General features: G+C 42.4%; 171 protein-coding genes, 1 other RNA gene and 2 pseudogenes (1 of these 174 cut by a window edge). 84 read left to right on the top strand and 90 right to left on the bottom strand.

The features are described 5' to 3' along the window. Positions 1 to 1,109: the 3' portion of an adenylate/guanylate cyclase domain-containing protein gene (locus tag Q0890_RS00865; protein ID WP_299216280.1), read on the top strand. The gene continues 280 nt to the left of window position 1, outside the view; only the last 1,109 of its 1,389 coding nucleotides appear in the window; its start codon lies beyond the left edge, outside the window; the stop codon is at positions 1,107 to 1,109. A 129-nt stretch (positions 1,110 to 1,238) separates the two neighbouring features. Here Q0890_RS00865 and fdx read toward each other — a convergent pair whose 3' ends face one another. The 8 genes from fdx to Q0890_RS00825 all read right to left on the bottom strand — a co-directional run bounded on the left by fdx (position 1,239) and on the right by Q0890_RS00825 (position 8,431). Further along, positions 1,239 to 1,577: an ISC system 2Fe-2S type ferredoxin gene (fdx, locus tag Q0890_RS00860; RefSeq protein WP_299216277.1), complete on the bottom strand. Its 339-nt coding sequence runs from the start codon at positions 1,575 to 1,577 to the stop codon at positions 1,239 to 1,241. Positions 1,578 to 1,691: 114 nt separating this feature from the next. Beyond that, on the bottom strand, positions 1,692 to 3,584 hold the full coding sequence (hscA, locus tag Q0890_RS00855; protein WP_299216274.1) for a Fe-S protein assembly chaperone HscA: 1,893 nt from the start codon (positions 3,582 to 3,584) through the stop codon (positions 1,692 to 1,694). 179 nt (positions 3,585 to 3,763) lie between these two features. Next, entirely contained in the window at positions 3,764 to 4,357 is a 594-nt protein-coding gene (gene hscB, locus Q0890_RS00850; protein WP_299216271.1) for a Fe-S protein assembly co-chaperone HscB, read from the bottom strand. Positions 4,358 to 4,507: 150 nt separating this feature from the next. Further along, positions 4,508 to 4,828, bottom strand: coding sequence for an iron-sulfur cluster assembly protein IscA (gene iscA, locus Q0890_RS00845; protein WP_299216268.1), 321 nt, complete (start codon positions 4,826 to 4,828; stop codon positions 4,508 to 4,510). 253 nt (positions 4,829 to 5,081) lie between these two features. Next, positions 5,082 to 5,492, bottom strand: coding sequence for a Fe-S cluster assembly scaffold IscU (gene iscU / locus Q0890_RS00840; protein WP_299216265.1), 411 nt, complete (start codon positions 5,490 to 5,492; stop codon positions 5,082 to 5,084). Positions 5,493 to 5,677: 185 nt separating this feature from the next. Continuing rightward, entirely contained in the window at positions 5,678 to 6,904 is a 1,227-nt protein-coding gene (locus tag Q0890_RS00835; RefSeq protein ID WP_299216262.1) for an IscS subfamily cysteine desulfurase, read from the bottom strand. After that, on the bottom strand, positions 6,901 to 7,410 hold the full coding sequence (locus Q0890_RS00830) for an Rrf2 family transcriptional regulator (RefSeq protein ID WP_299189044.1): 510 nt from the start codon (positions 7,408 to 7,410) through the stop codon (positions 6,901 to 6,903). Before Q0890_RS00830 ends, Q0890_RS00835 begins: the two co-directional genes overlap by 4 nt. 376 nt (positions 7,411 to 7,786) lie before the next feature. Then, positions 7,787 to 8,431, bottom strand: a complete 645-nt coding sequence (locus tag Q0890_RS00825; RefSeq protein ID WP_299216258.1) for a hypothetical protein — start codon at positions 8,429 to 8,431, stop codon at positions 7,787 to 7,789. Positions 8,432 to 9,128: 697 nt separating this feature from the next. On the opposite strand from Q0890_RS00825, the gene Q0890_RS00820 reads away from it, so the two are divergent. Beyond that, positions 9,129 to 9,401 carry an HU family DNA-binding protein gene (locus Q0890_RS00820; protein WP_025653024.1) on the top strand — a complete coding sequence of 91 codons (273 nt, stop codon included), beginning with the start codon at positions 9,129 to 9,131 and terminating at the stop codon, positions 9,399 to 9,401. Between the two features lie 303 nt (positions 9,402 to 9,704). Continuing rightward, positions 9,705 to 11,579, top strand: a complete 1,875-nt coding sequence (locus tag Q0890_RS00815; RefSeq protein WP_299216255.1) for a SurA N-terminal domain-containing protein — start codon at positions 9,705 to 9,707, stop codon at positions 11,577 to 11,579. A 130-nt stretch (positions 11,580 to 11,709) separates the two neighbouring features. Here the strand turns inward: Q0890_RS00815 and purH are convergent, their stop codons facing one another. The 6 genes from purH to mrcB all read right to left on the bottom strand — a co-directional run bounded on the left by purH (position 11,710) and on the right by mrcB (position 19,827). Further along, positions 11,710 to 13,290 carry a bifunctional phosphoribosylaminoimidazolecarboxamide formyltransferase/IMP cyclohydrolase gene (gene purH, locus Q0890_RS00810; protein ID WP_299216253.1) on the bottom strand — a complete coding sequence of 527 codons (1,581 nt, stop codon included), beginning with the start codon at positions 13,288 to 13,290 and terminating at the stop codon, positions 11,710 to 11,712. Between the two features lie 290 nt (positions 13,291 to 13,580). Continuing rightward, positions 13,581 to 13,868, bottom strand: a complete 288-nt coding sequence (locus Q0890_RS00805) for a helix-turn-helix domain-containing protein (RefSeq protein WP_299217966.1) — start codon at positions 13,866 to 13,868, stop codon at positions 13,581 to 13,583. Positions 13,869 to 14,078: 210 nt separating this feature from the next. Beyond that, positions 14,079 to 15,281: a DUF3426 domain-containing protein gene (locus Q0890_RS00800; protein WP_299216251.1), complete on the bottom strand. Its 1,203-nt coding sequence runs from the start codon at positions 15,279 to 15,281 to the stop codon at positions 14,079 to 14,081. A 188-nt stretch (positions 15,282 to 15,469) separates the two neighbouring features. Continuing rightward, a complete protein-coding gene (prmA, locus tag Q0890_RS00795) occupies positions 15,470 to 16,396 on the bottom strand; it encodes a 50S ribosomal protein L11 methyltransferase (RefSeq protein ID WP_299216249.1) in 927 nt (308 codons plus the stop codon). Between the two features lie 75 nt (positions 16,397 to 16,471). Further along, complete coding sequence (locus tag Q0890_RS00790) at positions 16,472 to 17,293, bottom strand: tetratricopeptide repeat protein (RefSeq protein WP_299216246.1); 822 nt, start codon at positions 17,291 to 17,293, stop codon at positions 16,472 to 16,474. Between the two features lie 65 nt (positions 17,294 to 17,358). Then, the gene (gene mrcB / locus Q0890_RS00785; protein WP_299216243.1) at positions 17,359 to 19,827 is read right to left on the bottom strand and encodes a penicillin-binding protein 1B; all 2,469 of its coding nucleotides are present in this window, start codon (positions 19,825 to 19,827) and stop codon (positions 17,359 to 17,361) included. 465 nt (positions 19,828 to 20,292) lie between these two features. Between mrcB and Q0890_RS00780 the strand changes: the two genes are divergently transcribed. Continuing rightward, positions 20,293 to 23,139: a heavy metal translocating P-type ATPase gene (locus tag Q0890_RS00780; RefSeq protein ID WP_299216240.1), complete on the top strand. Its 2,847-nt coding sequence runs from the start codon at positions 20,293 to 20,295 to the stop codon at positions 23,137 to 23,139. A gap of 186 nt (positions 23,140 to 23,325) precedes the next feature. On the opposite strand, the gene Q0890_RS00775 is transcribed toward Q0890_RS00780, so the two are convergent. Next, entirely contained in the window at positions 23,326 to 24,045 is a 720-nt protein-coding gene (locus Q0890_RS00775; RefSeq protein WP_058368538.1) for a Bax inhibitor-1/YccA family protein, read from the bottom strand. 320 nt (positions 24,046 to 24,365) lie between these two features. On the opposite strand from Q0890_RS00775, the gene Q0890_RS00770 reads away from it, so the two are divergent. Then, the gene (locus tag Q0890_RS00770) at positions 24,366 to 25,370 is read left to right on the top strand and encodes an NAD(+) kinase (RefSeq protein WP_299216235.1); all 1,005 of its coding nucleotides are present in this window, start codon (positions 24,366 to 24,368) and stop codon (positions 25,368 to 25,370) included. Positions 25,371 to 25,403: 33 nt separating this feature from the next. After that, positions 25,404 to 25,715 (top strand): DUF1315 family protein, encoded by a 312-nt coding sequence (locus Q0890_RS00765; RefSeq protein ID WP_299216232.1) that lies wholly within the window; start codon positions 25,404 to 25,406, stop codon positions 25,713 to 25,715. Positions 25,716 to 25,833: 118 nt separating this feature from the next. On the opposite strand, the gene Q0890_RS00760 is transcribed toward Q0890_RS00765, so the two are convergent. The 5 genes and pseudogenes from Q0890_RS00760 to Q0890_RS00740 form a co-directional block, all read right to left on the bottom strand. Next, positions 25,834 to 26,208, bottom strand: a complete 375-nt coding sequence (locus tag Q0890_RS00760) for a HopJ type III effector protein (RefSeq protein WP_299216229.1) — start codon at positions 26,206 to 26,208, stop codon at positions 25,834 to 25,836. Positions 26,209 to 26,313: 105 nt separating this feature from the next. Next, positions 26,314 to 26,481: pseudogene (csrA, locus tag Q0890_RS00755) on the bottom strand (carbon storage regulator CsrA); the annotation flags it as partial. Between the two features lie 445 nt (positions 26,482 to 26,926). Further along, a complete protein-coding gene (locus Q0890_RS00750; protein ID WP_299216226.1) occupies positions 26,927 to 28,213 on the bottom strand; it encodes an aspartate kinase in 1,287 nt (428 codons plus the stop codon). Positions 28,214 to 28,504: 291 nt separating this feature from the next. After that, complete coding sequence (gene alaS / locus Q0890_RS00745; RefSeq protein ID WP_299216222.1) at positions 28,505 to 31,177, bottom strand: alanine--tRNA ligase; 2,673 nt, start codon at positions 31,175 to 31,177, stop codon at positions 28,505 to 28,507. A gap of 178 nt (positions 31,178 to 31,355) precedes the next feature. Then, entirely contained in the window at positions 31,356 to 32,990 is a 1,635-nt protein-coding gene (locus Q0890_RS00740) for a DUF389 domain-containing protein (protein ID WP_299216219.1), read from the bottom strand. Positions 32,991 to 33,315: 325 nt separating this feature from the next. On the opposite strand from Q0890_RS00740, the gene Q0890_RS00735 reads away from it, so the two are divergent. Next, positions 33,316 to 33,534: a hypothetical protein gene (locus Q0890_RS00735; protein WP_299216216.1), complete on the top strand. Its 219-nt coding sequence runs from the start codon at positions 33,316 to 33,318 to the stop codon at positions 33,532 to 33,534. Between the two features lie 76 nt (positions 33,535 to 33,610). Here the strand turns inward: Q0890_RS00735 and Q0890_RS00730 are convergent, their stop codons facing one another. Both Q0890_RS00730 and Q0890_RS00725 read right to left on the bottom strand, forming a co-directional pair. Then, a complete protein-coding gene (locus tag Q0890_RS00730; protein ID WP_299216212.1) occupies positions 33,611 to 34,402 on the bottom strand; it encodes an aspartate dehydrogenase in 792 nt (263 codons plus the stop codon). A gap of 118 nt (positions 34,403 to 34,520) precedes the next feature. Next, positions 34,521 to 35,936, bottom strand: coding sequence for a L,D-transpeptidase family protein (locus Q0890_RS00725; protein WP_299216209.1), 1,416 nt, complete (start codon positions 35,934 to 35,936; stop codon positions 34,521 to 34,523). A 428-nt stretch (positions 35,937 to 36,364) separates the two neighbouring features. On the opposite strand from Q0890_RS00725, the gene prmB reads away from it, so the two are divergent. The 4 genes from prmB to Q0890_RS00705 all read left to right on the top strand — a co-directional run bounded on the left by prmB (position 36,365) and on the right by Q0890_RS00705 (position 40,180). Then, positions 36,365 to 37,567, top strand: coding sequence for a 50S ribosomal protein L3 N(5)-glutamine methyltransferase (gene prmB, locus Q0890_RS00720; protein ID WP_299216206.1), 1,203 nt, complete (start codon positions 36,365 to 36,367; stop codon positions 37,565 to 37,567). 66 nt (positions 37,568 to 37,633) lie between these two features. Continuing rightward, positions 37,634 to 38,737 carry a chorismate synthase gene (gene aroC / locus Q0890_RS00715; protein ID WP_299216203.1) on the top strand — a complete coding sequence of 368 codons (1,104 nt, stop codon included), beginning with the start codon at positions 37,634 to 37,636 and terminating at the stop codon, positions 38,735 to 38,737. A gap of 179 nt (positions 38,738 to 38,916) precedes the next feature. Then, the gene (locus Q0890_RS00710; protein ID WP_299216200.1) at positions 38,917 to 39,588 is read left to right on the top strand and encodes a dienelactone hydrolase family protein; all 672 of its coding nucleotides are present in this window, start codon (positions 38,917 to 38,919) and stop codon (positions 39,586 to 39,588) included. 127 nt (positions 39,589 to 39,715) lie between these two features. Next, the gene (locus tag Q0890_RS00705; RefSeq protein ID WP_299216197.1) at positions 39,716 to 40,180 is read left to right on the top strand and encodes a hypothetical protein; all 465 of its coding nucleotides are present in this window, start codon (positions 39,716 to 39,718) and stop codon (positions 40,178 to 40,180) included. Positions 40,181 to 40,221: 41 nt separating this feature from the next. Here Q0890_RS00705 and ssrA read toward each other — a convergent pair. Next, positions 40,222 to 40,580, bottom strand: a transfer-messenger RNA (tmRNA) gene (ssrA, locus tag Q0890_RS00700). Positions 40,581 to 40,787: 207 nt separating this feature from the next. Next, the gene (locus tag Q0890_RS00695) at positions 40,788 to 41,963 is read right to left on the bottom strand and encodes an MFS transporter (RefSeq protein ID WP_299216195.1); all 1,176 of its coding nucleotides are present in this window, start codon (positions 41,961 to 41,963) and stop codon (positions 40,788 to 40,790) included. Positions 41,964 to 42,190: 227 nt separating this feature from the next. Here Q0890_RS00695 and Q0890_RS00690 point away from each other — a divergent pair, with 227 nt between their 5' ends. Continuing rightward, positions 42,191 to 43,570 carry a PLP-dependent aminotransferase family protein gene (locus tag Q0890_RS00690; RefSeq protein WP_299216192.1) on the top strand — a complete coding sequence of 460 codons (1,380 nt, stop codon included), beginning with the start codon at positions 42,191 to 42,193 and terminating at the stop codon, positions 43,568 to 43,570. Between the two features lie 151 nt (positions 43,571 to 43,721). On the opposite strand, the gene Q0890_RS00685 is transcribed toward Q0890_RS00690, so the two are convergent. The 6 genes from Q0890_RS00685 to ppsA all read right to left on the bottom strand — a co-directional run bounded on the left by Q0890_RS00685 (position 43,722) and on the right by ppsA (position 50,141). Further along, on the bottom strand, positions 43,722 to 45,017 hold the full coding sequence (locus tag Q0890_RS00685; RefSeq protein WP_299216189.1) for a questin oxidase family protein: 1,296 nt from the start codon (positions 45,015 to 45,017) through the stop codon (positions 43,722 to 43,724). 202 nt (positions 45,018 to 45,219) lie between these two features. Continuing rightward, the gene (rplI, locus tag Q0890_RS00680; protein ID WP_299216186.1) at positions 45,220 to 45,738 is read right to left on the bottom strand and encodes a 50S ribosomal protein L9; all 519 of its coding nucleotides are present in this window, start codon (positions 45,736 to 45,738) and stop codon (positions 45,220 to 45,222) included. Between the two features lie 25 nt (positions 45,739 to 45,763). After that, a complete protein-coding gene (rpsR, locus tag Q0890_RS00675) occupies positions 45,764 to 45,991 on the bottom strand; it encodes a 30S ribosomal protein S18 (protein ID WP_058368567.1) in 228 nt (75 codons plus the stop codon). Between the two features lie 16 nt (positions 45,992 to 46,007). Beyond that, positions 46,008 to 46,406, bottom strand: coding sequence for a 30S ribosomal protein S6 (gene rpsF / locus Q0890_RS00670; RefSeq protein ID WP_299216183.1), 399 nt, complete (start codon positions 46,404 to 46,406; stop codon positions 46,008 to 46,010). Positions 46,407 to 46,652: 246 nt separating this feature from the next. Beyond that, the gene (locus Q0890_RS00665) at positions 46,653 to 47,630 is read right to left on the bottom strand and encodes an RDD family protein (RefSeq protein ID WP_299216180.1); all 978 of its coding nucleotides are present in this window, start codon (positions 47,628 to 47,630) and stop codon (positions 46,653 to 46,655) included. Between the two features lie 126 nt (positions 47,631 to 47,756). Next, positions 47,757 to 50,141 (bottom strand): phosphoenolpyruvate synthase, encoded by a 2,385-nt coding sequence (gene ppsA, locus Q0890_RS00660; RefSeq protein WP_299216177.1) that lies wholly within the window; start codon positions 50,139 to 50,141, stop codon positions 47,757 to 47,759. Between the two features lie 641 nt (positions 50,142 to 50,782). Here ppsA and Q0890_RS00655 point away from each other — a divergent pair. The 3 genes from Q0890_RS00655 (at position 50,783) to sthA (ending at position 53,871) form a co-directional block, all read left to right on the top strand. Further along, entirely contained in the window at positions 50,783 to 51,616 is an 834-nt protein-coding gene (locus Q0890_RS00655) for a pyruvate, water dikinase regulatory protein (RefSeq protein ID WP_299217964.1), read from the top strand. A 94-nt stretch (positions 51,617 to 51,710) separates the two neighbouring features. Then, positions 51,711 to 52,115 carry a DUF4377 domain-containing protein gene (locus tag Q0890_RS00650; RefSeq protein ID WP_299216174.1) on the top strand — a complete coding sequence of 135 codons (405 nt, stop codon included), beginning with the start codon at positions 51,711 to 51,713 and terminating at the stop codon, positions 52,113 to 52,115. A gap of 106 nt (positions 52,116 to 52,221) precedes the next feature. Beyond that, positions 52,222 to 53,871: a Si-specific NAD(P)(+) transhydrogenase gene (sthA, locus tag Q0890_RS00645; protein ID WP_299216171.1), complete on the top strand. Its 1,650-nt coding sequence runs from the start codon at positions 52,222 to 52,224 to the stop codon at positions 53,869 to 53,871. A 142-nt stretch (positions 53,872 to 54,013) separates the two neighbouring features. Here sthA and Q0890_RS00640 read toward each other — a convergent pair whose 3' ends face one another. The 5 genes from Q0890_RS00640 to Q0890_RS00620 form a co-directional block, all read right to left on the bottom strand. Next, positions 54,014 to 55,219 carry an ABC transporter permease gene (locus tag Q0890_RS00640; RefSeq protein ID WP_299216168.1) on the bottom strand — a complete coding sequence of 402 codons (1,206 nt, stop codon included), beginning with the start codon at positions 55,217 to 55,219 and terminating at the stop codon, positions 54,014 to 54,016. Next, positions 55,219 to 56,550 (bottom strand): ABC transporter permease, encoded by a 1,332-nt coding sequence (locus Q0890_RS00635; protein ID WP_299216165.1) that lies wholly within the window; start codon positions 56,548 to 56,550, stop codon positions 55,219 to 55,221. Before Q0890_RS00635 ends, Q0890_RS00640 begins: the two co-directional genes overlap by 1 nt. Before the next feature lie 3 nt (positions 56,551 to 56,553). Further along, positions 56,554 to 57,708: an efflux RND transporter periplasmic adaptor subunit gene (locus Q0890_RS00630; protein WP_299216162.1), complete on the bottom strand. Its 1,155-nt coding sequence runs from the start codon at positions 57,706 to 57,708 to the stop codon at positions 56,554 to 56,556. Between the two features lie 42 nt (positions 57,709 to 57,750). After that, positions 57,751 to 58,632 (bottom strand): YihY/virulence factor BrkB family protein, encoded by an 882-nt coding sequence (locus Q0890_RS00625; protein WP_299216159.1) that lies wholly within the window; start codon positions 58,630 to 58,632, stop codon positions 57,751 to 57,753. Between the two features lie 206 nt (positions 58,633 to 58,838). Beyond that, positions 58,839 to 60,467, bottom strand: coding sequence for a TolC family protein (locus tag Q0890_RS00620; protein WP_299216156.1), 1,629 nt, complete (start codon positions 60,465 to 60,467; stop codon positions 58,839 to 58,841). Between the two features lie 414 nt (positions 60,468 to 60,881). On the opposite strand from Q0890_RS00620, the gene glpK reads away from it, so the two are divergent. From glpK to Q0890_RS00600, 4 genes are all read left to right on the top strand, one after another. After that, complete coding sequence (glpK, locus tag Q0890_RS00615; RefSeq protein WP_299216153.1) at positions 60,882 to 62,462, top strand: glycerol kinase GlpK; 1,581 nt, start codon at positions 60,882 to 60,884, stop codon at positions 62,460 to 62,462. A 574-nt stretch (positions 62,463 to 63,036) separates the two neighbouring features. Beyond that, positions 63,037 to 63,507 (top strand): hypothetical protein, encoded by a 471-nt coding sequence (locus tag Q0890_RS00610; RefSeq protein ID WP_299217962.1) that lies wholly within the window; start codon positions 63,037 to 63,039, stop codon positions 63,505 to 63,507. A 330-nt stretch (positions 63,508 to 63,837) separates the two neighbouring features. Further along, entirely contained in the window at positions 63,838 to 64,866 is a 1,029-nt protein-coding gene (locus Q0890_RS00605) for an endonuclease/exonuclease/phosphatase family protein (protein WP_299216150.1), read from the top strand. A 220-nt stretch (positions 64,867 to 65,086) separates the two neighbouring features. Further along, complete coding sequence (locus tag Q0890_RS00600; protein WP_299216147.1) at positions 65,087 to 65,779, top strand: TetR/AcrR family transcriptional regulator; 693 nt, start codon at positions 65,087 to 65,089, stop codon at positions 65,777 to 65,779. 144 nt (positions 65,780 to 65,923) lie between these two features. Here Q0890_RS00600 and Q0890_RS00595 read toward each other — a convergent pair whose 3' ends face one another. The 8 genes from Q0890_RS00595 to Q0890_RS00560 form a co-directional block, all read right to left on the bottom strand. After that, positions 65,924 to 66,856, bottom strand: a complete 933-nt coding sequence (locus Q0890_RS00595) for a hypothetical protein (RefSeq protein ID WP_299216144.1) — start codon at positions 66,854 to 66,856, stop codon at positions 65,924 to 65,926. Positions 66,857 to 66,970: 114 nt separating this feature from the next. Then, on the bottom strand, positions 66,971 to 72,271 hold the full coding sequence (locus tag Q0890_RS00590; protein WP_299216141.1) for a hypothetical protein: 5,301 nt from the start codon (positions 72,269 to 72,271) through the stop codon (positions 66,971 to 66,973). Positions 72,272 to 72,412: 141 nt separating this feature from the next. Then, on the bottom strand, positions 72,413 to 74,530 hold the full coding sequence (locus Q0890_RS00585; protein ID WP_299216138.1) for a hypothetical protein: 2,118 nt from the start codon (positions 74,528 to 74,530) through the stop codon (positions 72,413 to 72,415). Between the two features lie 47 nt (positions 74,531 to 74,577). Beyond that, positions 74,578 to 75,042 (bottom strand): hypothetical protein, encoded by a 465-nt coding sequence (locus Q0890_RS00580; protein ID WP_299216135.1) that lies wholly within the window; start codon positions 75,040 to 75,042, stop codon positions 74,578 to 74,580. Positions 75,043 to 75,292: 250 nt separating this feature from the next. After that, positions 75,293 to 77,383: a hypothetical protein gene (locus Q0890_RS00575; protein WP_299216132.1), complete on the bottom strand. Its 2,091-nt coding sequence runs from the start codon at positions 77,381 to 77,383 to the stop codon at positions 75,293 to 75,295. 512 nt (positions 77,384 to 77,895) lie between these two features. Beyond that, complete coding sequence (locus tag Q0890_RS00570) at positions 77,896 to 79,944, bottom strand: hypothetical protein (RefSeq protein WP_299216129.1); 2,049 nt, start codon at positions 79,942 to 79,944, stop codon at positions 77,896 to 77,898. 43 nt (positions 79,945 to 79,987) lie between these two features. Continuing rightward, the gene (locus tag Q0890_RS00565; protein WP_299216126.1) at positions 79,988 to 80,458 is read right to left on the bottom strand and encodes a hypothetical protein; all 471 of its coding nucleotides are present in this window, start codon (positions 80,456 to 80,458) and stop codon (positions 79,988 to 79,990) included. Positions 80,459 to 80,928: 470 nt separating this feature from the next. Next, positions 80,929 to 83,874 (bottom strand): hypothetical protein, encoded by a 2,946-nt coding sequence (locus Q0890_RS00560; RefSeq protein WP_299216123.1) that lies wholly within the window; start codon positions 83,872 to 83,874, stop codon positions 80,929 to 80,931. Positions 83,875 to 84,469: 595 nt separating this feature from the next. Here Q0890_RS00560 and aceE point away from each other — a divergent pair. Next, complete coding sequence (gene aceE, locus Q0890_RS00555; protein WP_299216120.1) at positions 84,470 to 87,286, top strand: pyruvate dehydrogenase (acetyl-transferring), homodimeric type; 2,817 nt, start codon at positions 84,470 to 84,472, stop codon at positions 87,284 to 87,286. A gap of 24 nt (positions 87,287 to 87,310) precedes the next feature. Next, positions 87,311 to 89,053 (top strand): 2-oxo acid dehydrogenase subunit E2, encoded by a 1,743-nt coding sequence (locus Q0890_RS00550; RefSeq protein ID WP_299216117.1) that lies wholly within the window; start codon positions 87,311 to 87,313, stop codon positions 89,051 to 89,053. Between the two features lie 157 nt (positions 89,054 to 89,210). Here the strand turns inward: Q0890_RS00550 and Q0890_RS00545 are convergent, their stop codons facing one another. Further along, entirely contained in the window at positions 89,211 to 89,843 is a 633-nt protein-coding gene (locus Q0890_RS00545; protein WP_299216114.1) for an OmpW family outer membrane protein, read from the bottom strand. 824 nt (positions 89,844 to 90,667) lie between these two features. On the opposite strand from Q0890_RS00545, the gene Q0890_RS00540 reads away from it, so the two are divergent. Continuing rightward, positions 90,668 to 91,648 carry an ion transporter gene (locus tag Q0890_RS00540; protein ID WP_299216111.1) on the top strand — a complete coding sequence of 327 codons (981 nt, stop codon included), beginning with the start codon at positions 90,668 to 90,670 and terminating at the stop codon, positions 91,646 to 91,648. A gap of 26 nt (positions 91,649 to 91,674) precedes the next feature. Here Q0890_RS00540 and Q0890_RS00535 read toward each other — a convergent pair whose 3' ends face one another. The 3 genes from Q0890_RS00535 to Q0890_RS00525 form a co-directional block, all read right to left on the bottom strand. Further along, complete coding sequence (locus Q0890_RS00535) at positions 91,675 to 92,331, bottom strand: TerD family protein (RefSeq protein WP_299216108.1); 657 nt, start codon at positions 92,329 to 92,331, stop codon at positions 91,675 to 91,677. 41 nt (positions 92,332 to 92,372) lie between these two features. Further along, complete coding sequence (locus Q0890_RS00530) at positions 92,373 to 93,506, bottom strand: WYL domain-containing protein (RefSeq protein WP_299216105.1); 1,134 nt, start codon at positions 93,504 to 93,506, stop codon at positions 92,373 to 92,375. Positions 93,507 to 93,737: 231 nt separating this feature from the next. Then, the gene (locus Q0890_RS00525) at positions 93,738 to 96,443 is read right to left on the bottom strand and encodes an ATP-binding protein (protein WP_299216103.1); all 2,706 of its coding nucleotides are present in this window, start codon (positions 96,441 to 96,443) and stop codon (positions 93,738 to 93,740) included. A gap of 290 nt (positions 96,444 to 96,733) precedes the next feature. On the opposite strand from Q0890_RS00525, the gene rsmG reads away from it, so the two are divergent. The 10 genes from rsmG to Q0890_RS00475 all read left to right on the top strand — a co-directional run bounded on the left by rsmG (position 96,734) and on the right by Q0890_RS00475 (position 106,957). Then, positions 96,734 to 97,450 (top strand): 16S rRNA (guanine(527)-N(7))-methyltransferase RsmG, encoded by a 717-nt coding sequence (gene rsmG, locus Q0890_RS00520; protein ID WP_299216100.1) that lies wholly within the window; start codon positions 96,734 to 96,736, stop codon positions 97,448 to 97,450. A 229-nt stretch (positions 97,451 to 97,679) separates the two neighbouring features. Next, positions 97,680 to 98,459, top strand: a complete 780-nt coding sequence (locus tag Q0890_RS00515; protein ID WP_299216098.1) for a ParA family protein — start codon at positions 97,680 to 97,682, stop codon at positions 98,457 to 98,459. A 136-nt stretch (positions 98,460 to 98,595) separates the two neighbouring features. Then, positions 98,596 to 99,744, top strand: coding sequence for a ParB/RepB/Spo0J family partition protein (locus Q0890_RS00510; protein ID WP_299216095.1), 1,149 nt, complete (start codon positions 98,596 to 98,598; stop codon positions 99,742 to 99,744). 148 nt (positions 99,745 to 99,892) lie between these two features. After that, a complete protein-coding gene (locus Q0890_RS00505) occupies positions 99,893 to 100,627 on the top strand; it encodes a MotA/TolQ/ExbB proton channel family protein (protein ID WP_299216092.1) in 735 nt (244 codons plus the stop codon). Between the two features lie 50 nt (positions 100,628 to 100,677). Then, positions 100,678 to 101,109: a biopolymer transporter ExbD gene (locus tag Q0890_RS00500; protein ID WP_299216089.1), complete on the top strand. Its 432-nt coding sequence runs from the start codon at positions 100,678 to 100,680 to the stop codon at positions 101,107 to 101,109. 260 nt (positions 101,110 to 101,369) lie between these two features. Next, a complete protein-coding gene (msbA, locus tag Q0890_RS00495) occupies positions 101,370 to 103,148 on the top strand; it encodes a lipid A export permease/ATP-binding protein MsbA (protein WP_299216087.1) in 1,779 nt (592 codons plus the stop codon). 50 nt (positions 103,149 to 103,198) lie between these two features. Beyond that, positions 103,199 to 104,365: a tetraacyldisaccharide 4'-kinase gene (gene lpxK / locus Q0890_RS00490; RefSeq protein ID WP_299216084.1), complete on the top strand. Its 1,167-nt coding sequence runs from the start codon at positions 103,199 to 103,201 to the stop codon at positions 104,363 to 104,365. 109 nt (positions 104,366 to 104,474) lie between these two features. Continuing rightward, positions 104,475 to 105,302: a 3-deoxy-manno-octulosonate cytidylyltransferase gene (gene kdsB, locus Q0890_RS00485; RefSeq protein ID WP_299216081.1), complete on the top strand. Its 828-nt coding sequence runs from the start codon at positions 104,475 to 104,477 to the stop codon at positions 105,300 to 105,302. A 108-nt stretch (positions 105,303 to 105,410) separates the two neighbouring features. Further along, positions 105,411 to 106,520 (top strand): DNA polymerase III subunit delta', encoded by a 1,110-nt coding sequence (locus Q0890_RS00480; RefSeq protein ID WP_299217960.1) that lies wholly within the window; start codon positions 105,411 to 105,413, stop codon positions 106,518 to 106,520. 89 nt (positions 106,521 to 106,609) lie between these two features. Then, positions 106,610 to 106,957 carry a PilZ domain-containing protein gene (locus Q0890_RS00475; protein ID WP_299216078.1) on the top strand — a complete coding sequence of 116 codons (348 nt, stop codon included), beginning with the start codon at positions 106,610 to 106,612 and terminating at the stop codon, positions 106,955 to 106,957. Between the two features lie 103 nt (positions 106,958 to 107,060). On the opposite strand, the gene ppk2 is transcribed toward Q0890_RS00475, so the two are convergent. Continuing rightward, positions 107,061 to 108,074, bottom strand: a complete 1,014-nt coding sequence (gene ppk2 / locus Q0890_RS00470) for a polyphosphate kinase 2 (RefSeq protein ID WP_299216075.1) — start codon at positions 108,072 to 108,074, stop codon at positions 107,061 to 107,063. A 267-nt stretch (positions 108,075 to 108,341) separates the two neighbouring features. Then, a complete protein-coding gene (locus Q0890_RS00465; protein WP_299216072.1) occupies positions 108,342 to 110,075 on the bottom strand; it encodes an acetyl-CoA C-acetyltransferase in 1,734 nt (577 codons plus the stop codon). A gap of 478 nt (positions 110,076 to 110,553) precedes the next feature. On the opposite strand from Q0890_RS00465, the gene Q0890_RS00460 reads away from it, so the two are divergent. The 4 genes from Q0890_RS00460 (at position 110,554) to Q0890_RS00445 (ending at position 115,309) form a co-directional block, all read left to right on the top strand. Continuing rightward, positions 110,554 to 111,954, top strand: coding sequence for a 3-oxoacyl-ACP reductase (locus Q0890_RS00460; RefSeq protein WP_299216069.1), 1,401 nt, complete (start codon positions 110,554 to 110,556; stop codon positions 111,952 to 111,954). A gap of 349 nt (positions 111,955 to 112,303) precedes the next feature. Beyond that, positions 112,304 to 113,218 (top strand): MaoC/PaaZ C-terminal domain-containing protein, encoded by a 915-nt coding sequence (locus tag Q0890_RS00455; protein ID WP_299216066.1) that lies wholly within the window; start codon positions 112,304 to 112,306, stop codon positions 113,216 to 113,218. Between the two features lie 56 nt (positions 113,219 to 113,274). After that, complete coding sequence (locus Q0890_RS00450) at positions 113,275 to 113,790, top strand: sulfur transferase domain-containing protein (protein WP_299216063.1); 516 nt, start codon at positions 113,275 to 113,277, stop codon at positions 113,788 to 113,790. Between the two features lie 124 nt (positions 113,791 to 113,914). Beyond that, positions 113,915 to 115,309, top strand: a complete 1,395-nt coding sequence (locus Q0890_RS00445; protein WP_299217958.1) for a serine hydrolase — start codon at positions 113,915 to 113,917, stop codon at positions 115,307 to 115,309. 28 nt (positions 115,310 to 115,337) lie between these two features. Here the strand turns inward: Q0890_RS00445 and Q0890_RS00440 are convergent, their stop codons facing one another. The 3 genes from Q0890_RS00440 to Q0890_RS00430 form a co-directional block, all read right to left on the bottom strand. Continuing rightward, positions 115,338 to 116,588 carry a cation:proton antiporter gene (locus Q0890_RS00440; protein WP_299216060.1) on the bottom strand — a complete coding sequence of 417 codons (1,251 nt, stop codon included), beginning with the start codon at positions 116,586 to 116,588 and terminating at the stop codon, positions 115,338 to 115,340. 258 nt (positions 116,589 to 116,846) lie between these two features. Then, on the bottom strand, positions 116,847 to 118,757 hold the full coding sequence (gene ilvD, locus Q0890_RS00435) for a dihydroxy-acid dehydratase (RefSeq protein WP_299216057.1): 1,911 nt from the start codon (positions 118,755 to 118,757) through the stop codon (positions 116,847 to 116,849). Between the two features lie 197 nt (positions 118,758 to 118,954). Then, positions 118,955 to 119,719 carry a hypothetical protein gene (locus tag Q0890_RS00430; protein ID WP_299216054.1) on the bottom strand — a complete coding sequence of 255 codons (765 nt, stop codon included), beginning with the start codon at positions 119,717 to 119,719 and terminating at the stop codon, positions 118,955 to 118,957. 243 nt (positions 119,720 to 119,962) lie between these two features. Here Q0890_RS00430 and Q0890_RS00425 point away from each other — a divergent pair, with 243 nt between their 5' ends. The 4 genes from Q0890_RS00425 to dusB all read left to right on the top strand — a co-directional run bounded on the left by Q0890_RS00425 (position 119,963) and on the right by dusB (position 126,215). Next, complete coding sequence (locus Q0890_RS00425; RefSeq protein ID WP_299216051.1) at positions 119,963 to 120,406, top strand: HIT family protein; 444 nt, start codon at positions 119,963 to 119,965, stop codon at positions 120,404 to 120,406. A gap of 291 nt (positions 120,407 to 120,697) precedes the next feature. Beyond that, a complete protein-coding gene (locus Q0890_RS00420) occupies positions 120,698 to 122,743 on the top strand; it encodes a BCCT family transporter (protein ID WP_299216048.1) in 2,046 nt (681 codons plus the stop codon). Between the two features lie 255 nt (positions 122,744 to 122,998). Then, positions 122,999 to 125,041 carry a BCCT family transporter gene (locus Q0890_RS00415; protein ID WP_299216045.1) on the top strand — a complete coding sequence of 681 codons (2,043 nt, stop codon included), beginning with the start codon at positions 122,999 to 123,001 and terminating at the stop codon, positions 125,039 to 125,041. 136 nt (positions 125,042 to 125,177) lie between these two features. Beyond that, on the top strand, positions 125,178 to 126,215 hold the full coding sequence (gene dusB, locus Q0890_RS00410) for a tRNA dihydrouridine synthase DusB (protein ID WP_299217956.1): 1,038 nt from the start codon (positions 125,178 to 125,180) through the stop codon (positions 126,213 to 126,215). 56 nt (positions 126,216 to 126,271) lie between these two features. Here dusB and Q0890_RS00405 read toward each other — a convergent pair whose 3' ends face one another. The 4 genes from Q0890_RS00405 to Q0890_RS00390 form a co-directional block, all read right to left on the bottom strand. Next, positions 126,272 to 126,691, bottom strand: coding sequence for a DUF1622 domain-containing protein (locus tag Q0890_RS00405; protein ID WP_299217954.1), 420 nt, complete (start codon positions 126,689 to 126,691; stop codon positions 126,272 to 126,274). A 54-nt stretch (positions 126,692 to 126,745) separates the two neighbouring features. Further along, on the bottom strand, positions 126,746 to 127,213 hold the full coding sequence (locus tag Q0890_RS00400) for a hypothetical protein (RefSeq protein ID WP_299216043.1): 468 nt from the start codon (positions 127,211 to 127,213) through the stop codon (positions 126,746 to 126,748). A gap of 359 nt (positions 127,214 to 127,572) precedes the next feature. Further along, positions 127,573 to 128,103: an inorganic diphosphatase gene (locus Q0890_RS00395; RefSeq protein ID WP_299216040.1), complete on the bottom strand. Its 531-nt coding sequence runs from the start codon at positions 128,101 to 128,103 to the stop codon at positions 127,573 to 127,575. Between the two features lie 236 nt (positions 128,104 to 128,339). Continuing rightward, the gene (locus Q0890_RS00390; protein ID WP_299217953.1) at positions 128,340 to 129,215 is read right to left on the bottom strand and encodes an octanoyltransferase; all 876 of its coding nucleotides are present in this window, start codon (positions 129,213 to 129,215) and stop codon (positions 128,340 to 128,342) included. A gap of 323 nt (positions 129,216 to 129,538) precedes the next feature. Between Q0890_RS00390 and Q0890_RS00385 the strand changes: the two genes are divergently transcribed. The 6 genes from Q0890_RS00385 to pncB all read left to right on the top strand — a co-directional run bounded on the left by Q0890_RS00385 (position 129,539) and on the right by pncB (position 137,930). Then, a complete protein-coding gene (locus Q0890_RS00385; protein ID WP_299216038.1) occupies positions 129,539 to 131,017 on the top strand; it encodes a coniferyl aldehyde dehydrogenase in 1,479 nt (492 codons plus the stop codon). A gap of 341 nt (positions 131,018 to 131,358) precedes the next feature. Continuing rightward, positions 131,359 to 133,302 carry a glycine betaine ABC transporter substrate-binding protein gene (locus Q0890_RS00380; protein WP_299216035.1) on the top strand — a complete coding sequence of 648 codons (1,944 nt, stop codon included), beginning with the start codon at positions 131,359 to 131,361 and terminating at the stop codon, positions 133,300 to 133,302. 125 nt (positions 133,303 to 133,427) lie between these two features. Beyond that, positions 133,428 to 134,354 carry an ATP-binding cassette domain-containing protein gene (locus Q0890_RS00375; RefSeq protein WP_299217951.1) on the top strand — a complete coding sequence of 309 codons (927 nt, stop codon included), beginning with the start codon at positions 133,428 to 133,430 and terminating at the stop codon, positions 134,352 to 134,354. A gap of 183 nt (positions 134,355 to 134,537) precedes the next feature. Continuing rightward, the gene (locus Q0890_RS00370) at positions 134,538 to 135,203 is read left to right on the top strand and encodes a protein-L-isoaspartate(D-aspartate) O-methyltransferase (RefSeq protein WP_299216032.1); all 666 of its coding nucleotides are present in this window, start codon (positions 134,538 to 134,540) and stop codon (positions 135,201 to 135,203) included. Then, the gene (locus tag Q0890_RS00365; protein WP_299216029.1) at positions 135,193 to 136,506 is read left to right on the top strand and encodes an erythromycin esterase family protein; all 1,314 of its coding nucleotides are present in this window, start codon (positions 135,193 to 135,195) and stop codon (positions 136,504 to 136,506) included. The genes Q0890_RS00370 and Q0890_RS00365 overlap by 11 nt, the downstream gene beginning before the upstream one ends. Positions 136,507 to 136,703: 197 nt before the next feature. Further along, the gene (pncB, locus tag Q0890_RS00360) at positions 136,704 to 137,930 is read left to right on the top strand and encodes a nicotinate phosphoribosyltransferase (RefSeq protein ID WP_299216024.1); all 1,227 of its coding nucleotides are present in this window, start codon (positions 136,704 to 136,706) and stop codon (positions 137,928 to 137,930) included. Positions 137,931 to 137,937: 7 nt separating this feature from the next. Here pncB and xseB read toward each other — a convergent pair whose 3' ends face one another. From xseB to Q0890_RS00345, 3 genes are all read right to left on the bottom strand, one after another. Then, complete coding sequence (gene xseB / locus Q0890_RS00355) at positions 137,938 to 138,183, bottom strand: exodeoxyribonuclease VII small subunit (RefSeq protein WP_058368594.1); 246 nt, start codon at positions 138,181 to 138,183, stop codon at positions 137,938 to 137,940. A gap of 63 nt (positions 138,184 to 138,246) precedes the next feature. After that, entirely contained in the window at positions 138,247 to 139,797 is a 1,551-nt protein-coding gene (gene xseA / locus Q0890_RS00350; protein ID WP_299216021.1) for an exodeoxyribonuclease VII large subunit, read from the bottom strand. 193 nt (positions 139,798 to 139,990) lie between these two features. Continuing rightward, positions 139,991 to 140,359 carry a hypothetical protein gene (locus tag Q0890_RS00345; protein ID WP_299216018.1) on the bottom strand — a complete coding sequence of 123 codons (369 nt, stop codon included), beginning with the start codon at positions 140,357 to 140,359 and terminating at the stop codon, positions 139,991 to 139,993. 201 nt (positions 140,360 to 140,560) lie between these two features. Here Q0890_RS00345 and Q0890_RS00340 point away from each other — a divergent pair, with 201 nt between their 5' ends. The 11 genes from Q0890_RS00340 (at position 140,561) to purF (ending at position 151,656) form a co-directional block, all read left to right on the top strand. Next, positions 140,561 to 141,220 (top strand): alpha/beta fold hydrolase, encoded by a 660-nt coding sequence (locus tag Q0890_RS00340; protein WP_299216015.1) that lies wholly within the window; start codon positions 140,561 to 140,563, stop codon positions 141,218 to 141,220. Between the two features lie 129 nt (positions 141,221 to 141,349). Then, positions 141,350 to 142,456: a cell division protein ZapE gene (gene zapE, locus Q0890_RS00335; RefSeq protein ID WP_299216012.1), complete on the top strand. Its 1,107-nt coding sequence runs from the start codon at positions 141,350 to 141,352 to the stop codon at positions 142,454 to 142,456. Positions 142,457 to 142,542: 86 nt separating this feature from the next. Further along, positions 142,543 to 143,193 (top strand): nitroreductase, encoded by a 651-nt coding sequence (locus Q0890_RS00330; protein ID WP_299216009.1) that lies wholly within the window; start codon positions 142,543 to 142,545, stop codon positions 143,191 to 143,193. A gap of 135 nt (positions 143,194 to 143,328) precedes the next feature. Beyond that, positions 143,329 to 144,771 (top strand): NAD(P)H-dependent glycerol-3-phosphate dehydrogenase, encoded by a 1,443-nt coding sequence (locus tag Q0890_RS00325; RefSeq protein ID WP_299216006.1) that lies wholly within the window; start codon positions 143,329 to 143,331, stop codon positions 144,769 to 144,771. Positions 144,772 to 144,813: 42 nt separating this feature from the next. Further along, positions 144,814 to 145,272, top strand: coding sequence for a phosphohistidine phosphatase SixA (sixA, locus tag Q0890_RS00320; protein WP_299216003.1), 459 nt, complete (start codon positions 144,814 to 144,816; stop codon positions 145,270 to 145,272). Between the two features lie 125 nt (positions 145,273 to 145,397). Next, complete coding sequence (gspL, locus tag Q0890_RS00315; protein WP_299217949.1) at positions 145,398 to 146,729, top strand: type II secretion system protein GspL; 1,332 nt, start codon at positions 145,398 to 145,400, stop codon at positions 146,727 to 146,729. A gap of 43 nt (positions 146,730 to 146,772) precedes the next feature. Next, positions 146,773 to 147,324 (top strand): type II secretion system protein GspM, encoded by a 552-nt coding sequence (gene gspM / locus Q0890_RS00310; protein ID WP_299216001.1) that lies wholly within the window; start codon positions 146,773 to 146,775, stop codon positions 147,322 to 147,324. Positions 147,325 to 147,490: 166 nt separating this feature from the next. Beyond that, complete coding sequence (locus tag Q0890_RS00305) at positions 147,491 to 148,009, top strand: hypothetical protein (RefSeq protein WP_299215998.1); 519 nt, start codon at positions 147,491 to 147,493, stop codon at positions 148,007 to 148,009. A gap of 194 nt (positions 148,010 to 148,203) precedes the next feature. Continuing rightward, complete coding sequence (locus tag Q0890_RS00300; RefSeq protein ID WP_299215995.1) at positions 148,204 to 149,238, top strand: quinone-dependent dihydroorotate dehydrogenase; 1,035 nt, start codon at positions 148,204 to 148,206, stop codon at positions 149,236 to 149,238. 35 nt (positions 149,239 to 149,273) lie between these two features. Beyond that, positions 149,274 to 149,771 (top strand): CvpA family protein, encoded by a 498-nt coding sequence (locus tag Q0890_RS00295; RefSeq protein ID WP_299215992.1) that lies wholly within the window; start codon positions 149,274 to 149,276, stop codon positions 149,769 to 149,771. A gap of 349 nt (positions 149,772 to 150,120) precedes the next feature. After that, positions 150,121 to 151,656 carry an amidophosphoribosyltransferase gene (purF, locus tag Q0890_RS00290; protein ID WP_299215990.1) on the top strand — a complete coding sequence of 512 codons (1,536 nt, stop codon included), beginning with the start codon at positions 150,121 to 150,123 and terminating at the stop codon, positions 151,654 to 151,656. Between the two features lie 278 nt (positions 151,657 to 151,934). Here purF and Q0890_RS00285 read toward each other — a convergent pair whose 3' ends face one another. From Q0890_RS00285 to yajC, 6 genes are all read right to left on the bottom strand, one after another. Further along, positions 151,935 to 152,294, bottom strand: a complete 360-nt coding sequence (locus tag Q0890_RS00285) for an AzlD domain-containing protein (RefSeq protein ID WP_299215987.1) — start codon at positions 152,292 to 152,294, stop codon at positions 151,935 to 151,937. Beyond that, positions 152,287 to 152,928 (bottom strand): AzlC family ABC transporter permease, encoded by a 642-nt coding sequence (locus tag Q0890_RS00280; protein WP_299217947.1) that lies wholly within the window; start codon positions 152,926 to 152,928, stop codon positions 152,287 to 152,289. The genes Q0890_RS00285 and Q0890_RS00280 overlap by 8 nt, the downstream gene beginning before the upstream one ends. A 205-nt stretch (positions 152,929 to 153,133) precedes the next feature. After that, entirely contained in the window at positions 153,134 to 154,534 is a 1,401-nt protein-coding gene (locus tag Q0890_RS00275) for an MATE family efflux transporter (protein ID WP_299215984.1), read from the bottom strand. Positions 154,535 to 154,761: 227 nt separating this feature from the next. Further along, the gene (gene secF, locus Q0890_RS00270) at positions 154,762 to 156,039 is read right to left on the bottom strand and encodes a protein translocase subunit SecF (RefSeq protein WP_299215981.1); all 1,278 of its coding nucleotides are present in this window, start codon (positions 156,037 to 156,039) and stop codon (positions 154,762 to 154,764) included. A gap of 9 nt (positions 156,040 to 156,048) precedes the next feature. Next, positions 156,049 to 157,926 (bottom strand): protein translocase subunit SecD, encoded by a 1,878-nt coding sequence (secD, locus tag Q0890_RS00265; protein WP_299217945.1) that lies wholly within the window; start codon positions 157,924 to 157,926, stop codon positions 156,049 to 156,051. 399 nt (positions 157,927 to 158,325) lie between these two features. Beyond that, positions 158,326 to 158,658, bottom strand: coding sequence for a preprotein translocase subunit YajC (gene yajC / locus Q0890_RS00260; RefSeq protein ID WP_058368608.1), 333 nt, complete (start codon positions 158,656 to 158,658; stop codon positions 158,326 to 158,328). Positions 158,659 to 159,335: 677 nt separating this feature from the next. Between yajC and Q0890_RS00255 the strand changes: the two genes are divergently transcribed. The 3 genes from Q0890_RS00255 to Q0890_RS00245 all read left to right on the top strand — a co-directional run bounded on the left by Q0890_RS00255 (position 159,336) and on the right by Q0890_RS00245 (position 164,328). After that, positions 159,336 to 160,517 carry a CNNM domain-containing protein gene (locus Q0890_RS00255; RefSeq protein ID WP_299217943.1) on the top strand — a complete coding sequence of 394 codons (1,182 nt, stop codon included), beginning with the start codon at positions 159,336 to 159,338 and terminating at the stop codon, positions 160,515 to 160,517. Positions 160,518 to 160,728: 211 nt separating this feature from the next. Next, a complete protein-coding gene (locus Q0890_RS00250) occupies positions 160,729 to 161,223 on the top strand; it encodes a hypothetical protein (protein WP_299215978.1) in 495 nt (164 codons plus the stop codon). 114 nt (positions 161,224 to 161,337) lie between these two features. Beyond that, positions 161,338 to 164,328, top strand: a complete 2,991-nt coding sequence (locus Q0890_RS00245; RefSeq protein WP_299215975.1) for a LysM peptidoglycan-binding domain-containing protein — start codon at positions 161,338 to 161,340, stop codon at positions 164,326 to 164,328. Positions 164,329 to 164,451: 123 nt separating this feature from the next. Here the strand turns inward: Q0890_RS00245 and Q0890_RS00240 are convergent, their stop codons facing one another. Next, positions 164,452 to 165,660 carry a transglycosylase SLT domain-containing protein gene (locus Q0890_RS00240; protein ID WP_299215973.1) on the bottom strand — a complete coding sequence of 403 codons (1,209 nt, stop codon included), beginning with the start codon at positions 165,658 to 165,660 and terminating at the stop codon, positions 164,452 to 164,454. A gap of 870 nt (positions 165,661 to 166,530) precedes the next feature. Further along, on the bottom strand, positions 166,531 to 167,358 hold the full coding sequence (locus Q0890_RS00235) for a Nif3-like dinuclear metal center hexameric protein (RefSeq protein WP_299215970.1): 828 nt from the start codon (positions 167,356 to 167,358) through the stop codon (positions 166,531 to 166,533). A 312-nt stretch (positions 167,359 to 167,670) separates the two neighbouring features. Between Q0890_RS00235 and Q0890_RS00230 the strand changes: the two genes are divergently transcribed. After that, positions 167,671 to 169,029, top strand: a complete 1,359-nt coding sequence (locus Q0890_RS00230; protein WP_299215967.1) for a trypsin-like peptidase domain-containing protein — start codon at positions 167,671 to 167,673, stop codon at positions 169,027 to 169,029. 93 nt (positions 169,030 to 169,122) lie between these two features. Here Q0890_RS00230 and yfaE read toward each other — a convergent pair whose 3' ends face one another. The 8 genes from yfaE to Q0890_RS00190 form a co-directional block, all read right to left on the bottom strand. Then, entirely contained in the window at positions 169,123 to 169,389 is a 267-nt protein-coding gene (gene yfaE / locus Q0890_RS00225; RefSeq protein WP_299187604.1) for a class I ribonucleotide reductase maintenance protein YfaE, read from the bottom strand. Positions 169,390 to 169,467: 78 nt separating this feature from the next. Continuing rightward, the gene (gene nrdB, locus Q0890_RS00220; protein ID WP_299215965.1) at positions 169,468 to 170,601 is read right to left on the bottom strand and encodes a class Ia ribonucleoside-diphosphate reductase subunit beta; all 1,134 of its coding nucleotides are present in this window, start codon (positions 170,599 to 170,601) and stop codon (positions 169,468 to 169,470) included. A gap of 235 nt (positions 170,602 to 170,836) precedes the next feature. Beyond that, entirely contained in the window at positions 170,837 to 171,205 is a 369-nt protein-coding gene (locus tag Q0890_RS00215; RefSeq protein ID WP_299215962.1) for a hypothetical protein, read from the bottom strand. A gap of 38 nt (positions 171,206 to 171,243) precedes the next feature. Further along, positions 171,244 to 171,531: a type II toxin-antitoxin system RelE/ParE family toxin gene (locus Q0890_RS00210; protein WP_299215960.1), complete on the bottom strand. Its 288-nt coding sequence runs from the start codon at positions 171,529 to 171,531 to the stop codon at positions 171,244 to 171,246. Next, the gene (locus tag Q0890_RS00205; RefSeq protein WP_299215957.1) at positions 171,521 to 171,823 is read right to left on the bottom strand and encodes a type II toxin-antitoxin system Phd/YefM family antitoxin; all 303 of its coding nucleotides are present in this window, start codon (positions 171,821 to 171,823) and stop codon (positions 171,521 to 171,523) included. Before Q0890_RS00205 ends, Q0890_RS00210 begins: the two co-directional genes overlap by 11 nt. Before the next feature lie 76 nt (positions 171,824 to 171,899). Beyond that, a complete protein-coding gene (locus tag Q0890_RS00200) occupies positions 171,900 to 173,027 on the bottom strand; it encodes a hypothetical protein (protein WP_299215955.1) in 1,128 nt (375 codons plus the stop codon). 133 nt (positions 173,028 to 173,160) lie between these two features. After that, positions 173,161 to 175,437 carry a class 1a ribonucleoside-diphosphate reductase subunit alpha gene (gene nrdA / locus Q0890_RS00195; protein WP_299215953.1) on the bottom strand — a complete coding sequence of 759 codons (2,277 nt, stop codon included), beginning with the start codon at positions 175,435 to 175,437 and terminating at the stop codon, positions 173,161 to 173,163. Between the two features lie 516 nt (positions 175,438 to 175,953). After that, on the bottom strand, positions 175,954 to 176,349 hold the full coding sequence (locus Q0890_RS00190) for a DUF493 domain-containing protein (protein WP_299215947.1): 396 nt from the start codon (positions 176,347 to 176,349) through the stop codon (positions 175,954 to 175,956). A 312-nt stretch (positions 176,350 to 176,661) separates the two neighbouring features. Here Q0890_RS00190 and Q0890_RS00185 point away from each other — a divergent pair, with 312 nt between their 5' ends. Next, the gene (locus Q0890_RS00185) at positions 176,662 to 177,588 is read left to right on the top strand and encodes a bestrophin family protein (protein ID WP_299215945.1); all 927 of its coding nucleotides are present in this window, start codon (positions 176,662 to 176,664) and stop codon (positions 177,586 to 177,588) included. A gap of 76 nt (positions 177,589 to 177,664) precedes the next feature. Here the strand turns inward: Q0890_RS00185 and Q0890_RS00180 are convergent, their stop codons facing one another. The 5 genes from Q0890_RS00180 to Q0890_RS00160 form a co-directional block, all read right to left on the bottom strand. Next, positions 177,665 to 179,128: a di-heme oxidoredictase family protein gene (locus Q0890_RS00180; RefSeq protein ID WP_299215942.1), complete on the bottom strand. Its 1,464-nt coding sequence runs from the start codon at positions 179,126 to 179,128 to the stop codon at positions 177,665 to 177,667. Positions 179,129 to 179,309: 181 nt separating this feature from the next. After that, a complete protein-coding gene (locus Q0890_RS00175; protein ID WP_299215939.1) occupies positions 179,310 to 180,971 on the bottom strand; it encodes a chromosome condensation regulator RCC1 in 1,662 nt (553 codons plus the stop codon). A gap of 254 nt (positions 180,972 to 181,225) precedes the next feature. Continuing rightward, entirely contained in the window at positions 181,226 to 183,136 is a 1,911-nt protein-coding gene (gene rpoD / locus Q0890_RS00170; protein WP_299215936.1) for an RNA polymerase sigma factor RpoD, read from the bottom strand. A 453-nt stretch (positions 183,137 to 183,589) separates the two neighbouring features. Further along, the gene (locus tag Q0890_RS00165) at positions 183,590 to 185,743 is read right to left on the bottom strand and encodes a CHC2 zinc finger domain-containing protein (RefSeq protein WP_299215933.1); all 2,154 of its coding nucleotides are present in this window, start codon (positions 185,741 to 185,743) and stop codon (positions 183,590 to 183,592) included. Between the two features lie 329 nt (positions 185,744 to 186,072). Next, positions 186,073 to 187,257: an outer membrane protein assembly factor BamD gene (locus Q0890_RS00160; protein WP_299215930.1), complete on the bottom strand. Its 1,185-nt coding sequence runs from the start codon at positions 187,255 to 187,257 to the stop codon at positions 186,073 to 186,075. A gap of 609 nt (positions 187,258 to 187,866) precedes the next feature. Between Q0890_RS00160 and Q0890_RS00155 the strand changes: the two genes are divergently transcribed. Both Q0890_RS00155 and Q0890_RS00150 read left to right on the top strand, forming a co-directional pair. Beyond that, positions 187,867 to 189,048 (top strand): RluA family pseudouridine synthase, encoded by a 1,182-nt coding sequence (locus tag Q0890_RS00155; protein ID WP_299217941.1) that lies wholly within the window; start codon positions 187,867 to 187,869, stop codon positions 189,046 to 189,048. 3 nt (positions 189,049 to 189,051) lie between these two features. Beyond that, complete coding sequence (locus tag Q0890_RS00150) at positions 189,052 to 189,978, top strand: polyphenol oxidase family protein (protein ID WP_299215927.1); 927 nt, start codon at positions 189,052 to 189,054, stop codon at positions 189,976 to 189,978. A gap of 100 nt (positions 189,979 to 190,078) precedes the next feature. Here Q0890_RS00150 and Q0890_RS00145 read toward each other — a convergent pair whose 3' ends face one another. Then, the gene (locus Q0890_RS00145) at positions 190,079 to 191,347 is read right to left on the bottom strand and encodes a YeeE/YedE family protein (protein ID WP_299215924.1); all 1,269 of its coding nucleotides are present in this window, start codon (positions 191,345 to 191,347) and stop codon (positions 190,079 to 190,081) included. A gap of 556 nt (positions 191,348 to 191,903) precedes the next feature. Between Q0890_RS00145 and Q0890_RS00140 the strand changes: the two genes are divergently transcribed. The 4 genes from Q0890_RS00140 (at position 191,904) to Q0890_RS00125 (ending at position 197,463) form a co-directional block, all read left to right on the top strand. Further along, a complete protein-coding gene (locus tag Q0890_RS00140) occupies positions 191,904 to 192,512 on the top strand; it encodes a flavodoxin family protein (protein WP_299215921.1) in 609 nt (202 codons plus the stop codon). Between the two features lie 1,045 nt (positions 192,513 to 193,557). Next, complete coding sequence (locus Q0890_RS00135) at positions 193,558 to 194,997, top strand: cytochrome c (RefSeq protein WP_299215918.1); 1,440 nt, start codon at positions 193,558 to 193,560, stop codon at positions 194,995 to 194,997. A 193-nt stretch (positions 194,998 to 195,190) separates the two neighbouring features. Beyond that, positions 195,191 to 196,792, top strand: a complete 1,602-nt coding sequence (locus tag Q0890_RS00130) for an NAD(P)/FAD-dependent oxidoreductase (protein WP_299215915.1) — start codon at positions 195,191 to 195,193, stop codon at positions 196,790 to 196,792. Positions 196,793 to 196,839: 47 nt separating this feature from the next. Further along, positions 196,840 to 197,463: a cytochrome c gene (locus Q0890_RS00125; protein ID WP_299215912.1), complete on the top strand. Its 624-nt coding sequence runs from the start codon at positions 196,840 to 196,842 to the stop codon at positions 197,461 to 197,463. 139 nt (positions 197,464 to 197,602) lie between these two features. Here Q0890_RS00125 and Q0890_RS00120 read toward each other — a convergent pair whose 3' ends face one another. The 4 genes from Q0890_RS00120 to tolQ all read right to left on the bottom strand — a co-directional run bounded on the left by Q0890_RS00120 (position 197,603) and on the right by tolQ (position 201,309). Further along, positions 197,603 to 198,895, bottom strand: coding sequence for a translocation protein TolB (locus tag Q0890_RS00120; RefSeq protein ID WP_299215909.1), 1,293 nt, complete (start codon positions 198,893 to 198,895; stop codon positions 197,603 to 197,605). A gap of 136 nt (positions 198,896 to 199,031) precedes the next feature. Further along, complete coding sequence (locus Q0890_RS00115; protein ID WP_299215906.1) at positions 199,032 to 200,045, bottom strand: TonB family protein; 1,014 nt, start codon at positions 200,043 to 200,045, stop codon at positions 199,032 to 199,034. 71 nt (positions 200,046 to 200,116) lie between these two features. After that, the gene (tolR, locus tag Q0890_RS00110; protein WP_299215903.1) at positions 200,117 to 200,575 is read right to left on the bottom strand and encodes a protein TolR; all 459 of its coding nucleotides are present in this window, start codon (positions 200,573 to 200,575) and stop codon (positions 200,117 to 200,119) included. Further along, positions 200,572 to 201,309 (bottom strand): protein TolQ, encoded by a 738-nt coding sequence (gene tolQ / locus Q0890_RS00105; protein ID WP_299215901.1) that lies wholly within the window; start codon positions 201,307 to 201,309, stop codon positions 200,572 to 200,574. The genes tolR and tolQ overlap by 4 nt, the downstream gene beginning before the upstream one ends. A 497-nt stretch (positions 201,310 to 201,806) precedes the next feature. Here tolQ and Q0890_RS00100 point away from each other — a divergent pair, with 497 nt between their 5' ends. The 10 genes from Q0890_RS00100 to Q0890_RS00055 all read left to right on the top strand — a co-directional run bounded on the left by Q0890_RS00100 (position 201,807) and on the right by Q0890_RS00055 (position 220,951). Then, positions 201,807 to 203,102 (top strand): NCS2 family permease, encoded by a 1,296-nt coding sequence (locus Q0890_RS00100; protein ID WP_299215898.1) that lies wholly within the window; start codon positions 201,807 to 201,809, stop codon positions 203,100 to 203,102. Between the two features lie 756 nt (positions 203,103 to 203,858). Then, positions 203,859 to 207,143 (top strand): bifunctional proline dehydrogenase/L-glutamate gamma-semialdehyde dehydrogenase PutA, encoded by a 3,285-nt coding sequence (gene putA, locus Q0890_RS00095; RefSeq protein ID WP_299215895.1) that lies wholly within the window; start codon positions 203,859 to 203,861, stop codon positions 207,141 to 207,143. A gap of 11 nt (positions 207,144 to 207,154) precedes the next feature. Continuing rightward, positions 207,155 to 207,844 (top strand): 1-pyrroline-5-carboxylate dehydrogenase, encoded by a 690-nt coding sequence (locus tag Q0890_RS00090; protein ID WP_299215892.1) that lies wholly within the window; start codon positions 207,155 to 207,157, stop codon positions 207,842 to 207,844. A gap of 353 nt (positions 207,845 to 208,197) precedes the next feature. Beyond that, positions 208,198 to 209,946 (top strand): FAD binding domain-containing protein, encoded by a 1,749-nt coding sequence (locus Q0890_RS00085; RefSeq protein ID WP_299215889.1) that lies wholly within the window; start codon positions 208,198 to 208,200, stop codon positions 209,944 to 209,946. Then, entirely contained in the window at positions 209,943 to 212,528 is a 2,586-nt protein-coding gene (gene xdhB, locus Q0890_RS00080) for a xanthine dehydrogenase molybdopterin binding subunit (protein ID WP_299215887.1), read from the top strand. The genes Q0890_RS00085 and xdhB overlap by 4 nt, the downstream gene beginning before the upstream one ends. After that, positions 212,506 to 213,576: an XdhC family protein gene (locus Q0890_RS00075; protein WP_299215884.1), complete on the top strand. Its 1,071-nt coding sequence runs from the start codon at positions 212,506 to 212,508 to the stop codon at positions 213,574 to 213,576. The genes xdhB and Q0890_RS00075 overlap by 23 nt, the downstream gene beginning before the upstream one ends. Before the next feature lie 98 nt (positions 213,577 to 213,674). Next, positions 213,675 to 215,114 carry a guanine deaminase gene (gene guaD / locus Q0890_RS00070; RefSeq protein WP_299215881.1) on the top strand — a complete coding sequence of 480 codons (1,440 nt, stop codon included), beginning with the start codon at positions 213,675 to 213,677 and terminating at the stop codon, positions 215,112 to 215,114. A gap of 102 nt (positions 215,115 to 215,216) precedes the next feature. Beyond that, positions 215,217 to 215,534, top strand: a complete 318-nt coding sequence (locus Q0890_RS00065; RefSeq protein WP_299215879.1) for a hypothetical protein — start codon at positions 215,217 to 215,219, stop codon at positions 215,532 to 215,534. Positions 215,535 to 215,767: 233 nt separating this feature from the next. Then, entirely contained in the window at positions 215,768 to 220,012 is a 4,245-nt protein-coding gene (hrpA, locus tag Q0890_RS00060; RefSeq protein ID WP_299215876.1) for an ATP-dependent RNA helicase HrpA, read from the top strand. Positions 220,013 to 220,348: 336 nt separating this feature from the next. Further along, positions 220,349 to 220,951 (top strand): methyltransferase domain-containing protein, encoded by a 603-nt coding sequence (locus Q0890_RS00055; protein WP_299215873.1) that lies wholly within the window; start codon positions 220,349 to 220,351, stop codon positions 220,949 to 220,951. Positions 220,952 to 221,058: 107 nt separating this feature from the next. On the opposite strand, the gene Q0890_RS00050 is transcribed toward Q0890_RS00055, so the two are convergent. The 4 genes from Q0890_RS00050 to pnuC form a co-directional block, all read right to left on the bottom strand. Next, positions 221,059 to 221,433 (bottom strand): MliC family protein, encoded by a 375-nt coding sequence (locus tag Q0890_RS00050; protein ID WP_299215866.1) that lies wholly within the window; start codon positions 221,431 to 221,433, stop codon positions 221,059 to 221,061. A gap of 138 nt (positions 221,434 to 221,571) precedes the next feature. Further along, positions 221,572 to 222,492: a DMT family transporter gene (locus tag Q0890_RS00045; protein ID WP_299215863.1), complete on the bottom strand. Its 921-nt coding sequence runs from the start codon at positions 222,490 to 222,492 to the stop codon at positions 221,572 to 221,574. A 99-nt stretch (positions 222,493 to 222,591) separates the two neighbouring features. After that, positions 222,592 to 223,206: an ATP-binding protein gene (locus tag Q0890_RS00040; RefSeq protein ID WP_299215860.1), complete on the bottom strand. Its 615-nt coding sequence runs from the start codon at positions 223,204 to 223,206 to the stop codon at positions 222,592 to 222,594. Next, positions 223,157 to 223,867, bottom strand: a complete 711-nt coding sequence (gene pnuC / locus Q0890_RS00035; RefSeq protein ID WP_299215857.1) for a nicotinamide riboside transporter PnuC — start codon at positions 223,865 to 223,867, stop codon at positions 223,157 to 223,159. The genes Q0890_RS00040 and pnuC overlap by 50 nt, the downstream gene beginning before the upstream one ends. Positions 223,868 to 224,135: 268 nt before the next feature. Between pnuC and Q0890_RS00030 the strand changes: the two genes are divergently transcribed. The 6 genes and pseudogenes from Q0890_RS00030 to dnaX form a co-directional block, all read left to right on the top strand. Continuing rightward, the gene (locus Q0890_RS00030) at positions 224,136 to 225,281 is read left to right on the top strand and encodes a beta-ketoacyl-ACP synthase III (RefSeq protein WP_299215854.1); all 1,146 of its coding nucleotides are present in this window, start codon (positions 224,136 to 224,138) and stop codon (positions 225,279 to 225,281) included. A 208-nt stretch (positions 225,282 to 225,489) separates the two neighbouring features. Further along, the gene (prfA, locus tag Q0890_RS00025; protein WP_299215851.1) at positions 225,490 to 226,578 is read left to right on the top strand and encodes a peptide chain release factor 1; all 1,089 of its coding nucleotides are present in this window, start codon (positions 225,490 to 225,492) and stop codon (positions 226,576 to 226,578) included. 112 nt (positions 226,579 to 226,690) lie between these two features. After that, positions 226,691 to 226,999: a type II toxin-antitoxin system HigB family toxin gene (locus Q0890_RS00020; RefSeq protein WP_299215848.1), complete on the top strand. Its 309-nt coding sequence runs from the start codon at positions 226,691 to 226,693 to the stop codon at positions 226,997 to 226,999. Continuing rightward, entirely contained in the window at positions 226,989 to 227,339 is a 351-nt protein-coding gene (locus Q0890_RS00015) for a transcriptional regulator (RefSeq protein ID WP_299215845.1), read from the top strand. Before Q0890_RS00020 ends, Q0890_RS00015 begins: the two co-directional genes overlap by 11 nt. A gap of 125 nt (positions 227,340 to 227,464) precedes the next feature. Then, positions 227,465 to 229,006 (top strand): lysine--tRNA ligase, encoded by a 1,542-nt coding sequence (gene lysS / locus Q0890_RS00010; protein ID WP_299215842.1) that lies wholly within the window; start codon positions 227,465 to 227,467, stop codon positions 229,004 to 229,006. A gap of 187 nt (positions 229,007 to 229,193) precedes the next feature. After that, positions 229,194 to 230,579 (top strand): annotated as a pseudogene (gene dnaX / locus Q0890_RS00005) (DNA polymerase III subunit gamma/tau); the annotation flags it as partial. Here dnaX and Q0890_RS13685 read toward each other — a convergent pair. Next, on the bottom strand, positions 230,546 to 230,650 hold the full coding sequence (locus Q0890_RS13685; protein WP_367276825.1) for a hypothetical protein: 105 nt from the start codon (positions 230,648 to 230,650) through the stop codon (positions 230,546 to 230,548). The pseudogene dnaX and the gene Q0890_RS13685 sit on opposite strands and share 34 nt — an antisense overlap. Positions 230,651 to 230,686 lie beyond the last annotated feature (36 nt).

Below are 230,686 nucleotides of genomic sequence, written 5' to 3'. Positions count from 1 at the left end.
TATCACTGAGTTTGTCATTGTTAATCGGTATTCGAATTATCTCAAGTGAGCCTGAAAATCGACTTAAGCTGATTATTGTTTCGATCGTCATTACTATCATGTTTTATTACGTCAGTACCATGCTAAATAGCGATATGATGGTTTGCAATGATGACTTTATATCACCCATTGTATTACTAGCTAGTATTATTACTATATGCTGTCAGTTTTGGGAGATTTATCATAAATATTTGAGTTACGAAAACACGGCAGAGAAAGCGAAGGGACGACTGAATACTTTGGTATCAGTCATTAGTAAACTGTCCCGTTTCATACCCCCTCAGGTCTGGCAACCAATTGTAAAGTCAGACAATGTGGTAGATGTGAATAATAAACGAGCGAAACTTACGATCATGTTTTCAGACATCGCTGGATTCACTGAGCTGTCTGACAGTCTAAGCTCTGATAACCTAGCTGATATTTTAAATACTTATATGAAATGTATGACAGTTATTGCCAACAAACACGGCGCGATGCTAGACAAGTTTGTTGGTGATGGTATGATATGTTTTTTTGGTGAACCCAACAGTCGAGGGACGCGGCAAGATGCACTGGACTGCGTGGCCATGGCAATTGATATGCGCCGAGAAATGCGCAGTTTACGTCAGGAATGGCGTTTGATGGGCTTTGAAGGACTGTATGTGCGCATTGGGATTACCACCGGTTACTGTCATGTAGGGAACTTTGGCAGTAATAGTCGCATGAGCTATACTATCATTGGTAAAGAGGCAAATCTTGCATCTCGTCTTGAATCGATAGCAGGAAAGGGAGATATTCTTATTAGTCAAAGGACTTATGATTATGTCTGCCACGATTACGAATGCGAATATGCTGGCACCTATCAGTTAAAAGGTTTTGATAGTAGTATCAATGCTTGGCAAGTATTAGACCCTGACGCTAATAAAGGCCGCTTATCTAAGTGGGTGGATCATACTCTACCTGGCTTTAATTTAAATCTAAATTTTAAAGACATGCAAAATTATGATTACAAAGAGATTAAAAGCAAACTGAACTTCGCCCTTGAACGTATTGAAAAGGAAGAAAAAGAGCATTCTTTAGTTGATAAGTAAAAGATAACTGAGGCAGTTTTTTTAATCAACACAATGAACGAAGATTACTAGCTTTTCATCCAAACAAAAAGCCAGCTATTATATTTTAATAGCTGGCTTTTTAGTATAGCAAAACCTTATGCTTATTCTTTAATGATTTTCTTTGGCATGGTTAAGCGTATATTTTGGGATTTCTATGGTTAAATCTTCTTCATCAAGTATCACCTGACAAGACAGGCGTGAATCAGGTTCCAGTCCCCAAGCACGATCTAACAAGTCGGCTTCAATATCATCCATTTCTTCTAAGCTATTAAATCCTTTACGAACCACGACATGACAGGTCGTACATGCTTTTGACATCTCACAAGCATGTTCAATCTTGACACCTTTTTCAAGCAGGGCTTTACATAAGTTATCACCAGATTGAAGCTCGACCTCAGTACCTTCAGGGCAAATCTCGTGATGGGGTAGTACAGTAATCTTTGGCATAAATTGTCTGTCCAATACTAATCGATTAAAATTCTAAAAATGAAATGTTACAACGTATAAATATATTATATTAAATGAATTATACTTATTGATTTATAGTCATCAGTGTAGCTATTACCAGTCCTGAGCACTTGTACCTGCCATACTGGCTTTGACACTCTGATTCATAATACGAGCAGCAAAAGCGTCGCTGTGCGGTTTAAGTGAAGCTTGTTCTCTCTCGATAACTGATAAGTCGTCAGTTTCAAGGGCTGTTTGTAACGCTTGAATATACTTAGCAAGGGACTGCTGCTCCTCTGATGTTAATAAAGCAGCAAACTCGTTCAGGGCGGATTGTAGCGCGAGCACTTCGCGCTCAGCTTCTACTTTAGTCTCAATTAAAGAACGGGCGTTTTTATCTTCTTCTGCATGCTTAAATCCAGCAGTCAAAAGCTGCTCTTTTTGCTCATCTGACAATCCATAAGAAGGCACAATCTCAATCTGACTCTCTGTCTTTGTTGTGGTCTCTTGTGCACTAACTGTCAACTGTCCATTAGCATCAATACTAAAGGTCACTTCAATACGAGCAAAACCTGCTTTCATTGGCGGAATGCCATATAGCTCAAAACGTCCCAGTGAACGGCAGTTCTCTACTGTTTCGCGCTCACCTTGTACTACGTGAACAACCATGCCCGTTTGTCCGTCTTGATAAGTGGTAAACACTTGACGCTTTTTAACAGGAATAGGGGTATTACGTGGGATTAGTACTTCAACCAAACCGCCCATGGTTTCAAGACCAAGCGATAATGGTGTCACATCTAATAATAGTAAGTGGTCATCACTATCACCACTAATCAGTTGATGCGCTGTCTGAGCCGCACCTAAGGCAACGACCTCATCTGGATTTAGGCGACATAGTGGCTGCTTGTTGAAAAACTCAGCCACAACGTCTTGGATAACAGGCATACGGGTTGAGCCGCCCACCAAAATTACTTCATCTAAATCAGTGCTAGATAGCTTTGCATCACGTAGTACTTGTTCACACACGCTTAATGTACGGCGACTAACAGGGTTAGCGATGGCGAATAAGTCTTCATGACGCAGTACGCCTTGATAAGACTGCTCATTGACAACAATGTCAATATCGACTTGTTTGGCATCAGTTAGCGTTTGCTTGTAAACCTTAGCTTGCTGCGCAAGTATTGACTTATCATGAGGGCTAACGTCTTTAGGATCGACGTTTGCTTGTTTGATGAGCCAATTGGTCACCAAACGATCAATATCATCACCGCCTAGGGCACTGTTACCACCCGTTGCTAATACTTCAAAGACACCATCATTAAGCTTTAAAATAGACACATCAAAAGTGCCACCACCAAGATCGTAAATTAAGTAATAATTTTCTTTAGTCTCGCTATTAACAGAATCTTCAGCAGGTTTGTCGAGACCATATGCAACTGCAGCAGCAGTAGGCTCATTTAATAAACGCAGTACATTAATACCAGCTGCTTGTGCCGCATCTTTGGTCGCTTGACGCTGCGCTTCATCAAAATAGGCAGGTACGGTAATCACAGCACCTTCTACACTATCTATAGGTAGGGCACTCGTAGCTCGCTCTTCAAGAGCCGCTAAAATCCGGGCTGATACTTCAACAGGAGAGACCTCACCTTGGGCGGTGACAAACGTTGGCATATCATCTTTGTGGCCAGACAGCTCATAAGGATGAGAGAACTTGATATCAGCTTGGCTACGGCCCATAAAACGTTTGGCTGAAACAATCGTATTTTTTGGATCATCTGCTAAGTGCGTTAGAGCGTCGTAACCGACAAGGGGATTACCTGTACTTGGATAATAAACAACAGAAGGTAATAAAGTATCAGTCGTTGTAGCTGCCTCTAAGACTTGCGCTTTGCCTGAACGTACCACAGCGACCAGTGAGCGTGTGGTACCAAGATCAATTCCTAAACCAAAACGATGTTGGTGGGGTTGGGCGCTTTGATTGGGTTCGGCAATTTGCAATAAAGACATAAAATAACTCAAAGATAAAATAGATAAGTAAAATGAAGCAAATGTAGTATGCAGGCGACGATAGTTTAACGGCTAAAGTCTTACTCTACAATAGAAGAAAATAGCGCTTAAAATAAGAAAATACTGTCAATAATATTTTGACCATACATATAGTAGAGTGTAATACTCATACGTCAAGTTTAAACATATAGGTCATCATCATCTGAGTGTTCAGCGCTCGTTACTTCATCAAGACCGATCGTCACATCAGCATTTAATTTGACCAAAAACTTCAGCTTTTGTGTGGCATCAGTGGCAGTCTGCCAGTCTTCACTTTCATAAGCTTCTTCAAAACGTTTAGATTGACGCACTAAGCGCTCTATGATTTGCGGATGCAGTTGTTGTAATGTCGCACGATCTTTATCTTCAATGGCTTCATCTAAATCAATACGCATCTGCATCGCATCTTCTAAAAAATCCAAATCTGCAATAGAGTGTTCTACATTCTGTGCTTGGTCAGCCATATCAAGTAAATAGCTGGCACGGCTATCAGGAGCACTAAGGGTTTGATAAGCTTGATTGATCAAGGCTGATGCCTGCTCAGATTGCTGCTTTGCTTGCGCGGTATCTGTTACGCTCTCTTTACCATTAACAGAAAGATTATCTGGATGATAACGCTTTTGTAGTAAACGTAAACGCTGATCAAGGCTATCTTGATCGACTTCAAACTGTACAGGATGCTCAAATAGAGCAAAAAAGTTATCAAACTGAGCTTCTAAAGTGACATCTGTCATATTATGCGCCTTGCTGTTCTGTTTGTTTTTCAGGTCTTTGCTTAACTGAATATTGTAAATACGTACTTATATGAGGCTTAATGGCCAATACTAACTTTGCAACATTTATATCGAGATGCTGCTACTTGCTCAATATCGTAATCGTACATTTTAAACAGTAAAGGACTCCCCGCAGCCACATTCGCCTTTTTGATTGGGGTTGGTAAATTTAAAGCCTTCGTTTAAGCCTTCCTTTTCATAATCCATCAATAAGCCGTCTAAATAAACCAAGCTTTTAGGATCAATAAAGATGCTGACACCGCGACTTTCATAGCGTGTATCGTTATCATCAGGTACATCTACAAACTCTAAAACATAGGCTAGGCCTGAACAACCAGCTGTACGAATACCAACTCGAATACCTTCACCTTTGCCACGATTATCCAAAAAATCTCGAACATGCTGAGCGGCGCGTTCTGTCATCTCAATCATGCCAACTCCTATTCACTATTAAATTTGATGACGACTAATAATATAGTAACTTATACAATATGGTGATTTATACATTAATAACAATCACTATAAATGTATGGTCATATCAATAAACTCATCACAATCTAATGACTCTTAAAAATAAAAGGTGACAAGTACCTATAAGCATCATTGTCACCTCTAAGCGTTATTAGTAATGCAACTCACACTACTACAGCAGTACTAACAGCATACATTGTGTACGCTATTAGATTTAACTAGTCGCTTCTTCTGCTACTTCGGCAGTACCATGTTTACCTTTATAATCGGTTATGGCAGCTTTAATAGCATCTTCTGCAAGCACAGAACAATGAACTTTTACTGGTGGCAATGCCAATTCTTCAGCAATATCCATATTTTTAATTTCGCCAGCTTGATCTAAACTTTTGCCTTTTAACCACTCAGTAACGAGTGAGCTTGACGCAATAGCTGAGCCGCAGCCATAAGTTTTGAAGCGAGCGTCTTCAATGATACCTTTATCATCAACTTGAATTTGTAGACGCATCACATCACCACAAGCTGGGGCACCGACCATGCCAGTTCCAACGTTTTTGGCATTTTTATCAAGATTGCCAACGTTGCGTGGATTTTCGTAATGATCAATAACTTGGTCACTATAGGCCATGGGGTTTTCTCCTAGTTAGATGATGAGTAGTTGTTTATTAACATTGAAAGGTTTAACTACTCATCGATAATTGGGGTCAAACACTTCATATAAAAACGTTATTTATAATTGTCTGATTTTTTACTAAATGGCTATATTTTATAACCATATTATTATCTAATTCATTAAATATATTTTACCAAATATTAATGTTCTGCCCACTCAACTGAATCTAAGTCAACACCTTCTTGATACATATCCCAAAGTGGCGATAGGGCACGCAGCTTATCAACCGCTTCATGCATTTGCTTAACCACAGTATCAATATCTTCTTCAGTCGTATAACGACCAAAACTGAATCGAATCGAGCTGTGAGCTAACTCATCTGGACGACCAATTGCACGTAGCACATAAGATGGCTCAAGCGTCGCTGATGTACAGGCTGAACCAGATGATACCGCTAAGTCTTTCAATGACATCATCAGTGATTCGCCTTCAACAAAGTTAAAGCTGATATTTACGATGTTAGGGACACTGTGTTCTAAATCGCCATTCAGGTAAATCTCTTCGATGTCTTGTAGGCCATCCCAAAGCTTTTGACGTAGTTTGGCTGCGTGCGCATGATCCTCTTCATAACGCTCATTAGCTAAAGCGAATGCTGCACCAATACCGACAATTTGATGCGTCGGTAATGTACCTGAACGCATACCACGCTCATGACCACCACCATGTTGCTCTGCTTTTAAGCGAATGCGCGGCTTGCGGCGAACAAATAATGCGCCGATGCCTTTAGGACCATATGCTTTATGACCAGAAAAACTCATCAAGTCAATTTTCATCTCTTCAAGGTTGATCACTACCTTGCCGACAGCTTGAGCACCATCAACATGGAAAATAACGCCTGCATCACGCGTAATCTCGCCAATAGCAGCAACATCGGTAATTGTACCAAGCTCGTTGTTTACCATCATTAGTGATACTAAGATGGTATCGTCACGAAGGGCTGCTTTAACTTGCTCTGGCAAAATAAGACCAGTACTTGCTTGCGGCTCAAGATACGTGATCTCAAAACCTTCTTGCTCAAGCTCACGGCAAGTATCTAACACTGCTTTATGCTCAATCTTACTTGTAATAATATGCTTACCACGAGACTGATAAAAATGTGCTGCACCTTTAATTGCTAGGTTGTCAGATTCTGTCGCACCAGAAGTAAAGACGATTTCGCGCGGATCAGCATTGATTACTTCAGCTATCTGCCCACGAGCAGTCTCTACCGCTTCTTCTGCTTGCCAACCATAGCCATGTGAGCGCGAGGCTGGATTACCAAAGATGCCATCTACAGTCAGATACTCGCTCATCTTAGCAGCTACTGGTTTAGCAACTGGCGTAGTAGCGGCATAATCTAAATATATAAGGGTGTTATGTTGGCTCATGCTGGGTTTGCCTCGCTGGTCGATAAAGTAATAGTATTAATGTCTTTTAAGGAAATCTCTTTAGTAGAGGTATGCTGACGTTCTGATACTGACTGCACGTTTTCCATATCTAATAATTGCGCTAATGTTATATTTTTCAAGTACTGTTCTATATGATTTGATAATGCACACCATAAATCATGGGTCAAACACATTGTACCGCCTTGACAATCACCGCGTCCTTCACACTGCATCGCGTTAACAGATTCATCAACAGCAGAGATAATAGTCATCACGTCTATTTCATCTAAAGGTTTTGCCAAATGGTAACCACCTGCCGCGCCGCGGATACTAGTTACCAAGCCACGTTTACGAAGTTTGGAGAACAGCTGTTCAAGATAGGAGATAGAGATAGACTGTCGCTTTGCAATATCAGATAAGGACACAGCGCTGTCTTGCTGACTAGTCTGTAAAGCCAGATCTAATAAAGCGGTAACGGCGTACCTACCTCGAGTAGTTAAACGCATAAAATATCTCCAAGCTGATCAGTTATAAGCCAAATTTAATAACGAGCTTAAGCATATTGATTAATAAAATTAATGTAAGACTACTTACATCATGGCGATACTAAACAGATTAAATGCTAGCACCATCAAACAACAAATGATTAACCAGATATGTGCTGCGATAGAGTTATTATACTTAATCCTGAGTAATTTAGTCAAGATTAAAGTGTCTGAGTATGGTTAATCTTATCTATCACGGTTATTAATAAAAGTAATCGGTAAGTTTAAGACTTAAAAAGAGATATAACAGGGATGGGAGCAGTAAGAATAGAACACTTAACAACAGCAATGTAGTGTCATTAAGTGTCGTTGTTTAACAAGAGTAAGGCTAAATAGATCAATTCATTAATAAAGCAATGATGGCACCGATCGCGATGATAGTCGCTACAACTGATACAATGGTAAGCGTTTTTTGTCTACTTTGTAGCTCTTTTACTGTTGTTTCAAACTCGCGATTTTTTATGGTCAACGTATTTATTTGAGTCTGTTGTTCTGCAATACGTATTTTATAATTATGCTTTTTTTCTTCCATCTCCTCTGTACTAGGCTTTTTCTTAGTACTGCCACCTTTGAATTTTTTTACGATACCTTGGATCAAACTGCCTAGCCCTAGCTGAGTGATAAACTGTTTAACCAGTTGCACTTGAATGGCTTCACCGCGCATTTGTAATTTTTCAGTTGTTTCACTGTCGTGTAAGGTAAGAGCATTCAACACTTGAATACTGTAAGCGTTGATAACGACGTCAGGCTCACTACGATCAACAGGTAGTTGAGCGTCGAGTAACACACCTTTGTAGCTAAAAGTTGCAAAAACCTCTACATGAGGTAAATAGAGGCGCAGACAAACCAAAGTGCCCTGTTTAGCAAGTGGGTAGGCAGCTTTACGTAGCTCAGGATCTAGACGTAGCAACAGGGTCAATGCTGACTCAATGAACACTAAAATGATATTAAGAAGAGAGTGAGACAATGTAGTACGCTTCATGTAAGTAATCCATTTTATTGGGCAGGTTAAAAGAAAACATAAAATATAAGTAGCAATGAATGTGTGCAAACATAGGATTGATTATAGTTCGGTTTTTTATAACATACTATGCGACAGCTATCATAACGTTTTCATCATAAAAAGTAATGTATCTCTATGTCAGTTAATAAATTGTTGTGTTATGAACTAACAGCAAATAGTAAATTGATAAGCATCAATAGAATGATAATACAAGCCGCTAAAAACTATACTAACGTTGTTGGTTATCAATCAATAGTCCTATGTGGTCATAAAGAATCATTGTATAAGATGAATTTTTACCTTTAACGCTGAGTTAATCATTTAAATTATATTAAAAGCGATACTTTTTTAGTAAAGTTTGTATTGTAGAGTACAAAGATTGCGTTAAAAGTCTACTAAACCATTCTTTTATAAGTAGTATTTTTAAAGCAAATTTATACATCAAAGGAAGAGTTACAGGAGATTTGCGTAACGTTAAGTGTCAAATACGTAGTTTCGCAGGCGAAAAAATGTAAAATCGCTTGCGCTCCTTTTGTTGCCTTGATATAAAGACGTTAATAACGCGCAACCTGCAAACAAAAGCGTCTAAAATGGTTTTTATTGCTTATATCATGTGAGAGCGATACAATGCCGGACGTTAGCGTTTATTTCAGCCCTTAAACTTGAAGGAAATTTTATGAATAAGTCAGAATTAATTGATAGCATCGCAGATAAAAGTGGTCTAAACAAAACTCAAGCTGGTGATGCATTGAACGCCGTTATGGAAAGCGTTGGCGAAGCTCTAGAAGCTGGTGAAAGCATCTCATTGGTCGGTTTTGGTACATTTAGCGTAAAAGACCGTAAAGCTCGTACTGGCCGCAATCCTAAGACAGGTGAAGAGCTAAGCATTCCAGCAAGTAAAGTACCAAGCTTTAAAGCTGGTAAAAACTTAAAAGAGCGCTTAAACTAGGCGAATATTGGCTTGTTTTTTATATTTGTTGTTTAATCTTTAATAGCAAAGCAAGCAATGAAAAGCACCTTTAAACAAAGGTGCTTTTTTTATTGCTAAAATTTGTGCCGTACAAGCTTGGAATATTTTGAGTATAGACCAAAATTCACGTATCATAGGGCGCGCGTAACGATATTGCTTTATTGAATTACGATTTTATCAGTTTCAAATAACACACATACCATTTATCATTTCATTGTTTTACATGTCATCGACAGTGTTGCAATGGTTCATCATCAATATGAGTTAAAAGTAGAAATAACTATGGATAAATTGCGCGATTTTTTAAAAAGCTGGCCTGGTCGCATTTTATTGATTCTATGCTTATCGCCACTTGCTTTATTGGGCATTGAAAGCTACTTTCAGGGTAATGTTGACCCCAATCAAGTTGCTCAAGTAGGTGAAGCAAGTGTAGGCTTATCAGAGTATCAGAACGCAGTCAACAATAGACGTTCTGAGATTTTAGACCAAATTGATGATGCAAGCTTATTAAATGAAGACGTATTACATGAGCAAGTGTTAAAAGGGTTGATTGATCGTACTTTGCTTGAGCAGCAAGCTGGCAAGCTAGGTATGACAGTATCAGATGAAACGATTAATCGTCTGTTACGTCAAGAGGAAGCTTTTAAAGATGAAAATGGTGAGTTTTCTAATGCTCAGTTTTCAAACTTTTTACGTCAACGTGGCATGAATAAAAACCAACTTTTTGCTGAATTTCGCAATCAACTAAGTCTTGACCAGCTCAATGCTAGTATCGTTGGTACTGCCATTTACCCTATGCAAGCGGTAAATCAATTGATTGATTTGCAGCTAGAATCGCGTGATATTTGGCTGCACCGCTTTGATTGGCAAGACTATCAGCAGCAAGTTAAGCTTAGCGAAAACGATATTCAAGCCTACTATGATGCCAATAAAGAAACGCTAAAAAGTGATGCGATGGTTGACTTGGCGTACATTCAGCTGAGCCCAGCGATGATCAAAGTTGATACAGTGACAGAAGAAGAGCTGCAACAGCAATATGAAAGCTATAAGCAAGGTCTTGCTGTGGTCGACGAACGTAAGATTAGCCAAATCTTATTGACTGGTGATGATGCAAAGGCACGCGCCAGCGATGTTAAAGCCCGTCTTGATAAAGGTGAGTCATTTGTAACATTGGCTAAGTCAGAGTCAGACGATCCATCAGGAGCAAGTGGTGGTAATATTGGACTGTTTAATGCCTCAGTATTCGGCAACGATGCTGCCACTGTTGAATCAGCATTACAAGGTTTGAGTGTTGGTGATGTTACACCACCTATCAAAACCAGTTTTGGTTATCAGATATTTACGGTAACAGAAGACAATGGTAGCAAAATACCAAGCCTAGAAAGCATGCGTGACGAGCTAACAATCAAGGCAAAAGAATATAAACGTCAATCTATTTATGCTGATAAAGTAACGGCGATTAATGACTTGGCAGCTGATGGTTTTAGTATCGAAGATATTGCGCAGCAAGAAAATGTGGCATTGAAAAATATTAAAGATTATCGTAAAGAAAATAACACCTCAGTGTTGTCGCAACCTGCTGTTATTAAACAGGCGTTTGATGAGTTTACTATTCAAGATCAAGCAGTAACAGCCGGGATTGAGGTCGGTAATGGTACGGCGTGGATACAACCAAGTAACTATCGTCCTACTCAGACTCTTACGTTTGCAGCAGCAACACCGATAATCACGCAAAAGCTACGTCAACAAAAAGCCAGTGCTATGGCTCTTGAAGACGCTAAACAATTAGCTGCTGGTATTAAGACTGTGGCTGATATTAATGAGCAACCAGTAAACTTTCAAGCATTAGGTCAAGTGAATCGTCAAACAACGTTATTGACCAATAAAGAACGCAGTTTAGCATTCAGTCAGCAAGCGCCTAAAGATGGGGTTGTAGCGTTAGCTAGCGAGACTGAGATAGGCGCTAGTGTGATAGTTGGCAATCGCATCGAAACTGAACAACAATCACAGTTATCGGATATAGAAAAAGCCCAAACCGCACGTATCATTCGCGACAATCTAGGTCAAGATCAACTACAAGATTATTTAGATTATCTGCGCTTAGTATATAAAGTTGAAATCAATGAAGCCAATATAGCCGGCGCACAAAGTCAATAAAAGTATCATGGCTTTAGTTTTAGCGATTAAGAATGGCTAAAAGATGGGCGAGATTTACTGAATAAAAAAGCCACTGTACTATACAGTGGCTTTTTTGATGGATGATAAATAAATACTAACTGGCTGAGTACTAGTGGCGGAAATGGCGCATACCAGTAAAGACCATGGCAATGCCGTGCTCATTTGCTGCAGCAATGGTTTCATCATCACGCATAGAGCCACCAGGCTGAATAATCGCTGAAATACCTACTTCTGCAGCATTATCAATACCGTCACGGAATGGGAAGAAAGCATCTGATGCCATGACAGCTCCTTCAGTAACCAATCCAGCGTGCTCCGCCTTGATAGCTGCGATACGAGCTGAGTTGACGCGGCTCATTTGACCTGCACCCACACCAATAGTACGCTGATTTTTGGCATAAACAATAGCGTTGGATTTGACATACTTTGCAACGTTCCAGCTAAACAGCAAGTCAGCGATTTGGGCTTCAGTTGGTTGAACATCGGTAACGATTTTTAGATCATTAGCCGTAATCAAACCTAAATCCTGCTCTTGTACGAGTAAACCACCGTTGACGCGCTTATAGTCAAGTTGAGAGTCACGCTGAGCCGGCGCTGGCAACTCGCCGCAAACCAATACACGTACGTTTTTCTTAGTCGCAGTTGTCTCAAGCACGCCGTCTTCAATACTTGGGGCGATAATGACTTCAACGAATTGGTTGTCAATAATAGCTTTAGCAGCCGCCACGGTTAATGGACGATTAAAAGCAATGATACCGCCAAAAGAAGACTCAGGGTCTGTGCTAAATGCTGTCTTATAAGCTGCGACCTGGTCTTGATCCACTGCTACGCCGCAAGGATTAGCGTGCTTTACGATGACGCAAGCAGATGCATTAAAAGCTTTAACGCACTCAAGAGCTGCATCAGTATCAGCGATATTGTTATAAGAGAGCGCTTTACCTTGTAATTGCTTTGCAGTAGCAATAGAAGCTTGCTGGCTTTTTAAAGACTGGTTTTCGGTATAGAAGGCTGCATTTTGATGAGGGTTTTCACCGTAACGTAGGTCTTGTGCTTTTTCAAACTGCACATTAAAGGTACGCGGAAAACTTTCAGGCTCTTGAGTATCATTGACACGGCTGCCTAGGAAGTTGGCGATCATACCATCATATTGTGCCGTATGTTCAAACGCTTTGACAGCTAAGTCATAGCGTAGAGCCGTTGTCAGCTCCGTGCCGTCACCTAAAGCGGTAAGCACACGCTCATAATCAGCTGGGTCAGTTACGATACCTACATGAGCATGATTTTTAGCAGCGGCACGTACCATAGTTGGACCACCAATATCGATGTTTTCAATAGCATCATTCATAGTGACATTGGCACGAGCAATCGTTTCAGCAAATGGATACAGATTAACCACGACCAAATCGATACGATCAATGCTATGTGAATTCATTACTGTATCGTCTGTACCACGGCGACCTAAGATACCGCCATGAATTTTTGGATGTAATGTTTTAACACGGCCATCCATCATTTCAGGAAAACCAGTATAATCTGATACTTCAGTTACCGCCACATCATGCTTTTTGAGCAACCGATAAGTACCACCAGTGGATAATAAGTCAAATCCTGACTGAATAAGCCCTTGAGCAAATTCTATGATATTAGATTTATCAGAGACTGAGAGTAGAGCAAACGGTTTGGTAGCCATAAAAACGATTCCATAGAAAAAGCCCGACAAAACGTCCGGCAAGATAGTAGTAGCAATCACAGATACAATTACATTTAATCTATAAATTGCCTTATACAATAATGATAAAGCGTGATATTAACAGCATGAAGTGAAGCTTTAAGGTTATAACAGCGTATCGGCAGTCAGCTATATACCGTCTAACCTTAAAAACACCCTAATAATCACGATGCCTATAATAAAACATCTGACTCATTTACACAAAACTCAATATCATTTTAGAGCATAAATACTAACTTCTATACAACCAACTACATTAAATTATGAATTTTTAGTTTCTTACGTAATGTGCCACGGTTGAGACCCAAGATTTGAGCACACTTGGTTTGATTGCCACGAGTTTGTTCAAGCACGACTGTTAACAAAGGTAGCTCTACTTCTCTTAAGATAAGCTCATAAAAGTCTGTTGGCATCTCGTCCTCCAAAGCAGCAAAGTATTCACGTACGACACGTTCGACATGTACTCGCAAGGGTGCATTGACTGGAGCAAGCTCTGAGTTGCCATACAAGTCACTGTTTGAGCTGCTTTGTGCGTCCATTGTTGGCTGCTGAATGCTATCTTGATTATCAGACTCGCGAAGATGATCATGATGGTGGGCAAGATGGTTGGCAGTAGGAGGAACTGAGTGTGCCATAAGATAATGTCCTTAAATATTGTCATACGACAAAGGTTATAAATAAAAGGCTAACTGGGTGTCAAACTGCATATCAATGTAAACATCAGGTTAGAGACAGGCAGGCATAAAAGATTAATAAATAGGATCAATAATTACTTTATTAATCTCATCATTGACCACAGGGACGGTAAACATAAAGGGTTTGTTTTGTTCAGCAGAGAGTAGGTTTTGTTTGCTGACTAGATAGTCCTTTGGCATGGCAATGAACTCTCCAATAATATCGTCATTACTATAGATACTGACTTTTAGATTGGGTAATAACTGAGATTTTGTGCTTTGATTTGCCAAGGTAGCTGCTATATCGGTAAACTCATCAGCAGCATTTACCTTACTAGGCCGATAAATCACGTCAACGATATCAAAAGCTGTCATATCAGCAGTGGGTAGACTACAAGCGGCAATAGCGCAAACTGCTTGTAAGCGCTCTGCATACATTGGATTTTTGACTAGATTGTCTAAATTAAAAATAACATATTGTGCAAACAATAGCATTATCAACACCAAACAGCCGGCCAGCCACAGTAACGAAGCGATGGATGTTTGTACACGAGATTGTACTGGATAAATACGTGACTGAGCTTTGCTTGCGCGCTTAGGAGTAGCTTGAAATTGATCTCTCAGTGGTACACCCATACTCACCAGCAATTGTGATAAATCAGTACCAGGTTCTATAACGTCTGTTTTATGGTTTTGCTCTTCAAGAAGTTTTTCGAGCCATGCATTATCATTATTAGTATTCCTGTTAGAAGTATCAATAGGGACTGAAACATTGTCGTATCGAGACATGGTGTTTATAGCATTATTTGTTTCTTCAAACATGTTTTCTGGTTCGTTATAGATATCATGATCAATGAAAGCGTCGCTATCTGCAGTGGCTATTGACTTATCAGCTGCGTTTGCAGAGTTTTGATGCGTTGATGATATTTGTGTAGCGTCCAAATCAAAAGACCAAGCGCTCATCTCATCCAATGAATTGTGTGCTGAGTTTGGCGATTCAAGATCATCAATAGGCATATCATCATAGATAAGCGTGTCAGAAGATAAAAAGTCATCATCCTTTCGTTGCGCGTTATTATGATTATTTTTTTGGTTGAAAGTAGAGGTGTTATTGATACCTGAAGGCTCGTTACCAGAAACCACAAGGTTTTCATTGACCAAAAATATCTGCTGACAGCGTTTGCAGCGTACTTTGGCATCCAGCTCATTCAATAAAGTTTGTGGTAAACTAAAGTAGGCTTGACAAGAAGGACATTGTGTTTTGATAAGCGTAGTCATGTAATTGAGTCCAAAGAAATACAGTAATAATCACCATATACTCACTCACCAAAAACTGTCTTATTTGAGATATCTGTAGCACGATAGACAATAGGGAGTAGTATTGCATTTGCAAAATCCAACCAATTACCTATCGTAACAGATGTAATAAATTGTTGCTAGTGTGTAAATAAAACTATTTTTTATTGCTATTGTGTAAACACTCCTGATAAACGTTGCCAATGTTGATCTTCTTGAGAAGTGAAAGCATGTTTAGAATCAAGGTCAAAGTAAGGACGATAAGCCTCTGCAACTTGCTCGGTTTGAGACTCAATTAATCCTGCTAACACTATGCGTCCTTTAGGTGTCATTAAAGTTGCAAAATAGGGAGCGAGACTAATAAGAGGTTTCGCTAAAATATTGGCAACAATAACATCCACTGGAATAATATCGTGCTGCGCGCAATAATCTGCAAACGCTTTTGGTAAAAATGCTTGCAATTGTCCATCAACCTTATTGCGTGCAGCGTTTTGGTTCGTAGCTAGAACTGCTTGTGGATCAATATCGACTGCGTAGACGTGTTTGGCACCTAATAACAACGCGCCAATGCCCAATATACCCGAGCCGCAACCATAATCTATTATTACTTTATTCTCTAAGTCTTGCTCGGTTAGCCAGTCTAGACATAGACGCGTAGTGGCGTGATAACCTGTGCCAAAGGCAAGTCCTGGATCCATAACAATATTAGTGGCATCAGAGTCGGGTGGCGTTAACCAGTTAGGCACAATCCATAGGTTGTTAGCGCATTCAATTGGATGATAATGAGTCATCCATTCACGTTCCCAGTCCTTATCGTCAACTGCTGTCAACCAAATGCGACTGGCTTGTATTTGTGCTGCAATATCATGACTGAGCTGCTCAACGGCCTGTCGACTGCCGTCTTCGGTAGTAGCGTCAAAAAGGCCGGTTAGTATTACGTCATCCCACAAAGGTGATTCGCCAGGCAATGGCTCAAATAAGGGTTGATCACCTGCGTCGTCTAACGCGATAGATAGTGCGCCTGCCTCTAACAACAGTGCTTCTGCAAGTTCGACGTTTGCTTTTTCACACTGGAGGTGCAGTTGTTGCCATGCCATAAAGATACCTTTGATTAGATTAAAGTGAGTAAAACAAATGTAAGCTACTGTACTTTATGTAAAAGTAGCTCAAAATTACTTAAGTGCTTGTTGCGCTTCACGAACAACACGCGAATTGTTTTGTTGTTGACCTGAGCGTAGGATAAGCTGCCATAATGAACGCCGGCGATTGGCATCTTCAGAAACAGTCAGACCACGCCGCGCCATGGCCTCAGCTTTACGCGGTTGCCCTTTTTTTAGGGCTACTTGTGATAGATAAAAGTATACTGCTGATGATCTCGGTGCTAAACGCTGCGCACGGGTAAAGCTGTTCTCAGCAGATGTTAGATTGCCTGATTTTAGATGACTAGTACCAGTTTGCATGAGATTGCGAAAAGCTGGCAAGTTACTTTGATTATCAGTAGGTTGACGGCTTCTTTGCTTTGAATTCTGACGCGCCTGCTCTAATAGCTCGTTATGTGACGGTGCAGTAGGGGGCTGCGAGATCATATAATCGTCACGCGGAGGAGTATATATAGGTTCGTTAAATATGATTTCTGGTTGTTCTATAACCTGTGTTTGCTGTGTTAAAGGGTTATTAGCGTCTGAGGTGTTTTCTGAGTAAGTATTATTCTCTGGCGTAGCATCAGTAGACGGTATATATGGTTTGGTTTGGTAGATATTTGTACCATCAGGACGATTTTGAGTATCAGGCGGTGTTTTAGTTGTGGTAGGTGCTACAGTCACAGGTGTTTTGGTTGTTACCGTAGCAGTGTTGCTAGGTAGCGATGATGTCGTTTGACAAGCACTCAACGTCAAAGTACCGATGAGCGCACTTGTTAGCAATAAAGATCTGCTGAGACTTTTGTAGCTTTTGTTCTGTACTACCAAGTACTGATGTTGCATAAATACCGCCATATCAAACCCCTTATTCTGTGTCATTTTAACCAACAGTATGAATCAACAGCTTATCAAATAGTTCACTAAAACCACTCAAGAGCTCGATTGTACCAAGTATCCGTACGTCTTTGAGTATCGTTATCACCATTGTCGTCAGTTGGTTCGATTACCTCACTGTTTGGTATATTTAGACCTTCACGCTGACGCTGCTGATTGATCGATCCTTGCTCATTTTCCCATTGTATTTGACCACGTGCTTGTTCCTGCTGATACAAAGAGATCGCACAGCTGCTCGCTTCTTCTGGCAAATTTGCCGACATGACTGGTAAATATCGAGCCGAGGCGCAGCGCTCATTAGATAGTTTGCCAGTGTTATTCTCAAGCCATAACCACTCAATTCCTTCAGGCTCTGGCATCGCGACAGGCGTCAATTTTATACGATTCATATAATCAACCCATACTGGCAGTGCTCCAGTACCACCGCTAAGCCCAATTGGTTTATTGTCGTCACGTCCAACCCAAACGACGCTCACATAGTTGCCACTATAGCCTGCAAACCATGCATCACGGTAGTCATTGGTCGTTCCTGTTTTACCCGCCAGATTTAAATTGCTACCAAGTGACTTAGCACGTTTGGCAGTACCGTTTTTGACCACTTCTTGTAGGGCGTAGTTGGTTAAATAATTGGTTTCAGGTGGTATGCTACGCTGAGTGTTCAGACCAGTACGCTGCAAAATTCGCCCGCGATCGTCAATGACGGTTCGAATACTATGAATAGGGGTGCGAAAGCCGCCAGTTGCAAAGACTTGATATACGCCAAGCATGTCCATAGGGCTTAAATTAACTGAGCCTAATAGTGCTGATGGATAAGCGGGGATCTTTTCTTCAATACCCAAACGACGTAACTGTTTGGCGAATGTGTCAATGCCAAACTCCATACCCAAACGTACGGCACTTTGATTATACGATTTGGCAAGTGCTGTCGTTAATGGAACATACCCATGATCACGACCACTATAGTTTTTAGGGTTCCACTTGCTACCATCACCTAAGTTGACTGTAATTGGAGAATCATCGACAGGGCTGGCTAAATTGTAGCGACCGCTTTCAAGCGCTGTCATATAAATAACAGGTTTTAACAATGATCCAACTTGACGCTTGGCATCAACAGCACGGTTAAAACCAGTAAACTCGCTACCACTACCAACGACAGCGACTAGTTCACCGGTCTCAGGATTGGCACTGACCAAGGCACTTTGCAAGTCTTTAGTCTTACTACTGTTGCGACGTAATTCGCCAAGTTTTTTATCAACCGCTTTATCGGCTGCTAATTGCGCAATAGGGTCAAGGGTACTAATAATGGTCAGCCCCTCGTTTTTCAGGTCATCAGAGTAATAGACGTCATTAAGCTCGCGCTTGACGATGTCCAAAAAGTCTGGAAATTGGCTTTTGCCTTCAACAGGCTTGTCTACCACCCCAAGAGGCTTTTCTAGTGCCGCATCGTATTGCTCTTGACTGATAGAACCCATCTGTAGCATATTGTTGAGCACTACATCACGACGTGCCTTTGAATCATTAGGATGGCGACGAGGATTGTAGACGCTTGGACCTTTAGCCATACCGACTAGCATGGCTTGTTGATCCAAGCGTAGCTCATTTAGAGGCTGGTTAAAATAAAATTGTGACGCTAAGCCAAAACCATTTATAGAGCGGTTGCCATTTTGACCAAGATAGATCTCATTAAGATAGGTTTGCAAAATCTCATCTTTACTATAATGCAGCTCTAGTAATACGGCCATCAGTGCTTCATTGGCTTTACGCTTAAGGGTGCGATCAGAATTCAGATAAAAGTTTTTGATAAGCTGCTGGGTGATGGTCGAACCCCCCTGCATAGAGCCACCAGAGAAGTTGTTGATTACAGCGCGGGCGATACCACGTATAGACACTCCTTTGTGCTCATAAAAACCGCGATCTTCAGTCGCGATTAAGGCATCAATTAATGGTTGCGGTACGTCATCTAAAGAGACAACCATGCGATCTTCATTGCTATCCGGATAAATGCCGCCAATACTTACAGGCTCAAGACGAATAATGCCAGTCTTATTTTGTTCAGTGCTCTGAATCGTCTTAATTTTGTCGTTGGCAATCGTCATTTTGATGACTTGTTCTTTATCAATATCGTTTGCACTATAAGTGAAGCCGCGCGTATGGATAAAGTAGTTATTGCCTGACTTATAGAAGCTACCTGTACGGTCATAGGCTTTGTTGCTACGATAATTAAGCAGCTCAAGCCAAGTCTTCATCATGCTGTTATCAACTGCCGCACCTTGATAAAGCTCAAGCGGTTGCGAATACACTTTGGCAGGAATATCCCAGCGCTTACCTTCAAACTTATGAGTAATAGTACGGTCAAGCTTGACCAGATACAGCGCCAACAAAACCATGCCAACGATGACAATGATTAATAGAATACTACTAAATACAATTCCACGTTGCTGCGAGGGAAGAGTACTTGCAGCAGACTGAGGTAACTTAGGATTAGATTTTCGCACTGATAACGCACCGTATTGGGATAAAAAACTGCCTCATAATGACGCAAATTGACAAAATTTTCAATCTATCATCATCGACTTAAGGTTTTATTGGGTTTAGCTAGGAAGGTGTATAATGATATAACATCGAGTATCAATATATAAATGAACTAATGAAAGCGTAGTAATAGTACTAATATGAGTTTAAAAGAACTAAGAGTAGGGCAAATATTGTATTTAACGAATGAGTTTTAATATGGCATTCGCTTATATATGACTGTCTATAAGGTTTTAATTTATTTAATAAGTGCCATATAGGATAACAGCCTATACGCCCAAAAATGGTGTTTTTTGTATGGATTGTCTGCTGTTATTTTATCAATAGTTGCTAGGTTATTGTTAAGCTTGAATTTAGTCTAAATCAAGCAATATTTATGCAATACAATATCTGTAAAGCAGTGCGTCTTAAAGGAAGTAAGCACGATTATGTCTAGTGTCTCGTCATCAATACCCGCAATTGCATCCCATGAAGACCGCTCAATCATTGAAGGTTTGGTATTGCCGCTTGCCGGTCACTGTTTCCATTGCGGCGATCCAGTACCGCAGCCGCCGTTTCATGCTGAGATATTAGGGGAGTCACGTGAGATGTGTTGTATGGGCTGTCAACTGGCTTCTCAAAGCATTGTAGAAGCTGGACTTGAGCAGTATTACCTTGATCGCTCAGAAATCAACCGTACAGCCAGTCTACCCACTCAATTAACACGCCTTGAAGCCTACGATAATGACGAAATAAAGTCGCAGTTTGTCTATGCCCAAGATGGTATGTCAGTTGCAGAGTTGTCTGTCAACAATCTACGCTGTGCCGCTTGTACGTGGTTGATTGAATCACGCTTAGATGAGTTAGATGGTATTCGCAAATGCCAAGTAAATCTGACCAATCAGCGTATGCGAGTGATTTGGGACGAGAGCAAGCTGCCTATTAGTCGCATCTTAGCTGTCATTAACGAGATCGGCTATGAAGCAAAACCTTATCGGCAAGATACCCATGAGGCTATGCTGGCACGTCACAACAATCAGATGCTACTAAGGCTTGGTATTGCCGCATTGGGTTCCATGCAGGCGATGATGTATGCCGTAGCGATCTATTTTGGCGAGTATAGCGATATGCTGATATTCCAGCGCGACTTTTTACGCTGGGTATCTTTATTTGTTAGTACGCCTGTGTTTTTTTATGCAGGTATACCGTTTTTTACCTCGGCTTGGTCAGCGATTCGTGCACGCCAAGTCAATATGGATGTGCCAGTTAGTATTGCCTTGATTGTTACTTTCTTTACCAGTCTCTATGCCACTGTTACTGGTCAAGGAGAGACGTATTATGACTCAGTCAGTATGTTTATTTTCTTCTTATTGGCAGGACGTTATATTGAGCATAATGCTCGTTTAAAGGCAGCGACTATGGCGAACGACTTAGTCGTTGTAGAGCCTGTACTGGTACAAAAAGTCGCCGAAGACAAAGAGTCTGCCGAGCGTATTTTGCAGCAATTAAAGCAAAGTACGACTGGGGAGAGTGATGTTAATAAAGCAGGGAAAAATCTTGCTGAGCAGATTGACAATGTGGCTATTGAGGATACAAGCAATCAGTATGCGTCAAGCTCTATATCTAACTTTATGCAGAACATGGAGGACGACGTCCAGCAACTAACCTTGCGTATTGCTAAAGACTGGCAGCAGACACGTAATCGACAATTGAATCTCTTAAAACGACAAAACGAAGATAAAGAAAAGCAAATGGTCACCGCTCATAGTTTACAAGTGGGCGATATCATCATGGTTGAGGCAGGTTCCGAGATTATTAGTGATGGTATTTTGCTAAGTCCAACTGCTACAGTCTCTCAGAGCCTATTAACAGGTGAAGGCAACTTGATCGCCAAAACTCAAGGTGACTATATCATTGGCGGCGCTCAGAACGACAGTCAGCCGTTTGAGATGTTGATTATCGCACTGCCAGCAGACAGTCAAATAGGCCTGATTGATAGGTTAATGAACCGTGCTATGAGCGAAAAGCCAAAGCTGGCTCAGCAAGCAGATAAGCTGGCACGTTGGTTCGTTGCGCGCATTTTAGTACTGTCGGCGTTGGTGTTTATTGGCTGGTATATCGTTGATCCAAGCCAAGCGATTTGGGCAACGGTCGCTGTGTTAGTAGCGACTTGTCCCTGTGCACTGTCATTGGCCACACCCATTGCCTTGACGGTCTCGACCAATCGCTTGGCAAGCTATGGTTTTTTGACGACTCGTGGACATACGCTACAAACACTAGCAGAAATCACCCACATGGCTTTTGATAAAACGGGCACACTTACTTATGGTAAGCCAAACTTATTGAATATTGAGCTATTAGATTCTGTACAACAAAACGAAAAAAATGAGTCAAAGTCAGCTTCACAAAAAAACAGTCTCTTAGCCATCGCTGCCGCTTTAGAAGTAGGCAGTCGTCATCCTATTGCTCATGCATTGCTAACAGCGGCTCATCAATTGCACTTACCATCCACTCAAGGTTTGCAACATTATCCAGCGGGCGGGGTGGAAGCGATGATTGAAGGCGTCTTATACCGTATTGGACATATAGATTTTGCGTTAGATAGAGCCAATAATAGTTCTGTCAACGATAGTTTTGATAGTCATATAAGCGCCATTGATGACTCCATTATTAATTTATTTGCTCATCGTGCCAGCTCCGCGGTGGTGTTATCGTGCCAAGCAAATGGTGGCAGTACGTGGCAGGGAATGGCATGTTTTTATTTCAATGACAAGATACGTGATGATGTCAAACCGATGCTTGATACGCTCAAAGAATACGGCATCGAGTCAATGATGCTAACAGGAGATCCAAGTCCGCAAGCGCTCATAATGGCTAAAGATTTGGGAATGCAGTCTGCTTACAACGGTTTATCGCCAACCGATAAGGTTAACCACTTACAAAAACTGCAAGCTGAAGGCGCAGTCGTCCTAATGGTCGGCGATGGTATTAATGATGCCCCTGTGTTGGCAGCAGCAGACGTGTCGACCTCGATTGCTGGGGCCGCAGATTTGGCACAAGTATCTAGTGACAGTATCATATTGAACGGTCAAATCGACGCAATTACTGCCGCCAAACGTATCGCTGATAAAACCGAACGTATTATTAAACAAAACTTTCGCTGGGCTCTCGCTTATAACGGTATGGTATTAATACCAGCGGCCCTAGGCTATGTTCCGCCTTGGCTTGCTGCTATTGGCATGTCGCTAAGCTCATTATTGGTGGTATTAAATGCGCTGCGTTTAAAACGAGCTTAACCTATATTTGCATCTGGCAACTGTTATTATCTGGTTACTTCAAGCTTATCAAATTGGCTAATTTCAATCATAATGCTTCTTTCATCGCAACTTAAGTTTTAACAAGCCATTAGTTTTATCCATAAAAAAACCGCCTGTTATTAAAGGCGGTTTTTTAGCATAATTTTAATGAAACATTACTTTTGGTTAGTCTTGAAGATAACTTAGCAGACGTAGGAACTCGATATACATCCATACTAAAGTCGCTACGATACCTACACTAAAGATCCATTCGTAGTCTTCAGAAACGCCCGCTGCTACTCCGCGCTCGATGTTATCAAAATCCAACAATAGACTAAATGAGGCGATAACGATGACAAACAAGCTAAAGCCAATAGCAATCATCCCGCCATCAAACAAAAACGGTAAGCTTGAGCCAAATAACACAAAACCCCACTGTACCACGTATAAGATCATAATCGCAAAAACTGCTGACATCATAATAGAGCGAAACTTATCCGTGACCTTTACTAGGCCTGAGCGATATAGACCTAACATAACCGCGGCTGTCACAAAGGTTGCACATAACGCAGTCAACGGCACACTTGGATACATACTCATAAATATCATTGAGATGCCGCCCAAGAACAAACCTTCTAGTAAAGCATAAGGAATGGCTAGAGTCTTAGCCATATGAGGCTTAAAAATCATAAAAAACGCTAAACCAACACCTGCAAACATACTAACGATCGCAGTCATATAGATAAAGCTACTAGATAATCCAGCAGCAATTGCATAAAAGAAAAAGCCTAAACCAGAGAGTGCTGACAAGCCTAATAGCATTGTTGTCTTTTGTACCACACCTTTGACGGTCATCGACTTACCGCCGACCGCAAGTTCTGCGCGACTGACAATAGGATTGGCCATACATGTATCCTTAATAAAAAATATAAATAAAATAATACAGATGTCAGTTACTTTAGCAAAACCGTTATTATTGTCAACTGTGTTTGCGTGACACCATGAGAGCATTAACGATAGAGGTTTTATGCGACTGCTAAATCGCTTATTGACTAATATAGACAATACTTTTAAGTAGTCAAAAAAACATCTAAAAAATGCGTACGTTAGTTATTATATGGGGTCGATTATGACAGTTAACAACGATAATTGATAAAACATGCTAGTTTAAACGTTCATTTATCGCTATCATTACTCTGTACTTTACAGTGATACCGAGTCGTTTTATGGAAAACTCAGCGCAGTCAGAAAGATTGCCGCATTTGCACGAATCAGAGCTATTTCATGCTATAAAAAACCCAGCTTTTAGGCGTATTGGTCTGATGGGCCGCGCTGGTAAACGTAGCGTCACCCAAAGCCTTGTTCAAATTGCACAAACCATCAATGATATGGGTTTGATGTTAATTATGGACGTACAAACTGCTAACTTGCCCACTCTAGATTTGACGGAAGTAGAAAAAGTCAAAATCGTCAAGCGTAGTTTGATAGGCGAGATTTGTGATCTTGTCATCGTAGTAGGGGGAGATGGTTCTATTTTACATGCAGCTGAAGCACTAGCGCGCTACCGTGTACCTGTATTGGGTGTCAACCGTGGCCGACTTGGGTTCTTGGCTGATGTAAAGCCTGATGAAGCTGCCTTTAAGCTGCGTCAAGTATTAATGGGTGACTATCAGCTTGACCATCGGTTTTTATTGACCATGGAAATAAGAGAAGGACGCGACATTATCCATGAAGACATGGCGCTTAATGACATTGTTTTACATGCCGGAAAATCGGTACATATGATTGATTTTCAAATGAAAATTGATGGTCAAGATGTTTATCGACAGCATAGCGATGGTTTAATCGCTGCAACGCCGACAGGTTCGACCGCTTATGCCTTGTCAGGTGGCGGCCCTATTATCCATCCTAGTATGGATGCAATATGTCTAGTGCCTATGCATCCACATACGCTATCGAGCAGACCGATTGTAGTCAGTGGCAATAGCGAAGTCTGTATTCGCATTCATGAGGACAATCGTACGCAGCCGATGGTCAGTGCAGACGGCAAAGCGAGCATGCCACTTGAGCAAGAGCAGCGTTTATACATTCGTAAACATCCAGATAAGCTGACTTTGCTGCATCCTCCAGGCTTTGACTTTTATGAAGCTTGCCGTACTAAACTACACTGGAACGTCCACGCTGAAGAATTTAGTCTCGACAGTGATGATGATATTACAGATGACGAGTAAATGTATCTAAAATAATAGTAGAGAGTAGATATAATGGATAAACAAACAATCTTAGCGAGTTTAACCCCAGAGTTGGTTGATAAGTTCCGCGTTGCTATTGAGCTAGGTAAATGGGCTGATGGCACTAAGTTAAATGCTGAACAGCGTGCTACTTGCATGCAGGCAGTCATGATTTGGGAACACGAACATCTAGCACCTGCTGAGCGTACTGGCTTCATTCATAAACCTATAAAAGACGATGGTTCAACCGTTGGAGCTGAGTGTGATGTAGAGCATGAACATCATTATCCTAATATGCCCAATCCTAAAGGGGCGATTCAACCAGTCAAATTTCGCGATAAGTAATGTGATAAATGGAATAGTATTGAAGAACAATGGGTTGAACAATCTGAATCAACTTGATATAAAAAAGCCACGCTATCATCATAGCGTGGCTTTTTTATAGTGGCAGATACTATATAGCTTACAGTGCAGTAGTATCTACGTTTGGACGTAATGTCAGTGGATTTGTTTCCATTAAAAATCCCTGCCAGCCCCAATGTAAAAAATTACGAATGTTAGCATGGTCTGTACCATTCGGCGTAGCTTGTACCTTTTCGTAATGCTCACCGAAAAGCTTTAGGGTATCTAATTGATCTAAGCCATGATGTCTAGCAAAGCCAAAGACTTTTGCACTCCCTTCATTTTCACCAGCATCATTATGCAGTAAGCCATTTACGAATGGCACTGGTGCATAGCGATAAAAATCATCAATAAAGCTGATAACATCATTAAATCCAATGGCTTTTTTGTTCAATCCATTAAGCAAAGCCGATACGTCTGATTGGCGGATACTCATAAGTAAATGACCTCAAAGCAGGTTAAATTAACGATTAAAGTAGTCTTCGTCATCAAATGATGGCGCAAAATTGCCTTGTTCAAGATGTTGCATCTGTGATTGTACTGTACGCTCTTGCTGAATACGCTGATAAATCTCTTCACGATGTACTGCAATATCTTTAGGTGCATTGACACCTATACGTACCTGATTGCCTTTAACGCCCAGAACAGTAACACTGACTTCATCACCGATCATTAACGTCTCGCCCACACGGCGTGTCAAAATTAGCATGCGTCACACTCCTTATGTCGCATTAAAAAATTATTACTCATTACATTACATCTCAATTACAGATCATCACTAAATCGTCATAACATAGAACCTATGTACGACAACCATAAAGTAATATAGGCGCCTTATACGATAAGTAAAGTGTTACACGATAAGCGATGATGATAGGTAGGTTCATTTAGCCCAAATGAGCCCCCATTATAGGTGGCATAACAGATGCTGTCACGGGTTTTCATAAAACTATTAGGTAAACTACAACGTTAATAACGTTAAAATTACAAAAAGGGTATAAAAAGTACCTTCCTAACCAAATACTTATTAGAAACGATAAATAGCTATTTAATTGAAAACCGTCAAAACAATGCTACCAAAATAGGCTTACAGTTTTAACGGTTTCAATAATGACCAACACTAAATCGACGAACCATAGTATTTTACATTGGTTTTATAAACCCGCAATTTTGCTATCGCCGTCTTCACGGTCCAGACCAAAGGCCGTATGTAGTGATTTAACGGCTTTTTCTAAATGTTGATCTTGAATCAAAACCGAAACTTTAATCTCACTAGTCGATATCATTTGAATATTGATATTGTTTTCAGCAAGCGTTTGAAACATAAGGCTAGCGACACCTGCGTGTGAGCGCATACCGACACCAACCAATGACACTTTGACAACTTCACTATTGCCTAGTATCTCTTTTGCACCAATCTCGTCTTTTACCTCATCATTTAGCACTTTCATGGTTTTGTCTAAGTCAGTGCGATTGACGGTAAAAGTAAAATCTGTTGTACCCTGATCCGAAAGATTTTGCACAATCATATCGATCTCAATGTTAGCGCGACCAATCGGGCTTAGGATAGCAGAGGCAATACCAGGATGGTCAGGTACACCGCGTACTACGATTTTTGCTTCGTCTCGGTTGAATGCGATACCTGAGATGATTGCCTGTTCCATATTGTCTCCTTCGTCTATTGTAATTAGGGTGCCGACATTGTCTTGAAAATCTTGATCAAAGCTGCCGTCGGTATTTTCATCAAAGCTAGAGAGTACACGTAAGGGCACACCATACTTACCAGCGAACTCTACAGAGCGAATTTGTAGAATCTTAGAGCCAAGACTGGCCATTTCAAGCATTTCTTCAAAGGTGATCTTTTCAAGCTTTTTGGCTTTTGAGGTCACACGTGGGTCGGTGGTATAGACGCCATCAACATCCGTATAAATTTGACACTCATCCGCGCCTAAGGCAGCTGCAATCGCAACACCTGTAGTGTCAGAGCCGCCGCGTCCTAAGGTAGTAGCATTGCCATACTCGTCGATACCTTGAAAGCCTGCCACGATAACGATATTACCAGCGTCTAGTTGTTCACGTATGTTTTTATCATCAATACTTTCGATACGTGCTTTATTGTGCGCGTTATCCGTTTTGATTGCTACTTGACGACCAGTCATTGAGCGAGCACCCACGCCAAGGTCTTTAATTGCCATGGCTAAGAGTGAGATAGAAACTTGCTCACCAGTTGAGACCATTTGATCATATTCGCGAGGATCTGGTTGGCTACTAATTTGGCGAGCCAGATCAATCAAACGGTTGGTTTCACCGCTCATGGCTGAAACTACAACGACAATCTGATGACCATTATCGTGCCAACGTTTGACGCGCTTTGCGACATTTTTGATACGGTCGATACTGCCCATCGACGTACCACCATACTTTTGCACTATTAAAGCCATAAAATTTACCTATTATTCATCAATGCCTGTCTATAAGTTGCTAGTGTTAACCTGTAATGAGTCTATTTATTCCTATTGCTTGAGGTAAATACTAACAAAGATAAAGCCGGATCATAAAAACTGCTGTGCTATTGATTGTCTTTTTCGTTGGCAGACTGGATTAAGAGCTGACCGCCATACTTTATACCACACTAGCACGCTGATTTTAAGTCGCAACAGCCATTAGATACATGGCGATTGGTTATAACAGTTATAACCAATCAGATAAGTTATAGAACTCTGAGCCTCTTGTTAACCAAGTTGTGACTCAATCCACGCTGGTAGAGCTGTAATAACCGCGCCTATGTTATCGGTCTTGGACGCGCCACCTTGGGCATAATCAGGCTTACCACCGCCTTTACCTCCTAACTCGCCAGCAAGATGACGAACAATGTCACCAGCTTTAATACGAGCAGTGACTGACTTGGCTACGTTGGCCGCTAACGCTAGCTGTCCATCTTTATCACCCACTAAGACGATCACGCTGTCTTGCAGTTTGGACTTAATATCATCCATCAATGGGCGAATCGACTTACCATCAATGCCTTCTACCATACTAATTAATACTGGCGTGCCTGCAATGGTCTGTACATCGTCTAATAAGCTGGCCGCTTGAGCACTGGCCATTTTTTGTTGTAGACGCTCCAGTTGTTTTTCTAAGTCGCGCTGTTTGTCTGCCATGGTCTGTACACGCTGGGCTACTTCAGGACGTTTGACTTTGAGCTGGGAGGCTAAAGTGCTCAGCTGCTGATCATTTTGTTGGATATATTTGATCGCGCCCATACCAGTAACGGCCTCAATCCGGCGAATACCTGCGGCAATGCCAGACTCACTGACAATTTTAAAGACACCGATATCACCGGTACGCTGCACATGAAGGCCGCCACATAGCTCAATAGAGAAAGGCTTACGCTGACCGTCAACGATACTGTCTGTGCCCATGGTTAAGACCCGAACGTCACTGCCATATTTTTCACCAAATAGTGCTACTGCGCCTTTTTGCATGGCTTCATCGATGGGCATATTCTCAATACAAGCAGGTGCGTTAGCTTGTATTTGTTCATTGACTAAACGTTCTACGCGCATGATTTCAGCGCTACTGACGGGCTTGTCATAAGCAAAATCAAAACGTAATACATCGCTTGATACCAGCGAGCCTTTTTGTGCAACCTCATCGCCCAATACCACTTTTAATGCTGCGTGCAATAGGTGCGTGGCAGAATGGTTTTTGGCACTAGCGGCACGAACATCAGAAAGCACGTGTGCGTCCGCCGTTTGCTGCACGCTAACGCGGCCCATATTTACGACACCATAGTGAATGATAGCTTGGCCAGATTTTTTGGTATCTTGTACTTCAAACACCCCTGTTGTCGTACGAATTTCGCCAAGCTCGCCAACCTGTCCGCCGCCCTCAGCATAAAATGGTGTGCGATCAATGATGACGACACCTTCCATTCCTTCATCTAAGTGTTCAGTAGATTTACCGTCTTGGTATAAGGCAATAACATTGACGTTATTTTCTTCTAATTGCTCATAACCGATAAATTCGGTAGGGCTCTCAACTTGAATGACACTACTATAATCAACGTCAAACTTGCCAGCATCACGTGCTCGTGTGCGCTGTGCCTGCATGTGCTCATCAAACTCAGCTTCATCGATCACAATACCACGCTCTCGAGTGATATCAGCGGTTAAGTCAAGCGGGAATCCATAAGTATCATAAAGCTTAAAAGCAGCTTCACCAGAGAGGGTATCGCCGTCTTGTAAGTCGGTAAGCTCGCTGGCAAGCAAACGTAAACCTTGTGCCAGTGTCTTGGCAAATTGAGTTTCTTCTTTTTTGATGGCATTTTCAATCGCACTCTGCTTATCTTTTAGTTCAGGATAAGCTGCTCCCATTTCAGCCACAAGCGGTGCAACCATCTTAAAGAAAAACTCATTTTCTGCACCAAGCTTATTACCATGGCGTACAGCGCGGCGAATGACACGGCGTAACACATATCCGCGACCTTCATTGCTTGGCAGGACACCATCAGCAATCAAAAAGGCAACCGCACGAATGTGATCAGCAATCACTTTGAGCGATGACTGCTGCTCATTTTGGATATCTAAAATAACAGCAGCGGCATCCATCAAGTGCACGAATAAATCAATTTCGTAGTTGCCATGGACGCCTTGCATAATCGCGCTAATACGCTCAAGCCCCATACCAGTATCGACACTAGGTGCAGGTAGTGGCAGCATGGTGCCGTCTTTTTGACGATTAAACTGCATAAACACGCAGTTCCAAATTTCAATAAAGCGGTCGCCATCTTCTTCAGGTGTACCTGGTAGTCCACCTTCAATCTCAGGACCATGATCGTAAAAGACTTCGGTACAAGGGCCACAAGGACCAGTATCACCCATCGTCCAAAAGTTGTCAGACGCGTAAGGTGCGCCTTTATTATCACCGATACGAATGATGCGATCGCTGGGAATGCCAATGTCTTTATTCCAGATATCAAAGGCTTCGTCATCAGTTTCGTAAATGGTCACATACAAGCGATCTTTATCTATCCCAAGCCATTCATCAGATGTCAAAAACTCCCAAATATAAGCAATACCTGCTTGCTTGAAGTAATCACCAAATGAAAAGTTACCTAGCATCTCAAAAAACGTATGATGGCGCGCGGTATAGCCAACATTATCCAAATCGTTGTGCTTACCACCTGCACGGACACATTTTTGTGAAGATACTGCCCGTGTGTAGTCACGTGGCTCCATACCCAAAAACGTCTCTTTAAACTGGTTCATACCGGCATTGGTAAACAGCAGTGTGGGATCATTATGCGGGATGAGACTCGATGAAGACACAACGGTATGCTGCTTGCTCACAAAAAAATCTAGAAAAGCTTGGCGAATATCGGCTGAGCGAAATGGCTGACTCACAGCGGCTCCTTACTGACGAATAGAGATAAATAAAAAGGACAAAATAAAGAAAATAATTTTGCAAGCGATTTTAGCACAAACATATAAGGTGTGTTGAAGATTCACAAATAGACGTGTGGTAAACATCAGTCACCTTTGTATGCCACCCTTATAAGTATGGATAGGTTTGGTATTAACATTACTTAGTCAAAATCGCAGCATCCGTTTCGTCAAGTCTATTTTGGATAAAAGGATCAGATTCGATTATTTTTATAGGCAGATAACGCAGTTGTAACTTGATAGGCAAATAATCAGGAAAGTTATCCGCCATATCTTGGGTAATAACCGCTTCAATATTTTGTACATCAAAAGAGGTCGGACTTTTTTCACCACGGATGACCGCACGTACATTTTGATAACCATCAGCTTTTACAAATTGCATGTTGGTTAATACGTTACCTTTATCTATAAAATGGCTGTTTATAGCGTCCTTGACGTTATTTTCAAAAGTTTGCTGTTTGGCGCTGACGTTTAAGTTAACGGTCAAATAGCCCCCTAATCCGACTAGCAGTAATAGAGCGATAGCATTACGGCGAAAAAACGTTATATAAGTGTTTGATTTATAGTCATCATCGACCAAACGACGAAAGCCCAAAAACCAAAGCACCATCGCATTCGTAAATTGAATGGCAATAATGTTGGTCAAAGCAAGTAAGGCTGCACCAAAACCTAACGTAGTCTCTCCGTAGGCAAACAAAATACCACTTGCCGCAAGAGGCGGTACAAGGGCAGTCGCAACCGCAACACCAACCACTGCGACAGACAGATGCGGTGAGACCATTGCGTAAGCACCAGCAGTGCCGCCAGCGAGTGCAATCATTAAGTCCATTGAAGTTGGCTGCGTACGTGAGAGAATCTCAGAGGAAAGTGGTTGGCCTTGATGCATATAGCCAACAATAAAACCTACCAGAATAACTAAAGAGACACCAGCTACAACGGTGAATAGCGTTCTGCGCAGTAGCGGCATGCGATAGTCAATGATAGCCAATGCAACACCAGTAATAGGTCCTAACATCATAGCGACTAACATTGCACCAATAACAACTGCCGCAGAATTGGTTATCAATCCATAACTGGCAATGATGGCAGAGAGAGTATTCATCATAAAATACATTTTGCTGGGTAGGGCATTGGCCTCGATAGTGAGCCGCACCTTTGGATAGTCTACCTTTTGATTGCTAAATTGCTCCGCTATAAATTGCTTATAAGACTCAAGTTTTGCTTCCTTTTCTTCTTTGACTTTATCGACTTTGTCATCGTCTGTTAAATGGTTTTCTGTGTCATTCACACTTTCTTCGTTTTCATCCTCGCTTTGATGTGGTTCAACATTGCCGTCAACATCATCGTTCAACGCCGAATTTGGCACAGGTGGTGATGAGTTATTATTGGGTTCTGCTGGCATTGTAGGAGGCGTTTGAGACGAAGAAGTATTTTCTGATTCGGTAGTGCGGTGGTGGTTGTTATCTTTATCATCAGCTTGTGCTGCCGCAGTTTCTGATTGAGGTGAGATATTTTCGACAGAGGCGATAACGACATCTGGACTGGGTGAAGTCATCGTTATCTCAGGGTCGGAATGTTGAGCCTCTGCTTCTATTTCATTTGCTTGTTGCCCGTCTTCTTCAACCAAACGGTTACTGTCTAATACATAGTCCGATGGATCTTGCTTTTTTACCTCAGTAGCATTGATACTGTTAGCGTTGGTACTGTCTTGAAAGTTGGATGTGTCCTTTTTTAAAGAGGCAGGTTCAGAAGAGTCGTTGATCGATGATGTCATGGCATTGTGGCTTTACAAGTCAAATAAGAGAGGAGTGCTATTGTAATGATAAAACATGAAGAGCGTAATAATTTTTTAGTTAACAGACGCTATGATGAGAAATAGTAGATGACAGATTGTTAGAGCCGTATTATTAAGAAGTGATGAAGAAAATAAGAAGGATTAAAGTAAATATATGAATTGACAAGTAATCCCTTATGTTAGCATGGTTTTTTGGAGAAGTCAGTCGATATGTATGCCCTGTGAGTATATGCTAAAAGCTTACTATTAGTGTGGATTTGACGTATAAAGGTGTTATACCCACACAATTTATGAGGATTAAGCGATGAACTGGACACTATTTTCTATGATCTATTCAATGACGGCAACAGTCATCACTGGCGTACTTATAATCGCAGCATTGGTAACAGGATTCAATGAAATACCGCACATTAAGATTGCTGTAGTGATTGGTATCTTAATCTCAATACCAGTCGGATTGTTCTTCACCAAAAAAATAGGCAGCATCACTGGTGAAGAAAATAACGACGGTCAGCGAGTATAATGTTTGAGCTATTCGAGGTTTATAAAACTTGAAATACTTGGAGTTTTCGACCATATAACCTCGCTTCATTGATGCTTTATATTTGTAGAGCTTGATCAATCTGATGACACAAACGTAAAGCACTAAATGCAGCTAAGCTTGAGGTTTTGGGATTTTCAGCTAATGGTAGTCCAGTTATGCTAATTTCAAGCTTACCAAATATGCCTTCAGCTATTATATGATGAATGTTGTGGGAAAGCGTGGGATCGGCGATCAACTCTACTTGTGTCTCATCTAAGCCAACCCCTGCTAAAGCAATGGTTGCGGCGACATTAGAATTGGCAGGAAATAAAGTCGCAGCCTCTCTAGCAGTACCTGTAAAGAATACGGTCGCTTTTTTTAAAGAGTCGTAATCAATAAGCTTGTCAGCATAACTGCCTTTCCAACTCGAAGGGCTTTTTCTACCTTGATAAATAACTTTACTAAGTCCGGCCAAGCTTGCAGCATTGATACCATCTATACCTGCTACCGCTCCTGCTAAGATATGAATTTTTACCCCATGTCTTTTTGCAGCATCATGTAGCGAAATCGCAAATTTTTCATCAGTAAAAGCGCCCACTGAGACAATCCCAAGAGGTATGTTTCTCTCTAAGATTTTGATACCGTGCTCTTTGAGCCCATCTTGTCCCGCCATCTCAATAGCGATATCAGGAACTTCTAGTAAGTCGTCTACAGAAGTAATCACATTTATAGATTCGCCCATCTCTATTGTTAAATGATTTGCGCTCCTTGGACTGGCTAATACAGTCGATAATTTGACATTTTTAGGTAGCATCTCGTGCACCTTTCTTGCCATCGATCCATAACCTATGAACATCACTGTCTTCATATTTGATCCCTATAATTTACGAATAAAAATCTATCAGTAAACGAAAAAAGACCTTTAAAATAAAGGTCTTTTTAAAATGAACGATAAATATATCAATAAAGTATTATCGAGTCGGCTACTACTTAAGCTCGACTGTCGCGCCATTTTCGATATTGGCGTAAACTTCTAATACATCCCAGTTGGTTAGACGGACACAACCTGCTGATGCTTGGCGACTGATACCTTCAGGTTTGGGTGAACCGTGAATACCATAAGAGGGCTTTGATAAACCCATCCAGACGACACCAACGGGGTTATTTGGCCCTGGTGGTAACATATGTACTTTTTTGTCGCCACCTTCACCGACAGTGGCTTTATACCAAGGCATCTTAACTCTATTAATAATCTTAAAGGTACCTTGAGGTGAAGGAGTGGCATCGCTACCAATCGTCGTTGGATAAGTAGCAACCAGCTTATCATCATTATAAGCATATAGTGTTTTGCTTGCTTTATCAGCAACCACGCGATTAATACGCTCATTGAGCGGCTTACGTGTGTTAAGTACGGTAATGGTTTCACCCGCTCGATAGTTTTTATTTTTATTTAACTTATCAAGGTAGCGTATGTCCATATGAAAGCGCTCAGCAAGCATCTCTTTAATGTCTTGATAATACAAACCTTTCACTTTTGACTTGGCCTCCGAGCCTGAAGGCGTAGTCAAAAAGTTGGTTTTGATATCATCTTCAGTCAACGTATACGTGACTAAAACAGGCTTATTGGCAGGGATATTCTTAGTCAATGCATCCCATGTTTTTTGGTCCATCGTACCAGTCGCTGGTAATCCTTTCATCGTTTGAAAGTTGATTAACGCCTTTTTACTATTCATGCCCCAACCACCATCGATTGGACCAGGAGAGGCATAGTTCCAGTCAAGCAAAGCCTGCATTTTGATAGTCATCGCTGAATTGACATTCATATTCGGCGACCATGTGGCATTGTTTACTTGCTTGGCATAATTTGACAAATTAAGCGTGGTATATCTTTTACCATCTTTATCTTCGATATTTTTGATCGCAGGATCAGTGTTGAAATCTAGACTCTTTTCATATTGAGGCATCTCAAAAGATGAAGGATCTGTTGCGTCTATAGATGAGGCGTCACTAGGACCCGCCACAGCTTGGCCTTCACTAATATCGTCAGTACGATCAGATTGTTCATCCTTACGCGTCAGCTCAGCTGCGCTCATATTGTCTGCAGCGACTGGCTCTGATGCTGACTGTATTCTGTTATCTTGCTTGGTGTCGATCAGATCACTCATACTGTCAGTGGTCTTAGGCTTGATGCTAGGCGTAGCAACTGTGTTATTGTTATCAATTGATGTGCTACGACTTTCTTGTACATCAAGGCTTGCCAATACAGCAATACCAGGTAATTTGTCAACCGTACGTGCTGGCGTTGTACGCGTATTATCGGTTGCAGCAACGGCACTGAGACTCATACTAGCGCTAATGATAGCGATAGACATAGAAGCAATAAGAGGTTTTATTTTCATCATATTTGACCATAGTAGGTTATTACAATGGAGCTATTATGCGCACAATTAAGATTCTAAGCAAACTTTTGATACATCTTTTTGTGCCTGTAGAGTGCTAAGCGTCAACAGCTGACGTATGACATACAATATAGTTATATTTGGCTGATATTTTGGCTGGTATGTTGCCCAAACTGTTTGATTAGCAAGTTTTTAGTAAGATTATCTTTTTATAAAAAATTTTAAAAAACGAATAAATGCTGGTCAATTACTAAATAATGATCAATTAATTTTATTGCTATAGATAGCTGTAAACTCTTACTTTAAGGTTTTATTGCAGTAAGATTTATAGTCATTGGCGCTATATAGCGTTTACGTCTATAATGCATGCACAGCGTTTTATTTAATCCACTATCATGTGACTAACGAGCATGTAATCAACAAGGTGCGATATGTCAGAACACCAGACTATGAGTGCAGAAGAGTTTCAAAACCAATATTCTAATGATCAAGCGTCTCAACATTTTGAGCAGAATCTACAAGATGGGTTGGATACAGATGAAACGGATCTAATCACTGAAGAAGATCAATTTGCAAACTTACATAGCGAGCTTGAAGAGGCGCGTGAACAATTATCTAGCATACGTGATTTCATTCGTTTTTCAGTCACTCAACTACGCAATTATGATGTGGTTGTGGCACAAGGTACTACTGATGAGTTTGCTGAAGCGTCAGCGATTGTTTTGCATTCTCTGTCTTTAGATTGGGCCGCCAACGAGCAAATACTTGATTGCCGTTTGACGACGTCAGAAAAACAGCAGGTGTTAAGCTTATTAGAAGAGCGTATCGCTGAACGAAAACCGCTGAGTTACCTAATCAATTTGGCCTATTTTTGTGATCTGCCTTTTTATGTCGATGAACGCGTTCTTATTCCGCGCTCGCCCATAGCGGAGTTAATCCGCCAGCAGTTTCACCCATATTTTGATGTCAATGAGCTTGCAAAGCCTCTAGGTGCAACTGTCAATGGTCAACCGGCTGTCAATGGTCAACCGGCTGTGTTTTATGATCATGGGCTTGATATGAAACAATTGTCACAACCAGAGCGTATTTTAGATCTATGCACTGGGTCTGGTTGTATTGCTATTGCACTGGCGACACGTTTTGTCGATGCCTTAGTCGATGCGGTTGATATTGACAAAGGCGCGTTAGAAGTGGCGATGGTCAACGTTGATCACCATGATCTTGGACATCAAGTCAATGTCATTGAATCAGATCTATTTGCGAAGATTCCAGCTGAAAATCAATATGAGCTTATTGTGACCAATCCTCCTTATGTTGATGCTGCTATCATGGCCGACTTACCGCCTGAGTTTTTGTATGAGCCTGAGCAAGCACTGGCTGCTGGACAAGATGGACTGGATTTGGTGCATCGTATTTTATTTGAAGCGCCAGAATATCTAAGTCCTGAAGGCTTGTTAGTGTGTGAAGTGGGTGATAGTGAGTGGGCGCTTAGACAAGCTTATCCAGACATTCAGTTTGACTGGCTAAAATTTGCACTCGGTGGTCATGGTATTTTTGCGATTACTTTTGATGAGCTAATGGCGCATCGTGAATTGTTCGCACATTACGTACAGTTATTGGACAAGAGTCAATAACGAATCAGCGCTTTTGATCCACTAGTAAATACATATAAACAGATTTTTATGGGTTTAGGGACAGTTATGGCAGGTAATAGTATTGGTCAGGTTTTCACCGTCACCACTTGCGGTGAGTCACATGGTGCAGGTTTGTTGGCTATCGTTGATGGCGTCCCTCCAGGTTTAGCATTATCTGCAGAAGATTTACAGGTAGATTTAGACCGCCGGAAACCAGGCACCTCTAAGTATTCAACCCAGCGCCGTGAGTCTGATGAAGTTGAAATTATCTCCGGTGTGTTTGAAGGTAAAACCACGGGTACGTCCATCGGTCTGCTTATTCGTAATACCAATCAAAAATCAAAAGACTATAGTGAGATTAAAGATACTTTTCGTCCTGGTCATGCTGATTATACTTATAGTATGAAGTATGGCTTTCGCGACTATCGCGGCGGCGGTCGCTCATCAGCCCGGGAGACAGCGATGCGAGTCGCGGCTGGTGCTATCGCTAAGAAGTATCTCCAAGAGCGCTTGGGTGTGCAAATCCGTGGTCATGTCACCCAAATAGGTAATGAATATAGTAACGTCACAGACCCTAGCCAAATTGACTGGGACTTTGTGAATAGTAATCCGTTCTTCACTGCTGACAAAGAGGCGGTTGGTCGCTTTGAGACATTAATAGACAACCTACGCCGAGAGGGTACTAGCTGCGGGGCGAAGTTGGAAGTTATTGCCAGTGGTGTACCAGTCGGACTTGGTGAGCCAGTATTCGATCGCTTAGACGCTGATATTGCCCACGCAATGATGAGTATCAATGCGGTAAAAGGGGTAGAGATTGGTGATGGTATGGCTGTTGCTGGACAGTTTGGGCATAGCTCTCGTGATGAGCTGACCCCAGATGGCTTCACTGCCAATCATGCTGGCGGTATCTTAGGTGGTATCTCGTCGGGTCAGAATATCAGCGTCAGTATCGCGCTTAAACCGACTTCTAGCATTACTACCCCTGGTAAGAGCATAAATACAGAAGGCGAAGCAATTGATATGCTAACTAAAGGTCGTCATGACCCTTGCGTTGGGGTGCGTGCAACGCCCATTGCAGAGGCCATGCTAGCGATTGTCTTACTCGATCATTATCTGCGTCATCGTGGTCAAAACGGGGATGTTGAGCCACCGGTAGAATCAATTACTTAAAACCGCATTCAAAGCGTTATCAGCCTTTTGTTGATTCTAGTCTTATCTAATTAGAAACAATCAAAGGCTTTTTTTGTGCGGAACTAAAAAATAAAGAACAAAATCTACTAAAAAAACCAGTTCTATAGAAAGCATAAATTGTTTATATCCATAATTTTATTCAAAGGAACCTAAAGAATATGAGTAATTATTTAGATGCGGTCATTGTTGAACATAACCCATCACAAAAGAATATAGACAGAGCAGTGATTTGGCTGCATGGCTTGGGCGCTAGCGGCAATGACTTTGAGCCAGTGGTACCGCAGTTAGGCTTAGCGAATGATATGGCCGTACGCTTTATCTTTCCACATGCGCCTAAACGCCCAGTGACAGTAAACGGTGGTATGGTGATGCCAGCATGGTATGATATTTTAGAGATGAGTCTTGAGCGTAAAGTCGATTTGGCTCAGATAGAGACCTCTTCTCAGCAAATCCATGACTTGATTTGTCGTGAGATTGAACGTGGCGTCAAACCTGAACATATCGTTATCGCAGGATTTTCGCAGGGCGGGGCAGTGGCTTATCATGTCGCGCTTGGCTATCCTGAGCGGCTGGCGGGATTGATGACCTTATCTACGTATTTGGCAACCGATGATCACATTGACTATAGCACTGCTAATAAAGAGTTACCGATATTGATCGAACACGGTACTCACGATCCAGTCGTTCCTGTAATTTTGGGTCAGCAAGCACAGCAATTGTTATCAGACAAGGGATATGACGTTGAATATAATACTTATCCAATGGCGCATCAGGTCTGTATGCCGCAAATACAAAATATTGGTAAATGGCTAAATGAAGTCTTGGCTTGAAGGCCAAAAAACAACAAAATATCAAAGCCAGTCAGGTAATTTGACTGGCTTTTTTATGGCAATTGTTATCAATTACTGGCCGGCTACTGTATATGTATATAGGAGAATGTAACTATAGGAGTACGTCATGCAAGCCACTTATTTGGCGTTTTACATTGCAGAAAAAGGAAAGTTATTAGACCATATTATTAGTACAATCGATGGTTCTCCCTATAGTCATTGTGAGCTTGTGATTAATGAATTGGGCGAGCAACGTTACGATTGTATTAGCTCAAGTCATCGCGATGGCGGACTGCGGCGTAAGACGATTTATATGGAGCCTAGCCACTGGGTGTTGATTCCAGTTATGTGTGATATTGACTATGCCATACGTTGGTTCAACAAACGTAAAAGCTTTAAATACGACTATTTGGCTTTGATTAGAACTATAATTCCAGGGTTTTATAATCCTGAGTACCGATTGTTCTGTTCTGAAGCATGCGCTGATATGTTAGAGCTGGTCGATCCAGCAAGTTATGGTCTTAAAAAGCTCTATCGATGGGCAGTGGATAATCAACCTCTAAGATCAAAACCTATCAAAATTATGTCATAAAAAAGCCAACCACCTAAGTGATTGACTTAATTTAATATATTTGGTGGAGATGGCGGGAGTTGAACCCGCGTCCGCCAGCATTACGCTCATGACTCTACATGTTTAGATTCTGTCTTTGATTTTAGTCCGCACCGATCCGACAGGCAGGATGGATTGGACGATTCTCTACTTTTGAACCCAAGCGATTGAGACAATCCCTTGTGGCGAACCTATATACGGACGCTTCAACTGGGCTGGTCAACTATAGGTAATCGGCAGCGCAGTAAGCAGGGTTTAAGCTGCTAGAGCGTAAGTTTCGTCGTTTGCGACTATAACAATATATGTTTGATTTACGAGAGGACATACACTCTCGACATGCATCATTGAGTTTCATCACCAGCGTCGAAGCCAGAACATCCCCAATAGAACGACGTATTATAATAGATAATGGTATTTTTGGCAATAGGATCATATAGCGACATTACACTTAATAACATGATATAGTGTTAAATGTTATAACAATTAGTAATTTTAACTATATTAGCTTGATTGACCCGATTATTCGTTCCTAGGTTTATTATATGGGGCGTTTTTGCGCTAAATAAAGTAATAATAACTATTCTAACAATTAATTATGGCTTATATGATCTAATGTGCCATCGGGCTTTAGCATAGAATGACTGCCAAGCAATATGAGCGCGCTAAGTATTAAAAATAACCCGAAAGCATAAAACGCGATAGTAGTACCATACTGATCAACAATTAAACCCGTAAAAATGACAGGCACACTAAACCCCATATAAGCCATCAAAAAATAGCCGGCACTAGCGCGCGCTTGCTCATTGCCAGCAGAGCGCGTCACCCCTGATAGTCCGCCTAAATAGACAAATCCATAACAGCTGCTACTGGCTAAAAAAGCGGCTAAAAGTATCGCTGGTAAATTGGCATGCAGCGCGCCCCAAGCAAGCAGCGCATACGCGGGAAGTAAAATTAAAATGCCCAGCTTACTTGATGTTTGTGGGTCGAGTTTTTGAGCCATAGGCTGAAATAATAATCCGCAACTAATAGCCAGCATAGAGGAAATCCCAGCATATTTAGCCAGTCCATGCGTGGCTAGCACTGATGGGATAATCGACAACACCAATCCAGTGGTTGCCCAACAAATTAAAATACCGCCGCCATACCAAATCACCTCTTTATTAAAATAAGGCAGCTTGAGCATTGATTTAATTGTATTGGCGCGCTTAGGCGCGGTCTCTGGTAATTGCCAAACTAAAAAGATCGATAATAGCGCGCTTGCTAGTAATATAAAAAAGCTGGCAGGCTGCTGAGTCTCATAAACCATTAACGATACCGTCGTTAATGCAGGGCCAAGACCGAAGCCTATGGTCGTGCTGGCAGTTACCCAAGTGGTCGCTCGCGCCGTATCGGATGCGCCAATCAGTTCAATCATATAGGCGGTCGCCGTCGCCGCCATTAATGCGGTGCCAACGCCTAGCATAAATCGTGCTACTGCTAACGCTCGTGTATAAGGGTAGACCATCATCAAAGCCGTTGCCGCTATCGATAAACCTAAAGAGATTAAAATCGTCTTTTTTCGTCCAATCCTATCTGAGAGCCCACCAAAAGCTAATAATACCGGTATTACACCTAATACATAAAAAGAGAATGCGACTGTGGTTGCTAAGACGCCATAGCCATCATTACTGGCATAAAGTGCATAAAGTGGTCCTTGGATATTGACGCTGGTTGTGATCACGCACAGAGCAAATGCCAAATATGTATTATATTTTTTATTCGTCATATATAACCGCTTGTTGAAAGTATCATTGAATTATTGATGTTCACTGTCGTCACAATCAGAGTACTGCCACTAACATCACATCATTTACGGTCAATAATTAAAACAGAAGTGCATTAGGATATCTAGAGACAATCCAGTACAATTGGACAGAACTGTTTGGTGTATAAAACCCATACAGTTTTCTATCAGAATGATATATTCGTTTGTTCATGGATTCATTTAAAAATATGAAGCAGCAATTAACCCGAATTGAGATGGTTATGGCTGATGTGAAAGAAAAGATAGCCACCGTTACTTATATGCCCGGATCGCGCTTGCCATCGGTACGAGCGGCGGCAAATAGCTATGGATTTTCGCCATCAACTATAATGGAAGCCTATGAGCGTTTGCAAATTGAGGGCGTTATTTACTCGCGTCCCGGTGCTGGTTTTTATGTTGCAGAATCAATAGCGCCGTTATCATTAACAGAGTCTGGACACAATCTTGATCGCACGATAGATCCGCTCTGGGTGTCGCGCCAATCGCTTGAGCCCTCCAATAACGTATTAAAGCCGGGCTGCGGCTGGCTGCCGCCAGAGTGGTTGTTTGAGGAGGGTATGCGTCGCGGTCTACGACATGTGGCAAGAGGCGACGCTACTGTTATTAGCGAGTATGCAACGCCTCTAGGGTTACCCCCATTACGCCAATTGTTGACACGGCGAATGGCAGGACTGGGCATCGATGCTCAGCCATCACAAGTGGTATTGACAGAGTCTGGCACGCAAGCGATAGATTTGATTTTACGTTTTTTATTGACCGCAGGCGATACCGTAGTAGTGGATGATCCCTGCTACTTTAATTTTCGGGCGCTATTGCGCGCCCATAGAGTCAAAGTCATTGGCGTTCCTTATACGCCAAATGGTCCAGATGCAGAAGCCTTTGTAGCGACTTTAAATAAGCACAAACCGCGGCTATATATTACCAACGCTGCCATTCATAATCCTACTGGCGCAACTTTATCACCATCTACAGCTTACCAAGTATTGCAATTGGCACAAGCTGCTGGCTTATATATTATTGAAGACGATATCTTTGCTGACTTTGAAGTTAAACCTGCGCCACGGCTAGCGGCATTAGACGGTTTGTCACGTGTGTTTTATATTGGTAGTTTTTCTAAAACCTTATCGGCGTCCTTGCGCTGTGGTTATATAGCTGCGCCAAATGAGTGGGTTGAGAGTTTGCTTGATCTAAAAGTAGCGACGGGCTTTGGTGGCGATCAACTGGCAGCAGCCGTTGTGTTATCAGCACTCACGGATAGCGGTTATCGTAAACATATGAATACCATTCATACGCGGCTTGCACGCGCGCGCAATCAAACCTTACCTAAACTAGCAAAACTTGGTATTGTCCCGTGGCTGATACCGCAAGCTGGCATGTTTTTGTGGTGCAGATTGCCTGATAATAATAGTGCGACTCAATTGGCAAATAATTGTTTGTCTCAAGGCGTGGTCTTAGCGCCCGGCAATGCCTTTAGCCAATCAAAAAATGCGGAAAACTTTATGCGCTTTAACGTGGCGCAGGCTGCAGATGCTAGAATTTATGAGGTCTTGGCAGACGCTTTAAACTAATTTGATTCCGTGTGTGTTAAAGTTTTAGCACAGCATAATAATTGCTCAAAATTTATAGGAAATGGTATTTATATTTGGTAGAGATGACGGGAGTTGAACCCGCGTCTTATACATAAAATTAGACGTATTTATCGTTTCTACCTCTTTCTTCTCAATCTTTAGAAGACGGATTGCTAAACCATAAATTCTCATGCAACTTACCATCTTTATGAGGCGTGGCAATATTAAGCGCGGTTTTAGCGAATATATCACGCGATGCCTTTGAAAAAGCCTGCCATTCAGCCCAGCGCTTTAGCACATAAACGGTCTTAGGTACATGCTCATCGAGACTATCGGTTGTCGATTGCAAGATCTGTAGCCACCAAGCTTTGTCATCATCACTTAGTTGATGGTTATTAGATGTATTTTTATCTGCTTGCCATCTTTTAATAATAGCTAGCATGTTTTTACGGTTAGGGCGGTTTTGAATGATGAACGTTGCCACCAAGGCGCGAAACCAATAACCCAATGCATTGCGCTGTGCAGTTTCATCAAGATGGGGTAGTACGCATAAAACGCTGTGCAAACTGGTTAATCCATGAATGATAAAAAATTCATTATCACTACCGTACACCATGCTTGCTGCCATCACGGTTAGCGCTTCGATAGAGTGAGTCAAATTATTGCCAGTCTCAGGTAGCTTTAGTACAACCTTATCATTAAGAAACTGTGCCATTGGCTCATTAGGGTTATCGAAGGTAATTAAACGCTGCTGGAAGCCGCCTCTATTCAATTGCTTATAATCTTCAGTTTGACTCAGCTGATCAGCTCTTTTGGTTAATTGAGATAGGCTATCGTCAGCTAAAATTTGTTCAAGCGTGTCAATAGGGTGCGGCGCATCAGGTGACCATAATTGATGTCGACTATGGTGAGTGCCTGTCGCTAATGGTTGAAAGGCAGTTGCCATATAAGCCAGTCCTTCCGCTGCCATATTCTCGGACTCAACATCGACCGCCCAACCAGTATGGATAACAGCATGCAGCGCCGCCCCTGCCATACCTGCTGATAGCGTAGGGTAGTAGCGCTTTAAACAAGCACATAGTCCTAACTTTGCTATTTTCTTATCGAAAAAATCACGATAGGCTTCAAATGCGATACGCGTAGACTGTATATTGTATAGCCAATTGACATCCGTTATCGCTGTGTAGTCAAGCGCATTTTGGCGCGGCGGTACAAGCATTTCAGGCCCTTTTGCCGTACTTGTAGCACCTTTATCTATGATATTGTTGATATATACGTCTTGCCACCATTGCATTTTATTTTGACTGACGCCTGCAGCATCAAGCGCAATCCAATTATGGGTAATATGATTGGACAGATAGTCGTCATATTCAATATGCCAGTTTCGGCCACGTTTAAGCCAATCGTGTAACTGCTTTGAATAATTTGGCTTTGAATAATATGTCATATGAACGTCTCAGTGCTTAGATCTATTTAGAGTAATGATTTATAAGATATAAGTTATACCATACTACGATAAGAACCAAACTGCTAAAGATTGTTCGTTATGATGGAGATGGCGGGAGTTGAACCCGCGTCTCCTAAACAAAAAAAGAGCCAGCAACTTAAAGTCACTGGCTCTTTTTGATCTAAACGAGATATTCTAAAATTTACTCTTCAGAATAATCTTCGTTCTCGTCTTGTGTCTCATCATCTTCTACTGCAGTGTTTTCTTCATCACCATCTTCAGAAAGAATGGTTACTAAAATACTAGCAGTAACGTCATGATGTAGCTGAATATCAACATTATATTCGCCAACTTGACGCAGAGTGCCTTCAGGCAGCTTGATTTCAGCACGGTCAACTTCTAGACCTGAGTTAGTCAATGCTTCAGCAATATCGCGAGTACCGATAGAGCCAAATAGCTTGCCTTCGTCACCAGATTTTGCACGCATGATCACATTAACGTCAGTTAGTGCATCAGCACGCTCTTGAGCAACAGCAATCTCTTTTGCTTCTTCAGCTTCAAGCTCAGCACGACGTGCTTCGAACTTTTCAATATTAGCTTTAGTAGCAGGTAGTGCTTTGCCCTGAGGGATAAGAAAGTTACGTCCGTAACCTGGTTTTACATCGACAGTTTCACCGAGTTTACCAAGGTTGACGATACGCTGTAACAAAATAATTTGCATGAGTCATTCCTAGTTAACGGTTAAATTACTGATGGTTGTCAGTATACGGAAGTAGCGATAAATAGCGAGCCTGCTTGATAGCAGTGGCTAGTTGACGCTGATATTTAGTAGATGTACCGGTAATACGGCTAGGTACAATCTTGCCATTGTCACTGATATACTGTTTTAGCAACTCAACATCTTTATAGTCAATGTGAGTGATGCCTTCAGCAGTGAAACGGCAGAATTTGCGACGGCGATAGAAACGTGCCATAAGTATTCTCCTTTAATTAGTCTTCACTGTTGTCGTCGTTATCGTTTTCACGACTGTCTGGACGACGAGTCGTTGCTTTACGTGCACGTTTTTCATCGGCATTTTTAGCTAACTGTGACTCTTCAGTGATAGCATCGTCACGGCGCATAACTAGGCTACGAATGATCGCGTCGTTATAACGGAATAACTCTTCAAGCTCAGCCAAAGTCTCACCGTCAGTTTCGATATTGAAAAGAACGTAATGAGCTTTGTGAATCTTGTTTATTGGGTAAGCCAGTTGACGACGGCCCCAATCTTCTAAACGATGGATAACACCACCGTTGTCTTGAACCAACTTAATATAGCGTTCAACCATGCCGACCACTTGGTCGCTTTGGTCTGGGTGTACGATTAACACCAGCTCGTAATGTCTCATTTGAACTCCTTACGGATTAGTAGCTATTAACCCTATGTTAATAGCAAGGAGATTTATAAGGTAAGCTGCCTCTCAAACAAATCATTAAAGAAAAGTTGAAAATAAGCTTAGGATATAAAGCGCCGTATTATAGCAGTAGTCGAGTCTTAACACAAAGGTTAATACTGTTGTCTGCCGATAAATAAAAAAGCAACGACTAAGCGCTGCTTTTAGTGAGTTTATATAGTTTTAAGTGGCTAAATATATTTATTTCACTACAGGTTGCTTAGCCAATTGGCTACTATCAGCTTTGACTACCAAAGTTTTAGCAACCTTATCATGCCATCCTATATTTTCAGGGCTTTTAGATGCCATAAAGTAGTGAACAGCAATGACGACAAATCCTAAAAAACTCGTAAATGAAAATAATAGGTTGTAGATAATAAAGAGTAGTAAGGTTCGCATACCGATAAGCTTAAGAAAAGAGGGTATACGATGTGTGGTTTGATCGACAACACGAATGCCAGTGATAAGCTTACCAAGCGACTGTCCACGTAGTGTAATAAATACCAGTTGTAGCGCAAACAGTCCAAACACCATCACTTGTGACATCATTAAGGTAGAGCTAGGTAAGCTCTCCATGAGTGTCATTGAGTACTGGTATGCAGCGTCCATGTTTTGAATATCTTGAAACTTTGAATAGTCTATGTCCATTTTGGTTAATGCCAGTACCAGCGGAAAAATCGCTAATACATACAATAGGCCATTAAGCGCAGTGGCTAATACTCGTGACATGATAGGTGCCAAGACGACATTACCAATAACTTTATCTTTTTGAGACCCAGTCTTATTGACAGTCGACTTATTTAGTGACACGTTATTATGAGGCGTGTGATGACGGTTGGTCGTCATATCCGCTTTTGCGTTTTTGGCGGTATCTTTTGAGCGTTCAGGCTTACCATATAATTTATCTAGCGATACCGATTTACTACTTTGAGGGTTACTAGCGTTGTCTTCTGGAAAGACTGTCACATTGTTGACAATAGAGTCGTTAGAAGAAGAGATATCAGCAGGACGATAAGAATATTGGTTACCTGTTAAGTCACCAATACGTTGCCATTTATCTAAACCTTCATGCCATACCAAATCATCCAATACTACTTCACCAGATGTCAGCATAATATTTAACTGATCCAATGTATATGGACCTGCTTGTACGTTGTCTCGAGCAAGGAAAATCTGCATAGTTGCCTACATAATTAGTCATATCTTAAATCATTATATTAGGGTCTATTCGAAAAAATCAAATAGACCCTAATCAAAGTAACTTTAATGACTGTGTGAATTACTGCGGTGACTGAATACTGCAGTTTATTGTGCTTCTTCACCCGCTAAAAAGAACCAAGTATCAAGGACTGAATCAGGGTTTAGTGATACAGAGCTGATACCTTGCTCCATGAGCCAAAACGCAAGGTCTGGATGATCTGATGGACCTTGACCACAGATACCGATGTATTTATCCGCTTTACGGCAAGCTTCAATCGCCATAGACAATAGTTTCTTAACTGCAGGATCGCGCTCATCAAACAGATGAGAGACGATACCTGAATCTCGATCTAGACCAAGTGTTAACTGAGTCAAGTCGTTTGAACCGATTGAGAAGCCATCAAAGTGCTCTAGGAATTCTTCTGCTAGTAAGGCGTTGGTAGGTAGCTCACACATCATAATGACGCGTAGACCATTTTCGCCACGTTTTAAACCATTTTTCTCAAGCAACTCGATGACTTCGGCTGCTTCACCAACCGTACGTACGAAAGGAATCATAATCTCGACGTTGGTCAAACCCATCTCATCACGGACGCGTTTAAGTGCCTTACATTCAAGCTCAAAGCAGTCACGGAAGTTATCGGACACGTAACGGCTAGCACCGCGGAAGCCCAGCATTGGGTTTTCTTCCGATGGCTCGTATAATTTACCACCCAGTAAGTTGGCATACTCATTGGATTTAAAATCTGACATACGAACGATAACGGGTTGATCTACAAAGGCAACAGCGAGCGTTGAGATACCTTCGACCAATTTATCGACATAAAAATCAACAGGTGATGCATAGCCTGCAATACGCTCATTGATCGCTTGTGATATTTCACGTGGCAAGCTATTCATGTTGAGCAGTGCCTTTGGATGCACGCCAATCATACGGTTGATGATAAATTCAAGACGTGCAAGGCCGATACCTTCGTTTGGCATTTGGGTAAATGAGAAAGCACGGTCTGGGTTGCCCACGTTCATCATAACTTTGAATGCAAGTTCTGGCATAGATTCAATAGAGTTGGTCTGGATGTCAAAATCAATTTGACTCTCATAAATAAAGCCTGTGTCACCTTCAGCACAAGAGACAGTCACGTCTTGACCGTCGACCAGTAATTCAGTAGCGTTACCACAGCCAACGATGGCTGGGACACCAAGCTCACGCGCAATAATAGCAGCGTGACAGGTACGGCCGCCGCGGTTAGTGATAATAGCTGAAGCACGCTTCATGACTGGTTCCCAATCTGGGTCTGTCATGTCTGATACTAAAACGTCACCGTCTTGGACTTTGTCCATCTCGTTTAGATTGCTCACGATACGTACTTTACCAGCGCCAATACGTTGACCGATTGAGCGACCTTCACACAATACTTTAGCACCCGCTGTATCAATGACATAGCGCTCCATAACAGTGCTGTCTTGACGACTTTTTACCGTTTCAGGACGGGCCTGTACGATAAATATCTCATTAGTATCGCCATCTTTTGCCCACTCAATATCCATCGCTTGACCATAATGCTTTTCGATAGTCATTGCTTGTTTGGCAAGATCAGTCAGCTCTTCAGTAGATAACGAGAACTGCATACGTTCTTGCTTTTCGACATCGACTGTTTTGACAGATTTGGTTGTGCTACCTTCATCACCGTAAATCATTTTCTTGTGTTTGCTACCAAGATTACGGCGAATAATTGCAGGTTTACCATCAGTGAGTAGGCGTTTTGATAAATAGAACTCATCAGGGTTAACAGCACCTTGAACGACCATTTCACCCAAGCCATAGCTCGATGTGATAAACACTACTTGATCAAAACCACTTTCTGTATCTAACGTAAACATAACGCCAGCTGCGCCTGTTTCTGAGCGTACCATACGTTGTACAGCAGCAGAGAGGGCAACGCCTTCATGCTCAAAACCTTTGTGTACACGATAAGAGATAGCACGGTCGTTGTATAAAGAAGCAAATACCTCTTTAATAGCGAGTAGTACGTTATCGATACCACGAATGTTCAAGAAAGTCTCTTGCTGACCGGCAAATGACGCGTCTGGCAAATCTTCAGCAGTTGCAGAAGAGCGTACCGCCACAGCAATGTCTTTACCATCGCTCATCTCTTCAAATGATTGGCGAACCTCTTTTTCAAGATCTTCTGGCAATTCTTGTTCGATAATCCAATTACGGATTTTTTTACCTGTGGCAGTCAGCTTATTTACATCGTCTACATCGAGCGCTTTAAGTTCACTATTGATTTTATCAAGCAAACCTGTTTCAGTCAGAAAACGATTGAAAGCATTTGAAGTTGTCGCAAAACCGCCTGGGACGCTAACGCCCAGATCGGACAGATGACTGATCATCTCGCCAAGCGAGGCATTCTTACCACCGACCATATCAATGTCGTTTTTTCCTAACTGATCAAGATTGATCACAAGTGCTGTAGATTGCGCTGCCATGATAACTCCAGAAAATAAGGTTATTTAGTAAAGATTATAACGGTGAATTATACCGCTATATTTGGACAATTTCGAGGGGTTAGACCGAAAAACTTATGAAAAAGATACAAATTATAGAGTTTAGCAATAATTTGTGAGTAAATAATCGAACTATTGTCTCACTTATCCGAATATAAAGCAGCCAACTTAAGATAAATATTTTCGTAAATGATATGTATTTCTGTCATCTGCAACGTTTAATGCGCTCAAATCCACATAAAGGATTGTATTAAAAGCCTGTCATTTAGATTTTATAGTTGTGCTAACTTTGATTCCTATTAAGTGTCTATTATGAGTATAATGTAGGACATAAAGTAACAAGCGTATAAGACCCTAATGACAGCTGGTAAAGTCATTAGAGACACAACTATCAGCGTACTAAATAAAGTTACCTATTTATATACATGTGATTATCATTCATCATAATTACCATTCACCATATATATGCCATATAGCGATTCAGTTTTAAAAATTGACACACTAAATATCATGAGTCGATTAAAGCTTACTATTGAGGTTTACACTAAGGTTTTCAAGTTATGTATTCAAACAGTCTGTCTGAGCAAGATAAAACGACTATTCAAAACCGTCATGCTTTAGGTTTGGACAATTCACAGGCGATAAGAAGCGCGTTCTTTATCTCTGATGGTACCGCCATTACAGCCGAAACGTTGGGCCGTTCTATATTAAGTCAATTTGCCTCAGTGCCATTCGAAACTCGAGTATTGCCCTATGTCGATAGTATCGAACGTGCTGAAAACGCAGTTGAGCAAATCAACATTGCTTATCAACGCGATGGATTATTGCCATTAGTATTTGATACTATTGTCAGTCCAGAAATTCGCGAAAAGATTAATTCTGCTCATAGCTGTAATTTGGATATGTATGAAGGTTTGATCGGCCGTATCGCGGAAGAAACTGGTATAGAGCCAGATGCCCATTCTGGTCACGCTCACGATAACGTCGACTCTGAGACTTATAAAGAGCGTATCGATGCGGTACATTTTGCTTTGGATAATGATGATGGAGCACGTACGCGTCATTATAATATGGCAGATATCATATTAATTGGCGTATCACGTTCAGGTAAAACGCCAACCTCACTTTATTTGGCTTTACAGTTTGGTATTCGCGCTGCCAACTACCCACTGACTGAAGATGATCTATACGACAATCAGCTACCAAAAGCATTGCGCGAGCATAAAGACAAGCTGTTTGGTTTGTTGATTGATACGGATCGTCTAGTAAAAATCCGCCAAGAGCGCCGCGCAGGTAGTCGCTATTCTAGCTATCAGCAGTGTCAGCAAGAGCAGCGCGCTATACAAGGTATCTATACTTCACAAGGTATTCAAAGCCTTGATGTCTCAGAGATGTCTGTTGAAGAGATTGCCACTCGCATTTTGCAAATGACAGGCCTAAAACGTCGCATTGGTTAATCTGATACATGTGCTTATAGTCGACCATTATTATCACTATATACTACATTTTACATAAGTATCGCTATACATTTATCACCACATAGAGAGTGTTATGAGTCTATCCCATCAACCCAAAAGATCGCCCTTGTTCTTGTTAGGCCTGCTATGCAGTGTCACGTTGCTTAGTGCTTGTCAAACGTCACCTTTTGCGCGCAAGCCTGTACCCGAGCCGCGCTATATACCTACTATCGTCTTAGGTGACGCGCAAACGTTAACCATTATGCCAAACCGCGTGGCCTGTGCCTCAGCATTACCGATGCAGTGTCTGCTAGCCAAGTCCAATAAAGATGGTTCGGTATTTCAAATTCCCTATGATTGGATTGATGACTTTACGCCAAGTCTTGGTACAGAGTATGTGATTAGTGCGCGTCCGCAGGTTGATGAGGGGCGTCAGAGCCTAAATGGGCATTGGACATTGCAAAATATTTTGTCACAACGTATGGTGGGCACGCCATAATACTGGCTATTGACGCATGAATGTATTGATTCACGTATAGATGGCTTCATAACAGTATGAGTAGATTGACAGATAAGTCAGTAAATAAATAATTAAAGAGGTTATCATGGGAAGCAAACGCAAAGATGATGCAACTAACGATACTGGTCGTGATACACAGACTGAAGTATCAAACAAAGACAGCGGCGCTGCACCTGCTACATCTCCTGAGCAGACCAAAGAAAAGAATAAACAAGAACAAATCGAGCAAACCCACGAACAAGTCACAGAAGATGTTATGCATCATCCCGATTTGGTCAATCCGTTAGATGATACGCGTATCGATATCAAATCAGGCTTTACTAAAGATTCGCAGCGTATAAAAAGCGATCAGCATAATTTTGAATACGATGCAGTTGTGCTAGGCGCAGGTCCTGCTGGCGAGGCTGCAGCGATGAAGCTGGCTAAGTCTGGTAAAAAGGTAGCGGTCATTGATCCACGCGATCAGGTTGGTGGTAACTCTACTCACGTCGGTACGATTCCTAGTAAAGCGCTGCGTCAATCCGTATTTAATTTGATCAATTTTCGCCGTGATCCTATGTTTACCAAAGCGCTTGAATATGAGCAAGTGCCACTAAACAAGGTACTGGCCAATGCTCGTCGCGTGATACGTAGCCAAGTGAGTACTCATACGCGCTTTTATGAGCGTAACCGTATTGAAGTCATTCATGGCTGGGCAAGTTTTGTAGATGCCAATACCTTGCGTGTTGAAACTGACGAAAATATCTTTGAAACCTTTACTTTTAATAAGGCGATTATCACGGTTGGCAGCAGACCTTATCGTCCTGACATTTTAGATTTTGATCATCCGCGCGTTTTTGATTCTGATAAAATTTTGCAAATGGATTATGTGGTCAAAAAAATCATCATTTATGGTGCAGGTGTCATCGGCTGTGAATATGCTTCCATCTTCACCGGTCTTGGCTACAAAGTTGACTTAATCAATAACCAAAATCAGCTACTAAGCTACCTTGATAGTGAAATTAGTGATGCCATTGCGCATGACTTTAGACAGTTCGGTGTCCTTATTCGTAGTAATGAAGAGATTGACCATCTTGAGACTCACGATGATTGTGTGATTTTGCATCTCAAAAGTGGTAAAAAAATCAAGTCTGATGCGATTTTATGGTCAAATGGGCGCTCAGGTAATACTGAGGGCTTAAATTTAGAAGCCATAGGTTTAGAGGCTAATAGCCGTGGACAGCTCAAAGTAGATGATACTTACTGTACAGGGGTTAAAAACATTTATGCAGCTGGAGACGTTATAGGCTGGCCATCTCTTGCTTCTGCAGCTTATGACCAAGGACGCTGCGCTGCTGCCTTTATGGTCGGTGATAGAGATGCCGAGCCAGTATCAAGTGTGCCGACTGGTATATATACCATTCCTGAAATCTCGAGTATCGGTAAAACTGAGCAAGAGCTGACAGACGAAAAGGTTCCTTATGAAGTGGGTCAGGCATTTTTTAAACATTTGGCACGTGCGCAGATTATCGGCGAGCGCTCTGGCGTATTAAAGATATTGTTTCATCGTGAGACGCTTGAAATCTTGGGTATCCATTGCTACGGCAATCATGCGTCAGAGATTATCCATATCGGACAGGCTGTGATGAAGTGCAACAATACCCTTGAGTATTTCGTCAATACGACGTTTAACTATCCAACGATGGCAGAAGCTTATCGGGTAGCGGCGTTAAATGGTCTTAATCGAGTGTTCTAAGTTTTTTTAACGAACTTAATTGCTATTATAAAAAAGGCGCCTGTTATTTAATTAACAGGCGCCTTTTTTTGATTAGGTTTTTCTTAAGTCAATGTTTTATAAGTCGTTTTTATAAGTCAGCTTTTTAATTAAACATTTTCAACTAAGTGCTTTTCAAAGATGGCTGTTTTGATTGTGTGCGCTTACGCATAAATAGAAGCAAGATAAAGTAGAACAGCCATAAACCAAACAAGGCATAAAACCCTATGGCGACTTGCGAGAGGCTGGCGCCCATCTGATTAAGCTGTACTGAAGTATTGATCGCAGGGGTAGTAGGTATTAGCCAACGTAAAATTTGTAGTATTTCTGGCAACTGATTAGCAGGCCAAGGATAACCACTCATAAAAAACATCGGCAGTGAGCTGAAAATCAAGATTTGCATACTGCGTTCACGTAAGCGAAACCATAAGCCAAACACACAACCAAGCGTCGCTACTGTCGGACAAAAAATCATCAGAAATAGCAAACTACCAAGCATGTTTTGTCCGCGCGGATAATGATGCAGCTCAAAGGTCCAGCCATAATAAAAGCAGCCAACTGTAAAGCTAAGTATGCTTATGGCCGCAATCCGGCCGAGCCAGCCGCGAATACTGGTACTATGACGACGCTGCTCGTACCAAGTACTAATCAGCATTGCCGTGGCTATCAATAAAGTCTGTTGTAAAATAATAATAGACACTGCTGGTACCACATAAGCACCATAACCCTCAGTTTGATTATACAAAGGCATAATCTGTAATGGTACAGCTTGAGTATTTTGTACAGCAGTAGGCGCATAAGCCCCTTGAGCGACGTTTTTTTTGACTTCAACTCCCGCTGATACCGTACTGACCGCTTGTAAGAACCCCATCTGCACGTTTTTATTTAATAAAAAATAACCACCATTACCGAGTACACTGACGCTGGCGGCTTTGCCTGATAACACTTGCTGCTCAAGTCCGCTTGGGATAATCATGTAGCCTGCAATCTGGTCTGTCCAAATGGCTTCTTTGGCTGCTTGCTCATTAAGGAAGCGTTTGGTGTTTAGTTGCGGACTGGCACTACTATAACGCATAATGGTACGCGATAAGTCGCTGTTATCGTAATCGACAATACCGACTGGAACATGATTGACTACCTCAGATGAATAGGGCCATGGATAAAAAAAACCATAAATAATAGGTGCTATAACCAACATTAAGAGCACGCCTTTATCGGTAAACACGTCTTTAAACGTTTGGGTAAAGTTTGCCCAAAATGACTGTGGTACTGATGATTTCCTTAAGAGGATTGGTGTTTTTACAACCTTGGTTTTAGATGGCTTTGACATTAGCGGGCTCCCCAGCGCTCAGGATGCGACAAGGCACGTTTGGTCAATAGAACCATCAATATCAGCGCAATGATGGTTGCTAAAAGTAGGCCATAGACGATGGGCAGTGATGCCGCAACCGGAGCTTGCATCTGTAACTGTGCAATATGCAGCTTAAGATAATGCGTCAATGGTAGTGCATCCGCCCAATATTTGGCGCTGTCGGTAATGGCGATATAAGGATAGGTCACGCCTGCGAACGCATAGGAAGGTACGGAGATGAACCCCGTCGCAGATAATCCCATACGTAATGAAAACGAGCCGAGCGTAAACACGGCACCAAGCCAAAACGACAGCATCATTAATAATACTAGACTGATATAAGTGACTATCAAGGACTCTATGGCTACACCTTGTTGCGGTGTGGCAAGCCATAATGCCAATGCAGACCAGATGCTATAAGCCAGTATGGGCCAAAAATACTTACCTAATAATCCTGCAAATAATACAGCTAAGCTTGATTTTCTGACGTCAGCTATAGGTTTGGTAGGTTTAATATTTGGTACACTACTTAGCTCGTGTTGAGCATCTGTCGCAGATTTACTGTGTTCGTTATATTGGTTGCTATCGCTGGTTGACTTTAAATCAGGTAAATCAGGCGTACCTGTATCAATAAAGCGAGACCAATGTCCAAGCTGCTTATCGCGCAGCTCGCGGCCAATTGTCGTTGCGCCAATCACCATTGCTAAAATATGTAATAGTGCAGGAATCACCGTCGATGCCAAAAACTGCTGATAATTATTGATGGTATTAAATAGACTGGTACGCTGGATGGCGATAGGCGAGTAGTTGATTGCTGCCTGTGAAGATGCCATCCCTTGCTTGACCATACGTTGTATCTCAATGCCTGCTGATAAAGTACCGATGACTGCTTGTACACTGGTCTGAATGATGCCTGAATGCGTACCATACTGAGCATTCACTTGCAGAATGACTGGTGCTGGTTTACTAGATGAGATATTGCTTGAAAAGTTCTCAGGTATGACGACGACCGCATAAACGTCACGTTGCAATATAGCCGCTTCGACATCGGCTGACGAGTGGTACTGTTGATAGATGCTTAGCTCAGGACTGGCTTCTAAATAGCGCACCAGCGTATTGGCAATAGGGCCGTTATCTTGATCGACCACACCAATAGGCAAATCTGTGATTTGAGTCTGTGAAAATATCCACCAAACCAGCAATACCGTCGCTAATGGTATCCAGACTACCATTGCCAAATCCCATGGGTTTTTGGCTAAAAACCGCCGCTCGTACGCAGCACTACGTATGAATGCTTTTGACAGACGCATGCTTTACTCTTGAGCCTGAATAACAGCGGCCGGGTCAATCTGTACAATAACACTCATACCAGAGCGAATCCGGCTGTCTGGGTTTGAAGGTCTGGCCTTGATTTCAAAAGTGCGTACATCAAAGCCGTCATTATTGTTGGTTGGTCGCCAAGTAGCGAAATCAGACAGGGTTGAAGTCGCATAAACTGTAAATTCTTTATTATAGGGCTTATCTGTAGAGGACAGCGCTGGGATAGTACCCGTAAAATGCTGTCCAACGGCGAATTGGTTTAAATAATTTTCGGTGACGTTTAACACAACCCATTGATCGTCCGTATTGACTAAGGTCAGTATTGGTACGCCTTGACCGATCACTTCCCCTGCGCTGACGATGACATCATCCACAATACCATTAATGGGGCTTTTGAGGTTGGCTTCTTGTTTTGCCACTAGTGCTTCATCTAGCTTGGCATCGACTTGCGCGACTTGTGCAGTGGCAGCAGACTTATCTTCGCTACGTGCGCCTTCTAATGCTAGATCATACTGCAAACGCGCCGCTTCAGTTTGGTCTTGCGTAGCCAGATACTGCGCATAGGCTTCATCACGCTTCTGCCTTGCCATAAGTCCTTCTTCATAAAGGCGATCGACACGTTGGTAGGTGTTTTGTGCCAAATCAGAAGCCGCTTTGTTGGCCTGCCAAGCGGCTTTTGCTTGCGCGATCTCTTGCGGGCGCGCACCATTTTCTGCTTTATCTAATTGGCTTTGTGCCATATCTTTACCGGCACGAGCTTGAGCAATCTTTGCGTTGATTTCAGGTGAGTCCATCTCAATCAGTTGCTGACCGACTTCAACCTTATCGCCTTCTGTGACTAAAATCTGTGCGATACGCCCGGGTACTTTCGCTGCGATGGACGTTTGCTGCATTTGCATCTGTCCCTGAAAAGTCACCGTATTGGGCGCGCTATGCTCATTACTTATTATCAGACCATAGCCGATGAAGCCCAGTACAATAATAACAATAAACGCGATGATGATTTTTTTTAAGGTTTTATTGGCGTTACTTTGTTTATGATACTCAGGAACAGTAGTGGTATCCTGCGAGGTTTGCGTATCGATTTTGGCATTATTTACATCATTAGCGTTATTTAAATTATCAGGGGCATTATAAGGGTCGGGCATGACAATAAGCGTCCTAAAGTAGTACGATTAAAAAAAAGCGCGTTATGAGTACACACGAATTGCGTCGGAGGCACGGCGTGTGGTCATCTCATAGTTAAACATCGCCCCAAGCGCGATAATAAAGGCGGAATAATACAGCCACAGCATAATCACTACGGCGGCTGAGAGTGCCCCAAACGTAGCGCTATAGTTGTTAAAGTTTTGTACGTAAATGGAAAAAATTCCGGACAACAAAATCCATAATACGGTGGCTAACGCCGCTCCGGGAATCAATCTTTTGATAGGAACAGCGCCGCGATTGGGCGCAAAACGATACAATCCCAAAAAGCTTAAAAAGATAATAATGGCAAGTATCGGCCAGCGGCTCCAAAGCACAATGGTCTCAAACGGTTGCCCGAAAGAAAAAAACTGTGCCAATAAAGGAATGGCGGCGATCGTTGATAGTGCTACGATAAACAAGATAAGCGCGGCAACGGTTAATAAAATGGCTCTGATAATACTGACAATAAAACTGCGCCGCTCGGTGATATGAAACGCCAAATTAATCAAAATCACCAAGTTTTTGATACCGCGTGAGCCTGAATATAAAGCTAAAACTGTCGAAAACAATAGCCCGAAAGACAAGCGAGTAGTGGTGTTCTGCGTCAAGCTGTCTAAACGCTCATAAATGAGGTCATAAACAGAAGGCGGTATAAACGGCTCTAACATGGCAATTTGCGCTTGCATCTCAGCGGGTGAAAAAACCAGATTATAGATGAGTACAAACACCGCCATAATCGGAAAAATGGACAAAAACCCAAAAAATCCCACACTAGCGCAGTGCGCCCAAACGTTTGGCGTGTTGGCAGCACTCCATGTCTGCATTAGCAATTGCCGCCATTTTTGAGTGGGAGATATTGTTGTAGGTGTCGTCGCGTTTTTCATAGTGTGTCCGTATCTTTGTTATTGTTTATCAAATTTAAAGCGAAGATATTCAAGTATTTACTATTAATAAGGTATTACTATCAAGGTTTTGTCATCTAAACCCTCTAAAGTCCAAGCAATTTAAACAGACCTTTTAAATAGGACATCCTTAACAATAGGGTAAGGTAAAACGAGCCGATTACGCACGCTTTTTTGTGTTTTTATGGTTATTGTTGATATAGCGTAGGCAAGCGAATGTCAGCAGCGTTTAGATAAGCATTAAAGGCGAGTGGCGTACCGCAGCTTTGCATGAGAGCTGCAAGCCCTTGTACGTAGTCGTTTGCAGCCTGCGCTTGTTCGGTGCGGGCTTTGAGAGCTTGCGTTTGTGCTTGTACGACTTCGATAGTAGTATTCACACCTTCTTGCAGACCAAGGCGACGCAAGCGTAATACCTCTGCGGCTAAGTCGACATTGCTTTGTAATGCTTGATAGCGCGATTGAGCATTGTTCACATCGTTCCAGTTTTTTTCGACTAGCAACAATAGGTTGTCACTGACTTCAATTTCGGACAAATTTGCTTGCCGTATCTTAGCATCATTGGATGCTAGCGACGCTGCTTTATCGAGTCCGCCCCACAGCTTCCAACTGGCTGACACACCTGCAATCCAGCTAGGATCTCTTTCAACCTGTCCATAGCCATACAGCATCACAGTTGGTTTATAACCTGTATCAGATAACTTACGTAGTTGCTCGGCTTGCATGCGCTTTGCAGCGACTTTTTGTAAACCTGGATGATGATTTAGTGCCAAGTTCTGAAAGTAACTGACATCTGGTAAAGAGCGGCTGGATACAAATAGCGGGGTGGTTGGTTTGATACGGTAGTCTGTTCGCAACAGACGTTGTAAGGCTATCATCGCCAGACGTGCGTCATTATTGGCATTCATTGATTCACTTTTTGCATCTGCCAATGCTGATTGCGCCTCCAATCTATCAACACGTGAGATAAAACCTTCTTCATATAAGCGCTTAGCCATATGGTCGGTCTGTTGCAGCGTGTCATAAGCGTCTTCACGCAAGTAAGCGGCAATAATCGCCAGTTGCGCCTTGAAGTAACGCTCAATCAACGTGTTATGAAGCGCATTTTTATCAAGTACGCTGTCTGCCACTGCCTCTTGAGTGCGCGCATCTGATGCACCAGTGAGTGCTGAAGTGCGTCCAGCAGTATAAACAGGCCAAGCAAAACCAAGACCTGCCCCTGCTGTAGAGCCTGAGCGCTTAAAGTCGTAGGAGTCAGGGATACGATCACCAATCATCTCACCAAAGTTTGGCAAATCTGGTACAGGTGGCATCGGAGGAATAACGTCACCAGTATTAGCACCAGCATTATTTACACCGTTGATCACGCCGTTTTTGAGCGTTGATAAGTCAATATCTTCTTGTACATTGTAAGCATTGGCCGATAGCTGCGCGAATACAAAAGGATTGTCTATTGTTTTAAGAGCATCGGTTTGATATTCATTGGCTACAATGGCAGCTTGATTGGCAGCAAGTTTGGGTGAAACTTGTAATAAGATTTCTTGTGCTTGCTCAAGACTTAAAAAGCTAGCTACATCTAATGGATAGCTGTTAGCGACTTTTTTATGAGTAATAGGGTCAACGAGAGTGTCTAAAGTAGAGCTATTTGATGGCTGTAATAAAACCGAGTGAACTGGTTTAGGATAAGTTTTATCTATTGAAACAAGTTTTTGGCCATCATCTATACTTACAGTATGGTCGTTCGCTGTGCTATGAGTTGATACTCCTACTAGCATAATAGTTGCAATCGTACATGGCAAAGATAAGATGGCAGATTTCATGAAATATAAACCGTCAATCAAGAAGCAAATGGTCGTCGTATAATAAGGTATTGTGATACAGAATACTTAAGTAAAAAACAATTAAACCCACTGTCACCTATAGTAGAAGCTTTAATACAGGTAGCAAAGCGTATACTGTAGAGATACAACTGTAACAGGTCAATGCTTATTACTTACTTAATGTTCATTCAGTGTTGAGATTTTATATAATATGCATCAAGAGATGGGGGCATTATAATACTATACCGCTATAAATTTTGTAGAATGATGGTGTATGCTTTATTTTAGGGACTATCAGAAAAACAGATAATTATAAAAACAGACAGTTATATAACTGGCTTTAATACGACTGGTCTTAAAAACACCAAGTAAGTAGAGCCAAAGATATTGTTTGATAAGGCTGAGGAGTAAAAAATGGCAGGATATATAGTGGCATTGGATCAAGGAACAACATCGAGCCGCGCGATTTTGTATGATGATCGTGCGCGTCCTATCGAGATTGCCCAGCAGCCCACTACATTACACACGCCAAAAGCTGGCTATGTAGAGCAAGATGCGCGGCAAATCTGGCAAACTCAAATTAGCTGTGCGCACGATGTCATTAATCAAGCGGGGTTACTGGCAACTGATGTCACTAGTATTGCTATTACCAACCAGCGTGAATCTATCGTCGTTTGGGACAAACAAACAGGTACACCGCTAGCGCCAGCGATTATTTGGCAAGATAGGCGTACGACAAGCTACTGTAAAAACTTGGCCAGAGATAGTGTTGATGATGTAGCGATGCACATTCAACAGGTTACAGGCCTGCGCTTAGATGCCTACTTTAGTGCCAGTAAGATTGCTTGGCTGCTTGAACATAATCCTAAGATTAAAGCGCGCGCAGCCAGCGGTCAGTTAGCGGTAGGTACCATCGACAGCTGGCTAATTTATCAGCTGACTGGTGGCGAGCATGTTATCGATATCACCAATGCGTCACGCACACTATTATATGATATTCATAAGCTGGCATGGTCAGAAGATCTGTGCGCGCGCTTTGATATTCCAATGAATATATTACCGAAAGTACTGCCATCAGATGGTGAGTTTGGCAAGACCAAAAAAGGCTTGTTTGCCAAACAAATTCCTATTCATGCCGTGCTAGGAGATCAGCAAGCAGCGTTATTCGGACAAGGTTGTCTTAAGCCTGGCATGGCCAAAAATACTTACGGTACTGGGTGTTTTATGCTGATGAATATTGGTCAGATACCCAAGCTTAGTGAGCACCAACTACTGACTACGATAGCTTGGCAGCGCAAAGCTCCTATTAATCGTGTAGATAACCTATCTATCAGTGACATTGTGCAGTCTGGTAAACGTATGATACAAGCACCCGCTTCTTTTTTTGGTCGCGAAGTTACTTACGCGCTAGAAGGTAGCGTCTTTATGGCAGGCGCTATCGTCCAGTGGCTACGTGATAATCTTGGCATGATCAAACAAAGCTGCGATGTTGAAGATTTAGCGCGGCAGGTAGACAGCAGCGAAGATGTCGTATTGCTTCCAGCCTTCACTGGGCTTGGCACCCCTTATTGGCGCTCGGATATACATGCTAGCATTAGCGGTATGAGCCGCGGTACTACTAAAGCACATATCGCTCGTGCCGCACTCGAAGCAATTGCCTTTCAAACTTATGATGTGCTGATTGCTATGCAAAAAGACAGTCCGCATCCATTAACGGAGCTAAGAGTCGATGGTGGTGCGGCAAACAATGATTTACTCATGCAGTTTCAAGCAGATTTACTCAATGTCCCTGTTTTACGACCTAAAGACACTGAAATTACCGCTAAAGGAGCAGCATTATTGGCTGGTCTAAAGAATGGTTTATATGATGATCAAACAATTAAGGAGTCGTGGCAAGTCGACCAGATTTTTGAGCCTCAAATGCCTTCTGATAGACGAGCGCAGCACATTGATAAATGGCAACAAGTGATTGCTAAAGCGCTAATGGAGGTTTGAGAAATATACAAATATAAGATGCCTCTATTTAACATTCTTAATATAAGGTTTATATGGCTGACTGACAACTATACATCCTGTAACCTAAGGTCATCATGACATCGACATATTTTACATAAACGTTCTATCGATAAGTGTTGATGATTTTTATACTTTAATTGTGGTTAATCAAGAATAGTAGCCAATTAGAAGTTTGGCTTATCAATTTAAATTTATAAATAATAATCAATTTAAGGATAAAATTATGAGTAATAAAAATATAGATCGTAGCGACCGTGTGATTTTAGAAGATGAACACACAAACGATGACCAAAATAGTAAAACTTTTGCTGGTGACCCATTAGTTAGTACCGATGGTTATATTATAGAAGATCCTAACTCACATCCTTCTACTCATATTAGTGACCAGTTAGTTAGTACAGATGGGCATATTGTCACTGATGATGATTTAGGAATCTCCGATAAAGAGCGTATCATTGCTGACAATGCTCGTAGAACAGCCGATCCTGAAGTGGTCGACAGAAAAGTAGTTACTAATGATCGAGACAACATTGATCGGACTGAAGTAAAAAATATGTCTAAAGAGACAAAGAAAGATCTTAATGCAGATCCTATTACTGGCAAGCCAGGATCTCATCCGGTAGGTACAGGTGTCGGTGGTGTTGGTGGCGCGGCTGCAGGAGCAGCAATTGGTACGATGGCAGGACCACTCGGTACCTTAATCGGCGGTGCTATCGGTGCGGTTGTTGGTGGCGGCGCAGGACATGCAGCAGCAGAAGCGATAGATCCAACTCGCGAAGAAGCTTACTGGCGTGCAGAACATGCCAATACTAGTTATTATCAGCAAGGCCATGATTTTGAACGTGACTTACACCCAGCTTATGCGGTAGGTTATGCCAACAGAGCACGTTATCCTGCTGATGCACGTTTTGAAGATCATGAGCATGACCTAAGACGTTCTTGGGAAGAGGTGAAAGGTGATTCACGTTTGGCATGGGATGATGCCCGCCTTGCATCACGTGATGCATGGAACCGTGTTAGCTAGTAATTACTGTTAGTAAATTACATGTCGTTTAACAGCGTAGGTTTACATATCGCTTAAGTTGTATACAGTATTACTACTTAAGAGTAAAGGGTGGTAATGATTGTGTATAAAATATTGCTGATTTGTGAGTCACAAGGGAACAAATGTATATGCAGTATAACGAATATACCCAACTAATGTAATTTGTGCTATGTTGAAGCTTCCAAAGGCAACTTTGGAGGCTTTTTGTTTGCTTTTATTTAGTATCAATAAATATTGAGCAACAATGGATCGAAACACAATAATTAAAACAGTCATTTAAAGCCATATAAAAATAAAAATAGGTAATTTATGGATCGTCATACAGGTAAAAATGAACAAAGGCAATTTTATATAGCGACTGCTAACTTACTCAATTTTGCCAATCCAAATCGAATTTATTATGAGAATGCGCCAGCTTACAATCAGAAGACCTATCAAGATAAATTGCAAGGAATAACTGAATTACTCACCAAAGCTCATGCAGATATTATCGCAGTACAAGAAGTATGGGACAGTGAGGCGTTGGAAGCGTTGGCAGTATCACTGGGATTTAAAGCAGAACATGCGATTATTCCACTTGCTAGTAACGATAGCTCTAGTAAACATACCTACGGTCAAGGCGCACAAAAGACCCCAGCTGTTGGTTTTATTAGCCGTTTTGCTCAGTTAGAGAGCACACTATTGACAGATATAGTGTCCGAAGCTGTCATTGATATTCCTGATGTTGGAGCTTATCGTCAATTCAATCGCCCACCACTGTTATTACGGGTCGATGTGCATGGTCAGCCAATGACAATCATCACAGCCCACCTTAAAAGTAAACGTGCATACTTTTTAAGAGATGAGTCTGGTGATTTGTTAGAAGATATGGATGATCCTAATATTCGTGTGCGCGCTAAGTTACGCAGTTTATGTATGCGAGCGGCAGAAGCTGCATCGATACGTATGTCTATTATTCAGCGATTGCAGCATACCCGTGAACCGTTGATATTATTAGGTGATATGAACGATGTCACTGGTAGTGTGACTACGCAATTAATGTCTGAGACAGGAGAGGTGAACTATGACAGAAGTATGCGTGACACAGCCTTGTTCGATGCGGCGCGTATTCAGGCTCGTTATGGTTGGATGAAAGACGTGGCATATACACATATTCATCAAGGCATGCCAGAAGTTATTGACCAATTATTTGTTTCAGAAGAGTTTTTGCCTGACAGTAAGTTTTCGCTAGGCCATGTAGAACGTGTAGATTATTTTAATGATCACTTAAAGTGGGATTACGATGATAGAGTCACTGACCATGGTATCGTTCGAGCAAAGATAAGACTTTACGATTAACCGTACAACATAACGAGTCAAATTATCAATAGGTACATTATCATCTAATCTATTCACGCCCCTTGTTTGATAATGTGCAAGTGTTTATGATGCTCCCTCATCGAATTTAGTAGCAACAATACTTACTATTAAATTGACATTAGTATGCCGGTTTAATGTTAGTGTTATTCGATGAAGATCATATCTATAAATAATAGGGCGTAATAACAAGAGGTTCATAATGAGTGATCATAAAGACGACAAAATAGAAGACATATTGGTCGATTCAGAATTGGCTAAGAAGTTGGTACCAAACAAGTTCAAGTTTACAAGCCAGCAAGGTCGAGTACGCCGTCAAAAACTGCTGATGGGTGCAAAAAAACTGAGTGAGACTCGCTCTATTAATGATATTAGCTTGGCTGACGTGTGTGAAGAAGCGGGTATTCCGCGAGCCTCTGCTTATCATTTTTTTCCAAACATCGAAGCGATATTTTTAGCATTACGCTTTTTGAATGCAATCGAGATTTTAGAAATACTAACTACGGTTGAGACCGTAGATTATGATAGATGGCAGGGTTATCTAACGGCTCTTATCCAGCGCTGTGTAAGTATCTTTCATGATGACCAGACCAAAGCCAAACTGATCTATGATACCAATACACCAGATTTTGAAGGTGATGGTTTTGGTGAAGACATGGATCATCAAATTGTTGAGCTAGTATATAAGCGTCTATCAGAACGCTATGAGATGCCAAAGTTTGAAGACATACAAGATATACTATTAGTAACTTACAGTATTATCAATGGTGTATTTACTTTGTCTTATCGTCGTCATGAACGAATCACAGATAACTATCTACAAGAAGCTACCACAGCGTCTATTGCTTATCTACGTTGCTATTTACCAGAGAAGCTTCCTCGTAAAAACCGTTAAGACTCGGTTGTACACATTTGAGTTTTGTTTCATCATAGGTAATACCGTTTACTATGATTAAATAACGAAACAATTGATATTGATATTGAAAAGCCGACATAATGTCGGCTTTTTTTGTTTTACAGATCACTATAGAGCCATAACTTAGTTGATGAGATGTTTTATGGTGTTATGACCAATACTATATTTGGCAGTTGGCATGGTCATGTTTAGCGTTATAGACTGAGTTAAAGACGAATTTTTAACGTCATTAATGTTTGATGTATGGGAGGTCAAAGACAATGATTGACCACGACAAATATCATCTTGCGGATCTAATGGTACGTATTGCTTATAGTAATCGACGATTGAGTTTTCAAGTGCCACGTTGGTCTTTGAATCATGAGCATTAACGTAGGCTTCACGTGCCTGCTCTAACCAACGCTCAGCCATCCGAAAATGCGTACCAGACTCACGTCTACCATGAGCACATTGATCAGCTGCTGCCCAAATGAGAGCGACTTCACTAAATGCTAACTCACGTGGAGCAATGATTTTGTTATCACTGTTTGTTGAAGCGCTACCTTTCAAGGCACTTATTACTGCCCACAGATCAGGCCTCATCAAGGCAGATGTCGATGGAATATCAGTTGTTAAACGTAGCTCCTCATCGGCATTACTTTGTAGCTTTTGTAAAATAGTAGCGGCAGCTTCTAAGGCTTGTCTGCCAGCAGATGAGTGACTTTTTATACGGTTCTCATAAGAAGCATAGTTTAGCCAAGCTTGGGCTTTATAAGCAAAGTATTGCTGGCGTACGGTTAGAGGGTTTTGTTGGTATGAAGCAAGCTTGGTCAGCATACAATCAATAGTTTGCGGCTCAGACAGCTGATACTGTAAGCGAGCATTTGGTTTTACTTTATTATCATAGCAATAGTTAATTGTACTGGGGTTGTCTTTAGCTGGGTTCTTGTTGTGACGATTACTATCTGCAGCCTCTGCCAAAGGCAAAAATGCTATCAGCGTCATTGCAGATAGTGCAGTACGTTTGCAAAGCTTGTAGACAGATACTATCGTCGTCAAGTTTGAAGTATTTAACATAGTGCAAGCCTTGTTGTATATCGACTCATGTATGAGCCAACTTATAATTTTTACAAAATATCGTTATATACGAAGCTATTTTATCAACAAACATGCTCTCAACAATAGATTTTTTTAGGTCTTAGGCTTAGCGCTTATATGTTTGTTTTTACGTGGGTCGGTACGTTTAAATAAGTCTTCATCAAACTTGAAGCGTAGTCTAAAGTAAGCGCCTTCTTGGGTGCTGTCATCATAGGCGATATCTTCGTCTTCAAAGCCCATAAAGTTATAACCAAGTGATAACCATAAGTTGGTCATTGGACTATAACCAACCTCCGCACCAAGCATATAAGCTAAATCATTGGCTTGATTGTTCCAGTAGGTACCTGCTTGCAAGCCAACATCCCAACGCTCACTAATATCGTATAGACCACGTATATAAGCTGCATGTGCGGTGTTGTCACTCTCAAGGCTATCAGCTTTGTATTGGTTATATTTACCCGCATAATGTCCAGATAACGTTAATGGACGGGTTGGATGGTAGTTGCCACTCCATGACCATATCAGTGAGTCTTTTTGATATGGATCTGTTCCAGTACTGTTGTCGTCTAAGCGATACTCAAGCTTTGCGAGCATATCTAACTGGTTGCTGTCATAATCACGATACGCTGCACCCAGTTGGAAGCGATTAATAGTACGATGGCCGTCATCATAGTCTACTCGTGAGTAGATGTCTTTTGCCAGTAGAGTAATGTCATCAGTATAGCGATAGGCGATACCGGCACTACCTAATAATGTATCACTCGAATTGCCCCAACGTTTCTCTAAGCGACCTGATGCTTTGTAGTTTTCTTGAGCCAAGTATTCAACACCAAAGCCAGCAGCGGTTGCCGTGCTGTCCTCTTCGCCTTCAAGTGATTCAACGCGCTCAAATAAAGTGTTTAGGGTCAGACCTTCTTGGACATACCATTTATTTTTTAGACCAATAGCCGCTTCGGCTTCACGTGCGCTGATGGCATCGCGGGCACGGTATTCACTATAGACTTTACCGTCTTTCATATAAGTGGCATCAAAGCCTACAACAGTGCGCTGACGCTCATCGGTATCATCAAGACCATAGCTACCTGATAAGCTATTGATCAGGTCATGACGCGCATAAAGACGACCTAAATTACCTAATGGAGTTTCACCGCCGATAGAGGTTGCATTACGTGCACTATGATCGATATCTTGCTCATATTCAGCAAATACTAAGGCTTTATTGAGCTTAGGCAAGCGTGCAGTGACGCGAGCGCGAGCCGTCATGCCTTCTATATCTTTTTCTAAAGTATTCACGCCGTTGAGTGCTGACTGGTTAATCAAACTGTCATTAAAGATTGGATTCTCATTTTCATCGACGATATCAGTGTCTACGACGTCGGTCGCTGCTTGCGTATTACGTGAGGCAGCAGTCGCTTCTTGTTTATAATAACGTAGTCCAATTTCACCAACGATGTTTTGGCTTAAGCGCTGCTCAATACTTGCCTGAATGCCTTCGCGACTGGCATTGGTAGTATGGTCTTTAGTACGTATACCTTCAAACGTTAGTACAGTTGTTTTGTTTTTAAATTTATGATTGGCTTCTATCCCAGATTCAGTACGTCCAGCGGTTAGAGGAGAGGCACCTGTAACGAAGCCTTCATCAGCTTTATTATAATAGGCTTTAGCACGCGTGCGGTTTTTGTCGTCGTAATTTAGCTCGATACGTAGGGCATCGCCATCAGTATCGTCGCCATTTAGTATTTCTGCATTGATCTGGTTGCTAGGCTCATAGTTAGGGTTATCCGCTTTACCTTTAGCATACTCTGCAACCAGTTTTAACTTGTCGTTAAATTTAATAACACTATTAACGCTGGCAAGCTGTTCTTTGTTTAATGGGTCATCGCTATTAATATAGCTGCCACCGACAGAGACTTTTTCAGTTAGCTGCTGTTTGGCTGCCACGCCGCCAACCCAGTAGTCTTCGCCGCCTTCATCTACTTCAACTGTAACGCGCAGGTAGATAGGGTTGCCATCAATATCTTGACTGGCAATAGGGGCTTTGAGGTATAGGCTGCGACTAATAGGGTCAATCTCATAGTCTGCAAAGCGAGTCAGGGTTTCACGGCTGATAATTAAGCCAGGATTGTTGGCGTCGCGAATGATAACTTCGATAGTTTCAGAGTTTTCAAGTACCGCGTCAAAGTCGCCAGCAAGTGGATAGGGGCCTGAAATACCGAGACCACGAGTTTCATTGATGCGTTGTGATGAGCTGGTTTCAGCGATAAAAGTTGTAACACGAGTATTGGCATCCTCATATTGGGCTTTAACACCCGTTAAGGTACGGTTGTATTGACCAAGCTTGATACCTTCGTCATTGTCGATCTGAGTTTTTAGGTCACCGTACATCGCAAATGAGCGGCCTTTATCTAAGCGGATATATAGCTTGCTAGTTGACTGAGCATCAAAGCCCTTGGCGGAGGAGTCGCCATAAACTGGATAGTATTCACCTGGATCGATATCACGGAACAGACGTTCGCCTTTTTTGTCGCTATCGTAAGCTAGGGTCAACAGATAATCACCACGTACTTTCCCTTTTAAAAACATCGCCGCGCGACCAGTTGCTGCATAGTCGTCACTGCCTGCAAATTCATGTAGCTCTTGTTCAAATGCGCCTTGAGCATCAGTGATACTGCCGCTATCGAAGTCTTTTAGTGATATAGCGCCTTCTACAATACCTACTGCGATAAGTGGGCGTAGCTTGGCAGTAAACTGTAGCGGAATCACTTGCTTGCTGCTACCAGTATCGATAATTAGCTCACCTTTACCAGGAGCATTTGGCGCAATTACTGGAATCAGTAGCTCGCCACCGTCTACGCTAAACTGGATGCCAGCTTGGTCTTTGTTGTTGTCTTTTAGATTGATACGGCCAATATTGGTATCAATAGTAATAGGTGTCGATGAGATATAAGGAAGATTGTTACGATCTTTTAGGCTAATGACGACTTGGTATTCGCTCACACCATCAGCTTCGATCAAACGCTCTTGAGTACGATAATTAATCGCCTGCAAGCTATCGGGCGCGATGACTTCGATAGTTTGCTCAGAGATAACCTTACCTGTGACGTCAGTTGCGACGCCGCGTAGAGTATTGCTACCGCGCTTAAAATCAACGGCATAATAATCAAAAGCCGTGACATTTTGGTTTGCTTGTTCGGCTGTCTTTCCGATTTTCTCTTCTGGTACCGCTTTACCATTCGCATATAGAGTAAAGTTTGAGCCTAGTGGCGCTTGAACTTGAACCAATTGCTTGTACGAGTTTATCTGTTGACCTGCGCTTAAGTTAATAAAGGCTACATCGTTGTTGGCTACTTTTTTAAGATACTCTTCAAGCTCTTTTTGTTTTGGAGGTGCGACAGTATTGACCGTTAGATTAATACGCTTGTCAGTTGGGTTAGCCATATCGGCAACGATCGCTGAATCACATTGAATACCACGGTCTAATTCATCATTAGACTTACAGCCACTGGCATCGACATTGTCGTCATTATTAAGGTCATAATCAGGCTCCAAAGCCAACTCGCTTTTGACAGCTTGCTCAAGAGCGTCATTTTTGGCACTAATGCTTTTGCTGCGCGTGATAAGTGTTTGATTTAAGCGCTCAGTACTATCGCCCATACCGCCTACTAGCGCAAAATCTGCTCGATGCATCTCGCCATATTTTAGATCAACGAAACGGCTGCCTGCATCGCCTGCATTACGATTGCTTTGAGTAATGAGCTCGGTGCCATTCGGTAAAGTCGTGCGATCGACTTTTAGTACGTGGGTCTTGGCGCTGATACCGTAGAAGTTATATTTACCTTCAGGATCTGTCACGACATAGTTGCCATCTTCCATATAGATACGGACACCAGCGACACCAAGCTCGCCATCTGCTTTTTGCTGAATACCGTCGCGGTTAATGTCATGGTATATTTTACCAATGATGATCCCATCGGTATTCATAACACCGCGACTGACATCGATAGGCCATTGCGCTTCTAACGACGCTAATGTGTTGTTATTTTCATCACGACCGTGTGCAGTCGCGCGGTTGATACCATCACCGCCCAATGCTGATGAGCCAATCAACACACGATAATTGATATTTTTACTCTCACCAATGGCCATATCGCCCAAACCTAAAACTTGATATTTTCCCTCAGTTTTAAACTCAGTAGTTTGGCTATTATCAACGCGCAGGCTGCCGGTCACATAATCGAAACCACGTGGTAGCGCATCTTTTAATTGGACGTCATAAGCAGTCGCTGCACCATCGTTTTTTACGGTAATACTATAGTTAACATAATTACCAAGATCGGCAGATTTGACATCACCTTCTTTAGTCACCTGTAAGTTAGGAGACTCATTGATGATGGCGATATCACTGCTGATTTGCTCATCAATATAGCTAAAATGAGACGCATTAGGTTGCTCATTTAATCCAACTTCTTTGTCAATACAAGCAACCAATTTGGCTTGTAGCGTATCGCCTTGCAACGTTTGTACGATATTGTCATTAAGCGCATTGGCATTGTTTTGTGTTGGTGCTGACAAACGGTACTTACCCGTATTGTCACCCGTTTCGACAGCTTTAAGAGAGTAGGTGTCTTTCGTTTTCGGTGAAGTAATAGTCACCCAGATTTGATCTGGCTTATCAGGCTGTACATTACACTGTGCGTAACTGGCCTCAACATAAATATCGCTACCAATTTGTGAGTTTCTTTTACCACCAGTAAAGTTCCAAGACATAAAGTTAATACTAGGCTTAACGATGATTAGGCTGTCGGACACTGCGGCCTTAACTGACTCATCTTCAACGACGACTGCGCCGATCTTAATGTCAGCAGTATCGCCATCTTGCGCATTTCTGTCAGTAAGGGCTTGTACGATGAGCTGGATACTCTCACCTTGCCCGATTTTGATTGAATTAACATTAGTAATTAATAAATCATCTGAATCAATCAGACCGTCTTTATTGATATCTTGATAGACTTTAAAGTTAGATAGGCTGCTTGGGATATCATAGCTTAGCGCGATAGTCTCATCACTATAACTGTTATTAGTCAGCACGTTTTTCCATATCACTTCACTACCAGACGCTACAGTCTGTAATGGTGATTGGCTTAGGCGAAGGTCATACTTCTCTAACGCTGATGCTTGGACTTTTACTTGGTTTGAGGTGCTGGTCAGTAATACGTCTTTATCGTTATTGACATAATATTGAGCATTGGCAATATTGTCGATGATGCTAAGTACATCAGACGTCGCTGCCGCAGCGGAATTTGATTGCATAATCAGTATGGCTGCAGTTAATGCAGACAGTTTGGCTGCTTTAGCCGATAGACGAGTAGACTGAGCGATACAGTGAAGTGTCATATTAAATGATTATCCAATCAAATCCAAAAAAGGGACTGTCTTTGCTTATTTGTAGAGCAACATAAACAAAGACAATTTTTGCGTTATCTATAATCTTAATTACAGATAACGGTATCTAAAAATAAATTGGCTTACAGGGTATTAAAGACTGCCATCCGCACCAGTAGGATTGATTTGTACGGCAAACACCAACGCTGCATATTTTTGCGGTGCTAAGCTGGTTACCTCACCACTAATAGCAGTAGCGCCAATCGTTGCTCCATAACTATTGTCTACAGGTAATGCGTTTGCGTTAGCTACGTCGTCAAGCTTGACGGTGAAGGCTGGAGTAGTATTTGTAGTTAGTATTTGCGCTTTATTATCGAAACGATCTGTCGTATCTGTTATGATCAAATCATCGAAAGTAAATCGAGCATCTACATTCGAAAATTGGTTAAAAGCTGTAATCTTATAGACGATACAATCGCCAGGTTCAGCTGCGACATCGTCCTTTGTAAATGTGAGGGTAGCACCAGCGGCACAAGCTTTATTTAACGCTTGTTTTTTATCAAGAGTCAGACCTTTTACTTGCGTTTTGTTTTGTACGAGACGCTCACCTGTCGTCGGTACATCATTACCGCCCAATACCATAGCCACAGTGATGTTTTCAGTAGTGCCTACAACTGCATCGTTAGATTCTACATCATAGTTAATGGTGATCTTGGAGCCTGGAGCCATGCCAGTCCAAGGTGGCGCGCCATCTTTGGGTACCGCATTGGTCAGCTCATTATCACCATTAATATCTCGTAAGATGGTATAGGTTGCATTCGGTGTGGCTGGATTATTATCGTCATATACAAGCTCAACGGAACCTGTGACTACAGTAACTTTGTTATTGGCGTCTGGAGCGATCGTGAATTTTACTTCGCCTGGCTCATCACCTTCTACCTCTTTACCGGTGTTTTGGATGACAGCTGAATGAGTGACTAAGGTTGTCTCTGAGGTATTGGTAGGAATCTCTTTAGTAGTAGGTGTAACAAGATTGATTGCACGTTGATTGGCAACTAATGGCGCTGCAGAGTCGCTACCGGTAACTGTACTAACTGAGCCATCTGTGACCTCACTGTCATCACCGGCCGGGTAAAACTCATCAGTATTCTGCTCAGGAGCAGTACTGTCAGTACTATCAACCATAACTACGCTGTTACCAAGATTTAATTTGACAGAGGCATGGTTGATTGTCTTTTTAGGATCTGCAAGAGGTTCGGCCTGATCTCTTTGCACATCGAAGGTAATAGTTGCTGTTTCACCTGGTGCTAAATTCAATAAAGTAACTTTGATACTGTCGTTTGCCGTACTATTACCTTTGCCTTCAATACCCGGTACGATAGTGGCATTGTTACTGACACTTAAGTTTGGCTGATCAGCCAAACGTAAGCCTTCTGGTAAACCATCAAAAACCGTAATGTTTTCAGCGTTTACTGCATAAGAGGCAGTTTCATCGTTACGAACCGTGACGGTATAAGTGACTTTAGAGGTTGGGTCATTTAAGTTTAGAGTGCTACTTACTTTACTGGTGATTTTGAAGACAGGTAATTTGGTTTGGCTGTTGTTCACGTTAGTAAGGGGCGTTGTCGTTGCATTATTATCAGGATTTGTAAAGAATGCACTAGAAGCTGATAATGTTAGGTTTTGTGAATTACCACCAACATTTCCCTTGGTTTTTGCAGCGATTGAAATATCAGCACGTTCATTAGGTTGAAGTTGGATTTCAGTGCTTTGGAATTCTGTACCAGTAACAGTGGTCGAGCTCTTTACAGAATTATCTGCATTATAGATAGTGTAGGTAACATTGGTAGCGTCTAGATCATAAGAGCTTGTTGGATCTTGGCCAAACTCTGCACCTGGAATTGTGCCGCCCTGAGCCAAGTTAAGCGTATAAGTGTCTTTTACGTTACCTGAGTTGGTTAAAGTATGATTAAAAGTTACTCGGCCTTTAGGGGTTACGGTCAAGTTACGGTTATAGTCATCGGCAGCATTATCATCATCGTTTTTAGCGGTTAAACTAAAAGCGGCACTTTGAGTGATATTAACGGTTACCGGATTAGAGTTGACAGGCGTTTGAGAGACAGTGCCGATTTTATAGGTAGCACTGGCTATGTTTTCGATGCTAGGAGCTGATTCGGCGACGACTTCTGCTGCGTTGGCTGCACTGCTAATGCCCAATGCTGCGGCGATACCGACTGTTAATACTGAGTACTTAAAGTTGCTGGATTTCATCCAGAGATTCTCCTGAGTAAAAAAATGAAAAGCTAAGGTCAAAGGGTTTATTTAACGGAGGTATTAAGTGATACGTCAGCTGACTTATTTGCAGGAAGTAATTTGATATTCCAGCGCAGGGCTTTGTATTCAGATAATGGAACCTTGACGACTTTGCCATCTACTTTGCGCATAAGCGGCATATCAGCATAATTTTTGCCATCGATAGTCGCTTGTGCACTGTTTGGTTTTGCATCACCAGTGAATGTCATGCTGGCAGGGATAGGCAGGGTTACAGCGACATCACTAATAGGCTGATCGATGATATTGGTATAAGTGGCGCGGTATTGAACGGTTTCACCTTTCTGAGCATTTGACGCTGCGATATAGTTGAACTTACCATCAGCGGTTTTGACAACTTTATTAGCCTGTAACTCCATCTTTAGTGCATCCGCTGCATAAGATATATTGATTAGACATGCAGACACCGTAGTGGCAACAAGAGCATGGCGTAAAAATTGAAATGATTTCATATCATGTTCCTCGTTTGGATAATATCTACATGCAATATTCTTGCCAACTTATAAAAATATAAGTAAAAACAATTGTTTACTATAAGTGCTAGCGGCTTTTTCTACATTTTTATTCTTACAAAAAATTTATAAGTAAACACTAAAGAACCGATAAACGACGTTTATCGGTTCTTTAATGGATATAAGAGAATATTTAACAAGCTATAGCTTTAGTTTTAGTTTTCCAAAGTAGTAATCGATAGAAGCTTATTTATGGGGTTGTATTTTTGGCGCCATATTTGGTGTTGAAATATAAAGTAGCTTTGGTCGGCTCTGTCGAGGATGCAGACGTTTTTGATAAATTAAAACTATCAGATATGATGGTGCCGTTTTGGCCCATAGGCGCTGACGTATTGGTACTTTTAAATACTGATGAAGGGTTCCCTAGCGGTTTGGGTAGATTAAAGATTGACTCAACAGGAGTGCGCTGTAAAGAGTCGTTGATACTAACCTCATTTAGGTCAACGTGACCACGGTTATACGCTTCCAATTTATAAGCGATACAGTTACCTGGCTCGACATCATTGGCAGAATTGGTACTAAATCCTGTCGTTGGTTGATTGGTAGTGGCAACATTGGGATAGCTGAGTGCGCTGTCACAAGTATGCACATATTGAGATTTTTTAAGTACCAGTGCGGTGTTGTCTGCTTTTACTTCACCAAAATCAAGATTGCGTGTAATATTGCCTGAGCTGTCCTTTTCGGTTTTGTAATTATAAACATTGGCAACTAGCGTGACTTCTTTAGTATTAACAGTCGTATCTTCACTATATTCCCAAGCGCTTGGCTCAGTTTCGATTAAGCACACTTTTAATCTACCCACTAGCGCATTTGGACTAACACTGAAACTGTACCTACCAGTATTGGCTGCTGCGCTTGAAACCGTTTGTGGATTTGGTGAGGTAGATACGATATTGTTGCCATTGCAGTCAGTCAGCCTGATTCGTAAACCACTGTCAAAAATACCTGATTCATTGTTGTCAAAGACACCATTGTAGTAATTGCTATTACTCGTAAAAGTAGTCGAAATGTCTTGCTTGGTATTGGCGTTAGCGATGATGCCACCATTGTCATTAAAAACGATACCTGCAAATGTATAACTCAACGGAACAGATGGACTATTGGTGATAGTACAAGTAATCTCGTCGCCATAAGCGGCATTAGCAAGGGTAAATGACCGCGTTTTTGCCGCTGCGTTGTAGTTCATCGCGGTCGTGGGCATGATAGTTGTGCTGCCAGTCGTTGCATTACTACACGTATAAGCTGCGTTATAAGTGACGATATCGCCGTTGTTTAGATTGTTTGTGACCCGCTCAGTAATGGTATAAGTAGTATTGGTTGCCAGATCTACGACGCCACTATTATCATTAGTAACGACTTGTCCTGAGCCAGTCGTTTCAAACGTTTTTAGTGATGTGGCACTATTGTCGACACTGATAGAGAACTGATCACGATTGATATTAGTGTCGTTAACGCGATTGCCATCAAGCTGTTTTTTGACAATAAGTTTGGGAGGCGCTAGGCAGAAGTAAAAGTCTGAATAGCCAATAGCATGAGGGCTATTTCTTTGCGTGAACGTATTGCTATGCTTTAGATTGAGAAGAGCATCAGCAATGTTATAATTCCAAGCAGCGTCAATAGTACATTCTCCACTACCACAGTTCAGCCCTTCGCGCGCTCTTACGATATTATTGGCAGTATTAATAGTGTGATAATTGGCATTAGCAGTCAGTTGTCCTTTATTAGCAGAGACATCGACTTGTTCGATATAGGGCACTTGACCAGAGCTGCCAGTTGAATCCAAATCTTGTATTTTATAACCGATTTTACTCACTGACCGATTAACGCTAATATCTAAAGTATGATTAATTCTGGTAGCAGGGGAGTTGTGAATTAAATTAATTGCTGAGGTGGTAGCACCGTTAAGAGATCCATAAATTGGAGGCGTGCCGCCATAGTTACTATTTAAATCTAAAAGCAGCGGAAAATTGATCAAAAAAGTCTTATTACCAGATGATTCTACAAAGGTAAAAGTATTGGAAGGATTGCCCGTCGTCCAATTAAGGGTTTGCGAATTAATCGGACTATACGCTGGTGGGTTTGCGCCAATGTAATACATCTTATGATTCGAAGGACAGCTACCTACTACGGAGTTTGGAGTCGTTGTCGGCAAAAAGGGATTGGCCTGTACGTTCTGACTGTGTGCGCTTAGCCCTATGAACAGCATGGTAGATGTCGTTAAACCAAGCGCTATTCGAGCACTGATGTATGTTCTATAAATAGTATGGCTGCTTTTTTGCATCTTATTCTCTCGAGGCTAAATTCACTTTAAACATCGTAATACTGAATGGTCAAAGTATTTGTGTCGTAGACGGTAGATTGGCAATTATTAAAGGCAAAAAGTCGCCAAATTCAAATATCTTATGCAAAATATATGTGCAAGATATATGCCATAAACTAAATATTGACTTAAGTTGACATTAACGACGGTTAGCCTAAATAAATAAGCTGTATTAAATTTAGAAATATAAAGTTAAGTAGGATTACAGCAGTTTGTTTGCCGAAAATTGGCACGTTATGCAAAATCGGTTACGCAAACCTGAAATGTGAGTTTATATTTTGAAAAGAGTATATGTATAACAAAGTGATAGGTTATAAGTACCGATAAAAGCTAGGTAGGAGATTGTGGTTGGAAAACGGACGTTAAAAAATAGGAGTCAGGGAACTAAAGTTGGCGCTATCTTAATATGCGATTAAGGTAGCGCTTTGAGTCTTAAATACAATATGTCTTAAATACAATATATGAGAATTTAGTTAAGGTTGGTTAGTACTACCTGTCTGAGATATTTTGGCAGAGAAATAAATAGTGCCTGTTTCATTTGCAGCTAAGTTATCGAATGTAGCGACTAAGTTTGGCTTACTATAAGTTGCTGTAGCTGCAAGTGAACTTCCTGATGTCTCAGAACTAAAGTCTTTTTCATACTCGATTTTAGGTGTCTCTAACGTGTCTGTTACTATTAGACCGCTAATCACGTTAGTTGCATCGGTAAAAGTGTTTTCTGCAGTAATCTTATAATAAACGCAGTTGCCAGGCTTGGCTTCACCACCACTGATAGGGTCACTTGTCCAGCTAAGGGTAGTCAAATCTGCTTTACAGGCGGCTACTGCCTGATACTTGAGTAGACTGACGCCTTTCATAGTAGTAGTCGAGCTCACACTGGTGTTAGCAGGGGCAGGGGTGCCAGCAACTGGGCCTTGTGGCAATACAGTAATAGCCATGGTTTCAGAGTCATCGATATTATTTGTGCCACTTGCAAGGTTGCTACCTGAACCATTTGTATTTACTGTTACACCGATCTTTACAAACTCATCAGGCGCTAGGCCAGACTTGGCTGCTTCATTAAGATCATACCCCTTATTCGTTTTGGTCAAAACAGTTTCGCCACTATCATAGCTACCATTATCATTGGCATCGACAAACACTTCTGCTTCATTGATAGTAATGTTGGCATCATCAACAGTTGGGACAACTGTAAAGTAAACTTTATCAGGACTAGCAGCTTCGGTGATATCTGTCCCTTTATTAGTGATGGTATAGATATAAGTATTGTTTTGGCTGATGAGGGCAACTTCTTTGTCTAGAGTATTGCTCTTAACCGTCAAATTACGAGTCTGGCTACTGGTAGTAATAGTAGCGTTAGAGTTGCTATCTTTACCTTTGTAATTAGTAGCAGTGGTATCTTCGTAGGTTTTTTCAGAGACTGACGTATCTGCATCATCACCTGAGCTGTCGACAAGATCAAAAGAACCATTGCCATCAACATCATCTTCAACGAGTGCATAATTGGTGATATTGGTACCAGTAGCCGGCGTAGTCGTATCTTTTTTTGCACGGAAAGTCACGGTAATGGTCTCATTCATTTTGATATCTTGACCAATAACCGTTATCTCTTTGCCAGTGGTTGAAATATTTGCATCTTTAGCTGTACTTGTACCAGAGGCGACTACGGTAGGCGCTATATAGTTATCTTCTCCAGTCTTTATAGCCACCAAACCTGCAGGTAAGGCGTCAGTAATTTTGACTGCTGTACCATCGATATTACCTTCGTTTTTCACAGTAATCGTATAGTCAACATAGGCGTTGGCATTGTTGGTATCGAATATCTTATTGTTAAGATTGGTGGTCGCAGACTTAGTAATGGCATAGACAGGGGTGGTTGTAATAGCGTTATTGGTATTGGTCGCTCTTTTATCTGCTGTCGTCTGACCTTTGTTTGTCAAGTACGCACTAGTGGCTGTAACCGTAAAGGAGGTATTATGACCAATAACCCGATCACTATTTGATGTGGCAGTGATAGTAAGATCAGCAGTTTGGCCTGGTTTAAGCGTTATCGTTCCACCAATTGCAATGGTCTCAGAGTTACCAACATTGGTGTTACCTTCTTTTATTTGATATTTGATGGTAGCGCTAGCAGGCAGGCTGTTTGATGGATTGGCCAAACTAATAGTATAAGTATCAGAGATGTTACCATCGTTGCTAAGCGTATGGCTAAAATCTACTGAAGAGCCTGAGCTGGGATTGATAGCCACGTTTTCGTTTAGGTCATCGCCAATGTTACCATCATCATTTTTAGCAACTAGGCTAAATGCACCCGTTTCAGTCACATTGACGACGACTTCATTTGACTCGGCTTTCTGCTCAGTCGTATTGTTGGCGACAGTATAAGTAGCCGTTGCCTTGTTCGTCACAGAAAAAGCATTGTCCTCATCATATACTACATCAGCAGCGTTTGCAGCAGTCATACTCATAGCGGCTACAATACCAGCTGTTAATACTGAACGTTTGAACATAGTGGTTTTCATATAAAGAATCTCCTAAAAGTATTGCAAAAAGTGGTTAAAATTATTAATTGATAATAGTATTGAGGGACACGTCTGCCAGTTTGTTTGCCGGAAGCCATTTAATATTCCAGCGTAATGCTTTATATTCGGTCAATGGTACCCTGACGGCTTTACCATCTACTTTTCGTATGAGTGGTATATCTGCATAGTTTTTACCGTCGATAGTCGCTTGCGCACTTTTTGGTTGTGCTTCACCAGTAAAGGTCATATTGGCAGGAATAGGCAGGGTTACAGCGACATTACTAATTGGCTGATTGATAGTATTGGTATAGGTGGCACGGTATTGTACGGTCTCACCCTTCTGAGCATTGGATACAACGACATAACGAGCTTTGCCATCGGCGTTTTTTATAATTTTAGTAGCTTGTAGTTCCATCTTTAATGCATCAGCTGCTTGAGCGGTATGAAAGAACGCTGTAGATACTATCGTGGTTGTTATTAGTATTTTTAGATAACGTTTGGCAGCTATAATCATAATTAACTCCTTTCTCGACTTATTGATATCGGCATTACAAAAGCCTTGATATGATGTAAATCTAGCTTCTCTGAAAATACGAATAACTTTATTGCCTTTCTACAGACAAAAGGTATACGTACATTTCATGTTGCAAAATGTATATTTATATTAATAAGACTCGTTAAGTGTCCTTATATAGTTAATAAAGAATATAAACGCAAATTACTGCTATTGCGCCCGAAATCAGATGGATGGAGTTTTGGACTTGTTAAGCGGTAGCGGTTAAAAATCAACCTTATTTAAGTCTTTATTATTAATATTGGGTTCATAGTTCGTTAAACAAAATGATAAAAATTGACAAATATAATTGGGTTGAGTACAGGCATCTTAAATTATTTAGACTGCGTCGAACCATACTGAGTGTTAAAATAAAAGCCACGCTTTTCTCTTTTGGGTAGAGACATAGGTATGGTTGTAATTGTGCCATTTTAACCGTTACTTAAACCATCATTAAAGATACCAGATGCTCGAGTTGGAGCTGCTAGTACAGAAGTCACAGTAGGGTCTGCAGGGTTATTAGGGTCGTTTCGCTGTAATACGTCTCGCATGACAAAGTTATCAATAGCAATATTTGCTCGATTGGTAGCAGTGATCTTGTAGGCGATGCACTGACCGGGTTTAATGTCTGTCCCTATTCCGGATGTAGAGCTAGAAAGTGGGTTTTTGCTATAGGTTAAGCTAGTAAAATTGGTAAATGTACAGTTATTGGCTGCTTGTTCTTTTTCTAGGACCAACGCTGCATTGTTAGCAATGACCCTACCAAAATCATTGTTCGTGTAGCTATAACTGTCTGCAATTAGTGTGATGCTTTGCTTTTCAGTTGTTGTGCGAATAGGGTAAGCTGGATTTGTAGCGTTATTAATTTCGACAAGACAGACAGGATTGTTACCAGCTAATGTAGAGCTAGCGACAGTAATTTGATATTTGCCTGTAGTGCTACCAGAGTTCTCTACAGCTTTCGTAGCATAAACAGTACTGGCATTGGTGCAGTTCACCAAACTAACGGTACTACCAGCTATTCCAGTTTCAGTTGCAGTATCAAACAGTCCATTGAAGTAGTTAGCATTGTTATATGTACCATTAAGAAAGTTAGCGTTTCTCACATCTGCTTGAGCGTCAGTAATACCACCATTATCATTAAAGACAATACCTGAGAATGTATAGCTCGCTGGACTGTTAGTGATGGTGCAAGTGATCTCATCACCATAAGTGGTATTGGCAATAGTGAATGATCGAGTTTTGGCAGTTGCATCATATTGCATCGCAGCAGTCGGTATGACAGTAGTGCTATTGGTAGTCGCGTTGGTACAGGTGTAAGTCGCATTATAATGGGATATATCACCAAGCGTAGATCCATTCATGACTCGCTCAGTAATCGTGTAATTTGTGCTTTCTGCTAAGCTTAAGACCTTACTACTATCGTTGTTGATGGTTGCACCTGTGCCAGTTGTAGTAAAGCTATTGGCCGTAATTGATCCACCAGTAACCTTAATCTCAAACTGATCACGCTTGCTGTCTGTGTCATGAATACGATTGCCATTTAATGCTTTTTTGACGATTAGCTTGGGCGGGGCAAGACAGAAATAGAAGTCTGAGTAGCCCATCAAGTGATTACCGGTAGATGATGTCGTAGATGCTTCAGAATAGGTGTTGCCATGAGTCACTACAAACGGTGTGTTTGCTGAATTGTAACCCCAATCTACGTTGAAATTACATGAGTTAGAAGTGCTACAGTTGTTCCATTGAGTACCAGATATGGTCCTGTTACTATTCGAAAATGAAAAATAATCATTTCGATATTTTGATAACAGTCCACCAGCAGTCACAAGTGACATTGATTCAATATATTTGCCAATCTCATTAGTATCTAAGTCTTGAACGACAAAACCGTATTTTGAGACAGGTCTATCGATAGTGGCGGTTAGCTTGTGATTGATTGCAGCACGTTGGCTACTATGAAACATGTTAAGGGCATTTTCTGTCGCATTGGAATTGCTACCATAGCTTGGATAACCAGAAAGCAGATGTTCAATCTCAGAAAAAGCCAATTTAAATTTAATGCCATTAAAAGTGTATTCGTTACTCACGCTTCCATTGGCCCAGCTTATATTTGACGGTTGGATAGCGCCGGCAGGTTTATTTGCGCCAAAGTAATACATCTGATGCCCGCTTGAACAAGTAGCTGGCGTAGTAGTTGAGCCTCCGTCAAATATTGAGGTCACTGTGTTGCTATCACTTGCACTTTTGGTGGACAAGGTTGTATGACTAATAGTTGCAGTATTAGTCACAGTTGAACCTGTAGACGCAGAAACAAATGTAGGTATTCTAATGCTATAGCTTTTGCCCACAGCTATAGATGGGATAGTAAATCCTGCTCCTTCTAGTTGAGATACTGTCGGTACAGTAGTACAACTATTGCTAGTATCTGTCGTATCACACGTGATGCTAGATCGTTTGCTGAGTCCTGAGACTATAGGATCTTTTAAAATTATATCGTTTAAGGTAGTGCTACCAGTATTGGTGACTTTTATAATATAGTTAGTAGTATTATTCGTGCCGATACTGTTGATACCGTCAGTCTTAGATATATCATAAGATAAAGGCGGGGTATAACAGTAATTATCTACCCGAAAATCTATATCCTGATTTGAAGGTTTCCTAACTTCGTCAGTATGACCATAGCTCATTGTTACTGAGTCTACAGGTTGCGAAAACGAGATAGAAGCTTGACAGCTCGTATCAAGGACTGTACTACATTGGACATCTTTATTTGGAAAAAATATATTTTGAGAGTTTGTTATGTTGGAGCCACCAAATGTTTTGTTGGCAATGATATCACCGCTTGCAGTCTTACCAGTAATTGTTACTTTATCACTCCAGCCTCTACCATTATTAGTATTAGGAATGCTTCTATCAATATCGAAAATACTCAAGGCAACATTACTTAAATACAAAGGAGTAGCGTTGCTAGAATTCCGAAAGCTAAGGGTAATAGCAGTCGTTGTCAAATTTTTATCATTACCAGTTTTGTCAACATGAAGATAGGTACTTCCGATTGAAGGCGTAACAGTAGAATTTTTGGTTTGTGAAATATTCATATTGACACTGAGAGGTATGGTGTTCGCAGGTGTACCTGCTATCGCTACATAATTATTATTATTGTAGCTCGACAATAAATTGGCATAGTCGTTATCTGCAAATTTACCTTGAACAGTGCTAGAAGGACAAATAGCTCCTGGGTTTGGCTCAAGCGCAAACGATAAGTTACTCATTAACCAAAAAGCTATAAAGGTGGTTAACGCCACTATTCGATACATATAATGACTGAATGAACAGTTACTGATTGAATCTAAGAAGCGTTGAACCTGATACATATTACTGTTCCTGAATCGAATATAGGCCTAACTTGTATATTTATTTACTATTTCTATATATATTATTTAATATCTTATGTTAGAAGATATGTAATATAGCTTCCATATATATGGCTACCAACGGTTGATTCGACACGATGAAAGTTCCGTTAACTATAGAATAAATACAATGGATGTCTAAGCATCATTAGGATATAGATACAAAGAACGAAACGTATATTTTGCTAACATTTTAAAAAAAACTAATCGCTATTTATTTACAAAATACTTGTTATGTTGTCATTTCTCTACAGCCATAAACATTTAAGTAATAAGCGCTTATAATGGATGCCTATAATTATTTTATGATCATACCTATAGACATTTTGAGTATGGTTGACAACTGATTTTAACAATCAAAGTAAATATATGATTGATATTGTATTTGTGCTTATTGGTTGTTCAATTACAAAGAAAATTTTTCATATACTTGCATAGGACAATGGAGTGCTTGAGCGCAGCAAGGACGTCGTAAAGTAACCCATCTCTCATCACATATTATTTAATAACCCCCTACCATAAGGTGGGAATGACTGATATAAAAGGACAAACAAAGATGAATTATTATAAGGATGCTGATAGCACCGAAACGCAAGAATGGTTGGATGCGTTTGAGTCCGTCATCAAGCACGCTGATAAGGACCGTGCCCAATTTTTGTTAAAAGCGCTGTATAACATGGGCGTACAAGAAGGCCTGCCATTTAATCGCCTTGATACTGCTTATATCAACACTATTGCGGTTGAAGATGAGCCAATGTATCCCGGCGATTTAAGTATTGAGCGCAAGATTCGCGCCTTGATTCGTTACAATGCCTTGGCAATGGTAATGCGCGCTAATAAAAACGACGACGATTTGGGTGGTCACTTGGCCTCATTTGCGTCTAGTGCGACGCTTTATGAGACTGGTTTTAACCATTTCTTCCGCGCCGCTAGTGACCACTTCGGTGGTGATATGATTTACTATCAAGGTCACTCAGCCCCTGGTATTTATGCTCGCTCTTATTTAGAAGGTCGTCTGACTGAAGAGCAACTTGATAACTTTCGCCGCGAAGTAGGTGGCAAAGGTCTATCTAGCTATCCACATCCATATTTGATGCCGGACTACTGGCAGTTCCCAACCGTCTCGATGGGTCTGGGTCCGATCATGTCAATTTATCATGCGCATGTGCATCGCTATATGGAAAACCGTAAATTGCTTGAAAAAGAAGGCCGTAAGATTTGGGCATTCTTAGGCGATGGTGAAACCGATGAGCCAGAAAGCTTGGGCGCCATCTCACTTGCTGGCCGCGAAAAACTTGATAATCTGATTTGGGTCGTCAACTGTAACTTACAGCGTCTTGATGGTCCGGTACGTGGTAACGGCAAAATCATTCAAGAGCTAGAGTCTGTATTCCGCGGTGCTGGCTGGCGAGTGATTAAGGTCATCTGGGGTGGTAATTGGGATAGTCTACTTGCTAATGATGATACTGGTGTGCTGAAACATCGTATGGAAGAAGCAGTCGATGGCGAATATCAGCTTTACGAAGCCCGCACGCCTGACTTCACTCGCGAACATTTCTTTAATAAATATCCTGAATTAAAAGAAATGGCAGATGAATTAACGGATGAGGATCTCTCACGTTTGAACCGTGGTGGTCACGATCCTATGAAAGTGTATGCTGCATTTAGTGAGGCCATGAAAACCAAAGGTCAGCCAACCGTTGTATTGGTTAAGACAGTTAAAGGTTATGGTTTATCCACCACCCAAGCGGTCAATAAATCACATCAAGTTAAGAAGCTTGATCAAGAAGCGTTGGTGTATTTCCGTGATCGTTTTGATTTGCCATTTACCGATGAGCAACTAGAGACCCTGCCATTTTATCGCCCTGAAGAAGGTTCAGCGGAGATGAAGTATCTCAAAGGTCGCCGTGAAGCGTTGGGTGGTCATTTGCCAAATCGCCGTAGTGGTCATATCCCGCTTAATATTCCTGAGTTATCGATTTTTGATCGTGTGCTACAAGGCAGTAAAGGTAAAGAGCAATCGACTACCATGGTATTTGTACGTCTATTATCAGCAATGTTAAAGAATAAAGACATTCAAGACCGCGTGGTGCCTATCGTACCTGATGAAGCGCGTACCTTTGGTTTAGAGGGTATGTTCCGTCAATTGGGCATTTATTCTGCCGTTGGACAAAAGTACACGCCAGAAGATAGTGAAGCCTTGATGGGCTATAAAGAAGCTATCGATGGTCATATGTTAGAAGAAGGTATCAATGAAGCGGGTGCGATGAGTGCATGGATTGCTTTGGCAACCAGTTATTCTGTCAATGCGCTGCCGATGATTCCGATGTATATTTACTACTCAATGTTTGGTTTCCAACGCATTGGTGATTTGGCTTGGGCGGCAGGCGATTGTCAGGCTCAAGGCTTCTTATTAGGTGCAACTGCTGGCCGTACTACCTTAAACGGTGAAGGTTTGCAGCATCAAGATGGCCATTCGCAGTTACTATTTAATGTGGTACCTAATTGCGTGACTTATGATCCTTGCTTTGGTTATGAGCTGGCAGTAGTGATGCATGATGGTCTGCGCCGAATGTATGGCGAAGGTGAGCGTGTTTACTACTACTTGACCTTAATGAATGAGAACTATGAGCAACCTGCGATGCCTGAAGGAAGTGAGGAAGGTATTAAACGTGGCATGTACTTGTTAGAGGACAATGGTTCAACTCAAGTTCAGCTGTTAGGTTCTGGTGTGATCTTGCGTGAAGTCCAAAAAGCATCAAAAATACTAAAAGATGAGTTTAATATCACATCTAACGTATGGAGCGTGACCAGCTTTAATGAGTTGACTCGTGATGGTATGGCTTGTGATGATTACAACCGTTTGCATCCTATGGAAGAAGAAAAAGTCTCATGGGTAACAGAGCAGCTTGCGCCGCACGAAGGTATCGTAGTCGCTGCAACTGATTATATGCGTAATTATTCAGAGCAAATCCGTGCATGGTTACCAGATAACCGTCCTTACACCACGCTTGGTACAGATGGCTTTGGACGTTCAGACACGCGTGAGCAACTACGTAGTTTCTTCCACGTTGATGCAGCCCACATTGTAGTAGCTACACTCAAATGCTTGGCAGATGAGGGCGAAGTTGAGATGCGTTTGGTAAAAGATGCTATTTCAAGCTTTGGTATTGAAGTAGATCAGCCGCCAGCATGGCAGCAACAGCCTTATTATGATCATTTCCCAGATGCACCAGCTCCAGCATCTGATAATGTCCACCCGAAACCTGTACCTGAGTTTGTCGGTGAAGACGATGACGAAATCAGTAATGAAGGCCGTGCTGAAGATCAAGCCGATGCCAATTTACTCAATGATGGTGACGTCAAAGAATAATACCTATAGACAAGGAGAGAAAGGATGGAAATTAAAGCCCCCGATTTGGGTGTCGATAGTGCCGAAGTCAGCGAGATTCTGGTACAGGTTGGCGACATCATCGAAAAAGACGATAATATCGTTTTATTAGAATCAGACAAGGCCTCGGTAGAAGTACCGAGCTCTGCTGCTGGTAAAGTGACTAAGGTTAGTGTTGCTGTCGGCGATCAAGTTAGCGAAGGTATGGTACTTATCGAGCTTGAAAGTGATGCGGCAGACGCAACAGATAATAACAACCAAGACAAATCTGACTCAAGTAAAGACAGTGAGGCAAGTAAAGATAGCGATGAAGGTAGTAAAGAGCCAGAAGCTAAGCCTACTGCTGAGGAATCAAGTAAGTCTGAAAGTAATAATAAACCTGCAGCTACAGCGTCAGGATCGGCGTCTACCTATCAATTACCAGACTTAGGCGTTGATGAAGCACAAGTAGCTGAAATTATGGTTAGTGTGGGCGATACGGTCACCGCTGATCAGTCAATATTATTAATTGAGTCTGATAAAGCCTCGGTCGAAGTGCCAGCACCAGAAGATGGTAAGATTGAAAAAATCTTGGTACAAGCGGGTGACATGGTCGCCAATGGTCAAGACTTTATTGTCATTGTTGGTAGTGGCACGAATGATAGTAGTGACGAGCCTAAAGCCGACGCGTCAACGACTTCTGAAACGGCAAGTCCAAATAAGCAAGCTTCGCAAACGTCAGGTGAACCTAAGCAAGCGCCGGTTAAAGCAGATGCTGATAAAGCGAGTGCTGCTACAAATACAGCAAGCAACAAGTTAAGTGAAGCTGAAGTTAACGAAAAATCAGCAGAAGTATATGCCGGACCTGCTGTTCGCAAGCTTGCTCGCGAACTGGGTGTAGACATTACCAACGTAACTGGTACTGCGCTAAATGATCGTATCTTAAAAGAAGATCTGTTCGCACATGTCAATAAGCTGATGACCAACAAACAGCAAGTCGCATCAGCTAGTGGTGGTAGTACGCGTGCAAGTTTGCCTGCGCTGCCAGACATGAGTAATACTGAAATTTGGGGCGAGACTGAAATACAAGACCTTACTCGTCTACAAAAGGTCTCGATACCGCAGCTTAATTACAATACCTACCTGCCGCAGGTTACTCAGTTTGATGTATCAGATATTACAGAGACTGAAAAGCTACGTGGCGAGCTAAAAGGCGGTATGAAAAAAGAAGGTATTGGTCTGACTATTTTAGCCTTCATCGTTAAAGCAACTGCCTATGCGCTTACTCAGCATCCGCGTTTTAACAGTCATCTAAGTGATGATAATACGCAAATTATCTTGCGTAAAAGCGTCAATATGGGTATTGCAGTAGCGACTGACGACGGTCTGATTGTGCCAGTGATTAAAAATGCGCAAGACAAAGGCATCAAGCAAATTGCGATTGAGATCGGCGAGCTGGCTGTAAAAGCGCGTGATAAAAAGCTTAGCACCAAGGACTTGCAAGGGGCTAGCTTTACGATTTCGAGCCAAGGCGTTTTGGGTGGAACGTCTTTTACGCCATTGGTCAATTGGCCACAAGTAGGTATATTGGGTGCTTCAGAAGCAACAATGCAGCCACGCTGGAATGCGGATAAGCAGACCTTTGAGCCACGCTTGATGCTACCATTATCATTGTCTTATGATCACCGCGTGATTAATGGTGCTGATGCGGCCGTATTTACTCGTTATGTTGCAAGCTTGTTGGCTGATCCGCGTCGTATCTTGCTATAGAAAAGCTCATTGAGTAGTTATGAGTAGTATGTTTAAAAGATCGTCTACGGGCGGTCTTTTTTATGGTATTGATATCTTTACACCAATCATCAGACACAAAAAAGCCAGCAATCAAGCTGGCTTTTAAGGTGTGTCTTTATCTTATGGCTTCGTTAATTTAGAACTGTTTAACGAAAGCTACGCCATATACCCAAGGACTGATGTCTACTTCACCAATGTCAATGCCGTTTAAGCTAGCATCTGTTTTAATATCCATGTAACGAGCGTCAATACGGAAAGACTCTGTCTCTGCAAATGGAATATCAAGACCAATATGACCGGCGATACCAACGCTATCATCTAACTCTAAATCGTTGCCATTACCAAGATAGATTCTTTCTTTAAAGAAAGTCGTGTAGTTGACACCCACACCAACAAATGGTTTTACGTTCATTGGCATGTTATAGCCATCGAAGTGATACTGTACAGATAGAGTAGGCGGTAAATGCTGAGTTTTACCTTCAATTTCATTATCATTAGCATCAGTTAAAGTGATGTCATGGTGAAACGGAACAGCAGCTAGCAATTCAACCCCGATATTGTTTGCAACAAAGTACTCGCCGCTGACCGTTGGACGAATATCGCTGTCTACATCTACAGAGTAGGCATCATTTAATACTGTACCGTTATCGCTTTTTGGATCAACCATATGGGCGCCAGCAGCAACGGTCCAAGTACCAGCAGGGACAGCAAAAGCAGTAGTCATGGTAAGTGCAGTAGCAGCTGCTAAAACTAGGGATTGTAGTTTCATCGGGTGGTTCCTTGAACTAATAAATGATGGAAAGTAAGTATTCAATGAGGGATTACATGAATTACTTATAAGGAATAATCACACTTATTTTATAAAATGTAACTAACTTGTTTCATTATAATACATATCCCTTACTAAGAGTAGGGCTGTGAAGCGTAATAAGCAAAATACCTGATATATGGTAGTAAATAAGTCTTTAATAGTGAATAACGTCTATTATCTAACCAATAGTATCCAAATATTATTCATAACGTGAAAAGTTAGAAATAGAGTAAGTCTTTAGAATTTATGCAAATTATCTGTGGTAACAGATAAAAGAGTGTTATAGGCTATATATATTGATTTTAGTCGTTATTCTATATTCTTATCTAATATAGATAAGAATATTTTAGACAACGAAAAGATCTATTAAAGTATTTTTATAAAGTAGTACAAGTGACAGGAGCGACAATATATTTATGACAGGCTATTGTAGTAATTCTCCTATGCGTTGTACAAACGCATATTCATTGATTATATTGAATCAAGCTGATAACAGCTGTTCTGAATGCGGGTTATCACTGGTGCCTGCAGCAAGCTCAAGTAGTAGCTCTCGGATGGAACTACAGTTTTTGCATATAAGTTTGGCTATTACTATTATGTTACTACTGGCTTTGATATATATATCGTATGCAAATTTTGTATGATTGATTCGTTTATTGTAGAAGCGACCTTATTCTTATATACGTAAAATACGTATGTCTGTTCGCTCGTTTAATAAATTAACCATTATATTTTTTACTTTTTATTCATTCAATCACGGTATTTTACCGCATAGGGACGGCATGCTATTCCAATCTATACGGCGCCTGCGTCACTTTGTATACGATGTCTTGCAAAATGATGATCACGATACCTTATTTAGTCGTTATGTTGATTATTTTTTAATCTTTTTGATCATGACCAACGTCGCAGCAGTGATTGCTGAGTCCGTTGATCAATGGTATTACCCTTATCAAGAATACTTTACGTTGTTTGAAAATTTCTCAATTGTGGTGTTCTCTATTGAGTATTTATTACGTTTTTGGAGTGTGGCTGAAGCCAAGCCAGATAATACTACTTGGCGTCAACGCTGGGAGTGGATAAAAAGTCCATCAGCTTTGATCGATTTGATAGCGATTGTTCCTGCATTTTTAAACTTCTTTGTCAGCTTCGATCTGCGTTTTCTTAGAATCCTACGTCTGTTTAGAATCCTAAAGCTCACACGTTATTTTGCCTCAATGCGTATCTTACTAGTTGTTATTAGTAAAGAAAAAGGCTCATTCCAAGCCGTCATTTTTATTTTGATAATTATGATTGTAACGGCATCTAGCGGTATTTATTTAGTAGAAAACCACGCGCAGCCAGAAGAGTTTGAATCGATACCTAAAGCGATGTGGTGGGCTGTTGTCACACTCACAACTGTCGGTTATGGCGATGTGACGCCAATTACCAATGCAGGTAAGATATTAGGGGCAATCATTACTATTTTAGGTGTGGGTCTGGCAGCATTACCAGCTGGTATTTTGGCAACAGGTCTCGCCAATGAGCTTGCCCAGCGACGAGATGAGCTTGAGCAACACTTTCGTGAACAGCTAGTAGATGGTGATTTTGACTTAGTGCAAAACCAAGTAATGATTGATAAGATTCGCCGTGAGCTTGGATTGGATAAAGAGCAAGCACAAGATATCGTGTTGCAAGTCCTACGTGAACAAGAGCTTGAGCGCCGCGAACAAGAAGTGCGCAAAAAGAATTTTTGTCCTAATTGCGGAGAGCCATTGGAATAGCGTTTTTCTTGATAACATTGTGAGCTTTAATTGGTGGTATGCAGTGCTGGGATGGGCAAAGCACGTGCAAGCTCATGTGCAACTTGTTGAGCCGCTTTTTGTAGGTCAGTTTCAGAGAGTGGAAGATTCTGTAAGGTTAAGTGCCAATCATCAATATCACGGCGCAAACCTGCGACCCAAACTGCACTGCAATCACGTGGCAGTTGCTTGAGATTGACCTTAAAAGCGTAGTTGCCTTCGTCGTCGCTTAGATGGATCTCGCCGGCCTCTATCTTGCCAAAAGGTTCGCCATGATATGAGCTTGCAAGCAGACCTATATGACTGATATGAGATGGAACCTTATCTAGATACAGACGGATCTGTTCTTGATCCATTGGCGCATTGTACAACGCTTGCTCACCACGATCTTTGCCATTGAGACTATCGCCTTGATGACGGATAGACTCAGCTTTATCGCGCAGTTGTTTAAACCAGACCATATCACTGATCGTGCAATTCTCGTCGTATAGTACGCAAGCAATATCGATATCCATTGCGCTTTGACTCTTTTTAAAGCGCTTCATCATACCTTTGGATTCGGTTTTAGTAAATTCGTAATTGAGCGAAAAAAACAACATATCGGCAGTAAAGCCCAACGTGCTTAAGCTTTTTGAAAGTAGGGGTGATGAGGCGGTAGATGACATGGTATTCCTTTTTTTTACTCAAATTTTTATTGATTATTTTGTTACTCATTGTCTGATTTTTTGTCCAAGACTACTTGATAAAGAAGCGGCGGCTTGGCCTCTAATAAGCCTTTCCCAAAACCGCGCAACCACCAAACCAGTTGTGAGGTCAGATTAACGGTCGCATGAATCGTTAAAGTTTCATCGTCATTAAACACCACGATTTGATCGTCACTCAGCTTACTTTCTGTTAGACTTTTGCCAGCCCTTTTGGTGAAGCGCAGTTCAATAGGGGTACTTTTACCTCGATCAGGCAGCTGACTCAATAAGGGATGTGTAAAGCCCATGCTACCGGCGTCCAGATAGCTGTCTAAGTGAAAGTCATTTGGTGTCACTGCAGTGCTATCTAGTATTTCAACACTAGCAAATCGATGCAGCGCAAAGGTACGGATAATGGCTTCTGGATCATCGGTTCGAGTGGCGAGCAAATAAATAATCACGCCACGTTGAATGATGGCAATAGGATTTAAGACATACTCACTGGCCTCTGACTTGTTACTGCGGGTATAACAGGCTTTGATCTGTAGTTGATAAAACAGCGCATGATAAATATTGTCTTTACTGTCCAAATCAATATGCGGCGCAATTAATGGCTGAGTTGCTGTTTCAATGCGTACGCGATCTATCCATGAGTGCGTGACTTTGCTATTTTTAAGCTGTCGCCGCGCCAGATCAAACCATGGGAATAGTTCATCTAAAATAGCTGGCGGAAGTAGCTGAGTAAGATTTGCTTCCACCATATTAAAGGCAACCGCTTGCGATAAATTCATATGTGGTAAGCTTTGCAGCGGAGCGTCGTCTTTCCAGCGCCAGCCTTGCGGGTTGGCGTTATTTTTTTCAATTGGAAAACGTTTGGCCAAAGCGTTCAAATCTCTTTGTACTGTACGTAAGCTGATATCGAACCCGGCAAGCTTGAGCTGCTCATAAATATGTGTCGTGCCCACCCAGCGGTTGCGCTGGAGCTGTGACAACACTTGCCATTGCCGCGCAGTAGTCGCCGCTCCATGACGGCTAGCCGCTGTATCGTTCGCTACATTCTCCGTTTCTTCGGTAGCTGATAAAACAGGCTGTACTGTCTGCTCATCAGGAGCGTTAGAGGTAGAGAGTTCTGTTGCGTTAGCGTTTTGCGCAGTCATTGAGAGATAACCTATATAGAGTCTGTCATAAACAGTAACATGTTAAAACATAGCTTGCTTGGCATAAAAGACGTTTATCATCGCAGAAAATAGCGTAAGCGTCTAGAAGGTTTAAGTTTGGCTTTTGAAGATTGTCATCCAGCAATCTTCTGAATGATTTTAGCGAAAGAGTTTTAACACAAAGTATGAATGCAAATGATTGTCGAAGAGGAGGATACTCGGTTTGCATCATCATTGACCGTCATCAGCGTTCTCGCTTTTACGCTGTTTTTGTTTATCCTTTTTCTTACGACGTTTAGATTTACGTTTCTTGTTGGCCTTCTTTTTAGATTCTTTTTCTTCAATAGGCTCACCTGTATCTTGATTGTCGTCCCATATCATCAATCGGCGCAAGACTTTACCAAATAAGGTGTCTTTACGATAACGACCTTTTTTATTCATTGTATCGATCGGCAGGCCTGTCATGAGTGTTAAGGCTTCACTAATCGTATGTACGCCATAAATAGAAAAGTCACCAGCCTTAACTGCGGCGATAATATCATCTCGCAGCATCAATTGGCTGACATTGGCCATTGGTATCACCACACCTTGTTGACCTGTCATACCTTGCTCGCGACAAGCATCAAAAAAACCTGCAATTTTAGCATTAATGCCGCCGACGGCTTGCACTTCACCTAACTGATTCATAGAACCTGTAATAGCAAAGGATTGGTTGATAGGTACATTCGCTAAAGCTGAGAGGAGCGCGCAAGCTTCACTGACTGTCGCGCTATCGCCATCAATATGAGCGTAGCTTTGTTCAAAGGCTAAGGAGGCACTAAAATTTAGCGCATGATGTTGACTAAATAGCGCACGTAAGTAACTGGTCATAATCAACATACCTTTAGCATGTAAACTGCCGCCCAAATCGACATCGCGCTCGATATCGAGAATCTCACCAGCACCAATGTTGGGTTGAATCAAAGCAGTAAGACGTGCTGGCATGCCAAACTCACTATCAGCATAGCTGACGACAGTAAGAGCGTTGACTTGACCGACAGCCTCTCCTTGAGTATTGATGAGTTGTTGGCCGTTTTTTAGCTCATCCCAATATAGATCACGCAAGTATCCTGAGCGCTCATCCATGTCACTGATGGCTTGGACGACATGACTGGCATCGACGATGCTCTTTTCATTGAGGCGTGCATGACGGTTCGACTCGTGTAAGAGCTTGATGAGGCGGTCACTGTGCAGGCTAAGACGGTCTTGATCTTCAGCTTGTAAGCTTAAATGCTCAAGAAGAGTAGTTTGTGCGCTATTGTCAAAAGGATATAGGTTGGCATAATCGATAATATCCGCCATTTTGGCGACCAACGCCAGCTCATGCTCAGCTGTACGTGTCACATCATCATGGAAGTCAGCACGAACTTTGAACACAGCATCAAATTCTGGCTCTAGCTCCAGTAGTTCATAATATAAATCTGCTTCTCCAAGCAAAATCACTTTAACATCAAGATCGATTGGCATCGGTGCTAGTGATAAACTGCCTGTTAAAGTCAGCATTTGCTCAAGACTAGACAACTTAATTTTACGTGATTGTAGAGCGCGCTTTAGACCTTGCCAAGCATAGGGATGCTCAAGTACGTGACTGGCCTCAAGCAGCAGGTAACCACCATTTGCTCGGTGTAGTGCGCCAGCTCGTATCATACTGACATCGGTAGTCACTGTGCCCAATTGGGTGATTTGCTCGACATGTCCCAATAAATTAAGATGAGTAGGCAGATCTTCAAAGATGACTGGCACGCCGCTTTCAGGCTCATGATTTACCATGACATTGACAGCGTAACGGCTAGGGGTAGTTGCTAGTACAGCAGGAGTAAACTCTTCATCATCGCCATTAACGATATGTTCAACATGGGTCACCATATCGTCGAATATCGCATTAAGATAATTCATAACAGCGGGTAGGTCAGCAAACAGCTCTTGTATGGGGGCAAATAAGGGTTGTAACGCACGGCGAGCAATACTACGATGTAACGCTTCTATTGCGTCATTCGCTTCATCTTCTAGCTTTTCTAAAGCGATAGTGAGCTGGCTAAGACGCTTTTGCATGTGATTTTTTTGTGTAAAGCCATGCAGCTCAGACTCATAATCACTTTGTGTGGCAGTATTTCTTGGCTCAGTCGTCTCAGTGGATGTGGATTTAGAGGCAGTAGATGTCGTTTTATCATTTTCCTCTATAGGCAGTTGGCTTGGATGCACAAACATCGCTTTATTATCAACTGCGCGAAACGTCAACGCCAAGTCGTATTGTTTACCTTCAGCATTTAGGGCGTCGTAAGCAAGGCTCTCTTTTTGGTGCGTGTCGTTTTTTATCGCCTCGATCTTACTTTGATATTGGTCACTACGAAAACGTTGACTGAGACGTTTTTTTGCCTGTGTCCATAAGTCGCTAATTTGCTGTTGTAATAATACCGCTTGTCCAGCAGGCAACCGTATCGCTAGAGGGGTACGAGGGTCAGTAAAATTGTGCACGTAGACCCAGTCATCTGGCGTTGGTGCATCCATAGCGATGTGCTGTAAGAAACGGCTGATAATGGTACGTTTACCAAGCCCATTTTCGCCAGCAGCAAAGACATGATAGCCACTGGCTTTTATATCCAGCGCAGTGTGCAAGGCTTTAAGCGCCCTTTTTTGACCAAAACCAATGTCCAAATCGGGTGCAGTACGGGTGTCAGTAGGCAGGATATCAGCAGCACTATAACGTTTCAATTGCTTGGCGGCGATAAGACAGCGTTGATCAACTGCTCTAAATATCGGATGAGGTAATGAAGTATCTTGTTTGTCATCTGTATACTTTGCTTTTACTGATATAGGATCTGTCACAACAGTAGGGGTTGTTATCAGGTCAATATCGTCTGAAAGTTGCATTGTAGAGGCAATCGGCTGTTCGGTCATAGGCGTATGGTCATTCATCATATAATAGTTTAAAAGGTGATAAGTTTTAATAACGATATCTTACAAGATATCTTAGTATTTTGAGTCATATGAACATAATACTAAAGTAGGTAATAACAAAACGGCAATTCTATATAAAGACATAAAAAATAAAAAGATAAGGGAATAACCCGCTAATCTTAGCGCTGATAGTATAAGATGATGGACATTAGCGCAATCTGCAACTATTCAATATGTGGCCTGCATGATAAAATAGAAGGTTCACGTGCCAAAACTGGATGATTCGCCATATGTCAGCTTCTGCTAAAACCTCTTTACCTTCTACGAGCATGAGTAATACAAATATAGATGCTGCTGGTTTTACAAAACTTGGTAAGCAGTTGCCATTGCTTGCTGATATTTTGGCTCAAGCAGTGCAAGAGCTTGGTCTAACGTTGAGCCAAACGCAGCAGCGCACGTTATTATTGTACTTAGATCAGCTTTTACTATGGAATAAAGCGTATAATCTGACCGCGATTACGGATCCAGTCGAAGCCTTAATTAAGCACGTCATTGATTGTCTGGCTATTATACCGTATTTGCCTCAAGGGTCGCTGCTAGATATCGGTACAGGAGCGGGGTTGCCTGCAGTTATTATCGCGATTTGTCAGCCTGAACGCTCATGTACTGCACTCGATAGCAATCAGAAAAAGATTCGTTTTATCAAGCAAATTAGTAGTGAGCTTGGTTTGAGTAACGTGCAACCAATTGCTGCACGTATTGAAGCACATGAAACGACTTATGAAGTGGTCACTTCTAGGGCGTTTGCAAGCTTAACAGACTTTGTTGAAGTGGCGCAGCCGCGATTGGCGAATGGTGGTCGTTTGTACGCTATGAAAGGCAAAACGCCAACGAATGATGAGCTACAAGTTTTAGAAGAAAAATGGCAAATCAAAACCATTATTCTTGATGTGCCACGTTTACATGATAGTCGTCATTTGATTGAATTGTCTGCCAAAAATGACTAAGCTATGAGCACGTTGATAACTGGGTGACATTTAGTATGGTCAGCTCGGTGTATATTTAACACAATGGCTAAAACGTGAGACCTTAATCTTAAGGTTTTCGTGTGATATTTTGCGTAAATTATAATAAAATTACGAACAGATTTTTTGTGAAACATGACAATAAGAATGTAAAACAAAAGTTTATTAAAGCGAAAAAGAGCAACAGACCTTAATCAAATTGAGTAAGTGTATGGAAATCATAGCAATTGCAAATCAAAAGGGTGGCGTTGGTAAAACGACCACGGCGGTAAATTTGACTGCCAGTTTGGCGGCTAAGCGTAAGCGCGTACTGCTGATTGATTTGGATCCACAAGGTAATGCTACTAGTGGTACTGGTATTGATAAAAATGATTTAGAATTGACAATAGCAGATGTGCTACTTGATGATGTCTCATTACAAGATGCGACTGTTATGAGTCCGGCAGGTTTTGATGTGATTGGAGCCAATCGTGAGTTGGCAGGTATGGATGTCACATTAATGGGGCAAACCAACAGTCATGAGCTATTGCAGACTGCAATGACCAATTTAGTAGAGGCTCAGTCCAGCTCTAAAGAAGGACCCTACGACTATGTCATTATGGATTGCGCGCCAAGTTTAAACCTGTTAACAATTAATGCTTTGGTAGCCACTGATGGCGTCATTATTCCGATGCAATGCGAGTATTATGCATTAGAAGGTTTGGCTGATTTATCGCAAACGATTGAACGCTTAACCGAGCTCAACCCTAAACTGTATATTCGAGGGGTGGTAAGAACGTTGTTTGATGCACGCAACACGTTAGCGCGCGATGTGTCTGCCGAACTCGAAGCTCACTTTGGCGACATTATGTACAAAACTCATATCCCAAGAAACATTCGCTTGGCCGAAGCGCCTGCGCATGGACTACCAGTGATTGCCTATGAGAGATGGTCAAAAGGGGCGCGCGCGTATCAAAAACTGGCAGCTGAAGTGATCAAACAAAGCCGTTAGCAGAGGCTAACATTAAGAAGATATAGCAAGCGTAATCATCAGCTAGCTGAGCGATAAAGTACTAAGTTGCGTATTTATCAGTGAGCATTTATTAATAAACATTTGGCTTTTATTTAGCGTTAGAGGATAGGTAATCATGGCGAAAAAACGAGGATTGGCTGCCAATCGAGGTTTAGATGCCTTATTAGGATCAATCAAAAAAGAAAAGCAAATTACCGCCTCTGCTTTGCAAGACGATTCTGTTACACATGATAGTGACGATACGGTTGCTGCCAGCTCTAGTGCTCAGACATCAGAATTATCTACTGCGCAGAGCAAAATTCAGACGACAAAAAATAATAAAAAAGTAGCTACGGACACAAGTGAGCCTACCACGCCGCGTACTACCCGTAATAGCGTAAAAACCCGTCATAATTCTAAACACAATACTAGAACCACAAGCGATGGAATAGATAGTGGTGCCTCTGAGGACCAAATCAGTTTGGTACAAATTGCAGTAAGCCAACTGCAAGCAGGTAAATACCAACCTCGCCGTGATATGAGTGAAACGGCGTTAGCGGAGCTGGCATCTTCTATCGAACAACATGGAGTGATGCAGCCTATTGTCATCCGGCCGCTACTTGCAAATGAGGATAAAAGTACAGTCGATGTGACTCACGAAATCATCGCAGGCGAGCGTCGTTGGCGTGCAGCAAAAATGGCAGGTAAGCCTGTTATTCCAGCAATTGAGCGTGCTTTATCTGATGAGCTGGCGATTGCACTTGCTTTAATTGAGAATATTCAACGCGAAGATTTGTCAGTCATCGAGCAAGCAGCAGCATTACAGCGCTTTCATACTGAGTTTGGCATGAGTCATGCAATGATTGCAGATGTGGTAGGCAAAGCGCGAACGACGGTATCAAATTTACTACGTCTTAATCAGTTACATGACACGGTAAAAGATCATCTGGCAAATAACGCTTTAGACATGGGACATGCGCGTACGTTATTGGCGTTATCCTCTGAGCAGCAGCCTATCATTGCACAAAAAATTATTGATGGTGGAATGACTGTAAGAGAGGCTGAAAAGCTGGTCAAGTCAATCTTAAATCCTGTATCCAAAGCCGATCGTACTGAAAAATCACAGTCTCACGATGCTGAGCGTTTAACGCAGCACCTCACAGATATGCTAGGGGCAGAAGTAAAACTTAAGCATAAAAAAGATGGTCAGGGTAGTGTGGAGATATTTTTTCACAATCAAGATGAGCTTGCAGCGTTAATCAAACAGCTAGAAGCGCAGCGCTAATGCACTCATTGAAACTGACGTATTAAAAACAACATACTTAATCAGTGTGTCAATGTTGTACTGTGGTACATGCTGCGCTAATAATGACTCTCATTACATAATGGTCGTAAGCTTTTGGACGTTTTAGATAAGTTATAAGAGAGTCATTATGTGGGAGTTGGTAAAAGCAGGTGGTTGGCTGATGATGCCAATCGTCATATGTTCGATAGTTGCGCTTATCATTATCATTGAGCGCAGCAGTACGCTACAGTTTAGTAAAATCGTACCTGGCAGATTACGTGAACAACTAATAACGCGCCTACGTGAAAATGGCGATATTGGTCGCACTCAGTTAATGAATGTTAAAGAAAAAACCCCATTGGGCGATATCTTGGCGACAGGATTGGTATATCGTCAGTATGGTCTAGACTCAATGACTATGCACATGCAAAATAGAGCCAGTGTACAGATACATCAGCTCGAAAAAAACATTAATATGCTCGGTACAATAGGAGCAATTGCTCCACTACTTGGTCTATTGGGTACTGTACTGGGTATCATATCTTCATTCTTAGCCATTACAGATGGTGCGATGCAGGATCCTACTTTGCTGGCCGCCGGTGTCTCGCAAGCTTTGATTACCACGGCAGCTGGTATGGTCGTTGCGATACCAGCGCTCGTCGCTTATCGCTATTTTCAGCGCCGAATTGTAGATATTAATGCTAGGTTTGAGACTGAAGCTGGACTAATGATTCAAGAGCTTTACGACTATCAGCTCTTGGCTGATGCTCATTTACCGCTCAATCAACTGTCCGCTACGATAGTAAAAAGCCAACATACAGACGATGAGCAGTTAGGTGATACATTGGGTTTTGATACTGAAAATACGCACCAACCTGCATAGAAGATACTTGTATTTTCGCCTTCTAGCCTTACGTCATCAGAGAATTAGCCATGCGTTTTAGAAAGCCTACCGTTGAACCACTAGAAATCAACTTAACACCTATGATTGACTGCTTACTGTTTTTGATCGTGTTTTTGTTATTAGCAACGTCATTCAACCACTTTAGTCGCTTAAATATAGTTTTGCCTGAAGCGGAAGGTGTGGCACTCGTTGAGCCAGCCAACAGTATTGAGGTGGCGGTACAAGAGGATGGCAATTATATGGTCAATGGTATGAGCCTTGCTAACAATAGTGAGGCTGAGCTGACCAATATGTTGCAACAAGAAGCAGGTAATGAGCGGGACATTTTGTTTGTTATTGCTGCCGATGCCAACGCCACTCATCAATCTGTGGTAAAAGTGATGGATATTGCGGGCAAGCTAGGCTTTTTAAATTTGAATATCAGTACGGTTATGCCGCTCGGTCAAACATTGCCACAGTAGGCAGTGGTGAGCTATTTATTTTCTCATTACTATAGTTAGTTCGCTATAAAAACGATACAGTGAGACTGGTATAAATTTTTTGTAGCCTCTGTCAGCGTAGACACAGCAAGCAAGAAAAATTTATACCAGTTGCATATTACGTTACAATGTATCGGTTTGATTCGGTATCGACTATACATCCATATTCTTTTGCATGTAATGACGCTGCCAATGCGATGAATGTCATAAATCCATCTACCAATATTTGACCCGAGGCTTTTATGAGTCAATCTGACGTAACTAAAACCTCTGCCAATCTTAAACTTGAACAGCCATCAAGTCCGCCTAAGCGTAAGACGTTGCTGCGTCTGTTAAGATATTTAAAACCCTACTGGTGGGCACTTCTTTTAACCGTAATAGGGTTCGCTATCAATGCGGCAACAGAGATCTGGATTGCCAAACTATTACAATATATTACCGATGCTATTAATCAAAACGATCAAGCAAAGCAAAATTGGTTTCCTGCTTTGATTATTGCACTATTCTTTGTGCGCGGTGTTGGTAGCTTTTTAGGTAACTATTATTCTGCATTAGTCTCACGGAATCTGGTTTACGAGCTACGGGTACAAGTGTTTAATAAGTTATTACGCTTGCCAAGCTCTTTTTATCTGGCCAATCCTGCAGGAACCATCTCCTCCAAACTAATCTTTGATGTCGAGCAGGTAACGGCGGCTAGTACCGATTCTATGAAGACTGTGTTGCGTGATGGTTTGACAGTCGTCGCTTTGATTGGTTTTTTACTTTATAGTAACTGGCGCTTGACGTTGATTTTGTTTTTGGTATTGCCACCGATCTTATGGTTGATTCGTTTTGCCTCTAAGCGTTACCTAAAGCTGTCCAAAGGTATCCAAGAAACCATGGGTGATGTGAGTCACATCACTAATGAAGTAATTGGCGGTTATCAAGTAGTAAAAAACTATGGCGGGCAAGCTTACGAGGCTCAACGCTTTAACGTCACATCAAAAAAGAATCTGCGTCAAGGTATGAAAGTGGTCGTTACCAATAGCATCAACACTCCAGCGGTGCAGCTGTTGATGGCAATGGCGATGTCTGTGGTAGTCTGGCTTGCTCTGCGCCCATCGGTGATTGACAATATCTCGGCAGGCGAGTTTATATCTTACATTGCAGCAGCAGGTCTTCTGAGTAAACCTGTACGTTCATTGACCGATGTCAACCAAAAACTGCAAAAAGGTATCGCTGCAGGTGAGTCTATATTTGCATTACTTGATGAGCCTGAAGAGCGCGATACGGGTACGCTTAGCCCCTCATTATCAGGTGAGATTCAGTTGGATCACGTCAGCCTAATCTATCCTGATTCAACTGTCGCGTTGCAGGATTTTAGCTTAAATGTACGAGCAGGTGAGACTGTCGCCTTGGTTGGTCGTAGCGGTGCTGGCAAGTCATCCTTGGTTAACTTACTAACGCGTACCTTAGCCACAACTTCAGGGCAGATTACGATGGACGGTATGCCTATTGAAGACATTACTTTAGAGAGCCTGCGTGCGCAAATTGCTATGGTTAATCAACAAGTGGTACTATTTAACACCACCGTTTTTAATAATATCGCCTATGGTAGTTTAGCGACCAAGTCGCAGGCTGAGGTTGAAGCTGCTGCTAAAGATGCCTTTGCTCATGACTTTATCATGAAAATGCCACAAGGCTATCAAAGCCAGATTGGAGCAGAAGGCTTGCAGCTGTCTGGTGGTCAACGCCAGCGCCTATCGATAGCACGCGCCCTATTAAAAGATGCGCCAATTTTAATATTGGACGAGGCGACCAGTGCGCTTGATAATGAGTCAGAGTATTTTATTCAGCAAGCGCTCGACAATGTCATGAAAGATCGTACTACTTTAGTCATTGCACATCGTCTTACAACGATTGAGTCAGCAGATCGTATTGCCGTGATGGACGGCGGGCGCATCGTTGAGATTGGCACTCACAATGAACTTATGCAAAAGCAAGGTTATTATGCGCAAATGTATGATCGAGATTTTGAGTAATAAACAGTCTGGGTTATAAATCACGGGCAAAACTGGATGGATGCTAAATAATGAGTATTGAGACGACAATTACTCGTGCTTGGCAGCGAAAAGCAGCGTGGCTTTGGTTGCTATTGCCTATTAGCTGGCTATATGGTTTGCTTGTTTTTTTGCGTCGTCAGGCCTATAGATTAGGAATGTTGTCAAGTTTTCGTGCGCCTGTACCAGTTATGGTTATCGGTAATGTTACGGTTGGCGGTAGTGGCAAAACCCCTTTAATTATCACTTTGGTCAGTTATTTGCAACAGCAAGGGGTAAAGGTTGGTGTGATTAGCCGTGGTTATGGCGGCGATACATCCCAAATGCCAGCGTTAGTAACCAAAGAGAGTTTGCCAAGTACAGTAGGCGATGAGCCGTGTTTGATTGTCAACACCACTGCTGCACCAATGGCAGTATGCCCAAACCGCAAGCAGGCAATTACGACTTTGCTAAACGCGCATCCTGACTTACAATTAATTATCGCTGACGATGGTTTACAGCATTATGCGTTGCAACGTGATATCGAATGGATAGTAGTAGATGTTGCACGTGGATTTGGCAATGAGCAGCTATTACCGACAGGGTTTTTACGTGAACCGATAGCGCGATTAAAGAATACAACCGTTATCTATCATGAAAAACCCAACGGAGTATCGGCTCTTAACGATAGTGAAAACTTAGCTCAGCGTTTAACGATGCAGTTACAGCCAGATGAGTTATATCCTTTGCTATCTGTTGATGAATTAGTCGAGTTGAACGCCGCAAAGTCAGCCATACCTTTGTCAGCTAACGCAGTACCGTCAAAAGGTGATAAGGTACATGCGATTAGTGGTATCGGCTATCCACAGCGCTTCTTTGCCACACTGAGCACGCTTGGTTTTGATGTCATAGGACATCCTTATCCAGATCATCATAATTTTAGTCTGACCGAGCTACTGCAATACACTGAGCATCCTATGATTGTGACGACTAAGGACGCTGTAAAAATTCGAACAGTGCTATTAACAGAGATAAGTAAGATAAATGCTATAAAATCGAATGAATCCATTGACAGTCACAATGGCAATGATATTAGAGCCTTGATAAACAGGCTATGGATACTACCTGTGACTGCCACACTATCTGATACTTGCTATCAGACATTGCAGCAGCAATTGACCGCACTCGACATCAACATGGCTACGTCAAGTCACAGTTAAGATTGTCGATGCATATAGTTGTTTTTATATCTAAGCGTTCGTCTAAATTACCCGCTTATTTGTATATTAGCTATTTAAATTTATGAACTGTTTGTTATAGGAATTATGTATGTCATCCGCTTTAGCATCCGCCAAAACTCATATCGTTATTCCTGCGCGCTTTAAGAGTACACGTCTACCAGGCAAGCCTTTGTTAGATATTCATGGTAAACCTATGATACTTTGGGTCGCTGAAAAGGCTCAAGCCGCGCATTTTGCCGATGATATGTGTATTGCAACCGATGATGAGCGTATCGCTAAGGTTTGCTCGGATGCAGGGTATGAAGTGGTAATGACAAGTGCTGATCATGCTTCAGGCACAGATCGTTTGGCTGAAGTTGCGACGATCAAAGGCTGGGCTGATCATGATATCATTATTAATATGCAAGGAGATGAGCCATTAGTACCGCCGCTCTTACTACAGCAAGTCAAAGACTTATTGGTACAAGATGATGACAGCGTTATGGCGACTTTATACGAGCCTATTGAAGATTATCAGACGTTCATAAGACCGTCGGTGGTCAAGGTTGTGAGTGCGATCATTGGTGACACCCAGCGCGCGCTGTACTTTAGCCGTGCCCCAATTCCTTGTGATCGTGATGTAGCGTTGACAATGGCTGCCGGTAATTTAGATATAGCAGAGCTACCCGCCCCAAAAGAGGCTTACCGACATTTAGGATTGTATGCTTATCGGGTAAGTTTGTTACAACAATTTGTCCATTGGTCTCAAACACCGCTTGAAACGCTTGAGAGCTTAGAGCAATTACGCGTGTTAGAAAATGGTGGCAACATAGCTATTGCGGCTGCAAAAGTTCAGCTACCTGCTGGCGTGGACACGCAAGAAGATTTGGATCGTTTAAATGCAATGAGTGTCAATAAGTTTACAAGCAATACATAATAAATAGCCTAAGCGTTTACTTAGCAATTGATATTTGAAAGTGTTTATAAGATAAGTAACAAGCTTAGTAAATTTTAAACAAAATAGTAGGCAACAAGCGTGAATCATATGACAGACAGTATTTATTTTGCGCCACTATTACCATGGCAGCAAGCATTGTGGACGCAGCTTACAAGTCGTGTACTATCACCGCCCCATAATTTGCCGCATGCATTACTTGCCGCTGGTATGCAAGGAATGGGTAAGCGTGCTTTTGTTTGGCGACTGATAGCTTGGCTATTGTGTCAAGAGCGTCAGCAGTATCCGCTTGGAGCCTGTGGTCAGTGTCAAAGTTGTCAATGGCTTAGATCTGGTACGCATCCAAGCTTACAAGTATTGCCTATTACCAGTATGCCTATCAGCACTGAAAGTCAGGAAAATAACCAAGCTGTCAGTAATAATAAAAAAACGAAGACCAATACCAAGTCGGTAAAAGCAACCAATGTTGCTGCGTTGACAGTAAAGGTAGATGATATTCGCGCATTGCAACCCTTTATCTACCAAGGCGGACAGGGGATGCGCATTTGCGTGTTAGATCATGCTGAAAAAATGACTATCGCTGCCGCCAATGCGCTTTTAAAAACGTTAGAAGAGCCGCAAGCACAAGTTCATCTGTTTTTAATCAGCGACGTGCCAGCAAAGCTACTGCCAACGATTAAAAGCCGTGTACAGCAGTTACCATTGCAGGGAGTAGAGCCAGCTATTGCAAATGACTATGTGGCTCAAGAGCTTGGCAACACGATCAATCGTGAAGTAGTGAGTTCGATACAAATTACGCAGTTGTTACAGCTAGCAAATGGTGCACCGCTTGCAGCAATAGAGTTGGCAAAAGCTACCTGGTATAGTAAACGCGCTCTATGGTTGACCACATGGCAAGCGCTACGTAGTGGTAAGCGTAGCAGTATAGCGGCCAGCGACTATTGGCAAGCCGAGGTTGATCTACCAGACTTTCTCAAGCTGACTGAGCTTATGCTAATTGATGTTCGGCGCGTTTGTCTTGGTCTTGATAGTAGTCAAAAAGATATTGCTCTATTAGCCGCTTTAGAAAAATATCAGCCTACAGACAACGCATTAGAAACATTGCTAAGCCAGTTGCGGCAAACAAAAACAGCCCTTCAACAAAATGTGCAAGAAAAATTTGCTTATGATAAGCTGATGCAAGACTTGGCTTATCTATAGAATCTACCTGAGCATATAGACTCTGTATAGTAAAACTAAAGTGACAATCAAGCGATATCTAACCGTATATCAAAATTAAGGATTTTATTATGGCAATGCCAGGACGTGGCGGTATTATTACCTGTCATATTGAAGATGTCGAAAAACTATATGCCAGCTATTTATCTTTTGTAGATAATGGCGCCCTTTTTGTACCTACCAACCGTGTACAGGAGTTGGGCGATGAAGTTTTTATCGCTATTACTTTACCCAATTCTAGCGAGCGTTTACCAATGAATGGTAAAGTCGTTTGGATCAATCATAAAGCACAGGCCAACCGTCCTGCAGGGTTTGCCGTCCAAATCGGTACGGACGTTGCGGGACAAAAGATAAAGCATGAGGTTGAACGTTTACTAGCAGGCAAGATTGATAGCCAGCAAGCGACTTATACTATGTAATATAGTCTATAGTGTAATATAGACTATATTGTGAAACAGACTATAATAAATCACTTTATATAAATAAACGTATTACAAGCTATCAATATAGTATTACAATGGTCTAATAACGGGGTGGAACGTACATATCGTCTGGAATAGGCTCTCGATAATATTCGTCGTCACGCTTACGTTCAGGTAGTTCTACTTCCTCGCGCGGCACTTCTTTGTAAGGTATTTGTTCGAGAAGATGAGCGATGCAGTTTAGACGCGCACGTTTTTTATTATTGCCCTCAACGACCCACCACGGTGCTTCTGGAATATGAGTACGCTCAAACATAGTCTCCTTGGCTTTGGTATAATCTTCCCAACGACGCCTTGATTGCAAGTCCATTGGCGACAGCTTCCATTGTTTAAGCGGGTCATGAATTCGGCTCATAAACCGCGAATGCTGCTCGTCATCGGTAATAGAAAACCAATACTTGACTAGCCTAATACCGGAGCGTACGAGCATACGCTCAAACTCAGGCACAGATTGAAAAAACTCCTCGTATTGTGCATCGGTACAAAAGCCCATTACACGCTCAACACCGACACGGTTATACCAACTTCGATCAAATAATACAATCTCACCAGCGGCGGGCAAGTGCGCCACATAGCGCTGAAAATACCATTGTGATTGTTCACGCTCGGTCGGAGCCGGCAGGGCAGCAACTCTACAAACACGGGGATTGAGACGTTGAGTAATACGCTTGATAGCGCCGCCTTTACCTGCTGAGTCACGCCCTTCAAATATGACAATGATGCGCTCACCGCGATCGACTACCCAATCTTGTAACTTGATTAGCTCACGCTGTAAGCGCACCAATTCTTGAAAATACGTACGACGAGCAAGCTTTTCTTGCTCTGTCATCTCAAGTCCGTCAAAACGAAAGTCACGTACATAATCATCTATTTCATTTTCAAGCTCTTCATCATAAGCGTCGATTAAATCCTGATGCATTTTACGGCGTAGCTCATCGTTGAAGACTTCTTTATCCATGCGTGTAATAAAGTTGCTTTGTTCAGGTTTGCTTAGCTCATTGTGTTCCTGCGGTGTTAAAGACTTTGGGTCAATTGCCGAGGGAATCTTACTCATAGAAAACTCCTAATAACTATTCTTATCATTGTATTCATCATAGTCTCTACTTTAGCATATCTGTTGATGAAGCTAATCGATGACTGTGCGATGACTGTGTTCTATTATTGTGCAATGTAATCATGAATTGCTCGTTATCGCGCTAGCAGATTTGTCACTGCATTTAAAAATAGGGGAGCATAAAAAACACCCTTTAATCAAACGATTAAAGGGTGTCAAAAATTCAAAATATCTAAGCTATTTGTCTATTAAGCAAATAAACACCAGTTATTTTTCTAGGATACAAGTGACGCCTTGACCGCCAGCGGCGCAAATCGAGATAAGCGCACGACCTGAACCTTTTTGATCTAGTAGCTTAGCTGCTGTTGCAAGGATACGTCCACCAGTTGCCGCAAATGGATGTCCAGCAGCAAGTGATGAACCATTGACGTTTAGTTTGCTACGATCAATAGAGCCCAGCGGTGCATCAAGACCTAGGCGCTCTTGGCAAAATGTCTCATCTTCCCAAGCGGCAAGGGTTGATAATACCTGTGAAGCAAAGGCTTCATGAATCTCGTAGAAGTCAAAGTCTTGTAGAGTAAGACCTGCACGCTCAAGCATACGCGGTACTGCATAGGCCGGTGCCATCAATAAACCTTCTTTATTGCCAGATTTACCAATAAAATCAACAGCTGCTGTTTCTTGATGAACGATATAAGCTAAAGGCTTAAGACCATGTGCTTCTGCCCATTCATCATTGGCTAGCAGTACACAAGAAGCACCGTCAGTTAGTGGTGTTGAGTTGGCCGCTGTCATGGTTGGGTTGGCATTCTTTTTACCAAATGCTGGTTTAAGCTTGCCCATTTTTTCAAGAGTAGAGTCTGGACGTAAGTTATTATCGCGTGTCAGACCCTTATAAGGCGTAATAAGATCATCAAAGAAGCCTTCATCGTAAGCACGTGCCAAGTTTTTGTGACTATTAAAAGCCAATTCGTCTTGATCTTCACGGCTGATGTTCCATTCAAGAGCGGTAATCGCTTGATGCTCACCCATAGATAAGCCAGTACGCGGCTCGCCGTTTTGTGGTGATTCAATTAAGTCTTTTGGGTTCAAACCCATCAGTGCTTGCAAACGCTGTTTGTTGTTTCTTGCCGCTCCTAACTTTAGGATGACTTTACGTAGGCCATCACCAACCGCGAGGGGCGCGTCTGAAGTCGTATCGACACCGCCTGTGATGGCAGAGTCGATTATTCCTAAAGCAATTTTGTTGGCTGAGGCAAACGCAGATTGAAGGCCAGTGCCACAAGCTTGCGAGACATCATAAGTAGGTGTGTGTGGGTCTAGAGCAGTATTTAGAGCCGCTTCGCGTGTTAAGTTAAGATCACGGCTAAGCTTTAAAACGGCGCCAGCGACCACTTCACCCACACGCTCATCTTGCAAATTATAACGTTCGATAAGACCGTTAAGTGCAGCGGTTAACATATCAATGTTGCTAGCATCAGCATAAGGTCCATTTGAGCGAGCAAATGGAATGCGATTGCCCCCTAAAATGGCAACGCGATGTTGGCCTGAGCTTAGTTTGGTAGCGCGGCTCTTTTTAGAAGCAGTATTTGGCTTGCTAGTCTTAGCAGCTGCCTCATCGGTATTATCATCAGCACGATCCTCTGATTTTACTGATTGGTTTTGTGTATTGTCTTCATGCGTTTTGGCCGCTTCAGACTTTGCTGTAGTATCAAATACATTGAGGTCTTCTGATTCACTCATATTAGACTCATTAACTAAATCTTCTTTAATTTTTGCTTTTTTCTGTGCTTGATCGTTTTCAGAGTTGTCATCAACTAGATTGCCGTCAGCATCAACAATATCAGTGGCTTTTTTTAACTCAGCAATTGAATCGTAATGGTCATTGTTCTTTTGGACATCTTTTTGTGATTGAGGGTTTTTCTGTGTGTTGTCCGCTGCTGGAGTGTTACCTTTGATAACTGTACTCTCAACGACTGGGCTATTCTTTTTGTTACTCATAAAGTTATCCTTAAAACGAGTGAATGTAGTAGATAATAAGGTAATAAAATATTGTCATAAACAAGGTAGGTCATCAATATAGAAGATGGTAGCCGTTTATCGTAATAGTTTTTACCCTGTTATTGTATACCTTTGGCAATCCAGGTAACAAAGACTCAAATTTACATAAGCCAAAAATACATAGACTGAGCAGTATTGCTTATTAGTATTGCCTAAATGGCTGTCTGATAATATATTGTTATCAGTATATGAATGAGTCATAACTTCTAGGTTTTATTTTAGCATATAAGTTTGTTTTTCAAAGAAAGAGAAAGTAACTGCTGCGTTTGTAAGTCTGCGCGTTTACTCATGTTTATATCGTTGACTTTTGGACTTGTTTAGCTTAGGCGTGTATAGTTATGTCAACTTTAAATTCACTTATTAAAGACCCCTCTGTTTTCATTCATTATTGTTTTAATTTTAGATACAGGAGTATTTTATGTCAGACCGTTATGGTGATTTTGTTCAATCTTCTATTGGTAAAAAAGTGGCTAAAAACTTAGGTCTACCGCTACCAGTAAGTCTTGATCGTTTTGAGAGCGGACAACGTCTTGTACGCGGCAGTGTATTAGTTGGTTCAGCCGATGGTAATGACAATCGTGTGAGCAAGTCTATCGCGCGTATCTTGTCAGAATTGCATGCTGAAGTGTTTGTTAATAGCAGAGACAGTATTAAAGATGCCCTTGCTGATGCAAACGTAGAAGCAAAGGCCAATACAGGCAGTGAAGACAACTTTAAAGTATTATTATTTGATGCCAGCAATATCAGCAATGCAGATGAGCTCAAGCAAGTCTATGAGTTCTTTCATTTTGTGGCTCGCCGCGTAGGGAAGTCAGGTCGCGTCGTCGTTATTGGTCGTCCACCTGAAGAAATCACTGATATAGAGACCGCTTTAGCCCAGCGTGCGCTTGAAGGGTTTGTGAAGTCTGTCGGCAAGGAGTTCAAACGGGGCATTACCGCTCAATTGATCTACGTCGCTGAAGGCTCTGAAAACAATCTTGATTCAACATTGCGCTTCTTTACCTCAGCGCGTTCAGCTTATGTATCAGGACAAGTCGTACGTGTCGGTAAGGGTAATGCGGTTGAAGTAGACTGGACGCAGCCATTGGGTGGCAAGACGATGTTGGTTACGGGTGCTAGTCGCGGTATTGGTGAGGCGATCGCTCGCGTATTGGCTCGTGAAGGCGCACATGTCATCTGCCTAGATGTACCACAGCAACAAGCTGACTTACAAAAGGTTGCAAGCGAGATTAGTGGATCTACCTTAATGGTTGATATCACTAATGATGATGCCGGCGAGCAAATCGCTGAAGCTGCCAAAAAGCGTGGCGGTCTTGATGCTATCATTCATAATGCAGGGGTTACTCGTGATAAAACGCTTGCCAAAATGGATGAAAAAAAGTGGGATATGGTTATCAATATTAACCTTGCCAGTATCGCTAGATTGAATCGTTATTTACTTGATAATGATGTATTAAAAGAAGATGCCCGCATTGTATGTGTGTCTTCAATCTCTGGTATCGCAGGTAACCTTGGTCAGACCAATTATGCTACCTCTAAAGCTGGTGTCATTGGGCTGGTCGATGCGACTGCAAAACAGTTGGCAGACAATGACAAAGGCATGACGATAAATGCGGTTGCTCCAGGTTTCATTGAGACTCAGATGACTGAAGCCATTCCATTTGCGATTCGTGAAGCAGGTCGCCGTATGAATTCGATGAGTCAAGGTGGATTGCCAGTCGATGTGGCTGAAACGATTGCGTGGCTTGCTTCTCCTGCATCAGGCGGCTTAAATGGCAATATCGTACGTGTCTGTGGTCAAAGCTTGCTGGGTGCGTAGTATTTATTTATAACTGTTATTTTTCATACATAAAATATATAGATATAAATTCTGTACTAAGTTGATGATGTTACTATTGATTTATTGTATAAATCATCGTTACTTATGACAAATTTGCTAACTTATTGTAATAAAGCTGCCTATGGGTGGCTTTTTTATGTTAAAACCACAAGGTTGACAAGGTTAATAAAAATTTTGTTTTTAATAGATATTTTCATGTTTGTCTTTAGTTTTGCTTATTTAGTAACTTTTTAGTTCTGTATTTTTGAGCCAAGATGTTGCAAAATAAGCGACTAAACAGCCAATGGATGTGCTAAAAATTCGCTTAAGCCTCAATCAGGATAGATTTATGTCAGATAAACACTATGATGCGTTGCCAAAAGCGCATACCACTTACGCTAATATTATAAAGAGCCTGTTGCCTATCGGTGACAACGCAAAAGTTGGCAAAGATGAGCTGCCACAAGCGACCTACTATGTGAATGATTTGCACATCGATCAAGATAATTTAGAAGATTACCGTAAGATTTGCGGTTTTGCTGATGATGGTAAAATCCCTATTACTTATTTTTCTGTGCTCTCTCAAGCCTTACAGATGAATATGATGGTTAAAGAACCATTTCCTTTTGCGATGTTAGGGCTGGTGCATGTAGATAATAGTGTGACGCAGTATCGTCCTATTGGCGAGCGTGAGACAATCGCTATGTCCGTGTCTTTCGATAACTTACGTGATCATGCGCAAGGCCAGCAGTTTGACTTTGTGACTACGGTCAAGTCACAAGATGATGTCATTTGGGAAGGGGTCTCGACGTATTTGGCTCGTGGTAAAAAACCTGCTAGCAATGCAATTAGCAAAAACAAGCCGCGTCCGGTAACGGTTAAACCAATGGTCGATGAAGAAGGAACCCATGCGATCTTTGAGGTGCCAGAAGATATCGGACGTCGCTATGCCTTTATATCTGGGGACTTTAACCTTATTCATTTACATCCTTTATCGGCACGAGCTTTTGGGTTTCCTAAAGCTATTGCTCATGGAATGTGGTCTAAGGCCAAATGTTTGGCAATGATGGGCGAATTACCTGATGCCTATACTGCTGAAGTATCATTCAAGTTACCTATCTTTTTGCCATCTGAGGTTGAGCTGATTGCTGAATCGGTAGCCAAGCTTGATACTACTGACGATCATTGTAACTTTGGCTTATACAGCGCCAAAAACGACAAGCCGCATCTTGCTGGTGTTGTTAAGTTAATTTCAGAAGATTAATCAGTATAGTCTCAAATCAGATTAAATCTTAATATCTAACCAATATATATACGACTATGATTTTAAATACAAATGCCCAATCCTTTACAGATGAAGACGATAATCAATACCCGGTAGCTGACAATGGTATGAATCTTTCAGAGGTACTTGAGCCTTATTTTCGCCCTGATGAACAGACAATCGTTTGCGGTGCGCTTGATGAGTCCAAGGTAAAAGCGTTAGCAGCTGCAGGGGTTGAGCTTGTCATTAATTTGCAGCCTGATGATGAGCTTAGTTTCGATGAGTCAGAGGCGGTAACGCGCGCTGGCATGCATTACGAACAGCTACCTATAAGTAGTGCCAAAGATTTAAAGCAGCTCAATATCTTAGCGTTTGATAATATACTGCGCCAGTATCATGGCAAAAAAACCGCATTGCACTGCGGGTCTGGGAATAGAGCAGGGGCAGCAATTGCCTTGCGTGCTGGCTGGCTACGTGGTCGCAAGATGGATACTGCTATGGAGCGCGGACGTAGTCATGGACTGGCTGGTCTTGAGCAAGAGGTGCATAATCGATTGCTAGTACCGCGTTAATTTGATAGTAGGGTTAAAAGTGTGTTTTTAGAAGGCGACCAGTGGGTGGCCTTTTTTATTATTGTCTAGTAAAACTATCTATCATCAAAAACCAAGTGATAATTAATAAGTGAGTAAAACGACAATGCAAGATACTGCTAACAGCTATGATCGAAACGGTAGTATTAATACCAAGACACAGCAGCGCCTACAACAATTACTGACCGATTTACAGCTAGATGATGCCCCAGCAGGTGGATCACTGGTCGTTTATCAAGATGGTCAGTGTATTGCACAGGCCAGTGTCGGTATGGCGCAGCCCAATGTCTCTTGGCAACCAGAAACTTTATCCCTAAATTTTTCAACGGGCAAAGGCATATTAGCAACGTTGGTCCATGTCTTAGTGTCACAAAAATTACTTGATTATGACAGACCAATTGCCAACTATTGGCCCAAGTTTGCCTCCAATGACAAAGCTGATATCACTTTACGCTTATTAATGTCGCACCAAGCCAATTTGTTTTCGATCAATAGTATTGATGCTGATAGCGAAACCTTGCTCGAATGGGACAGTATGCTTGCTAAGGTCGCTGCAATGCCCATAACCTTGCCTGAGGATGCAACGCGATATGATAGTGCTTATAGTGCGCTGGTTTATGGCTGGATATTAGGAGGTGTCATAGAAGCGGTCACCGATATGACGCTGGCCGAAGCGTTACGTTATTATCTAACGGAGCCGCTAGGTATTGCTAATAGCTGCTACTTTGGTGTGTCAAGCGATAAGGTAGATACAGTGGCTGTATTGGTTAAGGATTTTGGGGCTTCAACGCAAGATCATAGTGTAGATAGTGTAGAGCGTCCCCAGCTTCGTTCTCGTCGAAATAAGCCTGTATTAAAACCGGACTCTGAACATACATTACGTACCTATGCAACTCTGTCAAGTTACCAATGCTGGAAACAGCATGCAGCCAAATTTCAAACAGTTGAAGAATATAATGATGACAAAAATACAGAAGAATTGTCTATACTAGATACCGCTCAGATCAACCGTCTATACCTTAATACAAATCAGTTAAATTTAAAGAACTATAAGGCTGCTCTCATACCAGCCGGCAAGCAACCTATAGATTACTATAATCGTCAAACGCTACAGGCAGTTATTCCAGCAGCCAATGGCGTTGCTTCTGCACAGGCATTAGCCACTATCTATGCCATGCTAGCCAATGGCGGCACTTGGCAAGGGCAGACTCTAATCGATAAAGCTACCTTTGCTGAATTATCTAAACCGCAGGTATTAGGAATGGATGCGGTCATGCCAGCGCATATGCATTGGCGCTTGGGCTATCATCGTTTGTTTAGCGTTTGTGCCGACACCAAAGCGGGTTTTGGACACATGGGCTATAACGGCTCGGTCGCTTGGTGCGATCCTGATCGACAGCTGTCTTTCGCCTTTATACACAATTTTGATGTAACTATGCTAAATGATATCCGCCAGTTTGCACTGACGGAAGCGGTATTAGATTTAATCGATACAGATTAAGCATACGAATTGAGGTTACAAACTTGAACTATGAGCGTGGTTTATTGGCGGTCATCTTTAATAATTTGGGCGCACTTAAACCATGCATGAAGATAGAGGCCAAGATAACAATAGAGCATACCACCCAAAGCTTAAGTGCATCCTCTTCACCAAAAAATCCATGATTAAGCGCATAGGATAAATAATATAAAGTACCAATACCTCTAATACCAAGGGCAGATATCGCATATTTTTCTGTTCGAGGTAGGTTCAGTCCTGTTAGAGCAATAATACCACCTAGCGGACGGATAAGTAGTAAGAAAGCAAAACTGACAATATAGACTCGCCATGTCAGCTCAACACCTGATTGCAACCCTTGTCCAATAAGTATGCCAAAAGCTACCAGTACTAAGGACATCAATAGACCTTCTGACTGCTCAGCAAAATCATGTAGTTTTTCATGGTAACTATGTTCATGCTCTGAGCGGCGAAAAGCAAAAGCGGCAATAAAGACAGCAATAAAACCATAACTGTGTATATATTCAGCTAGGCCATAGGCCAATAGCGTCAATGCAATGACCACATAACCTTGCGAGATAGTAGTTTCACGAGTATGCCTAGAAAAAACCACTTTTGCCAAAGCTTTTCCAACGACTATGCCGACTATTAGGCCTGCACCAATCTTCCACAATACGTCATGTGTAAACCATGACCAAAGTAGTTCACCTGAGAAGCCTTGACCTTCATTATAAGCTTCAGCGATCTTGATGGCCAGATATACAAAGGGAAATGCCAAGCCATCATTGAGTCCGGCCTCTGATGTCAAGGTAAAACGTGGCGCGTCTTCGCCCCCAGTATTAGGCGGTCCAACTTGAATGCTAGATGCCAATACAGGGTCAGTAGGCGCCAGCACGGCCCCTAGTAAAATTGCTGCACCTATGGTTAAACCAAAAGCATAATAGCCTAAGACAGCCATTGCAAAAATACCAATAGGCATAGTAATAAGTAATAATCGTACAGTAGGACGCCACAGTCGCCAAGACAATGGCGTATCAATTTTGATGCCGGCTCCAACCAGTGATACCAGCACCACAATCTCAGTGAGTTTTTCGATAATAATGCCGTGCTCCATGGGGTCCAGAAACGACAATGAAAGCCATAAATAGCCAATCACAATGCCAAAAGTAACTTGGAGCATGGGTAGAGATAAGGGTAGGGGCTTAAATATAATAGGAAAAACAGCACCAAATAAAAAAGCGATGCCGCAAACTAATAAGAATAAATTATAATTTTCAATCATAAGGTTTATGTATGCCGCTTGGTCCATTTAAAATATTTTTAAAATTTAATATGGAAAGTTGATAATAGCAATCTGTAGAAGTTGTAAGATGTAGAACATAAACGTAATCTATGAAAGCGATCAAAAACCTATAGTGACGAAAAAACGCAATAAGTTTCGCAAAAAATCGTTATCAAAACGGCAGCTGCGTTGTTTTTTGGTGAAAAAAACCAGCATAAAAGCTGGTTTGTTTCAAAAATTTGGATAGCTGCTCTGTAGTTAGCGCTCCACTTGACTCACATCTCGTATCGCACCCGTGTCTGCACTGGTCGTCATAGCAGCATAAGCACGTAGGGCAGGTGTGACATAACGCTCACGACTCACAGGCTTCCATGCATCGCGGCCGCGTGCTTCCATTGCGGCGCGACGTGCGGCTAGGTCTGCATCACTGACCTGCATATTGATGGTACGGTTTGGAATATCAATATGGATGGTATCGCCTTCTTCAACCAGACCAATCGCACCGCCTTCAGCAGCTTCTGGACTGGCGTGACCGATAGATAAGCCTGATGTACCACCAGAGAAGCGGCCATCAGTGAGTAGCGCACATTCTTTACCCAAGCCTTTTGATTTAAGATAGGTGGTTGGATACAGCATCTCTTGCATGCCAGGACCCCCTTTTGGACCTTCGAAGCGGATAATAACCACGTCACCCGCTACGATTTGATCATCAAGCACAGCTGCTACGGCTGCATCTTGTGATTCAAAAATACGCGCACGACCAGTGAAGGTTAAGATGCTTTCATCGACGCCAGCAGTTTTGACCACGCAGCCACGCTCAGCGATATTGCCATAGAGTACGGCAAGGCCACCATCTGCTGAATAGGCATGCTTGACGCTACGAATACAGCCTGACTCACGGTTGACGTCAAGGTTGGGCCATTCTTTTGACTGTGAAAACGCCTCAGTGGTACGTACGCCACCAGGTGCAGCAATGTAGCGGGCGCGCGCCTCAGTATTATCAGGATTCATGATATCCCATTTATCGATGGCTGCTTTCATGGAGGCGCTATGGATAGTCGGTATATCGGTGGTAAGTAATCCTGCTCGATCAAGCTCAGCAAGTAATGCCATCACGCCGCCAGCACGGTGTACATCTTCCATATGATATTTTTGCGAAGCAGGAGCGACTTTAGAGAGACAAGGGACACCGCGACTCAAACGGTCGATATCTGCCATTTTAAAATCTACTTCTGCTTCATTTGCCGCAGCCAATAGATGCAAGATAGTATTGGTCGAGCCGCCCATCGCAATATCTAAGCTCATTGCATTTTCAAAGGCGGCTTTGGTCGCAATAGAGCGCGGCAATACCGAATCATCGTCCTGCTCATAGCGGCGTTTGGCCAAAGATACAATCGTGCGACCTGCTTCTAAGAATAACTCGCGGCGTAATGCATGAGTTGCTAATAAAGATCCATTGCCAGGCAATGATAACCCCAAGGCTTCGGTCAAACAGTTCATTGAGTTGGCAGTAAACATACCAGAGCAAGAGCCACAAGTTGGGCACGCTGAGCTTTCAATAGCCAAGACATCTTCATCGCTAATGGTGTCATCAGCGGCATCCATCATCGCATCAACAAGGTCAAGCTTACGAATGGCGTTGCCTTTACTGTCAGTTGCATGTACGTCGCTGCCACCGTCGTTATTGTGACTGCGAGCAACGGTACTAGCGACAACTTTACCCGCTTCCATTGGCCCGCCAGAGACAAACACCACAGGCACATTTAGGCGCATGGCAGCCATCAGCATGCCAGGGGTGATCTTGTCGCAGTTAGAGATACAGACCAACGCATCAGCGCAGTGAGCATTGACCATGTACTCTACCGAGTCAGCGATGAGGTCACGACTTGGCAGCGAATACAACATACCGCTATGACCCATTGCGATACCATCATCGACGGCGATGGTATTAAACTCTTTTGCCACACCGCCCGCTTTTTCGATTTCACGCGCTACCATTTGTCCAAGATCTTTTAAATGTACGTGTCCAGGTACAAACTGAGTAAATGAGTTGGCAATCGCGATAATCGGCTTGCCAAAGTCGCCATCAGTCATGCCAGTGGCGCGCCATAGTGCGCGGGCACCTGCCATATTACGACCACCGGTAGAGGTTTTTGAGCGATAATCCATATGATATTCCTTACAAATAGGCGAGACTCGTTAAAAATATAGCCTCAGCTTTAGCTTTGATGTTTATAGTGTGCTTTTTATACAAAGTGAATACTAGTGAATAATACTAAGACGTTACCATACCATTAGATATGAATAACTAAAAACAATTCATGGGTAATGTGAAGATGTCTTACATAAAAACTGGCGTCATATGCTTAGGCGATTCGTTCTAGAATGGCTGCTTCAAACCAAGGCAATTCTGCTTTATCCGTTTCTAGCTTAGCGACAATCGTTAAAGCATGAGTAGCCAATAGCTGTTGATAGTCTGTACTAGCATTAATGATGATTAACGCCTCATCATTTGTGCTTTGCTCATCAATACTGACCAAATCTTGCTTGTCATTTTTATATAGTACATCCACACGGCCAAAAAACTGCCATTCTTTAAAAGCCGCTGTCATAGCGTCGTCTGCGTCTTTGGTATATACCTGCTGCGTTGCTTTGCCCGTATTTGTCCAATGTAGGCGTACCGCTAATTGCAGCGCTTCGCTAAACACAACCAGCGAGCCAATAACTTTTACATGCCACGGGCTGGTGATAAGCGCCTTATCAATACCGATGAGCTTGGCGGCCTCACTGGCTGTCATAGGTGTATTAAACTGAGCAAGTAGGGCGGGTGTTAACGGATGAGTCTGTTTGATCGCGTCATCTAAACTGTCGTAGTAATATAAAAACGCCAAAGGCATATCTTGAGTGAGCGTTTTTTCACTAATTTTACAGTTATGAATGCGCCAGCTGATGGTTGTATCAGTTAGAGCGTCAGCCAAAATGATGGCATTTGGCGCGATAGTTTTTGGGACGGCACCACTTACTGATGAATCCACATAATCTGACGATGCAGATGATAGTTTATCAGAGTTAGAAAATGTATCGGCATTAGAATGGGATGATAACTGAGTAGGTAGGGTAGTCAAATTCATAAACCTAGCATTGGCAGAGTGAAGGTTTAATATAACATTTAAAGCGCATACATCGCGAACAAAATAAGTGTTTAAACGATCGATATAGCGATTTAATATTTGATAAATACACCTTGTTATAAACGATAATAGTGAGAAGGTAACTTGTACTCAGGCTCTATTTCGTCCACTATATATGGCAGATAATAGGTAACCAGATAAGACAACGTATTAACCGCTAATAAATATTTAAGGAATAATATAATGAGTCAAGATAATCAAGTAGTCAAGTACGATGACAATAACATCTTTGCCAAAATGTTAAACAGCGATATTCCGCACCATAAGGTGTACGAAGATGATAAAACGCTCGCTTTTATGGACATCATGCCGCAGGCAGAAGGTCATGTACTGGTCATCCCTAAGCAAAAGGCCATTGATTTGGCAGATCTTGAGCCAGAGTATGCAGCAGCTGTGTTGATGACTTCTAAAAAGGTGATGCAAGCGCAGCGTCAGGTATTTGCGCGTGAAGGTATTATTCAGATGCAGCTAAATGGCGCACAAGCAGGACAAACAGTGTTTCATTACCATGTGCACCTAATACCGGGAAACATACATGAGTTGGGTATTCATGCTGCCAAACAAGCGGATGGCGAAGCGCTTGCTAATATGGCACAGAAACTTGCAGCAGCGATTTCAGATTTTTAATAGAGTGCTATTTTTTTGGGTTATATAAATTAATTACATCAGATAAAGGCGTTAAGTCCTAATAAACCCGGGATAGATATAAAGAGGTAGCTGACAAGCTACCTTTTTTATTGCTTGGTAATAGTCATGTAACAAGCGTTAAATTAGTGTTACAAGATAAGCTTATATCTGGGGTTTGATTGGATAGTGTGGTAAAAAACATGTTTTATTGGGCGCGTTTGTTCTACTTCACCTATACGAATGAGTTTTTCGTTCGATAAAAGTGCCTTTAATTTGAGGACAATGTCTTTTATGAGTAAATTACCTCGCTCCACTATTTTGTTGCCAGTATTTGTACCAGCTGCTGCCATAATGCTGCTATTGGTAATTGGCACCGCAATCAATCCAGAAGCTGCTGGCGAGTTATTTAGTTCAGTACTGGCGTTTACCACCGATACTTTCGGTTGGTTTTATATGTTGGCAGTCGCTATATTTTTGATGTTTATTATTGCTTTAGCCTTTTCGCCTTATGGCGGTATTAAGCTGGGTCCTGACCATGCAGAGGCTGAGTATAATTTTCTTGAATGGTTTGCCATGCTATTTTCAGCAGGTTACGGCATTGCGTTGCTATTTTATGGTGTCGCTGAACCTGTGCTACATTTTGCCAGTCCGCCACTCTCAGAGCCTCAAACGATTGCTGCTGCTAAAGAGGCGATGCAGATTGCCTATTTTCATTGGGGATTCCACATTTGGGCGATATATGGCGTGGTAGGTTTGTCATTGGCATATTTCTCTTTTCGTCATGGGTTGCCATTGTCAGTGCGCTCAACGTTATATCCATTAATTGGTGACAAAATTCATGGGCCTATTGGGCATACGGTTGACGTGTTTGCGATTGTAGGCACGATGTTCGGTATTGCCACCAGTTTGGGTTTATCGGTAGCGCAAATCAATGCAGGTTTGAATTACTTATTACCTAACACGGTGCCAGTAAGCACGACAGTGCAAGTCATTATTATCGCTTTGGTTACGGCAGCGGCGCTCGTCTCTGTACTGGCTGGAATGGATAAGGGTGTTAAACGGTTGTCTATCCTAAACATGGTCTTGGCAACAGCGCTGATGCTATTTGTATTTGTCGTCGGTCCATCAGTATTTATCTTAAATGCCTTTATGGAAAATACGGGTAGCTATTTGGGCAATATTGTTGAGCGTACTTTTAGTTTGCAAGCTTATCGGTCGAGTGATTGGATTGGTAGTTGGACGTTATTTATCTTTGCTTGGACGATCGCATGGGCGCCATTTGTCGGTTTGTTTATTGCTAAGATTAGTCGTGGTCGTACCATTCGTGAGTTTGTACTGGGTGTGATGCTAGTACCAACGCTGTTTACATTCTTTTGGTTTTCAGTATTCGGTGATACCGCGCTACATATGATTATGGTTGATGGTTACGATGCTTTGATTGGGGAGGTGCAAAATAACCAAGCGATAGCATTGTTTAAACTGTTAGAGAATTTGCCGTTTACACAGATAGTTTCATCATTAACGGTTCTATTGATTATCACCTTCTTTGTGACGTCATCGGATTCAGGGTCGCTGGTCATTGACTCACTTGCTGCAGGTGGACGCAGTGATACGCCGTGGTGGCAGCGTTCGTTTTGGGTGGTAACTGAAGGTGCAGTCGCGGCAGCGCTACTGATTGCTGGCGGTCTGAGTGCCCTACAAACTGCTGCTATCGTCAGCGCGCTACCTTTTGCGGTCATCATATTGATCTCTACGTTTGGTATGTGGCGTGCGCTACGTATCGAGGGGCATCGCAACGAGAGCTTAGCCAATGACAACCATCTGCCACCGCATTTACTCAAACTAGATGCATGGCGTGACCGTATTGATTATATAACCCATCAACCAACGCGCGACAAGGTGCTGGACTATATTAAAGGCACGGTTTTATCTTCAATGCATGAAGTTGCAGAAAAGTTTGAAGAGACAGGCTGGTTACCTGAGGTGAATTATGATGAGGTTAATGATCGTGCAGTGCTTGAATTAAGACGTGGTGATAACGTTGAGTTCTGGTACGAGGTTCGTTTGTCCGAGCATGAGATTCCTGATTATTATACTGAAGATATGGCCAATACTTTACCACAAGAACATCACCACCGTGCTGAAGTATATCTGCGCCGTGGTGGTCAAACCTATGATTTGTATGGCTATCAATCAGAGTCGGTGATTAACGATATCATCGATCAGTTTGAGAAATATCTACACTTTGTCAATGTGTCGCCAGACATTTTACCTTGGCGTATGCAAGAGCATGATGATGATATTACGCTTGAGCAAGGTAGTGTGTTTGATAAGTAAGTATCAAATCATTTGATTGTCACTAAAGGCAGCTAGATGGCTGCCTTTTTTGCTATAGAAAACGTCCTTTTCATTATAATTTAAAAGCGCTATGGTTAACGCTATTATAAACTATCGCTTACTAGGCTTATGGATGAATGAATTGTCGACAAGCGTTATTTATGCATACTAAGAACATATAAATACTTTAAAAAAACAGATGTTATATAAGCGTATCATACACCTATTTAAATTTATGATTTTTGAGAACCTTTTATGAGTAAGCTATCTCGTTCGACTATTTTGATGCCGGTATTTATACCGACTGCTGTGGTCATGGTATTGTTGGTGATCGGTGCTTCGGTCAATCCACAACTGGCAAGTGGTTTGTTTGCACAAGTGCTGGGCTTTACCACCGAGACTTTTGGTTGGTTTTATATGCTGGCCACAGCGCTGTTTTTGATGTTTATCGTGATTTTGGCATTTTCACCTTATGGCAGTATTAAGCTAGGTCCTGATCATGGTACAGCGCAATATAATTTTATTGAATGGATCTCTATGCTGTTTTCGGCAGGATACGGTATCGCCTTATTGTTCTATGGTGTTGCTGAGCCTGTGATTCACTTTGCCACGCCGCCGCTATCAGAGCCGCAAACCATTGCTGCAGCCAAAGAGGCGATGCAAATTGCTTATTTCCATTGGGGTTTTCATATTTGGGCCATTAACGGTGTGGTGGCACTCACCTTGGCTTATTTTGCTTTTCGACATGGTTTGCCTTTGTCAATGCGCTCGACGCTGTATCCGATAATTGGCGAAAAAATCCATGGCCCCATCGGTCATGCGGTTGATGTATTTGCTATTTTGGGCACTTTGTTTGGCCTAGCAACCAGTTTGGGTATCTCTGTTTCGCAAATTAACACCGGCTTGAACTACTTGGTGCCGAGTATTCCAGTTAATTCCACCGTACAGGTTATTGCAATCACCGTAATAACAGGCTTGGCACTGATATCAGTGTTGGCAGGTATGGATAAGGGCGTCAAACGCCTGTCTATCTTAAATATGACACTCGCGACCTCCCTCATGCTGTTTGTATTTATCGTCGGTCCTTCAGTGTTTATTCTAAATGCCTTTATGGAGAACACAGGCAGCTATCTGGGCAATATCGTTGAACGTACCTTTAGTTTGCAAGCCTATCAGCAAGGCGATTGGATCACCAGTTGGACGTTGTTTATCTTTGCCTGGACGATTTCATGGTCACCGTTTGTCGGTATCTTTATTGCCAAGATTAGCCGCGGGCGTACTATTCGTGAGTTTATCGCCGGTATAATGCTAGTACCGACTATCTTTACTTTCTTTTGGTTTGCCGTGTTTGGTGATACGGCGCTAAATATGATTATGGTACAAGGCTATGAGTCCCTCATTAGTGAAGTACAGGACAACCAAGCTATCGCTCTATTTAAGCTGCTTGAAAACCTACCATTTACTCAAGTGGTATCTGCTCTAGCGGTTGTACTTATTATTACCTTTTTTATCACTTCTTCTGACTCTGGATCGTTGGTGATTGACTCGCTAGCTGCAGGAGGGCGTAGCGACACGCCAGCATGGCAGCGCACGTTTTGGGTGGTGATATTGGGTATTGTCGCCTCGGTACTGCTACTGGCAGGTGGGCTACAAGCTCTGCAAACGGCAGCCATCGTCAGTGCCTTACCGTTTACAATGATTATCTTGATTGCAATGTTTGGTATGTGGCGGGCGCTGCGCATTGAAGGTCACCGTGATGAAAGCTTGGCAAATGAAAACCGTTTGCCGCCGCATCTGCTTAAGCTTGAATCATGGCGCAATCGGATTGATTACATCACTGAGCAACCCAGCCGTGAAGATGTTTTGGGCTATATTAAAGGGACGGTCATGTCATCAATGAAGGAGGTAGCGGAGAAGTTTAAGGAAACGGGTTGGCATCCTGAAGTGAACTATGATGACACCAATAACCGGGCGGTATTAGAACTACAGTATGGCGATGATGTGGAGTTTTGGTATGAAGTGCGGTTGACGCACCAAGACATACCTGTTTACTATAAGGACAGGGTCAGCAGTGAGATATCGCAAGATCACTATTACCGTGCCAAGGTCCACTTGCGCCGCGGTGGTCAGGTTTATGACTTGTACGGTTATCAATCAGAGTCAGTGATTAACGATATCATCGATCAGTTTGAAAAATATCTGTACTTCTTAGAAGAGTCGCCGAACAGTCTGCCATGGCGTATGCAGGAGCATGACGACGATATTACGCTAGAGCAGGGCAGTGTGTTTGATAAGTAGTATGTTTGATAAATAGCTGGTTTCATTATTAAAACTGAGTATGAGTTGTTGCAAGTTATTCACCTGAATGGCTTGCATTAAAATCAAGAACCCTTAGAATAACGGCTTGTTTTCTATGCAAATCAAGCCGTTTTTTATGCCTATAAATAATCCAGCTCATTCTGAATCGGTCGTACAATCTGCCAGCGATCATCCATTGTTGCAGCCGCTTAATATTGGCGGTTTGTCGATTGAAAATCGTCTGATGGTCGCACCAATGGCAGGCGTGACAGACAATCCTTTTCGTAGATTATGCAAATCCTTTGGGGCAGGGCATGCGGTTAGTGAGATGATTATCGCTGATACGGCGCTTTATGCGCGCAAAAAATCTCTCTATCGGGCCAATTTCGATAATGAGATAGCACCAATTTCTGCACAAATAGCAGGAGCTGAGCCGGATAAACTTGCCGAGGCGGCGCGTTATCAGATTGATAATGGCGCGCAGATTATTGATATTAATATGGGCTGCCCTGCCAAAAAAGTCTGTCGCAAGCTGGCAGGTTCTGCATTGCTGCAAGACGAAGATTTGGTTGCACGCTTACTTGATGTTACTGTTAATGCAGTCAATGCACCGGTGACACTAAAGACGCGTTTAGGTTTTGAGAATGGACGGGAAAATATCTTGCGGGTGGCCAAGCGAGCTGAGCAAGCGGGGATAGCAGCGATTGCTATTCACGGACGCACGCGTGAGGACATGTATACGGGCACCGCACGTTATGAGCTGATACGAGAAGTCAAAGAGAGTATCAGTATTCCTGTCATTGCCAATGGCGATATCGATAGCGCGCAAAAAGCCCAACAGGTCTATGAGATGACAGGATGTGATGCGGTGATGATAGGACGGGCTGCCCAAGGACAACCATGGTTATTTCGGGATATTGAGCATTTTTTACGTACTGGCGAGAGCCTTGATGCGCCAAGTGTTAGCGAGATAAAAGACATCGTACTGGCCCATCTACAAGAGTTATATGATTTTTATGGTGAATACTCAGGTTGCCGTATTGCCCGTAAGCACATCGCTTGGTACACCACTGGCATCCCTAACTCTAATGCTTTTCGCCAAGCAATGTATGGCGAAGAAAGTACCGCTGGACAGTTTCGCGTGGTCGAAGATTTTTTGCAAACGCACGAATAACTTAAATAAATGTCATACCAAAAGTATTATTTATAACCCGCATTTTGAGTTTGAGCTTAAGGGTCTAAATCTGCGCTTGGATTTAGATTATCAGAATTTTCATTATAAAGTTTTTGATTCACACGCTGTGTCCCCTGCGGTGATTTTTCTTTTTGCCACGGGAAGCGTCCTTCTAGCTCAACTTGTAGTGATAAGCTCAAAAAAGTTCGAATGAGTACGATAAAACCCAATACCAAAACGCCGCGTAACGTCGGCTCTGTGACCACGGTTGCCATAATGTCGGCAGCGATAAGCACCTCTAAGCCTAATAAAATAGACTTACCAACGGTCTGTCTGATCTCGACATAGGTATCATGATTGAAGCCGTTAGATAATCGAATGCCGCGATAAAACGCGAAGAACAAACCGAAAAACATAATAAGTACACCAATGGTTTCAACTACCTTGGCAACCAAATCGATATAATGAGCTAGCATTTCTATCACAATATATCCTTATTATCAAAAGCACTTAGTGAAATAAAAAATTAGTTAACCAAAGACCCGCCACAATATCCAAAACATTCCTGCCATGATAGCTGCAATCACCAACAGCCTCTTAGCCCAGTAGGGAACAAGCGGTTTTTTGTAACCAATATCGTCCAATTTACTATCGACGCCTCTTTGTAAGCTTTTAAAACCTTGCTCAGATTGGGTGGTCTTGACACGGTGCTTGACAAGCGTTTCAGGCTGGGTTTCTACTTCTGGCTCTCTATCAAAACTCAAGGCCTCATTTGGAATGCCTTGTTTGTTAGCAATCGTCGTCAGGTTTTGATGTTGTTTATTCTTAATCTCGGTCTCATAGGCGTCAATACGTAATTTTGCTGCGTCCATGCTGATATTTTCATCTTGAGCCAATGTCTTGATTGCCATTGCTAGATTGCCTTTTTCAACCATCATACCAATAGACTTGGGTAGCTTTGCACTGACAGGTTTTGAGTTTGAGTCGGAGTTAAACATGATAATCCTTACTATTTAATGACATTAGAGCACTTACCAAGAATAGCGCATATTATAACAATGTTGTCTCTATAAAATTATTGTTGGATGGTACAGTTGACACTAAATTAAATAGATACACTATATGACGACACGCGACTGGGAAAATTTTCTTACGTGCTGTGTCTAGGCTGACAAAGGCTGCGCAACATTTATCTCAATCTCACTGTCTCTTTTTTATATTGGTATGACGAGTAAGGCAAACCCTTTACAACTTGATAGTTTTTCAATATGACCTAGATTTACACAAAAAAATACCGCCGTCATAAAGATGATGGCGGTATTTTAAATGCTACTTATTGGTTATCTAAAACGACAATTTACATATCTTTCCAACGCTGGATAGACTCTTTAATGACTTCTTTCGCTTCCGCGACATCACCCCATGATTCGACCACGGTCGTACCTGCTTTTTTAAGGTCTTTATAGTGGCTAAAGTGGAAGTGTAATTGCTTGATGAGCTGCTCTGGCAGATCTTCTAGGCTGTTATAAGCGTTGTCGTTGTTGCGATCATCAGCTGGTACGACGACGATTTTGTCATCCACTTCGCCATCATCAACGAACTTCATCACGCCGATAACTTTGGCTTTTAAGAAAATACCAGTCGTTAGTGGTTGCTCAGTAATGATTAGCGCGTCAAGCTCATCGCCATCTTCATCAAGGGTTTGCGGGATAAAACCATAGTTGCAAGGTTTGGCAAAAATTTGTGGATCAATACGATCAAGCTCGAACACAGCCAATTCGCGATTCCACTCGATTTTGTGACTGCTGCCAGTTGGGATTTCGACTACGACATTAATAATGCCGCCATCAACATCGCCTGCGTCTAAGATTTTATTGAAATCTGCCATAAAATACTCCTATTTGCTTTTGTTATAAATGCTTGATTGGTTAAAAATGTTTAAGGGATGATATGGGGCGTAGGATGTGTATCGCTGCGCCTCATTTGTGCCGCCTGCGAGTATAGCAAGTTTGACTTAAATTTTCTCATTAAGCTTAAGTCTAAGAAGGCACGATATTATGCAGAATAAGACTCAATACTACAAATTGGCAAAAGACGATTAACACAAGACGTTAAGTTTAGCTGCTATTTATAGGAGGCGATTGGACGTAATTCAATCAGGCCTGCATGACGTTTAGCAATGTTATCGATGAGCTTTTGGGTAATTTGCTCATAACTTAATACTTCGTTTATTTGCTGATTCTGTTGCTTGCTCATTGCTACAAAATCAGCCAATCGTAGCATCTGCATGCCAGCATAACCGCAAGGGTTAATCGCATTAAATGCTGACAAATCGCAATCTAAATTAAGCGCAATACCATGATAGCTAAAGCCATGTTTAATCTTGAAGCCTAATGAGGCAATTTTACCGATCATGATCGTGTCTTCTACTGATGAGACAGATTGTTTATCTATATCGCTATTACCCTCAGTATCGTCATTGGATGTATGAGACATGTTGGCATATAAATAGACACCTGGCGCATCACGGCGCGAATGGGCACTAATGGTGCTACTCATATCGTTACTGTCAAATGGCGATAGACTCTTTAGACAGTCGTTGACGACATCTTCTATCGCTTGTTCGGCATGTGATACTAGATTTCGGACACTCCAGCCAAGACTGTGTAAGTCAAATAGCCAATATACAACCAGTTGTCCATGGCCATGCCACGTGACTTGTCCACCGCGATCGGTCTTAATAATAGGCGTGTCTGTATGCTGTAATATGTGCTCTTCTTTACCTGCCTGACCTAGGGTATAGACATCATTATGATCGACTATCCATAATTCATCAGGCGTACGTAAGCTTTGCTCTTTTTTTAAAGCAATGCGCTCAAGTGTGCGCTCAAGCATCGCATTATGAGTTGCATTATAGTCTGCAGAAGATAACGACTTACTGACAAGCATATCGCTAATTTGTGTCGCCTGTTGCAATGTTTCTTGTGAGGTTGTTTGCATAGTTTTTAGTGTGGGCTTTGGCATGAGGGTCAGCTTCTTATTGTGGTAGGTACAATGTGTCGTATTTATAATTTGTTTAAGAGAGAATAATACTACATAGTTAAAGATAACAACGAGTTTAGCAGTTTTTGCTATTATCACCCAGTCTGTAGATGACAGCTTATTTTATAAATAGGTCAATGTAGCCAAGTACTGCTTTAAAAGGCAGCTGATGCAAACCTATCAGTATGTGAATCAACCTTTTCATTCCTCACTCGATACGCTACATTAAGTAGCAACTGGCTAGAGTGCTTTCACTTTAGCATGTATGACAAGGAAGCAACATGACAGATAATGACCAAACTATAAACAGCGAAGCGATAGATAATCAAACGACAATTGACTCTCAAAAGCCGCTGAGTATTATCACGACGATAGCGCAATTACAAGCAAACTTTTCGCGCATGCAAACCCTAAGCCGTCATCAGCCTATTACTGATTGGAGCACGCGTGAGAGTCAGTTAGACAATCTAGAAGCGCTATTGAGCGATAATCAAACAACCTTAGCCAAGGCTATTAGTGCAGATTTTGGCTATCGTAGCGAGTCAGAGACTCAGTTTGCAGAGCTATTCCCTAGCTTTACGGGTATTAGTCACGCCAAAAAACATGGTAAAGCTTGGATGAAAACCCGCCGCGCATCCATATCAGCTTTATATATGCCTGCGCATAACGAGATTCAGCCGCAGCCCTTAGGCGTGGTCGGTATCATGGTGCCATGGAATTACCCATTATATTTGGCGATAGGGCCGATGATTGACGCCTTGACTGCTGGCAATCGAGTAATGGTTAAAATGAGTGAGGCTGCACCAAAATTTGCTGAGGCATTCGCTAAAGCAGTCGCGCATTATTTTTCATCAGATATGGTCTGTGTGGTACTGGGCGAAGTCGATATTGCTGAAGCCTTTAGTAAGCTACCGTTTGATCATCTGCTTTATACTGGCTCTACTGCGGTTGGTAAAAAGGTGATGGCAGCAGCAGCACCAAACCTAACGCCAGTGACCCTTGAGCTGGGCGGTAAATCGCCAGTCATCGTACTCGATGATGTGAACTTAGAGAACGCAGTCAATCGCGTCATGATGGGTAAGACCCTCAACGCCGGTCAAACTTGTATCGCACCTGATTATGTTCTTATTCAACGTCGATATCACGAGCGCTTTATCAGCTTAGCAAAAGAGTGGATGCAAAAGCATTATCCTAATATCGGTAACAATCAAGACTATAGTCATATTATCAATGACGACCAGTTTAAGCGTGTAGCCGGTTATCTACAAAAACTGCCCGCAGATCGTGTGCAACCGCTTACCGAGGTCAATGCAAGTCCCGAGACACGCCTAATGCCTCCGGTTGTCGTGACTGATCCTGAAACAGACAGTGATGTGATGCAAGAGGAGATTTTTGCACCGATTCTGCCGTTAATGGACTATGAGACGCTTGATGATGCCATTCGATTTATCAACGAGCGACCTCGTCCATTGGCATTATACGTGTTCGGTAACGATGATTACGATATTGATAAAGTACGCACGCATACGGTGTCGGGCGGAGTTTGTATCAACGAGGTTATCTTGCATGTGGCCCAGCATGATATGCCATTTGGCGGAGTAGGTCACTCAGGTATGGGTGCTTATCATGGTAAGGCAGGGTTTGAGCGCTTAAGTCATATGAAGCCTGTCTTTGTACAATCAAAACTTAATGGTATAAATTTGTTGTTGCCGCCTTATGGTGAGCTGTTTAAAAAAGGTATGGCACTGCTGTTAAAGTAGTTAATATTTAAGTTTAGTTATTCAAAGTATCGTTTTTATACTGAACTCACCATAGCGTCTATGAACATAGGCGCTATTTTTTATTTGAAATATAGTCGGTTTTAAGAATACAGTTGAAATTATCTGTGATGTTATTTGGTTTCGTAGTATTTAATATCTTATACACAATAGACTGAGTATAGGCATTAGTGTTTGAAAAATAAGCGTTTGTCATCACTACTATAAATCGCTACACTTCGTAATATTACTAGATGGTAGTTGTGGTAAATTTATATTTCTGGTTAGCAATAAACTTTAATATTGATAATGACTGGCTAAAATAACAATAAATAGGACATAACATGCGCCAATGGATTGCGTTAAGTTTACTTTGTATGAGCGCGTTGTTACTGCCAATATCGGCGTCAGCAGCCTGCCAATCACCTATCAAATTTGGCGCGCTGACCTGGGAGAGTGGTCAGTTTATCTCTGGTGTGCTCAAGTACATCGCTGAAGATGGCTATGACTGTACGATCGAAGAAGTGCCAGGAGCAGGTCCTGCGCTTGAGACGGCATTGTCACAGGACGATATTCAAGTCATTGGTGAGCAATGGGTTGGTCGCTCGCCGATTATGGAACAAGCCATTGAGCAGAATAAAGTGGCAGTCATTGGCGATACGCTCAAGGGCGGCGCAACTCAAGGGTGGTATGTACCCAAATATGTCCTAGAAGAAAACCCAGGTTTACGCAGTTATCAAGATTTGCCTAGATATGCAAAGTTATTTCCAGACCCTGAAGAGCCTGGTAAGTCACGTTTTATGAACTGCCCATCTGGCTGGGCATGCGAGGTTTTTAATACTCGTCTGCTTAAAAATACTGGTTTAGACAGTACTTTTAACAACGCCCATCCTGGTACTGGGGCCGCCCTTGATGCCGAGATTGCTTCTGCGTTTGAGCAGCACAAACCGCTACTATTTTACTACTGGCAGCCTACGGGCTTGATGGCGAAATATGACTTTGCGCCATTAGAGTTCCCAGCCCATGATGATGCTTGCTGGCAAGATCTGCTACGAGCTGATGGCACCGCTGACTGTGTGTCTGGTTTTCCTGTATCTCCTTTAGGGATTGCAGTATCCACGCCTTTTATAGAGTCTAATCCTGAGCTCGCTGATGTCTTTAAAAAGGTTCAATTCACCTCTGATAAGCTCAATGGCGCTATCTTAGAGATGAGTGAGACTAAGCGTAGTGGAGATGAGCAAGCGTTAGCGTTTTTACGTGATAACCCAAATGTGTGGCAAGAGTGGTTGTCTGATGAAGCAGCTAATCGTTTAGCTGCTAAGTTAGGTATAAGCTTAACAGGCGCAGCTGTTACTAATACTGATGTTGTTAATAACAGCTCAGACAGTAATAATAAATTAGGCTTAGCATCAAGCTTCCCGTCCTGGTCACTTGAGACTCCGCTGAATAATACTTTAGCAAACGTCGTCCAAAATTACGGTGAAGTGTTTCGTACCATCAGCACGATGGCCTTAACCTATTTACTGTTACCCATTGAGCGTTTGTTGACCGTCATTCCACCATGGATCATTATCGCGCTCGTGACGATACTGGGGTGGTTTGGTGTCCGCAAAATATGGTTTGCACTAGCCTGCGGCGCAGGTTTATTTTTGATTGGTGCTTTTGGTCTATGGGGCGCACTCATTGATACCTTAGCGCTACTAATTGTATCAGTACTGGTTACGGTAGTGATTGGTATCCCTATTGGCATTGCTATGTCAGGTAGCAAGATACTTCGTAAGATCGTGACTCCTATACTAGATGTGATGCAGACCATGCCAAGCTTTGTTTATCTTATTCCAGTACTTATGTTGTTTGGGATTGGTAAAGTACCGGCGTTATTTGCCACAGTCATTTATGCACTGCCGCCACTCATACGTCTAACGACATTGGGTATTACCCAAGTTAATCATGAGATGGTCGAGGCAGGACGCTCGTTCGGTAGCACTCATTTACAGCTGCTCGTCTGGATTAAGTTACCACAAGCACTGCCTAGTATCATGGCAGGGATTAACCAAGCAGTAATGATGTCGCTTGCTATGGTAGTACTGGCTTCCATGATTGGTGCTCCAGGTCTTGGCGAAGACGTCTTACAATCTATCCAAACGCTTAATATCGGTCAAGGCTTACAAGCAGGGACCGCCATTGTCATCGTTGCTATTATTATTGACCGTATCACGCAAGCTTTTGGTCAAGGTAAGCGGGCGCGTCAAAAAACCATTGAAGGGGGCAAACGTCCGATTGGTTAGGAGTTTGCTTGGCGTTAAGGTGCACATGACCCGTTAAAGATGAGCGCAACAAACAGTGAAAATGACAATAACGAAAACCATAACAACGACAATAATAAATACCAATAGCGAGAACCATGACCATGATGAACCATATTCAATTAGAGAATATCAGTAAGATTTATAATGCCAATAGTACGCAAGCGCAGTCTGCACTGACGTTACTGGCTGAGGGTATGGACAGCATTAAGGTGAAAGAGCAAACTGGCTATTCGGTTGGGCTATATGATATTAATCTAAATGTTAAAGCGGGCGAGCTGCATTGTATTATGGGTTTGTCAGGCTCTGGTAAGTCAACATTGATACGCCATATCAACCGCTTAATTGATCCAACCAGCGGCAAAATATGGGTAGACACCTCTATCAATGCAAAAAATACCAATACAAAAAATACTGCCAATATGCAGCCAACTACAACGACTGCTGACCTCAATAAAGACCCAGTAGGATCTGAAAAATCATCTTCTGCGATCAATGTGTTAGAGCTTGACGATAAAGGACTACAACACTATCGCCAGCAAACCGTTAGCATGGTGTTTCAGCATTTTGGCTTGGTGCCTCATATGACCGTCATGCAAAACGTCGCTTATGGTTTGCGCGTCCGTAAAATGAGTGTCAGTGAGCGCCATGAGGTTGCCCGGCACTGGCTTAATGAAGTGGGCTTGCAAAATTTGGAACACAGTTATCCTGATGAGTTGTCAGGTGGTATGCAGCAGCGTGTTGGGCTTGCGCGCGCACTGGCAACGGACAATCCTATTTTGCTGATGGATGAGGCGTTTTCTGCACTTGATCCACTGATCCGTGCTCAATTGCAAGATCAGCTGCTTGAGCTACAAGAGCGGTTGAATAAAACCATTGTCTTCATCACGCATGATATCGATGAAGCGGTAAAAGTCGGTCAACGTATCAGTATCTTAAATGGTGGGCGCTTAGTACAAACGGGCACACCGCATGAGTTACGCCACAATCCAGCTGACGACTATGTCGCCCAGTTTATGAGTGCTAAAGCCTAGAGCAGGTTAAATATTTATAAACTAAAAAGAATGTAACCCAGCTAAAAGCAATTGTCATAGTTTTTGGAAAAGCGTATAGCCAACAAATAAATTTATCTCAGTTATGTATGTTTATCTATTTTGTTTAGGACTGACGATATCAATGATATTGACTACTCCAAAATGAAAATTAAGGAAATCATCATGGATAATTTTGAAGAACTAAGGCAGCAAATGATAGACCGCCAACTTGCGGCTCGCGGCATTCACGATCAAACGGTGCTTAATGCGCTAGGTACGGTACCACGTGAAGCATTCATACCTACAGATCTCATCGAGTTTGCTTATAAAGACTCACCCCTACCTATTGAAGAAAACCAGACCATCTCACAACCCTTTATTGTTGCATTGATGACGGCGGCCCTTGAATTGAAGTCAGATGATCGTGTACTTGAAGTCGGTACAGGTTCGGGATATGCTGCAGCCGTGCTTGGGGAGATTTGTGAGACTGTTTATACCATTGAGCGCCACAAAGCTTTGGCAGATACTGCTCAGATAAAACTTAAAGAATTAGGGTATACCAATGTTCAGGTCAAGCATGGCGATGGGACACTTGGTTGGGTAGATCATGCCCCTTTTGATGCCATTATAGTTGCAGCAGGAGGGCCTGAAGCGCCGCAAGCCCTCAAAGAACAGCTAGCCATCGGCGGGCGTATGGTCATTCCCGTGGGCGCATCTTTGAATTCTCAAAAACTGGTTCGTATTCGGCGTATCAATGAAAATGAATATGAGACAGAAGATTTGGGTGGTGTTCGTTTTGTACCTCTTATTGGCGTAGCAGGTTGGCAGGAGAAAAACAATGAAAGCTAATAGAAGTTTGTCTGAATTGATTGGTCAATCAAGTGAGCATTTTACAAGTATTAATGATGTTAACCTAGATAATCTCATGGAGCGTATCGGAGATAGTCGTGTAGTACTGCTTGGTGAGGCGTCACATGGTACGGCTGAATTTTATGAAATGCGAGCTCGTATAACCAAAGAACTCATAGAAAAGAAAGGCTTTACTATTGTCTCTGCTGAAGCGGACTGGCCAGATGCGGCGCATATTAATCATTATATTCATGGTAGAGAGCATGATGCTTTGCGGCAGAATAAACCTTTTTCTAGGTTTCCTACTTGGATGTGGGCAAATAAATCAGTGCTTGAATTTACCCACTGGCTCCATGACTATAATAAAAAAACTGAATCTTCAGAACAAAAAATAGGTTTTTATGGTTTAGATTTATACAGCTTATATAGCTCTATTGACAGAGTATTGGATTATTTACAAAAAGTGGATCCTAAGACGGCAGAAATTGCCCGCGAGCGCTACGAATGTCTGATGCCTTGGGAAGACGATCCTTCTTTATACAGTCGTGCGATGATAACCGAGCAACATAAAAGTTGTGAATCAGAAGTACTCAACAATCTACAGGATTTACTCAAGATAGAGTTAGAGTATTCTGCCACCAATGGTGAACAACTTTTTGATGCCAAACAAAATGCCAAGCTAATAGCCGATGCCGAACGTTATTATCGTACTGTGTATTATGCCAAAAACAACTCATGGAACCAGCGTGATCAACATATGTTTGAAACATTGCAGGCGGTGCTTGAGTTTAGAGGCGCTCAATCAAAAGCTGTTGTTTGGGCACATAATTCCCACCTTGGTGATGCTCGAGCAACCCAAATGAGTGCACGTGGCGAATTAAATATAGGTCAATTGGTGCGCCAAGAATATGGTGACAAAGCCTATAATATAGGTTTTGGTACCGATCATGGTACGGTTGCTGCTGCGTCTAGCTGGGGCGGACCCATGGAGATAAAACAAGTACAACCATCACATGTTGACAGTTATGAACGTGTTTTTCATGAGGTTGCTACTGACAATTTTCTTTTACCATTGCGCTATCCATTGCATGAAGACATTCGTAAAAAACTACTCCCAGAGCGTTTAGAGCGAGCGATAGGCGTCATTTATAGACCTGAAACGGAATTACAAAGTCATTATTTTTATGCCTCTTTGCCAGCCCAGTTCGATGAGTATATCTGGTTTGATAAAACGCGTGCCGTTGAAGCGTTGCCAAAACAGCGGGAGGAAGGATCATTTGATACATTCCCGTTTGGTTATTGAGGACACGCTCTAGCCAATCGTAGTAATTTTGCTGTAATCAATAGCGAGTTCTGAAAAAAACAACAAACTTCGTTATACTTGACCTTTTATTGATGACTCATGAGCAGTAAGTGTTCTGAGCTTATCGATCACCTATTATGTCGCTTTAAGTGTTAGGTGACGTTTATTTCTTATTTTTGTGTTTTTAAGGCCCTAGCATGACCGTTACCTATGCACCTATTATTACCTCGTTACTTGATAACGATTTGTACAAATTTACCATGTTACAAGCCATGCTACATCAGTTTCCACAGACACACGGGGTTTATCGTTTTCGTTGCCGTAACAATAAAGACACCGCTTATCCGCTAGCAGATATCAAAGCGTCATTAGAGCACCAGCTCGACAGTTTGTGTGAATTGCGGTTTTTAGAAGACGAATTGGAGTATTTACGAGGGTTGCGTTTTATTCGTTCAGACTTCGTTGATTATCTTGAGCTGTTTCAGCTAAAGCGTCGATTTATTACGGTAAGTACTGACACAAAAGGCAGGTTATGTATCGATATTGAAGGACCGATGATACAAGCGATGTTCTTTGAAGTGTTTGTGTTAGCAATAGTGAATGAGCTGTATTTTAATGCGTTGTCCGATCCTAGTGTGATTAAAGAAGGCCAGCGTAGACTGGATGCAAAAGTTGCCTTGTTGCATCACTATGCAGCAGAACAAGCCCAATACAGCCATGATACGCCGCCCTTTATTGTCGCTGACTTTGGTACTCGCCGGCGTTTTAGCAAAGCTTGGCAAGCGCATGTGGTTGAGACTCTACACAAGGCTGCCCCAAAGATAGTGGGCGGTACATCTAATGTGTATCTGGCAAAAAAATTAGGAATGACACCAATCGGTACGATGGCACACGAGTTTATGCAGGCGTTTCAAGCGTTAGATGTACGTCTTCGTGATTCACAAAAAGCGGCTCTTGAAGCATGGGTTCATGAGTATCGCGGCGACTTAGGTATTGCTCTAACAGATGTCGTTGGTATGGATGCATTCTTACGCGACTTTGATTTGTATTTTGCCAAGCTATTTGATGGCCTGCGTCACGATAGCGGAGACCCTTATATCTGGGGTGATAAGGCGATCGCTCATTATAAGAAATTAAAGATAGATCCTAAGACCAAAATTTTGACCTTTAGTGACGGTCTGAATCTTGATAAGGCATGGGAGCTGCATCAATACTTTAAAGATCGCATCAAAACCAGCTTTGGCATTGGTACCAATCTCACCAATGATATGGGCATCACACCAATTAATATCGTTCTTAAACTGGTTGAATGCAATGGGCAACCAGTCGCTAAACTGTCTGATAGCCCAGGCAAGACCATGATCAATAATAATACCTATCTGGCGTATTTGCGCCAAGTTTTTGAGGTTGATGAGCCAGAATAACGACTGTCTAAAGATCGTTAGTCTCTGTTTTCTCTTCTTCAGCAAAAGCTGCATCTAGTGCTTGTTGCACGGCATTGATACGGGTTTCGCACACGCGATAAGCAGCGATCGACTCTTCTACCGTTGTCATCAGATTATCAATGTCTGGCTCGTCTTGCTGTTGTAGTTCAGCTGCATTGGTTTTTAGAATATCGTAAGCCGCCTTAAAGGTTTTTGGGGCGGCTTTTTTGCGTCGGCGAGTAGGGGTTGTCATAAGGTTTCCTAATGTTCAAAAGTAGGGTTAAAAAAAGATAGATAAAAGTTACTAAAATTCGACTTATGATTCGGTTAGTGTGTCAGTAGATTCTGTCATCTTGTTGTCAGTTTTAATATCAATAATCTGTGCTTTTGCTTTACCATCTTTTAAGACGATATGAATGGTCTGCTCAGGATAAAGCTGCGTACTGCTGGTGAATATCTGCTTATCTTTTGCATCAGTCAGCATGGTATAGCCTTGTTTGAGTACGCGAGACGGACGGTGCAGTAGTACAATATCACGTAAATGTTCGCTATTGCGTTGTGCTTGTATGACGCGCTGCTGAGCACTTTGCATAACAGTTTTTTGATAATCCTTACTATTTGTAGCAGCCATTGCCAACTGCTGATAAGCTGAGGATTGGGTCTGCTCGCGTAGCTCACTAGTTCGTCTTGCTGCCTGCTTAACTTGGCGCTGTGCGCTTTGCTGAATGCTACGCCACGCATAATCGCTGTCTTTTCGCAGTGCGGTTAGCTGACCGACAGTTTGCGATTGTATTTGGCCCAGTTGTCGTGACGTTCTTTGCTCAGCTATATTCAACTGGCGCTTTGCTGCTTGCTTAATTTGTGCTTGATATTGCAAAGTCTGAGTGACTAGCTGGGCTAAATGACTACTGATTGCGGCGATTACTTTTGATGGAGTGTCAAAGCTGGTATGCGCCACCTCATCTAAGATAACTTTGTCACGCTCATGACCGATACCGACCCATACAGGAATAGGCTGCTCAGCCACCAATGCTGCTAGCTCATAATCATTGAGGTAGGCCAAATCACCAACGGCACCGCCGCCGCGAATAATCACTAACAAATCTGGTAAACGCTGATAAGTATCGTAAAATTGTTTTTGGGCGCTAACAATTGCTTGGCGGATCTCGCTTGGGGCATGATTGCCCTGAAAGGTAGCATGATGATAATGAAACTGACACGCACCGGTACTGGCTAAGCGGTTTGCGTCGGCTTGAAAATCACCCAATCCTGCGGCCTTTTCGGGTGCGATGACCAGCACATGCTCAATATCAAATGGCGTAGGCAGCTGCTGGTTCAGGTGTAACAAACCTTCACCGGTTAAGCGGTCGATCATCTCGGCATATTGCCGCGCCAAGTCGCCTAACGTATAGCTGGGATCGATGTCTTCGATAGTGAGCGAGAAGCCGTACTGTGCATGAAAACCTGCCGATACTTTGAGCAGTACCGTTAAATCGCGCTCAAGCGCCATGCCAGTTGCGCGCTCAAACTTCGCTAAGACGCGGGCGGCTTTAAAGCGCCACAGGTTACCACGGCAGCTTGCGATAACTTTGCCATCGTCGTCTTTTTCTGCCAATTCAAAGTAATAATGTCCACCTTTGCTAGACAGGTTGCGAATCTCTGCTTTTACCCACACGCGATGATTAAAGGTTTGCTTGATAACCATCTCAACCGCTGATAGGTAATCACTAAGTCGCAACACGGTATCCTCTAGGTTGACTTCAGGACTATTTTCTTGCTTGGCGAGTTCAGCCTCCAATGTCGCCAAATCCTTGGCAGGTGCTAATACCTTTGCTTGTTTTATATTTGAGAGATTGGGTTTGCGCATAATAAAAAACCAAAGGTAAGGACAGATTAAAAGCTGAGTGTTTGTAGTCTGTTTGTTTGTGAATTGATTGTTTTAGACTAAATAAGATGGCTTAAACATTTAATACGACAGTTTAACCCAAAAACGGACATACAAAAAGAGAAGCTAGTGATGCTACTATCAACCTGTTTTGTTTGTTATAGACGATTGACGATTACTGACAACGAAAGTTAATTTTATACTCATAATCGTCACTACGGGACAAATCTGGCGTACCAGTGCCGAAGATTGAGCCAATAACGGCACCCGCTTGTCCAACCATACGTCCAGTGCGCTCATCCAAGATACTGTTATACGTCATTTTGTCATCAACGATAATAACTTGCTTACTCTTGCAAGTCTTTTGCGCACTATCCATCGCATTTTGTTGAGCCTTCACCTTAGTATCTGCGATACCAGTTGTTTCATAAATTGAGTTGGCGCGCTGAATAACAGGTGATGAAGGCGTACTTTGACACGCACTCAAGGCAAGAACAGTGGCTACAGTAGCCGTCAATATTGTGGTTTTACTAAGGGTCTTCATAAATTATCCTTAATTTTTGTACATTGTTTCTATTTGTACATTGTTTCTAGATGATAGGCACGAAAATTCACTAATTACTCAAAATGATGGATTATAACAAGCAAAAGTCAAACAAACAGCAACAGTACACAGCAAATCACTTGAAATATAAATCATATCTAGGATAATTAACCTATCTATTCTCAATTTATAAGTAAATCTATGCAATTGATTCCTGCTCCGGCTGGTGTGCTTGAAGTTGACGCACTATGGCAACAAGATAACCCTAATGATCCAGATACCGATACAGTGGCGCTGCTTTGCCATCCCAACCCACTTTTTGATGGTACGATGAATAATAAAGTGGTCACGACCATGTACCGTTTTGCTCGTGACAATGGTATGCATGTGGTACGTTTTAACTTTCGCGGAGTCGGGCAGTCGACTGGTGAGCATGATTATGCCGACGGTGAAGTGGTAGATGCAATGACCGTGCTACAATGGATTGCAGAACAAAGCGCTGCACGCAAGCTATGGCTTGGTGGTTTTTCGTTCGGTGGCTATGTGACAGCACGCGTCGCTGAGCAAATACTTGAAGCCTCTCATATTTGGGGGATGAGTGATTTTGAAGTTGCAAAAATCGCCCTTATCGCACCATCGGTGGAGAAGAACGACAGCAGCGATTTGTATTTGCCCGCCGACAAGACCTTTGAGATTTATGGTAATGCTGATGAAGTGATTGAGCCTGCCACTATGCAGGCATTTGCTGAACGCTTAGGTATTAGTGTTAGTGTGGTGGACGGTGCAGGGCATTTTTTCCATGGACGTTTATCTGAGCTTAAGGGTTTATTAGAAGAGCACAGCTTTGGTAGTGGTACATAGATTTTACCTAATAGTTTTATTTATTAGCATGACTATTAATTATAACTGGTTCTCAGTTTTTCCGCGTTATGGGGAAGCAGAGTTAACGGGTTACTTTATTATTTATTTTGTCTAACGATGAGTCGCATTATGAGATTATCGCCATTGCAACGCTACGAACAAGCGATCGGTACTGATGAGTTTACTCGAGATGAGCAGCAATATCAGGCTATGAGCTACCTTGATGATCTCTATCATCAGCTTAATAGTAGTGCCGAACAAAAAAAGGGCTTTTTCAGTTTTTTAAAGTCAAAACCTGCTGCACCAAAAGGTCTGTATATGTGGGGCGGCGTTGGCCGTGGTAAAACATGGATGATGGACATGTTTTATGACTCTTTGACGATTGAGCGTAAGATGCGTCAGCATTTTCATCATTTTATGCAGCGTGTACATAGCGAGCTCAATACGTTACAAGGTCAAAGTGATCCGCTAGAAAAAGTCGCTGATATTATTCATACAGAAGCGCTGATTATCTGTTTCGATGAGTTTTTTGTCTCTAACGTCTCTGATGCAATGATCCTAGGGGATCTGTTTACTATGTTGTTTAACCGCGGTGTTACTTTGGTTGCCACTTCTAATATTGAACCATCGGGCTTGTACAAAGATGGCTTACATAGAGATCGTTTCTTGCCTGCCATTGCTGAGGTTGAGCGTCATACTACCGTGATGAATATTGACTCAGGCATTGATTATCGTTTGCGTGTATTACAGCAAGCAGAGCTGTATGAGTCGCCGATGACCAAAGCCAATCATCACTGGCTTGCCAACCGTTTTGCCAGCTTATCTAACAATCAAAAAATCAGTAACGAGCCCATCGTTATCAATGGCCGTGAAATAAAAATCAATGCTCGTACCGAAGATATTTTGTTCTGCGATTTTCGTCATCTGTGTATGGAGCCGCGTTCTGCCTCTGATTTTATTGAGATTGCTAAGCGATTTAACACTGTGTTGGTCAATGCAGTACCAGCACTAGACGATGACTTGCGCGATCCTACTCGTCGTTTTATTTATCTGGTTGATGAGTTTTATGATCGCCGTGTCAAGCTACTGGTACGAGCGGAACAATCGATTCTAGAGCTGTATCAAGGAGAAAAACTCGCGTTTGAGATCGAACGTACGCGCTCACGCTTGCTTGAGATGCAATCAGAAGATTATTTAAAAATGCAACATCGTGTTGAAAACGTTGACGCTGCGTAACTGTTTTTTGATTTAACTATCAAGTATTTAGTTGTAGAATATCACTCATACTGAGCGACAATAATGATAATAATTAAGGATAGATGATGAATGTATCTGACGAAAATAAGAATAATAAAGAGATAGTTGATGATGATAAAGGAGTTGACAATACAGACGTTACTGGTGAGCAACTAATCAGCTGGATTAATTCAAGACGCAGTATGGGAAATCTGGATGCGCCAGCACCAACTCGTGCCCAAATCCAAGAGGCTATTGAATGCGCTGCAACTGCGCCTGATCATAAGAAGCTTCGTCCATGGCGCTTTATTGTGACGGAAGGCGATGCTCGTCATGAGCTGGGTCTTGCCCTTCTTGAAGCTGCAAAGACAAAAGCGGTGCAAGATGGCGAGGACTTGTCTGAAAAAACCATCAAAAAAACTCGAAATATGCCATTACGCGCCCCCCTTATTATTACTGTTGCGACTCAAATGCAAGCACACAAAAAAGTCCCACCTTTTGAGCAAATGCTAAGTGCTGGTGCTGCTGTACAAAATTTGATTTTGGCTCTAAAAGCACAAGGTTTTAGTACCGTATGGCGTACAGGATTACTGTGTAACGAGCCTGCGGTAAAAGCGTATTTCGATGTCGGTCCAGATGATTATGTCACCGCTTTTGTTTATATTGGCACTAGTTCCAAAGATGAGCCAAAACGTAAACCGATCGATATCGAACCGTTAGTACGCTTTGAATCATAAGCGTCATTTTATCGGTTTTAATCATAGTTGGTGTGGTGATGTATCAGAACTAAAGCATCATATAACGCTATACCTTTTTATGCAGACAGTGTAATCTGCCTCAATGATATAAGCAGTCAACACGGATAATTAGATATGACAAGCTCTACCAAAAACAATACATCCAAAGAAAAGCCAAATAAAGAAGCTGTCGATACAGTAGCGCCCAATCAAAAGACAGACGATATAAGTTTGGATACCGCTAGTACTGAAAAGTCTAGTGGTCTGCTGGCAGGTATTATTGAGCGCGCAACTAAATCAGGGCTTGGCCGAAGAAAGCTTAATCCTAGTGCCGTTGAAGCCGATGTCGCCAAAAATATGGAACAAGTACGTGATAATCCAGATCAGCTACGTTTGGCGTTTTTAGGCGGCGGTAGTTTTGGTACAGCGATGGCAAACTTAGCCGCCCGTAATGGCTGTGATACAACCCTCTGGGTTCGTAACAAGCGTACGGTTAAATCTATGGCTAAATCACAGATGAACAAAAAATATCTGTCTGGTTATAAGCTAGATGAAAGCCTTAAATACAGTCACGATTTAGCATCTGCCGTCAAAGATAAAGACATTATTTTTCTTGCAGTACCAAGCTTGGCATTTCGTGAGACGCTTAAGAGTATTGCGCCATTTATTACAGGACAGTCGGTTGTATCTTTGACCAAGGGCATGGAAAAAGACACCTTTGCGCTGATGAGTGATATCATTAAAGATGAGCTACCAGAAGTAAACTTTGGGGTGATGTCAGGGCCAAATCTTGCTATCGAGATTATGAAAAATATGCCCTCAGCGACAGTAATAGCCAGTCATTCTGAGCCTTTGCGTCATGCAGTGCAAGCTGCACTACACAGCGCGTTTTTTCGAGTATTTGCCAGTGATGACATACGCGGGGTAGAGCTTGGCGGAGCGCTCAAAAACATTTATGCCATTGCCATGGGTATGGCTGCTGCATATGATGTGGGCGAAAACACCAAAGCCATGCTACTAACCCGAGCGTTGGCTGAAATGAGTCGTTTTGGGGTAGAAGCTGGTGCCAACCCTTTGACGTTCTTAGGCTTATCAGGCGTTGGCGATTTGTACGCTACCTGTAGCTCAGAGCTGAGCCGTAACTATCAAATTGGTAATATGCTCGGTCGCGGTATGAATATTGATGCAGCGGTCAAAAAACTGGGACAAACTGCCGAAGGGGTTAATACGATCCAGCAAGTGCATGAAAAAGCGTCCAAAGACGGTATTTATATGCCGATAACCCATGCTTTGTACGCTGTTATTTATGAAGATAAAGCAGCGCTTGGTGTAGCACTGCACTTGATGGAAGCAGGGTTTCGTAGCGATGTCGAGTTTGTCATGCCACACGATTATAGTAATGCGGCGCTTACTGCACAGATGCAAGCGGCCGCTAGTAATCCAGATGACCAAGAACAAGATTCTGATTCTAAAAACAATGCTGAAAACGTTACTAATACTGACGATGATTCGGTTGAAAATAAAGATGCTAAAAAAAGTACTGCTAAAAATGACAGTGCTAGCAAAGACAAAAAATAAGTTTGCTAAAAGTTATGTAATAAGCGGTAATAAAGGGGTATTATGAAGATTATATTAATGCGTCATGGACAAGCAGAAGATGAGACTCGTCCAGATAGCGCACGGCAATTGACTGAGTATGGTCAACAGCAAGCAGCACAAACGGCTGAATATATTATTGAGCATTATGCGCCAGACCACTTTGTAGTAAGCCCTTATAAACGCGCACAGCAAACGTTGGCTGCGCTACAATCGCGTGCTACTGCAGTGCCAGTTACGACACAAGATAATATTACACCATCCGATGATGCCCATATGGCATTAGCAGATATTGCAAAGATTGAAGCCGAGTGTTTGGTGGTGGTCTGTCATATGTCTATCATTGCCTACCTTGCTGGGTTATTAACTGGTGATAATCCTGAGTCGTTCGCTTTGGCTGAAGCACGTGTCTTTGAGATGGAATTTGTCATGACTGGTATGGCAAACGAAATAGACCGTTTTGTGCCGCAGCAGCCCCATTAATATTATAGAGGCGTAAGTCAATACCGCGCTTTGATTTAACGGGCGACCATGACTAACTACCGAAATGTTTAATGGTTGGTTTTATTTTAATAATTTATCTCATAAGTTAAGTAAGGACACGCTTGGTGTTACATGTTTGGATAAGATCGCAGCATAGTCCGTTAGCAGTTTGGCACGCTGATACAAAAGAATGGCAGTCTGTGACCGGCTGGCAACAGCTGTATGATATTTATGGTAATAACAAAAACAGTGCTTCATCACTTTGTCTTTATTTTCCCTCCAGCTATCTGTTGCAAGTCGATACGAAGCTAAATGCAGCCCAGCTAAAGCAGCTTGGTAACACAGGTAAGCAGTACTTATTTGAAGAAGCTTCTTTAACTCCAGTTGAGCAATTGGCAATTAGGCAGATTGGCGATACGCATGCACATCATATTTATGCGCTGGCTGAAAACAATATAGAATCATGGCAACAAAGCGCAGCTTTAGTCGGCCTAAGTATCAATGCGCTACTGCCGGACTTTTTACTGTTGCCAATTCCTGAAGAGGGGGCCGCTCAGCAGATAATTTTATATCAAGATGAATATACTGCTTTATTACGACAGTCACAATATCAGGGCTTGGCAGTAAATTACTTGCCGCTTATTTTTGAGCGCTTGCCGCATTTGAGTGAAGTTTGTATATTGCCGTCGATATCATCGGCTGATTTAGCATCTATTAGCGCTCCAATTAATGCATTTGATAACTTGTCAGATAATAGCAACAACTCGCAAAAAACTGATTTGGAGTCAGGCTTTACATCAGACTCTATAGCAGAAACAAGTATCGCGACAGAAACAGCCAACTTGCTGGCAGAACAGCAGATATTATCAACGCCTTTATCTACAGTCCCTATGCCAATAGAGATACCAGAACGCCACGCACTTAACTTTTTTATCAAGTCATCAACCACAAATTTATCGCCCTATTTACGAGTGGCGATGATGGTTGCATTGTCAGCATTGGTATTGCAAATGGCAACTGATGCCTTACAAATTTATCGTTATAATACTGCCGCTGATGCCGCACAGATGGCAACCGCGAAGCAGTACCAGTCATGGTTTCCAGATGAAATTCTCAATACCAATCGCACTAAATTACAGGTGCAGATGCAACCAAAGCTGCGTAGCGATAGTCAGGAGTCAGCGTCGCACCTAGCAGTACTCGGTCGAATATCACCGCTTATTAAGCAGTCATCGTTACATGCACAGGCATTGGTTATGGAGCCATCTGTCTTAAGTTTTACCTTAATAGCGCCAGACCGTGGTAGTCTTGATAAGTTTGCCAGCACATTGACGGCACAAGGTATCCAAGCAAGCCTAGAGCGAGTTAACAGTAATGAGCAAGGACAGTTTAGTGGACAGATTACCATCGATATCGCCGATGATCCTGCGGCCGTAGACAATATGGCACAATCTTAAATTTTTAGTTTTTAAATTTTATACCATCCATCAAGGTCAAGTGATGAAACTATTACAGCGCCGCACCACCCACAGTTCGTTAGCAACCAATGCCTTGTCAGCACGTGTGAACAACTACCAAAACACGCTATGGTCACGCTGGCAAGCACTCTCTTCTCGTGATCAGATGGCATTGATTGTTTTGCTGGTGTTTTTATTGTTATTTGTTGGTGGTTACGGTGGCTATAGTGTTCATCAAGCCGCTAAAGAGAGTAAGTCTAATTACCAAGAGCAGGTCGCTGATTATTTTTGGTTACGCTCACAAGCAGCCAATATCGACCCCAATGCATTAAATACTGCTAGTAATCAAGATGGTGATGATGCAATGCCACCAGCAAGCCGCGTGAATACTGCATTAAACAGCTCAGGTATCGATAATGCGCAAGTGGTGGCCAATGGTGCAGGGGTGCAATTGAGCTTTAGTCATCCGAGCCAAGCGACTGTCAGTGCTGCACTTGGTAAGCTTGAGCAACAAGGCTGGCAGTTTACAAAGCTGTCGATGCAGCAGGATGTGGCGACCAAGCAGGTGCAAGTACAAGCGACTGCCACGTCTTAATAAACCTTATTTTTGAAAACTTGTCTCAAAGGCTCTTTACATATTCATCTACGTTTAACCGTTACTGTAAGTTAGATTATCAGGACGTGGTAATTGTCATCTTGAAAGCGACGCTATTTGCCACAATTGAGTACTTAATGGCTACTGTCAGTTATGGATAAAAATTATGAACCAGTCTTCTAACGATAAAACCGATAAGCATTCATATACAAAAACACGGACTACCGAACCTTTTATTGACTCACAAACGACACACAGAGTTATGCAGCAAGAGAGACCATTGTTGACCCAAAAAGAGCAGCGCGCATTAATCACTTATAATCACATCACCTATCTGCTTTATGTGATCAGCTATTTTACGGCAGGGCTGCTGTGGATTGTGCCAATCATAATGAACTATGGCAAACGCCGTGATGCTGAAGGTACATGGCTTGCGACACACTTTGACTGGCAGATTAAGACTTTTTGGTACAGTATAGTATTTTTTATCATAGGAACGATTATCATAACGTTTGCGCTCGGTGGCGTTGGCGTCAGTATGTTGGCTGATAGTGGTAATATAGCTATCGGTTCATTTTTGTTGGCCGGGTTTGGCGCGTTACTGATGCTTTTTACTTTTATTTGGCACCTATACCGTATTATCAGAGGCTGGATTGCGCTTACTGACAATCGCCCTGTACCATAATTTAATTGACTATTAATGCGTCTGTCTATGCTTGTCAAAACACAGCTAGTATTCAGTCGTTGCCCATGATATTAAGAATGAAACTTTGGTCTTATTATTGTTAAGCTGATATAATTGCAGCGCTTTATGACGCTCAATGTTTCATCCATCTTATTTCATTCACTATTTCTATCCAGACCGGGTTTATCGTTATTATGTCTTACGCCTTGCTTCGCCCTTTTTTGTTTAAGATGGATCCTGAACATGCTCATGATATGACTCTATCTTTACTGGCTAAAGCTCATAAAGCACGGGCTTTGGGTTTGGCTTATGGTCAATCTATGCAACCTACGAACTGCATGGGTCTGCAGTTCTCTAACCCTGTTGGTCTGGCTGCAGGATTGGATAAAAATGCCGATTATATTGACGCACTGGCTGAGCTTGGATTTGGCTTTATTGAGGTGGGTACGGTCACGCCAAAGCCGCAAGTTGGGAATGATAAGCCACGTCTGTTTAGAATAAGACAGGCAGATGCTATTATTAACCGTATGGGTTTTAATAATCAGGGTGTCGATTACCTGATTGAAAATGTCAAACGCTGTAAATATAAAGGCAACATCGGTATCAATATTGGTAAAAATGCCAGTACGCCCGTCGAAAATGCGGCTGACGATTATATTTACTGTCTAGAACGTGTTTACCCCCATGCCTCATATATTACAATCAATATCTCATCACCCAATACAAAAAATTTGCGTGACTTACAAAGCGGTGAGGCGTTAACGCAGCTGTTAGATGTGATTAAAAATCGTCATAGCCAGCTGGCGACAGAGTACGGGTTCTATGTGCCGTTAGTATTAAAAGTCGCTCCTGATTTAGAGCCGCTACAAGTCGATTATATCTCGCAGCAATTGTTGGATTTTGACATTGATGGTTTGATTGCAACCAATACGACCTTGAGCCGAGTGGGGGTTGAGGATCTGACCGATGGCGATCAAGCAGGTGGTCTATCTGGCCGTCCCGTCAGTCATATTAGTACTCAAATTTTGCAACAGTTCTCAGATCAGCTAGAGGGTAAAGTGACTATTATAGGCGTTGGTGGCATCGATAGTGGCGAGAAGGCAGTTAAAAAGATTAAAGCGGGGGCAGATATGGTTCAGCTTTATACAGGTCTTATCTATCGAGGCCCAGGCTTGGTACAGTCTTGTATTCAAGCTATTGGCGGCTATTATGATGCCCAAGACATCTAATTAAGATGGTCCTATAAAGCCATGAGGCGGTAAGTATGAGTGGTCTAGATATCGTCATTGCCATTGTGGTCCTTATTGGCTTATGGCGTGGTTTTCAAATAGGACTTGTCAAGACGGCGGTTGGCTTAGTTGGTTGGTTTATCGCTTTGATTGTTGCGACTCGTTTAGCTGGTCCTATTGCGCCGCAGCTATCGGGGCTGACCCAAAGCTCTGTATTACAAATGGCGATGGCTTTTTTACTCATCGTCATCGTAGTGTTAGCTGTGATGCATTTAGTAGCGTTTGTATTTTCAGGAGTGCTTAAAACTTTACGCTTGGGCGTGGTAGATAAAATGGCAGGCGGTGTATTAGGGGCGGCCAAAAACACTCTTGTGGTTTTAGTCGTTCTTAGTGTCAGTGCGCCGTTATTAGTACAGCTTCCGCAGTGGCAAACTTCTGTACTGGCCCCTGAGCTACTTCCTTATGCGCCAATGGCAAAAACGCTTGCATCAGATGTATTAGGCAGTGCATGGGAGCAGATGAATCAGTCTTAGATATGGCAAAGCTAGTTCTAACGACTCTAGTTACGACAAGTGAAACCTTGATAAATTGGCATTCATCATTATGTAACCTCTGTGGTATCTACAATTTAAATCGCCACTGTTGATAATGTACTATCTAAATATTGTCGTTAATATGTCATCATATATAATATCTTTATTCTTAAATCAATCAGTATCTTTATTCTTGAATCAGTGAGTTAGAGCCAAGAAAATGCTCAGTTCAGTGAAACAAATATCAGTAAATATATATCATCAGGTCATCGGTAAGCTAGTAGGCAACATTGTTATTCAGCTTACCGTTATAGTGTTACTAATGTGTGGTTTTAAATAGGACATAACTATGTGTGGAGTCGTTGGGGTTGCAGCTCATGAGCCAGTCAACCAAATTCTTTATGATGCCTTAACTATGTTGCAACATCGTGGTCAAGATGCGGCGGGTATTGTGACCTTGCAGGATGGTCGCCTATATCTACGTAAAGAAAACGGTATGGTTCGTGATGTCTTTATGAACCGTCATATGGTCAGACTGGTGGGTAAGTTCGGTATTGGCCATGTTCGTTACCCTACTGCGGGTACTTCAAGCAGTGCAGAGGCACAGCCATTTTATGTAAACTCACCTTATGGCATTACTTTGGCGCACAACGGTAACTTGACCAATGCTGAAAGCTTGGCCAAATCGTTATATCAAGATGATCGTCGTCATTTAAATACTGACTCAGATTCTGAAGTACTATTAAACGTTCTTGCTCACGAGATGCAAAATCTAGGTAAGACTCATCCAACGTCTGATGATATTTTTGAAGCAGTAAAAGCGGTCTACGCTCGCTGTGAAGGCGCTTATGGCGTAGTAGCGATGATTACTGGTCATGGCTTATTGGCGTTTCGTGACCCAAATGGCATTCGTCCACTAATCTTTGGCGAACGTTTAGCTGCGAATGGCGGCACAGAGTATATGGTTGCCTCTGAGTCAGTGGCGTTAACTGGTTGCGGTTTTAGTATTATTCGTGATGTCAAACCTGGTGAAGCTATCTTTATCGATTTGGATCACAATCTACATACGTATCAATGCGTAGAGCAAAAAGAGTATACGCCTTGTATTTTTGAGTATGTCTATTTTGCGCGTCCAGACTCTATCATGGACAATATCTCTGTCTACAAATCGCGCCTTCGTATGGGCGAAAAACTGGGACAAAAAATCCTCGATGAATGGGGCGATGACCACGATATTGATGTGGTGATTCCGATTCCTGATACGTCGCGTACTTCAGCGATGGAGCTGGCACTGAAGATGAATATTAAGTACCGTGAAGGGTTTATGAAAAACCGTTATATCGGTCGCACCTTTATCATGCCAGGTCAACAGCAGCGCAAAAAATCAGTTCGTCAAAAACTTAGCGCCGTGCCGTTAGAGTTCAAAGACAAAAACGTTTTATTGGTTGATGACTCTATCGTCCGTGGAACCACCTGTCATGAGATTATTCAAATGGCACGCGATGCAGGGGCGAAAAAAGTGTTTTTTGCCAGTGCTGCGCCACCAGTAAAATATCCTAACGTATATGGGATTGATATGCCGGTACGTAGCGAGCTTATCGCTTCAGGGCACAGTGTGGAAGAGGTACGTAAAATCATTGGTGCTGACCGTCTGATTTTTCAAGATTTAGATGATCTTATCGATGCGGTAAAAGATACAAAGCATAGCCGCGTTGAAGGTTTTGATTGTGCCGTATTTAATGGCTGCTATATCACTGGACAAATCAATGAAGCTTATCTTGATCACCTGCAAGAGCAGCGTAGCGAAATCGCTAAAGCTGGTAAAAAAGGGGTACAAATTGTCGCAGATACGCCTGTCGATATGATGGGTGTAGAAGAGTCTTAAATAACCATTTTTAGTCAGTATAGACGATACGAATAAAACCGATGCGTTATAACATAATGGGTAACTGGTATCAATTTTTCTTGCTTGCTGTGTCTACGCTGTCAGAGGCTGCAAAAAATTTATACCAGTCTCGCCGTATCGTTTTTATAGCGAACTAACTATAGTATGACTCAAAGGTATTATATAAATGAAAGGCTGGATTCTTAATTGAATTCAGCCTTTTTTATTATTTTTATCTACTAAGTATTAGGTAATAATCTATCAACTTATAAACATGATCAACCCAAAACGTTGGTTAACATCCAAAGTAGGCCATTAATCGCTGCAATACCCACGACCATACTTATTAATAACTGACGGCTAATATGATAGATGATTAGTACTAGTAACAATGCGCCAATTTGAGCAAGTAATAATTGCACCTCAGCGCTATTTAGCCCAGTGCTAACAGACAAGTTTTGATAGGAGAGACTGGTCAAAATCAATAAGACCATGACAGATAGCGGTAAGCTCTCATTGAGTCGATGTAGCCAAGGCGTATCAAGAAGCTTTTTTGGTATTAATGCTGGAATAGCACGAGTAATAAAGGTAACTCCAGCCATCGCGAAAGTGGCTGCAATCAAATAGCTACTATTCATCGTTCTCTCCCGTCACTTTATGTTGTACCCAAAAACCACGTGCCAAAATCATGAGCATACAGATGGTAATCGCTACCAGAAGTAACCAATTGCTGGTGAATAACGAGGCAATAGTCAAAGCAACGACTGCGATGCCAATAGGGAAGTAGCGTTTAATACTTTGAAATTGCTCGTAAGCTAAGATTGCAAACAAACAAACCAACGCAAAATCCAAATGCGGCACCAAGTCACCAAGAGTGCTGCCGATCATTACCCCAACAGCGCTTGCCAATACCCACCAGCTTTGGTTAAACAAACTGATGGGTAATATAATCGCACGCCGTATCTCATGTGGTAAGCTGGTCATCACCGAAAATGTTTCGTCCGTTAGCGCAAATAAACAGTAGGTTTTGGCTATTTTGTTTTTTGGTAGAGACTGTAACAGCGGCATCCCATAAAATACGTGACGCAGGTTGATGGCTGCGATATTTGTCGCAATGTTACCTATGGGCAGGCCGGCACTAAGCATGGGGAGACAAGCGTATTGAGCCGCCCCTGCATACAGTACGATACTGAGCATAATCGTTGCCCATATAGGCACACCGGCGATTTGTGCCAAGACGCCAAAAGCGATACCTGCAGGTAGATAGCCCATAGCGACTGGAATGCTTTTTTTAAAGCCTTCAGCCCATTGATAAGCGGATTTTTGCTGTTGTTCAGAATAAGTATTCACAAGATATCCTAAGATGGTCAAGCTTAACGGGTTGGTCGAAATATTGATTTATAGACATGATGGTTTGTAAACAATGCTTTTTATTATATGCGTTTATAATATGGTTGAAAGTATATTTAATAACTCATTAAATTGGTTGTAATTCTTCATAACTGCCAGTTCTATGCGCATAGTACAAAAAACCACTAAGAATTAGCATGCGCAATAACAATAGACACCATACACTAAGCCAAATACCAGTCATGTCCCACTGCTGATAAAGTAGCCAGCTAAGAGGAAAAAATATGATAGCCAGTATCAAGGCGGCATTGCGAATGACATGTCCTGCTGTCAAACCAAAAAATATACCATCAAGCCAATAAGCGCCCACACCAACGAGTGGGAGCAGTATGGCATAACCTTGATAACTATTCGTTAAGGTAAAGACCGTTTCAATATTGGTCATTAAATCTAAATAAGTTGGCATGGCAAGCCACCAAATCGTACTTAATAGTAAAGCAAGAGCGTAGCTGACGATGCCTGTACGCTTGACAATAACACGAAAGCGCGACCAGTCACGACGTCCCGCTGCTTGTCCACTTAAAGTCTCAGCTGACACTGCTACGCCATCAAGCGCAAAGGCTGAGATGCTCAATACTTGCAACAATATTGCGTTAGCAGCCAATACTAAATCGCCGCTTTGAGCAGAGAGGCGAGTAATCCATGCAAAGCTCACTGTTAAAATAAGCGTGCGAATAAAAATATCTTTATTCAAAGAAAATAGCCTAAGCATTTTATCTTTAGTAAAATGCTGCGGGTCCACTTGAAAGAAAGTAGGCCAAGTCAATTGTAAATGTCGGCGACTAAGCCACAAGGCCAATACAACCCCTGACCAAAATGCAATGGTAGTCCCTAACGCAACGCCAGCTATTCCCAACTGCATACCGTAAACAAAGAACAGCGTCAAAATAATATTAAATACAGCAATAAAGCCTTGCTGATAGAGCATATAGCGCGTTTTGCCTTGACCTGCAAACCAGCCAATAAAAGCGAAGTTCATCAGCTCAGCAATGACTCCCCAAAAGCGTACATCTAAATAAATTTTGGCAGCAGCGCCACTATCAGGATTGGCAGACAACGCTTGCAAGCCAAAGCTTATGAGCCAAGGCTTCGCTAGTAGTAACACCAAACCAATGACAACGGCTAATAAGAGCGCACGCTGCAAAATAGATAGCAGTGGCGATGCTTTTTGCTGCGAGTTTATAGAGTTGCTACTATCTGAAAGTTGCCCCAATGCCTGTGCAGATAAACCAGAAGATGCATATTGTAAAAAGTTAAAGCTAACAAGCAGTAGGGATAAAAGCTGTATTGCCAGGCCCATGCCTGCAAGCTTTGCGGCATCATTCATATTGCCGACGATGGCGGTATCAATCACACTTTGGAGCGGCATGGCTAGATTGGCTAATAAAACTGGAACGGCAATCGCGACAATACGTCTGTAGCGTGTGTCAATAGGCGACGTGACTGTTGATGGGGTAGACGTTGGCATAAGATAATCACTTCTGCGTAAACACAGCTAATAATACCCGCCCGTTTACTACATGGCTGCGGGATGAGCTTGTACTACTAAATATATTTGGTGGTTATATATTATATAAAGATAAAAGCACCTAACGATTAGGTGCTTTTACTCGATTTTTTAGTCGTCTCTTAGTCAATACTACTATTATTAAACACCGTTATTGAAGCCAATGCTATCAAAATAGGTGTTTACCATTAGTCTTGTTCAAACATCTTTGGATCATTGAAAGTCACAATCTCTTCTTCAAATTCAGGCTTCACTTTTACAACGAAGTCATCTCGTGATAGACCCATTCTAAGAGGGATAGAGCTTGCAATATAGGTTGACGAATAAGTACCAGCAAGCAGACCAATGAATAGTGCTACTGAGAACCAATATAGCCCGTCACCGCCTAAGAACATCATGGCTAATACAACTAATAGTACTGTTGAAATGGTCATAATGGTACGGCGCAGCGTTTCTGTTAATGACAAATCAACCGTCTGACTGGGACTAATCCCGCGGACACGGCGGAAGTTCTCACGAATACGGTCGTAGACGACAATCGTATCGTTTAACGAATAACCAATCAGCGCCAATATGGCTGCCAAAACGGTCAAATCAAAGGGGAAACCAAATAATGCAAAGACACCGATAGTAACGACAGCATCATGAAACAACGACATGACTGCGCCAAGTGACAGCTTAAACTGGAAACGTAGAGCGACATATCCAAGCATACAAACCAGCGCCAGCACTAACGCCATAACTGAGTTTAAATAGACCTCGTTACCGACTTGACTGCCGATAATGTTAACGTTACTAATATCAGCAGCGTTATTGGGTAACGCTAAAGCTTGAGTTAAGCTGGCGCTTAGACCGTCAATATTGTCAGATTGTGGTGGCAAGCGTACAAGTAGCTCTTGACGCGTGCCTAGATACTGTACGACAGCATCATCAAAACCATTATCCGCCAATGCTTGTACGACTTCAATCTGCTCAGCGGGTTGCTCATAACGTACATCTGCTGAGACCCCACCAGTAAAGTCCAAACCAAGATTAAGACCATTGACCGCAATCGCAATAATACTAGCAATGACCATGAATAAAGACAAAATTGCCATAGGCTTTTCTATCTTCATAAACGGAATAATACGCTGATTACCAACTGCCTTGATACCGCCTTCTTTTGCAGCAGCGTCATCAGCAGCGCTATCGATTATTTGGTTATGATCGTTATCGATAGCAGCATTGTCTGCTTGAGTCGCCAATGCTTGCTCATTTTTTGAGCTTTTGTTAGTCCCATGAGACTTACCTTTGCCAGCTTTTGCCGTCGTAGGATTATTGGCTTTAGCATTGCTACCTTTACCATCACGGCGAGGCTTATTACGGCGACGACGCTTCTGGTTATCATTAGGGTTGTTACCTGCGCCGCCTGAGCTACTAGACGTCGGCGTATTATTCTCAGGATTGTTATTTTGTTCAATCGCCATGTTATTCTCCTAGCCGATACTCAAACGTTTGATAGATTTACGCTTACCATAAGCAATTTGTACCAGTGCACGCGTTACCAAAATCGCGGTAAATAGCGAACTGACAATACCAATAGCTAAGGTGATCGCAAAGCCTTTAATCGGACCAGTACCAATCGCAAATAAGATAAACGCGACCAATAATGTGGTGATGTTGGCATCAAAAATACTACTAAAAGCACGATCAAAGCCTGCCACGATTGCAGATTTTGGCCGCACTCCGTTTGCCAGCTCCTCTCGGATACGCTCAAAGATGAGTACGTTGGCATCTACTGCCATACCAATGGTCAAGACCACACCAGCAATCCCAGGTAGAGTAAGCGATGAGCCTAAGATCGACATAATCGCAATAATGATAATGACGTTTACTGCCAATGCTACATTGGCAATGACCCCAAACAGGCGATAAAAAATAATCATAAAGACAAAGACTAGTAAGTAACCAATCTGAGTTGAAAACAGACCTTTAGCAATGTTTTCTTGTCCTAGTGACGGCCCAATGGTCCGTTCTTCAACAAAATACATTGGGGCTGCAAGTGCGCCTGAGCGTAGTAATAGAGCAAGCTCAGCCGCTTCAGCATTGCTGTCTAGTCCAGTAATACGGAACGATGAGCCTAGTACTGCTTGAATATTAGCGCGGTTGATGACCTTGGTCTCAGCGTAAGGGGTACGCACTTCAACAGATTCCCCTGTAGCTGGGTCTTCTTCATATGTAATTCTTTGTTTATTTTCGATAAACAATACCGCCATTTGATCGCCAACAGCGGTACGGGTTGCATTTTGCATAAGCTTGCCGCCCGCGCTGTCCAAGGTAATATTGACCTCAGGACGGCCACTTTCATCAAGACTGGTTTGGGCATTGGTAACTTTGTCACCAGTGACGATGGCTTGACGCTCTAAGAGTACAGGTGGACCGTCAAGTGTCTGAAATGGAAAGGCTTCGGTACCAGCAGGAGGAATACCACCCATAAAGTTTTCGCTGTCTTTGGCAACCAGACGGAACTCGAGGTTTGCAGTACGTCCAAGTACACGTTTGGCTTCCGCGGTGTCTTGTACGCCAGGTAATTCGACGACGATACGGCTAGCACCCTGAGACTGTACTAAGGCTTCAGTAACACCAAGCTCAGCAATACGATTACGTAGGGTGGTTAAGTTTTGATTGACCGCATAACTGTTGATCTCATCCAATGTCGCATCATTATAAGCCATGATGAGCGCCGGACCTTGATCATCAATAGAGGACTGTAAAGTAAAGTTATTGCCCATCGAGCCTTGAAGAATATTCTGTGCACGGTTACGGGTATCTGTATCAGCGAAATGTAATACAATACCTTGTGACTCAGACTTAATGCCCTTAACTGCAATACGCTCAGCACGTAGCTCACGGCGAACATCACGACTGGCACTGGTCAGACGCTGCTCTAGAGCCTTGTCCATATCAACTTCTAGAACAAAACGTACCCCACCGCGCAAATCCAAGCCAAGCTTCATCGGTTTTGCACCAATATCACGTAGCCACTGCGGCGTTGTCTGCGCTAAGTTGAGCGCAACCACATAATCGTCACTAAGGTTCTTTTTGAGGACCTCTTGTGCTTTGAGCTGAGCATCTGGATTGTCTAAGCGTACCAGGGCGCTGTTGCCCTCAAAAGTGCCATCATGGTGGCTTACGCCAGCTTCTTCTAACAGGCTCTCTGACTGAGTCAAAATACCTTCAGATAGCTGTGTACCTGCTGCAGCACTGGTAATCTGCACAGCAGGCTCATCAGGGTAGAGGTTGGGTGCAGCGTACAGACCAGCGATGATCAGTACGACGGTGATAAGTAGGTACTTCCAAGCGGGATATTGCATAATCACTTCTTTAAGTTGATAAGATACTGGCGATGCAGGCCACAGATTAGCAGATGGAGTGTTTACAGTTATCATGAACAATAATCATAATCAGTATGAAGCATCATTCATCATTGCAAGCATCCGCTATAATAATAGAACGCTAAGCATTATAGAACGACTAACTTTTGAGCCGCAATACGCAGATAAAAGGTAAGTTTGCTACAGTGAATCGACTAATTAAAGGGCAACGGATTAACCTAGGAACTAACGAGGAATCAATGTGTCATTAATTTGGCAGTCTAGTAGCAGAAAATGACCGTAGAGTATCAACGGTCATTTTTATCGATGTATGAGTCAAGGCCATAATGATAAATGCTAAACGCGATGATCCATCATCAATATTTATATGCTCGCTATTTATACACTTTCTATGGTGCCTGCAGGTAATACTGAGATAACAGAAGCTCGCTGTACTTTAATGTCAGTATTGTTGTTTAAGCTAATAATAGCGTAGTCGCCTTCAAGGCTTTTGATGCGGCCCATAAGTCCACCAGCGAAAATCACTTCGCTGCCAACAGTTAAAGCATTTACCATAGCACGATGCTCTTTGGTACGCTTCGATTGAGGACGAATGACCAAAAAGTAAAAAATTGCAAAAAAAGCTACTGGCAATAGAATTTGACCAAACAGTGATGCGCCGCCTGCGGCTTCAGGAGCAGCAGCATGGGCAGCTTGAATAAATAAGCTCATAATTTCTCTCAATAAGTCATAGGGAACGATAAAATTAAACGCATAGTAACAAAAAATCCCAATCTTGGTAACTGTTAATCATGGGATGAGGGTATTTTCCTTAATGTACTGGCATACTAGCAGCCGATATCTAGTGCGACAATCCCTTTGGGCAGTAACTAACTAAAATAAAATGACGATATATTGAAATATACTAAGTCAGTAGATATTGAATTTGTGTCAATTTGACACCACCAATAAGAGCATTGCTCATACAATTTTATTACTATGTTTTTTATTTAAAATAGGGTGTTTTTTGGACAGGTAGATAGCACGACATTTAATTGTTAAATATAAGCATCAGTGCTACTATCAAATGATTGATTGTATCGTCTGTTAGCGTAAGGAGTCGCGGATTTGTCGTTCTTATTATACAGAGCTGTTGTATTCGTTAGGCTTTGTTCATTGTGAGTTAAACGCGAGCAGTCACTGTATTTACTAGCAATAAAGCTCATTGTATTTTATCCTTTTCCATTCTTTTTTCATTGTTTAGGTTACCTAACTTGTTCACCATTTTTTCGTTTACACCTCGTCTATGTTGTCCACGCGCTCATCGTAAAGAAGCGCCTGCTGAACCTCCCCCGACGACGCGTTATTCTCGTCCTAGTACAAAGGTAGTATTTGGTCTATCAGTATTGATGACTGCATTTATGATTGTTTTACCTCATTCAGCACAGGCGGCTTTATCACAAGCTGCTGAAACCCCAGCATCAGCGGCACCAACGGCGACCAGTATTGTCCTACTTATACTTTTTGTTGCTATCGCTATTGGTATATCGTTTATTTGTTCTTTAGCAGAGTCCGCATTACTCAGTATGACCCCTTCGTATATCGCTGATGTCGAAGAAAGCAATCCTAACAAAGCAAACATGTTAAGACGTTTAAAGATTGACAATATTGATCAGTCTTTAGCGGCTATTTTGACATTGAATACGGTTGCCCATACGCTAGGTTCGATTGGTGCTGGTGCACAGGCAACGATCGTCTTTGGCAGCGCATGGTTTGGTCTATTTTCTGCAATCATGACTTTGGCGATTTTGTTCTTATCTGAAATTATTCCAAAAACGTTAGGAACGGTTTATTGGCGTCAGCTAAGCGGCATAGTAGCTTACTTTGTACGCGGTATTATTCTTATACTCTATCCTCTGATTTGGTTTTCAGAGCGTTTGACAAAATTACTGGTGCGCAGTAAAGAGACACATGTTTTTAGCCGCCGTGAGTTTGCTGCGCTTGCCAGTATAGGGGAAGAATCTGGCCAGATTGATCCGTTAGAGTCACGTATTATTCGTAACTTGCTCGCTTTTGGCGCCATTAAAGTCGAAGATATTATGACACCGCGCTCAGTCATGCTTGCGTTTGAACAGAATAAAACGGTTGCTGAAGTATTGGTTGATCGTCCAAAACTGACGTTTTCGCGCCTACCTATTTATGATGGCGATTTGGATAACATTACCGGTTTCGTCCTAAAAACGGATATGCTGTTGGCAAAAGTCAATCATGCGATGCATAAACCTTTGACGCAATTTGAACGAGAAATTACCTTTGTATTTTCAAAAATGAAGTTGTTTGATTTATTAGAGTTGATGCTAAAAAATCGTATTCATATCGCTATCACGGTAGGTGAATATGGTGAAGTCAAAGGTCTGGTGACATTAGAAGATGTCTTTGAGACTCTCTTAGGTCTTGAGATCGTCGATGAGATAGATCGTGTCGAAGACATGCAGGCGTTGGCTCGTCAAATGATGGATAGGCGAGTGGAGCGCTTAGGTATGAAGCTTAACGATGATGAAGAAGTAATACATGACAATACCAAAGCTTAGTAAATGTATAAAAACCTCATGAAGACTTATACAGGAGCCTATGAAGATAAAGCGCTTAGGACGTAATAGTAGGATACTAGGTAGGTATACATGCAATAATTACACATGACGTTACATAGGTGTGAGTATTTAGTGATAGGCTAAAAATACCATTAATAGAGTGTCAATTACTCAACACAATTAAATAATAAGAAACACTTTAAGGATTATAATGAAACAACTGTGGAATAAAGGGCTATTGGCTCTGTTTATAAAAAGTGCGAGCGTTGCTACGTTGACGGTAATGGCCAGTACTGCTGCCATTACTGCTCAAGCTGCGACCATGAATGAGAACTTGGTACAAAACTATGCCACTGCGATGAAAGCAGCAGCTAATAATAATGACATCAACCAAGTTGCCCGTTTGGTATCTGATGATGCACTGATCTCTTTATCCAGAAAGGGGAAGTCTACCAGTCTCGATAAAAATGCGTATTTAAAATTATTACAAGACAGTTGGAGCCAAACGTCAAATTATCGTTATGATATTAGCATCAACAATATCGTTACGACTGGCTCACAAGCAAAGGCAAACGTTAAAACCGTTGAGAGCTGGGTTAAGGACGGCAAAAAAGTTTCATTTGTGACTACCTCAAGAGTCACACTTACTTTGTCGACTGGCAACGCTGTGCTGTTACGTGCAGTCTCCCAAGTAGCGATTGATTAATTTAATTTAAATTTTGCAGATCATCTTCTATAGAATGATGGTCTGTCTCTTACATTGTATATTATACTGTCGATTATCTTCATTACTTCTTGTCGCTAGGAACCTTCTATCATCATGTCTACTGTGTCATCAAAACCCCAATCATTCATAGCTTTACCATTGACCCTTGCAGTGTCAACCCTACTTATCAGCGCCTGTAGCAACACATCAACGGTAAAAAATACCAGTGCTACCAATAGCTCGTCTGTTGTGAATAAGCGTCCAGTCAAACAGTCTGGAGCTGCTCGCCCAAGTACGAGTGATGACTACTCAACTGCATTTTTGGATGCAGAAAGCTTAGATGAGTTGGCAGACTTATTAGAAGCGACTGATATGACCATGGTTGAAGACAATAAACTGGCTATTCAGCAATATGGTGATTTGTGGAATCGTCTAAGAGCTGGTTATCGTATGAATGGCGGTCAGCCTATCTACAATCAACGTATTGAAGGGCAAAAAAGCTGGTTTACTAGCAGACAAGATTACTTAAACCGGTTGACTGCGCGTGCCAGTCGCTATATTTACCATACCGTACGTGAAGCTGAGCGTCGCAATATTCCAACTGAGCTTGCCTTATTACCAGTAATTGAGAGCTCTTATGATCCAAGCGGCACCAGTAGTGCAGCGGCAGCAGGTTTGTGGCAGTTTATTCCCAGTACGGGACGAATTTATGGTTTGAATCAAAGCAGCACCTATGATGGTCGCCGTGATGTGATCGAATCAACACGTGCAGCCTATGACTTTTTGACAGCGTTATACAATCAGTTTGGTAGCTGGGAGCTGGCACTAGCAGCTTATAACGCAGGTCCTGGTCGTGTACAAAAAGCCATCGATGCCAATGCGGCTCGTGGATTGCCCACTGACTACTGGTCGCTTAGACTGCCTACTGAAACAATGAATTATGTACCACGCTTTTTGGCGGTAGCAGAAATCGTCGCTAAGCCTGAGCAGTACGGTGTTTACCTGCCAGCTATTGCCAATCGACAGCATTTTCGTAGTGTACCAGTCAACTATGGTGTCAGTTTGGCTGAAGTGTCGCAAGTAACTGGCGTTAGTTACGATGAATTAGAAAGGCTGAATACAGCTTTAACATCAGGACGTGTTGATGCCTCAGGCCCGCAGCGTATCATTATCCCTAATGATATTAATACCAATCTTGATGCCAAGCTGATATCGTTAAGAGGCAATGGTACGAGTAACGTTATTGCCTCAAGTAACACCAGTAGCTCAAGCAGTACTGCTACGCCAAGCTATAATAGTCGACCATATACCAGCTCGTCATTGCCTTCTACTGGTGGCGGCTTGGCAGATTACGCTGCCAGTGCAAGCGTGCCGCAGCAAACGACCAGTTATATCTCTCCGGCATCGTCTAGCGGCTCTGGATATAATAGTAACTCGACTGTTAGCACTGAGCCACCTATCACAAGTAAAGAGACCAGTAAGATTAATGCTGAACTGCAACGCAGTAATAGCTTACCGACGACCTCTGCACAGATTACACAAAACAATACCATTGTCCAAGAGCCTCCGCTTAGTAAAGAAGAGCGCGACTTTATCGCCAATCAGATACGAGTCAAAACACCAGAAACCGAGGTCATTAATGCTGATGGCAATATCAATCTATCCGCGGTACAGACACAGCAGTCTATTTTGGAGGCCAGTGGTGAAGACAAAAAGCTGAGCTTTGCAAAAACGCCAGTCAGTAAGCCAAAACCTCAGGGCAAACGTACAACTTATACGGTAAAACGCGGTGATACCTTATCAAATATCGCCAGTCGTGCAGGCGTCAGCTGGCGCGATATTACTGAGTGGAATCAGATAGATGCTGAGGCAAAATTGTTGTCTGGTAGTACTTTATATTTGTACGATGCCAAGACTATTGAGCCATTGAGTAGTGCAAATACACAAACTAAAGATCAGCCAGACAGTTACGTTGTACAGTCGGGCGACACGCTTATCGGTACGGCAAATCGCTTTGGCCTATCAGTGACACAGCTGGCAAGTTATAACAACTTGAGCAGCCGTTCTGATTTGCTAAGAGGTCAGAAACTGTGGCTAATACCAGGTAAAGTCAAGGCCCCAGCGACAACGCCTGCTGCACCATCTACTAAAGCTCGCAAATCTAGCAACGCGACTCAAAACTACAGAGTAAAACCTGGTGATGGCCTCATTGCATTAGCACGCCAGTTTGACATGTCGGCCAATACTCTAGCCAGTCTGAATGGTATTCGAGCAACGGACTCTTTATACGTGGGTCAAACGCTCAAAATACCTGATAGCGTCGATCTTTCTACCAATAGCAATTCTAGTAGTACAAATACCAGTAGTGCTAACAGCTCAGTCTCTAGCAGCCGTTATACAGTAAAATCAGGAGAGACGTTAATCGGTATTGCAAATAGTATTGGGGTCAGTGCAAAAGAAGTTGCAGCAGTGAATAGTAATTTTAATGCCAACGCACGCTTGCAACGCGGACAAACCATCAGAGTGCCTGTATCAAAAGCAGAAGTAAATCGCCAATTAAACAATCAACCTATAAGTTATAAAGTACAGTCTGGCGATAGTTTGACAGGAGTAGCCAGTCGCTATAATATCGGTATCAGTGACTTGGCGGCAGCAAATGGCTTAAGTACGACGTCAAACTTATTACGTGGTCGTACTATTACTATTCCAGCAAAGGGCAGTGCTCGTGCCACTAGCAATAATACAAATGCTAGCAGCCAAAGTACGGCAACCAGCAGTAGAAGTGGTAATGGCAAAGTACTTGGTAACACTGAACGTTATAGAGTACAGTCAGGCGATGGTTTAATCGCTTTGTCACGTCGTTTTGGTATTGCAGTAGAAGATTTGGCAGCGACGAATAATATAGCGACCAATGCCCAGCTACAGCGCGGCCAAATCATCAAAGTCCCTAAGGCAACAGTGCGCTACACGGTTGGCTCTGGTGACAGTCTTATCGGACTGGCTCGTAAATACGGGGTCTCAACTCAAGAGCTTGCTGATATGAACAATATCGCGGCAAACACTATGCTACAACGTGGTCAACGTCTGACCGTACCTAATCGTTAATCAGTACTCTATTATCGAATGATGTTCAAATAGGTATTGCTGAATTAATCGTATCGCACAAAAAAGCTGCTCTTAAATAAGAGCAGCTTTTTTGTATTTCCTTTATTCTACAAACTCATATGTCTAGACCATACGAGTTTTAATCGTTTCAAGATAGCTTCTGATATTACTGACATAATGCATCGCCTGCCCATAACGGCTATTAGAAGCTCTATTTTCTGATAAATATGTATAGACGTTCGCCCAGCTTTTATCATCGATACCGGCAGCATTCAATTTGCGCTGTATACGTTTGACTGCATTAGGGCCCATGTTATAAGCGGCAAGTGCAAACCAGATTCGATCAGTCTTTGGCACATCAGCGAAGTCAGCCTTCATCTGTTCTAAATAACGAGCGCCGCCGCCGATACTTTGATAAGGGTCAACACGATCTGAGACCCCCATTGCTTTTGCAGTGTTATTAGTGAGCATCATCAAACCACGTACGCCTGTCGGCGATACGGCATTGGCGTCTAAATGCGACTCTTGATAGCCCATCGCCACTAGCAGCTCCCAATCATGGTTATAATTACGAGCTTGTTCTTCAAAGGATGATTGATAATCAGGCAACTTTTCAGTCAATGTCTTTTTAAAATGATCTTGACTGTAAGCATCTTTTAGTAAGTTTTGATTATAAAACGCGGCAAGCTTTTGTGTGTTTTCAAGCTTGATACTATCACATAAGAAGTAACTGGCTTTTTGTGATAACGGATCATCGGCTTGGTTAAATGTCCAGCTGACTTTAGGATGTAAGCCATTCTTTGTTAGGCTGGCATCATAGCCGCAACTAACATTAACTGACGACAAATTCAGCTGACTCTTTAGCTGCGTACTCGCAGTCGTCAATGCCATATCAGCGTCACCTGATTTTATTGCTCTCAATGCTGCCTCTTCGCTAGCATAAGCCTTCAAATCAATCTCAACGCCTAGCTCGTCAGCATAACTACGTATTAAATCAAAGCCAAAGCCGTGCTGAAAGCCATCGGTCGCAAAATAAGTGCTGTCTCCTGGGACAGCTGCGATAGTAAGAGTCTCCTCAAGCATCACCTTAGCATAGGCTGGTACTGTTGAATCCATCGTAATCAGGCTCTCAGCAGGTAAGGAGAGAAGGGCAATACTAGATACTTGTGCCATTTTTTTTGTTTTAGCAAAACGGTTCAATTTGGTAGGGGTAACGGATGAAACGAGGTTACTTTTGGTGTTAAGTGAGCGCTTGGATGGACGCAGTAAATAAGAAATACGACGTTTGGCACCTTGCGCAGATACTTTTACACGATAAGTAATACGCTGCATGGATGTCTCCTAATATTAGCCATCCTGCTTACCAGGGAGCTGCCATCGTCTCAATGTGTACATAAGTAATAAATAAACATTTTGAAGGCAGCTTAGGTGTTATACAGCTCATTAGTCTAAATTGCTAATACAGATCTTAGTGTTATGAGCGCTACAACACCTTGATTAATATAATAATTTTATAAAACCGCATAATAAGCCGTATGCTACCGTTCTAAGCATGTCAAAAATAACATCGCTTAAATAAAGCTACACAGATAAAGACAAAGAATAATGACAGTTATGTCACCTTTATCAATAATGGCTGAAAATACACTTAAATTATTATATTAACTATAGGTAAGGTCATGAATAAGTTATTGAGACAAAAATAATAAGCATGCGGTAAAATCAAACAATACGATAATATCTAACCGTTTGATTTTACTTGCAATATTACATTGTCCAGCAGTCTTGATAACGAATCATACGAGCTTTGAGACATCAGTTACTTATAATGTAAATGACATCGCACCTCATAAGATCGAATTATACAATCGTTGCAACGTCTCGCTAAAAAGTATCAAACGTAATTTATAGTAAATGTACGCATTATTATTTAATAGCTAGGCGTTATAACCGGAGGCCATAGTAAATGGGAAGTTTCATGACAAAACATTCTCTCGCTAGTTGACTTTATAGGGCTTAGAAGGCATTATTCAAGTAAAGTTAATTAAAGAGTGATAAAACTTAACAATTAAGTAATAGACGGTCAAAAACAGCTATTATATTCATATAAACGAATAAATTCTATTTTATCGTCAGTCGGGCGGTACTACGTCAATATTTTTTAAATGGGCCTTACTTTTAAGAAAGTTCTACGGCGTAGCGTTAAGCAGGGTTATCGATATCGATAAATGTCACTGGTAGTCCAAAGTGCTTTGCAACTATTTCCCCAAGCGCCTGAATACCACCCCGTTCTGTCGCATGGTGGCCACAAGCAAAGTAATCAATCCCAAGCTCTCGTGCGCTATGTGTAGTACGTTCAGATATCTCGCCAGACAGATAGGCATCGCACTCCATTATAGCGGCCTGCTCAATCATATCTTGCGCACCGCCTGTACATAAGCCGATACGCTCGATCAGTTTTGCGTTATTTGTCTCATCTTCGTTTGTGAAACGACAATCGCTTGAAATATGTAGAGGCACGCGGCCTAGTGCCTGAGTAATCGTTTGAATTAGAGTTTCAGCACTTTGCGGCGCACAAATAGCGATATTGCCCACAGGATGGGTTTCATGAGGGTAGAGTGCTTCAGTGATCGTCAGTCCTAGCATCTCAGCGAGCTTGGCGTTGTTACCGATGATAGGGTGCGCATCAAGCGGTAGGTGATAGCCAATCATCGAGATACCATGCTGCATCAATTTGCGAATACGCTGACCCTTCATACCAGTGATAGGCTCAGGTTCACCTTTCCAAAAGTAACCATGGTGCACCATAATCGCATCAGCTTTCGCCTCGATAGCAGCATCGATCAAGGCCTCACAAGCAGTAACGCCGGTCACAATACGTCTGATAGGCTGCCCGCCATCTACTTGCAATCCGTTTGGCGCATAGTCTTTAAAAGCATTTGCAGATAAATAGTCATCGCAAAACTGCGTTAACGCTTGGGCAGTAATCGCTACATTTGATAAGTCGTGTGATGGGTCTTTTGCTGACATTGGGTGTCCTTATGATTTAAGTTGAGATTATTGTTTTAGCTGATTTTGTTTGAGCCAATTTAACAATCATCGTTCATAAATTTGTAGTAATCATTTTAGCATGATGTTGCAAATGAGTAGATAAACCCCATAACTGAAATGGTACACGATACGTTACTATTTTGATGTATGGACAGTTATAATTTACATACGTGAGCCTACTCGATGAATAGGTTTTGACGGGTTGTGTGGTACTTAATAGCAAGCAAAAAATAGTCGTCATCCCATTGTATTCAATAACGTCTGTTTGATTAAATTTATAGAGGTTTATATATGTCGTCATCTCCAAACACCAACAACAAGGCAACGCTGTGGAAGTGGTTACCTTGGGTTTTATTGCTGGTAATAATTGCAGCGTTTGTCTGGTTGTTTATGAGTATGAAGACACCATCGAAGACAGCGTGGGAGCCACCAAGAACGACCGCGGCTGAGCAAGAAGCTATAGCACCTGCATCTGATAAACCTGAACCTATTGACTCGTATCATAATGCGGTCGCTCGTGCCTCGCAGTCGGTGGTCAATATCTATACCACTCAGACCATGGCCGAACATCCTTACATGGATGATCCTGTGTTACGTCGCTTTTTTGAGTTCCATGGTGGGCCACAAGGTCAAGGGCAAGGGCAAGGGCCAACCAACCTTGGCTCTGGTGTCATCGTGTCGGAGGATGGTTATATCGTTACCAATGCTCATGTGATCGAAAAAGCAGATGAGATTACGGTGGCTTTCAACGACGGGCGTAAAAATCGAGCCAAGGTCATCGGCACGGATCCCGATAGTGATTTGGCTGTGATCAAGGTCGATATGACAGGGCTGACGCCGCTTGGCTTTCGTGAAGAGCCTAGCCGCGTTGGTGACTTGGCATTAGCCATTGGTAATCCGTTTGGTGTCGGTCAAACGGTCACCCAAGGAATTATTTCGGCAACTGGTCGTACGGGTCTTGGGGTCAATAAGTTTGAAGACTTTATTCAGACTGATGCTGCTATCAATCCTGGTAACTCGGGCGGGGCACTTGTCGATGCTCGCGGTGAGCTGGTCGGTATTAATACAGTGATTTTTTCGCGCTCTGGCGGTTCGATGGGGATTGGCTTTGCTATTCCAACTGCCATCGTTGAGCAAGTCATGAATGCGCTTATTAAAGACGGTAAAGTCAGTCGCGGCTGGTTAGGTATCGAAATTCAATCACAATTGCGTGATCCAACGCGCCTTGAAACATCGACAGGAGTAGAAGTCTTAAATGTTGTCGCTCAAGGTCCCGCTGCCAAAAGTGGCCTAAGAGTCGGTGATGTTATTTTAACCATTGATGGTATCGAGATGACAGATGCCAATACTTTGATTCAGTATGTGGCGCGTAAGGCACCAACGACTGAGCTAAACGCTCAAGTACTGCGCAACGGTCAAAACAAACAAGTTAAGATTATGCTCGAAGAGCGCCCTGTGCAAGAAGTCGTAGAAGTTCAGACACCCAGAATCTTGCATGACGACAGATTAAACGGTCAAGGCGGTACAGGGGCTCAAGGTGAAGAGCATTACTATGATGATCCAGATGCGCCGATGATGTCAGAAGAAGAGCGCAACCGTATGCGTGAAGAGCTGCTAAAACTGTTTGAACAAGATACCGCGCCGCAATAAGCAAGACAGACATAGCTATTAATATAAAAGCGCGCTATTTTATCTAAGGTAGCGCGCTTTTTATTGGGTATTTTTATTTTCATAAATGCGTGGTCATTTCACGATAGGCTCATGATTGATATAAATCACCCCTTGCACACGGCAACAGCAAGGCAGGATTTCATCTTCTTCGATCATAGCAAGCGGTGCAAACGGATAGTCAACCACATGTGAGCTGGCTATGCGCTTGACTCGGCAGCTACCACAATAACCTTCACGGCACTGATAATTGACCTCGTGCCCTGTACGCAGCAGCCCATCGAGCAGGCTTTCATCATCATGCAAATAAAACTGTTTTTTACTGGTCATTACCCAAGTCATAATCTATCCCAGTAGTGCTCTATTATCGTTGTATCCATCTACGCAAAGCATATTCTAGTTTTAAGACTCAAAACTCTCTTAAAGCTCAAAATCATCAAAGTCGCTTTCTGATAGATCCGAATCAATCTGCCCGACCAAGTATGAGCTGATCTCCGTCTCTTGCGGGGCAACTTGTACGTTATCAGACGACAACCATGTGTTGATCCATGGAATCGGGTTTGATTTTGAGTTGGGGAACGCTGATGGTAAGCCAACCGCTTCCATACGCAAGTTCGTAATGTATTCAATATATTGGCAAAGAATGTCTTTATTTAGACCGATCATCGAGCCATCTTTAAACAGATAGCTGGCCCATTCTTTTTCTTGCTCGGCCGCCTTGCGGAATATCTCTACACTTTCTTCATAGCACTCGCTTGCAATCTCGACCATCTCAGGATCGTCTTTACCGTTGCGCATTAAGTTAAGTATATGCTGCGTGCCAGTTAAATGTAGCGCCTCATCACGAGCGATAAGCTTAATAATTTTGGCATTGCCTTCCATCAATTTGCGCTCAGCAAAAGCAAACGAGCAGGCAAACGACACATAAAAGCGAATGGCTTCTAAGACATTGACCGCCATGATGCACAGGTACATCTGTTTTTTGAGCGATTTTAAATCGACCGTGATTTGCGCGCCATTGATATTATGCGTACCTGGCCCGTATAGACTGTATAACTGCGAGTTACGATACAAATCATCATAGTATTTGGCAATGTCGGACGCACGCTCTAAAATGTGCTCATTTTGCATGATATCATCGAACACAATACCCGGGTCATTGACGATATTACGAATGATATGAGTATAGCTGCGCGAGTGAATGGTCTCGCTAAACGACCATGTCTCAATCCACGTCTCAAGCTCAGGAATCGATACCAGCGGTAATAGCACCACGTTTGGGCTACGGCCCTGAATAGAGTCGAGTAGGGTCTGATACTTGAGATTGCTAATAAAAATATGCTGCTCATGCGAGGACAAGTTACCAAAGTCGATGCGATCGCGTGAGACATCGACTTCTTCTGGGCGCCAAAAAAACGACAGTTGCTTTTCGATCAATTGCTCAAAGATAGGGTGTTTTTGTTGGTCGTAGCGGGCAATATTGACCGGCTGACCAAAAAACATCGGCTCTTTAAGGGCATTGTTTGGCGTTTGAGAAAAAATCGAGTAAGTCATGGGACTGCCTTTATAAGTTTTACGGTTGTTAATCAAAAGTTTGAAAGTCTATTTTTAAAAATATAGATTTAAAAGTATGAGCAAAAATACAGTCGATACTAAACAAAATGGTTACGTTATTTAATGACGCGAAACTGGTATAAATTTTTCTGGCTTGCTGTGCCTGCGCCGACAGAGGCTGCAAAAAATTTATCCCAGTCTCGCTGTATCTTTGTTATATTGCACTAACTATACATCATAAATTCTCTAGTGATATCTGTGATGACTCTTGTCCATCATTCATATAAGCTTTAAAAATCTCACTAAGCTCACTATCATCGAGCGCTTCCAATTCATCAAGTGCGCTTTTGCGTAGGGTACTGACATCCGTATCTTCCGCTGTTTTTGTATCTTTTTTAGCGGGTCTTGATGTTGGTTTTTTGGCTGCTTTTGCCACGCTTTTTTTGGCGACGGCTGTCTTTGGCGCTTCATCTGCACTTAACTGCTGACGCACCGCTGCAATATCAACCTCGACTTGTACGATATGCGAGCTACCATCGTTTAGGTCGGAAAATACGTTTGGGATAAACAAACCACCGTCTTTGATGATTGCGGTATAGTGCACATGACCTCCGTCGTTCTAGTTCTGTCTGTATGTTTTAATTATGGCTGACGCGTTGCTAGGCTGTCATATACCTTATTGTTTTCTCTTTTGCCGACTGCCAATACATAAACCACCACCACATCATCTTTGACTGTATATACTAGACGGTAACCTATGGTGCGTAATTTAATTTTATAAGTATCTGTGTGTCCAGAGAGTTTTGATGCAGGCACATGAGGGTTTGATAATCGCTGCTGTAATTTTTTTTTAAACTGTTGCTGAATACTTGGCGCTATCTTTTTCCACTCTTTTAACGCTAAGGGGTGAAACTCAAGATCATAAGTCATCCAATGTTACCTTTATAGGTATTTGCCCATCATTAATTCGTGCATTCACAGTTTGGCTCAATGCCATATCGTCCATTGCTTCCATCATGCGCTCAAAAACGTCTGATGAAACTAAGTACGCCACGGGTTTGTTGTGGTTTAAAATAGCAATAGACTCACCGTCTGACTGTTTAATCAGTGCCGAAGGGTTATTTTTTAGCTCTGAGATACTGGCTGTTTGTGTCGCAAATATTGGTTGCATGACGTATTCTCCGTTAAAATCAAGCTCTAAATATAGGGCTAATTTTAGCATGAAAATTAGGTCTTATTTGCTATTGTATTAAATTTAAATATTTTGATACTATCGGTGCGCTAGGCGTACCCTACAACTAATCTGACTTCCTATTAAAAAGACCAATCATAGCTGTTAACTGTTCTAGTCCATCAAAAGTTGTCGGTATATTTTCTTCCGTAGCAACAATAGGAGCAAAAATTATACTCTCAAATTTGTCAAGACTTCCTTTCATATGTTCTTTTCTAAGACTTTCAGTACCTGTGTCGTAACTATGAATAAACTGACATAAGGTTAAGCGTAAGTCTATTTGAAGAATTTGCGATTTAATAGATTTTATATTCATTAGAGATATTCTAAAGAAATAAAGTATTATTAGAATAATTAAGACGGTGGAAACAGTAGTTACAATAAATGCGAGGTTATCAAAATTATCACTTCTTAAATAACTAATAGACCAGAAAAATTTTGCAGTTAATGCTATTATTATAGTTACCATCAATGAATAATAAGCCCAGTTTTGCGTTTCCAGCTCCCTAGCTTTTTGTTGTTTAAGGTTTGTGAATCCTTTTGATAAACCAACAAAGTTATATTCAGATTTTTGTTCGTCTAGTGATTCCTGTATTATAGCGATCTCAGTTTTTAATTTATCGCTTTCAACAAGTTTCTCCTTTATGAAATCTTGACTATTTTTTAAATCTTGAAGAGTATTAAGATGCTTATTCAAATGTTTGTTGAATAATTCTTTCGGTACTATGAACCATAAGTATGTTATTCGTTGAAAAAAATCTCTTGATAAGCAGTCATTTTTAGAGTTTAATCGATCTATGAAAAATCTTAACTGTTTTAATAATTCTATATCTGTAATTATAAAACTTGATTCATAAATATCAGCGTATAGAGCTATATATATTGCTTCTAATACTGTCTCTTCAGGACGACCATCAGTCTCTTCATTATAAACTTCCCATAAAGCTTTATTATCATACGATAAGAAGTTTTCACTAAGAGCTTTATCAACGCTATCCCATCCATGAAATGTTAATTCTTTTTCATCTAAACGTGTTAATTTTTCAATATTAATATCTGATAGAATATCCATAATAACGCCAATTATCTTTTCCTCTCTATCGTAAGAATCATGGCCTTTTATATATTCTTCAAAGTATTTTTTAAGATTGTCTCTTAATATTTTAAAGTCACTACTTCCATATTTAAAAATCATTTTTAATTCTTCTATAAAAGATAGTTGGAAATAACGGATTCAACTTAAGAGTCAAACCCGCCATCCATCAGAAATTCTATTCAAAGAAATTCTCTTGCGAACCTAAAATTGACATGCAATTTTTTAACGGTTCTCAAATCTTACATGCACCACCAGCACAATCATCTTCCATATCCGCTTGAGCGTCGTTCGCACCATCACGAGTATTATGGTAATACAACGTCTTCACACCCATTTTATAAGCGTTTAGCAAGTCTTTTAGCAATATCTTCATCGGTACGCGACCACCTTCATAACGAACGGGATCGTAGTTGGTATTGGCTGAGATACTTTGATCGACGAACTTTTGCATAATAGCGACCAGCTTGAGGTAGCCGTCATTGTTTGGCATTTGCCACAGTAGCTCGTACTGATGTCTCAGCGTACCAATATCAGGGACAACTTGCTTTAAGATACCGTCTTTTGACGCTTTGATAGAGACCAGACCGCGTGGTGGTTCGATACCATTGGTCGCGTTGGCAATCTGACTTGAGGTTTCAGATGGCATGAGCGCTGTTAGGGTAGAGTTGCGCAGACCGTGAGTGGTAATCTCAGTGCGTAGCGTTTCCCAATCGAGATGTAGCGGCTCTTGGCAGATGTTATCCAAATCTTTTTTGTACGTGTCAATTGGTAAGATACCTTGTGAGTAAGTCGTCTCGTTAAAGGCCGGGCACGCGCCTTGCTCTTTTGCCAACTTGTTTGAGGCTTTCAAGAGATAATACTGCAATGCTTCAAAAGTTTGATGGGTCAGACCAAGCGCACTACCGTCTGAATAGCGTACGCCATTCTTCGCTAAGTAATAGGCATAGTTGATGACACCAACGCCCAGCGTACGGCGGCGCATACTGCCGTTTTCAGCGGCTTTGACAGGATAGTCTTGATAATCGAGCAAGGCATCGAGCGCGCGGACGATGAGTTCTGCTGGCTCTTCGATGTCGCTCACATTCTCGACTTTACCCAAGTTGACCGCTGATAGCGTACAAAGCGCGATTTCACCGTCTTCGTCGTTGATATTATCAAGTGGCTTGGTCGGTAGCGCGATTTCCATACATAGGTTTGATTGGCGAATCGGAGCAATGCTCGCATCAAATGGGCTATGGGTGTTGCAGTGGTCGATATTTTGAATATAAATACGTCCAGTGCTGGCGCGCTCTTGCATCATAAGACTAAATAAGTCAGCCGCTGGCACTTGACGCTTACGAATAGATTCATCCTGCTCGTATTTGGTATATAGCGCTTCAAATTTGTCTTGATCTTCAAAGAAAGCATCGTACAGGCCAGGAGTATCACCTGGAGAGAATAGCGAGATGTCTTGTCCTTTGATCAGACGGGTATAAAGTGTTTTATTAATCTGAACGCCATAGTCCATATGACGAACGCGGTTGTCTTCGACGCCGCGGTTGTTTTTCAATACCAGTAATGACTCAACTTCTAAATGCCAGAGTGGATAGAATAATGTCGCCGCACCGCCGCGCACGCCACCTTGTGAGCAGCATTTAACTGCTGTTTGAAACAGTTTATAAAAAGGAATACAGCCAGTATGCTGCGCCTCACCGCCACGGATAGGACTACCAAGGGCACGGATGCGACCAGCATTGATGCCGATACCAGCACGCTGTGAGACATAACGCACGATGGCACTGGTGGTGGCATTGATAGAATCTAGGCTATCACCACATTCGATCAAGACGCACGAGCTAAACTGACGCGATGGGGTACGCACACCCGACATGATAGGCGTCGGTAGAGAGATCTTGAACTGTGAGGTTGCATCATAGAAACGCTTCACATAACTCAAACGCTCAGCTTTGTCGTAGTTGGCAAACAGACACATACCGACCAGCATATATAAAAACTGCGGACTCTCATAAACCGTCTTGGTGACACGATCTTGCACGAGGTATTTGCCTGCCATTTGTTCAACGGCTGCGTAGGCAAGGTTCATATCGCGCCAGTGATCAAGGTATTCTTCTAACTCATCAAACTCGCTACGGCTATAATCGGCTAGGATATGCTCATCGTATTTGCCAGAATCTGTAAGAGTTTTAACGTGATCGAATAGGTGCGGCGGTGTAAATTTGTTATAAGCAATCTTACGCAGATGAAAGATGGCCAAACGTGCGGCCAAATATTGATAGTCAGGGGTGTCTTCAGAGATAAGGTCGGCCGCTGACTTGATGATGGTCTCATGAATGTCACGAGTCTTGATACCTTCATAAAACTGAATGTGCGACTTAAGCTCAACTTGTGAGACTGACACATTATCCAAATCATGAGCTGCCCATGCGATAACCTTATGAATTTTATCTAAATCAATAGGTTCTAAACGTCCGTCGCGTTTGGTCACTTGAATCTTATCGATATGTGTCATGTTACCCTCTATTATTGATTGCTGATATGTACTTTACGTCGATTAAATCTCGCAAAGTTTTTTATTCTGCTATAACAAGGTGTTACGACCACTGAAGGTTTTTGGACAACAGTTTGCCGTAGCACATAGTGATGAATAAAATCACCGAGCACTAGATATAGCGTTTGTATTAGTAAGTAGGCACAATATAGCGGGAAAATTTTGAAAATGCTATATTGATTTTAGAAGAAAACTATGTTGCTACAAGGTAGTAGCATGTCCAAAATTTGGCAAAGGACGATGGGATAAGGGTTAGACGCGATTGTCTCAAATAATAAAATTTTTTGTAAAAAAGTGGTGATGACTTTATTTTTATTAGTCGACAATTTCTTGATTATTTATAGATAGAATCGAGTCAATCATCGCGGTGCTGATTGTACAGTAGACCCAAAAAAATCGCCACCCATATGAGTGACGATTACGATATTAAAATGCTAAATTTGGTTTTAAATATTGATCTACGTTTGCGGATATATTTTATACGACCATGCGCACCGTTTTAGCGTTATCAAGTGCGGCATATAAGTGGTTGACTTGCTCAACTGTCGTCAGGTATAAGTTGACACGCACTGAATGAAAGCGCCCTGTCTTTGAGGGTTTGACATCTATGGAGGCCAAGTCAAACTCAGGGAACTGACTGCCAAGGATCAGCTTGACTTCGTTAAGCAAAGTCTCATGTTCGCCTTCATGACCGATAATGCTCATAGGGTAGTCCATCGGGAATTCCCAAAGCTCGGGGTTTTGTACGTCTGTTTTTTTGCCTTTTAAGATACCGTCATTAGCGACTAACTCAGTGACTTTGACGTCTTTTTTAGACGCATGGTCTTGCTCGCTATGGTTTTGATTGCTGGTGTCTTTTGGGTCATCACTCATGATGGAATCCTTATTTTTTATGGAAATATTGGCTTGTACCGTGTTTTCATCACATAAAAAACCTGAGACGCGCTCAGCTCTTTGGTTGATGTCATTTTTAAATGAGTACATTTTTTATGTGCGGTCGCTGTATTCACTATTTATAGTGGCATTTGAATATTATTCAAGTACTGTGTTGCCTGTGACAAGACATTATAAAAGGATAGTCGGTATTAGCAATTTAAAATCTTTTCATCAAGCATTAGCTATATTATGATGCAGCATAGTTTTATTTATAACAGTATTTACAGACAACCTCGCTAGGAAGCTGACATGATTGTCCGGCAAACACCCAATGCTCTCAAGATATTTTTTACCCTTCGCGGTTCAATCATTCCAAAGATCTATCCGCAGATTTTATTGGTTACTTTGCTAAGTACGCTCATAACCGTTATTCAGCATGAGTTTTCACGCTCTTTTCCCTCCTACACTATGGCGCCTTTTACGGTGTTTGGGATCGCTTTATCGTTGTTCCTTGGCTTTCGTAATAATGCAAGTTACCAGCGTTGGTGGGAAGCACGAGGATTATGGGGACAGCTGGTTTATGAAGCTCGTAGCTTTAGCCGTCAAGTACTCTCGTTTATAGATGAAGAAGATGAGCGCGGGCGGGACACTCAGCGATATATGATTTATCTGACGATTGCTTTTACCCATGCTGTACGCCATCGACTTCGTGGTACTGCGCCTTGGCAGGATGTTGAGCGTTTTGTGGCGCCTGCCCATCATGCCGGCATGCGTCAGACGCAAAACCTGCCGGATTATTTGATGCGATTGCTGGGTCAGCGACTTGGTGATAGTCGGCGTCAGCGCTTAACATCGGAGCAGATGATACAAAACATGGACGAGCGCCTTACCTCCATGACTATCGTCTTAGCCGCCTGTGAGCGCATTCATAATACGCCCTTACCATTTGCCTATATGCTTTTGGTACATCGTACGACTTATCTATACTGCTTTATGTTGCCTTTTGGCTTGGTTTCTTCACTGGGCTGGTTGACTCCTTTTACCTGTGCTGTGATTGCTTATACCTTCTTTGGTTTAGACGCGCTTAGTGAAGAGTTAGAAGAGCCGTTTGGTTTTGCAGCCAATCAGTTACCTTTGACGGCTTTGTCACGCACTATCGAAATCAATTTGTTAGAGGCACTGGGAGAAACCGACCTGCCACCTGATATCGCCCCTAAAAATGGCTATCTACCATAGCCAAGTACTTAAAAGCCAAGTACTTAAAAGCTGGGTACTCAAAAGTTAGATGCTAAAAAACTAGGTGCTCGAAATTTCAAATGCCGTTTAGAAATGACAGTAATATATTTTTTTGCTCAACAGACAACTGCTCAAAACGTGTTTTTGCACCTTCTGCTTCACCGCCGTGCCACAGTATCGCCTCAGTCAGACTGCTGGCGCGACCATCGTGCAAAAAACGCGCGTCCGAGTCTTGTGCGACGATTCCAATACCCCATAACGGCGGTGTACGCCATTCAAAACTTTCAGCATTCTTTTCTTTTACGCCATCATCAAGTCCTGCGCCCATATCATGAAGTAATAAATCGGTATAAGGATAAATGGTTTGTTGTGATAACAATGGAAAACGATCACTATCGCCAGTCTTTTGTTTGGGCGTATGACAGCCAGCACAGCCAACTTGAGTAAAAAGATTAGCACCTTGATTAAAAGTTGATAAATTGCTCACCCGCCGCTCAGGAACTGCAAGCGCGGTCATAAAGTCAGTCACAGCATCCAAACTGCTGTCTGAGACCTCTGGCGTACCGCCATTGGCGGCTGTCCAACAAATTGGCTGATTAGCGGTACAGTTAGGGTCCATAAATATCGAAGTGGTTAAGCCCATATCTTGCGACATGGCGTTGGCGTTTTGGGTATGTAGACTTGAATTAATCGCTTTCCAACCAAAGCGGCCAATTCGCTCATGAACACCTTCGTTAACCCAGTGCACACGGCCACTGATTCCATCTTTATTGTCATCGTTAGCATCGGCGGCAGCGATAATACTGGCGTCAGGGATAAGATTAAGTAAGCCCATACCGACCAGTTGCGGCGAGATACGTCCGCTAATAGCGGTATCTCCTAAAGGTTGGTTGGGGTCCGTTGGGGTAAAGTTGAATCTGATACTTTTAGAATTTTTATCGTCTTCAACAGTAGCGATATAGCGCATTTTACCTTCGGTAGCGATACTGGCGTCGATACTTTGATGCTGCATTTGCTCACCATAATAAGCATGAGCCAGTCCTTGTTTATCGCCTAGTCTAAATAAAATGGCGTCGCTTAGCTCACCGTCGTTAGCATAGATAGGTTTGCGTCCCTCTGCGCTATGGCACTGAGTACAGGCATTGGCATTAAACAGTGGCCCAACACCATCAAATAACACGCGGCCTTGATTGGCGGGCGTCCATTCGGTGATAAATAACTCACGCCCTGGCGAAACACCGCCTAAGGCACTGCTTGGAAGGTTGGGCATGATCTGCAAAAACGGCTGCGAGATATCAGCTGTGATAGTGGCGCTGCCGCCTGCTGGTAGCCAATCGGTATCGGCTTCTGTCTCATCAGGTGTATTTGATGAGGGAGGATTGCTAGGCAAGCTGGGGCTGCTAACTGTATTATCCTCATTATCGTCTGAGCCACCGCAAGCGCTCAGTATCAAGGTCGTCGCTAAGCAGAGCAGGGCATTACGCATAGTGGGTAGTGCTGATATGGGTAAAATGGTTGGTCGATGGAGGCGACAAGACATGGGATTACCTAAAATAGTCATAAATCAGTACAATCAAGTAGTGAATAAAAAAGAGTAAGCTTGATCGCTAATTAAAAAGGGCGACATAAAGTATGCAGCCCCTTTTTTACTTAACGATTATGTTTTTGTAGGTCTTTATAAGTGTTAATCAGCAAGTTTGAAGGACATAAGCCGTCGTTGTTTATAGCTGACTTGGCAAGTTCACAGGGATAGGGGTGTTATACATCCAGACATGCGTGGTGTCTTTGTTACCCAATGAGCCCTCAAAGCTCCAGCCCCACGTAAATAAAGAACCATACTGAAGAGTTGGACTGTTATCTTGGTTGAGCGACTTTTCATGAGCAATAAGATGCATAGCGCCCATTGCCATATTGTCGATGTTGTTTAGATTGGGCAGTTTGTCAGTTGGCTCATCTAGGTCATTATAGATGGTTTTACCTGCACCATTTGTTTCGCCAAACATGCCCCAAGGGTATACCTTGCCATCATCTAGTAAAGCGTAGCTGGCATTGCCATTAGCATAAATACGGCGAATATCTTTACCCTCGAACCATGGTAGTTTGGTAGGTGTTGCAACAATATCGTCCCAAGCTTTTTCGGTATCGCTAAATAGCTCACCGTTGTAGCCTATTTGGCTTGTGGCATTGAGTCCCCAACCATAAACCGACTCTTTATTGGTCAAAGCCAATACATGGTCACGGCCAGCGGCAAGTTGAGTGACTTTTTCTACCTCTTTAGCAGTACTCGCATCAGCTTGGGCACTATCATTCTGAGTATTTTCAATAATATTTATAAGGACAGGGGTTGCATTGATATTGACGCAGCCATTGGCACTGGTACAGGCTTCACCTTTTCCAAAATTGGCATAAGCGTCGCTACCCCAACCCCAAACTTGTCCTTTATCATCTAAAGCGTAGGAGCTGTTGGCACTGGCAACTACTTGCACGATATGTCCAATGTCAGTTGCTGCTGAGAAGTCTACTTTGACCGGTATGCTACTGCCATTTGTACTAGCAGCAGAGTCATTACCAAGCTGTCCTACATCGTTAGCCCCGAATGCCCATACACTACCATCTTTGGTCAGTACTAGATTGTGCTTGTAACCAGCTGCCACCATGAGTGCATCCTCGATACCTTGAATAGCACTGATATCAAGGCGACAGTCTTCAACTTGACTACAGCTATTACGACCTGTTTCGCCGCGTCCCAATTGCCCATATTTATCTTCGCCCCAGCTGTAAACTTGTCCGTTTTGGTCGATAGAGAGCGAATGGTTTTGATTAAAACTAACAGATACTAGGTTTTGTGGTGCATTGTTTATGAGCATCGGTGTATCTGGGTGTCCCATGACATCTGTTATTTTCGTGGTCAGTCCAAGACCGGTTTGACCATAATTGTTTCGCCCCCAACTATACAACTGTCCGTCACGAAGAGCAGCAGTATGTGAGCCACCTGCCGCGATATTATCGCCTAGATAGATGGTTTTGGTAGAGCGCATAATGTTACCAGCGTTATCTGTCGCTTCTAGGGTTATTTTATTGTGGCCCAACGCTAAAAAAATAGACTCATTAAAATAGCCTTCAGCATCGATCTTTAGCGTATGGACTGGTTCGTCATTGAGTTGATAAGTAAATGACTTGATCCCGCTGTTATCTTGCACTTGTCCTGAGACGAATACGGCGGCAACGGCACTATAACCATCAGAAAAATTGCTGTCGGTCGTCAGTAATGGCGGTGTCCCATCGATAATAGGGGTTGTCGCTTTTTGGTCATCGCCGCAAGCGGCTAACCCCAGTACAGTAGTAACAATGGCTAGTGCTCGAGCTAAATGGGATAAACGCATAAAACCTCAATAAGTGCAAAATATATGCAAAGTAGGATAAATAACAGGAAAGATATTAGAAATATTAGATGCGAATAATATTACAAATAAGAATCATTATCAATATAAAAATAAGAATGGGGATAAATATAGTAGCTTGGCTATTATTTTGTATTAAGCATACGTCTCCAACAGACACAAAAAAGCTGAGACATGCTCAGCTTTTTGGTTTAATTCTAAGAACGTTTTTATGCCTTTAACAATGCCTGAGTGAATCAGTCGTTTTCTAAGAAAGAACGCAAATGTTCAGAGCGTGAAGGATGACGCAGTTTACGCAAAGCTTTTGCCTCAATCTGACGAATACGCTCACGAGTCACATCAAACTGCTTACCGACTTCTTCTAGGGTATGATCCGTTGGCATATCGATACCAAAACGCATTTTTAGGACGCGTGCTTCACGTTCGGTCAAGTTGCCAAGTACATCACGCGTGGCTTCTTGTAGGCCAGCTGCCGTGGCGTCATCGACAGGACTTGAAATAGTACCATCTTCAATAAAGTCACCTAGGTGTGAGTCTTCATCGTCACCAATAGGAGTTTCCATAGAGATCGGCTCTTTGGCGATTTTTAGCACTTTACGGACTTTAATCTCGTCCATCTCTAAGCGTTCGCCCAATTCTTCAGGCGTCGGCTCGCGGCCCATTTCTTGTAGTAGCTGACGTGAAACGCGGTTTATTTTATTAATGGTCTCAATCATGTGTACAGGGATACGAATGGTACGTGCTTGGTCAGCGATAGAGCGGGTAATGGCCTGACGAATCCACCATGTGGCATAGGTTGAGAACTTATAACCGCGGCGGTATTCAAACTTATCCACCGCTTTCATCAGACCAATATTACCTTCTTGAATCAGATCCAAGAACTGCAGGCCACGATTGGTGTATTTTTTGGCAATAGAGATGACCAGACGCAGGTTGGCCTCGACCATCTCTTTTTTGGCACGGCGGGCTTTGGCTTCACCAATCGCCATACCGCGTGCCACATCTTTCATATCGTTAATTTCCATGTCGAGCTTTTGCTCGTAATCACGGATTTTACGTTGTAGCAAAATGACATCATCGATGACTTTTTCTAAGTTTTCAGCAAAAGCAGGCTTGCCTTTTAGGCGCTCAGTGAGCCAATCTACGTTGGTTTCGTTACTTGGGAAAGTCTTACGAAATTCAGAGCGCGGCATACGACCACGGCGGATTACCAAACGCATGATCTGACGCTCATGCTTGCGCACGTCATCATACACATCATGCATGATAGCCATGACTTGATCTGACATACGGTTATTAAGCTTCAACATCATAAAGCGGCTGGCAAGCTGCTCATAGGCTTCGTCAGCTTGTACGCTACCGCGGCCGTAATCAAGCAGTGCCTGTTTGGCTTTGATAAATAAATGCTCAATCTCTTCTAGACGCAGACGTACTTCTTCTGGATCGATGCCGCCCGTTTCTTCTTCAGCCTCGTCGCTGTCATCAACCTCTAAATCATCGCTGTCTTCATCATCGTCGTCATCTTTTTCCGCCTCAGCTTTTGCATTGGCTTTCGTTTTCATGACTAAGATTTTTTCTTTTTCTCGCTCTTTTTCTTCTTTAGCTGCAGCGATGTCTTCGTCTGTCTCAGGATCTAAAAAACCAGTAATAACGTCAGAGAGTTTCTTTTCGCCGTCATGCACTTTTTGATATTCATCAAGAACGAATTGTACCGTACCTGGCCAGTAAGCCATCGCATGCTGTACATCACGAATACCTTCTTCAATACGCTTGGCGATAGCAATCTCGCCTTCACGGGTCAACAGATCAACTGTACCCATCTCGCGCATATACATACGAACAGGATCGGTAGTACGGCCAGGCTCAGTTTCAACAGAGGCCAATACTGCCGCTGCTTCATCAGCTGCCATATCATCATCGCTTGAATCATCGTTCATCAAAATATCATCAGCGTCAGGCGCAGCCTCAAATATTTTGATGCCGACGTCAGTGAGCATTTGGACGATGTCTTCGATCTGATCACTTTCTGTAATAGAGTCAGGCAGCTGGTCATTCACCTCAGCATAGGTAAGATACCCTTGCTCTTTACCCATTTGGATTAAGGTGGCCAGTTGAGACGTGGAATTGGAAACTGACTTGTCGCTCATAAATACTCACTTGCTTGCGTCGGGCATTTTCGTAAAATAACAGACTATCGCTTGTAGGGTGCGTTGATCTAATCAGTAGATTGATCATATAAAAAGCGTAGAAAATGTCAATAATAACGAAAATGAGTTGATATGAATAAAGGCTCAAAAAACTACAATATAACGGCTAAATAAAAACTTGCTAAAAATACTACTCAAAAATAAAGCAATATGGCTATCTTTAAAAACAATGGTATTTAAAAATAGTGTGATTCAAAACGACAGCCAATATTGACAACGGCATAGTTTAACACAGACCACCGCTCTCAAGCACAAGACAGCCAATCAGTTGCTGCATATATTATAGTCAATGTGTGCTTGCCATAATCATAGATGATGGGGACAATAATCTATGTTTTAAAGGGCAAATATCTTATCTGCTATTGAATCACTTAAAATGGTCTTAAATTAAGGCTAAACGCTGATCATTGATGCAGATTGCTCTGCTTGCTGTGCTCGCATCCAATCATTTAGAAGTTGCGTCTGTTTGCGTACGATCGCAAGTCTAACATGATCCGGATTCTTGATAAGATCTTGCATCTTTTTTTGCATATGAAGCTTGAGCAGCTGCATGACTAGGTTTTCGATCAACTCATCAACACTCAAAATATTTCTTGTGGTCAAGGTCTTATAAAAAGCGCCCCAACTACGGCTTAATGTTTCTTGAGTGATAGGCTGTAGGTTTGACATGATAAAATGCGCAGCAGCGTTGGCATCCGTTGGTAAATAAAACAAGCAGCGTTTGATTGTATTGACAACATCGAGCAAAGCGGTATCCTGCAAGTCCTCCCATGCTAGCGGACGAAAAGCATCTAAAGGTGCTTTTTGCTTGATATGGGCAGGGAAGTCTAAACGATTGATACCTGCTTTTTGCCAGATTGACTCAATGGTGTCTTCTTGCAGTACGCGGGGCTGAAACAAGAAACACAGCTGCAGCTGTTGGCTAATGGTCATGTCACCATCAAAATCGAGCAGCGCGTCTTTAGCTTCAACATTTTGGCTGCGCTTACCACCCAGCTTTTGATATATATCGTTATTTAGCAGATACCGAAAACTACTGCCTTTCGGTAATGCAGTGGTCAAGCTGCGCACTTGTGACATTAGCTTGGCTTTGCCTTCTGCCAATGCCAAATCATAACGCTCACTCAAATAAGCAAAAATGTATTGTGACAAGGGTTTGGCATTGGCGATTTGTTCGCGCATGGCCTCACTGCCGTTTGCTTTTATAAAAGTATCAGGATCATGACCGTTGGCTAAGGTCAAAAACCGTAGTTCTTTATCATCAGCGAGTACTGGTAGAGCAACCTCAAGCGTACGCCAAGCCGCTTTTTGTCCTGCGCTATCGCCATCGAAACTGAGCGTTAGTGTGGGGTTTAGGGTCAGTAGACGCGAGATTTGGCTTTCATTGATGGCGGTACCCATAGAGGCTACTGCGCCATAAATACCTGCTTGGTAAAGGGCGATCACATCCATATAGCCTTCGACCACTAGCCAGTGCTCTGCACGCTGCTGGCGTGATTCGTAATAGCCATATAGTACATGTTGTTTATGAAAGACAGGCGAGTCAGACGAGTTGATATATTTGGGCTTCACATCATCGTCTAAAGCGCGACCACCAAACCCAATCGTTCGTCCTTGATTGTCTCGAATCGGAAAGATAACCCGATCACGGAGCAAATCATAATCACGTCCAGACTCTGACTGCCGTACTAAACCCAAGGCTTTAAGCCCTTCGATATCTTGCGGAAACTGATGCTCAAGATGCTGCCAACCAAATGGCGCATAGCCCAGCCCAAAAGTCTCAAAAGTCTCTTGGGTAATACCGCGAGTCATAAAATAATGCTTGGCATGGGGATGCGTGGTTAGATTGTGCTGATAAAACTGTTGAATCTGATCTAATAACTCATATAAGTTACCGTCTTGCTCAGCATGGCTACTGCTGTCGCCAGACAGTCCCATTTCTGTCTCTGTTAACCACGCCGGTGGATAGCCATTTTCACTATCGTTTTGGTACTCTGCGCCATAAGTGTCTATTGGATAAGACGTTGAGTCGTAAGCGTCTAATGGTGGATAATCATCGTACCCATTATTGTCATCGTAAGCGGGTTGGTCGTTATACCCGAGTTGACTTGCGCCTTGATTACTTAAGTTAGACACGACAGAAGGAGTATGTGCGGTCTGTGTTGGGCTGTAACGGTCCACAGTCGGACTAGGCAATGATTGTGGAGCAATAGGCTTAGGTGCTCGGCGTTGATAACTGACGTTACGTTGTTCATCTTTTGGCACTTCAATGCCAGTTTGTTTTGACAGCTCATTGACCGCTTCGATAAAGGTTAAGCTTTCATAATCGCGCAAAAAGCTAATGGCATTACCGCCGACATTGCAGCCAAAACAGTGATAAATGTTTTTTTGTGGATTGACGTAAAACGAAGGCGACTTTTCGCCATGAAACGGACAGCACCCTTTATATTCACTGCCAGCACGTTTAAGCGTGGTGTGACGACCAATGATACTGATCAAGTCAGCTTGGCTGTTTAATTGTTCAAGAATATGATTGGGGATACTCATGAGAAAGGACAGTTTATCATAGAATAATACAAAAGTTATTTTAACACTTTTATTCTTTGCAATAAGTACTTATAGATTATTAATGTATAGGTAACACACAATGAGTAATACTTTACATGAAAAAATAGCCTAAGTAGCTAAAAAATTGAACTTATGATTCATAGTCTAAATTTTATGTATTAATACATAAAAGACAAAGCTCAGCTAATGACAAAATAATAAATGAGGTTTGTTAAACCGACAAGCAAATAAGACCAACTATATAGTTGATCTTATGTTTAATAGCTCATAGACGAATGTAAGAATAGCAGAACAAGTGTAGCGAGCGTTTAGTTATTGTCGTCGTTTAACTCTATCGTATTACTATCATTTGGTAGTGTGGTACGGCGCATGGGGTTCATGTTTTGTGGGTCGACACTTGCTTCTCTGGCGGTAGAACTTGTGCTGGCCTGGTTGGTCACGCGCTCAGTTGCGCTTTCAGGTAGACCCAAACCGACATTTACACCGCTGTTGCTACGAGTTGGTGCGCCGTTGGCGGCGGGGGCAGCAGCATTGTCAGTTGGCAATCTGAGCTGAGTGGCCGCTCGAACGGTTTGAGTTTTGGTGGCGCCAGTATATGCACCGTTGTTCATGGGTACATCTTTTAAGCTTGCACGACCAAGCTGACCAAAGGTTAGCTTATTCAACCATGAGCGGTCAGTTTTGGTAGAGAGTCTGACACGGCCATCATTCGTGAGCCATTCTGGATAGTTGATTTGCAGTAAAGTTTTATACTCTTGTGCCAAATCCGTTAATCCTAACTGCTGATGGCTATAAGCAAGAATAGCGACCGCCTCTGGTACCGCTTCACTAAGTGGGTAGTATTGAAATACCCATTTGGCACGGTTAACCGCGGCGACGTGTGCTTCACGTTCGATATACCAGTTGGCTGCGGTCAGCTCACTGCGGGCAAACTGATTATAGATAAAAGTCATACGCTGCGCTGCGTCTGGCGCATATGGGCTGTTAGGGTATTTATTGATCAACTCTTGAAAATTGGCAAAGGCAATACGTAAATAGGCAGTATCGCGCTCAGATTGATCCATTTTGAACAGTTTAATACCTTCAGATGAGCCTTGCATATTGGCCACACCGCGTACGTAATATGCGTAACTTACTTGCGGATTAGCAGGATAGAGATTGATGAAACGATCTGCACTTGCTGCCGCTGTCTCAAAGCTACCACTCGCATATTGAGCATACATAATATCAAGGAGTGCTTGTTCAGCATATTGTCCCGTCGGGTAAAAAGTACGTAAACTGGTCAGATCCTCAATCGCCTGTATGTAGCGGCCTTTATCAATCTGAGTAATAGCATCGTTATAGTAATCTTGCTCTGATTTTTCAGCGGTTTCGACCGCGTCACTGTCTGTATTCGTCAGATTTTTAAAAGTCTGACAGCCAACCAAGTTTACACTTAGAGCAAGCAAGGTTACTGACGAGATTTTGATAAAGGTGTTGCCAATAGGGCGCATACTTCTTCTCCGGCACAAGGCGCACAATAGCGGTGACGCTATCGTACTAATAACAAAGTTAATGATAAAAGGCTAATTATTAAATTATAAGGTAATAACGTCCAAAACAGCAAAGCAACGAGACATAAAGTAACTAGTGGCTTGTAGTTGAACATAGCATACAGCAAAATCACGTTTACTTTATAGAATAACGTCTGCTTCGTCTATTCTTCTGTGCGCTATTTTGTAGCCAGATAGCACAGCAAAGTCTGACACAACAAATTTTGGACAGTTTAGCATGAGCGTCTTTTATGAGCGATGACAATTGTGGCTATTCCACTATAATATACAGTAAATTACGGCAACGTTATATTATAGAGAGTTACTATTATGGCTATTTATTTGGCAAATTTTTAGTAGTAAAGAAGAGATAACTGTCTGTAAGCGTAGGGGGAAAAGCGCTTAGCATGGTACACTATGACGATGTTTAACCAGCTTTTTATTGAGAGTTTAAAAGTTCTTACTTAAGCATCTAATGAATTGCGGCTTTATCGCTTTATAAAGTTAATCCTTATGACCTGCTCATTTGTGAATTGGGTCACCTACGAATCTGCTATGAATAATAATGCTATGACCACAAATATAACACCGAAACAAACGTCTGATACCGAATTGGTGGCGCAACAGTCATCTATAGAAGATGAATTGACCACCAATGGCTCAAGCCTTGATGTTGATTCGCTTGATGAGAATTTGTCTGATGATGAGCCAGCATCTGATTATGAAGAAATCAACGACGATGAAGATCAAGATGAATACGCCAGCTCTATAGCTGGGCAAGTCTTATCGCAAGTGATTGACATAACGCATACGGTAACTGAGAAGGAAGCGGGTCTACGTATAGACAAGCTTGCCTCACAGGTTTTTACTGACTTTTCACGAGTGCAGTTACAAGGCTGGGTTGGTGATGGTAGTTTGTTATATAACGGTAGCGTACAAAAGCCCAAACAACGTGTCAAAGCGGGAGATGTGATACATCTATCTACGACATTGCAGCAGCATAGTGAAGATCAGCCAGAAAATATCGCCATCGATGTCGTTTATGAAGATGATGACGTACTGGTGATTGATAAGCCTGTCGGCATGGTGGTTCATCCAGGGGCGGGCAATCAGACAGGCACTTTGGTCAATGCTTTGCTATACCATTATCCTCAGCAGCATCACTTGCCACGCGCAGGCCTTGTACATCGAATTGATAAAGATACTTCTGGTCTTTTGCTGATTGGTAAAACCAAGCCTGCGCAAATGGCTTTGATGGAGCAGCTCAAAGACAAATCTGTTTATCGTCACTATCAGTGTGTCGTAGCAGGGGATGCAGCAAGCTTACTACGTCATCGCCGTATCGATGCACCAATTGGTCGTCATCGCAATCAGCGCACAAAGATGACGGTGATGACCGCTGGACGTGAGGCCGTAACGCACTTGTTAAATGTCACACCGCTCAATGATAATTACTGTTTACTGGACGTCGGTCTCGAGACGGGTCGTACCCATCAGATTCGCGTACACCTAAGCCATATCACTTATCCGATAGTTGGAGATCGTGTCTATGGGGGACGTCGTCAATTGCGGGCAGGATTGACAGAAGCGCAGCGCCAAGCGATTGGTAATTTCCCAAGACAGGCGTTGCACGCATATACTTTGGGGTTTGTGCATCCAACAACGGGTGAGGATATCGAAGTGACTACTCCTATTCCTGAAGATATGCAAAAACTCATATCAGTGCTAACTGATGGTTATGATGACGAATAAAATATGACAGACAAACTCCCTCTGACAATGCTGGCACAGCTCAATGATGTGACAGTATTTCAAACAGCCGCCTACCATACCGCTGGCTTTGAGCATGCTGATATTAAGCATAGAACGCTTCAAGATCAAAAACATCAACCAATGCTGCAAACAAAACAAGCAAGCTATGGTGAATTAAATCTTGGACTGCACGTTGCTGATGATTCTGTACAGGTATTGGATAATCGTATGCGTTTGCTAGCAACTATCAATCAGCAACTGACAATCCAACGGCGTGCGCCTATCAGTAGTGTGTACTGGGTAAATCAAGTTCACGGCAAGCAGATCTATGATGTAGACGCAAGCCCGCTTAGTATGCGTCCAGTAGATGCTGATGCAATGGTCAGTAAGCGAGATAGTTTAGGACTTGCTATCATGACAGCCGATTGCGTGCCAATCGTATTATATCAGCCAGCAAGCGGCCAGATTGCAGCGATTCATGCAGGCTGGCAAGGACTTGCCTGCGGAGTCATTCCAACGACGATAAAGCGTTTTAAAGAGTCTGGCGAAATCAAAGCGTGGATAGGCGTTTGTATCAGTCAAGAGAACTACGAGGTTGATAGTCAGGTTCGCGATAAGCTGCTAGCAGGTTGCATCGAAAATCAGTCGTTGTCAGTACAAAGTATAAGTAGTACTGAGCGCTTCGACCAGTTATATGCGGTAGATTCCGACGTTCATAGCTCGACTAATACGGACTTATATACAGACAAAATTAAGCTTGATTTACCAAAGATAGCTGCCGATCAGATAAGCAATGCTGGCGTGACATTAGCAAATGAAACCTCGATAAGCTGTAGTTACGCTGACTCTGGCTATTATTCGTATCGGCGCCAGACGCATTTGCAGCAGCCAGCAACGGGGCGTATGGCATTAATTATTGTGCGTAGTTAAGTCTTTAAGCTAAAGTTTTGACAAAAAACGTTTAGGCAGTAATAAAAAGAGCAGGTTTTAGCCTGCTCTTTTTATTGCCGTTTCAATAGACTCATTTATATCAGCATACAGAATCATTGGACTTTGGTACCGAAAGCCCGAATAGTGGACGTAAGTATAAGGCTAAAAAAGTACCAGCCATAGCAAGTATGCCCCAGATGTAGCCATGCAAGCTAAAAGATGCGATGCCGCCGAAGTAAGCGCCAATGTTGCAGCCAAATGCTAAACGTGCACCGTAACCCATCATCAGACCACCGATGACTGACGCTGCAAAATTACCCACAGTAATCTGAGTAAACTTGAACAGACCGCCCGCCGCCGATGCAATAAACGCACCAATGATAATACCGATATTCAATACAGTCGTTGAGTCTGCAAAAATAGACGCATCAAGCGCCGCGGCATTCGCCCCTTGCCAATAGCCCCAGCTAGCAACATCAACGCCCAAGCCGCTCGCTATCTTGGAGCCCCATAAAGTAAATGCTGAGGTAATGCCCCAAGGCTGACCACGCGTCAGTAACGTCAAGGCATTGAGTAGAGCAAGAACAATCGCTGCTGCAAATAGCGGCCAAGAACCACGAAAGATGCGCTTCCAGCCAGACTCAGATGGTACAGGTGCCATCTTAGGCGCCGCTCTTTTTTTCTCAATGACCAACGTAACCCAAGCAATCAAACCAAATAACGCAAGCGATACCAGCCAAGCGCCTGTATAACCAAGACCTGTAGAAGTGGCTAATGAATAGGGAGCATAAGCTGGCATCTCCTCTGTCCAAAATGGCAGATGATAAGCGCCAATCGTAGCGCCTATTATAAAAAAGATAAAAGTGATGAACATAACCGAACGTCCACCGCCTATCGCATAGAGTGTACCAGAAGCACAGCCACCACCAAGCTGCATGCCGATGCCAAAGACAAAAGATCCAACTAAAAGGCTGACACCCAATGGCGCCACATAACCTGCGACTGGACCACCAAATATTGTGGTGCCATAAGCAAGAATAGGAGCAAACAATGTCACCGCGACTGCTAGCATTAGCATATGAGAGCGCATCGCCTGTCCATTACCGACAGCCATAATACGTCTAAACGCTGAGGTAAAACCAAAACGTGCATGAAAGAGGGTATAGCCCAGCAAAAGACCAATACCCAAAAGTAAAGATTGAGAGATATGCTGGGTATCAAGTAAATGAATGAGCAGTAGCAGGCCTGCTATTACGCCGCCGGCTATTAATACTTTTTGCGGTGCATTGAGTGCCAGAGTGCCCCTTGCAATGGGGTCTTTTGCATCATTTACAGGCTGAACTCTAGTGGTGGTATTTAACGTATTCAAGGCAATGACATCCTTCTCCGATGCATGTGATCGAATGTGATTTGTATAAGTATTTATATAAGAATAGGAAGTAAGGTTATGAGACTCGTTTGATGCTTTTAATAGTGTATGAGTAAGCGCTCCATCATAATCTTATTGTCATCAAAGTAAATATTAGCGCATTAGAAGAATAAGAATAAGTATATGACAATATGGAATAGGCTGTTTATTACTGACTATTTAACATTAATAGACGATGATACTGCTTGTTAATTTTTGCTTGCTGATAGGTTTTGCTTGCTGATGGATAAAGCGTAGTATCTATTACACAAGAATAATTGATAAGGTGTAAAATCTCGCTACAGTGTGCACTAATAAATGATGAGCAGTAATAAGCTGGTACTCATTAAAACATGCCTGTTACAATATGCTTGAATTTACCGAAGTCTACCGCATATCAGGTAACAAGCATCTGCACCAGCTATATTGGTAACTTGTCCCATCATATTTTGAGGGATTTAGAGCAACAGTACCCTACCGCTGAATCAATTACTTATTATCCATTATTAGAGTTTGTATGAATACATCAACCAAAGCATCTTTATCTACCAAAAACGCGCCGAATGTATCGATTGCTGTTATTTTTCATAGTAACTATGGACATACCAAGCGCGTCGCAGAAGCGATCGTACAAGGCGCACATAAACAACTGCCAACAGCTCAAGCAAAAGCGATTGATGTCCATGATGTCGATTGGGATTTTGTGGATCAAGCTGATTTGCTGGTATTTGGTAGCGCGGTATATATGGGCAGTGTCACCGCTGAATTTAAGACTTTTATGGATGAAACATCAAAGCGTTGGTATCACCGCAAATGGGAGGGCAAGTGGGCAGCGGCTTTTGCCAACTCAGGCGGACTAAGTGGGGATAAGCTTGCAGTGTTGCAGCAGATTTCTTTGTACGCTATGCAGCATGGGATGAACTGGATTGGTTTACCATTGATGCCGACAGGCCATGAGTCTCACGACTTAAACCGATTATCGAGCTTTTTAGGATTGATGACCCAGTCACTTGATGGTCCACCTGAAAAAACCCCAGGTAAGGGCGATATTGATACCGCTATTTGGTTCGGCGATCACTTAGCAAAGACAATTATCAAGCATCAGCCAGTTAACGAAACCTCATAGTTTAAAACTTCGTATTTATAAGTAAGCAACCATTAAAACATAAAAGCAGACGTCAATATTGATGTCTGCTTTTTTATGAGCTTTATTTATCATTATCTATATCAATGGTGGATAAATTAAGGTTGGAAGTCACAGGGATAGGGCTATCAAAAAGTAGCAAGGACTGACAGCCAGTAAAAAGCAGCATCGGTATCAATATGCAAAAAAGGTTAAAGGGTTTCATAGTGGTTTTTGGCATACCTTTTATAAAATTTGAATTAAAGCTTGAATAAAGACCTGATTAATCGTACCGAAATGACAGTTTTGAACCATGACTGAAGCTACAGCGTCTGGTGAGCCTCCATCATAATCCAAACATAAGAATATGCAACCATCTACTTTCACTCAAGAATTTTTTTGCTAAAAGTAGCTAAATTAATTTAAAACAGCATTTTTTGTCTTTTTAGATTGTATAAGTTGGTGACTTGTGATTGTGAGTTTTTCTTTGGAAAACTGACTACAGCCTTTGTATGTATTGTGTGTCTGCTATTGTTACTATAATTCGTATAGATGAATAAATACGTGAGATTTTATATGATTGTTAAATATTCATTGCACAAATTACCGGGTAATTATTTTTCTTAGTTTATGTTTTTAAAGGCTTTTTTATTTAAATTTTGAATATTATGTATTTTATTAACTTGAGATCTAAAGTTACTTAGTATTTCGGCATGATTTTTTAACTTTTGTAAAAAAATGAGATAAATAGGTTAATATTCAAGCAATGTTAGCGAAATAGTTTTACCTTTATATGAGTAAACAGAAGCTAATTGTCATATTAACGTAATAATTAACAAAAGCTAGCTCCTTATGGATAAGCAGCCGGCACTTAAAGCAACATAAGCTTTCACCATGTTTACCTTATATTTATTAAACAATTAGAACATTAATAAGCTATTCACTGTTAAAGATTGCTGGGTGTTTTGCTATTGTTTTTATTTGACAATATTGTTGTATAACGACCTTAGTTCTGCCAGCCACTATGTGCCAGCTATATGAGGATATTATGAAGCCACTTTCTATGATGTTATCGGTGCTTGTTATTGGTTTCACTTCCAGTACGGTAATGGCTGAAGGTGCTAGTCTATCAAGCGCCAGCCTACCCAACGTAAGCCCTGCCAATAGCGATTTGGTCAATCGAGGAGCGTATATCGCGCGTGCAGCTGACTGTATGGCTTGTCACCGCGAAGACTATACTGGCGGTGTCGCACTTGAGACCCCAATGGGTAAGATTTATGCAACCAACATTACGCCATCGAAACGTTATGGTATCGGTAACTATACCGAAGCCGATCTAAAAAAAGCCCTCAAAGAAGGTCGTGCGCCCAATCATATGCTTTATCCAGCTATGCCGTACCCTTCTTATAATGGTATGAAGGATGAAGACATTAGCGCACTATTTGCCTATCTACAGACGGTTCCTGTCGTAGATGAAGCGCCTGATTATGAAACCGATCTACCGTTTCCGTTTAACTTTCGCAGTTTGATGTTAGGCTGGAACATGCTCAATGTCCCTTCTACAGAGAGCCGTGAAGGATTGACACAGACGCAGCAGCATGGTGAGTATTTGGTTAATAACCTTGCTCATTGCGGGACTTGCCATACCCCGCGTAACAGTACGATGGGTTTTGATAACGACAATTATTTATCAGGGGCGCAGCTTGGGACATGGTATGCGCCCAATATCACTCCTGATAAATCAAGCGGTATAGGCAATTGGAGTGAGCAAGACATCGTCACTTACTTGCGTACAGGTGAGCTGGATCAACGAGTCTTTGCTGGTGGACCTATGGGAGAGGTAGTATCGCACAGTACTCGCTATTTAAAAGACACAGACCTAAACGCCATTGCCTCTTATCTTAAGACTGTACCTGTCGTACAAACAGATGATAAGGTTCATCCGGTCAATGCATCCCGTCTGACAGCTCCACTCAATGAGTCAATCACTCATGACCTGCTTGCCCAAAAGGACTACTTAGCGCAGGCGAAAGCTGAGGTTCAAGGTGGTAGTAATTCGCCAGAAGCATTATACCTTGCTGCTTGTGGTAGCTGTCACGGTGTTGATGGTTATGGCCAACCGGATGCTCGTTATGCACCTATTGTGGGTCTAAGCAGTATCCGCCGTGAAAAGCCGGACGGTTTAATCAATGTTATTCTTCATGGTGTTGATGGCGCAACCAATACCAGTCCTAAGATGCCAGGCTTTTCAGAAGAGTTAAGTAGTGAGCAGATCGCTGGTATTAGCAATTATGTACGTGTCAAATTTGGTAGTTTAAATAGCAGTGATGTCAATGCTGCTGATGTCGAGCGCGTGGCAACGACTGGTGCCGATCAGCCTTTTTTGATTAAGTACGCAGGTCTGCTTGCGATACTAGGTATTATCGTAGCTATCGTCATTATCATATTTATTGTACGAGCGATCATACGTTCTAGGCGTCATAGTTAGTTGAATCAATGAATTTAACTGGCAATACAGACAACTTAATAAAGGCGTGTTAGGCGCTTATTATAAGACATAGATTCAGTGTAGGTCGGTAGAGTATTAAAGCTTAGCGTCATAGATAAATTATATGAGCTGAACCAATAATAAAAGTGAGTACCTACCGTCATACACGAAAGTCTACTTTAAGGATATTATTATGAAAGACATGCTTCAATCACCAACGCGGCGCCAACTGCTCTCGATGATCGGTAAGACGGCTGGTGCAACTGCGATGTATCAAGCAATGACTACCTTAGGATTTGCATCTGAGTCTAGCTTTAAAGAATCGATGGACCTAAAAGGAGCGCCTCCAGGAGCGAGTATTGTCATTCTTGGTGCAGGTCTTGGTGGTCTCACTGCAGCTTATGAGCTACGTAAAGCCGGTTATAATGTTAAAGTGCTTGAGTTTCAAAATCGCGGTGGTGGACGTAGCTGGACGCTCAACAGTGGTGACAAATATACTGAGCTTGGCGGTGAGGAAGTTACCTGTGATTTTGAAGAAGGTAATTATTTTAATGGCGGGCCTTGGCGCTTACCAAGTCATCATTATGCTGTATTTCACTACTGCAAGAAGTTTGGTGTTGAGATGCAACCTTTTATTCAGACTAATGACCGAGCTTATCTGCATCGCTCTACGCACTTTGGCGGGGTGCCGCAGCGTTTAGGAGATGTGAAAAACGACATACAAGGCAATGTGGCTGAGCTGCTATCAAAGGCTGTCAACGTTGGTGGTCTTGATCGTTCAGTGAATACTGAGGATAAAGAAAAGTTGCTTGAGGGCCTTAAAGGCTGGGGCGTACTAGACAAAGACTATCGTTACAGAGCCAGTAATGAGACTACCAAGCATCGCGGTTTTAGCGTCTTTCCTGGTGGTGGCCTGATGCCCAACGAAAAACCCTCGAAGCCTCTACCTATCGGCGAGATATTGGACTCTGGCATGTGGTCAGATATTTATGCCAATCACATGACTTATGGCCATCAACCAACGATGTTTCAGCCAGTAGGCGGTATGGGCAAAATCGGTGATGCGTTCACTCGTGAGTGCCGCGATATGATTGAGTTTAATGCCAAAGTCACTAAGATTCATCAAGATGAAAGTGGTGTAACTGTCAATTATGTCGATAGCAATAGTCCAGATGGTGCGACCAAGACCATACGTGCTGACTGGTGTGTCTGTAATATTCCGCTGACGGTATTGACTCAAATTGATATCAATGTCTCAAAGCCGATGAAAAAAGCAATGGCAGCCGTACCTTATGATACCTCTTATAAAGTGGGCCTCGAGTTCAACCGCCGCTTTTGGGAAGAAGATGAGTGGATCTATGGCGGCTTGACCTATACTGATATGCCCATTACGCAAATCGCTTATCCTTCAGAAGACATGTTTAAAACAGGTACTGGAGTGTTATTGGGTGCTTATGGTTTTGGCCCGACCTCTTATAAGTTTAATACATTAACACCAAAGGAGCGTATTAACGTCGCCCTTGCTTATGGCAAATACATCCATCCACAGTATCCAAAAGAGTTCCGTGCAGGTACGTCAGTGGTATGGCACCGCATTCCGTGGACCTTAGGGTGTTATGGGATTTGGAGCGAGTCAAGCCGTGAGCAGTATTATGATCAGCTATGTAGTATCGACAACCGTATTGTATTGACGGGCGAACATTGTTCACATATTCCTGCATGGCAAGAGGGCGCTATTTTATCCGGCATTGATGCAGCCAATCGTCTGCACAAAAAGGCAAAAATGCTTGGGTAACGTTGATAACCATAATAAATTCAGAGGCTGTCATGGATAATATAAGCATGAAGAAAACAACATTTAAGATGCTGACTGTGATATCACTTAGTATGATAAGCAGTGCAGCATTGTTAGGCTGTAGCCAAAAATCAGAGGATGTAGAGACAATAGCGAGCAAGCAAGACGCTGTACTACCAGTTAATAATCAGGCCAGCCGTAACACTGGCGCTTGGGGCGGCGTCTATATGACTCGTGACGAACTAAGAGCGCCTGATATCAATATCGTTGATGATAGCTCATTACCGAGCATGGAAAACGATCCCAGCCTTGCGAAGTGGGAAGCTAAGTTTGAAGGTCAAAATGCCTTTGTTACTACCAATGGTAAAAAGCTATATCATGATTCATGTGCAGGCTGCCATATGCATGAAGGCGAGGGTGCTCAAGGTGCAGGCTATTACCCACCACTAGCGAATAACAGCAAAATGCAGTCGAAATACTATATTATTGATATATTGATTAATGGCTTTCGCGGTATGCCGTCATTTCATATGATGATGGATGATGAGCAAATGGCCGCTGTCACGCAATATGTCGTCAATGATTTAAATGGTTTTAAACAGACGGTCACTGCCGAAGATGTGGCGCAGCTAAGGCATGCCAATCCTCCGGGTTATGATCCAAGCGAATAAGTGCCCTACACTCAGTTTTGAACGACAGCGAATAGTAGTCATGTAAAAAAGCGCTCGATAATATTATCGAGCGCTTTTTTACGGATACAAAATAAGAAATAAGCCCATATTAAGGTGACAACTTTAGAAAGCTAAAGCCTTATTCGGGACTTGATGACCATACTGGGGAGCGAATAATGCCTTGACCAGACTTACCAAATGACTCGCCACCATTTAGTGATTTAATGGTCAGCACGCCTTTACCGCCTTGGGTTGATGCATACACCACACGCTTACCATTAGGAGAGAAGCTTGGGGCTTCATCGATACCTGTGCTACCAAGATTGGCAGTTATAGCACCATTACTGTTCATAATCGCGGCTGATCGCCCACTTAAAAACGCAATCTGTGTGCCATCACTACTAAACTGAGGACTGGTTGCATAACCGCTATTAGAGACTTTGGTCGTCCGTCCTGAGCCAAATTCATAGCGATATATCTGCGGTTTATTAAAGCCTGCTCTATCAGAGACAAACACAAAAGACTTGCCATCTGGTGCATAGTTTGGTTGGACTTCACTACTTGGCCAGTTTGTCAGTTTTTTCAGCTTACCACCGCCTGCACTCATCTCATAAATATCCGCACTACCTTCAAAGCTGCTAGAGAAGAGTATCTTGCTACCATCAGGAGAGAAAGAAGGACTTAGGTTGCTGCCTTTATAAGGGGTAACGACGGTTGCTGCACCGCCACTGACATTTTGCACATAAATCAATGGATAAGATTTATCGCGCTGTACGGTATAGGCGATACGCGAAGCATCGGGCGACCATGTAGGCGAAAATATAGAGCCTGCTACTTCAGTAATGGTTCTGGCATTTTCACCATCAGCATCCATAACTTTTAGGCGAGATATTTTGTCTTTTCCGCGTCCTGTCTCCTCGATATAAGCAATACGACCTGAAAAGTCACCCGGCGTACCAGTAATCAGCTCATAGACTTTGTCAGCGATGACGTGCGCAGCGTAACGTAAGCTTTCTTGATTATTGTCAGCGCTTAAGCTTTGCTTTCCTTGGAGTACACGACCAGATTTGACATCAATCACCTCATAAGTGGTCTCAATCTTACCGCGATTGGTACGGGTGCTACCGACTACTAAATACGGAATTCCCAAACTTTGCCACACTGGTAATGTCTCTGTCAGCTCACTACTGCTGCGCGGTTGCTGCGGCAGGTCTTTGCTAGTCACATTCAGCTCAGTTCTACTCAAATCATTTAAGATAATGGGTGAGAGTACAGAGTCGCCAGCGAAAGGCACAAAGGCGACTTGGTTTTGTTGTACTGGAATCTCGTAGTCTAACTCTAATACGACGGGAGCCGCATATACGCTAGGAGCGATAAGTAGACTTGAGGTGCTAGCAAGTAAGCTAAGCAGCAGTTTTTTGTGAGTACGCATGACTGGATTTGGCTCCTAAAATGATACAACAATCGTTTTTAATATACTTTAATTGAGTATTACGGTAAGACAATATTGCTATTGGTGCAAGTTTTTTAAGATAAAACCAACAATAAATCAGCCGTCTATTCTCTTATTAATTGCTGCCTTTAAATCGTATGGTAAAGGTGGGGTATTTAGGATCGTCAGTATCAATCGGTAAATGACGAGTATTTAATACCGCTTGCTTGGCCGCTTCATTGACAGCTGAATCGGGCCCTGAGACAGAAACATTAACCACATTTCCATTACTATTGACCGTTATGGTCAAGGTTGCTTGCTGAGTTGAGCCTTTAGCTGCTACCGGTGGGTTATAGTTGCGCTTAATCAAGCTTACAATCTCACTATTGCTTGCCCCGCGACTACTTACTGACGCACTACTACTGTTCGTTGATTGCCCAGAAGTGATGGGGCTTCCAGTGACTGTCGATTTTCCATCTGCTTCTAGGCTAAAGGTTTTGTTAGCATTATTTGTACTACCCGTTTCTATCTCCAAATTGGCCTGAGTGTTATTCGGTCGTTTGATTTTAGGCGGATTGTTTTCTGTATGGCGAAAAGACTTTAAACGCGCGCGCTCAGCATCAAGCTGGTCTTGTTTGTCTTGTTCTACTTGGTTCAGCTCTTCTAGGGCGGTCTCATCTAGCCGCGCTGCCAGCTCGGCCATATTACGCTCATACTCTTGCATCTGCTCAATACGCCGCTGATGCTGCTCTTGACTCATTAATACTGGTTGGTCCGCTGGAGCATCGGAGCGCGTAAATACAGACTCTCTTTGCAGGTTTGATGAGGCGTTTGTTTGACTGACATTATCGTTGTTATCTGCAGTTATAGGCTCACTGGTCTCTGTATTACTACTAGCTGCCTGCGCTTGCATCGCTGCACGGTTGGCCAATATTTGTCCTTGCATCTCAGCCAACTCTTGCGGCGTGACCATAGTGGTTTCAATATTGCCAACGGTTTCTAATTCGGGTTGTTGGTAGGTATAAATCAGCAAGCCAAGTACGATGCCATGAGCCAATAGACTTAATAGCATAGGTAGGGTCAGCCCATCACCTTCAGGCGCAGTTGGAATATAGACGGCAGGAGCATTATTCATGGTTGTGATACTCATTGACGTGTGTCATCAGGTTGTCTACTTATTCAAATCAAGTTGTAAAAGTAACTGTTTTTGATTTAAGCTCATTATAACGTAGGCGCAGGTAGAGGAGCACCTGTTAATAGCCCGACCTTTTGAATACCTGCTTGTTGCAAATTGGCCATCAAAGCCATGATGGCACCGTATTGATTATTTTGATCAGCGTTAATCATTACCTGCAGAGGGGGCACACCAGCGTTACTATTTTGCGATTGCAAGTTGGATAAGGTGTTAATCAATTCAGGCTCACTAATAGGCATGTCTATGTTGTTTTCATAGCTGATAAAAATCTCACCACTACTTGTCAATGACACGATGACAGGCAGCTGGTTTTGGCTCATCGTATTGGTCTGCTCTTTTGGTAAATCGACATCAACCCCTGTGGTCAGCATTGGTGCTGTCACCATAAATATTACCAGTAGCACCAGCATAACATCGATATAAGGTACGACGTTCATCTCAGCATTGAGTGCTTTTTTCTTGCGGCTATAGGGGTTTGGTTTCATAGCCCTGCCACCTGACCTGCATCAGCTCTGCTCTCATTATTTTTCTGCGCTTTATTTAGTGCATTTTGAGTATTAGTCTCACGCTGTAGCATCCCTGTCATCTCATCACAAAATAGAGCACGCGACTCATATAGCTGGCCTGACTTTGCTGTAAAGTGGTTATACGCTAATACGGCTGGGATAGCCGCAAACAGCCCCATCGCCGTGGCGATAAGTGCTTCAGCGATACCAGGAGCGACTGAGGCAAGGGTCGCTTGCTCTGTCTGTGAGAGACCCAAAAAGGCATTCATAATGCCCCAAACCGTGCCAAATAGACCCACATAAGGCGCTACCGAACCAATGCTGGCAAGGGTAGTAATACCGGACTCAAGTAGCTGCTGCTGACGACCAAGCCCAACGCGTAGCTTACGCTCAACGCCATCGATAATGTCATCTTTGGGTTGGCGTTTTTTGTGCATTCTCAAATATTCAGAGAATCCAATATAAAAAATCTGCTCAAGCCCTTGACGCTCAGGAGAACCTTGGACGCCCTGATAAAGTTTGGCCAAATCTTCACCCGACCAAAACCACGTTTCGAACTGATCATCGAAGTTTTTGGCAGTACCAAGGCGAGCACTTAGACGAAAGATAATAATCCAACTAACCAAAGAGGCTAGTAATAGCAAACCCATCACAATCTGCACCAGCAGACTTGCTTGAGTAATAAGATCGATAATGTTTAATGATTCAGGCATGTAACAGGCTCACTGATGATTAACAACAATTGACTAAAACTAAGAGACTCAAGTCAAATAACCCTAAAAGATACGATTAATGCTTATTGTTAGTAGCTAACAAATATATTTTATTATTGATTTCAATAACTTAATGAGGTAATAGCGATTGATCTATAGTGCTGTGTTTATAAAAATAATATTTTAACCCCCTAGTTTACTGCTAAACAGACAAAAGGTCATTATTAATATGTTCAATGAGCAGTAGACAGTTTTTAGATTAATGGTTTGATAATGTGTTTTTACCGTGTACTATTGTTTATAGATAACAGTTAATATAGTTTTTAGGCGTGTAAGGCATGGGTAATGATTGAATTTGTGCACAGGTTTCTCTAGAATGTTGCGCTTTGTTACCGCTGTCTTTTGTTTTATGACGTCACCATGGTTTTGTTGACGTCATCTTTATTTTAGACACATATAAACTTGTTCTTTTCACTGGCCTGTTGGGATTGACCCTTATGAATGCAATTGAGCGCTATTTTGGAATTGATGGTGACAATACCACGATAAAAACGGAAATTGTTGCTGGTATAACGACATTTTTGACGATGGCTTATATCATTTTTGTCAACCCCAATATATTAGCAGAAGCGGGCATGGATAAAGGGGCAGTATTTGTTGCCACCTGTCTTGCTGCTGCGATAGGCTGTTTTATAATGGGGCTTTATGCCCGTTTGCCCGTAGCATTGGCACCTGGCATGGGTCTTAACGCCTTTTTCACCTATGGGGTGGTGTTAGGAATGGGCTATGCATGGCAAACAGCACTTGGTGCTGTTTTTTTATCGGGTTGTATATTCATACTACTAAGCTTATTCAAAATTCGTGAATGGATTATCAATTCCATTCCAACCGCTCTGAAACAAGGGGTCATTGCAGGTATCGGTGCATTTTTAGCATTCATTGCGCTGCAAAGCTCTGGCGTTATCGTTGGGCAAGACGCAACGCTAGTGACGCTTGGTGATATGACATCGTTTGGTCCTATGATGGCATCCATAGGCTTCTTTGTTATCATCGGTCTGTCTTATAAAAAAATCCCCGGTGCTGTGACAATTGGCATTTTATTGGTTGCTCTAATCAGTCTATTGGCAGGCCATACTGAGTTTGCTGGGATTATATCTACGCCACCATCCGTCGCTCCAACCTTAATGCAACTTGATATTGCCGGTGCGTTTGATGTCACGATGATTAGTGTCATTTTTGCTTTTTTGTTTGTCGATTTATTTGATACCGCAGGTACGTTAGTGGCAACGACAAGCCAAGCAAAATTGATTGATAAAGACGGTAACATACCTAATATGGGCAAAGCACTACTAGCAGATTCGACAGCGACGGTGACAGGTGCGATGCTCGGTACCTCATCGACCACCAGTTATGTTGAGAGTGTTGCAGGTATTGCAGCAGGTGGACGTACTGGACTTGTGGCAGTCACGGTCGGGGTGTTGTTCTTATTAAGTACTTTTTTTGCCCCATTGGCTGGTATGATTCCAGCGTATGCTACCGCCGGCGCTATCTTTTACGTCGCCGTACTGATGCTAGGTACGCTAAAAGATATCAATTGGGCAGATTTGACAGATGCTGCGCCCGTTGTCGTCGTACTGTTATTTACGCCGCTGACATACTCTATCGCCGATGGTATTGCCCTTGGTTTTATTACCTTTACCGCGGTCAAGCTGATGTCTGGTAAAGTCAAGGAAGTGACTCTGCCAGTATGGGTGCTGACAATCATTTTACTTGTTAAGATCATATGGCTATAGCTTATTTATGCTATGTATACCAATATATCGACTAGGGCCTATTGAATCTGGTATGAATACAAACTACTAATATGCATGAATGGCCACTAGTTTTTAACCCTCTTTATCTTGCACTGATAAGGAGGGTTTTTTAGTATAAAGCTCAGGCGTCTATGACCAAAGAATTAATAGTATGGCTGCAAAAAACCTTATTAAATAACCAATAATCAACAAAAGACCATAAATTAGGACCTATCTATAACTTTATACCGCTAACTATTTGTTTTTAAATAACATATTTATTCATATAAATGAGCGATATTGTTAGTTTGAAAAATTATTTCATGATAATATGACGGGGTTAAGCGCATCACCTCAATCAACGCCGTAGAGGTTTTTCTTACAGTGAATTAGCGTCATACAAGATCATAGTTTTGGTTCAATCAGCTTATATAAAAGCCATTATCTGTTGATCGCACTCCTTTCACTACAAACAAGAAGAAGGCACTAATGCCGCTTAACTGTTCGTTGTTGCCTTTGAATTGTTAACGTAGCACTTTTTTTAACAATCGAACGACCTACTTAACCCTCTCCAGCTTATGCTGGATTTGCTCGTTTTGTGATGGTGTCGTTTGGTCTCCTATAGACAGCTATTATTGGTTGTTGATCGTGGATATTTGGCCAAGTGTATAATTGCTTTATTCTAAATATTTGCGACGTTAAGAGTCCATGCGTGCCATTTATGATGGTTTTTTTAACGATAGTTATGGAGTTGGTATGAACCCAATAGACCAGTTTAGCCCCAAAGAGCCTATTTTATTTGATCCTATCGATTTGCTTGCACCTGAGTATATTACTCAGTCAGCAGATGACCTGTATGCGCGTATATCACCATTGTATAGTGTCGATGAAGACCGCTGGTTGAGCAAGTTGCTACCCCTAGCTAAGCCTAGTGATAAAGAGCGCGATGATGCTAGCGAGCAGACACGTAAGCTGGTTGAATACGTACGTAATGATGGCAAAGCGATCAAGATGGTAGATTCATTGCTACTTGAATACAGCCTTGATACTCAAGAAGGTATCTTGCTAATGAGCTTGGCTGAAGCGTTGATTCGAGTGCCTGACAGTTATACGGCTGATGCACTAATCCGTGACAAAATGAGTGTGGCGGACTGGAAAAAACATCTAAAAGATGACAACGGTTTTATGGTCAATGCCTCAACATGGGGCATGATGATGACCGGCCGTGTGGTCAGTATTGACAGCAGTACCACCGCCTCTGGGTTTTTGGATCGCATGACCAAAAAAATGGGCGAGCCAATGATTCGCGGTGCGATGCAAAAAGCCATGCGTATTATGGGTCATCAGTTTGTGTTGGGTGAGACCATTGAAGAGGCCAATAAAAACAGCCAACCTTATCGCAATAAAGGCTATACCTACTCGTTCGATATGCTAGGCGAGGCGGCCATCACTAATAAAGACGCTGAAAAGTACTTCAATGACTACCTACATGCAATCAAAGCAACTGCCAATGTTAAAGTCAAAGAAGGCATGCCTAAGCCCTCTGTATCTATCAAGTTGTCAGCGCTACATCCACGTTATGAAGCAACGCAGGAGGCACAAGTCTTAGGGCTACTACGTCAGCGCTGCTTGTTGCTTATCGAAGCGGCACGCGAAGTCGATGTCGATATCAGTATCGATGCAGAAGAAGCAGATCGTCTTGAAATCTCTTTAAAGTTATTTGAATCACTATATCGTGACCCATTGACCATAGGCTGGGATGGCCTAGGGCTAGTCGTTCAGGGCTACTCAAAACGTGCGATTGCGATATTTGCATGGCTTGCGCGTTTGGCCAAAGAAGTGGGCGACCGTATTCCGCTACGTTTGGTCAAAGGCGCGTACTGGGACTTTGAGATTAAGCTTGCGCAGCAAAAAGGTCTGTCAGGCTATCCAGTTTGGACCCGCAAAGAGGGCACAGATACCGCCTATCTTGCTTGCGCCCGGTTTTTATTGTCAGAACACTTACGTGGTTTAATTTGGCCACAGTTTGCAACTCACAACGCCCATACCTTGGCATCTGTCATGACCATGAGTACGCACAGAGACTTTGAGTTCCAGCGTCTACATGGAATGGGAGACGCGCTTTACGATCATATTTTACAGTCATACAGTATTCCTGTACGTATCTATGCTCCTGTTGGCGCTCATCAAGACTTATTGCCATACTTAGTGCGCCGCTTGCTTGAAAATGGCGCGAACAGCTCATTTGTGCATCAGTTATTAGATAAGTCGTATCCGATTGAGAAGCTCACAGTACACCCATATGACAAGCTATTGGCCAATGAGACTCTGCATAATCCCGAGATTCCGTTACCACTAGATATCTATGGCAAGCGCCGTGCTAGTTTTGGGCCCAATATATTTGTAGAGTCGCAATGGCAGCCGTTCAAAACAGCGATTGACAGTCACTTAGATAACACATGGTCAGCAGCACCTGTTATTAACGGCCAAGCAGTCAATACATTTGAGCAAGATGGCGCAAATCAGCCCCTTGACAGTCATACGGTACGTGCGCCTTGGAACCATAATGTTATCGCTGGCAAAGTGCAATATGCCAATGCAGAGTTGGCTCGTCAAGCCATCGACGCTGCTGTGGCAGGACAAGCAAAATGGCAAGCAGTACCAGCCTCTGAGCGTGCCGCTATCTTACGCAAAACTGCCGATTTGTATGAAGAAAACTACGCTGAGCTAATGGCACTATGCCAAATCGAGGCGGGTAAAACGACGCAAGACAGCATTGATGAGATCAAAGAAGCGGTCGATTTTTGTCGTTTTTATGCTGACGAAGCGGAGCGCCTAAATGATATCACGCATGAATTTACAGACTTAGCTGGTAAGCAGTCGCGTCAAGTTTATAAGGCACGTGGCACCTTTGTCTGTATTAGCCCATGGAACTTCCCATTGGCAATCTATACAGGCCAAATCGTTGCGGCATTAGCAGCGGGCAATACGGTGGTGGCAAAGCCAGCAGAACAAACCAGCTTAATCGCACATTTTGGTGCCAAGTTGATGTATCAAGCTGGCGTGCCAAGTGAGGCGCTACAGTTTGTCACTGGTGCAGGTGAAGTAGGCGGCGCGCTGACAGCAGCAGACAACTTATCTGGCGTGATATTTACAGGCTCAACGCAAACCGCGCAGCGTATCAACCAAAGCTTAAATGATCATGCGCAAGCAAATGGCGAGCTGCCAATTTTGATCGCTGAAACTGGTGGACAAAACGCCATGATTGTCGACTCAACGGCATTGCCTGAGCAAGTGGTTAAGGATGCCGTGCTATCAGCATTTGGCTCAGCAGGACAGCGCTGTTCTGCCTGTCGTATCTTGTGTGTACAAGAAGATGTGGCAGATGGACTGATTGAATTGCTACAAGGCCATATGGCAGAGCTAGTCGTAGGTAATCCAACCTACGTTGCAACAGATGTGGGCCCAGTGATTGATGCTGATGCTAAGCAGGGACTTGAGAGTCATATTGAACGTATGAAATCTGAGCCGACAGCCAATATTTTGGCACAGACGCCTATGAGTACCAGCTCAGTAGTCAGTGAAGAGCAATCCACCTTTGTATTGCCAACAGCGATCGAAGTGCAAACCATTGACGTTATTGGCGGCGAGCATTTCGGTCCGATATTGCACGTACTGCGTTACAAGGCTCGCGAGTTGGATCAGCTTATCGATGCGATTAATGCGACAGGTTTTGGTTTAACCCTCGGTATTCACAGCCGTATTGAAAATATCGCTGAGCATATCGAGCGCCGCGCTGTCGTGGGTAATACTTATGTCAACCGTAACCAAATCGGTGCTGTGGTCAACGTTCAACCTTTCGGCGGCTGCGGCTTATCAGGTACTGGCCCAAAAGCTGGTGGCCCGCATTATGTGCCGCGTTTGATGAAGCTAAGCTCTGAGTCTTTTAGCTCAGCAAAACCAAACGCTACAAAACTGGCTACCGAAGCATCTAGTACTGTAAACAATACGACATCAACCACTCAAACAGAGCTTGCATAAGGAGTAGCAACATGGCGAACGAATTTAAAAAAAATCATGCTCAAGTTTGTGAAGCTTGGCGATTACTTGGTGCCGTACAGCGTGCCACTTATCTAGAAGCTGCTGTTCCTAAGCTGGCATTGTTCACAGGGGACGCCAATAAAGCGCGTCGCTTGTTCAATCATCTGTTGAGCTCAGCGCCCAGCCTAGATGAGGTACATCGTATGACGGGTGCTACAGGCGAGTCTAACGATCTTTATGTGACTGCTCGTGGTAAGACAATGGTTGTCGGCGGCGAGTCTGCCAAAACAATGGCGGTACTCGGTCAGCTTATCGCAGCACTATTGACAGGAAATGAAGTCATTTTGCATTGTCCAAGCCAAGAAGAGATGTGCGTAGAAGCCGCCAAAGTACTTTATGACACTGGTATCAGTGATGATGTGCTAAGTGTGGCAAACGACTCACAAACGATTACTTTGCTACATATCGACCGCCTTGCTCAAGTAGCGGTTGCAGGTAGCGCTGCTGAAGTACAAGAAGTCAGTCAAACATTGGCCGATACTGATGGTATCTTAACCCAAGTAATCGCAGTGACAGATATGGAGGGCTTATCAGACATGCTAACGCCAGATTATCTGCATCGTTTTGTGACTGAGCGAGTGATAACTATCAATACGACAGCTATTGGTGGTAATGCAAGCTTGCTTGAGCTTGGAACATAGCAAAACCTAAAAAGTTAATAATTAAGTCATTAGATAGAACTTAGTGTCATATAAGTAACGGTTAGTGTTTGTTTACGAGGTTTTAAACTGCCTGTAAATAATCGCTAACCGTTTTTTTTGGAAATTTTAAAGTATTTTATAACCTATCAGATGGGTTTTAAAAGTTTGGATAAACGATATTTAATTGCTTGTAGGCAAGCAATAGGGGTGATAATATAAATAAAACCTGACTGAATAGTCACGTTTATAGGGGTGTCAGGCTTATGTTCTATTGAACTTTTAGTCTGTTAAAGTTCAGAATATCGTCCTATAACTATATTTTATAAAGCTCAATTTTTTAGCCGAGTCCTGCTATGATTAGTTTTTATCTAAACGAAAAGCGCCACGAGATAACCCAACTCAATCCAAATACGACGGTACTTGAGTATCTGCGCTCGTATGAACATCAAACTGACACTAAAGAAGGCTGCGGTAGTGGAGATTGCGGTGCATGTACAATCATGGCGCAGCGTCTGCCCAGTCATGCAACCAGCGAGTCTAGTGACAGCACTCCTTTTTATACCTTCAACTCCTGTATTACTCTATTGTCGTTGATGGATGGGCATCACCTGATGACAGCGTCTTATCTAGCGGATAACCCAGCGCATCACCCAGAGCGGGCACTGTTACACCCTGCACAGCAAGCGATGGTTGACTGTCATGGCTCGCAATGCGGATTTTGTACCCCAGGTTTTGTGATGTCGCTTGCAAACGTATATGAAAATCATCGTATGCAACATAACCATGTTAAGCCAGTCACTGCCAAGCAAGACGTTACAAACGGTGAACAAGGCGACAATGATTTAAGTTATGATGATATCGTCGCCTCAATATCGGGGAATTTGTGCCGATGTACTGGCTATCGGCCCATCATTGAAGCAGGTCTAATGATGGGTAAAATCGGCCGCCAAAGAGACGCTGATCAGACAGTCGCAAAGGACTTGACCATAAGTCTAGCCACCGACGTTATGGCAAACGACAAAAAATCGCTACCCAAAAGCACAGCAACAAATATAGTAGACCAGGCGTCAACTAGTACGCTGGCGTTAGCTAAAGGTATACGGCAGTTGTTTATTCCAAAATCAATGGACGAGCTCGATGAGCTATTAGCCTTATACCCAACGGCGACTATTTGGGCGGGTGGTACAGATTTAGGATTGAGTATCACTCAGCACTTAGTTGACCATGAAACAATCATTCAGCTATCGGCCATTGACGAGCTAAAATCTTGGTCATTGTCTGATTTAGAGTCTCAATCTACATCAGATAGTGCTAATAATACCAGTATAGAAGCGAAAACTTTGAGACTTGGTGCAGGTATGACCTATCAGCAAATGCTGCCGATACTTGAACAGTACTTTCCTGCCTTTGCTACGCTATTTGCCAGAATTGCGTCACCGCAAATACGTAATATGGGTACACTTGGCGGTAATATTGCCAATGCCTCGCCTATTGGAGATCTGCCTCCCATTTTGCTCGCGTTAGATGCTCGCGTTCATTTGCGTCATTGTGGTCCTGATAATAACAATGATAATAGTGCGGAAAAGATGAGTGATAAAGATACAGTCAATAAAAATGAATATGATAAAAAGTCTTATATTGACGAGATAATATCTTTAACGGAATTTTTTGTAGATTATAAAAAGACCAAGCTGCGGGCAGGCAGTTATATTGTCGCTATTGATATACCGCTTATGCAGGATAATCAGCAGCTGTTTATTCATAAAATCAGCAAGCGTTATGAAGATGATATTTCCGCTTGCTTGGTCGCTGTAAGAATTGATTTATCAACAGATGGTACAAGCATTGATCATGCAAAGATTGGTCTAGGCGGTATGGCTGCAATACCTTTATTAGCAAAAAATTGTCAGCAAGCACTTTTAGGACAGCCTCTTGAGGTCGCAAGTTTTGAGAGCGCTGCAAAAGCATTACCGATGGATGTCTCGCCGTTAACAGATGTTCGAGCCAGCCGTGAGTATCGCTTGCATGTGGTGCAACGATTATTGATTAAATGTGGTAAGCAGCTGATAACAGAGACGCAAACTGAGAGAGAATCATCATGAGCCATCAATCATCCTTATTTGACAGCTACAGTATTCGCCGTGTACGTCCGCCTAAAAACAAAATCGGCACTTCTGCCAAGCATGATAGTGCGATAAGCCATGTCATGGGCACGGCTACTTATGTGGATGATATCTTGAAGCCGCAGGGTACGCTACATCTGGCTGTCGGTAAAAGCAGTCACGCTCATGCTCGGGTAACCAGTATGGATCTCAGCGCAGTCAAAGCAGCTGACGGGGTGATTGATGTTCTAAGCTTTAAGGATTTGCCTGCCCAAACGGACATCGGAGCGGTCTTCGATGGTGAACCATTGATGGTCGATGAGATCACACAATACGTGGGTCAGACGCTGTTTTTGGTCGTGGCAACCACTCACCGTGCCGCAAAAAAAGCCGTGCTTAAAGCCGTGATAGAGTATGAACCATTATCAGCAATACTGAGTGTTGATGAAGCATTAGAACAAAAGCAGTTTGTACGTCCAAGCCATTTTATGCAGCGCGGTGATACCGATGCAGCACTTGCAAATGCGCCCAATCGTATCGCAGGCCATATTCACATGCTCGGACAAGAGCACTTTTATCTTGAAGGGCAGGTGTCGTATGTGGTGCCTTGCGATGATGGCGGGCTTGAAGTCTATACGTCATCGCAGCATCCAAGTGAGGTGCAGCAGCTGGTTGCTGAGGTGACAGATCTGCCTTTTCATGCGGTCAATACGGTTGTGCGTAGAATGGGCGGCGGTTTTGGCGGCAAAGAAACCCAAGCAGCTGCATGGGCCTGCTTTTGCGGTATCATTGCCAAGCGTCACAATGTACCTGTCAGTATGCGCTTAGATCGGCAAGATGATATGGTTGTGACCGGTAAACGCCACGAATTTGTCAATCGTTATGAAGTCGGTGTTGATGACTCAGGGCAAATCCTAGGTGTCGATATGCAGCTGGCTGGCTTGTGTGGTTATGCACCAGACTTGTCCGATGCTATCGTTGATCGTGCGATGTTCCACTGTGACAACGCGTATTATTATCCAGCCGCACAGGTGGCAGGACATCGCTGCAAAACGCATACGGTGTCGAACACGGCCTATCGTGGTTTTGGCGGGCCTCAAGGTCTGATGACTGCCGAATATATGATGGATCAAATTGCTTATACATTGGGCAAAGACCCTCTACAAGTGCGTTTGACGAACCTCTACCAAAATGGTCAAAGCACTCATTATGGTCAGCCAATCGAGCATTTTGATCTGGCAACGATTATGAATACGCTGGCATCAGACTGTGATTATGATAAGCGCCGCCAGCAGATGATAAAAGCCAATGAGCAAGCCGAAGCTGCAGGCAGTGACAAACGTCTTGGTATTGCCCTAACACCTGTGAAGTTTGGCATCTCGTTTACCGTGCAGACGCTCAATCAAGCAGGTGCTCTGGTACATATTTATACCGATGGCAGCATCCATCTCAATCATGGCGGTACAGAGATGGGGCAAGGGCTATTTGTCAAAATCGCTCAAATCGTCGCCAATGAGTTTGCCGTAGATTTAGATACTGTAAAAGTATCCGCAACGCGTACTGATAAAGTACCCAATACCTCACCGACAGCGGCTTCATCAGGCACTGATATCAACGGTAAAGCCGCGCAAAACGCTTGCTTAACTATTAAGGCACGCCTTGTCGAGTTTGCCGCTGAGCATTTTGCAGTGGCGCAAGAAGACATACGTTTTGAGCGCAATCATGTCTATATTGGCGATAAGGAAGACTTCACTTTTGCGGAAATGGTGCAGTTGGCTTATCAGCACCGCGTTAGCCTATCTTCTACGGGCTATTATAAAACGCCTAAGATATTTTATAACCGCTCTAAAGCGTGGGGTCGACCTTTCTTTTACTTCGCTCTAGGTGCTGCGTGTTCTGAAGTTGAAATAGATACGTTAACTGGTGAGTACCGAGTTCTGCGCTGCGATATCTTACACGATGCTGGACAATCGATTAACCCAGCTATTGATATTGGTCAGATCGAAGGCGGTTTTGTGCAAGGTATGGGATGGCTCACTACGGAGGAGTTGACTTGGGATAAAAAGGGCACACTAGCGTCTAATAGCCCCGCCAATTATAAGATTCCAACGTCACACGATCTGCCAAAACAATTTAACGTTAAGCTATATGATCGTAAAAATGAAGAGCAAACCATTTATAATTCTAAAGCAGTTGGTGAGCCACCTTTTATGCTGGCAGCGAGCGTTTGGTGTGCTATTAATAATGCAATTGCAAGCTTGAGTGATTATAAAAAGAACCCAGAACTTACGATGCCTGCGACTCCAGAGGCAGTATTAAAAGCGGTGATGCGTATGCAAGGTGAGGCGTGGGAGATCGACACAAACGTAAACTTTGATGCGCTTGAGAGTTTGACCGAAGATGAGGACAACTGCGGTATTGATGACGATAAAGTTAAGCCACAACTCGTGCCGCATGCTACAGATATCAATCCACCAGAGGTTGAAGGTCAGACAGACGACGATCAGCCAGAAGCGATAGAGTATCCTAACGTAGCAGGCGCAAGAGGTCCTGCACATAGTGAGCCTACGCACAGTGAGTGAGTTATTAGCAGCTCCCACGCGTTGGTATGACGGTTTAGCACAGTATCAGCACCAAGGTTTGGCACACGTGTTAGCGACTGTCGTTGCGGTTAATGGATCAGCGCCGCGAGCATTACAAGCCAAAATGGTGGTCACACAGGATGACTACTGCGATACGCTTGGTGGCGGCGGTCTTGAGCATGATGTTATCACGACGGCAAGGCAACTGCTAAATGACGAGATAGACATAACCGTACCAAAAATATCCAAAAGAAACAAAAACGCTAATGATGATAAAGATAACATTCGTGAGTCAAAGCCAACTAAAGCAGTCAGACGCGATGCTGTCTATACCAAGCATTATCCGCTAGGTGCGAAGCTAGCGCAGTGCTGCGGTGGTAGTGTCACGGTTATGTTTGAATGTTTCAATGTGACGCCACCGATGTCGATATTGGTATTTGGAGCAGGGAATGTGGCGGCAGCATTAATGACGATACTAGCAGAGCTGCCTTGCCAAGTGGATTGGGTAGACAGTCGTCCTGAAATGTTTGAGCGTTATTTATTAGACAATTCTAATTTGCCAAATAAGTCTATTCAAACCGAAGATTTGCCTCAACGATTAAACGCTCAGCCTCATTTAAATCAGCCTAAGCTTTATAAGCTTCCGGCCCATATCCGTTCGCATATTGATGATGATCCTGTTGATTTTATTCGCCCGTTTATTGAGCCATTTAGCAACCAAAGCGCTCAGCGTTTTATTTTGGTTATGACTCATGATCATAGTCTGGATTTTGAGTTAGTACGTGCCGCGTTGGACGCTGGTTCAGACGCAAACAGTTTGGCGACTAATCCTAGTAATAGTTCAGAAGTATCACTGCCTTATATTGGTTGTATTGGCTCGGCAACTAAAGCTGAGCGTTTTAAAGGTCGTCTGCTGCAGCGTGGCTATGATAAGCCGATAGTCGATAAACTAACCATGCCAATTGGATTGCCCGTTGGTGGTAAAGAGCCTATGGCCGTTGCTGTATCTATTACCGCACAAATTTTGCAGCATTATCATCAAAAATAAGTCATAAGCTATAGATCATCGATACTGACTTCTATCTCTATTATTAACTTAAATTCTACTAAAACGTTCGGTATAACCAAGTGACGGGAGATTTACCCATGGCTCTACATATTTATCAAGCGCAGCTCCTGCACTATCTTACCGAAGATGATCTGAATCAAAGGACTGAGTGTGCGCACGCTGAAAAATCTAACTCAACATCTTCTCATTATCCAAATACAGCAACAGTTGCAACTGTTGATAAAAATATAACGCTATTACCAGTCATCGCGGGCATGAACGTTTATCCTGAGTATATTGCTAATGGTGCGCTGGTTGTCGACGATGTGACAGGTCACATTGTAGATTATGGTAGTAACGAAGCTATGCTGGCAAGCTATGCTCAAACGAATGATCAAGCACCGGTAAAGATTCACAACTATCAAGATAAACTGATTATGCCAGGTTTTATCGATACCCATGTGCACTATCCGCAGATAGATATGATGGCAGCTTATGGTGAGCAGCTACTCGATTGGCTCAATAACTATACCTTTGTCACTGAAGCCAATTTTGCCGATCCGAAGATTGCACATGATACCGCCAAGTTTTTTTTAGAGCAGTTGCTCGCTAACGGTACAACCAGCGCTATGGTGTTTTCTACGAGCCATCCTGAGTCTGCAGAAGCCTTTTTCACTGAAAGTCATAGGCTTAATACTCGCATGATTACGGGTAATGTGTTGATGGACCAAAACGCGCCGGAGCATCTGTGCGTGTCCGCCGAACAAAGTATAAAAGATGCGCAAGACTTGATTGATAAATGGCATGGGCGCGGTCGTCAGCATTTTGCCATTACCCCAAGATTTGCTATTACCTCAACGCCAAAACAGCTTCAATTGGCAGGCGAGTTATATGCCAGCTACGACACTGTTTATCTGCAAACGCATTTGGCCGAGAACCGTGATGAAGTGGCTTTTGTACGTAAGCTTTATCCCAATCATAAAGGCTATCTCGATGTCTATGAAGACATGGGGCTGCTGGGTCGATATACCACCTTGGCACATGGTATCTACCTTGAGACGTCAGAATACGAGAGCCTACGCGAGACTGGTACACAGATAGCGCATTGTCCAACGTCCAATCTATTCTTGGGTAGTGGATTATTTGATTTACCTAAGACGCTGAGCTATACCGGCGTCAGTATCGCCACCGATGTAGGGGCGGGGACCAGTTTATCGATGCTGACGACTTTAAATGAGGCATATAAAGTTCAGCAGCTACAAAGCAATCAATTGTCCGCCCATCAAGGGTTGTATCAGATTACTTTGGGTAACGTACAATCATTAGTGTTAGATGATAAAATCGGTAACTTTATGCCTAATAAAGAAGCGGATTTTGTAGTCATAGACATGGCAGCAACGCCATTATTAAGAAGACGTATGGCACAGACTAAAACACTTGATGAGCAATTATTTGTACTCATGATGCTTGGTGATGATAGAGTGATTAAGGAGACAGTCATTGCAGGGGTAAGTCGTTATAAATCGCGGTCATTGTAGATTCAAAGCAACTTAATGCTTATAAAGTAGCAGCTAATACTCATGATGATAAAGTATACGTCGGTTATCTCAGTATCAAAAAATTAAGGAAGGGGCTCTAACATGGCTTTAAATATGTACTATAAGAACGGCATGATTCGCAAAACGCGCTGCCACATTCCTAATGACCTGTTTACCACCCTGTATCAGGTTCATGATAATGGCAATTTTCCACAATTAACATGGTTGATTGACAATATCTATGATGATCCTCAGATTGGGCCAGACATTGCGAAGGCCTTTGCTGACGAAATAGTCGCGTTTGAGAGGTTAATACTTTCCTTGCACCTACCTTTCCCTCGAGTACCTTTACAAAAGTTGCATACCTTCTTTATGGAGGCTGCTACTAACCAACAGGTTATCTATACTAAGAGTGATTAGCTCTATTATTTTAGTCGTTTTTATAATTCTAAAACGTAACTATTACTGTGCAGATAAGGACTGCTAACTAAGCTTAAGCTTATAGACAATGAGTTTGAAAACTTCTAATGTAGTATTTTATACCGTGGTAATAGTATACATAGTTACCAACCAAACACCACAACTATCTTGAATCACGCCTAAAACATCCCCATAATCTAGACACTCTCTTATAATAAATAGCCTAAGCAGATATGCCGAATCAAATTAAAGAATTGCAAAACATAGAAACACAAACAAACACTAATATTAAAGCTGATTTTGACAATAAAGTACCGCGGTTAAACACTCATACTGTGAATAGTGCCCGTGCTTCTGATTTACCAGTCCTTGCTAAAGACGAGTATTATCTTGGTCGCCTTGAGCGAGAGCTGGCGCGCACTGCCGTGGCTAAAAACAAAAAATCTAATAAAGAGTCTGATGATGAAAAGCAGAATAAAGCAGATAAAGAATTAGCTAAAAAACGTGCGCAGTACGATAAAATTAAAACCCGATCACAGCAAGCGGTACAAGCACGTATTGATAGTATTCCAGACAATTTGCCTACGACCTTAAACCTAGATCTGCCGGTAAGCCAACGTGCTGAGGATTTAGTACAAGCTATTATTGATAACCAAGTTATCATTGTCGCAGGCGAGACGGGTTCTGGTAAGACCACGCAATTACCAAAGCTGGCTATGCTGGCAGGTCGCGGTATTACTGGTCAGATAGGGCATACCCAGCCACGCAGGCTCGCAGCACGTAGCGTAGCCAACCGTATCGCTGAAGAATTGGGTGAGCAGCTCGGTAATACGGTCAGTTTTAAAATTCGCTTTAATGAGCAAGGGTCGGCGCAATCAGTGGTGAAGCTGATGACCGATGGTATCTTATTGGCTGAACTCGGTCATGACCGGTTTTTAAGTAAATACGATACCATCATCATTGATGAGGCGCATGAGCGTAGCCTAAATATTGACTTTATCATGGGCTATCTAAAAAAACTGCTACCCAAACGCCCCGATTTAAAAGTTATTATTACCTCAGCCACCCTAGATACCAAGCGTTTTAGTGAATACTTTAGCCGCTATGATAATAAGCTAAAGCGTAGTGTCCCTGCGCCCATTTTCAATGTCGAAGGTCGTAGCTATCCTGTCGAAGTACGCTACCGTCCGCTCACTGATGAGCCAGTAGGTAGCTCTGATGATGATAGCTACGATGACTTTGAGGAGAATTTGCCGCGTGCGGTGGTTGCCGCCGTTGAAGAATGTTTTAGCGATGCGCAAAATAAGGGCCACGCTGATCAAGCAGATATCTTGATATTTGCGGCGACGGAAGCGGAGATTCGTGAATTACAAGACGTGCTCGTGCGTCATGGACCAAAGCATACAGAGGTGTTGCCGTTGTTTGCACGGCAGACCTATGAAGAGCAGCAACGTATCTTTCAGCCGTCAGGTCGTGGTCGGCGTATCGTTATCGCCACCAACGTCGCTGAGACTGCGCTGACCGTACCCGGCATTCGCTATGTGATTGACTTGGGTTTTGCGCGGATTTCGCGTTATTCGTATCGTTCGCGCGTACAGCGTTTGCCGATTGAAGCCATCTCGCAAGCGGCTGCCAATCAGCGTAAAGGGCGCTGTGGCCGTGTCGCGCCAGGCGTTTGTATTCGTCTGTATAGTGAAGAGGACTTTAGCGGCCGTCCAGAGTTTACCGAGCCTGAGATACTGCGCACCAACCTTGCCTCTGTTATTTTGCAAATGGCCAATCTGCGTTTGGGTAGTGTCGATGATTTTGCTTTTATTGAGCCGCCAGATAGCCGTCTGGTCACTGATGGTCATAAACTGCTTGATGAGCTAGGGGCGATTACCACTAAGGCTGATACTGCTTATAAAAACAGCAAAAACAAACGCCAAAAAGGGCTTGATCATCTGCGTCTCACGTCTACTGGGCAGAAGATGGCGCGTATGCCCATTGATCCAAGACTGGCCCGTATGTTGGTTGCTGGTAGCGACTTTGATTGTATCCGCGAGATGCTAATCGTCGTCGCAGCCCTTGCTGTCCAAGACCCGCGTGAGCGCCCAGTCAATAAGCGCCAGCAAGCGGACCAAAAGCACGCAGAGTTTCGTCAAGATGATTCTGACTTCTTGTTTTATCTTAGCCTGTGGAAAGCCTTGTTTGAAAAGGATGCAGACGGCAATAAGCTGTCTGGTAATCAGCGTAAGCAGTTTACCAAGAAGAACTATTTGAGCTTTCCAAGAGTGCGCGAATGGAATCAAACCCATCGTCAGTTGGTGCAGATGGTTACAGATCTTAAGCTGACAGATGATAAAGACAGTAAAAAAGAGGCGAATAATAGTGACCCTACCAGTATAGAAGACGAGGAAGTAAAAGCGGTCAAATATGCCAATTTGCATCGTGCATTACTAACGGGCTTATTGTCTACGATTGCTCATAAAACCGAAAATCGCGGAGAGTATCTCGCTGCTCGCCAGCAAAAGGCCAAAATCTTTCCAGCCAGTACCGTGTTTAAACAGGTGCCACCTTGGATCATAGCCTTTGAGATAGTCGAGACCTCCCAAGTCTTTATGCGTACCGTTGCCAAGATTGAGCCAGAGTGGATCATCTCAGCGGCCGGTAATTTATTAAAGTATCACTATTTTGAGCCACATTGGTCGAAGAAAACAGGCCGCGTGAAAGCTTACGCGCAGATTAGTTTGTTTGGGCTTATTATCATCAGTAAGCAGCTGACCAACTACGAGCAGGTCAATCTAAGTGAGTCGCGCGAGATATTTATCCGTGATGGTTTAGTTACAGGTAACTTGGGTCGTCAGGCACCATTTTTACAGCACAATATGGACAAAATCGCTCATGTTGAGCGTATTGAAGATAAGTTACGCCGCCGTGATTTACTCGTCGATGAAGAGACGCTGTATCAGTTTTATGATAAAAAGATTCCTGAGCATGTCGCCAGCCGTAAAGCTTTTGAAGATTGGCGTGCAGAAGTAGAAAAAAACGATAGCAAATATCTATTCTTTACTGATGATGATGTGCTCAATAGCCAAGCGCCGACCACAGGCGACTTCCCAGAAGTGTGGAAACTGGGCGATTTAAAGCTGCCGCTACGTTACATTTTTGATCCTGCCAGTGATGATGATGGCGTGACCATTCGCGTGCCACTTGTTGCGCTGCCGCAGCTTGATGCTATTGAGTTATTGTGGGGCGTACCCGGTTGGCGTTATGAGCTGGTATTGCAGCTGCTAAAGTCTCTGCCCAAAGATATCCGTCGACAAATCGTCCCGATTCCTGATACTGCTGATAGCTTATTTGATGAATTGCGACCCGCTGGTGGACAGGGACTGCTCAAGCAGCTATGCCAAGCGCTAAATCGTCGCGGCATTATGTCGGTGACCGAGGAGAGCTTTAATCCGGCCAGCATTGATCGCTATTTGCAACCACAAATCTGCGTGGTCGATGACAAAAACCGCATCATCGAAAAAGGCCGCGATCTACAGACGCTACAGATTCGTCATGCTCAAGAGACCCGTCAAGCGGTCAATGAGCAGCAAGGCGCGCACACTGTTTTCCCTGAGCACTTTGCTTTTAGTAAAAACCATCATAGCGCAGGCGTGGTGATGAAGCAATTTGCTGCATTGGTCGCAGATGAGGCGGGCGAAGCGGTATCGATTCATCAATACACCGATGTAAACGCGGCACTACAGGCGCATCGCATTGGCGTTCTAACCTTGATCAAAGGTAAGCTTGGTGCCAAAAGAAAGCAGCTGACCAGTCAAGTCGATAAGATATTTAAATTAGCCTTTGCCCCGCTTGGCGATATGGAAAAGCTAAAAACCATTGTCATCGATGCCACACTTGATGCGACGCTTGAGGAGCATTATGTCTTATTTGATCATAATGAGGACCTACCTGAGAGTGCAGATGATGTCGCGATTGGACTGAGTGAGGAGCTGCCATTTACCCCAGAGGAGTATGCAAAGACGCTTGAGGCCGTGGTTAGTAACTTTTTATTGACGGGTCAAAGTGTCATCAAAACCCTAAAAAATGTCTATACTCGCTGGCAGCGTATTCGTCAAAGCTTACTTATGCTGGATCGTGAAGTGTTTGGCGAGTCTATCGATGATATCGAAGACCAGCTAGAGGATTTGCGTCTGTCTGATTTTGTCTACCGAATGGATTATAGTCATTGGCAGCAGTATCCACGCTATTTAGAGGCACTAGAGATTCGTATCGAACGCCTTGAGCACAACCTTGATGCTGATCTCGATGGCGTTTATGCGCTCGATGTGCATATGGAGCGATTGGCTAATCGTGCCAGCGATACGGCCATCAGTGAGTATCGCTGGATGGTAGAAGAGTATCGTATCCAGCTGTTCGCGCAACCCATGAAAACGCGTATGGCAGTATCACCAAAACGGTTGAATAAGGTATGGGATAAAATGCGTTAAAAAATTGCATTCTAGAAAATGATACATTTTCTCTTACGCTAAAATGGTGGCTACTTTTATATAAAGTAATTTCCATTTTATAAATAGAAAAGGCTGGACTAGCAAGCGCTAATTCAGTTTTTTTATTGATGAAAAACCCCCGATAGCGCTAATCCTGTCTTTGTACAGATCCTACAAGTATCGAGTAACACCATTCTCACAAACTTTGGTTGTTGTCTCATGTAGCTATAAAGATAGGTGATCTCATATTTGATATTGTGGTTCCTATTGTGCCTTACCCACGGTACTATAACTGTAATAATTAGCAGACTAAATAAAATACAAAAGGAAAATGACATGTGGGATGAACGCTATAGCGAACCAGGGTTTGCTTTTGGTACAGAACCAAATGACTTTTTAAAAGAGCAGTTCCAGCGTATACCAGCAGGGGGACGCGTGCTGTGTTTGGCAGAAGGCGAAGGCAGGAACGCAGTGTTTTTAGCTGAGCAAGGCTATCGAGTCACTGCCATGGACTTATCTGATGTAGGCTTGAACAAAGCATTAAAACTGGCTATGGATAAAGATGTCACCATTACCACTCAAGTGGCCGATTTAGCGGATTATCAATTCGGTGAAAATGAATGGGATGGTATAGTGTCCATTTGGGCGCATATGCCTACCGATGTTCGTCGGTATATTCATACACAGATTGTCCCAGCGCTGAGACCAAATGGGGTCTTTATTCTTGAAGCTTATACCGAGCAGCAACTGTCTATGGAAGCTGTTGGCGGACCACCTGCTGCGCAAAAAGCGCGTTTTAACTCTCTTAAAAATATGCAGAACGAGCTTACAGAATTACAAGAAATCATTGGCGTTGAAAAACAGCGTATGGTTTTAGAAGGCAAGTACCATCAAGGTCTTAGTGCAGTGGTACAATTCGTGGGTAAGAAAAACAAATAAGTGAGCAGTCTTTTTGCTACTGTTTAAGATAGAGCACAAAAAACCCCACGTAATATATTACGTGGGGTTTTTTACTGACTAATTGCAATGACTATAAAAGCATTCTATTAAATATTACAGTTAACGCTATATTGTTGACCATTGTCTGAGCTGATCGTCATAATGCCAAAGTCAGCTTTGGTCTGCCAGTCATAAGTCGTTTTAGGGTTAACGTCATTAATATAGCGAGCGCCAGAACCTGATACTGCTTGTTTCATCTCGATGTCTGCATTATTTAAACCAATCTTCGGCAGGGTAACGTTAAGTTTGGCTGCTTGACCGTCAGCTGCATAAGCGGCAGTCACCACACCATCATCTTCACAAGTAAATGACTGTACCACTTGTTGCGTGTTGGTAGTAGGGGCTGTCGTAGTGGTTGGTGCGTTAGTTGCACATGCTCCTAGTAGTACGACAAAAGGCGCAACAGCTAATAATTTTTTCATAATAGTCCTCAAGATTTTTGTTGTTTGAGATGTAAAGCAGTATGTTACAAGTAATAGATTTATTTAACGTTATTGTTTGGCGTTAACATAGTATCTAAAGTGTTTCTGATTGTTATAGGTTTGGTAATTTAAAAACATTTATCTAACTGTCTCAATATGGGCAGGGGGTTTTGATGTTTGTTTGGTTAAGACAAATACTGAAACAGCACCTAAAATCACTATAGTTGCAATGATAAATTGCAAGGTTAGTTGTTCAGACAAAAACATTACACCTGCAATAGCCGCCAATACCGGCACACAAAACTGTACAACCGCGGCTTGAGTGCTTTTTAACAATGGCATGGCCACATACCAGAGGCTATAGCCAACGCCAGAAGTAATGGCACCTGACACGCTTGCTAATATGACACCTTCTGTACTGATATCTGTCAAATAATTTATTCCTATCAAAGACAACAAAGGAATAGCGACAAGGCTTCTGATGAAGTTAAAACCTGTAGCGCGAAGCGGGGATAGGCAAGCTTTGCCGCGTATACTATAAACGCCCCATGCGATACCGCTTATTGCCATAATCATCGCGTCAATCAGTGAGGGTACTACTGCTGAAGGGAGCATTAAATAAACGAAACCTGCGAATGCTACAAAAAGAGCTATCCATTGTATGGTACTTATTTGCTCTTTTTGATAAATGCCCCAGCCGATCATGGTAAGTTGAACGGCGGCAAACAAAATAAGCGCGCCAGTGCCAGTATCAAGCTCCACATAGGCGAGCGAAAAGCAAAGCGCATAAATCACCAAGCTGAGACTGCTTAACCAGCTGCCTTTATCTTTTAAAATAGTCTCTCTTAAAACATCTGTATCTTGATGAGGCGTACTTGGCTGCTGTAGACGACGCTGATGTACATTCATGATAATGGCCAAACAAACAGCACCACCCAATAAGCGAATAATAGTAAAGTTCCAAGGATCAATATAACCCTCTGCCAGCGCCATTCTACAAAGCAGAGAGTTTGCAGCAAAGGCTATCAAAGCAATTATCGTGTATAGTGTGGCTTTCAAGAAAATTCCTAATAAAAGGGCGTTTGAGAGTGGAAATGAAGGGCGAATGATTATTGGCTTAATCAACGGAGAACAAAATAGCCTAAGCAAAAGTAAAAATCACTTTAAATAATTAATCACTTGTCGAACTCGCTCCTCTCTATTACCACTAACTCGCTTAAATTTTTTATCATGACTGTTCAACTGATTTTCAAAGTAAGCACTAATCTCTTCACGCTCATACGGACTATCTCGCAAGTCATCAGCGACCCAAGGGATATCAACGTCTGTTAATAGTATTAAATCATAATGATGCGCCAGCGCGGCTTGTTTTAGCGCAAGAGGACAGTCGCCATAATACCAATTTGAATAAACCATTAGCTCAAACAAACTGGTATCACAAAATAGATATTTTTGAGTGTCAGTAACAGTTTCAGTGCCCAGGCGAGATAAAAAATCTTGAGCCACTTGCTGGGCCAGTTTATTCTCAAGCTTGATTTGACCTTGGGCAATGGGTAATAGATCGTCCCAAGTGCACGTCATCTGCTCGTTATCCCATTTTTCTTGCAAATAAATACGCATATACTCTGGTACCCAAAGGCTACCAAAATGCGTTGCCAAATCACGACATAATGTGGTCTTGCCAGTGCTTTCTGCCCCTAAGATGGCAACCTTGATAACTGGTTTATGCGTATGCTGCGTGAGATTGAATGCGGTAGCGTCGTTGCCATTCATAATAAGCCCAAACTGCGATGAGAGTGAACACTACGTATTGTAATGCGGTAAAGGTGAGGCCTTTGTAAAAGTATAATGGCACTGAAATCGCGTCGGCGACTATCCATAGTAGCCAATGCTCAATTTTACGGCTTGCCATAAGCCACATAGCCATTAAGAATAATGCTGTGGTCAGCATATCGGTATAATCAACCCAAGTAAATAAATGCAGACCTAATATTGCACCATCGAAGCTAAAACCGTTGTTAATCACAGGGCGGAAATAATAAACCAGCGCCACAAAGCCAACTGTTCCAGCCGCCAATAGCGCCATTATTGGCATATCACTTGATTGAATATGCTCAATACTGATATCGTCTTGATTGGGATTTTTGCTTCTACCTTTGACTGCCGTTTTGTTTTTTGACCAATTAAACCAGCCATACAAGCCCATTACTGTGTAATAAGCATTGATAAACATGTCGCCAAATAGCTGCCATTCCCATAGCAAATACACAAAGATAGCAGTACTAATTAGGCCAATGGGGAAGACTAAGACACTAAGCTTGCGGGCAAGCAATACACTGGCAACGCCAAAGATAACGCCGATTATTTCTAGTATAATAAAGAGTGTAGGGTAATCGGCATATTGTCCGAATAACCAAATAAAAAGACCTTCCATTATGTTCCCTAGCTATTATCTTGCCAAAATTAAGTGCGTTTAAATGAGGTTAATTATATAGTAGGTAGGCGTCAATAGCGTAAGCCTTTGCCGATTATTGACATGAAATTGATTATTTGTAACAAAGTATTAGAAAAATAATAATATTCAGGCATAATAAAGACATTGATTTTAAGTTTACAGTTATTCACCGAAATTAGACTTGCGCTATTTTCTCCCTTTTTATGCTTATTAATAAGCCAAATAGTAGTAGACAAGGAAGCTTATCATGACGACTTGTATCACCGGTACTGGCCTGTATGTCCCTCCCTTTAGCATTAGCAATGAAGAGCTGGTAGAGTCATTTAACCAGTACGTTGACAATTATAACGAAGCACATGCTGACGAGATAGCCAATGATACTATCCCTGCACTCCAGCATTCATCCGCTGAGTTTATCGAAAAAGTATCAGGCATTAAATCACGCTACGTAATGGAAAAAGACGGTATTTTGAACCCCGAGATCATGGCGCCAGTGATTGCCTATCGTAACTTGGGCGAGGAGCTGTCCGTCATGGCGGAGATGGGGGCGGCGGCGCTCAAAGATGCGCTTGCTGATGCAGGACTTGAAGCCAACGATTTAGACGGTATCATACTGGCTTGCTCAAACTTTCAGCGTACCTATCCTGCTGTTGCCATCGAGATTCAAAAAGAAATCGGCATGGTTGGTGGCTACGCTTATGATATGAACGTTGCCTGTAGTGCTGCAACTTTTGGTCTATCACAAGCGCATGGTTCTATTGTATCAGGCCTTGCTAAACGCGTCGCTGTGGTCAACGTCGAGATTACCTCCGCGCATTTAAACTGGCGTAACCGTGACAGTCACTTTATCTTTGGTGATGTCGCAACTGCTTGTATCGTAGAAGAGCTGGACACACCAAAAGGTTATGAGATTTTAAACAGTAAACTGTTTACCGAATTTTCTACCAATATCAAAAACGAATACGGCTTTATGGATCGCTCGGAGTTTTTGGCAGCCGAAACACAAATGTATCCTGATATCAAAGAGCCAGTAACGGACAAACTGTTTTTACAAAATGGTCGTAAAGTATTCCGCGAGGTCTGTCCAAAGGTATCTGAGATTATTCTTGAACATTTACAAGAAAATGATTTGGAACCACAAGAAGTCAAGATGATGTGGCTACACCAAGCCAATGCCAATATGCTTGATCTTATTTTGCGCACAGTTATGGGTAAAGAGGCGGATAAAGCTATCGTACCAAGCGTCATTGCTGAATTTGCTAATACCAGCTCATCTAGTCCTATGGTAGTCTTCCATCGTTATAAAGATGATCTTAAGTCTGGTGATTTGGGCGTAATTTGCTCATTTGGTGCCGGTTACTCTATCGGATCAGTGCTAGTACGTAAGGTTTAAAAATCGTCTTTTTTGATGGTTAAAGCTTATAATAAATCAGATAGCCAAGAGCAGTCTTGGCTATTTTTTATGGTTCAATTTTTGTCCTTTGAGCAAATTTAAAGTTATTTATCACTATAAAGCCTAAGTTTGAGCAGTGATTTTAATTTCAGTGCAAAAATTTGCTATAATCGCATTCTTATTTCCCTTATTTATAAAAAGCCCTTTTATGAAAGAATCCTTGCGCTTGCGCTTAGACCAGATGGTAGACCGCTATGAAGAGGTTACCGCCTTATTGTCCGATCCTAGTGTTATTAGTGATAATAATAAATTCCGTGAGCTGTCGGTTGAGCACAGTGATTTGATGGACATCACGACCTTATGGCAAAACTATCTACGAGCAGAAGGCGATCAAGCCGATGCCGAGAGTATGCTAGCGGACGCATCAGACCCAGAAATGAAAGAGATGATGCAGGATGAGATTGATAACGCCCGTCATACCATAATTGAGATGGAAGAGGCGCTCAATGTCATGATGCTGCCAAAAGATCCCAATGATAAAGTTCCGGCATTTTTGGAGATTCGTGCAGGTACTGGCGGTGATGAAGCCGCGATTTTCTCCGGTGATCTATTCCGTATGTATCAAAAGTACGCCCAAAATCAAGGTTGGACGGTAGAGGTGCTATCGGCCAATGAAGGTGAGCACGGCGGTTATAAAGAGATTATTACTCGTGTATCAGGTACTGGTGTCTATGGTCGTCTCAAGTTTGAATCTGGTGCGCATCGTGTCCAGCGTGTTCCTGAGACAGAAAGCCAAGGCCGCGTCCATACGTCGGCCTGTACAGTCGCTGTCATGCCTGAAGTTGAAATCGATGATAGCGTTGATCTTAATCCTGCTGATATCAAGATGGACACTTACCGCTCAAGCGGTGCAGGCGGTCAGCACGTTAACACCACAGACTCTGCTGTACGTTTAACCCATATCCCTACAGGTGTGGTGGCAGAATGTCAGCAAGAGCGTAGCCAACATAAAAACCGAGCAAAAGCGATGCAGATGCTTATCTCACGTATTCAGCAAGCCAAAGTGCAAGAACAGGTAGATACTGCAGATGAGATGCGCCGTGACTTGGTTGGTAGTGGTGATCGCTCAGAGCGTATTCGTACCTATAATTTCCCGCAGGGACGTATGACTGATCATCGTATCAATCTGACTTTATATAAGCTTGATTCCATCATGGAAGGCCACTTAGATGAGTTGCTTGACTCGTTACTACGTGAGCATCAAGCGGACTTGATGGCCAGTATCGGTGGTGAGTAAGAAGGCTGCTTGATTAAAATGTAGCTAATGTACACTCTTAACTTCCATAAAAGGCTTATTAAATGATTGTTAGGATTGCTATATTCCCAAAATGGGAATATAATAAAGTCATATGAGAATCATAGCGAAAAGCACGTTACGTAAATTTTGGGAACAACCTAACTGTAATGATGCAAAAGGTCAGCTTGAAGCATGGCATGATTTCACTATAAAAGCAGACTGGAAGTCACCTCAAGATATCAAAGATGCTTTCAAGAATGCGAGCATATGTGCCAATAACAGAATTGTTTTTAATATCGCTGGAAACAAGTATCGATTAGTCGTAGAGATACAATATCAAGTTGGTATTGTTTGGATAAAATTTATTGGTACTCATAGCGATTATGACAAAATAGATGTCGAGGTGGTTAATGAATATTAAACCAATCCGAAACGATCAGGATTTAAAACAAGCATTTAAGCAATTAGAAGCAGTGTTTCAAGCGCCTGAAGGCAGTATTGAAGCAGATACTCGTGATGTACTAGTGACTTTAATTGAAGCCTACGAAAATCAATACTATCCAATTGAACATGCAGAGCCAGTTGAGGCTATTAAGTTTCAGATGGAAAACCTCAACTTAAGTAGGCAAGACTTAGAGAGGTACTTAGGAGCACCGAGCAAAGTATCGGAGGTTTTAAATCGTAAGCGTCCATTAAGCTTGTCTATGATAAAAAAGCTTCATCAAGAGCTTCATATTCCGTATGAAAGTTTGATTCATTAGGGTCAGCAGACCCCAATACATAATGGCTATAACCAATGCTATGTTTATGCAGTTTTCACAAACTGCTTTTTTTGTTTTTATCTTTAAAAGACTACCCATAAATATCCAATCATTTTGAGAGTGTTATGTCAAAGCCCAATAATCAAAATCAGAACCAAGACCAAGCCCCAACCTTAGAAGAAGCCAACGAGCTTATCGCACAGCTGCAAGCTAAGCTTGATGATATCAGTGCTTCAGGCAAACAGCCATATCCTAACCAGTTCAAACGCACTGATTATGCCAAAGATCTGCAAGCGGCTTTTGAGGGTGTGTCAAAGCAAGAAATTGAAGATAATGCGTCTAAGGGTGACAAAACACAGGTTCATGTGGCAGGGCGAGTAATGCTCAATCGTGGCTCATTTATTGTCATTCAAGACATGACGGGTCGCATTCAGCTCTACGTCGCTCGTAAAGAGCTAGATGAAGAAACACGCGCTAGCATCAAATCGCTAGATTTAGGTGATATTGTTGGCGTCTCAGGTTATATCGGTCGCTCAGGAAAAGGCGATCTTTATGTCCATATTGAAGAATTCCACTTATTGACCAAATCACTACGTCCAATGCCAAATAAGTTTCATGGCTTGGCCGATGTAGAAGCGCGCTATCGTAATCGTCATCTTGATTTGATGACCAATGAGACGACTCGTGACACTTTTGTGATTCGCAGCCAGGTGATCAGCGGCATTCGTCAGTTTATGTTGAATGAGCGCTTTATGGAAGTTGAGACCCCAATGATGCATCCTATCCCAGGTGGTGCTGTCGCACGTCCGTTTGTGACGCATCATAATGCATTGGACATGCCATTATATTTGCGTATCGCGCCCGAGCTTTACCTAAAACGCTTGGTTGTGGGCGGTTTTGAAAAGGTATTTGAGATTAACCGTAGCTTTCGTAACGAAGGCGTATCCACGCGCCACAATCCTGAATTTACCATGATTGAATTTTATCAGGCCTATGCTGATTATCATGATTTGATGGACTTGACGGAGCGTTTGTTTAATAAGCTTGCAATGGATATTTTGGGCACGACCGAAATCACTTATCAAGAAGAAAGTATCAGCCTAAAAGCGCCGTTTGAGCGCATAACTATGACTGAAGCTATCGAAAAATATGCTGAAGACTTTGATATGGCACGTATCAATGATCGCGATTATCTAGCAGATTATGTAGCGAACACGCTTAAACAGCCAGTAAGAGATGTCTTTGGTATCGGTAAATTGATTACCATTATCTTTGAAGAGACGGCTGAGCATCAACTGCGTCAACCAACTTTTATCACAGAATATCCAGCTGAGACGTCACCACTGGCGCGCCGTAATGATGATAATCCCGAAATTACGGATCGTTTTGAGCTATTTATTGGTGGTCGTGAGTTGGCGAATGGTTTTAGCGAATTAAATGATCCTGCCGATCAGGCAGAACGCTTCCATGGCCAAGTCGCTGAAAAAGATGCTGGCGATGTAGAGGCGATGCATTTTGATGAAGAGTATATCGAGGCCTTGTCTTATGGTTTACCGCCGACAGCAGGTGAGGGTATCGGTATTGATCGCTTGGTGATGTTATTTACTGACTCTGCCAGTATTCGTGATGTGATTTTATTTCCGCATATGCGCCGAAAAGCGGATTAATGATTGAGTATTATTTGATCAATATTTCTTGACTAATGCTCTTGGCTAACGGCCACTGACTAAGTGGTTGTTAAGTCATTTTTGAACCAGTAAGAAGCCAGACGAATGCGCTGGCTTTTTGCTATAATAAACACTCAAAAAGCATACTCAAAATAAGAACTTTAACCACTTGGCACAATGGATAGCTATGTCGCAGCAATATCAAGTTCTAGCGCGTAAATACCGCCCAAAAAACTTCCACGAGTTGGTCGGCCAAACGCACGTCTCACAAGCGTTGATTAATGCGATTGATTATAATCGTCTGCATCATGCCTATCTATTTACTGGTACGCGCGGTGTTGGTAAGACGACGATTGCCCGTATTCTATCTAAATGTCTAAACTGTGAGACTGGCATTACCAGTACACCATGCGGTGTCTGTGACAACTGTATCGCCATTGACCAAGGGCGTTTTATCGATCTGATTGAGATTGATGCAGCTTCGCGTACCAAGGTCGAAGACACACGCGAGCTACTTGATAATGTCCCTTATGCGCCAAGTCAAGGCCGCTATAAAGTATACCTTATCGATGAGGTGCATATGCTATCTACGCATAGCTTTAATGCGCTACTAAAGACACTAGAAGAACCCCCTGAACATGTTAAGTTCTTACTTGCGACCACTGATCCACAAAAGCTACCGATTACGATTATCTCGCGCTGTTTGCAATTTGTGCTACGCCCTTTACCGCAGACGCTACTCAGTGAGCATTTAGCAAACGTGTTGACGCAAGAGCAAGTTACTCATACCCAGCCTGCGCTTTGGCAGCTGGCAAGTGCGGCAAAAGGCTCTGTACGTGATGCGCTGTCATTAACTGATCAAGCCATTGCCTTTGGTCAAGGGTCACTTGATGATGTGACGGTTAATGCGATGCTAGGTTTGATTGACGCCGCTGATTTGGTCAGTCTAATTACAGATATTTATAATCATAACAAGTCAGCTGTTGCTGCTCATATTGAGCAAATGCGCGCGCAAATGGTCGATGCAACCAGTATGTTTGATGGACTCGCTGAGCTGCTGCATCAATTGGCATTAACACAGCTATTACCGGAAGTTGCTTTAAATGTAAATGAAGCGCAAGCACAAAATATTAATGCACTTGCCCAGCATATTAGTCCTGATGTATTGCAGTTATATTACGAAATTGTGGTACAAGCACGTGAAGGTATCAAACTTGCTAGCACGCCAATGCAAGCGCTTGAAATGTGTATCTTACGTCTATTAGCGTTTCGCCCATTACCCGTTGATGAAGTCTTACAGTCTCATTCGATTGAATCAACTGGCTCAACAGATATATCAGAATCTATAGCTTCTGTAGGTCATGTTGCATCATCGCATGAATCACAAACTTATAACCTTGATAATGTTAATGATGTTCATCAGCAAGCTATTGTTAATGAGGAAGTTAATAATAGCGTTGAGCAAAGTGCTAATCAGATGACGGGCAATGAAGATCACTTCTCAGAAAGTACATCTTCAACAAATACAGCCGATATTAATCAGTTTGTAAACATGGCTGATACTAATACTGCTATAGATAATATTTCTGAGCCTGAGCCTGAGCCAATTTCTGAGCCTGAACCAATTTCTGAGCCTGAACCAATTTCTGAGCCTGAACCAATTTCTGAGCCTGAACCAAT

It is taken from the genome of uncultured Psychrobacter sp. (assembly GCF_947488565.1).
Taxonomy (GTDB): Bacteria; Pseudomonadota; Gammaproteobacteria; order Pseudomonadales; family Moraxellaceae; genus Psychrobacter; species Psychrobacter saeujeotis.
The sequence above is the reverse complement of the archived record's forward strand: the minus strand, read 5'-3'. Positions and strand labels throughout refer to the sequence as shown.

Bases quoted from the DNA above. Each gene is read 5' to 3' on its own strand.
- fdx (WP_299216277.1), bottom strand. From the start codon at position 1,577: ATGCCAAAGATTACTGTACTACCCCATCACGAGATTTGCCCTGAAGGT.
- hscA (WP_299216274.1), bottom strand. From the start codon at position 3,584: ATGTCTTTATTGCAAATTGCCGAACCCAATCAAAGCGCCCAACCCCAC.
- hscB (WP_299216271.1), bottom strand. From the start codon at position 4,357: ATGACAGATGTCACTTTAGAAGCTCAGTTTGATAACTTTTTTGCTCTA.
- iscA (WP_299216268.1), bottom strand. From the start codon at position 4,828: ATGATTGAGATGACAGAACGCGCCGCTCAGCATGTTCGAGATTTTTTG.
- iscU (WP_299216265.1), bottom strand. From the start codon at position 5,492: ATGGCCTATAGTGACCAAGTTATTGATCATTACGAAAATCCACGCAAC.
- Q0890_RS00835 (WP_299216262.1), bottom strand. From the start codon at position 6,904: ATGAGCCAACATAACACCCTTATATATTTAGATTATGCCGCTACTACG.
- Q0890_RS00830 (WP_299189044.1), bottom strand. From the start codon at position 7,410: ATGCGTTTAACTACTCGAGGTAGGTACGCCGTTACCGCTTTATTAGAT.
- Q0890_RS00825 (WP_299216258.1), bottom strand. From the start codon at position 8,431: ATGAAGCGTACTACATTGTCTCACTCTCTTCTTAATATCATTTTAGTG.
- Q0890_RS00820 (WP_025653024.1), top strand. From the start codon at position 9,129: ATGAATAAGTCAGAATTAATTGATAGCATCGCAGATAAAAGTGGTCTA.
- Q0890_RS00815 (WP_299216255.1), top strand. From the start codon at position 9,705: ATGGATAAATTGCGCGATTTTTTAAAAAGCTGGCCTGGTCGCATTTTA.
- purH (WP_299216253.1), bottom strand. From the start codon at position 13,290: ATGGCTACCAAACCGTTTGCTCTACTCTCAGTCTCTGATAAATCTAAT.
- Q0890_RS00805 (WP_299217966.1), bottom strand. From the start codon at position 13,868: ATGGACGCACAAAGCAGCTCAAACAGTGACTTGTATGGCAACTCAGAG.
- Q0890_RS00800 (WP_299216251.1), bottom strand. From the start codon at position 15,281: ATGACTACGCTTATCAAAACACAATGTCCTTCTTGTCAAGCCTACTTT.
- prmA (WP_299216249.1), bottom strand. From the start codon at position 16,396: ATGGCATGGCAACAACTGCACCTCCAGTGTGAAAAAGCAAACGTCGAA.
- Q0890_RS00790 (WP_299216246.1), bottom strand. From the start codon at position 17,293: ATGGCGGTATTTATGCAACATCAGTACTTGGTAGTACAGAACAAAAGC.
- Q0890_RS00780 (WP_299216240.1), top strand. From the start codon at position 20,293: ATGTCTAGTGTCTCGTCATCAATACCCGCAATTGCATCCCATGAAGAC.
- Q0890_RS00775 (WP_058368538.1), bottom strand. From the start codon at position 24,045: ATGGCCAATCCTATTGTCAGTCGCGCAGAACTTGCGGTCGGCGGTAAG.
- Q0890_RS00770 (WP_299216235.1), top strand. From the start codon at position 24,366: ATGGAAAACTCAGCGCAGTCAGAAAGATTGCCGCATTTGCACGAATCA.
- Q0890_RS00765 (WP_299216232.1), top strand. From the start codon at position 25,404: ATGGATAAACAAACAATCTTAGCGAGTTTAACCCCAGAGTTGGTTGAT.
- Q0890_RS00760 (WP_299216229.1), bottom strand. From the start codon at position 26,208: ATGAGTATCCGCCAATCAGACGTATCGGCTTTGCTTAATGGATTGAAC.
- Q0890_RS00750 (WP_299216226.1), bottom strand. From the start codon at position 28,213: ATGGCTTTAATAGTGCAAAAGTATGGTGGTACGTCGATGGGCAGTATC.
- Q0890_RS00740 (WP_299216219.1), bottom strand. From the start codon at position 32,990: ATGACATCATCGATCAACGACTCTTCTGAACCTGCCTCTTTAAAAAAG.
- Q0890_RS00735 (WP_299216216.1), top strand. From the start codon at position 33,316: ATGAACTGGACACTATTTTCTATGATCTATTCAATGACGGCAACAGTC.
- Q0890_RS00730 (WP_299216212.1), bottom strand. From the start codon at position 34,402: ATGAAGACAGTGATGTTCATAGGTTATGGATCGATGGCAAGAAAGGTG.
- Q0890_RS00725 (WP_299216209.1), bottom strand. From the start codon at position 35,936: ATGATGAAAATAAAACCTCTTATTGCTTCTATGTCTATCGCTATCATT.
- prmB (WP_299216206.1), top strand. From the start codon at position 36,365: ATGTCAGAACACCAGACTATGAGTGCAGAAGAGTTTCAAAACCAATAT.
- aroC (WP_299216203.1), top strand. From the start codon at position 37,634: ATGGCAGGTAATAGTATTGGTCAGGTTTTCACCGTCACCACTTGCGGT.
- Q0890_RS00710 (WP_299216200.1), top strand. From the start codon at position 38,917: ATGAGTAATTATTTAGATGCGGTCATTGTTGAACATAACCCATCACAA.
- Q0890_RS00705 (WP_299216197.1), top strand. From the start codon at position 39,716: ATGCAAGCCACTTATTTGGCGTTTTACATTGCAGAAAAAGGAAAGTTA.
- Q0890_RS00695 (WP_299216195.1), bottom strand. From the start codon at position 41,963: ATGACGAATAAAAAATATAATACATATTTGGCATTTGCTCTGTGCGTG.
- Q0890_RS00690 (WP_299216192.1), top strand. From the start codon at position 42,191: ATGAAGCAGCAATTAACCCGAATTGAGATGGTTATGGCTGATGTGAAA.
- Q0890_RS00685 (WP_299216189.1), bottom strand. From the start codon at position 45,017: ATGACATATTATTCAAAGCCAAATTATTCAAAGCAGTTACACGATTGG.
- rplI (WP_299216186.1), bottom strand. From the start codon at position 45,738: ATGCAAATTATTTTGTTACAGCGTATCGTCAACCTTGGTAAACTCGGT.
- rpsR (WP_058368567.1), bottom strand. From the start codon at position 45,991: ATGGCACGTTTCTATCGCCGTCGCAAATTCTGCCGTTTCACTGCTGAA.
- rpsF (WP_299216183.1), bottom strand. From the start codon at position 46,406: ATGAGACATTACGAGCTGGTGTTAATCGTACACCCAGACCAAAGCGAC.
- Q0890_RS00665 (WP_299216180.1), bottom strand. From the start codon at position 47,630: ATGCAGATTTTCCTTGCTCGAGACAACGTACAAGCAGGTCCATATACA.
- ppsA (WP_299216177.1), bottom strand. From the start codon at position 50,141: ATGGCAGCGCAATCTACAGCACTTGTGATCAATCTTGATCAGTTAGGA.
- Q0890_RS00650 (WP_299216174.1), top strand. From the start codon at position 51,711: ATGAGTCTATCCCATCAACCCAAAAGATCGCCCTTGTTCTTGTTAGGC.
- sthA (WP_299216171.1), top strand. From the start codon at position 52,222: ATGGGAAGCAAACGCAAAGATGATGCAACTAACGATACTGGTCGTGAT.
- Q0890_RS00640 (WP_299216168.1), bottom strand. From the start codon at position 55,219: ATGTCAAAGCCATCTAAAACCAAGGTTGTAAAAACACCAATCCTCTTA.
- Q0890_RS00635 (WP_299216165.1), bottom strand. From the start codon at position 56,550: ATGCGTCTGTCAAAAGCATTCATACGTAGTGCTGCGTACGAGCGGCGG.
- Q0890_RS00630 (WP_299216162.1), bottom strand. From the start codon at position 57,708: ATGCCCGACCCTTATAATGCCCCTGATAATTTAAATAACGCTAATGAT.
- Q0890_RS00625 (WP_299216159.1), bottom strand. From the start codon at position 58,632: ATGAAAAACGCGACGACACCTACAACAATATCTCCCACTCAAAAATGG.
- Q0890_RS00620 (WP_299216156.1), bottom strand. From the start codon at position 60,467: ATGAAATCTGCCATCTTATCTTTGCCATGTACGATTGCAACTATTATG.
- glpK (WP_299216153.1), top strand. From the start codon at position 60,882: ATGGCAGGATATATAGTGGCATTGGATCAAGGAACAACATCGAGCCGC.
- Q0890_RS00610 (WP_299217962.1), top strand. From the start codon at position 63,037: ATGTCTAAAGAGACAAAGAAAGATCTTAATGCAGATCCTATTACTGGC.
- Q0890_RS00605 (WP_299216150.1), top strand. From the start codon at position 63,838: ATGGATCGTCATACAGGTAAAAATGAACAAAGGCAATTTTATATAGCG.
- Q0890_RS00600 (WP_299216147.1), top strand. From the start codon at position 65,087: ATGAGTGATCATAAAGACGACAAAATAGAAGACATATTGGTCGATTCA.
- Q0890_RS00595 (WP_299216144.1), bottom strand. From the start codon at position 66,856: ATGTTAAATACTTCAAACTTGACGACGATAGTATCTGTCTACAAGCTT.
- Q0890_RS00590 (WP_299216141.1), bottom strand. From the start codon at position 72,271: ATGACACTTCACTGTATCGCTCAGTCTACTCGTCTATCGGCTAAAGCA.
- Q0890_RS00585 (WP_299216138.1), bottom strand. From the start codon at position 74,530: ATGAAATCCAGCAACTTTAAGTACTCAGTATTAACAGTCGGTATCGCC.
- Q0890_RS00580 (WP_299216135.1), bottom strand. From the start codon at position 75,042: ATGAAATCATTTCAATTTTTACGCCATGCTCTTGTTGCCACTACGGTG.
- Q0890_RS00575 (WP_299216132.1), bottom strand. From the start codon at position 77,383: ATGCAAAAAAGCAGCCATACTATTTATAGAACATACATCAGTGCTCGA.
- Q0890_RS00570 (WP_299216129.1), bottom strand. From the start codon at position 79,944: ATGAAAACCACTATGTTCAAACGTTCAGTATTAACAGCTGGTATTGTA.
- Q0890_RS00565 (WP_299216126.1), bottom strand. From the start codon at position 80,458: ATGATTATAGCTGCCAAACGTTATCTAAAAATACTAATAACAACCACG.
- Q0890_RS00560 (WP_299216123.1), bottom strand. From the start codon at position 83,874: ATGTATCAGGTTCAACGCTTCTTAGATTCAATCAGTAACTGTTCATTC.
- aceE (WP_299216120.1), top strand. From the start codon at position 84,470: ATGAATTATTATAAGGATGCTGATAGCACCGAAACGCAAGAATGGTTG.
- Q0890_RS00550 (WP_299216117.1), top strand. From the start codon at position 87,311: ATGGAAATTAAAGCCCCCGATTTGGGTGTCGATAGTGCCGAAGTCAGC.
- Q0890_RS00545 (WP_299216114.1), bottom strand. From the start codon at position 89,843: ATGAAACTACAATCCCTAGTTTTAGCAGCTGCTACTGCACTTACCATG.
- Q0890_RS00540 (WP_299216111.1), top strand. From the start codon at position 90,668: ATGCTATTCCAATCTATACGGCGCCTGCGTCACTTTGTATACGATGTC.
- Q0890_RS00535 (WP_299216108.1), bottom strand. From the start codon at position 92,331: ATGTCATCTACCGCCTCATCACCCCTACTTTCAAAAAGCTTAAGCACG.
- Q0890_RS00530 (WP_299216105.1), bottom strand. From the start codon at position 93,506: ATGACTGCGCAAAACGCTAACGCAACAGAACTCTCTACCTCTAACGCT.
- Q0890_RS00525 (WP_299216103.1), bottom strand. From the start codon at position 96,443: ATGACCGAACAGCCGATTGCCTCTACAATGCAACTTTCAGACGATATT.
- rsmG (WP_299216100.1), top strand. From the start codon at position 96,734: ATGTCAGCTTCTGCTAAAACCTCTTTACCTTCTACGAGCATGAGTAAT.
- Q0890_RS00515 (WP_299216098.1), top strand. From the start codon at position 97,680: ATGGAAATCATAGCAATTGCAAATCAAAAGGGTGGCGTTGGTAAAACG.
- Q0890_RS00510 (WP_299216095.1), top strand. From the start codon at position 98,596: ATGGCGAAAAAACGAGGATTGGCTGCCAATCGAGGTTTAGATGCCTTA.
- Q0890_RS00505 (WP_299216092.1), top strand. From the start codon at position 99,893: ATGTGGGAGTTGGTAAAAGCAGGTGGTTGGCTGATGATGCCAATCGTC.
- Q0890_RS00500 (WP_299216089.1), top strand. From the start codon at position 100,678: ATGCGTTTTAGAAAGCCTACCGTTGAACCACTAGAAATCAACTTAACA.
- msbA (WP_299216087.1), top strand. From the start codon at position 101,370: ATGAGTCAATCTGACGTAACTAAAACCTCTGCCAATCTTAAACTTGAA.
- lpxK (WP_299216084.1), top strand. From the start codon at position 103,199: ATGAGTATTGAGACGACAATTACTCGTGCTTGGCAGCGAAAAGCAGCG.
- kdsB (WP_299216081.1), top strand. From the start codon at position 104,475: ATGTCATCCGCTTTAGCATCCGCCAAAACTCATATCGTTATTCCTGCG.
- Q0890_RS00480 (WP_299217960.1), top strand. From the start codon at position 105,411: ATGACAGACAGTATTTATTTTGCGCCACTATTACCATGGCAGCAAGCA.
- Q0890_RS00475 (WP_299216078.1), top strand. From the start codon at position 106,610: ATGGCAATGCCAGGACGTGGCGGTATTATTACCTGTCATATTGAAGAT.
- ppk2 (WP_299216075.1), bottom strand. From the start codon at position 108,074: ATGAGTAAGATTCCCTCGGCAATTGACCCAAAGTCTTTAACACCGCAG.
- Q0890_RS00465 (WP_299216072.1), bottom strand. From the start codon at position 110,075: ATGAGTAACAAAAAGAATAGCCCAGTCGTTGAGAGTACAGTTATCAAA.
- Q0890_RS00460 (WP_299216069.1), top strand. From the start codon at position 110,554: ATGTCAGACCGTTATGGTGATTTTGTTCAATCTTCTATTGGTAAAAAA.
- Q0890_RS00455 (WP_299216066.1), top strand. From the start codon at position 112,304: ATGTCAGATAAACACTATGATGCGTTGCCAAAAGCGCATACCACTTAC.
- Q0890_RS00450 (WP_299216063.1), top strand. From the start codon at position 113,275: ATGATTTTAAATACAAATGCCCAATCCTTTACAGATGAAGACGATAAT.
- Q0890_RS00445 (WP_299217958.1), top strand. From the start codon at position 113,915: ATGCAAGATACTGCTAACAGCTATGATCGAAACGGTAGTATTAATACC.
- Q0890_RS00440 (WP_299216060.1), bottom strand. From the start codon at position 116,588: ATGATTGAAAATTATAATTTATTCTTATTAGTTTGCGGCATCGCTTTT.
- ilvD (WP_299216057.1), bottom strand. From the start codon at position 118,757: ATGGATTATCGCTCAAAAACCTCTACCGGTGGTCGTAATATGGCAGGT.
- Q0890_RS00430 (WP_299216054.1), bottom strand. From the start codon at position 119,719: ATGAATTTGACTACCCTACCTACTCAGTTATCATCCCATTCTAATGCC.
- Q0890_RS00425 (WP_299216051.1), top strand. From the start codon at position 119,963: ATGAGTCAAGATAATCAAGTAGTCAAGTACGATGACAATAACATCTTT.
- Q0890_RS00420 (WP_299216048.1), top strand. From the start codon at position 120,698: ATGAGTAAATTACCTCGCTCCACTATTTTGTTGCCAGTATTTGTACCA.
- Q0890_RS00415 (WP_299216045.1), top strand. From the start codon at position 122,999: ATGAGTAAGCTATCTCGTTCGACTATTTTGATGCCGGTATTTATACCG.
- dusB (WP_299217956.1), top strand. From the start codon at position 125,178: ATGCCTATAAATAATCCAGCTCATTCTGAATCGGTCGTACAATCTGCC.
- Q0890_RS00405 (WP_299217954.1), bottom strand. From the start codon at position 126,691: ATGCTAGCTCATTATATCGATTTGGTTGCCAAGGTAGTTGAAACCATT.
- Q0890_RS00400 (WP_299216043.1), bottom strand. From the start codon at position 127,213: ATGTTTAACTCCGACTCAAACTCAAAACCTGTCAGTGCAAAGCTACCC.
- Q0890_RS00395 (WP_299216040.1), bottom strand. From the start codon at position 128,103: ATGGCAGATTTCAATAAAATCTTAGACGCAGGCGATGTTGATGGCGGC.
- Q0890_RS00390 (WP_299217953.1), bottom strand. From the start codon at position 129,215: ATGCAAACAACCTCACAAGAAACATTGCAACAGGCGACACAAATTAGC.
- Q0890_RS00385 (WP_299216038.1), top strand. From the start codon at position 129,539: ATGACAGATAATGACCAAACTATAAACAGCGAAGCGATAGATAATCAA.
- Q0890_RS00380 (WP_299216035.1), top strand. From the start codon at position 131,359: ATGCGCCAATGGATTGCGTTAAGTTTACTTTGTATGAGCGCGTTGTTA.
- Q0890_RS00375 (WP_299217951.1), top strand. From the start codon at position 133,428: ATGAACCATATTCAATTAGAGAATATCAGTAAGATTTATAATGCCAAT.
- Q0890_RS00370 (WP_299216032.1), top strand. From the start codon at position 134,538: ATGGATAATTTTGAAGAACTAAGGCAGCAAATGATAGACCGCCAACTT.
- Q0890_RS00365 (WP_299216029.1), top strand. From the start codon at position 135,193: ATGAAAGCTAATAGAAGTTTGTCTGAATTGATTGGTCAATCAAGTGAG.
- pncB (WP_299216024.1), top strand. From the start codon at position 136,704: ATGACCGTTACCTATGCACCTATTATTACCTCGTTACTTGATAACGAT.
- xseB (WP_058368594.1), bottom strand. From the start codon at position 138,183: ATGACAACCCCTACTCGCCGACGCAAAAAAGCCGCCCCAAAAACCTTT.
- xseA (WP_299216021.1), bottom strand. From the start codon at position 139,797: ATGCGCAAACCCAATCTCTCAAATATAAAACAAGCAAAGGTATTAGCA.
- Q0890_RS00345 (WP_299216018.1), bottom strand. From the start codon at position 140,359: ATGAAGACCCTTAGTAAAACCACAATATTGACGGCTACTGTAGCCACT.
- Q0890_RS00340 (WP_299216015.1), top strand. From the start codon at position 140,561: ATGCAATTGATTCCTGCTCCGGCTGGTGTGCTTGAAGTTGACGCACTA.
- zapE (WP_299216012.1), top strand. From the start codon at position 141,350: ATGAGATTATCGCCATTGCAACGCTACGAACAAGCGATCGGTACTGAT.
- Q0890_RS00330 (WP_299216009.1), top strand. From the start codon at position 142,543: ATGAATGTATCTGACGAAAATAAGAATAATAAAGAGATAGTTGATGAT.
- Q0890_RS00325 (WP_299216006.1), top strand. From the start codon at position 143,329: ATGACAAGCTCTACCAAAAACAATACATCCAAAGAAAAGCCAAATAAA.
- sixA (WP_299216003.1), top strand. From the start codon at position 144,814: ATGAAGATTATATTAATGCGTCATGGACAAGCAGAAGATGAGACTCGT.
- gspM (WP_299216001.1), top strand. From the start codon at position 146,773: ATGAAACTATTACAGCGCCGCACCACCCACAGTTCGTTAGCAACCAAT.
- Q0890_RS00305 (WP_299215998.1), top strand. From the start codon at position 147,491: ATGAACCAGTCTTCTAACGATAAAACCGATAAGCATTCATATACAAAA.
- Q0890_RS00300 (WP_299215995.1), top strand. From the start codon at position 148,204: ATGTCTTACGCCTTGCTTCGCCCTTTTTTGTTTAAGATGGATCCTGAA.
- Q0890_RS00295 (WP_299215992.1), top strand. From the start codon at position 149,274: ATGAGTGGTCTAGATATCGTCATTGCCATTGTGGTCCTTATTGGCTTA.
- purF (WP_299215990.1), top strand. From the start codon at position 150,121: ATGTGTGGAGTCGTTGGGGTTGCAGCTCATGAGCCAGTCAACCAAATT.
- Q0890_RS00285 (WP_299215987.1), bottom strand. From the start codon at position 152,294: ATGAATAGTAGCTATTTGATTGCAGCCACTTTCGCGATGGCTGGAGTT.
- Q0890_RS00280 (WP_299217947.1), bottom strand. From the start codon at position 152,928: ATGGGCTATCTACCTGCAGGTATCGCTTTTGGCGTCTTGGCACAAATC.
- Q0890_RS00275 (WP_299215984.1), bottom strand. From the start codon at position 154,534: ATGCCAACGTCTACCCCATCAACAGTCACGTCGCCTATTGACACACGC.
- secF (WP_299215981.1), bottom strand. From the start codon at position 156,039: ATGGCGATTGAACAAAATAACAATCCTGAGAATAATACGCCGACGTCT.
- secD (WP_299217945.1), bottom strand. From the start codon at position 157,926: ATGCAATATCCCGCTTGGAAGTACCTACTTATCACCGTCGTACTGATC.
- yajC (WP_058368608.1), bottom strand. From the start codon at position 158,658: ATGAGCTTATTTATTCAAGCTGCCCATGCTGCTGCTCCTGAAGCCGCA.
- Q0890_RS00255 (WP_299217943.1), top strand. From the start codon at position 159,336: ATGACTGCATTTATGATTGTTTTACCTCATTCAGCACAGGCGGCTTTA.
- Q0890_RS00250 (WP_299215978.1), top strand. From the start codon at position 160,729: ATGAAACAACTGTGGAATAAAGGGCTATTGGCTCTGTTTATAAAAAGT.
- Q0890_RS00245 (WP_299215975.1), top strand. From the start codon at position 161,338: ATGTCTACTGTGTCATCAAAACCCCAATCATTCATAGCTTTACCATTG.
- Q0890_RS00240 (WP_299215973.1), bottom strand. From the start codon at position 165,660: ATGCAGCGTATTACTTATCGTGTAAAAGTATCTGCGCAAGGTGCCAAA.
- Q0890_RS00235 (WP_299215970.1), bottom strand. From the start codon at position 167,358: ATGTCAGCAAAAGACCCATCACACGACTTATCAAATGTAGCGATTACT.
- Q0890_RS00230 (WP_299215967.1), top strand. From the start codon at position 167,671: ATGTCGTCATCTCCAAACACCAACAACAAGGCAACGCTGTGGAAGTGG.
- yfaE (WP_299187604.1), bottom strand. From the start codon at position 169,389: ATGACTTGGGTAATGACCAGTAAAAAACAGTTTTATTTGCATGATGAT.
- nrdB (WP_299215965.1), bottom strand. From the start codon at position 170,601: ATGACTTACTCGATTTTTTCTCAAACGCCAAACAATGCCCTTAAAGAG.
- Q0890_RS00210 (WP_299215960.1), bottom strand. From the start codon at position 171,531: ATGACTTATGATCTTGAGTTTCACCCCTTAGCGTTAAAAGAGTGGAAA.
- Q0890_RS00205 (WP_299215957.1), bottom strand. From the start codon at position 171,823: ATGCTAAAATTAGCCCTATATTTAGAGCTTGATTTTAACGGAGAATAC.
- Q0890_RS00200 (WP_299215955.1), bottom strand. From the start codon at position 173,027: ATGATTTTTAAATATGGAAGTAGTGACTTTAAAATATTAAGAGACAAT.
- nrdA (WP_299215953.1), bottom strand. From the start codon at position 175,437: ATGACACATATCGATAAGATTCAAGTGACCAAACGCGACGGACGTTTA.
- Q0890_RS00190 (WP_299215947.1), bottom strand. From the start codon at position 176,349: ATGAGTGATGACCCAAAAGACACCAGCAATCAAAACCATAGCGAGCAA.
- Q0890_RS00185 (WP_299215945.1), top strand. From the start codon at position 176,662: ATGATTGTCCGGCAAACACCCAATGCTCTCAAGATATTTTTTACCCTT.
- Q0890_RS00180 (WP_299215942.1), bottom strand. From the start codon at position 179,128: ATGTCTTGTCGCCTCCATCGACCAACCATTTTACCCATATCAGCACTA.
- Q0890_RS00175 (WP_299215939.1), bottom strand. From the start codon at position 180,971: ATGCGTTTATCCCATTTAGCTCGAGCACTAGCCATTGTTACTACTGTA.
- rpoD (WP_299215936.1), bottom strand. From the start codon at position 183,136: ATGAGCGACAAGTCAGTTTCCAATTCCACGTCTCAACTGGCCACCTTA.
- Q0890_RS00165 (WP_299215933.1), bottom strand. From the start codon at position 185,743: ATGAGTATCCCCAATCATATTCTTGAACAATTAAACAGCCAAGCTGAC.
- Q0890_RS00160 (WP_299215930.1), bottom strand. From the start codon at position 187,257: ATGCGCCCTATTGGCAACACCTTTATCAAAATCTCGTCAGTAACCTTG.
- Q0890_RS00155 (WP_299217941.1), top strand. From the start codon at position 187,867: ATGACCACAAATATAACACCGAAACAAACGTCTGATACCGAATTGGTG.
- Q0890_RS00150 (WP_299215927.1), top strand. From the start codon at position 189,052: ATGACAGACAAACTCCCTCTGACAATGCTGGCACAGCTCAATGATGTG.
- Q0890_RS00140 (WP_299215921.1), top strand. From the start codon at position 191,904: ATGAATACATCAACCAAAGCATCTTTATCTACCAAAAACGCGCCGAAT.
- Q0890_RS00135 (WP_299215918.1), top strand. From the start codon at position 193,558: ATGAAGCCACTTTCTATGATGTTATCGGTGCTTGTTATTGGTTTCACT.
- Q0890_RS00130 (WP_299215915.1), top strand. From the start codon at position 195,191: ATGAAAGACATGCTTCAATCACCAACGCGGCGCCAACTGCTCTCGATG.
- Q0890_RS00125 (WP_299215912.1), top strand. From the start codon at position 196,840: ATGAAGAAAACAACATTTAAGATGCTGACTGTGATATCACTTAGTATG.
- Q0890_RS00120 (WP_299215909.1), bottom strand. From the start codon at position 198,895: ATGCGTACTCACAAAAAACTGCTGCTTAGCTTACTTGCTAGCACCTCA.
- Q0890_RS00115 (WP_299215906.1), bottom strand. From the start codon at position 200,045: ATGAGTATCACAACCATGAATAATGCTCCTGCCGTCTATATTCCAACT.
- tolR (WP_299215903.1), bottom strand. From the start codon at position 200,575: ATGAAACCAAACCCCTATAGCCGCAAGAAAAAAGCACTCAATGCTGAG.
- tolQ (WP_299215901.1), bottom strand. From the start codon at position 201,309: ATGCCTGAATCATTAAACATTATCGATCTTATTACTCAAGCAAGTCTG.
- Q0890_RS00100 (WP_299215898.1), top strand. From the start codon at position 201,807: ATGAATGCAATTGAGCGCTATTTTGGAATTGATGGTGACAATACCACG.
- putA (WP_299215895.1), top strand. From the start codon at position 203,859: ATGAACCCAATAGACCAGTTTAGCCCCAAAGAGCCTATTTTATTTGAT.
- Q0890_RS00090 (WP_299215892.1), top strand. From the start codon at position 207,155: ATGGCGAACGAATTTAAAAAAAATCATGCTCAAGTTTGTGAAGCTTGG.
- Q0890_RS00085 (WP_299215889.1), top strand. From the start codon at position 208,198: ATGATTAGTTTTTATCTAAACGAAAAGCGCCACGAGATAACCCAACTC.
- xdhB (WP_299215887.1), top strand. From the start codon at position 209,943: ATGAGCCATCAATCATCCTTATTTGACAGCTACAGTATTCGCCGTGTA.
- guaD (WP_299215881.1), top strand. From the start codon at position 213,675: ATGGCTCTACATATTTATCAAGCGCAGCTCCTGCACTATCTTACCGAA.
- Q0890_RS00065 (WP_299215879.1), top strand. From the start codon at position 215,217: ATGGCTTTAAATATGTACTATAAGAACGGCATGATTCGCAAAACGCGC.
- hrpA (WP_299215876.1), top strand. From the start codon at position 215,768: ATGCCGAATCAAATTAAAGAATTGCAAAACATAGAAACACAAACAAAC.
- Q0890_RS00055 (WP_299215873.1), top strand. From the start codon at position 220,349: ATGTGGGATGAACGCTATAGCGAACCAGGGTTTGCTTTTGGTACAGAA.
- Q0890_RS00050 (WP_299215866.1), bottom strand. From the start codon at position 221,433: ATGAAAAAATTATTAGCTGTTGCGCCTTTTGTCGTACTACTAGGAGCA.
- Q0890_RS00040 (WP_299215860.1), bottom strand. From the start codon at position 223,206: ATGAATGGCAACGACGCTACCGCATTCAATCTCACGCAGCATACGCAT.
- pnuC (WP_299215857.1), bottom strand. From the start codon at position 223,867: ATGGAAGGTCTTTTTATTTGGTTATTCGGACAATATGCCGATTACCCT.
- Q0890_RS00030 (WP_299215854.1), top strand. From the start codon at position 224,136: ATGACGACTTGTATCACCGGTACTGGCCTGTATGTCCCTCCCTTTAGC.
- prfA (WP_299215851.1), top strand. From the start codon at position 225,490: ATGAAAGAATCCTTGCGCTTGCGCTTAGACCAGATGGTAGACCGCTAT.
- Q0890_RS00020 (WP_299215848.1), top strand. From the start codon at position 226,691: ATGAGAATCATAGCGAAAAGCACGTTACGTAAATTTTGGGAACAACCT.
- Q0890_RS00015 (WP_299215845.1), top strand. From the start codon at position 226,989: ATGAATATTAAACCAATCCGAAACGATCAGGATTTAAAACAAGCATTT.
- lysS (WP_299215842.1), top strand. From the start codon at position 227,465: ATGTCAAAGCCCAATAATCAAAATCAGAACCAAGACCAAGCCCCAACC.